The sequence below is a fragment of the Photobacterium sp. GB-1 genome (genome assembly GCF_003026165.1).
Taxonomy (GTDB): Bacteria; Pseudomonadota; Gammaproteobacteria; order Enterobacterales; family Vibrionaceae; genus Photobacterium.
The window spans coordinates 1-230,686 of record NZ_PYOB01000006.1; the positions used below are offsets into that span (position 1 = coordinate 1).

209 protein-coding genes, 17 tRNA genes, 3 rRNA genes, 2 other RNA genes, 1 pseudogene and 1 riboswitch (1 of these 233 cut by a window edge) are annotated in these 230,686 nt (G+C 42.0%); of the genes and pseudogenes, 131 read left to right on the top strand and 101 right to left on the bottom strand.

The window, feature by feature from the left end; translation table 11 throughout:
• From C9J45_RS08305 to metA, 5 genes are all read left to right on the top strand, one after another.
• Positions 1–100: ribosomal RNA gene (locus tag C9J45_RS08305) — 23S ribosomal RNA — on the top strand; the annotation flags it as partial.
• A gap of 131 nt (positions 101–231) precedes the next feature.
• Positions 232–347, top strand: a 5S ribosomal RNA gene (gene rrf / locus C9J45_RS08310).
• 47 nt (positions 348–394) lie between these two features.
• A tRNA-Thr gene (locus C9J45_RS08315) sits at positions 395–470 on the top strand.
• A gap of 8 nt (positions 471–478) precedes the next feature.
• Positions 479–594: ribosomal RNA gene (gene rrf, locus C9J45_RS08320) — 5S ribosomal RNA — on the top strand.
• Between the two features lie 190 nt (positions 595–784).
• Entirely contained in the window at positions 785–1,726 is a 942-nt protein-coding gene (gene metA / locus C9J45_RS08325) for a homoserine O-succinyltransferase (RefSeq protein WP_045185647.1), read from the top strand.
• 50 nt (positions 1,727–1,776) lie between these two features.
• Here the strand turns inward: metA and C9J45_RS08330 are convergent, their stop codons facing one another.
• Positions 1,777–3,057 carry a sodium:proton antiporter gene (locus C9J45_RS08330; RefSeq protein ID WP_107260268.1) on the bottom strand — a complete coding sequence of 427 codons (1,281 nt, stop codon included), beginning with the start codon at positions 3,055–3,057 and terminating at the stop codon, positions 1,777–1,779.
• Positions 3,058–3,251: 194 nt separating this feature from the next.
• Here C9J45_RS08330 and metH point away from each other — a divergent pair, with 194 nt between their 5' ends.
• On the top strand, positions 3,252–6,920 hold the full coding sequence (gene metH, locus C9J45_RS08335; protein WP_107206483.1) for a methionine synthase: 3,669 nt from the start codon (positions 3,252–3,254) through the stop codon (positions 6,918–6,920).
• Positions 6,921–7,002: 82 nt separating this feature from the next.
• Here the strand turns inward: metH and lysC are convergent, their stop codons facing one another.
• Entirely contained in the window at positions 7,003–8,373 is a 1,371-nt protein-coding gene (gene lysC / locus C9J45_RS08340) for a lysine-sensitive aspartokinase 3 (protein WP_107292423.1), read from the bottom strand.
• 101 nt (positions 8,374–8,474) lie between these two features.
• A riboswitch (Lysine riboswitch) is annotated at positions 8,475–8,659 on the bottom strand.
• Positions 8,660–8,897: 238 nt separating this feature from the next.
• Between lysC and C9J45_RS08345 the strand changes: the two genes are divergently transcribed.
• Positions 8,898–10,016: an alanine--glyoxylate aminotransferase family protein gene (locus tag C9J45_RS08345; RefSeq protein ID WP_107206485.1), complete on the top strand. Its 1,119-nt coding sequence runs from the start codon at positions 8,898–8,900 to the stop codon at positions 10,014–10,016.
• Positions 10,017–10,069: 53 nt separating this feature from the next.
• Here the strand turns inward: C9J45_RS08345 and C9J45_RS08350 are convergent, their stop codons facing one another.
• The 14 genes from C9J45_RS08350 to C9J45_RS08415 all read right to left on the bottom strand — a co-directional run bounded on the left by C9J45_RS08350 (position 10,070) and on the right by C9J45_RS08415 (position 28,202).
• Positions 10,070–11,809 (bottom strand): PglL family O-oligosaccharyltransferase, encoded by a 1,740-nt coding sequence (locus tag C9J45_RS08350; protein WP_107206486.1) that lies wholly within the window; start codon positions 11,807–11,809, stop codon positions 10,070–10,072.
• A gap of 77 nt (positions 11,810–11,886) precedes the next feature.
• Positions 11,887–14,712, bottom strand: a complete 2,826-nt coding sequence (gene uvrA / locus C9J45_RS08355; protein WP_107292424.1) for an excinuclease ABC subunit UvrA — start codon at positions 14,710–14,712, stop codon at positions 11,887–11,889.
• A gap of 129 nt (positions 14,713–14,841) precedes the next feature.
• The gene (galU, locus tag C9J45_RS08360; protein WP_107206487.1) at positions 14,842–15,714 is read right to left on the bottom strand and encodes a UTP--glucose-1-phosphate uridylyltransferase GalU; all 873 of its coding nucleotides are present in this window, start codon (positions 15,712–15,714) and stop codon (positions 14,842–14,844) included.
• A 136-nt stretch (positions 15,715–15,850) separates the two neighbouring features.
• Positions 15,851–16,699, bottom strand: coding sequence for a glycoside hydrolase family 16 protein (locus tag C9J45_RS08365; RefSeq protein ID WP_107206488.1), 849 nt, complete (start codon positions 16,697–16,699; stop codon positions 15,851–15,853).
• Between the two features lie 8 nt (positions 16,700–16,707).
• Entirely contained in the window at positions 16,708–17,634 is a 927-nt protein-coding gene (locus C9J45_RS08370; protein WP_107246272.1) for a glycosyltransferase family 2 protein, read from the bottom strand.
• Positions 17,635–17,659: 25 nt separating this feature from the next.
• A complete protein-coding gene (locus C9J45_RS08375) occupies positions 17,660–18,571 on the bottom strand; it encodes a glycosyltransferase (RefSeq protein WP_107206490.1) in 912 nt (303 codons plus the stop codon).
• 29 nt (positions 18,572–18,600) lie between these two features.
• Entirely contained in the window at positions 18,601–19,533 is a 933-nt protein-coding gene (locus tag C9J45_RS08380) for a glycosyltransferase family 2 protein (protein ID WP_107260262.1), read from the bottom strand.
• Positions 19,526–20,509: a glycosyltransferase family 2 protein gene (locus C9J45_RS08385; protein WP_107287260.1), complete on the bottom strand. Its 984-nt coding sequence runs from the start codon at positions 20,507–20,509 to the stop codon at positions 19,526–19,528. Before C9J45_RS08385 ends, C9J45_RS08380 begins: the two co-directional genes overlap by 8 nt.
• 38 nt (positions 20,510–20,547) lie before the next feature.
• A complete protein-coding gene (locus tag C9J45_RS08390; RefSeq protein ID WP_107206493.1) occupies positions 20,548–21,978 on the bottom strand; it encodes an oligosaccharide flippase family protein in 1,431 nt (476 codons plus the stop codon).
• A gap of 89 nt (positions 21,979–22,067) precedes the next feature.
• A complete protein-coding gene (locus C9J45_RS08395) occupies positions 22,068–23,024 on the bottom strand; it encodes an NAD(P)-dependent oxidoreductase (protein ID WP_107206494.1) in 957 nt (318 codons plus the stop codon).
• Entirely contained in the window at positions 23,021–24,259 is a 1,239-nt protein-coding gene (locus C9J45_RS08400) for an O-antigen ligase (RefSeq protein ID WP_107260258.1), read from the bottom strand. Before C9J45_RS08400 ends, C9J45_RS08395 begins: the two co-directional genes overlap by 4 nt.
• Before the next feature lie 65 nt (positions 24,260–24,324).
• Positions 24,325–26,451: a polysaccharide biosynthesis tyrosine autokinase gene (locus C9J45_RS08405; protein WP_107292425.1), complete on the bottom strand. Its 2,127-nt coding sequence runs from the start codon at positions 26,449–26,451 to the stop codon at positions 24,325–24,327.
• Positions 26,452–26,472: 21 nt separating this feature from the next.
• Positions 26,473–27,012, bottom strand: coding sequence for a polysaccharide biosynthesis/export family protein (locus C9J45_RS08410; RefSeq protein ID WP_107246278.1), 540 nt, complete (start codon positions 27,010–27,012; stop codon positions 26,473–26,475).
• The gene (locus tag C9J45_RS08415; RefSeq protein ID WP_107206498.1) at positions 27,009–28,202 is read right to left on the bottom strand and encodes an outer membrane beta-barrel protein; all 1,194 of its coding nucleotides are present in this window, start codon (positions 28,200–28,202) and stop codon (positions 27,009–27,011) included. Before C9J45_RS08415 ends, C9J45_RS08410 begins: the two co-directional genes overlap by 4 nt.
• A gap of 638 nt (positions 28,203–28,840) precedes the next feature.
• Between C9J45_RS08415 and C9J45_RS08420 the strand changes: the two genes are divergently transcribed.
• Positions 28,841–29,395 (top strand): single-stranded DNA-binding protein, encoded by a 555-nt coding sequence (locus C9J45_RS08420; RefSeq protein ID WP_005371054.1) that lies wholly within the window; start codon positions 28,841–28,843, stop codon positions 29,393–29,395.
• 76 nt (positions 29,396–29,471) lie between these two features.
• On the opposite strand, the gene C9J45_RS08425 is transcribed toward C9J45_RS08420, so the two are convergent.
• A complete protein-coding gene (locus C9J45_RS08425; RefSeq protein ID WP_107206499.1) occupies positions 29,472–30,344 on the bottom strand; it encodes a LysR family transcriptional regulator in 873 nt (290 codons plus the stop codon).
• A 239-nt stretch (positions 30,345–30,583) separates the two neighbouring features.
• On the opposite strand from C9J45_RS08425, the gene csrD reads away from it, so the two are divergent.
• The 28 genes from csrD (at position 30,584) to tldD (ending at position 66,147) form a co-directional block, all read left to right on the top strand.
• Complete coding sequence (csrD, locus tag C9J45_RS08430) at positions 30,584–32,503, top strand: RNase E specificity factor CsrD (RefSeq protein ID WP_107292426.1); 1,920 nt, start codon at positions 30,584–30,586, stop codon at positions 32,501–32,503.
• A 169-nt stretch (positions 32,504–32,672) separates the two neighbouring features.
• On the top strand, positions 32,673–34,151 hold the full coding sequence (locus tag C9J45_RS08435; RefSeq protein ID WP_107206501.1) for an MSHA biogenesis protein MshI: 1,479 nt from the start codon (positions 32,673–32,675) through the stop codon (positions 34,149–34,151).
• A complete protein-coding gene (gene pilO, locus C9J45_RS08440; RefSeq protein ID WP_107206502.1) occupies positions 34,148–34,783 on the top strand; it encodes a type 4a pilus biogenesis protein PilO in 636 nt (211 codons plus the stop codon). Before C9J45_RS08435 ends, pilO begins: the two co-directional genes overlap by 4 nt.
• Complete coding sequence (locus tag C9J45_RS08445; RefSeq protein ID WP_107206503.1) at positions 34,776–35,102, top strand: MSHA biogenesis protein MshK; 327 nt, start codon at positions 34,776–34,778, stop codon at positions 35,100–35,102. The genes pilO and C9J45_RS08445 overlap by 8 nt, the downstream gene beginning before the upstream one ends.
• A gap of 11 nt (positions 35,103–35,113) precedes the next feature.
• Complete coding sequence (mshL, locus tag C9J45_RS08450) at positions 35,114–36,757, top strand: pilus (MSHA type) biogenesis protein MshL (RefSeq protein WP_107206504.1); 1,644 nt, start codon at positions 35,114–35,116, stop codon at positions 36,755–36,757.
• A 3-nt stretch (positions 36,758–36,760) separates the two neighbouring features.
• Complete coding sequence (locus C9J45_RS08455) at positions 36,761–37,609, top strand: ExeA family protein (protein WP_107206505.1); 849 nt, start codon at positions 36,761–36,763, stop codon at positions 37,607–37,609.
• On the top strand, positions 37,606–38,775 hold the full coding sequence (locus tag C9J45_RS08460; protein ID WP_107206506.1) for a lipopolysaccharide assembly protein LapB: 1,170 nt from the start codon (positions 37,606–37,608) through the stop codon (positions 38,773–38,775). Before C9J45_RS08455 ends, C9J45_RS08460 begins: the two co-directional genes overlap by 4 nt.
• Positions 38,776–38,778: 3 nt before the next feature.
• Positions 38,779–40,491 carry a GspE/PulE family protein gene (locus tag C9J45_RS08465; RefSeq protein WP_107206507.1) on the top strand — a complete coding sequence of 571 codons (1,713 nt, stop codon included), beginning with the start codon at positions 38,779–38,781 and terminating at the stop codon, positions 40,489–40,491.
• A 14-nt stretch (positions 40,492–40,505) separates the two neighbouring features.
• Entirely contained in the window at positions 40,506–41,732 is a 1,227-nt protein-coding gene (locus tag C9J45_RS08470) for a type II secretion system F family protein (RefSeq protein WP_107206508.1), read from the top strand.
• Positions 41,713–42,189: a hypothetical protein gene (locus C9J45_RS08475; RefSeq protein WP_107206509.1), complete on the top strand. Its 477-nt coding sequence runs from the start codon at positions 41,713–41,715 to the stop codon at positions 42,187–42,189. Before C9J45_RS08470 ends, C9J45_RS08475 begins: the two co-directional genes overlap by 20 nt.
• 30 nt (positions 42,190–42,219) lie before the next feature.
• Positions 42,220–42,810: a type II secretion system protein gene (locus tag C9J45_RS08480; protein ID WP_107206510.1), complete on the top strand. Its 591-nt coding sequence runs from the start codon at positions 42,220–42,222 to the stop codon at positions 42,808–42,810.
• 14 nt (positions 42,811–42,824) lie between these two features.
• Positions 42,825–43,295 carry a type II secretion system protein gene (locus C9J45_RS08485; RefSeq protein ID WP_107206645.1) on the top strand — a complete coding sequence of 157 codons (471 nt, stop codon included), beginning with the start codon at positions 42,825–42,827 and terminating at the stop codon, positions 43,293–43,295.
• Between the two features lie 89 nt (positions 43,296–43,384).
• Positions 43,385–43,855 (top strand): type II secretion system protein, encoded by a 471-nt coding sequence (locus C9J45_RS08490; RefSeq protein WP_107206511.1) that lies wholly within the window; start codon positions 43,385–43,387, stop codon positions 43,853–43,855.
• A gap of 23 nt (positions 43,856–43,878) precedes the next feature.
• The gene (locus C9J45_RS08495; RefSeq protein ID WP_107206512.1) at positions 43,879–44,343 is read left to right on the top strand and encodes a type II secretion system protein; all 465 of its coding nucleotides are present in this window, start codon (positions 43,879–43,881) and stop codon (positions 44,341–44,343) included.
• A 109-nt stretch (positions 44,344–44,452) separates the two neighbouring features.
• Positions 44,453–44,935 carry a prepilin-type N-terminal cleavage/methylation domain-containing protein gene (locus tag C9J45_RS08500; protein ID WP_107206513.1) on the top strand — a complete coding sequence of 161 codons (483 nt, stop codon included), beginning with the start codon at positions 44,453–44,455 and terminating at the stop codon, positions 44,933–44,935.
• Complete coding sequence (locus C9J45_RS08505) at positions 44,932–45,543, top strand: prepilin-type N-terminal cleavage/methylation domain-containing protein (protein WP_107206514.1); 612 nt, start codon at positions 44,932–44,934, stop codon at positions 45,541–45,543. The genes C9J45_RS08500 and C9J45_RS08505 overlap by 4 nt, the downstream gene beginning before the upstream one ends.
• On the top strand, positions 45,543–46,268 hold the full coding sequence (locus tag C9J45_RS08510) for a PilW family protein (RefSeq protein ID WP_107206515.1): 726 nt from the start codon (positions 45,543–45,545) through the stop codon (positions 46,266–46,268). Before C9J45_RS08505 ends, C9J45_RS08510 begins: the two co-directional genes overlap by 1 nt.
• Entirely contained in the window at positions 46,258–46,710 is a 453-nt protein-coding gene (locus C9J45_RS08515; protein ID WP_107206516.1) for an MshP protein, read from the top strand. Before C9J45_RS08510 ends, C9J45_RS08515 begins: the two co-directional genes overlap by 11 nt.
• On the top strand, positions 46,703–50,869 hold the full coding sequence (locus C9J45_RS08520; protein ID WP_107292427.1) for a DUF6701 domain-containing protein: 4,167 nt from the start codon (positions 46,703–46,705) through the stop codon (positions 50,867–50,869). The genes C9J45_RS08515 and C9J45_RS08520 overlap by 8 nt, the downstream gene beginning before the upstream one ends.
• Before the next feature lie 171 nt (positions 50,870–51,040).
• Positions 51,041–55,048 (top strand): DUF6701 domain-containing protein, encoded by a 4,008-nt coding sequence (locus tag C9J45_RS08525; protein WP_107292428.1) that lies wholly within the window; start codon positions 51,041–51,043, stop codon positions 55,046–55,048.
• A 126-nt stretch (positions 55,049–55,174) separates the two neighbouring features.
• Positions 55,175–56,218, top strand: coding sequence for a rod shape-determining protein (locus C9J45_RS08530; protein ID WP_005371106.1), 1,044 nt, complete (start codon positions 55,175–55,177; stop codon positions 56,216–56,218).
• 43 nt (positions 56,219–56,261) lie between these two features.
• A complete protein-coding gene (gene mreC / locus C9J45_RS08535; RefSeq protein WP_107206519.1) occupies positions 56,262–57,239 on the top strand; it encodes a rod shape-determining protein MreC in 978 nt (325 codons plus the stop codon).
• The gene (gene mreD, locus C9J45_RS08540; protein ID WP_107206520.1) at positions 57,229–57,717 is read left to right on the top strand and encodes a rod shape-determining protein MreD; all 489 of its coding nucleotides are present in this window, start codon (positions 57,229–57,231) and stop codon (positions 57,715–57,717) included. The genes mreC and mreD overlap by 11 nt, the downstream gene beginning before the upstream one ends.
• 89 nt (positions 57,718–57,806) lie before the next feature.
• Positions 57,807–58,379: a nucleoside triphosphate pyrophosphatase gene (locus tag C9J45_RS08545; protein ID WP_107206521.1), complete on the top strand. Its 573-nt coding sequence runs from the start codon at positions 57,807–57,809 to the stop codon at positions 58,377–58,379.
• 12 nt (positions 58,380–58,391) lie between these two features.
• The gene (gene rng / locus C9J45_RS08550) at positions 58,392–59,861 is read left to right on the top strand and encodes a ribonuclease G (protein WP_005371112.1); all 1,470 of its coding nucleotides are present in this window, start codon (positions 58,392–58,394) and stop codon (positions 59,859–59,861) included.
• 31 nt (positions 59,862–59,892) lie between these two features.
• Complete coding sequence (locus C9J45_RS08555) at positions 59,893–63,756, top strand: YhdP family protein (protein ID WP_233217666.1); 3,864 nt, start codon at positions 59,893–59,895, stop codon at positions 63,754–63,756.
• A 107-nt stretch (positions 63,757–63,863) separates the two neighbouring features.
• Entirely contained in the window at positions 63,864–64,682 is an 819-nt protein-coding gene (locus C9J45_RS08560) for a carbon-nitrogen hydrolase family protein (protein ID WP_107206523.1), read from the top strand.
• A 19-nt stretch (positions 64,683–64,701) separates the two neighbouring features.
• A complete protein-coding gene (tldD, locus tag C9J45_RS08565) occupies positions 64,702–66,147 on the top strand; it encodes a metalloprotease TldD (protein WP_107206524.1) in 1,446 nt (481 codons plus the stop codon).
• 99 nt (positions 66,148–66,246) lie between these two features.
• Here the strand turns inward: tldD and yjgA are convergent, their stop codons facing one another.
• On the bottom strand, positions 66,247–66,774 hold the full coding sequence (gene yjgA, locus C9J45_RS08570; RefSeq protein ID WP_107246317.1) for a ribosome biogenesis factor YjgA: 528 nt from the start codon (positions 66,772–66,774) through the stop codon (positions 66,247–66,249).
• 113 nt (positions 66,775–66,887) lie between these two features.
• Between yjgA and pmbA the strand changes: the two genes are divergently transcribed.
• Positions 66,888–68,231, top strand: coding sequence for a metalloprotease PmbA (gene pmbA, locus C9J45_RS08575; protein ID WP_107292430.1), 1,344 nt, complete (start codon positions 66,888–66,890; stop codon positions 68,229–68,231).
• 87 nt (positions 68,232–68,318) lie between these two features.
• Here the strand turns inward: pmbA and mgtE are convergent, their stop codons facing one another.
• The 11 genes from mgtE to C9J45_RS08630 all read right to left on the bottom strand — a co-directional run bounded on the left by mgtE (position 68,319) and on the right by C9J45_RS08630 (position 77,241).
• The gene (mgtE, locus tag C9J45_RS08580; protein ID WP_107206526.1) at positions 68,319–69,680 is read right to left on the bottom strand and encodes a magnesium transporter; all 1,362 of its coding nucleotides are present in this window, start codon (positions 69,678–69,680) and stop codon (positions 68,319–68,321) included.
• Between the two features lie 289 nt (positions 69,681–69,969).
• Positions 69,970–70,242: an HPr family phosphocarrier protein gene (locus tag C9J45_RS08585; RefSeq protein ID WP_107206527.1), complete on the bottom strand. Its 273-nt coding sequence runs from the start codon at positions 70,240–70,242 to the stop codon at positions 69,970–69,972.
• The gene (gene rapZ, locus C9J45_RS08590) at positions 70,239–71,090 is read right to left on the bottom strand and encodes an RNase adapter RapZ (protein WP_107260235.1); all 852 of its coding nucleotides are present in this window, start codon (positions 71,088–71,090) and stop codon (positions 70,239–70,241) included. The genes C9J45_RS08585 and rapZ overlap by 4 nt, the downstream gene beginning before the upstream one ends.
• A 39-nt stretch (positions 71,091–71,129) precedes the next feature.
• Positions 71,130–71,579 carry a PTS IIA-like nitrogen regulatory protein PtsN gene (ptsN, locus tag C9J45_RS08595; RefSeq protein WP_107206529.1) on the bottom strand — a complete coding sequence of 150 codons (450 nt, stop codon included), beginning with the start codon at positions 71,577–71,579 and terminating at the stop codon, positions 71,130–71,132.
• 2 nt (positions 71,580–71,581) lie between these two features.
• Positions 71,582–71,869 (bottom strand): ribosome hibernation promoting factor, encoded by a 288-nt coding sequence (hpf, locus tag C9J45_RS08600; protein WP_005371137.1) that lies wholly within the window; start codon positions 71,867–71,869, stop codon positions 71,582–71,584.
• A 35-nt stretch (positions 71,870–71,904) separates the two neighbouring features.
• On the bottom strand, positions 71,905–73,374 hold the full coding sequence (locus C9J45_RS08605) for an RNA polymerase factor sigma-54 (RefSeq protein WP_107206530.1): 1,470 nt from the start codon (positions 73,372–73,374) through the stop codon (positions 71,905–71,907).
• A gap of 73 nt (positions 73,375–73,447) precedes the next feature.
• Positions 73,448–74,173: an LPS export ABC transporter ATP-binding protein gene (lptB, locus tag C9J45_RS08610; protein WP_005371141.1), complete on the bottom strand. Its 726-nt coding sequence runs from the start codon at positions 74,171–74,173 to the stop codon at positions 73,448–73,450.
• 9 nt (positions 74,174–74,182) lie between these two features.
• Positions 74,183–74,689: a lipopolysaccharide transport periplasmic protein LptA gene (gene lptA, locus C9J45_RS08615; protein WP_107206531.1), complete on the bottom strand. Its 507-nt coding sequence runs from the start codon at positions 74,687–74,689 to the stop codon at positions 74,183–74,185.
• Positions 74,670–75,233: an LPS export ABC transporter periplasmic protein LptC gene (gene lptC / locus C9J45_RS08620; protein ID WP_107206532.1), complete on the bottom strand. Its 564-nt coding sequence runs from the start codon at positions 75,231–75,233 to the stop codon at positions 74,670–74,672. The genes lptA and lptC overlap by 20 nt, the downstream gene beginning before the upstream one ends.
• A 62-nt stretch (positions 75,234–75,295) precedes the next feature.
• Positions 75,296–76,267, bottom strand: coding sequence for a KpsF/GutQ family sugar-phosphate isomerase (locus C9J45_RS08625; protein ID WP_107206533.1), 972 nt, complete (start codon positions 76,265–76,267; stop codon positions 75,296–75,298).
• Between the two features lie 14 nt (positions 76,268–76,281).
• A complete protein-coding gene (locus C9J45_RS08630; protein ID WP_107206534.1) occupies positions 76,282–77,241 on the bottom strand; it encodes a calcium/sodium antiporter in 960 nt (319 codons plus the stop codon).
• Between the two features lie 519 nt (positions 77,242–77,760).
• On the opposite strand from C9J45_RS08630, the gene mlaF reads away from it, so the two are divergent.
• The 7 genes from mlaF to murA are packed head-to-tail and all read left to right on the top strand — an operon-like array spanning position 77,761 to position 82,432.
• Complete coding sequence (gene mlaF, locus C9J45_RS08635) at positions 77,761–78,561, top strand: phospholipid ABC transporter ATP-binding protein MlaF (RefSeq protein ID WP_107206535.1); 801 nt, start codon at positions 77,761–77,763, stop codon at positions 78,559–78,561.
• A gap of 57 nt (positions 78,562–78,618) precedes the next feature.
• Positions 78,619–79,401, top strand: a complete 783-nt coding sequence (gene mlaE / locus C9J45_RS08640) for a lipid asymmetry maintenance ABC transporter permease subunit MlaE (RefSeq protein ID WP_107206646.1) — start codon at positions 78,619–78,621, stop codon at positions 79,399–79,401.
• Between the two features lie 57 nt (positions 79,402–79,458).
• The gene (gene mlaD / locus C9J45_RS08645) at positions 79,459–79,938 is read left to right on the top strand and encodes an outer membrane lipid asymmetry maintenance protein MlaD (protein ID WP_005371156.1); all 480 of its coding nucleotides are present in this window, start codon (positions 79,459–79,461) and stop codon (positions 79,936–79,938) included.
• An 8-nt stretch (positions 79,939–79,946) separates the two neighbouring features.
• Positions 79,947–80,582 (top strand): phospholipid-binding protein MlaC, encoded by a 636-nt coding sequence (gene mlaC, locus C9J45_RS08650; protein ID WP_107206536.1) that lies wholly within the window; start codon positions 79,947–79,949, stop codon positions 80,580–80,582.
• Entirely contained in the window at positions 80,579–80,896 is a 318-nt protein-coding gene (locus C9J45_RS08655) for a lipid asymmetry maintenance protein MlaB (RefSeq protein WP_199187038.1), read from the top strand. Before mlaC ends, C9J45_RS08655 begins: the two co-directional genes overlap by 4 nt.
• Positions 80,897–80,915: 19 nt before the next feature.
• Positions 80,916–81,170 carry a BolA family iron metabolism protein IbaG gene (ibaG, locus tag C9J45_RS08660; RefSeq protein WP_005371165.1) on the top strand — a complete coding sequence of 85 codons (255 nt, stop codon included), beginning with the start codon at positions 80,916–80,918 and terminating at the stop codon, positions 81,168–81,170.
• An 11-nt stretch (positions 81,171–81,181) separates the two neighbouring features.
• Entirely contained in the window at positions 81,182–82,432 is a 1,251-nt protein-coding gene (gene murA, locus C9J45_RS08665; protein ID WP_105061019.1) for a UDP-N-acetylglucosamine 1-carboxyvinyltransferase, read from the top strand.
• A gap of 82 nt (positions 82,433–82,514) precedes the next feature.
• Here murA and degS read toward each other — a convergent pair whose 3' ends face one another.
• From degS to zapG, 3 genes are all read right to left on the bottom strand, one after another.
• On the bottom strand, positions 82,515–83,597 hold the full coding sequence (degS, locus tag C9J45_RS08670; RefSeq protein ID WP_107206537.1) for an outer membrane-stress sensor serine endopeptidase DegS: 1,083 nt from the start codon (positions 83,595–83,597) through the stop codon (positions 82,515–82,517).
• 129 nt (positions 83,598–83,726) lie between these two features.
• A complete protein-coding gene (locus tag C9J45_RS08675; protein ID WP_107206538.1) occupies positions 83,727–85,097 on the bottom strand; it encodes a Do family serine endopeptidase in 1,371 nt (456 codons plus the stop codon).
• A 112-nt stretch (positions 85,098–85,209) separates the two neighbouring features.
• Positions 85,210–85,668 (bottom strand): Z-ring associated protein ZapG, encoded by a 459-nt coding sequence (gene zapG / locus C9J45_RS08680; RefSeq protein WP_107206539.1) that lies wholly within the window; start codon positions 85,666–85,668, stop codon positions 85,210–85,212.
• A gap of 181 nt (positions 85,669–85,849) precedes the next feature.
• Here zapG and zapE point away from each other — a divergent pair, with 181 nt between their 5' ends.
• The 8 genes from zapE to sspB all read left to right on the top strand — a co-directional run bounded on the left by zapE (position 85,850) and on the right by sspB (position 92,262).
• Positions 85,850–86,953 carry a cell division protein ZapE gene (zapE, locus tag C9J45_RS08685; RefSeq protein WP_107246318.1) on the top strand — a complete coding sequence of 368 codons (1,104 nt, stop codon included), beginning with the start codon at positions 85,850–85,852 and terminating at the stop codon, positions 86,951–86,953.
• A gap of 281 nt (positions 86,954–87,234) precedes the next feature.
• The gene (rplM, locus tag C9J45_RS08690) at positions 87,235–87,663 is read left to right on the top strand and encodes a 50S ribosomal protein L13 (RefSeq protein WP_005371187.1); all 429 of its coding nucleotides are present in this window, start codon (positions 87,235–87,237) and stop codon (positions 87,661–87,663) included.
• Positions 87,664–87,678: 15 nt separating this feature from the next.
• Positions 87,679–88,071, top strand: a complete 393-nt coding sequence (gene rpsI, locus C9J45_RS08695) for a 30S ribosomal protein S9 (RefSeq protein ID WP_005371189.1) — start codon at positions 87,679–87,681, stop codon at positions 88,069–88,071.
• Positions 88,072–88,443: 372 nt separating this feature from the next.
• Positions 88,444–89,034, top strand: coding sequence for a ubiquinol-cytochrome c reductase iron-sulfur subunit (gene petA / locus C9J45_RS08700; RefSeq protein WP_107206541.1), 591 nt, complete (start codon positions 88,444–88,446; stop codon positions 89,032–89,034).
• Positions 89,034–90,299, top strand: a complete 1,266-nt coding sequence (locus C9J45_RS08705; protein ID WP_107292431.1) for a cytochrome bc complex cytochrome b subunit — start codon at positions 89,034–89,036, stop codon at positions 90,297–90,299. The genes petA and C9J45_RS08705 overlap by 1 nt, the downstream gene beginning before the upstream one ends.
• Complete coding sequence (locus C9J45_RS08710) at positions 90,296–91,033, top strand: cytochrome c1 (RefSeq protein ID WP_107206542.1); 738 nt, start codon at positions 90,296–90,298, stop codon at positions 91,031–91,033. The genes C9J45_RS08705 and C9J45_RS08710 overlap by 4 nt, the downstream gene beginning before the upstream one ends.
• 85 nt (positions 91,034–91,118) lie before the next feature.
• Positions 91,119–91,757 carry a stringent starvation protein SspA gene (sspA, locus tag C9J45_RS08715; RefSeq protein ID WP_005371197.1) on the top strand — a complete coding sequence of 213 codons (639 nt, stop codon included), beginning with the start codon at positions 91,119–91,121 and terminating at the stop codon, positions 91,755–91,757.
• 1 nt (position 91,758) lies between these two features.
• Complete coding sequence (gene sspB, locus C9J45_RS08720; RefSeq protein ID WP_107206543.1) at positions 91,759–92,262, top strand: ClpXP protease specificity-enhancing factor; 504 nt, start codon at positions 91,759–91,761, stop codon at positions 92,260–92,262.
• Between the two features lie 65 nt (positions 92,263–92,327).
• Here sspB and C9J45_RS08725 read toward each other — a convergent pair whose 3' ends face one another.
• The 4 genes from C9J45_RS08725 to C9J45_RS08740 are packed head-to-tail and all read right to left on the bottom strand — an operon-like array spanning position 92,328 to position 95,543.
• Positions 92,328–92,870 carry a BON domain-containing protein gene (locus C9J45_RS08725; RefSeq protein ID WP_107246320.1) on the bottom strand — a complete coding sequence of 181 codons (543 nt, stop codon included), beginning with the start codon at positions 92,868–92,870 and terminating at the stop codon, positions 92,328–92,330.
• Positions 92,871–92,873: 3 nt separating this feature from the next.
• Positions 92,874–93,464: a DnaA initiator-associating protein DiaA gene (gene diaA / locus C9J45_RS08730; protein WP_105061009.1), complete on the bottom strand. Its 591-nt coding sequence runs from the start codon at positions 93,462–93,464 to the stop codon at positions 92,874–92,876.
• Between the two features lie 2 nt (positions 93,465–93,466).
• Positions 93,467–93,826, bottom strand: a complete 360-nt coding sequence (locus C9J45_RS08735; RefSeq protein ID WP_255418317.1) for a YraN family protein — start codon at positions 93,824–93,826, stop codon at positions 93,467–93,469.
• Positions 93,819–95,543, bottom strand: coding sequence for a penicillin-binding protein activator (locus tag C9J45_RS08740; protein WP_233217664.1), 1,725 nt, complete (start codon positions 95,541–95,543; stop codon positions 93,819–93,821). The genes C9J45_RS08735 and C9J45_RS08740 overlap by 8 nt, the downstream gene beginning before the upstream one ends.
• Positions 95,544–95,646: 103 nt before the next feature.
• Between C9J45_RS08740 and rsmI the strand changes: the two genes are divergently transcribed.
• The 17 genes from rsmI to lpxC all read left to right on the top strand — a co-directional run bounded on the left by rsmI (position 95,647) and on the right by lpxC (position 114,676).
• A complete protein-coding gene (rsmI, locus tag C9J45_RS08745) occupies positions 95,647–96,507 on the top strand; it encodes a 16S rRNA (cytidine(1402)-2'-O)-methyltransferase (protein ID WP_005371210.1) in 861 nt (286 codons plus the stop codon).
• A 147-nt stretch (positions 96,508–96,654) separates the two neighbouring features.
• Positions 96,655–97,043: RNase P RNA component class A (gene rnpB, locus C9J45_RS08750), an RNA gene on the top strand.
• Between the two features lie 266 nt (positions 97,044–97,309).
• The gene (gene mraZ / locus C9J45_RS08755) at positions 97,310–97,768 is read left to right on the top strand and encodes a division/cell wall cluster transcriptional repressor MraZ (protein ID WP_107206546.1); all 459 of its coding nucleotides are present in this window, start codon (positions 97,310–97,312) and stop codon (positions 97,766–97,768) included.
• Positions 97,769–97,782: 14 nt separating this feature from the next.
• On the top strand, positions 97,783–98,730 hold the full coding sequence (gene rsmH / locus C9J45_RS08760) for a 16S rRNA (cytosine(1402)-N(4))-methyltransferase RsmH (protein ID WP_045083943.1): 948 nt from the start codon (positions 97,783–97,785) through the stop codon (positions 98,728–98,730).
• Positions 98,727–99,047 carry a cell division protein FtsL gene (gene ftsL, locus C9J45_RS08765; protein ID WP_045083944.1) on the top strand — a complete coding sequence of 107 codons (321 nt, stop codon included), beginning with the start codon at positions 98,727–98,729 and terminating at the stop codon, positions 99,045–99,047. Before rsmH ends, ftsL begins: the two co-directional genes overlap by 4 nt.
• A 2-nt stretch (positions 99,048–99,049) precedes the next feature.
• On the top strand, positions 99,050–100,807 hold the full coding sequence (locus C9J45_RS08770; RefSeq protein ID WP_107292433.1) for a penicillin-binding transpeptidase domain-containing protein: 1,758 nt from the start codon (positions 99,050–99,052) through the stop codon (positions 100,805–100,807).
• 3 nt (positions 100,808–100,810) lie between these two features.
• Positions 100,811–102,328 carry a UDP-N-acetylmuramoyl-L-alanyl-D-glutamate--2,6-diaminopimelate ligase gene (gene murE, locus C9J45_RS08775; RefSeq protein WP_107292434.1) on the top strand — a complete coding sequence of 506 codons (1,518 nt, stop codon included), beginning with the start codon at positions 100,811–100,813 and terminating at the stop codon, positions 102,326–102,328.
• The gene (gene murF, locus C9J45_RS08780; RefSeq protein WP_107292435.1) at positions 102,325–103,707 is read left to right on the top strand and encodes a UDP-N-acetylmuramoyl-tripeptide--D-alanyl-D-alanine ligase; all 1,383 of its coding nucleotides are present in this window, start codon (positions 102,325–102,327) and stop codon (positions 103,705–103,707) included. The genes murE and murF overlap by 4 nt, the downstream gene beginning before the upstream one ends.
• Entirely contained in the window at positions 103,707–104,789 is a 1,083-nt protein-coding gene (mraY, locus tag C9J45_RS08785) for a phospho-N-acetylmuramoyl-pentapeptide-transferase (protein ID WP_107206550.1), read from the top strand. Before murF ends, mraY begins: the two co-directional genes overlap by 1 nt.
• A gap of 2 nt (positions 104,790–104,791) precedes the next feature.
• Entirely contained in the window at positions 104,792–106,132 is a 1,341-nt protein-coding gene (murD, locus tag C9J45_RS08790; RefSeq protein WP_107292436.1) for a UDP-N-acetylmuramoyl-L-alanine--D-glutamate ligase, read from the top strand.
• Positions 106,132–107,442 carry a cell division protein FtsW gene (ftsW, locus tag C9J45_RS08795; RefSeq protein WP_107206552.1) on the top strand — a complete coding sequence of 437 codons (1,311 nt, stop codon included), beginning with the start codon at positions 106,132–106,134 and terminating at the stop codon, positions 107,440–107,442. The genes murD and ftsW overlap by 1 nt, the downstream gene beginning before the upstream one ends.
• The gene (gene murG / locus C9J45_RS08800; protein WP_107292437.1) at positions 107,429–108,493 is read left to right on the top strand and encodes an undecaprenyldiphospho-muramoylpentapeptide beta-N-acetylglucosaminyltransferase; all 1,065 of its coding nucleotides are present in this window, start codon (positions 107,429–107,431) and stop codon (positions 108,491–108,493) included. Before ftsW ends, murG begins: the two co-directional genes overlap by 14 nt.
• Before the next feature lie 15 nt (positions 108,494–108,508).
• Positions 108,509–109,972 carry a UDP-N-acetylmuramate--L-alanine ligase gene (murC, locus tag C9J45_RS08805; protein ID WP_107246330.1) on the top strand — a complete coding sequence of 488 codons (1,464 nt, stop codon included), beginning with the start codon at positions 108,509–108,511 and terminating at the stop codon, positions 109,970–109,972.
• A 273-nt stretch (positions 109,973–110,245) separates the two neighbouring features.
• Positions 110,246–111,031 (top strand): cell division protein FtsQ/DivIB, encoded by a 786-nt coding sequence (locus tag C9J45_RS08810; RefSeq protein WP_107206555.1) that lies wholly within the window; start codon positions 110,246–110,248, stop codon positions 111,029–111,031.
• Positions 111,032–111,043: 12 nt separating this feature from the next.
• The gene (ftsA, locus tag C9J45_RS08815) at positions 111,044–112,300 is read left to right on the top strand and encodes a cell division protein FtsA (RefSeq protein WP_005371239.1); all 1,257 of its coding nucleotides are present in this window, start codon (positions 111,044–111,046) and stop codon (positions 112,298–112,300) included.
• A gap of 32 nt (positions 112,301–112,332) precedes the next feature.
• Positions 112,333–113,475, top strand: a complete 1,143-nt coding sequence (gene ftsZ, locus C9J45_RS08820) for a cell division protein FtsZ (protein WP_005371240.1) — start codon at positions 112,333–112,335, stop codon at positions 113,473–113,475.
• 283 nt (positions 113,476–113,758) lie between these two features.
• Positions 113,759–114,676, top strand: coding sequence for a UDP-3-O-acyl-N-acetylglucosamine deacetylase (lpxC, locus tag C9J45_RS08825; RefSeq protein WP_005371241.1), 918 nt, complete (start codon positions 113,759–113,761; stop codon positions 114,674–114,676).
• A gap of 70 nt (positions 114,677–114,746) precedes the next feature.
• On the opposite strand, the gene C9J45_RS08830 is transcribed toward lpxC, so the two are convergent.
• Entirely contained in the window at positions 114,747–115,205 is a 459-nt protein-coding gene (locus tag C9J45_RS08830; RefSeq protein ID WP_199188055.1) for a DUF721 domain-containing protein, read from the bottom strand.
• 429 nt (positions 115,206–115,634) lie between these two features.
• Between C9J45_RS08830 and secA the strand changes: the two genes are divergently transcribed.
• Complete coding sequence (secA, locus tag C9J45_RS08835) at positions 115,635–118,367, top strand: preprotein translocase subunit SecA (protein ID WP_107206557.1); 2,733 nt, start codon at positions 115,635–115,637, stop codon at positions 118,365–118,367.
• A gap of 106 nt (positions 118,368–118,473) precedes the next feature.
• Here secA and mutT read toward each other — a convergent pair whose 3' ends face one another.
• The 9 genes from mutT to nadC all read right to left on the bottom strand — a co-directional run bounded on the left by mutT (position 118,474) and on the right by nadC (position 126,119).
• The gene (gene mutT / locus C9J45_RS08840; RefSeq protein ID WP_107246333.1) at positions 118,474–118,878 is read right to left on the bottom strand and encodes an 8-oxo-dGTP diphosphatase MutT; all 405 of its coding nucleotides are present in this window, start codon (positions 118,876–118,878) and stop codon (positions 118,474–118,476) included.
• A 4-nt stretch (positions 118,879–118,882) separates the two neighbouring features.
• Positions 118,883–119,098 (bottom strand): DNA gyrase inhibitor YacG, encoded by a 216-nt coding sequence (gene yacG, locus C9J45_RS08845; protein WP_107206559.1) that lies wholly within the window; start codon positions 119,096–119,098, stop codon positions 118,883–118,885.
• Between the two features lie 7 nt (positions 119,099–119,105).
• Complete coding sequence (gene zapD, locus C9J45_RS08850) at positions 119,106–119,852, bottom strand: cell division protein ZapD (RefSeq protein ID WP_369917495.1); 747 nt, start codon at positions 119,850–119,852, stop codon at positions 119,106–119,108.
• A 64-nt stretch (positions 119,853–119,916) separates the two neighbouring features.
• Positions 119,917–120,522 (bottom strand): dephospho-CoA kinase, encoded by a 606-nt coding sequence (gene coaE / locus C9J45_RS08855; RefSeq protein WP_107292438.1) that lies wholly within the window; start codon positions 120,520–120,522, stop codon positions 119,917–119,919.
• A gap of 3 nt (positions 120,523–120,525) precedes the next feature.
• A complete protein-coding gene (locus C9J45_RS08860; protein ID WP_107292439.1) occupies positions 120,526–121,395 on the bottom strand; it encodes an A24 family peptidase in 870 nt (289 codons plus the stop codon).
• Positions 121,396–121,512: 117 nt separating this feature from the next.
• Positions 121,513–122,736: a type II secretion system F family protein gene (locus tag C9J45_RS08865; protein ID WP_107292440.1), complete on the bottom strand. Its 1,224-nt coding sequence runs from the start codon at positions 122,734–122,736 to the stop codon at positions 121,513–121,515.
• A gap of 43 nt (positions 122,737–122,779) precedes the next feature.
• Positions 122,780–124,465: a type IV-A pilus assembly ATPase PilB gene (gene pilB, locus C9J45_RS08870; RefSeq protein ID WP_107292441.1), complete on the bottom strand. Its 1,686-nt coding sequence runs from the start codon at positions 124,463–124,465 to the stop codon at positions 122,780–122,782.
• Between the two features lie 6 nt (positions 124,466–124,471).
• Positions 124,472–124,912: a pilin gene (locus C9J45_RS08875; RefSeq protein WP_107292442.1), complete on the bottom strand. Its 441-nt coding sequence runs from the start codon at positions 124,910–124,912 to the stop codon at positions 124,472–124,474.
• A 319-nt stretch (positions 124,913–125,231) separates the two neighbouring features.
• Positions 125,232–126,119, bottom strand: a complete 888-nt coding sequence (gene nadC / locus C9J45_RS08880; RefSeq protein ID WP_107292443.1) for a carboxylating nicotinate-nucleotide diphosphorylase — start codon at positions 126,117–126,119, stop codon at positions 125,232–125,234.
• Positions 126,120–126,369: 250 nt separating this feature from the next.
• Here nadC and ampD point away from each other — a divergent pair, with 250 nt between their 5' ends.
• From ampD to lpdA, 5 genes are all read left to right on the top strand, one after another.
• Entirely contained in the window at positions 126,370–126,915 is a 546-nt protein-coding gene (ampD, locus tag C9J45_RS08885) for a 1,6-anhydro-N-acetylmuramyl-L-alanine amidase AmpD (RefSeq protein ID WP_107206566.1), read from the top strand.
• A 330-nt stretch (positions 126,916–127,245) separates the two neighbouring features.
• Positions 127,246–128,022, top strand: a complete 777-nt coding sequence (gene pdhR / locus C9J45_RS08890) for a pyruvate dehydrogenase complex transcriptional repressor PdhR (RefSeq protein ID WP_107246344.1) — start codon at positions 127,246–127,248, stop codon at positions 128,020–128,022.
• 72 nt (positions 128,023–128,094) lie between these two features.
• Complete coding sequence (aceE, locus tag C9J45_RS08895; protein WP_107206568.1) at positions 128,095–130,761, top strand: pyruvate dehydrogenase (acetyl-transferring), homodimeric type; 2,667 nt, start codon at positions 128,095–128,097, stop codon at positions 130,759–130,761.
• Between the two features lie 14 nt (positions 130,762–130,775).
• Positions 130,776–132,677 (top strand): pyruvate dehydrogenase complex dihydrolipoyllysine-residue acetyltransferase, encoded by a 1,902-nt coding sequence (aceF, locus tag C9J45_RS08900; protein ID WP_107292444.1) that lies wholly within the window; start codon positions 130,776–130,778, stop codon positions 132,675–132,677.
• A 195-nt stretch (positions 132,678–132,872) separates the two neighbouring features.
• Positions 132,873–134,303: a dihydrolipoyl dehydrogenase gene (gene lpdA / locus C9J45_RS08905; protein ID WP_107206570.1), complete on the top strand. Its 1,431-nt coding sequence runs from the start codon at positions 132,873–132,875 to the stop codon at positions 134,301–134,303.
• Positions 134,304–134,333: 30 nt separating this feature from the next.
• Here the strand turns inward: lpdA and C9J45_RS08910 are convergent.
• Positions 134,334–134,990, bottom strand: a pseudogene (locus tag C9J45_RS08910) (methyl-accepting chemotaxis protein); the annotation flags it as partial.
• 479 nt (positions 134,991–135,469) lie between these two features.
• On the opposite strand from C9J45_RS08910, the gene acnB reads away from it, so the two are divergent.
• Positions 135,470–138,067, top strand: coding sequence for a bifunctional aconitate hydratase 2/2-methylisocitrate dehydratase (gene acnB / locus C9J45_RS08915; RefSeq protein ID WP_107246347.1), 2,598 nt, complete (start codon positions 135,470–135,472; stop codon positions 138,065–138,067).
• Positions 138,068–138,150: 83 nt separating this feature from the next.
• On the opposite strand, the gene C9J45_RS08920 is transcribed toward acnB, so the two are convergent.
• Positions 138,151–139,284, bottom strand: coding sequence for a glycerate kinase (locus C9J45_RS08920; RefSeq protein ID WP_107292445.1), 1,134 nt, complete (start codon positions 139,282–139,284; stop codon positions 138,151–138,153).
• 193 nt (positions 139,285–139,477) lie between these two features.
• Here C9J45_RS08920 and C9J45_RS08925 point away from each other — a divergent pair, with 193 nt between their 5' ends.
• From C9J45_RS08925 to C9J45_RS08950, 6 genes are all read left to right on the top strand, one after another.
• Positions 139,478–139,846 carry a YacL family protein gene (locus C9J45_RS08925; RefSeq protein ID WP_107292446.1) on the top strand — a complete coding sequence of 123 codons (369 nt, stop codon included), beginning with the start codon at positions 139,478–139,480 and terminating at the stop codon, positions 139,844–139,846.
• Between the two features lie 211 nt (positions 139,847–140,057).
• Positions 140,058–140,396, top strand: a complete 339-nt coding sequence (locus tag C9J45_RS08930) for a P-II family nitrogen regulator (protein WP_008987933.1) — start codon at positions 140,058–140,060, stop codon at positions 140,394–140,396.
• A 50-nt stretch (positions 140,397–140,446) separates the two neighbouring features.
• Entirely contained in the window at positions 140,447–141,676 is a 1,230-nt protein-coding gene (locus tag C9J45_RS08935) for an ammonium transporter (protein WP_107206573.1), read from the top strand.
• A 175-nt stretch (positions 141,677–141,851) separates the two neighbouring features.
• The gene (locus C9J45_RS08940; RefSeq protein ID WP_107206574.1) at positions 141,852–142,865 is read left to right on the top strand and encodes a Fe(3+) ABC transporter substrate-binding protein; all 1,014 of its coding nucleotides are present in this window, start codon (positions 141,852–141,854) and stop codon (positions 142,863–142,865) included.
• A gap of 165 nt (positions 142,866–143,030) precedes the next feature.
• The gene (locus C9J45_RS08945; RefSeq protein WP_107206575.1) at positions 143,031–144,659 is read left to right on the top strand and encodes an iron ABC transporter permease; all 1,629 of its coding nucleotides are present in this window, start codon (positions 143,031–143,033) and stop codon (positions 144,657–144,659) included.
• Positions 144,659–145,696: an ABC transporter ATP-binding protein gene (locus C9J45_RS08950; RefSeq protein WP_107206576.1), complete on the top strand. Its 1,038-nt coding sequence runs from the start codon at positions 144,659–144,661 to the stop codon at positions 145,694–145,696. Before C9J45_RS08945 ends, C9J45_RS08950 begins: the two co-directional genes overlap by 1 nt.
• Before the next feature lie 82 nt (positions 145,697–145,778).
• Here the strand turns inward: C9J45_RS08950 and C9J45_RS08955 are convergent, their stop codons facing one another.
• Positions 145,779–146,387, bottom strand: a complete 609-nt coding sequence (locus C9J45_RS08955; RefSeq protein WP_107206577.1) for a TetR/AcrR family transcriptional regulator — start codon at positions 146,385–146,387, stop codon at positions 145,779–145,781.
• Positions 146,388–146,611: 224 nt separating this feature from the next.
• On the opposite strand from C9J45_RS08955, the gene hpt reads away from it, so the two are divergent.
• Positions 146,612–147,139, top strand: a complete 528-nt coding sequence (hpt, locus tag C9J45_RS08960) for a hypoxanthine phosphoribosyltransferase (RefSeq protein ID WP_107206578.1) — start codon at positions 146,612–146,614, stop codon at positions 147,137–147,139.
• A 50-nt stretch (positions 147,140–147,189) separates the two neighbouring features.
• Here the strand turns inward: hpt and can are convergent, their stop codons facing one another.
• Positions 147,190–147,879, bottom strand: a complete 690-nt coding sequence (gene can / locus C9J45_RS08965; RefSeq protein ID WP_105060977.1) for a carbonate dehydratase — start codon at positions 147,877–147,879, stop codon at positions 147,190–147,192.
• Positions 147,880–147,996: 117 nt separating this feature from the next.
• Between can and C9J45_RS08970 the strand changes: the two genes are divergently transcribed.
• Positions 147,997–148,929 carry an ABC transporter ATP-binding protein gene (locus tag C9J45_RS08970; RefSeq protein ID WP_107260193.1) on the top strand — a complete coding sequence of 311 codons (933 nt, stop codon included), beginning with the start codon at positions 147,997–147,999 and terminating at the stop codon, positions 148,927–148,929.
• Positions 148,926–149,696 (top strand): ABC transporter permease, encoded by a 771-nt coding sequence (locus tag C9J45_RS08975; RefSeq protein ID WP_107206580.1) that lies wholly within the window; start codon positions 148,926–148,928, stop codon positions 149,694–149,696. The genes C9J45_RS08970 and C9J45_RS08975 overlap by 4 nt, the downstream gene beginning before the upstream one ends.
• Before the next feature lie 69 nt (positions 149,697–149,765).
• Here C9J45_RS08975 and panC read toward each other — a convergent pair whose 3' ends face one another.
• The 7 genes from panC to sfsA form a co-directional block, all read right to left on the bottom strand.
• The gene (gene panC / locus C9J45_RS08980) at positions 149,766–150,653 is read right to left on the bottom strand and encodes a pantoate--beta-alanine ligase (RefSeq protein ID WP_107206581.1); all 888 of its coding nucleotides are present in this window, start codon (positions 150,651–150,653) and stop codon (positions 149,766–149,768) included.
• A gap of 10 nt (positions 150,654–150,663) precedes the next feature.
• Complete coding sequence (gene panB / locus C9J45_RS08985; protein WP_107206582.1) at positions 150,664–151,458, bottom strand: 3-methyl-2-oxobutanoate hydroxymethyltransferase; 795 nt, start codon at positions 151,456–151,458, stop codon at positions 150,664–150,666.
• Between the two features lie 25 nt (positions 151,459–151,483).
• Positions 151,484–151,969 carry a 2-amino-4-hydroxy-6-hydroxymethyldihydropteridine diphosphokinase gene (gene folK, locus C9J45_RS08990; protein WP_107206583.1) on the bottom strand — a complete coding sequence of 162 codons (486 nt, stop codon included), beginning with the start codon at positions 151,967–151,969 and terminating at the stop codon, positions 151,484–151,486.
• Complete coding sequence (gene pcnB, locus C9J45_RS08995; protein WP_255418453.1) at positions 151,966–153,399, bottom strand: polynucleotide adenylyltransferase PcnB; 1,434 nt, start codon at positions 153,397–153,399, stop codon at positions 151,966–151,968. The genes folK and pcnB overlap by 4 nt, the downstream gene beginning before the upstream one ends.
• Positions 153,400–153,453: 54 nt before the next feature.
• On the bottom strand, positions 153,454–154,338 hold the full coding sequence (gluQRS, locus tag C9J45_RS09000) for a tRNA glutamyl-Q(34) synthetase GluQRS (protein WP_107287284.1): 885 nt from the start codon (positions 154,336–154,338) through the stop codon (positions 153,454–153,456).
• 311 nt (positions 154,339–154,649) lie between these two features.
• Entirely contained in the window at positions 154,650–155,099 is a 450-nt protein-coding gene (gene dksA / locus C9J45_RS09005) for an RNA polymerase-binding protein DksA (protein WP_006647288.1), read from the bottom strand.
• A gap of 129 nt (positions 155,100–155,228) precedes the next feature.
• Entirely contained in the window at positions 155,229–155,942 is a 714-nt protein-coding gene (sfsA, locus tag C9J45_RS09010) for a DNA/RNA nuclease SfsA (protein ID WP_107206586.1), read from the bottom strand.
• 113 nt (positions 155,943–156,055) lie between these two features.
• Between sfsA and hrpB the strand changes: the two genes are divergently transcribed.
• Together hrpB and mrcB are read left to right on the top strand one after the other, a co-directional pair.
• Entirely contained in the window at positions 156,056–158,554 is a 2,499-nt protein-coding gene (gene hrpB / locus C9J45_RS09015) for an ATP-dependent helicase HrpB (protein WP_107292447.1), read from the top strand.
• 115 nt (positions 158,555–158,669) lie between these two features.
• Positions 158,670–161,147, top strand: a complete 2,478-nt coding sequence (mrcB, locus tag C9J45_RS09020) for a penicillin-binding protein 1B (RefSeq protein ID WP_107206588.1) — start codon at positions 158,670–158,672, stop codon at positions 161,145–161,147.
• Positions 161,148–161,283: 136 nt separating this feature from the next.
• On the opposite strand, the gene C9J45_RS09025 is transcribed toward mrcB, so the two are convergent.
• From C9J45_RS09025 to mutY, 18 genes are all read right to left on the bottom strand, one after another.
• A tRNA-Thr gene (locus tag C9J45_RS09025) sits at positions 161,284–161,359 on the bottom strand.
• A gap of 47 nt (positions 161,360–161,406) precedes the next feature.
• Positions 161,407–161,482 (bottom strand) — tRNA-Phe (locus tag C9J45_RS09030).
• A gap of 57 nt (positions 161,483–161,539) precedes the next feature.
• A tRNA-Thr gene (locus C9J45_RS09035) sits at positions 161,540–161,615 on the bottom strand.
• A gap of 11 nt (positions 161,616–161,626) precedes the next feature.
• A tRNA-Asn gene (locus tag C9J45_RS09040) sits at positions 161,627–161,702 on the bottom strand.
• A gap of 43 nt (positions 161,703–161,745) precedes the next feature.
• Positions 161,746–161,821 (bottom strand) — tRNA-Phe (locus C9J45_RS09045).
• A gap of 55 nt (positions 161,822–161,876) precedes the next feature.
• A tRNA-Thr gene (locus C9J45_RS09050) sits at positions 161,877–161,952 on the bottom strand.
• Between the two features lie 50 nt (positions 161,953–162,002).
• Positions 162,003–162,078: transfer RNA gene (locus tag C9J45_RS09055), tRNA-Asn, on the bottom strand.
• A gap of 42 nt (positions 162,079–162,120) precedes the next feature.
• A tRNA-Phe gene (locus C9J45_RS09060) sits at positions 162,121–162,196 on the bottom strand.
• 377 nt (positions 162,197–162,573) lie between these two features.
• Positions 162,574–162,649: transfer RNA gene (locus C9J45_RS09065), tRNA-Asn, on the bottom strand.
• A 43-nt stretch (positions 162,650–162,692) separates the two neighbouring features.
• Positions 162,693–162,768 (bottom strand) — tRNA-Phe (locus C9J45_RS09070).
• Between the two features lie 55 nt (positions 162,769–162,823).
• Positions 162,824–162,899: transfer RNA gene (locus C9J45_RS09075), tRNA-Thr, on the bottom strand.
• 11 nt (positions 162,900–162,910) lie between these two features.
• Positions 162,911–162,986: transfer RNA gene (locus C9J45_RS09080), tRNA-Asn, on the bottom strand.
• Between the two features lie 43 nt (positions 162,987–163,029).
• Positions 163,030–163,105, bottom strand: a tRNA-Phe gene (locus C9J45_RS09085).
• 55 nt (positions 163,106–163,160) lie between these two features.
• Positions 163,161–163,236, bottom strand: a tRNA-Thr gene (locus tag C9J45_RS09090).
• Between the two features lie 50 nt (positions 163,237–163,286).
• Positions 163,287–163,362: transfer RNA gene (locus C9J45_RS09095), tRNA-Asn, on the bottom strand.
• Between the two features lie 43 nt (positions 163,363–163,405).
• A tRNA-Phe gene (locus C9J45_RS09100) sits at positions 163,406–163,481 on the bottom strand.
• A 172-nt stretch (positions 163,482–163,653) separates the two neighbouring features.
• Positions 163,654–163,926: an oxidative damage protection protein gene (locus tag C9J45_RS09105; protein ID WP_006647282.1), complete on the bottom strand. Its 273-nt coding sequence runs from the start codon at positions 163,924–163,926 to the stop codon at positions 163,654–163,656.
• Positions 163,927–164,055: 129 nt separating this feature from the next.
• The gene (gene mutY, locus C9J45_RS09110; RefSeq protein ID WP_107292448.1) at positions 164,056–165,120 is read right to left on the bottom strand and encodes an A/G-specific adenine glycosylase; all 1,065 of its coding nucleotides are present in this window, start codon (positions 165,118–165,120) and stop codon (positions 164,056–164,058) included.
• Between the two features lie 287 nt (positions 165,121–165,407).
• Between mutY and trmB the strand changes: the two genes are divergently transcribed.
• The 3 genes from trmB to C9J45_RS09125 all read left to right on the top strand — a co-directional run bounded on the left by trmB (position 165,408) and on the right by C9J45_RS09125 (position 167,647).
• Entirely contained in the window at positions 165,408–166,145 is a 738-nt protein-coding gene (gene trmB, locus C9J45_RS09115; protein ID WP_045153679.1) for a tRNA (guanosine(46)-N7)-methyltransferase TrmB, read from the top strand.
• A 116-nt stretch (positions 166,146–166,261) separates the two neighbouring features.
• Entirely contained in the window at positions 166,262–167,182 is a 921-nt protein-coding gene (gene glsB / locus C9J45_RS09120) for a glutaminase B (protein ID WP_107206590.1), read from the top strand.
• A 48-nt stretch (positions 167,183–167,230) separates the two neighbouring features.
• On the top strand, positions 167,231–167,647 hold the full coding sequence (locus C9J45_RS09125; RefSeq protein WP_107246360.1) for a hypothetical protein: 417 nt from the start codon (positions 167,231–167,233) through the stop codon (positions 167,645–167,647).
• 64 nt (positions 167,648–167,711) lie between these two features.
• On the opposite strand, the gene hemW is transcribed toward C9J45_RS09125, so the two are convergent.
• The 7 genes from hemW to C9J45_RS09160 all read right to left on the bottom strand — a co-directional run bounded on the left by hemW (position 167,712) and on the right by C9J45_RS09160 (position 172,626).
• Positions 167,712–168,875, bottom strand: coding sequence for a radical SAM family heme chaperone HemW (gene hemW, locus C9J45_RS09130; protein WP_107206592.1), 1,164 nt, complete (start codon positions 168,873–168,875; stop codon positions 167,712–167,714).
• Positions 168,876–169,469 (bottom strand): XTP/dITP diphosphatase, encoded by a 594-nt coding sequence (locus C9J45_RS09135; RefSeq protein ID WP_045084464.1) that lies wholly within the window; start codon positions 169,467–169,469, stop codon positions 168,876–168,878. It abuts the gene before it with no gap.
• A 118-nt stretch (positions 169,470–169,587) separates the two neighbouring features.
• Positions 169,588–170,013 (bottom strand): DUF4426 domain-containing protein, encoded by a 426-nt coding sequence (locus tag C9J45_RS09140; RefSeq protein ID WP_107260181.1) that lies wholly within the window; start codon positions 170,011–170,013, stop codon positions 169,588–169,590.
• A 144-nt stretch (positions 170,014–170,157) separates the two neighbouring features.
• On the bottom strand, positions 170,158–170,451 hold the full coding sequence (gene yggU, locus C9J45_RS09145) for a DUF167 family protein YggU (RefSeq protein WP_005371336.1): 294 nt from the start codon (positions 170,449–170,451) through the stop codon (positions 170,158–170,160).
• Complete coding sequence (locus C9J45_RS09150; RefSeq protein ID WP_005371338.1) at positions 170,448–171,002, bottom strand: YggT family protein; 555 nt, start codon at positions 171,000–171,002, stop codon at positions 170,448–170,450. The genes yggU and C9J45_RS09150 overlap by 4 nt, the downstream gene beginning before the upstream one ends.
• Positions 171,003–171,011: 9 nt before the next feature.
• Positions 171,012–171,830: a pyrroline-5-carboxylate reductase gene (gene proC, locus C9J45_RS09155; RefSeq protein WP_107292449.1), complete on the bottom strand. Its 819-nt coding sequence runs from the start codon at positions 171,828–171,830 to the stop codon at positions 171,012–171,014.
• An 85-nt stretch (positions 171,831–171,915) separates the two neighbouring features.
• Positions 171,916–172,626: a YggS family pyridoxal phosphate-dependent enzyme gene (locus C9J45_RS09160; protein ID WP_107206594.1), complete on the bottom strand. Its 711-nt coding sequence runs from the start codon at positions 172,624–172,626 to the stop codon at positions 171,916–171,918.
• 22 nt (positions 172,627–172,648) lie between these two features.
• Here C9J45_RS09160 and C9J45_RS09165 point away from each other — a divergent pair, with 22 nt between their 5' ends.
• On the top strand, positions 172,649–173,686 hold the full coding sequence (locus C9J45_RS09165; protein ID WP_005371345.1) for a type IV pilus twitching motility protein PilT: 1,038 nt from the start codon (positions 172,649–172,651) through the stop codon (positions 173,684–173,686).
• A 33-nt stretch (positions 173,687–173,719) separates the two neighbouring features.
• The gene (locus C9J45_RS09170) at positions 173,720–174,835 is read left to right on the top strand and encodes a PilT/PilU family type 4a pilus ATPase (protein WP_107260179.1); all 1,116 of its coding nucleotides are present in this window, start codon (positions 173,720–173,722) and stop codon (positions 174,833–174,835) included.
• Positions 174,836–175,192: 357 nt separating this feature from the next.
• Here the strand turns inward: C9J45_RS09170 and ruvX are convergent, their stop codons facing one another.
• The 8 genes from ruvX to C9J45_RS09210 form a co-directional block, all read right to left on the bottom strand.
• Positions 175,193–175,624: a Holliday junction resolvase RuvX gene (gene ruvX / locus C9J45_RS09175; protein ID WP_107206596.1), complete on the bottom strand. Its 432-nt coding sequence runs from the start codon at positions 175,622–175,624 to the stop codon at positions 175,193–175,195.
• A complete protein-coding gene (locus C9J45_RS09180) occupies positions 175,621–176,184 on the bottom strand; it encodes a YqgE/AlgH family protein (protein WP_107206597.1) in 564 nt (187 codons plus the stop codon). Before C9J45_RS09180 ends, ruvX begins: the two co-directional genes overlap by 4 nt.
• A gap of 123 nt (positions 176,185–176,307) precedes the next feature.
• The gene (gshB, locus tag C9J45_RS09185) at positions 176,308–177,258 is read right to left on the bottom strand and encodes a glutathione synthase (RefSeq protein ID WP_045084456.1); all 951 of its coding nucleotides are present in this window, start codon (positions 177,256–177,258) and stop codon (positions 176,308–176,310) included.
• A gap of 21 nt (positions 177,259–177,279) precedes the next feature.
• Positions 177,280–178,011 carry a 16S rRNA (uracil(1498)-N(3))-methyltransferase gene (gene rsmE / locus C9J45_RS09190; RefSeq protein WP_045084455.1) on the bottom strand — a complete coding sequence of 244 codons (732 nt, stop codon included), beginning with the start codon at positions 178,009–178,011 and terminating at the stop codon, positions 177,280–177,282.
• Positions 178,012–178,197: 186 nt separating this feature from the next.
• A complete protein-coding gene (locus tag C9J45_RS09195) occupies positions 178,198–178,971 on the bottom strand; it encodes an endonuclease (protein WP_107292450.1) in 774 nt (257 codons plus the stop codon).
• A 118-nt stretch (positions 178,972–179,089) separates the two neighbouring features.
• Positions 179,090–179,575, bottom strand: a complete 486-nt coding sequence (locus C9J45_RS09200) for a SprT family zinc-dependent metalloprotease (RefSeq protein ID WP_107206600.1) — start codon at positions 179,573–179,575, stop codon at positions 179,090–179,092.
• Between the two features lie 154 nt (positions 179,576–179,729).
• A complete protein-coding gene (gene metK, locus C9J45_RS09205) occupies positions 179,730–180,884 on the bottom strand; it encodes a methionine adenosyltransferase (RefSeq protein WP_107206601.1) in 1,155 nt (384 codons plus the stop codon).
• A gap of 443 nt (positions 180,885–181,327) precedes the next feature.
• A complete protein-coding gene (locus C9J45_RS09210; protein WP_107206602.1) occupies positions 181,328–182,287 on the bottom strand; it encodes a DUF2333 family protein in 960 nt (319 codons plus the stop codon).
• 365 nt (positions 182,288–182,652) lie between these two features.
• Here C9J45_RS09210 and epd point away from each other — a divergent pair, with 365 nt between their 5' ends.
• The 5 genes from epd (at position 182,653) to C9J45_RS09235 (ending at position 188,324) form a co-directional block, all read left to right on the top strand.
• Entirely contained in the window at positions 182,653–183,699 is a 1,047-nt protein-coding gene (gene epd, locus C9J45_RS09215) for an erythrose-4-phosphate dehydrogenase (protein ID WP_107246368.1), read from the top strand.
• A 98-nt stretch (positions 183,700–183,797) separates the two neighbouring features.
• A complete protein-coding gene (locus C9J45_RS09220; protein ID WP_107206604.1) occupies positions 183,798–184,961 on the top strand; it encodes a phosphoglycerate kinase in 1,164 nt (387 codons plus the stop codon).
• A 161-nt stretch (positions 184,962–185,122) separates the two neighbouring features.
• A complete protein-coding gene (gene fbaA / locus C9J45_RS09225) occupies positions 185,123–186,199 on the top strand; it encodes a class II fructose-bisphosphate aldolase (protein WP_105060950.1) in 1,077 nt (358 codons plus the stop codon).
• 309 nt (positions 186,200–186,508) lie between these two features.
• Positions 186,509–187,393: a small-conductance mechanosensitive channel MscS gene (mscS, locus tag C9J45_RS09230; RefSeq protein ID WP_107206605.1), complete on the top strand. Its 885-nt coding sequence runs from the start codon at positions 186,509–186,511 to the stop codon at positions 187,391–187,393.
• A gap of 217 nt (positions 187,394–187,610) precedes the next feature.
• Positions 187,611–188,324, top strand: coding sequence for an oxidative stress defense protein (locus C9J45_RS09235; protein ID WP_107206606.1), 714 nt, complete (start codon positions 187,611–187,613; stop codon positions 188,322–188,324).
• A gap of 75 nt (positions 188,325–188,399) precedes the next feature.
• Here C9J45_RS09235 and serA read toward each other — a convergent pair whose 3' ends face one another.
• The 5 genes from serA to zapA form a co-directional block, all read right to left on the bottom strand.
• A complete protein-coding gene (gene serA / locus C9J45_RS09240; RefSeq protein ID WP_107206607.1) occupies positions 188,400–189,629 on the bottom strand; it encodes a phosphoglycerate dehydrogenase in 1,230 nt (409 codons plus the stop codon).
• 288 nt (positions 189,630–189,917) lie between these two features.
• A complete protein-coding gene (gene rpiA / locus C9J45_RS09245) occupies positions 189,918–190,577 on the bottom strand; it encodes a ribose-5-phosphate isomerase RpiA (protein ID WP_005371376.1) in 660 nt (219 codons plus the stop codon).
• 217 nt (positions 190,578–190,794) lie between these two features.
• A complete protein-coding gene (locus C9J45_RS09250; protein WP_107206608.1) occupies positions 190,795–191,391 on the bottom strand; it encodes a 5-formyltetrahydrofolate cyclo-ligase in 597 nt (198 codons plus the stop codon).
• A 72-nt stretch (positions 191,392–191,463) separates the two neighbouring features.
• A non-coding RNA gene (gene ssrS, locus C9J45_RS09255) (6S RNA) lies at positions 191,464–191,645 on the bottom strand.
• Positions 191,646–191,652: 7 nt separating this feature from the next.
• Entirely contained in the window at positions 191,653–191,955 is a 303-nt protein-coding gene (zapA, locus tag C9J45_RS09260; RefSeq protein ID WP_107206609.1) for a cell division protein ZapA, read from the bottom strand.
• 390 nt (positions 191,956–192,345) lie between these two features.
• Here zapA and C9J45_RS09265 point away from each other — a divergent pair, with 390 nt between their 5' ends.
• The 4 genes from C9J45_RS09265 to gcvH all read left to right on the top strand — a co-directional run bounded on the left by C9J45_RS09265 (position 192,346) and on the right by gcvH (position 195,938).
• Positions 192,346–192,924, top strand: coding sequence for a YecA family protein (locus C9J45_RS09265; protein ID WP_107206610.1), 579 nt, complete (start codon positions 192,346–192,348; stop codon positions 192,922–192,924).
• Positions 192,925–192,949: 25 nt separating this feature from the next.
• A complete protein-coding gene (gene ubiH / locus C9J45_RS09270; protein WP_107206611.1) occupies positions 192,950–194,137 on the top strand; it encodes a 2-octaprenyl-6-methoxyphenyl hydroxylase in 1,188 nt (395 codons plus the stop codon).
• A gap of 2 nt (positions 194,138–194,139) precedes the next feature.
• Complete coding sequence (locus tag C9J45_RS09275) at positions 194,140–195,354, top strand: FAD-dependent 2-octaprenylphenol hydroxylase (protein ID WP_199187041.1); 1,215 nt, start codon at positions 194,140–194,142, stop codon at positions 195,352–195,354.
• A 185-nt stretch (positions 195,355–195,539) separates the two neighbouring features.
• Positions 195,540–195,938: a glycine cleavage system protein GcvH gene (gene gcvH, locus C9J45_RS09280; RefSeq protein ID WP_107246374.1), complete on the top strand. Its 399-nt coding sequence runs from the start codon at positions 195,540–195,542 to the stop codon at positions 195,936–195,938.
• A gap of 48 nt (positions 195,939–195,986) precedes the next feature.
• Here the strand turns inward: gcvH and C9J45_RS09285 are convergent, their stop codons facing one another.
• Complete coding sequence (locus tag C9J45_RS09285) at positions 195,987–196,196, bottom strand: DUF1107 domain-containing protein (RefSeq protein ID WP_199187043.1); 210 nt, start codon at positions 196,194–196,196, stop codon at positions 195,987–195,989.
• A 443-nt stretch (positions 196,197–196,639) separates the two neighbouring features.
• Between C9J45_RS09285 and C9J45_RS09290 the strand changes: the two genes are divergently transcribed.
• The 3 genes from C9J45_RS09290 (at position 196,640) to nqrM (ending at position 197,673) form a co-directional block, all read left to right on the top strand.
• On the top strand, positions 196,640–196,930 hold the full coding sequence (locus tag C9J45_RS09290; protein ID WP_107246376.1) for a DUF134 domain-containing protein: 291 nt from the start codon (positions 196,640–196,642) through the stop codon (positions 196,928–196,930).
• A 75-nt stretch (positions 196,931–197,005) separates the two neighbouring features.
• The gene (locus tag C9J45_RS09295; protein WP_107287289.1) at positions 197,006–197,476 is read left to right on the top strand and encodes a NifB/NifX family molybdenum-iron cluster-binding protein; all 471 of its coding nucleotides are present in this window, start codon (positions 197,006–197,008) and stop codon (positions 197,474–197,476) included.
• On the top strand, positions 197,473–197,673 hold the full coding sequence (nqrM, locus tag C9J45_RS09300; protein WP_199190686.1) for a (Na+)-NQR maturation NqrM: 201 nt from the start codon (positions 197,473–197,475) through the stop codon (positions 197,671–197,673). Before C9J45_RS09295 ends, nqrM begins: the two co-directional genes overlap by 4 nt.
• Before the next feature lie 47 nt (positions 197,674–197,720).
• Here nqrM and C9J45_RS09305 read toward each other — a convergent pair whose 3' ends face one another.
• The gene (locus C9J45_RS09305) at positions 197,721–198,674 is read right to left on the bottom strand and encodes a LysR family transcriptional regulator (RefSeq protein ID WP_107292451.1); all 954 of its coding nucleotides are present in this window, start codon (positions 198,672–198,674) and stop codon (positions 197,721–197,723) included.
• A 230-nt stretch (positions 198,675–198,904) separates the two neighbouring features.
• Between C9J45_RS09305 and C9J45_RS09310 the strand changes: the two genes are divergently transcribed.
• The gene (locus C9J45_RS09310; RefSeq protein WP_107206617.1) at positions 198,905–200,035 is read left to right on the top strand and encodes a patatin-like phospholipase family protein; all 1,131 of its coding nucleotides are present in this window, start codon (positions 198,905–198,907) and stop codon (positions 200,033–200,035) included.
• Positions 200,036–200,087: 52 nt separating this feature from the next.
• Here C9J45_RS09310 and C9J45_RS09315 read toward each other — a convergent pair whose 3' ends face one another.
• On the bottom strand, positions 200,088–200,567 hold the full coding sequence (locus C9J45_RS09315; RefSeq protein WP_173425483.1) for an aminoacyl-tRNA deacylase: 480 nt from the start codon (positions 200,565–200,567) through the stop codon (positions 200,088–200,090).
• On the bottom strand, positions 200,557–201,540 hold the full coding sequence (ygfZ, locus tag C9J45_RS09320) for a tRNA-modifying protein YgfZ (RefSeq protein WP_107260162.1): 984 nt from the start codon (positions 201,538–201,540) through the stop codon (positions 200,557–200,559). Before ygfZ ends, C9J45_RS09315 begins: the two co-directional genes overlap by 11 nt.
• A gap of 256 nt (positions 201,541–201,796) precedes the next feature.
• Between ygfZ and C9J45_RS09325 the strand changes: the two genes are divergently transcribed.
• The 3 genes from C9J45_RS09325 (at position 201,797) to C9J45_RS09335 (ending at position 204,423) form a co-directional block, all read left to right on the top strand.
• A complete protein-coding gene (locus tag C9J45_RS09325; protein WP_005371425.1) occupies positions 201,797–202,057 on the top strand; it encodes a succinate dehydrogenase assembly factor 2 in 261 nt (86 codons plus the stop codon).
• Entirely contained in the window at positions 202,029–202,442 is a 414-nt protein-coding gene (locus C9J45_RS09330) for a protein YgfX (RefSeq protein ID WP_107206650.1), read from the top strand. Before C9J45_RS09325 ends, C9J45_RS09330 begins: the two co-directional genes overlap by 29 nt.
• A 151-nt stretch (positions 202,443–202,593) precedes the next feature.
• Positions 202,594–204,423: a methyl-accepting chemotaxis protein gene (locus C9J45_RS09335; RefSeq protein ID WP_107206619.1), complete on the top strand. Its 1,830-nt coding sequence runs from the start codon at positions 202,594–202,596 to the stop codon at positions 204,421–204,423.
• A 63-nt stretch (positions 204,424–204,486) separates the two neighbouring features.
• Here the strand turns inward: C9J45_RS09335 and nadB are convergent, their stop codons facing one another.
• Positions 204,487–206,103: an L-aspartate oxidase gene (gene nadB, locus C9J45_RS09340; RefSeq protein ID WP_107206620.1), complete on the bottom strand. Its 1,617-nt coding sequence runs from the start codon at positions 206,101–206,103 to the stop codon at positions 204,487–204,489.
• A 568-nt stretch (positions 206,104–206,671) separates the two neighbouring features.
• On the opposite strand from nadB, the gene rpoE reads away from it, so the two are divergent.
• From rpoE to acpS, 11 genes are all read left to right on the top strand, one after another.
• Positions 206,672–207,250, top strand: coding sequence for an RNA polymerase sigma factor RpoE (gene rpoE / locus C9J45_RS09345; RefSeq protein WP_107206621.1), 579 nt, complete (start codon positions 206,672–206,674; stop codon positions 207,248–207,250).
• A gap of 23 nt (positions 207,251–207,273) precedes the next feature.
• Complete coding sequence (locus tag C9J45_RS09350; protein ID WP_199187045.1) at positions 207,274–207,930, top strand: RseA family anti-sigma factor; 657 nt, start codon at positions 207,274–207,276, stop codon at positions 207,928–207,930.
• Positions 207,930–208,922 carry a sigma-E factor regulatory protein RseB gene (rseB, locus tag C9J45_RS09355; RefSeq protein WP_107292452.1) on the top strand — a complete coding sequence of 331 codons (993 nt, stop codon included), beginning with the start codon at positions 207,930–207,932 and terminating at the stop codon, positions 208,920–208,922. Before C9J45_RS09350 ends, rseB begins: the two co-directional genes overlap by 1 nt.
• A gap of 2 nt (positions 208,923–208,924) precedes the next feature.
• A complete protein-coding gene (locus C9J45_RS09360; protein ID WP_107246383.1) occupies positions 208,925–209,422 on the top strand; it encodes a SoxR reducing system RseC family protein in 498 nt (165 codons plus the stop codon).
• 76 nt (positions 209,423–209,498) lie between these two features.
• Positions 209,499–211,295, top strand: coding sequence for a translation elongation factor 4 (gene lepA, locus C9J45_RS09365; protein WP_107206625.1), 1,797 nt, complete (start codon positions 209,499–209,501; stop codon positions 211,293–211,295).
• A gap of 141 nt (positions 211,296–211,436) precedes the next feature.
• Complete coding sequence (gene lepB, locus C9J45_RS09370) at positions 211,437–212,336, top strand: signal peptidase I (protein ID WP_045150084.1); 900 nt, start codon at positions 211,437–211,439, stop codon at positions 212,334–212,336.
• A gap of 10 nt (positions 212,337–212,346) precedes the next feature.
• On the top strand, positions 212,347–213,021 hold the full coding sequence (rnc, locus tag C9J45_RS09375; RefSeq protein ID WP_107206626.1) for a ribonuclease III: 675 nt from the start codon (positions 212,347–212,349) through the stop codon (positions 213,019–213,021).
• Entirely contained in the window at positions 213,018–213,923 is a 906-nt protein-coding gene (gene era / locus C9J45_RS09380; RefSeq protein ID WP_005371444.1) for a GTPase Era, read from the top strand. The genes rnc and era overlap by 4 nt, the downstream gene beginning before the upstream one ends.
• Positions 213,924–213,931: 8 nt before the next feature.
• A complete protein-coding gene (recO, locus tag C9J45_RS09385; protein WP_005371446.1) occupies positions 213,932–214,642 on the top strand; it encodes a DNA repair protein RecO in 711 nt (236 codons plus the stop codon).
• On the top strand, positions 214,639–215,370 hold the full coding sequence (pdxJ, locus tag C9J45_RS09390; RefSeq protein ID WP_045128801.1) for a pyridoxine 5'-phosphate synthase: 732 nt from the start codon (positions 214,639–214,641) through the stop codon (positions 215,368–215,370). Before recO ends, pdxJ begins: the two co-directional genes overlap by 4 nt.
• The gene (acpS, locus tag C9J45_RS09395; RefSeq protein WP_105060928.1) at positions 215,370–215,750 is read left to right on the top strand and encodes a holo-ACP synthase; all 381 of its coding nucleotides are present in this window, start codon (positions 215,370–215,372) and stop codon (positions 215,748–215,750) included. The genes pdxJ and acpS overlap by 1 nt, the downstream gene beginning before the upstream one ends.
• A gap of 99 nt (positions 215,751–215,849) precedes the next feature.
• Here acpS and barA read toward each other — a convergent pair whose 3' ends face one another.
• The gene (gene barA, locus C9J45_RS09400) at positions 215,850–218,639 is read right to left on the bottom strand and encodes a two-component sensor histidine kinase BarA (RefSeq protein WP_107246385.1); all 2,790 of its coding nucleotides are present in this window, start codon (positions 218,637–218,639) and stop codon (positions 215,850–215,852) included.
• Positions 218,640–218,759: 120 nt separating this feature from the next.
• On the opposite strand from barA, the gene rlmD reads away from it, so the two are divergent.
• The 12 genes from rlmD to surE form a co-directional block, all read left to right on the top strand.
• Positions 218,760–220,082: a 23S rRNA (uracil(1939)-C(5))-methyltransferase RlmD gene (gene rlmD, locus C9J45_RS09405; RefSeq protein ID WP_107287292.1), complete on the top strand. Its 1,323-nt coding sequence runs from the start codon at positions 218,760–218,762 to the stop codon at positions 220,080–220,082.
• 68 nt (positions 220,083–220,150) lie between these two features.
• Positions 220,151–222,385 (top strand): GTP diphosphokinase, encoded by a 2,235-nt coding sequence (gene relA, locus C9J45_RS09410; RefSeq protein ID WP_107206629.1) that lies wholly within the window; start codon positions 220,151–220,153, stop codon positions 222,383–222,385.
• A gap of 284 nt (positions 222,386–222,669) precedes the next feature.
• Positions 222,670–222,978: a hypothetical protein gene (locus C9J45_RS09415; RefSeq protein ID WP_146144320.1), complete on the top strand. Its 309-nt coding sequence runs from the start codon at positions 222,670–222,672 to the stop codon at positions 222,976–222,978.
• A gap of 145 nt (positions 222,979–223,123) precedes the next feature.
• Positions 223,124–223,312: a hypothetical protein gene (locus C9J45_RS09420; RefSeq protein WP_107292454.1), complete on the top strand. Its 189-nt coding sequence runs from the start codon at positions 223,124–223,126 to the stop codon at positions 223,310–223,312.
• A 336-nt stretch (positions 223,313–223,648) separates the two neighbouring features.
• Positions 223,649–224,461, top strand: a complete 813-nt coding sequence (gene mazG / locus C9J45_RS09425; RefSeq protein ID WP_107292455.1) for a nucleoside triphosphate pyrophosphohydrolase — start codon at positions 223,649–223,651, stop codon at positions 224,459–224,461.
• A 217-nt stretch (positions 224,462–224,678) separates the two neighbouring features.
• On the top strand, positions 224,679–226,319 hold the full coding sequence (locus C9J45_RS09430; RefSeq protein WP_107292456.1) for a CTP synthase: 1,641 nt from the start codon (positions 224,679–224,681) through the stop codon (positions 226,317–226,319).
• A gap of 80 nt (positions 226,320–226,399) precedes the next feature.
• Positions 226,400–227,704: a phosphopyruvate hydratase gene (gene eno / locus C9J45_RS09435; RefSeq protein ID WP_005371469.1), complete on the top strand. Its 1,305-nt coding sequence runs from the start codon at positions 226,400–226,402 to the stop codon at positions 227,702–227,704.
• Between the two features lie 339 nt (positions 227,705–228,043).
• A complete protein-coding gene (ftsB, locus tag C9J45_RS09440) occupies positions 228,044–228,322 on the top strand; it encodes a cell division protein FtsB (RefSeq protein WP_005371471.1) in 279 nt (92 codons plus the stop codon).
• Positions 228,323–228,357: 35 nt separating this feature from the next.
• Complete coding sequence (gene ispD, locus C9J45_RS09445; RefSeq protein ID WP_107206634.1) at positions 228,358–229,062, top strand: 2-C-methyl-D-erythritol 4-phosphate cytidylyltransferase; 705 nt, start codon at positions 228,358–228,360, stop codon at positions 229,060–229,062.
• Positions 229,063–229,067: 5 nt separating this feature from the next.
• Positions 229,068–229,544 (top strand): 2-C-methyl-D-erythritol 2,4-cyclodiphosphate synthase, encoded by a 477-nt coding sequence (gene ispF / locus C9J45_RS09450; RefSeq protein WP_107292457.1) that lies wholly within the window; start codon positions 229,068–229,070, stop codon positions 229,542–229,544.
• Between the two features lie 34 nt (positions 229,545–229,578).
• Positions 229,579–230,634 (top strand): tRNA pseudouridine(13) synthase TruD, encoded by a 1,056-nt coding sequence (truD, locus tag C9J45_RS09455; RefSeq protein WP_107260270.1) that lies wholly within the window; start codon positions 229,579–229,581, stop codon positions 230,632–230,634.
• A protein-coding gene (gene surE, locus C9J45_RS09460) for a 5'/3'-nucleotidase SurE (RefSeq protein WP_107206636.1) crosses the window boundary here: on the top strand, positions 230,612–230,686 show its 5' portion. The gene runs 675 nt beyond the window's last position; the window shows 75 of its 750 coding nt (coding positions 1–75); the start codon lies at positions 230,612–230,614; its stop codon lies beyond the right edge, outside the window. The genes truD and surE overlap by 23 nt, the downstream gene beginning before the upstream one ends.

Consider the following 230,686-nt stretch of genomic DNA (forward strand, 5'->3'; position numbering starts at 1 on the left):
TCTAAAGGGTTGTTGAAGACTACAACGTTGATAGGTCGGGTGTGTAAGTGCTGCGAGGCATTGAGCTAACCGATACTAATTGCCCGTGAGGCTTAACCATACAACACCCAAGGGGTTTTTATCTCGTCAAGAGAAACGCGGACTCCAAGTACACTTGAACGTGTAGAGAACACTAGTTACCTTTCCCAGATTGCTATTTATTGTCGAAGACAATAAATAAAACCAAATTTGCTTGGCGACCATAGCGTTATGGACCCACCTGATCCCATGCCGAACTCAGTAGTGAAACGTAATAGCGCCGATGGTAGTGTGGGGTCTCCCCATGTGAGAGTAGGACATCGCCAGGCTTCAAATTTAGAATGTTGCATAAGCAGCTTTCATACAAGCTTTGTGTGCTGGTATGGCTCAGTTGGTAGAGCGCACCCTTGGTAAGGGTGAGGTCCCCAGTTCAAATCTGGGTACTAGCACCATTTATTTGTTTAGCGACCATAGCACAGCGGTCCCACCTGATCCCATGCCGAACTCAGAAGTGAAACGTTGTAGCGCCGATGGTAGTGTGGGGCCTCCCCATGTGAGAGTAGGACATCGCTAAATCTTATTTTAAAACCCAGCCTTAGGCTGGGTTTTCTCGTTTATAAGCCCTCATATTTCCCATATCTCTTTATCTCTATATTTATCTATTATGTTATTATTTTGCACTAAACTTGCGTCTGCCTTTCTTTTTCTATAACGTTGATGGAAGTTTAGACGGCTAAACATCTTGTGTCGAAAGGAGTCAACAAAGATGCCAATAAAAATACCTGATCGCCTACCTGCTACTGATATTCTGCGCAGTGAAAATATCTTTGTGATGACAGAGAAGCGTGCTGCTAGCCAGGGGATCCGTCCGTTGAAGGTATTATTATTAAATTTAATGCCAAAAAAAATTGAGACAGAGACACAGTTCTTACGCTTATTATCCAATAGCCCAATTCAAGTAGATGTAGAGCTATTACGAATCGATAATCGTCCAACAAAAAATACTCCTCAAGAACACTTAGATACTTTTTATCGTCAGTTTGAGATGGTGAAGCAACGTAATTTTGATGGATTGATTGTAACGGGAGCGCCGTTAGGTTTAGTTCAATTTGAAGATGTGCTTTATTGGGAAGAAATTCAAATCATCATGAATTGGGCAAAAGAGCATGTAACATCAACTATGTTTGTTTGTTGGGCTGCTCAAGCTGGGCTAAAACTTCTCTATGACTTGCCGAAGCGTACACGAAAAGAGAAATTATCAGGTGTTTATCAACATCGAATTCATGATTGTCATCACCCGGTACTACGAGGGTTTGATGATACTTTCTTTGCCCCCCATTCTCGCTATGCTGACTTCTCTCATGATTATTTAACCAAGCATACTGATCTTGATATATTAGCGACTTCAGAGCAGGCTGGAGTATATTTAGCAGCAACAAAAGATAAACGTAATGTATTCGTAACGGGGCATCCTGAATATGATGTAGATACATTGCATAATGAGTTTGTACGAGATAGCGAACAAGGGATGGAGCCAGCAGTACCTGTGAACTATTATCCTGAGAATGATCCTTCGAATGCACCTATTGCGAGTTGGCGTAGTCATGGTCATTTACTATTTAGTAATTGGCTAAACTATTGTGTATATCAGCAAACGCCTTACGATTTAGAGCACTTCTCCGAAGCGAGTTTTACGAAAGACGAATAATAAAAAAGCCTGCATTGAAGTGCAGGCTTTTTTGTTGATGGAATAATTACTTATTTATTTTTTAATTCCCAAAGCTTGGCTTTTTCAATTAATGGGGTAATGGTTGAACCTTGGATCAGGATCGAGAATACAACCACTGAATATGTCATTACGAGGATGATTTCTCGGACATCGATCCCCTTCTCTGGAATTACCATGACTCCAGCAGGAATAGCCATTGCCATTGCTAATGCTAAACCTCCGCGTAAGCCACCCCAAGTGAGGATCTTGACTGACATTGGATTGTACTGGCGGTAGCGATTGAAGCCCACATATGGCAGTTTGACACTGATGTAACGGCTTAGAAGAACTAAAGGTACCGCAATAATCATTAGGATCCAGTCTTCTTGGTGGAAGCTAAAATCAAGCATGGTCATACCAATTAACAGGAATAAGACCCCATTTAGGAATTCATCAACCAATTCCCAGAAGTGATCTAGGTGCTCTTCACTTTCTTTTGAAAAGCCAATATAACGGGTCCAGTTACCAATCATGATCCCAGATACCACCATAGCAAGTGGGCCAGAGACATGAAGAACTTCTGCTAAAGCATAACCTGCGGTTGGAATACCGATAGTAAGCAGTAATTCCATAGAGTGATCATTGGTTGAGCTAATGAGGTAGTGGAAAACTAGACCAAGAATAAAGCCGTAAGCAATGCCACCAATCGCTTCTTGTAAGAATAGCTGGGTTACGCCCATCACTGTTGGTGCGGCATCACCAAAAGCAATGGTAAACATGGTGACGAAGATAACGAGGCCAAACCCATCATTAAATAAAGACTCGCCTTCGATTTGAGTCGAAATACGGCGAGGCGCATTCATTTTCTTAACGATGGCCAATACAGCAATAGGATCGGTAGGGGAAATCAATGCACCAAAGAGTAAACAGTAAATCAGATCTAGTTGAATTCCGATTAACTGGCAGATACCCCATAAACTGAAGCCAATAAAAAAGGTGGAGAATAAAGTGGCGCCCAGTGCTAATACGGTAATTTCCCACTTTTGATCTTCAAGATGGGGTAACTTGATACCTAAGCCGCCAGCAAATAATAAGAAGCCTAAAATGCCTTTTAATAGGAAATCTTCAAAGTTTATTTTGCTGATTTGAGTCGCGGCAACATCTTCAAGATGGAACCAACCGTTGTGTCCCGCAATGATGATCAATAGTGACAGGATTAATGATCCGGCAGTGATGGCAATGGTTGTTTGCATCTTACCTATTTTACTGTTTACAAAAGCAATAAGCATTGCTGCTGCAGCCAGAAAGCAGAGTGTGCTATAGACCGACATGCGTAACCTCTAGATTGGTGGGTTGTTAGAAAACTTGTGACGAAATAGTAAAACCATCAGTAATTAATGGCTACTGATAATTTGTTTTATTTTGAAAAGCTTTTGTTGTGTAAATTATATTTAGCTTTCTTTATCCCCAATTGAAGTGTGGTAGGATGTTACAAAGCTGTAATGGATTATAAGGATGTAGTGACGTGTTAAACAGCAAGGAATTACTGCATAAGCGGTTGGAAGAGCAAATCCTGATCATTGATGGTGGCATGGGCACCATGATCCAAGGTTATAAATTGGAAGAAGATGATTATCGAGGTCAACGATTTGCTGATTGGCATTCTGATCTAAAAGGGAATAATGATCTTTTAGTATTAACCCAACCCCAGCTGATTAAAGATATTCACCTCGCGTATTTAGAAGCCGGGGCGGATATTCTAGAAACCAACACTTTTAATGCTACAACGATTGCGATGGCGGATTACGACATGGAATCGTTGAGCGCGGAAATTAACTATGAAGCAGCGCGTCTCGCTCGTCTTGCTGCCGATGAATGGACCGCTAAAACACCAGAAAAACCACGTTTTGTTGCAGGTGTTTTAGGACCGACAAACCGTACTTGCTCTATCTCTCCTGATGTTAACGATCCTGGCTATCGTAATGTTACCTTTGATGAACTAGTTGAAGCCTATTCCGAATCGACACATGCCTTAATTCGAGGTGGCGCCGATATTATCTTGCTTGAAACTATCTTTGATACCTTGAATGCTAAAGCTTGCGCTTTTGCTGTTTCTGGGGTTTTTGAAGAATTGGGTTTTGAACTACCAGTGATGATTTCAGGCACCATAACAGATGCCTCGGGACGTACTCTTTCTGGACAAACAACGGAAGCGTTTTATAACTCATTACGTCATGTTAAACCTATTTCCTTTGGTTTGAACTGTGCGCTTGGGCCTGATGAATTACGTCAGTATGTTGAAGAGTTATCGCGTATTTCAGAATGTGCTGTTTCAGCTCACCCAAATGCGGGTTTACCTAATGCCTTTGGCGAATATGATCTTGAAGCTGAAGAAATGGCGGAACATATCCGCGAGTGGGCGAAAAGTGGTTTTCTCAATATGGTGGGGGGCTGTTGTGGTACTACGCCAGAACATATCCGCCATATGTATGAAGCGACTCAAAATCTTAAACCTCGCCAATTACCTGATATTCCAATTGCTTGCCGTTTATCAGGGTTAGAGCCGTTAACGATTGATGCTGATACCTTATTTATTAACGTTGGTGAACGTACCAATGTGACAGGCTCTGCTCGATTTAAGCGCTTAATCAAAGAAGAGCTTTATGATGAAGCATTAGAGGTTGCTCGTCAGCAAGTGGAGGCTGGGGCTCAAATCATCGATATTAATATGGATGAGGGGATGCTTGATGCGAAGGCTGCAATGGTACGCTTTTTAAACCTTTGTGCTACAGAGCCTGAAATATCGAAAGTGCCTATTATGGTCGATTCTTCTAAATGGGAAGTGTTAGAAGCAGGGCTTAAATGTGTACAAGGAAAGCCTGTTGTTAACTCTATCTCGATGAAGGAAGGTAAAGATAACTTTATCACTCAAGCGAAATTACTTCGTCGTTATGGTGCTGCGATTATCGTGATGGCATTTGATGAAGTTGGTCAGGCGGATACTCGCGAACGTAAAATTGAAATTTGTACTAATGCTTATCGTGTGTTGGTTGATGAAGTCGGCTTTCCACCTGAAGATATTATTTTTGATCCTAATATTTTTGCTGTTGCGACAGGTATTGAAGAGCACAACAATTACGCCGTTGATTTTATTGAAGCGGTAGGGGATATCAAACGCACGCTGCCGTATGCCATGGTATCAGGCGGGGTGTCGAATGTTTCGTTCTCTTTCCGTGGTAATAATGCGGTACGTGAGGCTATTCACGCTGTTTTCCTGTATTACTGCTTTAAAAACGGTATGGACATGGGAATTGTTAACGCAGGTCAGCTTGCAATTTATGATGATCTGCCTGATGAATTACGCGATGCGGTTGAAGACGTTGTGCTTAATCGCCGTGATGATAGTACAGAGCGCTTATTAGACATTGCCGCTAAATACAGAGATAGCGGTAATGTTGAAGAAGATCGCAGCGCTGCAGAATGGCGCGGATGGCCAGTTGAAAAGCGTTTAGAGCATGCGCTAGTTAAAGGTATAACCGAATTTATTGTTGAAGATACTGAAGAATCTCGTCAGAAAGCCAGTAAACCACTCGAAGTGATCGAAGGGCCATTAATGGCTGGGATGAACGTTGTTGGTGATCTATTTGGTGAAGGTAAGATGTTCTTACCGCAAGTCGTAAAATCGGCTCGAGTCATGAAGCAAGCTGTTGCCTATTTAGAGCCGTATATTGATGCTGAAAAGCAGGCTGGACAAACCAACGGTAAAATACTTCTAGCAACCGTTAAAGGCGATGTTCACGATATTGGTAAGAATATAGTCGGCGTTGTACTGCAATGTAATAACTACGAGATTATCGATCTTGGAGTGATGGTGTCATGCGATAAAATTCTAAAAGTCGCCAAAGAAGAAAACGTCGATATTATTGGCTTGTCGGGTTTGATCACGCCATCGCTTGATGAAATGGTCCATGTTGCCAAAGAAATGGAGCGACAAGGATTTGATATCCCTTTGCTTATCGGTGGTGCAACAACTTCTAAAGCCCACACGGCGGTTAAGATTGAGCAAAACTACAATCAGCCAGTAGTGTATGTATCTAATGCATCACGCGCAGTAGGTGTTTGTTCTGCGTTATTGTCTGATGAACAAAAGCCAGCGTTTGTTGAGCGTTTAAACCAAGAGTACGATGTGGTACGTGAGCAACATGCGCGTAAGAAACCACGTACCGCACCTATTTCGTTAGAAGAAGCACGTGCTAATGCGGTTAATATTGATTGGCAAAATTATACGCCGCCAGTACCGAAAAAAGCCGGTGTTCACACCTTCACTGATTTTCCTGTAGCTGAAATTCGTAAGTATATCGATTGGACGCCATTTTTCATGACGTGGTCATTAAGTGGTAAATACCCAACGATTCTTCGTCATGAAGTTGTGGGTGAAGAAGCGACTAAGTTGTTTAATGATGCTAATAAAATCTTAGATGAGATCGAGAAAACAGGCATGATTAAAGCTAACGGTGTGTGTGGTTTATTCCCTGCCAATAATGTCGGTGATGATATTGAAGTGTACACAGACGATAGCCGAACTGATGTTTTAACTGTGCTGCATGGTTTACGTCAGCAAACCAAAAAGCCGAAAGGTCCTAACTATTGTTTATCTGACTATATTGCGCCTAAAGAGAGCGGCAAGGCTGATTGGATTGGCGCTTTTGCGGTAACAGGTGGGATTGGTGAATATGACATTGCTGAGCAATTTAAAGCAAAAGGTGATGATTACAATGCCATTATGGTACAGGCTGTTGCGGATCGATTAGCGGAAGCCTTTGCTGAATGTATGCATGAAATGGTACGTAAAGATATTTGGGGTTATGCAGCTGATGAAAATCTGAATAATGACGATTTGATCCGAGAAAAGTATCAAGGTATTCGTCCTGCACCTGGTTACGCCGCATGTCCTGAGCATACCGAAAAAGGTGCTATTTGGCAGTTACTTGATGCTGAGAAAAATACTGGCATGGCACTAACGGAAAGTTACGCAATGTGGCCTGGTGCTGCAGTTTCGGGATGGTATTTCTCACATCCTGATTCTCGTTACTTTGCGGTTGCTCAGATCCAGCAAGATCAGTTAGAAAGTTATGCCGATCGAAAAGGTTGGGATTTGATCGAAGCTGAGAAATGGTTAGGCCCAAATCTTTAATGCTTAATCGATAGTGAATAAAAAAGGCGCTCAATGCGCCTTTTTGTTTATCGGAACTTTATTTGGGTTAGTTAGAAAGAGCTTATTCCAATAAAGATGCGTGCAGTGTGCGAACCACGTCTTTAGCTTCATCTTCATTAATTAAGAAACATAAATTATGTGGGCTAGCGCCGTAGCAAATCATACGAAGGTTATGATCTTCTAGCGCGCCAAAGATATCTTTGGCTGAGCCTTTCGTATCACTCATTTGGTTACCGATAAGTGCAACCAGTGATAGCCCTTGCTCGACGTCAACCACACATAATTGGCTTAATTCTTCAACGACTTGAAGCGGAAGCGTTGGCGCACCGCCACCCGTATCAGTTTGATCTAAGGTCAGTGAAACGCTGACCTCTGAGGTTGTGATGAGATCAACTGAGATTTTATGTTCAGCCAAGATACGAAAGACTTCTGCTAAAAAGCCATATGCATGGAACATATTTAAGCTCGTGAGTGTCACCATGGTTTGGTTGGCACGTAATGCGAGTGCTCTAAATAGTGGCGCTTCTTCAACGGATTGTCTGATCCAAGTACCGCCTTGCTCTGGTGCTTTTGATGAACCTACAAATACTGGGATCTGTTGACGAACAGCAGGTACTAGGGTTGATGGGTGTAAAATTTTAGCACCAAAGTTTGCCATTTCAGATGCTTCGCTAAAACTGATCTCTTTGATCGGTTTAGCGGCCGATGTAATACGTGGGTCGGTAGTGTATAAACCCGGTACGTCAGTCCAAATCTCTAATGTGCTAGCATTTACGGCTTCTGCGATTAAAGCGGCACTATAGTCACTCCCCCCACGACCAAGTGTTGTCGTAACACCTTGGCTGTTTGATCCAATAAAGCCTTGTGATACCACGATATTATTGTCTAATAGTGGTAATAATTGCTCAGTCGCTAATTGCTTAATTGTTTCTGGCTGTGGGATCGCTTTACCAAATTGATCATCAGTACGCATGATGGAACGAATATCTACACGTACAGCTGGGGCGTTTAGCTCGACTAATATTTGACTAAAAAGATGGGTTGAAAGCAGCTCGCCATGGCTAACAATTTGATCGGTCAATTGTGCAGAGGTTGTTGATGCCGCATGTTCAGCTAAGGTTGCGATGTTATCAAGTAGGCCGTAAATAGCGTCTTGAATATTTTCTGGGTGCTGAAGTTGATCAAGAACATCTTGGTGGGTTTGGGTCAGTGTCTGAATGCGCTGTTGGCGGGTCGTTGAATCGCTCACGCCATTGGCAAGTTCTACCAGAATATTCGTGACACCAGAGCAGGCGCTGATTAACACAATTTTAGTGTCTGGATTAGCAGTAACAATGGCAGCACTTCGGCTCATTGCGGTGTAATCAGCAACACTGGTACCGCCAAATTTTGCGACAGTGAGTGAATCTGAATGTGTTGCAGCCTTGTCCATAATTAATTTCTCCCTAAATAGTAAACACATCACAAGGTAGGCTATTTTTTCGGGAGTATTCCCGACATCCTGTCAGGAGAGCATAAGAGGTGAATAGTCACTCACCCAGAAGCTCCCCACCAATGTCAATCATTGACCTTGGTGACAGCTAGAAGGATTCAACCTTCATAGCCGATATAACTCATCCCCTAATCAGTTATACCTCGGCGTTACTCTCCCTCTCATAATGGCGATTGGATGGGGTCCTGTCATTATGATACCTAGGTAACGCTCCTCTTCCGTTTTAAGTCGTACTGTTTGAATAATAAGTGCTTGAATAAAATATCATCTTATTGAATAAGATTCATCACCCTGTTGTCAAATGGAATATGACAATTTATTTACATATGATATTTCATCAATGTGTGTCATAGGATCGTTATAGGTCGCTTGCACCAATGAAAGGGCTCTAATACTCTAAAATAGATAGCAACGCGTTCCACATAAAAATATCGACAGGGACAATGACTTTACGGAGCAAAAGAATGACAATTACCAGCTTTATCCCGCCGCATCGAACCCTCATGGGGCCGGGACCATCAGATATTTATCCGCAAGTATTACAAGCGCTTAGTCGTCCTACGGTAGGGCACCTTGATCCATTATTTATCGGTATGATGGATGAATTAAAACAATTGTTGCAATATGCCTTTCAAACCCAAAATGCCTTTACTATCGCTGTTTCAGCGCCAGGTAGTGCAGGAATGGAAGCCTGCTTTGTTAATCTCGTTGAAGCTGGGGATAAAGTACTAGTTTGCCGTAATGGCGTTTTCGGGGAACGGATGCGGGAAAATGTCGAGCGTTGTGGTGGTGTTGCTATCGTTGTGGATAACGAATGGGGGGCGGCGGTTGATCCTTATTTAGTGGATCAAGCGTTACAAAACGATCCTGAAATTAAAATTGTTGCTTTTGTACATGCCGAAACCTCAACCGGCGCATTGAGTGATGCGAAAACATTGGCGGAAATTGCCCGTAAACATGATTGCTTAACGATTGTTGATGCGGTGACATCACTTGGTGGTGTTCCTTTGCTGGTGGACGAGTGGCAATTAGATGCGGTTTATTCAGGTAGCCAAAAGTGTTTGTCCTGCACGCCGGGGTTATCGCCATTAACGTTTTCTCAAAAGGCGATTGATAAGATCCAACGACGTAAAACCAAAGTACAAAGCTGGTTTTTAGATCAAAGTTTGGTGCTAGGTTATTGGAGTGGTGAAGGTAAGCGTAGCTATCACCATACTGCACCTGTAAACAGTTTATATGCGTTGCATGAAGCCTTGGTATTATTGCAAAACGAAGGGTTAGAAAATGCATGGCAGCGCCATCGAAATGTCCATGAAGAGCTTAAAGCAGGGCTTGAAAAGCTTGGGATCCAATTTGTGGTAGAAGAAATGTCACGTTTGCCCCAACTCAATGCGGTTTATATCCCTGAAGGCGTTGATGATGCTGAGGTACGTAATGAGTTGCTGCAACGTTACAACTTGGAAATCGGAGCAGGTTTAGGTGCGTTGGCAGGTAAAGCGTGGCGTATCGGTTTGATGGGCTATGGTGCGAGAAGTGAAAATGTTGCGCTGTGCTTAAAAGTGCTAGAAACCACATTGAAGTAATTTATTGATGAGTAAATAAAAATGGCTACCAATTGGGTAGCCATTTTTTATAGTTATTTAGCAGCAGACGTTGCCTTTGCTTCGCTGTTTTGCTGCTCAAAATTTAAAGATGGGAATAAGAACAGCGCTTCATCTCTGATTTGTGATGCTTGCTCTTTATTGCCGAGGGCATCGTAAGCGAGGATCAGGTTTTGATACAGTGCCGGTCGCGGCCATGTTTTCGCTTTCTCGGTTGCCCATTGAATATAGTCTTCAATTAATGCTGGCTTATTACTGCTAATTCCGAGTTGTAACTGGGTTAACTGCAAATCCCAATCAAAACGGTTTTTCCACGACCATGGATTATTCACCTTTAGTAAGTATTCAATATTGACTGGTCGAGTGGTTTCAAATTTAGTTAACTGCCAACCTGAATACAGGGTTGTTATCATAAAGCTAGAGATAAAAATTGGTACAATAAGTGCGAAAACTTTCAGCCCTAGTACGTAGCTTAATGATTGGCGATGATATTTGGTGGTGAGGTTATCTACCCAAAATATCAGTATGATAAAGATCAGCCAATGGACTAATGAATGGTAGAAAGGATACTCAAGTTGGGTATGCAGAACGATAGGGAAAAACAATCCTATTAAGGCTAACTGGGTACCATTAGGCGCTTTTCTTATTTTTACCATTACCGCAAATGCAGCAAGCAATAAGCCGATAAGTGGGACTATACCGCCTTCGTCTGCCCAGAAAAGTAACTCGTTATGTGGGTGATCTAAGCTAGGAACACCTGCATGTTGTGCTGGATCTTCATTATGCCATAACGCTGTTTGTGTGATGTAAGCTGCTTCAAACTTTCCATAGCCATAACCAGTGAGTGGTTTAGTAGTAAACATATCATAGGCTTGTGGGAAGTGGATTGCTCTTAAACTTTCTAGACTGGTGCTGTTTTCTTTTGGTGACCAATTCTCTGTAGATGAAATATTCCATGCTAAACAAAGCCCTAATGTAATCATTAACAACCATAAACGTTGAGCTTGTTTTGCGGCAAAGCGACGTAAATACGGCAGCATTAGTACTATACCGATAATTGCGCCTAGCCAGCCTGTACGAGAGTTCAATACCACTAATATTGGAATCGTTAGTATAGGTGTTATCAGCAAAGTGACATGTTGCCATGACCATTTACCGCGATATAGCGGAATACGTGCTAATAGATACGTACCAATCACAAGCCCTGTTGCAAGAAAACTCGCCATCACATTTGGTTGTTGAAAAATACCATAAGGGCGGTTAGCGATAGTGTCATAGCCGATAGGGTTCTTTGCTGGGATCCAAAGGTATTGATACCACGCAAATACGGCTTCAATGAGTACCCCAATTAAAATAAACCATAACAAACGTTGGCGTTGCTGGTGGGTAAAAACGAATTGCTGCAAGCTGACAAAAAACAGAAATCCAGCCCACAAGGTAAACAAGCGATTAAACGCCGCTCCTGCATCAGCATTGGAATAAAAAATGGGGAGAGTCAGCAGTACACAACAAGTAAACAATAATAGTGTTAGGCGTGAATAACGCCAGATTTGTTGGCGACAAATTTCCAGTAAGCCGAAGGAGATAGCAAAACTAAAAGGGATCCAAACTGCAGCGTTAAACGAGAGCTCAAGCCCTGAACCGCCGGGATTATGTTGGAAGTAGTGCATAGCAACAATAAAAATAACACCGATTGTTGCAAGGAAATAGCGTACCAATGGTTTAGAAATCCGTTTCTTTTCTAATCTGGTACCTTCGAGTTGTAACACTGTCATGGTTGTTCCTGAGTATGAATAAGCAAACAGGCTGAATAAAATCAGCCTGTTATCATATACTAGCGTGTTTTCATATTCTAACCTAGCAGCGGTTTAAGGAACCTTGCTGTATGTGAGCCTTTCACTTTCGCTACATCTTCAGGTGTTCCTGTTGCAATGATCTCACCACCACCGCTACCGCCTTCAGGACCAAGATCGATGATCCAATCTGCGGTTTTTATTACGTCTAAGTTATGTTCGATCACCACAATGGTATTACCTTTATCACGCAATTTATGCAGCACTGTTAATAGCTGCTGAATATCGTGGAAGTGTAGTCCGGTTGTTGGCTCATCCAGAATATAAAGTGTCTTTCCGGTATCGCGTTTCGATAACTCTTTTGCGAGTTTTACACGTTGTGCTTCACCGCCTGATAAGGTTGTCGCCGCTTGACCTAAACGAATATACGATAAACCAACATCCATTAAGGTTTGTAACTTTCTTGCAATAGCGGGAACCGGATCAAAGAATTCTCGTGCATCTTCAACCGTAAGCTCTAACACTTCATCAATGGTTTTACCTTTGTAGCGGATCTCTAAGGTTTCACGGTTATAACGTTTTCCTTTACAGGCATCACAAGGGACATAAACATCGGGAAGAAAATGCATTTCAACTTTAATAACACCATCACCTTGGCAGGCTTCACAGCGACCACCACGAACGTTAAAACTAAAACGCCCTGGTTTATAACCACGGGAACGGGCTTCTTGAGTGCCTGAAAAAAGCTCACGAATAGGGGTGAAAATACCGGTATAAGTGGCAGGATTTGAACGCGGAGTACGACCAATCGGGCTTTGGTTAATGTCGATAACCTTATCGAAATGTTCTAGATCTTGGATCTCACGATACGGCGCAGGTGTGCCAGTTGTTGCACCATTTAATTTGTGATGAGCAATTTCAAAGAAGGTATCGTTAATAAGTGTTGATTTTCCTGAGCCAGAAACACCGGTAATACAGGTAAATAAACCAACAGGGATTTCAACATTGACATCTTTTAGGTTGTTACCGGTAGCGCCCAGTAGTTTGACGGTTTTTTCGGGATCAAACGGTGTTCGCTCTGCAGGAATTTCAATTGCTTTTTTACCGCTGAGGTATTGTCCTGTTAATGATTCTTTTGATTTTAAGATATCTTTAACGCCACCTTGCGCAATGATATTACCACCGTGAACACCCGCACCAGGGCCAATATCAATCACATAATCTGCAGCACGAATGGCATCTTCATCGTGCTCAACCACAATCACGGTATTTCCTAAATCACGAAGATGAATTAAGGTTTTGAGTAGTCGTTCGTTATCACGCTGGTGGAGACCAATGGAAGGCTCATCTAAAACGTACATCACGCCCACAAGCCCTGCACCAATTTGGCTGGCAAGACGAATACGTTGTGCTTCACCGCCAGATAAAGTATCTGCACTACGAGATAGGCTCAGGTAGTTTAAGCCAACATTGATTAAGAAACTTAAACGCTCGTTGATTTCTTTTAAGATCTTTTCTGCAATTTGCGCCCGTTGCCCTGTTAAAGCTAGCTCATCGAAGAATTGGTGTGCGCCGCTAATGCTCATTTCACAGATTTGTGGCAAGTTGGTTTCACCAATAAACACGTGGCGTGCTTCTTGGCGTAGGCGCGAACCATGACAGCTTGAACAAGGCTTAGTCGAAACAAACTTTGCGAGCTCTTCTCTTACTGAGTTAGATTCGGTTTCACGGTAACGACGTTCCATATTATTGAGGATCCCCTCAAATGGATGGCGTCTTACGGTAATATCACCACGATCGTTGATGTATTTAAACTCGATCTCTGTATTGCCAGAACCGTTTAAAATGACTTCTTTGATTTTCTTCGATAGCGAATCAAAGGGTGCTTCAACGTCAAACTTATAATGCTCAGAAAGTGATTTAAGTATTTGGAAATAGTAAAAATTACGTTTATCCCAGCCGCGTATAGCGCCGCCAGATAAACTTAATTCGCCATTTTGAATCACCCGTTCGGGATCGAAGTACTGCTGAACACCAAGCCCATCACAAGTACCACAGGCACCGGCTGGATTGTTAAACGAGAACAGGCGTGGTTCAAGCTCTTGCATACTATAACCACAGTGTGGACAGGCAAAATTGGCAGAAAATACCTGCTCTTCACCTTCTTCACCGGACATCGGTGCTATCACTACATTACCGCCTGATAGCTCTAAAGCGGTTTCAAAAGATTCGGCTAAGCGGATCTGTAGATCGTCACGAACTTTGAAGCGATCAACGACCACTTCAATGGTATGTTTTTTATGTAGCTCTAATGTTGGTGGATCGGAAAGATCGCAAACTTCACCATCAATACGGGCGCGGATATAACCTTGTGCAGCTAAGTTCGCCAGCGTTTTTACGTGCTCACCTTTACGCTCTTTAATGATAGGTGCCAGTAGCATTAGCTTACTGCCTTCTGGCATGGCTAAGACTTGGTCGACCATCTGACTCACAGTTTGCGCTGCAAGCGTAATGTCATGGGTTGGACAGCGAGGCTCACCGACACGGGCGTACAATAAACGTAGATAGTCGTAAATTTCGGTAATCGTACCAACGGTTGAACGTGGGTTGTGCGAGGTGGATTTCTGCTCGATGGAAATGGCAGGCGAAAGCCCTTCAATATGATCGACATCAGGCTTTTCCATCAGGGATAAAAACTGACGTGCGTAGGCAGAAAGAGATTCAACATAACGACGTTGACCTTCTGCATACAAGGTATCAAAAGCCAGAGAGGATTTCCCCGAACCTGATAACCCTGTGATAACGATGAGCTTATCGCGGGGGATCGTTAGATTAATATTTTTAAGGTTATGGGTGCGAGCACCCCTGACTTCGATGTTATCCATATCAGTGATGATTCTTTTATTTTATTTAACGACTAGTATTTCACAGCGGATCATAATGAGCAAAAAATACTGAGTAAAAACACAGTGAAATGGATAAAAAAAATCCCGCGGTTAAGCGGGATTGTGTGTTTATTTCTTGCCAGTTTTCTGTTGGGCTAGCTCTTTATGTTTACCTTTTTTGTAAACATGCTCAAAACAATAGTTAGTTGCATCGATATAGCCTTCAACACTACCACAGTCAAAACGTTTACCTTTAAATTTATATGCTAATACACAGCCTGTTTGTGCTTGTTGCATTAGGGCATCGGTAATTTGGATTTCGCCACCTTTACCGGGCTCTGTTTGTTCAATAATGTCAAAGATGTCAGGAGTAAGGATGTAGCGACCAATAATTGCTAAGTTACTTGGCGCAGTGCCGGGCTCTGGTTTTTCTACCATGTTATCAACACGGAATAGATCGTCACGTAGCATTTGACCTGAAATCACGCCGTACTTGTGTGTCTCTTCTTCTGGTACTTCTTCAACCGCGACAATGGAGCAGCGAAATTGCTTATAAAGCTCAGCCATTTGCGCCAGCACGCCTTGTTGTTCTTCATCGGTTACACAAAGGTCATCGGCAAGTATCACAGCAAAGGGTTCGTTACCTACAAGCTCACGTCCTGTTAGGATCGCATGGCCTAAGCCTTTCATTTCACGCTGACGAATGTAAGTGAAGTACGCTGAATCAATAATGTCGCGAATATCAACCAATAGCTCTTCTTTGTTAGTACCACTGATTTGATGCTCAAGCTCGTAATTCTTATCAAAGTGATCCATCAAGGTGTTTTTACCACGACCTGTCACAATACAAATGCGGTTCATGCCTGCTTGGATTGCTTCATCTACGCCATATTCAATCAAGGGTTTGTTAACTACGGGCATCATTTCTTTTGGCATTGATTTGGTTGCGGGTAAAAAGCGCGTACCGTAGCCTGCGGCAGGAAAGAGACATTTTTTTATCATCGTACATCCTAGTATGTATATAAAGTTATTACGTTTTATACTGCTATATTATTAAAGACTTAATGCATATATCAGCAAATAGAGCACCTTTCTTTTTAAATGCGAAAGACTTCATTATTTGCGACTTTAAAGTTTGTTACTTCAGATCGTAGACACGAACATAATCGATTAAAAATTCCTGTGGAAAAATAGAGTTATCTATTCCTTTCTGTCCCCCCCAGCCACCACCGATAGCGAGGTTTAAAATCAGGTACATTGGCTTATCAAATGGCCAGGCTTCACCGTTACGCTGCTGGGTATGATAGAGCTTACCATCGTAGTAGAAGCGAACTTCATTACTATCCCATTCTGTTGCGTAAGTGTGGAAACCATCTTCTAATTTGTCATCTTGGATCACGCCTGGTATGGAGTTACCTAAAGTCTGGTTACGATCCGATTTATGGGTCGTAGAGTATGCAAAGTGTGGGTTGTAGCCAACATACTCCATGATGTCGATTTCACCACATGCAGGCCAGCCAACGGTTTTAATGTTGTCGCCGAGTAGCCAAATAGCAGGCCATGTGCCACGCCCTTGCGGTAGTTTTGCGCGTACTTCAACGCGTTTATGTACCCAAGAATGTTTTCCCGCGGTGGTTAAACTGGCTGAGGTGTAATAGGCGTCTTTACGTTGTTGATACCACTGAGTGCCGTTGGGATTGTAATCTGCATTTGGTACGGTTTCTTTCAGCGCTTCAATCACCAAGTTTCCATTTTCAATACGCGAGTTTTTACTGCTGGTGGTGTAGTACTGATCTTCTTGATTACGAATAAACTTTGTTTCGTATGTCCAATCTTTAGGGTTCGGACGTGTACCTGAATTGAACTCATCCGCCCATATTAAACGTTTGTGTTGTTTATCAACAACGTGAGATGAAGTGTCGTGTTGCGCGGCAAAGCTATAGCCAGAAAATAAAAGTAATGTGCTAGCAAGAAGTGTTTTTTTCATGACAAAACCTATTTGTTAAGTGCTCTATTGAGACGCTTTTTTACGGGTAGCGATAATAATAATGCTGAGTGTGGATATTTAATCATGTCGATAAATGCCGAAAGATCTTTGTGCTTTAACTTGGCAACGATCTCTAAATATTTACGCGCTGTGTTCATATTTTTAGTGCGATATTGCTGAGCGTTTACCGCACTGGCATCAAAGTTAAAGCTATTAACTAATTGGGTGTCATATTTCAGCAAGGTATCGATATGTTCGATATTAATGACACGTGAGATAGACCCTTCGCGAATGGTATAAATATAGCCGCAGTAATCGACAACTTGCGCTTTTGCACCAAAAGCGAGGCAATTAGCCAAGAAATAATAGTCTTCGCCAATCTTCACTTCTGGCCAATATCGCACTTGATGTTGTTTGATAAACGCATTGCGAAACAGTGGCTTCACATAACCTGTTGAATGTACATCACTGAACATTAAATTGGTTGCAATGAGGTGGGCAAGGCTGAAGTCGCCAACAGGTAATTCAGCACGGTTATAAATCGGTGTTGTTTGTACACCATCTGCGGTTTGTTCACAGAAGTTATCAATAATGATGTCGGTATCATTCGCTGCCATTTTTAGCATGACAGAAAGGCGCTCTGGTTGCATCGCGTCATCAGAATCGACCACTGCAATCCATTCACCTTGTGCCGCTTGAAAACCAATATTTCGCGCTGCACCCGGCCCACCATTTTGTTCACTAGTGAGCACTTTTACCCGAGGGTCGGGATGTTTGCTGACAACTTCCACGGTATTGTCGGTTGATGCGTCATCGACCACTAACACTTCAAGCTCAACGTCGGTTTGCTGCAAAACAGAATCAATGGCTTGAGTAATAAATTGAGCAGAGTTCCATGCCGCCATGACAACGGAAACTTGAATTGGATTTGCCATCTATAGAATCTCGTAATAAGTCAGATCAAGTGTAGCTTTTAACGTTGGCAAATAAGCCGTAAAAGAACCCACAGCCATGGGTAAGATCGCCTAAGGAATTGAGGATGCTACGGCTTGGCAGTAATGCATCCGGCAGTAACATCAGTGCGCCTTTTGCTAAGTAAGCGGAGCCTTTGAATAGGCAGCGAGCATAGCTTTTTGCAGGAGAGTTAATGCAAGATTCAATTTGAAACTCGGTGGCACCAATACGGAAACGACGCTTGAGCGCCCATTTCACATTAAGACGCTCTGGGCTAATAAACTCACTAATGATCGCATTTTGTACCCATAATATCTTGCCGTCATGACGACCAACTTGTTGGAACAATGCCTTATCTTCACCACCGAAAATCAGCTGGTTATTAAACGCTAATTGGTTTTGCGCAAAGAAGTGTAAATCAAGCAAAACGTTATTGGTTGCCGCCCAAGAAAGCGCAGCACCATCTGCCAGTTTACGTTCATGGTAAACCTTGGCTGCGGTATATAATGTTGCTGTGTCATCAGGATAAATTGGAAATTGTGGCCCTGTAGTCACTTGAACCTGATTATTTTGTAAGGCGACAAATAACGTTTGGATCCAGTTTGGATCGGCAATTGCGTCATCATCAACAAAAGCCAAATAATCAAAGCCTTGCTGTTGACCGAAGCGTAACCCGTTATTACGTGCGAAAGGGATACCTGCTGTAGTTTCCAATTGATGATGGATAGTAAAAGGGGTGTGCTGATACCGAGCAATCGCCTCAACTACCGCTTGATTGTGAGTTTTATTGTTTTCAACAACCAAAATATCAATGCTAAATGTATCATTGATATTTTGCTGCTGTAGGCTCTCAATACACTGGCAGAATGTCGCCATACGTGAGCCCGTAGTTAAGGTTGTGAGCAGTACTCTTTTCATAATTTAGCCACGAATAAAAACGAACAAGATCAGTGAGTGTCACCGTATTGAGTGAGGTGCTGTTTGCCTAATAAACCACTTACCACGCCGAGGTGTAGGGCAACGCGCAACTTCCAAAAATACTTTTGGCTGGTTTCTTGATTTATAAAGCGCAACGCATAGACATAACTAAATCCTGCTTTAGCGCCAGCGAGGAATGTCTGTTTTAAGCGATTGAAGGTACTCGCGTTATCGAGTAGTAACATCTTGCCGTGGGTTTGCCCACAACGAAAACGACGTTGATACAGCCAGTCATACTCGGTGCGTGCTAGTGGTACATGCTCAGAGGCTTCTGCCTGCTGAGAAAAGGCAATGGTGCCACCTTTCATCGTTAACTGACGAAAGAAAATCGAATCTTCACCGCCAGAGCAACCGTATTCCAAATCAAAGCGCAGTGGGTGCTGTCGAATAAAATCAAGGTTGATTAAGGTATTACCGGAGTTGGCGGTTTCAATCTTGCCACTTGGTGCGATGATTGGCTCTTTTACTGATTGTAAATCGAGCGCTTTCACCCATTCAGGTGCTTGCTCTGGGTAAATACTGCGTACTGGGCCTATCACCACATCTGCTTGTTCGCGTTGTGCGGTATCAAGATGGGCGCTTAGCCAGTTCTCTACCACAAATTCATCGTCATCAAGGAAGATCAAATATTGACTATGATTGAGTGCCCACTCCAAACAAGCATTACGCGCAATTGAGATATTAGAGGCTGGCGCATGGAGATAATGAATCGCTAATGGTGACTGCTCGGCGTAGCTTTCGATTAAGGCTTTTGAATTAGCGTCCACCGAGTTATCAGCGATCACGATCTGTATTTGTTTACCGTCGGGGATCGCGACCTTCGCCAAGCTATCGAGCGTGTCGGTAACTTCTTGGCGATGATATGTACATAAACCGATCGTAATTACATTAGGATCAATCATGAACAGGCTTCCTTCTGAAGGCTGGGAAGAGCAAGGCTGCACAAAAACCGAGTGACCAACCAAAGTGCATGAGCATGGCTGGGATCCCTGAAAGCTTAGCACTGAGTGGGAACTGATCTGACTTACCCGTCGCGCCGACGAGTAAACAGGCGGCGATCCACAATAGAGCGGGTAGAGCAAAAATAAAATGCCACTCACTAAGCAATAACGCCATGAGTAATACAGGTACCACTGATAATGGGATCAACTGGCGCAGTTTCGGGATCGTGTGGTGCTTTATACAGTTGGCGGCACGACCTTTGCCATAGTTGTAGTATTGCTTAAATAGCGATTCTGGCGTTTTACGAGGGAAGTAAGTCATGTCCGTTTGACCCGTTAGCCAAATTTTGTAACCCGCATCGGTTAAACGCTTATCTAATTCTGCATCTTCGTTGGCGATGAAGGTTTCATCATAGCCTCCTACCGCGCGGTATGCCGATACTTTCATTAGTGCATGATGACCATGCTCAACCCACTTACCATCATTTTGTGCATTGCGGTGTGGTGAGCCACCGTTACCTAATTTGGAGTTTTGCGCGATAGCCGCTGATACTTGAAAAGGCGTGTGACCTTCGGTGTACATACTGACGACAACAGAATCCGCTTGGTGTTTTTCTGCTTCACTGAGTAAAGACGCAATGAAATCATCTGGGTACTGACCATGAGCATCAATACGAATGAAGTATTCATAATCGTCACCAAATTGATCCACCGCTAAGTTCATAGCAGCACTTTGGATCTTATCTGGGTTGTGAAGCAATACAATGTGATCATCTTTTTCAGACCAACGCTCCACGATTTCTTGCGTGCCGTCATGGCTGCCACCATCAACCACAACCAGTTTACTGTTGTCTGTTAATGATGGAGAAAAATGCGTTAAAAGATCACCAATATGATCAGCTTCGTTTAAACAAGGAATGATAATTAAACAGCTCAAAATATAACCTTTAAGTCTTAGTTAAAAAGCAGAAATCACTAGCGGAAGGTGATTTTTTTATTGGATAAATCAATCGATAAAAAGTGTCGTGAGAATAGGAGCAACAACACGATATAACAGCTTAAAAAGAGAATGGCGCTAAAGCACAAATTGAAAAACTCGTGAGTAAACGGCATTAAAGGCAGATTCATCGCAGCGAATGCAGTAATACCTAATGCGGTGTAAATAGGCCATAAACTTTTTAAATAGCGGTAAAACGAGGTGTTAATTTCACTGGTCACCAAGTAGGTCGAGGTGAAGAAATACAGTGCATTAACACCTAAGAAGCTCCACAGTACTGCATGAATATCAATGGTTGAGGCAAAGTACAATGTCGGCAGATAAATAGCCGCAATGATCATTTGTACTCTAAACCACAAGCGAGATCGGTTCGTCACGATGATCGCAGTTTTGTTGATCATGCTGTAAGAGATAAACAAAAATGCAATACAGAAAAACTGAAAATAACCTGCCGAGGTGATCCACTTTTCTGAGAACAAGAAATTGAAGATCGTCTCAGAATAGATAAAGCCATATACGAACAGTGGAGAGGTGATCGCCCCTGTAATGAATAAAGCTTGGCGGATCGCCCGTTGTAAACTTTGTTGATCGTTTTGGCTGTTGGATAAATACGGCAATGACATGTCATAAGACGTGCCAGTTAAGATATCGTTGATGATATTCGATAAGCGTTTGGCAATATTGAAAAAGCCTAAATCGTATTTACCTATGTTGCTACCAATCACAAAAGATTCAAAGTGGGTAGAAATGCTCTCAACGGTTGTGATTAGGGTGTTATATAAACCAAATTCCCACGTTTCTTTAATTAAGCTCCAGCGGAATGACCAGCCCAACATTTTACGAGTCGGAATGTAGACAGCAACCAAGTTGAAAATCGAAATAATAGTTTGTGATAACACCAGTGCCCAGATATTAAAATCAAAGTAAAGCAAACTGAGGATAGTCAAAGCTGAAACCATCGCACCTAAAATAGTGCGGTAGCCCAAGGCTTTGTATTTTTGCTCACGAACTAATATAAACGTGAGGGTATGACCTGCCGCATCAAAGGGCATTTTTATCGCCATTAAATAGAAAGCGAGATTAAATACCTGAGACTGAAAGCTAAAAAGGTTTAAGGAAATAACAAAACAAGCGATCAGTGCAAAAGCGAATCCCGATAAACTAAGAAACGCTAAAATGGTACTAAATTCGCGCTTGCCAAACTCGTGGTATTTAACAATCGCGCTTTGCCAGCCTGAGGGCAGAAAACTTGAAATAATATAGATGATGGATAGTGCAAGGGCGACTAAACCAAAGTCTTCTGGAGCCAGTATTCTTGCCGTATAAGTAAATACAGCGAAGTTAATGATCGGCGGAAATAGCTTACTGGAAAACAGCCACAACATACCGGATATGGATGACTTAGACATAGGGATGTTCTTTGATGTTGGTATCTAAGAGAAAGGCTCTCTGGAAAATAATACGACAAGTGAGAACACTTGCCGCATTGGCGCGGTAATTAGTCGAACTTACCGTCAGTGTCTTTAGACCAACGTGTTAACGCTGTTTGTAGGTTGCCTGGTAGTTCTATGTGGTTTTCAACTAACCAGCCAGGGTAAACATTGGTTGAGCGGATCAACTTCATCACGCGGTCAGGGTGAATACCTATGTTTAGAAAGTTCACCAATTGCAGTAATTTAGCCGCACCAAGTACCACAAATTTTGGCACCATATAGACTTTAACGTCTGGAAAGTGCTCTGCTTTAAATGCCTCTATGATTTGTTCTAGGGTATAACGATCAGGGTAAGCACCGTTAAATAATTCAAAGTTATTGTCTGTTGCACGTGCCACTTCAATGGCAAAGATCAAATCTTCCACATAGATACAGGCTTTAATGGTGTCTTTACGACCTGGGTAGACAAAGAAGCCTTTACGCATCATTGCTGCAAGGCGAGTAAAGTTGCCGCCTTCACCTGGGCCAAAGACGACAGCAGGACGAACAATAGTCAGTTGATGCTCACTATTGCGTTCAAGCCATGCTTTATGGATTTGTTCAGCTAACATTTTCGAGTAGCCATAGGCTGAGTTTGGCGTTAATGGGCTATTTTCATCTTTTTGCTCTTCACCTGGACCGTATGGCGAAATTGAACTGGTAAAGACGATTTCTTTAATATTATTACGCTCAGCAAACTGACAAACGTTATTAGCCCCTGCAATATTGGTTTCGTAATACTCGTGAGTGGGGTGCCCTGGTGTGGTGTGAATCGCAGCAAAGTTGTAAATACAGTCAATAGGCTCATCAATCACTAAATCATTGAGGTTTCTAACGTCATGGTTTATGTAAGTAACTTCATCGTGACGCACTTTAGGCTCGCGAATATCAATCGAATAAACCTTCACCCCTTCAGCAATAAATTTCTTGATGTAATGGGAAGCAATGAAACCGGAACCACCAAAAATAGCCACTGTTTTCATGAAATATTACCTTTATTATTTAATCTTTTTGCTTTGTGAGCGCTACTTTCTAGCTCAATCCAGCAAAAACAAAACATGACATGTGCGAGGGTGAATTGGGCAAACCAGTCAACTTCAAGCACACTTCTTGATATGAAAAACACAAAGTACGCAACGGGAATGAAATCACTTTTTTGAAAGTGTCCGCAGGCAATTAAACGAATGTTATAAAGCAGTCGTGCCAGTATCAAAAGGTAGATGGTGAGGCCGACATAACCGAAATGTACTGTCCAATGGATAAACATGTTATGGAAGTTAAATCCCACCCCTGGTGGTACTAAACCAATTTTCCACACCGCATCGCCGATCGGATTTCCAATCTGGAATATAGCATCATAGCCAGCACCTAAAATGGGCGCTTGGGCAATGGCCTTATCCCCTTCAGCCCAAATTAGTGTTCGGCTGGTTAAGGTTGGATCTTTCCCGATTTCAATCATGAAGTGGTTAAATTCAGGAGTGCCAAAGATGATATAGACAAAAATGATGACACACATAGCGAGCAAATAAAGCAGATTAACGGTCGCTTTTTGTGCGCGTTGGGTGATCGCAAAATTGGAGAAATGATATAAACAAAAGCACGCAAAAATAGAGCCAAAAGACGTTACTGTCGCCCCCAGAGATTTGGCTTTTAACAGGACAGCAATAGAAAAGACGATCGACAACAGCCCGATAATCTTTTCGACTTTATTCTTAGCTAGGGTGTAAAACAAACCAAATCCCACGAAAAAACCAATCGAAGCGGTTTGTGCTAAAAAGTTCTTACTACCAAGATAACCAATTAAAACGGTTTCTCCTGTCATACCGTTCGTCTCTACCCGGTGAGAGACTAAGCTCAGCGCCATAATAATAATGACGCTGCCTGATAAGCCGACAAAGAACTGTTCTTTTTTGATGTTATAGGCAACGGCAATACCTATCATAGTTGTTAAAATAAATTGTATTGATGAGCGAAATGTCGCTTCTGGATATTGTGACCATAATACGGAAAGCAAAGCGAGTATCGGGTAGACCATCACCATCCAATTATATTGGATTCCTAATAATGTTCGGTGAAGGTGGAATATAATAACGGTGCCACCGACAAGAATAAATAATAGGGCGGCCACCGATCCTAGAAAGGTATTCCAAACCAGTGCAGAAGTGATAAGGAAAGAGGCAGTAATACCTATTGCAGTATCTTTTTTAATTTCAAGCATCGTTATTATTTAAAGCGAGCGAATAACAGAGAGTTAACCGCCCGCTAAACCTTTTTAAATAGCGGTTACATCACTTTATTGATCATAACGGCATCGATATTGATCCCATATGCACTGAACTTATGTATCGCTTGCTCTATGTCATTACGTTTGGTTTTATTCGCAGCGACAGTTAAGAGATTTACATCTGATATTTTTGCCACAATTAAGGCATCGCTACTAATAAGGCTTGCTGGTGTATCGATAATGATCTTATCAACATGCTGTTTTAATTCATCAAGTATGGCATTAAAACGCGATGATGAAAGCAGCTCTTGGGGATCGGAAACGGGCTCACCAGCGTTAATGACAAGCAAATTATCGAGGTGAGATTTCGCCATAATATCATTGATAGAAAGCGTATTATTGAGCAGCTCACTTAATCCTTTCGGTGTTGATAGTGCCGTTCCACGGTTATGAAGATCGACATGGATCAATGCCACTTTCTCTGTTTGTGCTAATGATTGTGCCAGATTAACAGCAAGTGTAGTCTTTCCTTCATTGGCTAATGCGGATGTGATCATCACGGTACGTTGATCTGGGGTTAATGCTAAATTCAATGCGGTTCTTATGTTACGGATCCCTTCAAAGAAAGCGGGTTTTTCTTTGATACTTAGCGTTTGTTCATCAATAGGACCTTTCTTTTTCGCTAGACGTTTCACAAACGGGAGATCACCTAATGAAAAGAGTGCGAAGTAACGTTCAAACTCTTCTGATGATTCAACCGTGGTATCGAAAAACTGGATAGCAAAAAGAATACAGAGTGCTAAGCCAAAGCCAACAATACCTGCAATCAAAACATTCTTTTTAATATTAGGGCCTGACGGATAAGCTTTTAGTGCGTAGTCCGTAAAGTGGGCAATAGAATCTTTGTAGTTATCTGTTGCAAGTGTTTCTTTTTGGCGATCAAGAAAAGCTTGAAGTAGCCGCTTATTGGTATCCACTTCTTGTTTAAGTGACTGATAATGTAACTTTTTAACAGCAAGTGATTGGAACTCTTCTTTTTTCTTGTTTATTTCAGCGGTGAGATCTTGTTCTTGACGTTGGTTGCTTTCAAGTTCTTTATGAATACCTTCAACTAAACGTGTCAGCATGCGATCTTTGCGCGCACGAATAGCTCTTAGTTGAGATTCTGCTTCAAGCATTTTCTCATGTTTAGGACCGTAGCGTTTTGATAGCTCTGCAACCAGATTTTCAGCATCTGTTTCCGCGTTAGTGATGTCTCGAATTTGTGGGTGATTAGAGATTTCACTGATTGAATCTATTTGGTTGTAACTAAGATGACGATTACCTCTTAGTGTGGTGTAAAGGGACTCTGTTTGTAAGCGTTTATCAGTTACTGCCGCTAACCGATTGGTTAAGTTAATCAATTCACTATTAGCAAGTTCATCAACCGCAATCGTATTAACCAATTTCTCTTTGGCTAAGTAGTCAGTGAGTTTTTTCTCTGAAGTATTAAGTTGCGCTTTTAATTCGGTTAAGCGTGAGGTTAACCAGTCAGAGGCTTTTTTATTTGTCTCTTCATTAATATCGACATAATAATTGATGTAAGCCTGACCTACAGCATTAGCAATATTGGCTGCTAAAGTTGGATCTTTAGAGGTGTACGTCACCATTACTAATTGGGTTTTAGCAACAGGCGTGATCAATAAGTTTTTAGCAAAAATCTGCAATGCTTTTAATTGTTCTGGTGTGGTGTGAGTCAAACTATCATTGACACTTACACTGCCATCAGAAGGCTGTTTTAAATCAATCAGCCATTGCTTAATTCTGGCTTTTATTGAACCGTGTTGTGATGCATCCGTCCCCATAAACGCAGCATTATTCGTGAGATCTAAATTCGAGATCACTTTTGCGGCAATCACATTGGAACGCAATAATGCATATTGTGTGGCATAAAATTCTTTTTGCGTAGGATCGTAATTGGGCAAAGTTTGCAATGAAATCGGTTTTAGTGGTGTTGCATCAATCATTAATGTTGATGTTGCTGAATAAGAGTTCGTTGCTAATGGAGACTTCAAAAAAACGACAGTACAGAAAACCACGGTCAGTAACACAATCCACTGCCAATTATTTTTGATGCGATTAAAATATTTAGAGAAATTAATCGTTTCGTCTTTTACAACCAACTCTTCTGGTGATTTAAATAACATATTAATTTAACTCTATAAAAATTAGAAAAAGCTTTGTCCAACGACAATGATATCGCCAGGTTGAATTTCCATATTGACACTGGCATCGTCAGTTTTTAATTTGTTGTCAGCATCTTTAATGGTGATGTCATCCGTGTCAGCGCGATCGGTAAAACCGCCAGCAAGTGCAACGGCTTTTTCTACACTCAGATTCGGTTGATACTCATAACCACCTGGTCTTCTTACTTCACCTCCCACATAAATTTGTTTGAAGTTCAGCAGATTTACCATCACTTGAGGATTAAGAAGGTAGTCACCTTTTAATCCTTGTGTGATTTCATTTTTAACTTGCGATAAGGTACGACCTTTTAATGTGATAGCGCCAAGGTAAGGGTAATTAATTTGGCCACTGTCAGGAATCAGGATTTCATCAAACGATAAATTGTCTTCGCCATAGACTTTTATTTGGATCTTATCACCGGGGGACAGTTGGTAATGTGTTGTATCAATTTGTGCCGCATAAACATGGGGAACAAAGGCAAATAAAAACAAGCATAAGTACGCTTTTAATTTATTTTTCATAGCGAATCCAATTTAAAATTAGCAGAAAAGTAGACAATATTTTGGTCGTAATCATTGATAGGGACGGTCGAGCGATTACTTTCTTTTGTCCATCCAGTAACAAAGGTTAAATAATTTCTAAAGACATACCCGATAGAGGTTTCATAGCCTGTGGTTTTATCGGTTCGAAGGCCACTGGTATATTCGTCGGTTAAATAGTTTGCCTTAACTTCGCTGTACAGTCGGTTAAGCCAAAAGTGTTTCCATGAAAAATCGTAATACGTTTCTTTGCGATAATCGTTTTTGGCATCAGGGTCGAGAATTTCTCGTTTTGTCTCTAATCGAAATGTTGAACGTTTTACTGGTGACCAAGCGAAATCACCTCGCCATGTTAAGCCACTAAACGTTGGACGATCGGCTTGAGCAAAGCTTTTATTTTGCCAGCCAAGCATCAGTGAACCATTGGTATCTTTATTGATGCCTAATTTCGATCCCAAAAAGAAATAGCTCGTATTGTTATCAAGAGTGCTACCTTCAAATCGATTATAGAGATAAGTACGATCTTGATTTTCTATTCGGATAAAAAACGCACTCACATCGGAAGGGCGGTAAGTAAATTGACCTTCCAGTAATAGATCATTGAAGTCATCAAAACGAGTCGAAGATAAATCACTAGGCGCCGGTAAGTATCGGTAGTTCTTAAAACGCTTAGTGTTAAAACCAGCACCAAACTCTAATCGCCCTCGTGCCCATTGTGCCCCATATATGTAATCAAGCATGCCGTGCTGCGCATCGTATTTAACCGGTTCAGTTACATAGGGAAGAAGATCATCGCGAATGTCGGAACGGCCGTCATGTGATTGTATATATTGATATTTGAACTTTATTTTATTACGCATTGTAAAATGCTGCTCAATATCTAATTCTAAGTTTTGATCAATAAAATTATCTTGTTCACTGTTTAAGAACGTTGCTTTCTTAGCATAGTAGGTAAGATCATAAGTATTGGTACTTTTCTCACCATTAATAATAAATCCGGGCGTTAGCTCTATAACAGGAGACGAAATAGGATTTTTGGCTACTTGGGTAATATTATCGTTAATTAAATATTTACTGAAGATAAAAGGACTTACTTTTACATGTAAAGGGTTAGCCCATACAGAAAAAGTCATACAGCTTGATAATAATAGAAGTACTATTTTTAAACGCATGTCTTTTTTGTGTTCTCTAAATTAGATACTAAAAATGAATAAGCCTACGACTCTGAGGCGTGTGTTATATGATAGGTTTCGATTATTTTTTACGCTACCGCCCTTAGGTTAAAGCTCCCAAAGTGCTTGTGGTGTTAACGCTAGAGTGACATTTTGTTGTCTTTTCTTTGAAATTAGCTTTAAAACGTCAGAAAAAGGTATCACATTAACTATTTCTGACACTTTACTTGGTGTTTGTTACATCTAAGTTATGGCATTAAAAGTAAGTCAATGGTAGCTGCAAAATCATAGGGTTACAATTTTATAATTTTCAATAGTGGTAGTTTGTCCTGATATCACAATGAGTGATGATTTAGCTATCCTTGATTTGTACTACTATTGTTTTATCTCGATATAGGATAACGCGATAATTTGTGAAAGTGTCAGAAAATTGACATATTTGAATAGCACAACATTTTGCGCCAGTTGAGGTAAAGATATTTAGCTGATATCCGCTGAAATTGTGATTGCCGTTTTTATTGCGTTGTACTTGGACTATGTAAAAATTCTACTAGCGTGATAAACTGCGCGATTGAGTATAAACTTTCAATAAGCGGCTATTAGAAACCAATAGTACGCTATCAGATTTGGAGTGAACTATGGCCAGTCGTGGCGTAAATAAGGTTATCTTAGTCGGTAACTTAGGAAATGATCCTGAAGTTCGTTACATGCCAAATGGCGGTGCAGTAGCAAATATTACTATTGCGACATCAGAATCATGGCGTGATAAAAATACTGGCGAGCAGCGTGAAAAAACCGAATGGCACCGCGTTGCTTTATACGGTAAGTTAGCAGAAGTTGCTGGTGAATACTTACGTAAAGGTTCACAAGTGTACATTGAAGGCCAATTACAGACGCGTAAATGGCAGAACCAGCAAGGTCAAGATCAGTACACAACAGAAGTGGTTGTTCAAGGCTTTAACGGTACTATGCAAATGCTTGGTGGTCGTCAAAACCAAGGCGGCCAAGCGCAAATGGGGGGCCAACAGCAAAACAATAATTGGGGTCAGCCTCAGCAGCCGGCTTCAGCACCTGCTCCTCAGCAGAACTATGCGCCGCAGCAGCAATCAGCACCACAGCAGCAGGCTCCTCAACAGCCTCAGCAGCAGTACAATGAGCCACCAATGGATTTTGACGACGATATCCCATTCTAGGAAATGTATAAAATAATCATTGAATATTAAGAAGCAGCGTTTAACGCTGCTTTTTTTATATCTTGATAATGATAAGTCAGGCGCTTTTTTTTATAAAATCAATAAAACATTTCGTTTTAGTGTGTTGATAGTTCAACTTTAGGTAGTAGGCAAATGTCGTCTGTTGGGGCAGTTGTAAATGCGTTAAAACAGGGATCAGTAAACCATGGGCTAACTCTCGTTGTACGTTTTGTGGTGAGATTAATATTAGCCCCATATGTTCGACGGCACTTGCGATTAAAATTTCTGGATTTGAGGTAGTGAAATTACCTTGTAAGCGTAGCGTTAACCCATTATCGAAGGCATATTCATGGGCGTGATTATGCTGATTTAGTAGTAAGCAATTATGTTGTGCCAGTTGCTCTGGTGACTCAATAGGATCATATTGCTCTAAATAAGACGGAGAGGCGTAAAATCTCGCATTATCTGAAAATAGGGGGGTGGCGATATAACTGGCAGAATTAAAATTATCGATTTCACTACAAATAATAATGTCGAGATTTAAATCAGGTAATTGTCCTGGCGTGATGGTGTGAAGCGTAATATTGATATTGGGGTATCGCTGACAAAACGCGGCAATAATATTGATCAAAAAATGACTTCCCGTACTTAATGGGGCGCCAACATGTAATGTGCCACTCATCTTTTCATTAGTTGCCGTCGTTTCGGTGATCAGCTGTTGCCAATGTTCTAATAACGTTTGACTTCGCTGAAAAAAAACATCTCCGGCATCAGTAAGTGATAAATGGCGGGTTGTACGTTTTAATAAAGGAACCCCAAGCTGTTGTTCAAGCCAAGACAAACGTTTTGATAAGGCTGAGTTTGATATATCAAGATACTTCGCGGCTTGAGAAAGCGATCCTTGATGAATGACAGCGACAAAGCTTTTAGTGCAGGTGATCCAGTCCATGGTGATAACCTTTCCTTGTTTCTTTCACGCATAATATGAGATTGATTGTTTCATTATGCGACACATTGTGTTTTGCTCAATGTAACGTATCGCGTTAAATGAAAATAGCGCGTGACGGAATGATATTGTGGATATATTAACCTTAAAATGAAAAACACTTCATAATGGTGCTCTACTATATAAGTTGTAGCTGATAATAGTAAATTGATTTGAATAATAGTGTGTAGAGTTAGGATGTTATGAGAAAAGCCTCAGGGATGAAGTTAACTAATCGGTTAGTTGCTTTTGTTACAATGATTGTTATTTGCGCCATCTTCGTTATTTTCATCGGAGGTGCACTGAGTTTTCGTAAGCTTGGTCAGGATTACTTAACCCATTATTTAAACGGTGTTGTTCAAGTTATTGATCAAGAGCTTGCTGATCCTCAAGGTGGCGCATCATTATCTCGTTGGCTACCTAAGCTTTTAAAATCCAGTAATGTCATGGGGTTAACGGTAACGAGTCCACATGGCGTGGTGTACGCCTATAAAAGTATGGAGTCGATTACTGATCCTAATATTCTCTATGACAGTGAATATCAACTTCAACTAAACCCTCAGTACAAAGTGACAATTGAATCTATTCCACCTTATGCTGAGTCTACGTATTCACTCGGCGCGATGTCATTTATTAGTCTCGCTATCGGCATTGTTATTTTTGGTTTAGTACAAGGGGTACGTTGGTTAAAGCTTCAATTACGTGGCTCTGAATTATTAGAAACGCGAGGAAGAATGATTTTAGCCGGAAAGGTTGATGATTATGCGGTGGGTGATGATCATGAATGGCCTGGCACGGCAAGTTTAGCCATGGATCAATTAATAAAAGAACTGAAAGATGCCCGCCAAGGGCGTAGCCGCTTTGATACCTTTATTCGTACCCATACTTTCCTTGATCAACTCACAGGTGCTGCGAATCGTATCCTATTTGATAGTCGCTTAAAGTCCATGCTGCAAGAGCCTGATAATCAAGGCTCGGTTATCTTGTTACGCTTGGCTGATTGGGATGACGTGGTCTCTGAAGAAGGGAAGTTAATTGCTGATGAATTTATCCAAGATGTCAGTATTATTCTGTCTAATTTTATTCAGCGCTTCCCTGACACCATGTTATCGCGTTACTACGATGCTGAATTTGCAATTTTGATCCCACAACAATCAGCGAAAGAAATTAAACTCTTTATTAATCAACTATTGAATGCGCTCGAACGTTTGTCTCCGCCATTATCAATGGAACGAGACAACTGGTGCCATATTGGCGTGACGGACTTCGAAGGTGGGGAGCGGCGAGGTCGTATTATGGATGAAGCTGATATCGCATTACGTAGCTCGCAATTACAAGGCTCAAACAGTTGGAATCGTTTTACCAAGGAAAGCCATTATGAAGATGATCGAGGCAGTGTGCGTTGGCGAACGTTGTTTGATCGGATTTTAACCCATGGTGGTCCTTTGTTGTATCAGCAGCCTATCTTTAATGCCGAGAATAACATTGTGATCAGTCGAGAAATACTTGCACGTATTCAAGATGAGCATAGAAAATTGATCAAAGCGTCATTCTTCATGCCTATTGTAAATCAAGTTGGATTCAATCAACGTTTTGATCGCGCTGTCATTAATCAGATATTCACGTTATTAAAAAGAGAATTAACACCAGAAGTTTACTCAATAAATATTAGTGCTTATTCATTATTAGATAAATCTTTTACGAAATGGTTATTCAATGAATTATTACAATTGCCACGACCATTACTGGGTCATGTGATATTTGAAATATCTGAAAGTCAATTAGTCAAAAACCTTGATGCCTTACGTCCGGTATTAAAAAAATTAGTAGGGCTTGGATGTAAACTAGCTGTTGATCAAGCTGGACGTACGATTGTAAGTACACACTACGTTAAAGAGGTAAAAGTTAATTACCTTAAATTGCACCGAGGACTTGTGAGAGATATTAATAAACGACAAGAGAACCAGCTTTTTGTAAGAAGTATGCTAGGTGCTTGTGATGACTCAAATGTTCAAATTATTGCTGTTGGTGTTGAAACCGATAAAGAATGGGAAATATTAAAACAATTGGGTGTTTCTGCAGGTCAAGGTCGTCTATTTGCCAAAGAAGATGTGATTTTATAAAAAATAACCATTTGTTTTATTTTAATAAATTCAATGTTTTTTAAACAGTATTAATTAAGTGATGTTTATCAATAATTTTATCGTATATCATTGGGGCGGTAATTAACTGCTGCTAACCTTATCAATAAAAAAGCATCATACAGGATGTATAGCCTTTTTCTGGTCGATTATGAAATACGTATTCTCTAAGCTTTTTCAGCGAGCGAGTTTTCAACCCTCTGCTGCTTTGGTTTTCTATACCGACACGGTTGTCCTTGTCCAAGCGAAAACTGAACATTTTATTGTTGATCGTATGGGGGTCTCTAATGTTTCTGATTGGAGCGATGCTGCACGCAACTTAATTACACAATACCAACTCTCAGGTACCGATTTAAAATTAGTACTAGGGCATGGTTTATATCAAAGTTTAGTGATTGATAAACCAGAAGTGAGTATTGATGAACTGTCAACCGCACTGCCTTTTTTAGTCAAAGATTTAGTCAATGAGTCGCCGTCTGAATTAGTCGCTGATGGTTTTCCTGCCACAGCTAAAGATCGTTTACAGGTTTTTGTCGCATCAAAACAACTGATCACTCAGGTTGTCTTAGCGTGTCATGATTGTGGTTGCCGTGTCTCGGATATCACAACAGAAGACATTGCATGGAGTCGCTTTTCTGATCCTAATCGTAGTCAACTTATTCTCCATGCTGATGTTGATGGTAATCTGCAGTTAACTGCATTTAATGAACAAATGCTGTGTTTTCAACGTCAATTACGTGGTTTTACTTTACCGTTATTTGATCGCCAAGCGCTGGATGGTGGTAGTTTTCAGCTGGATAATTTAGCGCTTGAATTACAACGTTCATTAGATTTCATTAGTGCGCAGTTACGTAATAATCCAATTAGTCAGCTGATCATCAGTTGTGATAACGAAGATAATCAAGCTTTAGCAGAAGAATTAAATAAACGTCTAAATATCAATGTAGAGGCGATTCAAGAGGTTGATCCTTTACTTGATACTAATGCTGCGCGTTTAGGCTGGGCGGCATTACAGCGGCCTAAAAACGCGATAATCAATCTATATTCTGACAATTTACTGCCAACTAAGCAGTGGATGACACTCACCAATATCGTTGCCAGTTGGGTGGCACTTATTGCCATTTTCGCGATGTGGGCGGGTTGGAATGCATGGCAGAACACGATTGAGCAAAAAAAATTAGCGCAACAAACATCCTTATTAAGTGCTGAACAACAAAAACTTGATCATGCCAGAGTACAAGTTGCCGCATTGCTGTCAGATCCTTTAAAAGAGAATCACGCTCATGAGCTTGAAAAAGAAATCGCGGCAAAGCGTGCCACCCTTAAAGTCATTGAAGAGCATGATGATAGTTTAAAGGTTGGCTATGCGGGATTGTTACAGCAGTTAGCTGATGCGGCGAGTAGCGATATCTCGGTTCAACAGATTTATGTCTCAGGCACTTCAATGGATTTAAGTGGATTAGCACGTAACCCTGATGCTGTTCCTCGCTGGGTAGGAGCATTTAAAACTTATCCATCATTAGCTGAACGTCGTTTCCAAATGATGTCATTGGGTCGTAATGATAAAAATGTCGTGACCTTTCAGTTACAAGCTGAGCGTAAAAGCATCATTAAGGGGGGCGAACAATGATCAAGTGGGATGAGCTAAGTCAGCGTTTTGCTGCTTTGTCGGTGCGTGAGCAATGGTTAATTGCTATCACAGGTTGGTTTGGCATCTTGTTTATTGGCTATATGCTAATTATTGAGCCACAAATGGTGACCTTACAGACGGTTAAAACAGCATTGGTGGATACCAAGAATGATGTGATCACCGCACAAAATCAATTGATTGTTGCAAATAGAAAATTACAGCAAGATCCGGATAAAGCGATTAACCAAAAATTGGCACAATATCAGCAAGAAGATAAAGCCTTACAACAAGCGCTAGAAGCAAAAATTGGTAGTTTGATCACGCCGGTTCAAATGGCTGGCTTGCTAGAGCAAGTTCTACGTCATAGCTCGGCATTAAAATTAGAGTCAATGACGTCATTACCGTCATCCCAACTAGTGAGTGGTGATCAACAGGGGTACTTTGTTCACCCCATTCGCTTAACGTTTAAAGGGCGTTACTTTGATGTGGTGAATTACTTAAATAAATTGGAAGCATTACCGGTTAAATATTACTGGCGAAGCCTGAGCTATCAGGTTGATAAGTATCCATGGGCAAAGGTGGAACTGGAAGTGTATACCTTAGGTGAGAGTAAGGACTTTATTGGTGGATAAGAAAATGACATGGATGGCAGCTTTACTTTTAAGTTTATGCGCCTTCGGTGCTTATGCTGCTCAAGATCCTACTGCACCATTAGGTTGGGTGGCGAGTAAAGCCAAAACGAGCCAAGCACAGGCACGATTGCCACAGTTACAAAGTATTATTTGTGATGGTCAGCAGTGCTCGGTGATTTTAAGTGGTCAAGTGGTCAGCATTGGCGAACGCGTCAATGGTTACACTCTGACAAATGTTTCTGAAAGTAGTGTTACTTTAAGTCGTAGTGGCAAAAAGTGGCATTTGGCGTTATTTGCTGAAAATATACGAACGAATTAAGGTTAAATATTATGCGTCGAATTCTTCTAGGGATCACCATTGCATCCTTAGCGGGCTGTTCAACTAATATGGGGCATCAAAACCCTGTTGAAGTGAAGAAGGCCTTAAATGAAGCTGCGAATGAAGCGAGTAGCCGTCCGTTAATGGAGCTACCGTCTGCGGTCAATGCTGATCTTATGCCATCACTTGATAGCAATATTAACCCTGCTAATTCTTCGTTAGAAAAGCGTTTTCGTGTTAATGCTAAAAATGTTGAAGCCAATGCATTTTTTACCAGTTTAGTAAAAGGCACGCCATTTAATATCGTCATTCATCCTGGTGTTACTGGCCGTATTACGATGAAATTAAATGATGTCACTCTCGATGAAGTGCTAAATGTCGTGTCTGATATTTACGGTTATAGTACGACGCGTAAAGGGAATATTATTCAGGTTTTCCCTGCAACGCTACGGACTGAAGTGATCCCCGTTGATTATTTACAATTACAGCGTAAAGGTAAGTCATTAACCTCTATTACCTCCGGTTCTATTAGTGATGGCGATAATAATTCATCATCAGGTGATGATAATAGTAGTAGCTCATCATCAAGTGGTGGTAATACCACAACGGGCGGCACAACGATTGAAACGACCTCGGACAGTGATTTTTGGACACAGTTAGAGAAAGTCGTGAGTGGCATGATTGGCTCTGGTGATGGTCGAAATGTCATGGTATCACCGCAAGCGGGTCTTATTTCGGTTCGCGCCTTCCCTAATGAATTACGTGAAGTTAAAGAGTTCTTGGGCATGTCTCAACGTCGTCTAAAGCGTCAAGTCGTGCTTGAGGCGAAAATCATGGAGGTGACACTTGATGATAGTTACCAACAAGGTATTGATTGGAATAACTTAACGCGCAGCATTGGTGGTACAAATATTGTTGTGAATGGTGTTGAAAATGCAGCAGATATTGTTGCTGGTGCACTACCCGGTGGTAATGCCATCTCAGAACTTTTAGGTGGTCAAACTAACGTTACTATTTCAGATGGTAACTTTAGTGCGGTGATGAGCTTCTTATCAACTCAAGGGGATTTGAATGTACTTTCTAGCCCGCGAGTGACAGCTGCAAATAACCAAAAAGCGGTGATCAAAGTCGGTGGTGATGAATACTTTGTGACAGACGTTTCAAGCAGCAACGTCTCAGGTGATAACAATAATGTTTCGCCAGATGTCTCATTAACCCCGTTTTTCTCTGGTATTTCGTTAGACGTAACGCCACAGATTGACGACCAAGGTGGCGTTTTATTACATGTTCACCCAGCGGTTGTTGATGTGCAGAATGAACAGAAAACGATTGAAGTCGGTACTGAAAAACCTATGGTATTACCGTTGGCAAAAAGTACTATTCGCGAATCTGATTCAATCATCCACGCCCGAACAGGTGATGTTGTGGTGATTGGTGGTTTAATGAAATCAAGCATTAATGATCAAGTCTCGAAGGTTCCTCTGCTTGGTGATATTCCTGGGATTGGTAATTTATTCCGTCATATCAATAAAGTGAAAAAGAAAACTGAATTGGTGATCTTACTTAAACCGACAGTTGTGACTGACAATACTTGGAAACAAGAAATTGAACGCTCTCGATCACTGATTAATGAATGGTTCCCTGAAGAAGGGTAATTCATGTATCTCGAACACTTTGGTTTTAGTCAGCAGCCTTTTTCTTTAACACCGAATACCTCTCTTTTCCATGCGCTGCCATCACATATTGAAGCGATTCAAACCGTGTTGGCAGCACTACAAATGGGCGAAGGGATCACACAGGTATCAGGAGAGGTAGGAACGGGTAAAACCTTAGTGTGTCGTATGTTGATGACCCAATTGCCAACTCATTTTGATCTTGCTTACCTACCGACGCCAGCCTGTAGTGGAATAGAATTAAAGCGTTCATTGGCAAAAGAATTAAGCCTACTACCCAATAGTGACCATGCTTTACTGACAGAGCAAATTCAGGATGAATTAATCACTCGCCGATTGAATGGTCAATCGGTGGTAGTGTTACTCGATGAAGCACAAGCGTTGTCAGATGATGCGTTAGAAGCGATTCGTTTATTCGGTAATTTAGAAACTGAACAAGAAAAGCTACTACATATCGTTTTACTCGGACAGCCAGAGCTTGATCAACGATTAGCTCAGCATCAATTGCGTCAATTACGTCAACGGATCACATTTCGTGCTGTTTTACGGCCATTAACCTTGGCTGAAACCGTTGCATATATACAACACCGACTGTATCAAGCTGGCTATACTGACATGGTGTTTAGCTTGTCGATATGCCGCGCAATTTGGTATGCCAGTGGTGGCATACCACGATTGATCAATCAACTATGCCATAAGTCCTTACTTGCCACTTTTTGTGAGCAAAAATATATCGTTAGTAAAAAAGAAGTTCTCATGGCTATTCGGGATACCCTTGGTGCAAAACAACCTAAGTGGTCATTTCCTATATTGTGGGGATGGAGTCATTCATGAGTGAATTAAATCGCCGACTTAATGAGTTGAGCCAAGTAAAACTCGCTTCTGTATCACAGCAGGGCTCTCCATTACGTGCAGCAGAAATAGCACCTATACCAACATCAGCATGGCCGAAATGGGTAACTGTTGGTTGCTGCACCATGGCATTTGTCGGTATGGCGTGGTGGTTAAATCAACCTGATAGTGTTGTTACACCAGCCATGGCACAAACAGAAATAGCCGCAGAGCCTATTGTTGATCAACCTGAAACGACGAAAGAGATTGCATCAGTTAAACCGTTATCAACCATTGCAGTGAAAACACCTGTAGCATCAGATGAAATTAAAACGGCAGTTGTTACAGAACAACCACATTCAAAGCGTATTGATAAATCAGTCACAGCTGAGCTTACGAATATGCCTGTCGCTCAAGAATCTCTTGAAAGTGAAAATGAACAAAAAGAGTTACAAAGCTCTTATGATCAAGGCTATGAAAGCGGTTATGAAAAAGCATTGGCTGCGGTTGAGCGAGAGCATAAAGTCCAGTCAAAGCCACCTGCGCCAAAACCTGTTAAAAGTGAATTATCGATTCAAACGGTTTCTTTAACGCCAAAAGAATTGGCGCAAGTTGAATACTTAAATGCAGAAAAAGCCTTAGAGCAGCAAAACAGTAAACAAGCGGTTATTAATTTAGAGTCGGCTTTAAATTATCGACCGGATTGGATCATGGCAAGGCAACGTTTGGCGGCATTGTATTATGGGCGAGGCAATGTAAGAGAAGCGATTGCGACGCTTGAAAAAGGGCTAGCAAAGCAACCGAATCAACCCCAGTTACGTTTAACACTCGCAAAATTATTGGTCAATGAAAACCAAAATCAAGCGGCATTAGCGGTGTTAAATGATAAAAGTGGCAGCATGGATTCACAGTATTTAGCTATGCGTGGCGCGTTAGCACAAAGATTAAATAACAATGTGGTAGCACTTCAAAGTTATCAACAATTAGTGCGTTTAGCGTCATTTGATGGTCGCTGGTGGATGGGATTAGCGATTGCTCAAGACCGGAGTGGTAATGCAGAAAAAGCCCGTGAGTCTTATCAAAAAGCGTTACAGCTAGGTAATATCTCAGCGTCATCACAACAATTTATTCAGCAGCGTTTAGTTGCATTAAAATCGCATAGGAGCTAGCCGATGCAAATTCGATTACGTAAACGCTTAGGCGACCTTCTGGTTGATGAAAATATCATTACGCAGCAACAACTAGAACAAGCACTGACAAAACAGCAATCAACGGGGCGTAAGCTTGGTGACACCTTAATTAATCTAGGGTTTCTTACTGAACAGCAAATGCTGCAGTTTTTGGCACGTCAGTTGGATGTGCCGCTTGTTGATTTAACACGAGTGCAAGTGGATAGCGAACATGTTGGTTTACTTTCAGAAGTAAATGCGCGTCGCTTGCGTGCGTTAGTTTTAGGTCGGCATGGTGATACGGTTCGTGTTGCGATGAGCGATCCTGCTGACTTAGCAGCGCAAGAGGCGGTGTTTGATCAGCTCAGCCAGTACCGGGTTGAACTTGTGATTGCGCCAGAGCGTCAATTGTTGGCTGCCTTTGATCGTTACTATCGCCGTACTCAAGAAATTGCGTCATTTGCAGAGCAATTAAAAGCAGAACACCAAGATCACCACACTTTCACATTCGGCATGGAAGAGGCCGACAATGAAGAAGTGACTGTTGTAAAACTGATCAATTCATTGTTTGAAGATGCAGTGCAAGTGGGCGCTTCAGATATTCACATTGAGCCTGATGCTGATGTGTTGCGTATCCGCCAACGTATTGATGGTGTGCTGCATGAAAACCTGATTGATGAGAGCAGTATTTCTTCTGCGCTAGTATTGCGTTTAAAGCTCATGAGTGGCCTCGATATTTCTGAAAAGCGTCTGCCTCAAGATGGACGCTTTAACATGATGGTACGAAACCGCTCGGTTGATGTGCGTATTTCTACTATGCCAATTCAACATGGCGAATCGGTCGTAATGCGTTTACTTGATCAGTCCGCCGGTATTTTAAGCCTTGATGAAATCGGTATGCCGGATGATATCGTGCAGCGTTTTCGTCGCCAGCTAAAACGTCCTCATGGCATGATTTTGGTCACAGGGCCAACAGGTTCAGGTAAAACTACGACGCTATATGGCGCATTAAGCGAATTAAATAAGCCGGGTAAGAAACTCATTACTGCCGAAGATCCGGTGGAATACCGTTTGCCGCGTGTTAACCAAGTTCAGGTAAACAGCAAGATTGGGCTTAATTTCTCCTCTATTCTACGCACTTTTTTACGTCAGGATCCCGATGTCATCTTAATTGGTGAGATGCGCGATCAGGAAACCGTCGAAATTGGCTTGCGTTCGGCATTAACGGGTCACCTAGTTTTATCGACACTTCATACTAACGATGCGGTAGACAGTGCACTGCGTATGATCGATATGGAAGCGCCAGGTTACTTGGTGGCGAGTGCCGTTCGTGCAGTATTAGCGCAGCGATTGGTACGCCGTATTTGTAGTGATTGTGGTGAAGATGCGGCTTTAGAGCCGGGACAAAAAGCGTGGCTAGAAACCCGTTTCCCATTCTACAACAATCATGTTTTCCGTCGTGGACGAGGATGTCATAGCTGTAACTTTACCGGTTACAAAGGTCGTATTGGTGTCTTTGAATTACTTGAGATGCGCCAAGATATGATGGATGCGTTACGTCAAAATAATGCGGTGCTATTTACCCAGCTGGCGAGAAAGAGTGAAGGCTATAAACCGCTGGTGGAATCAGCAATGGAGCTTGCTTTAGCAGGCAAGACCAGCATTGATGAGGTACTGCTTCTTGGTGAAGGTGAAGTACTGGATGTTCTTAACTAGTAGTAGAGACGAAGATGGCAGTATTTAGCTACCGAGGGCGCGGTGAGAAAGGCCAATTAAAACAGGGAACGATTGAAGCATCAAATGCTAATGCCGCAGCCGATCTCTTGCTGCGTCAAGGTGTGATCCCCCTTGAGATCCGAGAAACGCACGGTAAAGCAAAAGGACAAGCGTTTGATTTAAGTGCTTTGTTTCAAGCGCAATTACCGCTAGAAATTCTCGTGATCTTTTGTCGACAGCTATACAGTTTAACCAAAGCGGGTGTCCCACTATTACGGGCTTTTAAAGGTTTATCGCAAAGTGCGAGTCATCCTTTATTAAAAACAACCCTAGAAGCGTTAACCCTTGATTTGACGAATGGTCGCGCGTTGTCAGTGGCGATGCAGCAACATCCTCGGGTTTTTTCTCGGTTATTTATCTCAATGATCCATGTCGGCGAAAATACGGGTCGTCTTGATCAGGTATTGTTACAGCTTGCGAATTACTACGAACAAGAGATGAATACCCGTCGACAAATTAAGTCGGCGATGCGTTATCCCACATTTGTATTAACGGCTATCGTGATAGCAATGGGGATATTAAATACCAAAGTTATTCCACAATTTGCGTCGATGTTCTCGCGCTTTGGCGTTGAACTGCCATGGCCAACTCGAGTGTTGATTGGAACATCGAACTTTTTTGTTCATTACTGGCCGATGATGATTGGCGTATCCGTCGCTATTTGGTTAGGTATACGATTTTGGCGTAATACGCCGAAAGGGGCTGAAAAGTGGGATAACTGGCGCTTACGTATGCCTATTACGGGAAGCATTGTTAATCGTGCTCAAATGGCGCGTTTTGCTCGTACGTTTTCTTTAATGATCCGTGCTGGTGTGCCTTTAAATCAAGCGATTCAAATGGCAGCGGAATCGTTAGGTAACCGATTTTTAGAAAACCGCTTGATTGAAATGAAGCAAGGGATTGAGGGCGGTAGCAGTATTTCACGCACCGCTACTAAATCAGGGGTGTTTACGCCACTCGTTTTACAAATGATTGCCGTGGGCGAAGAAACAGGTCAAGTCGATGAGTTGCTATTAGAAGTCGCGGATTTTTATGATCGTGAAGTGGAATATGATTTAAAAACATTAACAGCTCGAATAGAGCCCATCATGTTGGTTGTTGTGGCAGGTATGGTGTTGTTATTAGCTTTAGGTATCTTTTTGCCTATGTGGGGAATGCTCGATGTCGCTAAGGGATCGTGAGTTACAGCACAAAAAAAGGTTACAAAATGTTTCATGGCTAATAATTACATTTATATTAATAAGTGTTTTGTTATACGAATGGCAGCAAGTGCAAAAAAATGCCAAGTTGCTTCAGTTTGATTTAACCCGAAATAATTTGTATCAAGGTGCTGTAAACCTGCGTCAGAACTGGGAGTTAAATAATAGGCCTCATTATGACAAGGTTGGTGATATTGCGTTTGAATATACCCAATTAGGATGGCCTATTGTATTGAAACAGGGGGAGTTGGACTGCCCTAAAATATGGTCTTTATTGTCAAATGGAATAGGAAGGCCTGAATATAATTCATTTGGTTATAGAAGTACTGATGATTCAAACAGTTATAATACATGTTTATATGATATAGGCATTAAGAAAAAATTGGCAATATTTTATATTAATGACAAAATACATATTGCCAGTAATTTGTCGCAATAGTGTCGAGTTTCTTACAGTAAGGATAGGGAAATGAAAAAAAACGCCGGCTTTTCGCTTATCGAATTAGTCGTTGTGATTATTGTGCTCGGGATCTTAGCGGCAACCGCTTTACCTCGGTTTATGAATATCACCGATCAAGCTAAGCAATCTGCAATAGAAGGAATGACAGGCGGTTTTGCAACGGCTGTGATTTCAGCAAGAGCACAATGGGAAGCGTATGGTCGCCCTGTTGATAGTGGAAATAATAATACTGTTGATTACGACGGTACTGAATTTAAATTAACTCAAGAAGATACCACGTTAAATATACGTCCTGGTTATCCGTTTGCGTTAAACACCAGTGCAACAACTGATGTGGTCGATATGACGGCGACGGACTGTTTAGATTTGTTGCAAGAATTGATGCAAAACCCACCGTTAGCAACGACATCACGCGATGATCTAGCGAGTGGCAAAGATTTATTTTTCGTCACAGTTGAAGGCACAGGTGCCGCTAAACAGTGTCGTTATTACCAGCTAGCATCAGCTAGCAAAAATAGCTCTGGCGAAGTGAATCCATTCGCTGGGCATTCTTTTACTTACCAGCCGGCAGTGGGCCGTGTTGAAGTAGATTTGAAATAAAGAGAGAAATGCATATGAAACGTCAAGGTGGCTTTACGCTAATCGAATTAGTCGTTGTTATCGTGATTTTAGGTATTCTTGCGGTAACGGCTGCACCTAAGTTCATGAATCTTCAAAACGATGCACGTAAAGCATCACTAGAAGGTTTAAAAGGTTCTATCCAAGGCGCTGCAGGTATCGTGTACGGTAAAGCGGCTATTAATGGTTTAGAAGCAAGTGATGCGGCTGACGCAGAGGTTTCTGGTATTCCTATTAAGTTTGGCTACCCTCAAGCGACTTCAGCTGCTCTTGGTGCGGCCGTAAATGGTCTAAGCACTGATTGGACATGTGGTACACCAAGTGGTGACTCAATCAAGTGTACATTCAAAGGTAAAGATTCATACTTGACGAGTGCTGATGCTTGTTACGTTCAATACACACAAGCAACAAGTGCTTCTGCTGCAGCTTCAACAACAGTAGTAGCAACAGGTAACTCTTGTAGCTAATACCGTAAATAGCGCTCGGATGAGCGCTATTTAATTAAGCTTCATTTGTGATGGGGCTTAATTAAATAAAACCACAAGGATGTACATTTATGATTAAGCAAAAAGGCTTTACCTTAATTGAGTTGGTCGTTGTTATTGTTATCTTAGGTATTCTTGCAGTAACGGCTGCACCTAAGTTTTTGAATCTTCAGAATGATGCCCGTAACGCTTCTCTCCAAGGGTTGAAAGGTGCAATTCAAGGTGCAGCTAGCATTGTTTACGGTAAAGCTGCGATTGATGGTGTGGAAGGCGCTGCATCTGGAGAGCAGGTGGAGGGTATCGATATTGTTTATGGTTACCCAGCTGCAACCTCGAGTGCATTGGGGGCAGCAGTGAATGGTTTAACAGAAGATTGGACTTGTAAGGAATCTTCACCTGCTGGAGGCTCATTATTATGTACATTCAAAGGAAAAACGACATTTTTTGCCTCGACAGATAAATGTTACGTTGAATATAAGCAGGCAACAAGTTCTGCATCAGCAACAACAACAGTTGTTAACGACGGCGCTTCGTGTAGCTAATTAATATCCACAAGGAAGTAAAAATGAATAAACAAAAAGGTTTTACCTTAATTGAATTAGTTGTTGTTATCGTCATTCTTGGCATTCTAGCAGTAACAGCCGCCCCTAAATTTTTAAACTTACAAGGTGATGCACGTAAAGCATCATTGGAAGGTCTTAAAGGTGCTATTGATGGCGCTGCGGGTATTACTTATGGTCGAGCAGCGGTTGATGGTATTGAATCAGTATCGAGTTCTACAACGACTGATGGGGCTGTACCAGTAGCATTTGGTTTCCCTAAAGCAACATCGGCTGCACTGGGCAAAGTGGTAACAGGCTTAAATGAAGATTGGAAAGTTGTTTCATCAGTAGATGATACTTCTATTACCTATTCTTACGAAAGTAATAGCAAAACGGATGCATGTATTGTTACTTACACCCAAGCAACTAGCGTTTCTTCTCCAGCAACAACGGTAGTCACGTTAGGTGATGATTGTGCAGGTGAATAGTTAGGCTGGCTGTATTGCACATTTAAAGGCGCAGTCACTCGGCTGCGCCTTTTTTGTTTTAATCTGATAAATTATATAACAATAAAATAGGTCATGTTTAGGTGGTAATGTGAAGCAGCAACAAGGTTTTACTCTCGTTGAACTCATTATGGTGATCGTAATTATAGGGATCATCAGTGCCACTGCTGCTGCTCGCTTTTCAGGTCGGAGCGAGTTTGATGCCCAACTGACCCGTGATCAGGCGATTTCTGTTATTCGCCAAATTCAAATATCTTCGATGCAAGGGCAACGCGCTCCCTTGAATGTTTCTTCGCCATGTTTAGGCGTCTGCGATGCCGCTAATTCAGAAACGGATGGTAGCTTGCGTCAATCACAAACCAATACCGAGTTTTCATTGGTTGATGGTGGAAATACACGTGCTAAGTTGTACTTTAATTTGCTTGGGCAGCCTGTCAATGCAACATCTATGTTAGTGTGTGCTAACGGTTGTACCATTACGATTACGGCAAAAAATAACCAAACCGCCAGCATTTGTATTAATAGCCAAGGTTATGTATATAAAAAGAAAGATAACGAGGTGTGCAGTAAGTGAATACTCACATAAAACAACGCGGTTTTACTCTTATTGAAGGGATCATCACTATTGTATTACTCGCGATTGCGATGATCACCTTGGTGAGCTTTCTTTTTCCTCAAGTTGAGCGCTCTGCGGTTCCTCAATATCAAGCGCGTTCAGCGGCAATGGCTGATGCGATTTTTAATGAAATATTAGCACGTCAGTTCGATCAAAATTCTAATCCTAATGGCGACAGTGTTTACCGCTGTGGTGAGGATGATGCTAAAGGAAATCCTAATCCATGTACCTTGCCAGCACGTTTAGGGCCGGATGATCTTTTAGAAGCAACGAATCCAGCAATGGCTAATGATGACGATGATTTTATTGGCTGTTGGGGAGATACAACGCAGTGCCCTAACCCTTATACATATAACGGTAATAATTATGTTAAACCCAGTTTAGCTTCTCGCCGTGGCGAATTAACTGATTTAGTACCCAGTTTATCAACCGCAAACTATACCCATATTCATGCCACCATTAATGTCGAGTATGTGCCCTCACAACTTTTGAAAAAAATCACAGTGAGTGTGGATGCTGGACGCTATGGTAAATATGACTATATCGCCTATAGGGGTAATTATTGATGGCTAAGCCGCGTGGTTTCACGCTATTTGAAATGGTGATAGCAATTGTCGTGCTATCTATCATTATGATTGGTATTGGTAGTTATATTGCGATTGGTGTAAAGGGGTATACCAATACCGTTGATCGCGAGCGTCTGCAGTCTCAAGCCCGTTTTTTAGTTGCACGTATGACCAAAGAAATCCGCCATGCAGCGCCGAACAGTTTAAGTAATACATCTCATTGTCTGAGCTTTTATCCGATTATTGCTCCAGCGGTGTATTACGATAATTTACCGAATAACAGCAATACGATTGCGATCACTCCGTTACGTTTTTCTTCTAACTGGAGTAGTAGCGGTAATTTTGTTGCAGTGGGCTTTGCCTCATCTGAGCAATATAAAAATAACACCATAACTGTGAGTAGTATTACTGCGCCAGCTTCAAAAGATGAGACGTATCAATTGACATTAACTTCGCCAATCAAGGAGGCATCTTCTCCCGGTAATCGATTATATTTATACAAAGATAAGATCAGTTACTGTCAAGTGGGGACGACTATTGTGCGCAAGGTCAACGATGGTGATGGCATATTAATGGCTGAGAACATCGATAAATTTATACCGAATGTACAAACGGCGGGATTAAACAGTAATGCGATAGCGTTATTTACTATTCAGTATTTAGACTCACGCACTCAAGAAAAGTCAGATTATAACCATAGTGTACAGGTGATGAATGTCTTATAGCAGTTATAACAAGCAACGTGGTAGTGGCTTAATGATAGTGCTGTTCGTCATTATCGTTATGGGGCTCATGGCAATGGTGATGACGAAAATTGGTACCTCTAGTCAAACCATGACTACCAAAGAGGTGCTTGGAACACGAGCATGGTTTACAGCCCATTCTGCCAATGAAGTTGTATTAACTCGACTTTTCCCACTTGGAAACCCATTTCAGAGTGATTCCGATAAATGCATAACTTATCCATCATCTGAAATTGAAAAAATTATGCCGCCATTCCAAAAAGGGTGCCAAGTAATAAAGATGGTATGTACAACGAAAAAGATTAGGTTATCAAGCGGTAAAACAGTCAATGAGTACCACCTAGAAAGTACAGCGACCTGCGGTAGTCATAACGTGGCGATGACACGTACCCAAGAAGTGTGGGCGAAAGATTTAAATGATTAAAAATTTTGTTTTTTTTATCTCCTTAATGATGTTGAGCGGTACCGCGTTGGCGAGTGAAGATGGGCCAGTATTCGACTTTGGGCAAAGTGATATTTCACGCCCCAATGGCTGTATTAACCAAGAATGTGAAATTGTCTTAAATAAAGAATTTACAACCAAACCGTTAATTTTCCTCATGCCGACCATTACAGATAATGGTCTTGATGCACCATCATCTTTAAAGATTACCCGAATTTACAAAAAAGGTAAGACGTATGCATTTGGGGTAAGACAGGTTTATCCGAAAGTATCGAACGCAATTCGTTTAGAAGATGAAGATAGTCTTTTAGGCTCTTGGGAGTCATGGGAAGCGAAATGGCATCATTTTAAAAATAAAACCTATACCTTATATCGTATTCCTATGCGTAAAATCACCTATTTTGCGATGGAAAAAGGCACCATTGCATTAGGCAATAATGGTCGTATTACTGCGGCAGAACTGACTGTACATAAACAGCTTGATGCTAAAGATCCTAAATTTCAAACCGGTAAAGGTGATATCGATTACGGCAAATTAAATCCATTAATAAAGAAAGGCAAAGTAACGCCGGTTACGATTCCTAGTGGATTTAAAAGTAAAACACCTGGAGGAATCGCAGAAATTCAGCCAAGAAATAAACCGTCTGTTATTTCGGCTACAGGTACAGAATCAGAGTGGATAACGCCGTTTATTATTCGTGGCACGATAAATCAAGGTACGAGCAATAATGGCCATTTTTATTTAGGGGTGGATAGCTCTGAAACTCAATATGTGCTTAATCATAATGTGACGATTGGTTATTTATTAGTTGAAGGTAGTGGTTTATACAAAGGGTTACAGTTTGCTTTAGGTCCAGCAGAAACGCCCAATACCCTAAAAGGGAATTATCATGGGATTGAAAAGATCACTAAGCCTGTTACGGAGCAATGTGCAGGCTTTACTGATTTAAAAGGCAGCGATTTTGATTTTTCGGATCAGTCAAAAAATCCCATCTTAGTGATTGCCTCTAAAAACTCCCGTTTAGGACCTAACGGAGGGTGGATCCGGTTATGTAAAAATCAACAAAAGCCGGGTAAAGATGTTCTTGAAGTAAGCTTTGTTACTGATGAAGACTTAAATGAGCATACTAACCCAGAACGTCAACATGCCAATGAGATGGTTGGTTTTATGGCTTTCCAGCGTCGTGCATCAGAAGAAGTCTGTAATGTATTCCCAGGTCCTGCTCAGACATGGCAAACCTCTACTGGCGCATTTAACGCTAGCCATAATGTCTTAATTAAAGGTTCAGCCGTAAAAGAAGGCAAACGCTATATAGGTTTTAAGACAATTAATTCAAGTGGTGGTGAGAATAATTACTGTAATGGCGAAGAATGTCATACGGCTCAGCCTTACCCGAGCTTATTTGCTAAAAAACAAGTGTTAGATACATGGCCTGCTGTTGATGATGGCGATTTACAATCGCAGCGAGACGTTGGCAATAAAACGGTATTTTGGTTTAACACCATTAATTTAAGTAATAAAGATATTATCTTTCCTACGGGCTCTGTTGTTCATGTGAAAAAGATGAGTTTGATCAGCTCAACCATGAAGCCACTATCTGGGATTGCTGACGATTTACTTATTGTTGTTCATGATTTAAAACCGGTGAATGATATTCTCCATGATTATATTGAGCTAAACAAAGGTAGTCAGATCACAGGCTTAATTTACTCTGAGCGTAATCTTATGATGAGTGATGGCTTGAGTAACCAGATCACGCGAATTACCGGTGCAGTAACGGCGCCTAACATCACGATGACTGGCGATGTGAATAATATAGAAACAGAGATTATAGGTAGTAGTGCCTGTTTTGATCCAGAGCCTGAACCTAAATTTGAACTTACAATCACACCGACAAAAGTCACGAAGACCTTATGTCATGCCCAGCAAGTTGATTTTAATGTGACATCGGAGGATGGTACTAAAGAATTTGATGGTGATATTACGGTTAATATTACCTCATCAACAGGCGGTATCTGGGCGGATAATTCAGCACTCGCATCTTCTCATCAGTTTACTGCGGGTACACATACATTTACGTTGCCAGTAAAAAATCAACATGCAGTTATTTGGGTATTACCCACGGGGTCGGAGACGCTGAAAATAACGGCAAGTATTGAGTTTATGGCTGGTGATGAACCTAAAGGTCAATATACCTTTATCCCTGGCGGTTTCGCGATTGATCTAAATGATGGTCACAATATCGTGGCGGGAAAAGACGTTACCGCCACAATTAAAGCCATGACATGCCAAGCGGGTAAGAACATCAAGCTAGTTGAAAATTATACTGGAACACGGTTATTAGATTTTTCAACTGAATACCAAGCGCCGAAAAAAGCAGCCGATCCCAATAACCCTATTACTGTCGAGATTGTAAAAGGAAAGCATATTGAATCAGCGACAGGCGCATCTAAGCAAGCAAAAGTAGAGTTCGAGCAAGGGAAATCTGAACCGCTTACTTTGCGTTATCGTGATGCGGGTGTTATTGCTTGGCATGTCTATGATCCAAATTGTACTAGTGATAGCTGCACGTTAACGACAACCAAAACGAAGGAAGCAAAAGCGTTACGTGAGCTGCTGCCTAATGGGTTAACCGGTTCTGTTGCAATTAATGCAAAGCCGTGGATGTTCGCGATTTGTCCGTTAAAGCCTAATGAAGCTAATACATTAGATACAGCAGATGGCACGTCTAAAAGTGGTGAGGGGTATATTGCCGCGGGGTTACCTTTTAATGTGCTGCTTAAGCCTTTAGTGTGGCAGGAAGGTAGCTCCCAAGGAACTGTTATTGATTCATCTGATAATAAATACTGTAGCTATTCTGTAACGGAGAATTTCCTTGCTCCAGATGCGCCAACTATGGGAAATGGGTTGTTGATGCAGGCTCACCTAGCCTCACCTTCTAGTGGCGTTATGGGGACATTTACGCAAGGTCAAATGACAGTAAAACCGACCTTGAAAGGGGTATTACTTACTGGTAATAGATGGTCTGAAGTCGGCAGTATTTGGCTACAGGTTGGGATGAACGATTATATAGAGAATGGCAATAATATTAATCAGAGTAAACGTCAAATAGGGCGTTTCTATCCTAAGTATTTTGCTTTTTCTAAGAATGAAGTAACACCTGCGATAGGCTCATTCACTTATATGGATCAGCCATTTGATGCTGGATTCACGATTAATGCTTTTAACGCGAATAATCAACCCGTTCAAAATTATGCCTTATTTGATCCGTCTCTTCAGAGTAAGTTTAAATTAGAGTCGGGGAATAATAACGGGGGGTACGTACCATTAGATCTACGTTTAAAACAAATGCGCAGTGATAAATCGTTAATGTCTCCTAAAATCGGTGATTGGCAGCAAAATAGCCAAGGTAACTCTGAGGTTGTTTTTAAGCCGTCTAAACTGATATTCGAACGAAAGGCGAAAGGGACTAACACCACCATTGAAGATGGGCCGTTTGACCAATGGCAGTTGCGAGTGAAACAAGATGAACCGTTTCCTGATCACGTAACATGGGCGGGGGAAGAGGTTAATGCACAGGGTGCACTAGTGGGAGTTAACGATCTCCGTTATGGACGCATGGTATTGGAAAATATTGGTGGTGATATTCGTAAATCACTAGCAGTGCCGTTAAGAATTGAATATTGGGATGGTACAGCATTTGTTAAAAATACGGATGATTCAGTATCGCAGTTTAATGGAGCAAATTACTGTCGCCAAGTGATCAGTATGTATCCTGAAGATAGCAAGAGCAGTGCTTATACATCCGGTAGTGGAAAAGTAATGATGGGCAAGGCCTTATCTGGAGACTTTATGGCGAACCCAAGCCAAATGTCTGGGTATGGTACCAATCCAAAGAGTACTACCTTTAAACAACAAATAAGATTTTGGCAGCGCTTGAGTGCGGCGAAACCAGGGGTAAAAGATAAAAATCCAATTAACTGTTTTGGAGCCTACTCTCATCAACCTTGGCTACGATATAATTGGCGGAATTTAGGTGATGAAGACCCATCGGCAATTGTGACTTTTGGCGTATATCGAGGTAATGACCGAATATTATACCGAGATGAGCCAGGGATCCCTGCTGCTGATTACCAGTAAGTCTTATTTATTCATCAGAAAGCCGAGAGTGTGAGTTCTCGGTTTTTTTGTGTGTAATTATTTACTCTGAATGTAGATGTTTGTGTTATTAATAATTAAGATATTAAGTTGAAATTAGTCAAATACCCTTAAGGCACGGACTCGCTTTTTATTTTGGGTAAAAGGATGTTTATGCGTTTATGTCTTAAGTTAATCAACGTTTTATTTTTCAGTTTATTCTTTGCATGGCAAGCGCATAGTGCTCAGTATGAATTTGGTACATTTGATACCAGCACATGTTCATCATTTATTTTACCTGAATCAGCAAACTCCTATGAAGATCAATCTGGTTGTGTTGTTAGATTAAAAAATGCATATGCGACTAAACCGCTTGTATTTTTAATGCCAACAATACCCAGCGATAATCCAGATGATGACGCCCCTCAGACTCTTGCCTTGCTAAATGTTACAAAAAAATCTTTTTCCGTAGCGCAAATAGTTGCGCCACTGTCTAACTTCTATTCGTTATCACGTAATCAAATGCCAGTGATTTCTTATTTGGTTATTGAAGAGGGGGTTACAACATTTGAGGATGGACACCGAGTACTCGCAGGCAGTGTAAATACGAAAAGATATTCCGCAGATGGTAAAAGGTCTTCACCAGCTTATGAAAGAGTGGATCTCTCCTCGTACTCTTCATTGTTGAGTGAATCGCCGATTGTTCTCTCAGAAGTCCAAACGAAAAACAATGAACGCTGGTTAACGACCGCAACTAAAAATATTTCATCAATGGGATTTGACCTAGGTCTTGAAATTACGCGTGTAAATAAACGTGATATTGACGTTGAGGAACATGAGAAAATTGGTTATTTAGTCAGTGTTCCTAATATTGGTGAAACCAATGGTTATGACTATGAATTTTCATCAGGTGATATCGTTTCAAATTCGGGTAAACTGAAGCCATTACAGTACACATGTAATACTCCTATTAATCTTCGTCAAACTTATACCACTGTTCCAAATTTTATCGCCGGGAAGTTGCAGCGCCAAGGTGGACAAGGTGGCTGGGTTCGTCAGTGTAAGAAGTCCTTAACACAGGTGAGTTTTGTTGTTGATGAAGATATCCCACCATGGACGTATATAGGTCAACGCGCACATATAAAAGAAAAGGTGGGCTTTTTTGCTTTCGCTAAAAAGCCGCTGGCCAATAATATTTGTAAATATTTTCTAAGCCCAGCTCAAACATGGCAAGGTAATAGTGATCCGAGTTTACAAATTGGGAAAGATAGTCGACTAATAAATACGGTTGAAATCAAAAATAAAAGGTATGTCGGTTTTCGCCAAGAAAGTATAAATAATTACCTTGATAAAGGTTGTGATGATTCTCCATGTAATGAGAATCAAGATTTAATTGTAAAGAAAGAAAATAAGCCTCAACTTCCTAGCTTTAAAGAAAATAAAAGTAATAATGTATTTGATGCTGGTAAACAAATTGAACCAGAGATCCCATACAGTGAATATAAAAACTTGTCTGTTAGAGGAGGTTCAATAACATTAGATAAAGATATGAAAATTGAAACATTATCTTTAGATTCAAATAGTCAGCTAACATTAAAAACGGGCACCTACTGGATTGATAGTTTTATCGTAAATGGTTCTCGAATTGTTATTCCAGAAAATAATAAAGTAGTTATCTATACCAGAGGTTACTCTTTTAACCATACATCAGGAACTAATGGCGCTTTAATTAATGTAGATGGCAGTCCTGATAATTTGGTGATCTACGCCTATAATGAGCCACCAATTTCGACTTTGTTATTTAAAGATTTTAACGCCGTGTCTAACAGCTCTATTGTAAAGGCGCTTATCTATTCAGAGAAAAAAACTTACTTAAGTAACAATGCGATAGTATATGGTTCGGTAACGATTAATCAGATAGAACTAATTAATAAATCAAAAATTATTGGTGAAAGTGAGTGTTTTGACCCTAAACCTGATAATTATATTTTAGAGATTGAGCCATCAACTGCATTTTCATTAACCTGCGATTATTTGCCTGTTACGTTTAGTGTTAAAAATGAAGACGGAACGCTAGCTGACACCTATTCTGGTTCAGTATCAGTAACCACCAATATTTCAACAGCTGGAAAAGCATCGTGGTTTCCAATCAATAGTGAAACGCCTTATAAAGATGTTTCAGAAGTCGCTGACGTTAATATTAAAAATGGTGTTGGTCAGTTGCGGCTTAAAAGTCATGATTATATCGGCAATATAGCGGTTAAAGGACAATTAAATAATTCCCCATCAACCAACACCGTTAATGGTCGTTATACGTTTGTACCGTTTAAATTTGATATTTCGCCAAGTCCAATAAAAGTCATTGCGGGTAAACCTAGGGAAAATATTAAAGTAAAAGCCCTTGCTTGCAAAAATGATCAAGTAACGATTGCAACAGGTTATCAAGGTGATAAACCGTTAGTTATGATGAGTACTTTCTTACAGCCAGCAAGCCAGGGTAATGGCGACTTACAAATAAAGGCTATGAATAGTGACTGGCAAACGTCTCAAGAAACATTTTCTTTTGATAAGGGGTTAGCGACCTTTGCGCTGAAATATCCCGATGCAGGTATTGTAGGGTTAAACCTTGCAGATCCTAATTGCTCGTTATCAACCGGCTGCGATATTTTTTCTACAGATGATGAATTACCAACAGAGTTTGGGAGTTGGAAACAATTAGAAGGCTCTGTTGAAGTGCATGCCCGCCCATGGACACTTGCCGTGTGTCCCAAAAATCAAGATGGTGAATATATAAAAGCAGACGGTACATCATCATCAGGTGAAGGCTTTGTGGCATCGGGTGAGAAATTTGATGTGGATGTAAAACCTATTGTCTGGCGCAATGCGGGATCTGAAACTGCAGATATTAATAGTCGGTATTCAAGTAGCATTGATTTGTGTGAAAGCACAATAACACCTAACTTTTCTAAAGCAGATGCTCCAGCTGCAAATGTTAAATTATCTATTCCATCAGATCATTCAATAACACCTGTGAATGGTGAGCCAGGTGAATTGCAAGGTATTAAAGTAAAAGAACATACTGAAGCTTTAACCTATAAAGATTTATCTTGGAGTGAAGTCGGCAGTGTGCGTTTACAAGCGAATACGGCAGCACAATATTTGGGTATGGATGTTAATCAAGGCTATCGCAATATTGGCCGTTTTTATCCTAAATATTTAGAGCTTCAACCTAACCGCATTATATATCCAACCGGACATGATCAATTTGCTTATTTAAGCCAGCCATTTAATGTTCAAGTAATGATTAAAGCGAAAAATACGCTGGGTAATCAAGTGAATAACTACAACAACTTTGGTTTGGCGTATCAAGCTGATGTTGCACTGACTGCGTATGAGGATCCATCATTAACGAGCTTAAATCATCGTTTCTCATATCATCATATAACAGGCTTGACAGAGAAGAGCTTTAAGGGGAACTGGAATCGTGACGTTCAACAAACATGGCTATTAGCACGTAAGGTTATTGCAGCTATCAACCCAACAACAGAGGAAGATGGTCCTTGGTCTTCAAGTAATAGCCGCTTTGGTGGGTATATAACAGAAAATCAAGATCCCATATCTATTCGAAGTAGTACATCGGTTAAAAACGATGTTATCGATACATATACCATCGCACAGTTCGAAGAAACGCCTAATTTACGTTATGGGCGAATGGTTCTAGATGATGCGATCAGCCCATTTGATCAACCTGTTAGTCTGCCATTAAAAATCGAATATTGGGATGGTAGTGAATTTCAAACCCATACTGATGATAGTGGCTCAACATACAACAGTAATTATTATTGTAAGAAGGCATTACATCCGGTTGATGGATCGAATACATCGATATTAACAACTAATGTAACGGGAAAGGTCAGCGTTGGTGAAAGCGATGAAATTGAAGCTCATCCACAACTATCACCGCCTGCTAATTATAAAAAACAACAAACCCGTTTTTGGTTACGTATTGCAACCAACACACCAAGTAATATTGGTTGTAGCCAAACCAACAAAAAGCACCAACCGTGGCTAACCTATAATTGGCGAGAATTAGGTGATGAAGATCCATCCGCGATTGTGACATTTGGTGTATATCGTGGGAGTGATCGCATCGTTTATCGAGGTGAAAAAGGGTTAAATTAGGCCTTAGCGCAAATAAATTGCAAATCTGTGGTAGGTTTGACAATCCTTACCTTGTTTCAGTGTCTAGCGCTTGGTACATTTAGTGCAATTTAACGAATTTTGAGCTTTCAGGATTAGCCGAAGACTATGTTTAAAAAACTTCGTGGCATGTTTTCTAATGACCTGTCTATTGACTTGGGTACTGCCAACACCCTTATTTATGTCAAAGGACAGGGCATCGTTCTAGATGAACCCTCTGTGGTTGCAATCCGTCAAGACCGTGCAGGCGCAACAAAAAGTGTTGCAGCGGTAGGTCATGACGCAAAATTAATGCTTGGTCGTACACCAGGTAATATTGCTGCTATCCGCCCAATGAAAGACGGTGTAATTGCTGATTTCTATGTGACTGAAAAAATGTTGCAGCATTTTATTAAGCAAGTACATGACAACAGTATTCTTCGCCCAAGCCCTCGTGTGTTAGTTGCGGTTCCTTGTGGCTCAACGCAAGTTGAACGTCGTGCAATCCGTGAATCAGCACAAGGTGCTGGTGCTCGTGAAGTTTACTTAATCGATGAGCCAATGGCGGCTGCTATCGGTGCTGGTATGCCAGTGTCTGAAGCAACGGGTTCTATGGTGATCGATATCGGTGGTGGTACAACAGAAGTTGCAGTGATCTCACTTAACGGTGTGGTTTACTCATCATCGGTTCGTATCGGTGGTGACCGTTTTGATGAAGCCGTTATCAATTACGTACGTCGTAACTACGGTAGTCTGATTGGTGAAGCAACCGCTGAGCGCATTAAGCATGAAATCGGTTCAGCGTACCCAGGTGATGAAGTGCGTGAAATTGAAGTGCGTGGTCGTAACCTGGCAGAAGGTGTACCGCGTAGCTTTACGTTAAATTCAAATGAAATCCTAGAAGCTTTACAAGAACCACTAACAGGTATTGTATCTGCAGTAATGGTTGCACTAGAACAGTGTCCACCAGAGCTTGCATCTGATATTTCAGAGCGTGGCATGGTACTGACGGGTGGTGGTGCACTACTTCGCGATTTAGACCGTCTACTTACAGAAGAAACAGGTATTCCTGTGGTTGTTGCTGAAGACCCACTAACATGTGTGGCTCGTGGTGGCGGTAAAGCGTTAGAAATGATTGATATGCACGGTGGCGATCTCTTCAGCGAAGAGTAATAATGCCTGCGTTAGTTTTCTATAAAACAGGTTATAGCGTTAGATGAAACCTATCTTTGGCAGAGGACCCTCTCTGCAATTACGCCTGTTTCTTGCCATATTACTATCGGCTAGCCTTATGCTAGCCGATAGTCGTCTTGATGCTTTTGCCAATGTTCGTTATTTTTTGAACTCAGCAATCGCTCCGCTTCAGTATGCGGCTAATTTACCGCGTGAATTACTTGATGGCCTTAATGGTCAAATGAGTTCTCATCAGCAATTATTAGTTGAGAATAAAGCGTTGAAGCGTGATTTGTTGGTGATGAAAAGTAATGTTTTATTGCTTGATCAATTACAGCAAGAAAATCAGCGTTTAAGAAATTTATTAGGTTCACCGTTTGTTCGTGGTGAGCGTAAAATGATCGCCGAAGTGATGGCGGTCGACTCTGATCCTTATAGTCATCAAGTGATGATTGATAAAGGGCGTGTTGATGGAGTATATGAAGGCCAGCCTGTTATTAATGATAAAGGTATTGTTGGGCAGATCTCCTATGTTGGCGCGCATAATAGTCGTGTTTTATTACTGATTGATCCGACGAATGCTATTCCAGTACAAGTTGTGCGTAACGACATTCGTGTTATTGCAACAGGAACTGGAAAGAGTAATGAGCTTCAACTTGAGCATGTCCCAAGCAGCACGGATATTCGTGTAGGTGATTTATTGGTGAGCTCTGGGCTCGGTGGTCGCTATCCTGAAGGATATCCGGTTGCACGTGTAACTGAGTTCTCTTTTGACAATAAACGCCCATTTGCACAAATTATCGCTAAACCAACCGTGCAATTTGACCGATTACGTTACTTATTATTAGTCTGGCCAACCGATAGAATGAAAGCGGCAGAAACGTCAGCCACAAAATCGATTGCGCCTTCAAGTGCGGTTTCAACCATTTCTCCTGCAGTTGCTGTACCAGCAAATGGTGTAAAACCAACAGCACCTATTGAGAACAAAAAGCCGAGCAGTGAGGTGAATAATGCCAACTAGCCAAGCACATGGCCGAATTTGGATTTGGTTGTCATTCGTTTTTGCGCTGGTGCTGCAAGCAGCTCCTTGGCCCGGAATGTTGGAACCGTTTCGACCTTCATGGGTTTTACTGGTTACTTGTTATTGGGTATTAGCCTTACCACATCGTGTTAACGTGGGAACTGCTTTAATTATCGGCTTATTGTGGGATTTGATTTTAGGATCTACGTTAGGTGTCCGCGGCTTAATGATGTCGGTGATTGCTTACATTGTTGCTTTAAATTTTAGAGTACTTCGTAACCTGTCATTAGGACAACAAGCGATTGTCTTCGCGCTGTTATCATTAGCCGGTAAGCTTATTGAATACTGGGCTGAATACTTAGTCTCAAATGTAACTTTTGAGCCACAACAATTATGGGCTGTCGTATTAAACTTTATATTATGGCCATGGTTGTTCTTATTATTACGGCGTATACGTCGTAAATTTTCGATTCGTTAATCGCAATAGCATAAAGGGGAAGCCAATTGGTCTTCCCCTTATTTATAATTAAATGTTTTTAAAGTATAAATGTAAGTTTGAGGTGTATCATGGCTGCTATTCAATTATATCTTGCTTCAGGTTCGCCTCGTCGAATGGAGTTATTAAATCAGTTAGGCTATCAGTTTGAACGTGTTGTGGTAGATGTCGAAGAATGCCACCAAGTAGGCGAAAGCCCTGAAAATTATGTTCAGCGTTTATCGCGCGATAAAGCCTTAGCTGGACTAAAAGCAGCGCCGGCTGATTTACCTGTTTTAGGATCGGACACAATTGTTGTGGCTGATCAGCAAATATTAGAAAAACCTGTCGATTTTAATGATGCAGCGCGTATGCTGAAAATGCTGTCTGGTCGTCAACATCAAGTGATGACCGCAGTGACAGTCGCAACGAAAGAAAGGATTGAAACTAAGCTAGTGATCACGCAAGTGTGGTTTAAGCCTTTGTCAGATAACGAAATCAAAAAATATTGGCAAAGTGGAGAGCCACAAGATAAAGCGGGCAGTTATGGCATCCAAGGCTTAGGTGGCAAATTCGTTGAACGTATCGATGGCAGTTTTTATGCAGTGATGGGGTTACCGCTAGTGGAAACCGACATCCTGTTACAAGATTTTTTAAAGTTATAAGTAGAGGCAACCATGAGCACTGAGCTGCTGATCAATGTGACGCCGAGTGAAACCCGTGTCGCAATGATTGAACATGGCGTATTGCAAGAGATCCACATTGAACGTGAATCGAAACGCGGTATCGTCGGAAATATTTACAAAGGGCGAGTAAGTCGCGTACTTCCTGGTATGCAGGCGGCATTTGTCGATATTGGGTTAGATAAAGCTGCATTTTTACATGCTTCAGATATTGTTCCCCACACGGAATGTGTGGCTGAAAATGAGAAAAAACAATTTCAGGTGCGCGACATTTCAGAGCTGGTTCGTCAAGGGCAAGACATTGTCGTACAGGTGGTGAAAGATCCTCTGGGAACTAAAGGTGCGCGGTTAACGACTGATATTACCTTACCGTCTCGTTACCTTGTTTTCATGCCGGGAGCAAGCCATGTTGGTGTATCTCAGCGGATTGAAAGTGAGAAAGAGCGTGATCGTTTGAAAAAAGCGGTTTTACAGCATTGTGATGATTTAGGCGGCTTTATTATTCGAACGGCTGCAGAAGGGGCGAATACTGATGAAGTCGCTCAAGATGCTGCTTTTTTAAAGCACTTGTGGCGTAAAGTATTAGAGCGTCGTGCTAAGTATAAGCCACGTTCGATGTTGTATGGTGAGCTAGGACTTGCACAACGTATCTTACGTGATTTTGTTGGTACTGAAATTGATAATATCAAAGTCGACTCACGCCAAGCATTTGATAAATTAAAAGAGTTTACAGATGAGTTCGTACCTGAAGTGACAGATAATATTGAATATTATTCAGGTCAGCAGCCTATCTTTGATCTCTATGATACCGAGTCTGAAATTCAACGTTCCTTAGATCGTAAAGTTGAAATGAAGTCTGGCGGGTATTTGATCATCGATCAAACAGAAGCGATGACCACGGTTGATATTAATACTGGTGCGTTTGTTGGGCGAAGAAATCTCGACGAGACTATTTTTAATACCAACATTGAAGCAACGAAAGCTATCGCACGCCAATTACGGTTACGTAATTTAGGCGGCATTATCATTATTGATTTTATCGATATGATTTCAGAAGAACACCAACAACGCGTTTTACAAGCGCTTGAGCAAGCACTTTCTTATGATCGAGTGAAAACCAATATTAATGGCTTTACGCAATTAGGCTTGGTTGAAATGACGCGTAAACGTACGCGTGAAAGTATTGAACATGTGTTGTGTGGCACGTGTCCATCTTGTGATGGTCGTGGTACGGTGAAAACAGTTGAAAGTGTTTGCTATGAGGTATTGCGAGAAATAACCCGAGTCAATCGTGCTTACGATGCTGATCGATTTATCGTGTATGTTTCATCCGCGGTGGGTGAGGCCCTTATGGGAGATGAATCGCATGCATTAGCTGAGCTTGAGGTCTTTATTGGTAAACAAGTAAAAATAAAGCCTGAGCCGCTGTATAACCAAGAGCAGTTCGATGTGGTAATGATGTAATGATACCAATGGGGAAGAGTCAGTGAACCGTATGGTGGCAAAAACCTTACGTGGTGTATTGTGGTTAGTGGTTATTGTTGCAGTAACATTGGCTATTTTGATCAGTACTCTCCGCTTTTCTCTTCCTCACCTTGACCATTATCGTCAGCCAATAGCGCAGTGGCTTTCTCAGCAAACACATACCCAAATATCGGTAGAAAATATTGATGGGCGCTGGCTACAATCGGGGCCCGAAATAAAATTTAACCAATTATCGGTGGCTGAAAATAATCATTCAGCACCATTAGTGAAGGTTGGGCAAGCCGAGATCTATTTAGATTTCTGGCAGTCAGTGCTGACATTTAGACCCATCTTTAAACATGTCCAAATTGAGCAATTCGATTTAGATATTACACAACTTCCACGTCGTGCTTCGAAACCCTCTTCTGATATTTCTTTTGTTAAACGGTTAGAGCAATTTTTTTTCACGCGTATTGATAATGTGACATTAAAAAACGCGACGGTTACCGTTCCTTCTCCTTCAGGTAAAGCATTACATCTAGCGGTTACACAACTTAACTGGCGCAATGAGGGAGGGCATCATTTTGCTCAAGGTTCCGTTGGATTGATTAATAGTCCATTAGGCCAAGTTGAAGTAAAAGCAGACATTACCGAACAAGGTGGTTTGTCTAGTGTGAATGGAACGCTATATCTCAAAGGAAAAAACATTTCGGTCACACCATGGTTAAATAAAAAATTTACCGGTGTCGCTGATATTTCAGACAGTAAATTGAGTATGCAAGCGTGGTTATCGTTAGATCAAGGCACGATAAGTTCAGCGATGATCCAACTTGCCAAAAGTCATATTGATTGGACGACCCAACATAAATCACACCAAATTGTTATTAACGGTGGCGTTGTTGCGCTAAAGCCCACCTTCGATAAACAGCAACGCGTATGGCGGATTGATACCGAGCAATTTGATATAGCTACCGATAAGATATCGTGGCCTAAATTTGATATCGCAGCGCAATTTTCACTTAATAAGCAATGGCAGCCTGTAAATTGGAAAGCCGCACTGACCAATATCAAATTAGATCGATTACTACCATTGCGATCTTTTTTACCCAAGTCGAATAGTATTACGGAAGCGATCACTGCGTTACAACCGACAGGGCTGGTGACAAAAATCCGGGTTGCTGGCGAGCAAGATAAGCCGCTCCATTTTTCATTAAATCTTGATGATTTAGCATTTAAACAGTGGCAGTTACTACCTGGTATTAATAAGCTAAATGCGCGTATTGCTGGTGATACAACACAAGGTGCAGTGAAAATTCGAGTCGATGATGATGCTCTGCCTTATGGTAAGGTTTTTCCGAAACCATTAAACATCAATGACGCGACGATTGATGCATATTGGAAACATGATAATCAAGGCACCAGTTTATGGAGTGATAAACTGAGTGTGGCCACCCCAGATCTCAATGCAAAAGGGCAATTTAGACTCGATTTTTATCAAAAATCGCCTGCATGGTTGGCTTTTTATGGTGAAGCGTCGGTTAAAGATGCTGGGCAAACATGGCGTTATTTACCTCGACCAGCGCTTGGTAATAAATTAACCCATTATCTAGCTACCGCGATAAAAGGCGGTACGGTGAAAGACGCTGAACTGCTCTGGTTTGGTCCTTTAAACACATTTCCTTATCCTAATCATGATGGTGTCTTTGAAGTTAAAGTCCCACTGAAAAAAGCAAAATTTCAGTTTGATCCTGATTGGCCATTATTAACAGATCTCAATCTTAATTTAGGCTTTAAAAATGATCGTATGACGATTGATGCCAGTCATGTAAAAACGTTATCAGCCGTTGGCTCTAATGTGGTTGGTGGGGCAAAATTAGCCCCTGATGGGCATTTGAAACTAGCATTTGATCTTGCCGCTAGTGGCAAAGATGTTACAGAGTACATGTTGAAAACGCCATTAGCCGATTCTGTAGGGAGCGCATTACAAACAGTGAGGGTGAATGGGCCTGTTACTGCTAAATTAACCCTTGATATTCCTTTTGACGGCAGTGATGTGGATGCGAAAGGTCAGGTGTTTTTTAAAAATAATCGTATCGATTTACGAACACCAGCTCTGACTGTTGATAATACTTACGGTAGTTTAACCTTTGATAATGCCAAAATTAGGGCTGAAGACTTAAGCGGTAAATTATTTGATCAACCGATTAGGCTTGGATTTACGGGTAATAATGTTGCAAACAATCATTATCGAGTAAATGTTGATGTGGCTGGTGATTGGCAAGTCGCTCGATTGCAGCCTTATATTCCTAAACAGTTATTGCATTATCTTTCAGGAACCAGTGATTGGAAAACAAATGTCCAGGTAGATTTAGAAGGTGATTATTTTACTTACAAAGTAAAAAGTCTATTACCTCTTACCCACATTAAGAGTGATTTACCCTATCCGTTATCTTATCAACCTAAGCTCAATCAATCGCAGTTTATGACGGTGAATGTTGATGGCAATGCACAAAGCTTTAATGGGCAACTTCAGATGCCTGATGCGGCTTATCAAGCACGTGTGAACCTTATTGATGGAAAACCACAATTAGCAGCCAGTGATTTGATGATTGGTAAAAAAGAGATTCAGTCATCATTAGGTATTGGACATGTGGTGAATATCGATACTAAGGCATTCAATGTTGATTCGTGGATCGCTTTTGCGAATAAGTGGCAACAATCAAACACCAATAAAAGCCATGGTAATGAGGGGATTGTATGGCCGATTCCAAGCAAGATAGAGGCAAAAGTTAAGCAGTTAACCTTGGGCGGGTTAGTGTGGAATGATGTTAATTTGCATGTCAAACATGGTCATCAGTGGTCCGCGAAATTAGAGAGCCGACAAGCTGAAGGCTATATTACTTGGGATCAGAAAAATACAGTGAATGCGATCTTTAAATCCCTTCATCTTAACTTTCCACAATTAGATAAAAAGTCAGTTACTCAGCAGCAAGCTGATATTACTAAAAAAGCGCCTTCTCTATTATCTCCGATAGTCACAGCGCTAGATCGTAAGGTAATGGCTGCGATCCCTGCTATTAAACTTACGATATCGGATGCATGGCTACAGGGTTATCGATTAGGGCAAGTCAATGCTGTACTTGAGAAGTCCTCAAATCAATTAACGTTGAAAACGTTCAATATTAATGCTGGTAATATCAAATTAGATGCTAATGGACGTTGGTATTTTAAAGATAACCGTAATCATTCGGCGTTAAGTTTCATGGTGAAAGGTGACAATAGCTCCGATTTATTAGGTCGCTTTGGTATTGAAGGTGGCGTGCAAGATGCATCGTTTGATACGAGTATTTCAGCCGCATGGCAAGGATCACCTTGGGCGATGGATCGCCGAACATTAAATGGCAAGGTGAAAACAGATATTGGCAAAGGGCTGGTCAGTGGCGCATTTGGCGCAGGACGATTGCTTGGCCTGTTTAGTTTAGATTCTATTATTCGAAAAATGCAGCTCGATTTCTCGGGGGTATTTGATAATGGCTTAGCGTTTAACTATATCAAAGGAACAGGAACAATTAAGCAAGGCACCTTTTATAGTAACGATATCAAGATGCAAGCATTAGCCGGTGATATGTACATTAAAGGTAAGGTTGATCTGGTGGATGAAAAGGTCGATGCAAATGTGAAGTTTATTCCTGACTTTACCTCGGGCTTACCTGTTTTAACCGCTTTTGCTGTTGCGCCACAAACAGCGTTATATGTGTTAGCTATTTCAACGGTGTTATCACCCGTGTTAGATGTGATCACTCAGGTTAATTATCAAGTAACGGGTTCGATTGAAGCTCCGAACGTTGTAGAGCGCTCACGCTTATCTGGTGAGTATACTGTGCCTGATGAGTAAGCTAAATGAATGGGTTGCGTTAATTTTTATCAGTGGTACAACAAAGAGATAGTAATAAATACGTTATATGTTGAGTATAACAAGTGTATAGGCCCAGGGAGAAGGTCATGGCGAAGATTGGTTTAGTACAAATGAATTCGGGAGCCGATCCTGAACATAATCTCACTAAATTAAAAAAGAAAGTGAAAGGGCTTCAGCTACAAGGGGCTAAATTGGTTGTTACTCCTGAAAATACCTTAGTTTTTGGTAGTAAAGCAGATTATCAGAAATGGGCTGAACCTCTCAATGACGGCCCATTTCAAAAAGAATTATCAGCATTAACTGAAAAGTTAGGCATTTGGCTTTTACTGGGCTCAATGCCTATCTTACAACCCGATGGTTCAATCACATCAACCAGCTTGTTATATAACGATAAAGGCCAACTCCAAGAACATTATAATAAGCTGCATATGTTCGATGTCGATGTTGCCGATAAACACCGTAGCTATCGAGAGTCTGATACTTTTAAAGCGGGTGATGAGCTTAAAGTCGTAAAAACACCGTATGGCAATATCGGGATGTCGATTTGCTATGATGTAAGATTTCCATTGCAATATAGTGCATTACGCGCACAAGGTGCTGATATTATTGTTGTGCCCGCAGCGTTTACTAAGTTAACAGGTAAAGCGCATTGGGAAGTATTATTACGAGCTCGTGCTATTGAAACTCAGTGTTGGGTGATTGCCGCTGCACAATGGGGCGAGCATAATGAAGGGCGAGAAACATGGGGCCACTCAATGATTATTGATCCTTGGGGGCAAATTGTTGCCTGTCAGCAGCAAGGCACCGGTGTTCTGACTGCCAATATTGATTTACAATTATCTGAGAAGATCCGCGCCAACATGCCTGTTGCTGAACATACTAAATTTTATGTTCAACCGCGCTAAATAATTTAAGAGCAAATTAATGACCCTTAACACCGTAGAAAATACCATGCTAGACCAATCAGGTCTTGGCCGTGATGAACTGCATAATATCCTTGGGCTAATTGCAGCAAGAGATGTGGATTATGCCGATATTTATTTCCAATCTTGCTGGCATGAGTCGTTAGTACTGGAAGACAGTATTATTAAAGATGGTTCGTTTAATATCGATCGTGGTGTAGGTGTACGTGCGGTTGCTGGCGAGAAAACAGGTTTTGCATATTCTGATCAAATAAACCTATTGGCACTAACGCAAAGTGCCAAAGCGGCACGTGGTATTGTGCGCCAAGGGGGAAGTGGCAAAGTACAAACTTTCAGCCCACTAACACCATCAGGTATTTATGCCCCTATTAATCCATTAGGTAGTCTTGATAAATTCCAAAAAATTGCATTACTGGAAGAAATTGATCGTTATATTCGTACTAAAGAGCCATTAGTCACGGAAGTGTCGGTTAGCATCAATGGTGTCTATGAAGAGGTGTTAGTTGCCGCGCTTGATGGCACTTATGCGGCAGATATTCGCCCGCTTGTTCGTTTATCAATCAGTGTTCTGGTTGAAAAAGGCGATAAACGTGAGCGTGGTAGTGCGGGTGGCGGTGGTCGTTACGGTTATGAAATGTTCTTAACTGAAACCGATGGTAAAAGCCAAGCATTGTATTTTGCTGATGAAGCTATCCGCCAAGCATTGATTAACCTAGAAGCAGAGGCAGCCCCTGCAGGTACCATGCCGGTGGTTTTAGGAGCGGGTTGGCCTGGCGTGTTGTTACACGAAGCTGTCGGCCATGGCCTTGAAGGCGACTTTAACCGTAAAGGTTCATCGATGTTCTCTGGTCAGTTAGGTGAGCAAGTCACATCACCGTTATGTACCATTGTCGATGACGGTACACTGGTTGATCGTCGAGGCTCTATTAACATTGATGATGAAGGTACACCTTCACAATACAATGTGCTGGTGGAAGGCGGTAAGCTAAAAGGCTACATGCAAGATAAGCTTAACGCACGTCTAATGGGCGTAGCGCCTACTGGTAATGGTCGTCGTGAGTCATATGCGCATTTACCTATGCCTCGCATGACAAACACTTACATGCTGCCTGGTGAACATACACCAGAAGAAATTATTTCCAGCGTGAAGAAAGGCATCTACGCCCCTAACTTCGGTGGTGGTCAGGTTGATATCACATCGGGGAAATTTGTATTCTCTGCATCAGAAGCTTACTTAATTGAAAACGGTAAGATCACTCGTCCAATTAAAGGCGCAACTTTAATTGGTAGCGGTATTGAAGCGATGCAGCAAGTTTCTATGGTTGGTAATGACTTAGATATCGACCGTGGTGTGGGTGTGTGTGGTAAAGCGGGACAAAGTGTACCTGTGGGTGTTGGTCAGCCAACCCTGAAAATTGATTCAATGACAGTAGGCGGCACTGAGTAAATCTTCTCGCACGTCTATTTGATAAAGAAAAAGCCAGCATGAATAATTCCTGCTGGCTTTTTTTATTTTTACTTTATCACAACGAAAAGAGGTGAGTGATTACTTATCTTCTAGGTATAAAGATTTAAGGTATTGGAAAATTTCACGGTAAGCCTTACCTGGCTTCTCTTGTGATTTTTCTTTTGTTGCTTGGCGAACAAGTTGGCGTAAATGTTGGCGATCAGCATCTGGGTGATCGACTAAGATAGCATTGATCATGCTATCGCCATTTTCGATTAACTTATCCCGTTTTAGCTCAAGCTTTTTCAGCGCAACAGTATGCTGAGAGTGCTTATTACGTAATTTATCGAGTGCCGCTTGGATTGGTTCAATGTCGATAAAGCGCATTTGCTTACCGATATATTGAAGTTGACGACGACGTGCTTCTTTATTAAAGCGCTGAGCGTCTTTAATTGCATCCATCATTTCGTCATCAAGAGGCATCTTAGCGAGTGCATTAGGTGTTAATTCAACTAACTCTTCACCAATTTTTTGTAGCGCATCCATGTCGCGTTTCATCTCGGATTTACTTACCCAGATGATTTCTTCTTCTTCATCCCAAGGGGCTTTCTTGTTTTTACGGCTCATAATGGGCTCACTAACACTATCAATAGCTCTATTTTATCAGTTTAATAACGATTTTGGGCGTAAATTACATTATTCTATAACCAATAAGCAAAACTCTAACCTTAAGTGATTGTATGGACGTAAGAGAACAGGTAGCCCAGCAGCGTGTTGAACTGGAAGCTGCGGTTGCGAAAGCACTGGAAGTCGCCGGTAAACAAGCGGATGCCGCCGAAGTAGCCATTAACAAAACAACAGGGATCAGTGTCTCTACACGTATGTGTGATGTTGAGAATGTTGAATTTAATAGTGATGGCGCATTAGGGATCACTGTTTATCGCGGAAATCGCAAAGGCAGCGCATCAACTTCTGATTTAAGTGAATCAGCAATTGCTCAGACAGTAGCAGCCGCACTGGATATTGCTAATTACACTTCAGAAGATCCTTTTGCAGGGCCAGGTCCGAAAGAATTAATGGCACGTGATATTCCTGATTTGGATTTATTCCATCCAGATGAGCCAGAGCCCGATCGCGCAGCCGCGATTGCTATTGCTGCAGAAGAAGCCGCATTAGCTTATGATCCTCGAATTAAACAAAGTGATGGCGCAAGCTATGATAGCCATTACGGTGTCCGTGTTTATGGAAACAGCCACGGCATGTTGGCAAGTTATGCCTCAAGTCGTCACAGCATCAGTTGTTGTGTGATAGCGGAAGGTAAAAATGGTGAGATGGAGCGAGATTACAGCTACACCACTTCACGTTTAGCCTCTGAGATGTGGACACCAGAGCGTGTGGGTCGCCATGCAGCTGAGCGTACAGTGGGGCGTGTTGATGCGCAGAAACTGACAACCCGTGAAGCGCCTGTGATGTTTGCAGCGGATATTGCCACAGGCTTGTTTGGTCACTTAGTGATGGGGATCAGTGGTGCTAATCTGTACCGTAAATCTTCTTTCTTGGTTGATAAGTTAGGTGAGCAAATTTTCCCTGAGTGGTTAGGTATTAGCGAGCGTCCACATATTTTACGTGGTATGGCGAGTACCCCGTTTGATAGCGAAGGTTTAGCCACTTATGACCGTGAAATCATTACCGACGGTGTGCTACAAACTTACTTATTGACCAGCTACGCTGCCCGTAAAATGAATATGCAGCCAACAGGTCATGCGGGTGGTATCCATAACTGGATGGTGAAATCGACCGGTGAGTCTTTTGATCAAATGCTGAAGAAGATGGATCGAGGTTTATTGGTCACAGAGCTAATGGGTCAAGGCGTGAATATCGTAACGGGTGATTACTCGCGTGGTGCAGCGGGTTTCTGGGTTGAGAATGGTCAAATTCAATATCCAGTGTCTGAAATTACGATTGCCGGTAATTTAAAAGATATGATGCAGAATATCGTTGCTATTGGTAATGATACTGAAACTCGCAGTCAGATCTTAACTGGCTCGATGTTATTAGATTCAATGAAGATTGCTGGTGAGTAATTTTTGCTAAATTGATTAAAACGAAAAGCCCGAATCAACATGATTCGGGCTTTTTTTATTTATTCATATTACAGGAAAGGGCTATTTTTAGGGGGTAATGAAGATAGTCGCAAGACCAAGGAATACCATTAAACCGACAATATCAGTACATGTCGTTAATGCCATACCGCCAGCTAATGCTGGATCGATCTTGAGTTTTTTCAATCCAATCGGGATCAATACACCCGCAACACCGGCAACAAATAAGTTAGCAAGCATTGCGCCGGCCATAATAGCACCTAGCATTAAACTGCCTTTCCAAACAACGACAACCGCACCGATAATTAACGCCCATATAAAGCCATTGATTAAACCAACACGGGCCTCTTTACTTAGTAGCCAGCGGGTGTTGGTATCACCGATGTGACCGACAGCTAAACCACGAATAACCAGAGCAACGGTTTGGTTACCAGCAACGCCACCCATTGAGGGAACGATAGTCATCAATACAGCAACAGTAGCCATCTGTTGTAAAGTGTTTTCAAACATGTTGGAAACAGAGGCTGCAGCGAGTGCTGTTAATACGTTAACACCTAACCAAATACTACGACTTTTGGCTGATTTTAAAACTGGCGCAAAGGTATCTTCGTCATCGTCCATACCCGCCATACTCATCATTGAGTGTTCGGCTTCTTCACGAATGAGATCGACCACGTCATCGATAGTAATACGACCAAGTAATAGATTATTTTGATCGACAACAGGTGCTGAAACCCAGTTACGACGTTCAAACAAATTGGCGATTTCACTGTCAGGCATATCGACAGGAATGGCTTCATCTGCATCTTCCATCACATCTTTGATTTCAATATCAGGCTGTGTCGTAATTAGTGTAGCAAGAGATAAATGGCCTATTAAGGTTTCGTTGCTATCAACGACATATAAAGCATCTGTCGCTTCAGGTAACTCGCCTCGCATACGCAAATAACGTAAGACAACATCAGCGGTAACATCACCACGAATGGTGATGAAGTCGGTACTCATCATACCGCCAGCAGTATCTTCAGGGTACGCGAGCGCTTTCTCGATACGATGACGGTCAGTGCTATCCATTTGCGCCAGTACTTCTTGATAACGTTCATCAGGAAGACTACGCAGTACATAAGCGACATCATCGCTTTCCATCCCCTCGGTCACAGCAGCCAGTTTCTCTGGCTCCATTTGCGAGACGATACCATCTTTTACATCTTCAGATAGTTCATCAAGGATTTCACCTTGCTCTTCAGGATCGGTCAGTTGCCATAGTACTTGACGTTCTTTCGGAGGAGAGGCTTCCAACAGATGTGCAATATCTTCCGGCTCCATTTCTTGAAGGAGTCGGCGAACATGGACAAACATGCCATTTTCTAATGCAGTATTAACTTCTTGGAGTCGTTGATGGGTTTGATCTTGTTCTAATACATCCGCCATAGGTATTAGGCCCACTTATATTTTGATGGCGCAATAAGTTGAATTTTAACGTAATCACCTAGCTTTTGTCTCACATGTTTTACGTATAATGAGCAGATTTATCCTTCTCACATATATCACATACACAATTACTCGGTTATTTAACGGAAAGTTATCACCAGTTGCCTACAGAGTTATTAATAATAGCGATAATTAAAGCAGAATTTCAGATTTAGTTGTCAATGACACATGAGAAAATCATTTAAAGTGTAATTGAAAAGTGAGTGGCATTGAGTCTTAAACGTAATGTTTAATTTTCTTCATCAAACCCGGCTTCAATTAAAGCGGAAATAGCGTTAAGTGCTGAGACTTCGTCTAAACCTTCAGCACTTACCATGATTTTTTGTCCTTGCGCAGAATCAAGCATTAAAAGCCCCATGACACTGTCAGCAGTGGCTGATACATCAGCATTACTCACGGTGATCACTGCGGTAAAGCTTTGTGCTAGTTCAACCAGTTTAATTGCCGCGCGTGCGTGTAAGCCGAGTCGGTTTTTAATAAATAATTCGCGTTGGACAGTCATTGTTTTTCTTCTAATGTGCGGTGACGAACTTGGACTTGTTGACCGTGGTGTTCAAAGTAGTCAGCAAGAGATTGCGCAATATAGACAGAACGATGTTGGCCGCCAGTACAACCAATGGCTACCGTGACATAGCTGCGGTTGTTTTTTTCAAGCATTGGGAGCCAACTTTCTATGAAATTACGAATTTGGTAATTAAGTTGATTCACTTCACTTTGGCTGGAAAGAAAATCTTTTACTTCTTGATCTAGCCCTGTTTGGGGTTTGAGTTCAGGTACCCAATGAGGGTTGGGTAAAAAGCGAACATCAAATACATAATCGGCATCTGAAGGTAAACCATGCTTAAAGCCAAATGATTCAAAAACAAGAATCAGCTCTTTTGCTTCTCGACCTAATACGCGAGCACGAACGGTTTCACTTAAATCATGAATGGATTTATTTGTGGTATCGATAACTAAATCAGCGTGCTCTTTTAAATCACCTAATATGGCACTTTCAGAGGTAATCGCTTGCTCTAGAGTCATATTTTGCCGAGATAAAGGATGTAAGCGACGAGTTTCGCTATAACGTTTAACTAACTCTTTATCATCAGCATCGAGAAAAACAACGTTAACATCAACATCGTTCTCAAGTGATTTGAGAATACGCTGTATTTCACCTGGCTGCTGAGGCATGTTACGTACATCAATACTGACTGCTATATCTTGCTCAGTATGGGCAATGTCTTTGACAAATTGCGGCAGTAGAGTAACAGGTAGATTATCGACACAGTAATAGCCGAGATCTTCAAGCACACGTAAGGCGACAGATTTTCCTGAACCAGAACGGCCACTTACAACCATTAACATCATGGTTTATTTACCTCGGTAATTGGGATATGGAGTAAAAGTTCACGATTCATCGGTAAGGATATGATACAGCTCTTGATCGCTAGTTGCATGACGCAGTTGTTTACATACTTGCTTGTTACCTAGCTTTTCAGCCATGCTTGCAAGCGTTTTTAAATGCTCTTTACATTGTTCTTCTGGTACAAACAGCGCAAACAGAAGATCAACGGGCTGATTATCAATTGCGTCAAAATCAATCGGTTCTTGGCATTGAATCAGTACGGCAATGGCTTGATCGCTATTACTGATACGTCCGTGAGGGATCGCAATACCATTACCAATACCTGTAGTCCCCATCTTTTCACGATTGAGCATACATTCGAATAGTGGCTGTGGGTTTTGATCGAGATGAGCGGCAGCTATCTCACTAATGAGTTCTAGCGCGCGTTTTTTGCTGGAGCAAGGGACTGCACTTTTAGTGCAGTCCAGGCTCAATACATGACTAAGTTGCATAGTTAGTGGCTGTTGAGCTTATCTTTGTGTTTGTTTAATTGACGGACGAGTTTATCAGTCAATTCATCAATCGCAGCATACATATTTTCAGAATCCGCTTTTGCGTGGATTTCCCCTGCGTTAATATGTAGCGTAGCTTCAGCGATCTGTTGAAGCTTTTCAACATTAAGTATTACTTGGACATTGTTTATTTTATCGAAGAAGCGCTCAAGTTTTTCAAACTTGGTCGTGACATACTCACGAAGAGAATCGGTTACATCAACATGGTGCCCTGTAATATTGATTTGCATAGACATCTTCCTTTTGTTGGATCTGACCTGTTAATCTAGATCAGACGTTTTCGCTGGTTCGACGGCGGAATACCTAAGGATTCACGGTACTTAGCGATAGTCCGCCTTGCTACCATAATGCCTTGCTCGGCTAGTAGTGTCGCAATTTTGCTGTCACTTAATGGCTTCGCTTGGTTTTCTGCTGCAACAAGTTTCTTCACCAGTGCGCGGATGGCAGTAGACGAACATTCGCCACCATTATCCGTACTGACATGACTTGAGAAGAAGTATTTCAATTCAAAAATACCTCGAGGTGTATGCATATATTTTTGCGTTGTGACTCGAGATATGGTGGATTCATGCATTTCTACGGCAAGGGCGATGTCATTTAATACCATGGGTTTCATCGCTTCTTCGCCATATTCAAAGAAGTCTTGCTGATGTTCGACAATGCAGCGAGCAACTTTGAGTAATGTTTCATTTCGACTTTCTAAACTTTTGATCAGCCATTTAGCATCTTGCAGGTGAGTACGAATAAATTGGCTATCTGCACTATTACGGGTATTTTTGCTTAATGCTGCGTATTGTTCATTGACTTTAATACGTGGCACGCTGTCAGGGTTGATAGTGACTACCCATTTGCCGTGATCTTTAAACACAGAGACATCTGGTACCACATATTCGGTGTCTGAATGAATAACACGATTGCCTGGACGCGGATCGAGCGAATGGATCAACGCCATTACGGCTTTTAAATCGGCTTCTTTTAGTTTGGTTTCACGCATCAGTTGTCGATAATCACGATTGCCTAAAAGAGCAATATGATCAGACAGTAGCATTTTGGCTTCAGTGAGCCACTGGGTCTCTTTTGGGTAGGTAGCCAGTTGCAATAACAAGCATTCTTGCAAATTACGAGAAGCGACACCGAGAGGGTCAAATTGTTGTACGCGTTTTAATACCGCTTCAACTTCATCTAGCTCAAGTTCATCATCATCAAAACTCTCTAGAATATCTTCTGCAGAGCAGGATAAATATCCTTTTTCATCAACAGCATCAATGATAGCTGTTGCAATGGCAAGATCAGTTTCACTAAATGGGGTTAGCTGAACTTGCCACATTAGGTAGTCTTGTAACGATTCCGTGGTTTCCCCTTGATAGGCAGGAATATCATCGTCAAGTGCAATGCCCGTACTGCCTGTTCCTGCGCTATAAACATCATCCCAAGTCGTATCGACGGGGAGTTCTTCTGGCATTTCATTGGTATCGATAACATCGGCGGTGTCAAAGCTTTCAATATCATCAATATTGTCAGAGGCATCGTCTGTTGAAGATTCTGTCGCAGCTTTATCATCGTTTGTCGAAAGATCTTCATTTTCTTCCAGCTCTAGCAATGGATTTCCATCTAGGGCTTCTTGAATTTCCTGTTGGAGATCCAAAGTAGATAACTGCAGCAGGCGAATAGCTTGCTGTAGCTGCGGCGTCATGGCCAGTTGTTGGCCTAGCTTAAGCTGGAGCGAAGTTTTCATTAACGTAGATATACCTTGTCGTTATTATTTTTATGCTGTGGCTTTTTCTTCAATAGCAGACCTATGTAATGTGTTATAAGCGGAATTGGTCACCTAAGTACACGCGCTTAACATGCTCATCGTTGAGAACATGCTCAGGTGTACCGTTAGCGATTAACTGTCCTTGACTTACGATATACGCATGCTCACAGACATCAAGTGTTTCCCTTACATTATGGTCTGTTATTAAGACGCCAAGCCCACGATCACGTAAATGTTCAATGATCTTTTTGATGTCGATCACAGAGATGGGGTCAACACCAGCAAATGGCTCATCAAGTAAAATAAATTTAGGGTTTGCGGCTAATGCTCGTGCAATTTCAACACGGCGTCGCTCACCACCTGATAATGATTGGCCAAGACTGTTACGGATATGCTGGATGTTAAACTCATCCAATAAATCTTCTGCTTTGTCTTGGCGCTCTTCTTTCGTTAATTCTTTGCGCGTCTGGAGTACCGCCATCAAGTTATCATAAACGCTTAAGCGGCGGAAAATCGATGCTTCTTGAGGTAAATAACCGATACCCATACGTGAACGGTTATGCATGGGCTGTAGGCTGATATCGTCACCATCAATGGTGATCACACCTTCATCTCGTGCAACTAAACCTACAATCATATAAAACGATGTCGTTTTACCTGCCCCGTTAGGTCCTAATAGACCGACGATTTTTCCAGATTCAACCTCAAGGCTAACATCAGAAACAACTTTACGTCCGTTATAGCTTTTTGCGAGGTGTTCTGCTTTTAGAATAGCCATAGATACTGTTTATTTCTTGTTATTGTTCAATTGATTTGGTTGGATGACGGTAGTTACGCGCTCTTTGTCGCCACTTTTTGCAACCAAACGTTGTTCATCGATCTTATAAGTGATGACATTACCTTTGATTTCACTGCCATCTTGTATTAAGACCGCGTGATCCGTCATTTTCAAAAATTCTGTTTTTGTGTCATAGCGCATTTTTAATGCTTCGCCATCAATAGGCTTACCATCATCCATAATTTGATGGAAGGTGGCAGGGTTACCATAAGCAACAATAGTTTGCTCTTTGGCGTTGCTATTTGGGCGTGTTACAACAACTTTATCAGCATGAATATCAATTGTGCCCTGACGTAATCTTACATTGCCAGTAAAGGTTGCAATGTTATTTTTTACATCAAGTTCTTGGCTATTCGAGCTGATATTAATCGGTTGTTTAGTATCACTTTTTAATGCCCAAGACGATGTGCTAACACACAATAAGCATAGTAGAGCACTAGTTTTCAGTCGGTTCATATCTACTTTTCACATTTTTTAAGAGTTTAGCGACTTTACGTTTCATATTACCCGTCATACCTTCACCTTGGTTTTGGAAGGCGGGGCCTATAATCATGACATGGTCTTGAGTATTAAAATCTTGAGTTTCAATATTCAATTGCAAGTTATCTGTTTTGATCACTTGGATATCTGAATCGGGTAATAAGTTAAACATACGAACATTGCCATGAAGATTCAGTACCTTATTTTTATCTAAGATAGCGGTATTGGAGCTGATCCGCCATTCTGCATTCTTACCTTCCTTAAATACCCACAATACAGGTTTTACAAAATCGGTCTCACCACTTTTTTCAAAGTATTCAAGATGATCTGAATCGATTTGATAACTACGAATACCTGTGGGGTCAAAGGTTGTATTACTGATATCGTTACCAATGAACATTGGCTTTTCATCATCAGGTTTTACTTGATGATCTTGTTGCCACTGTTGTTCAAGTTGGTTGTAGCCTAACCATGCACAAAATATTACCAGAAGTACATAGAGTAGCCTTTTTAAAGTCATAGACTTAAGCCTTTATCATGTTTCATTGTTCTAATTCGTTACGCGTTATACTGAGTATGCTACTACATCACGCCTGCTTTTAATAAATCATGCATGTTTAATGCACCAACCAGTTGAGCGTTTTCAGTCACAAGCAACCCATTGATTTTACGATCTTCCATTATTTTTAACCCTTCAGCTGCGAGCAGTTGAGGAGAAATGGTTTGCGGGTTACAAGACATCACATCACCGATACTCGTATTGTGGATATCAATATGGTTATCGAGTAAACGGCGTAAATCACCATCGGTAAATATCCCGCTAAGTTGTTGCTTATTATTAACGATAGCCGTCATGCCTAAGCCTTTTTTTGAGATTTCTAGCAAGGCATCTTTAATGCTGGCTGTTTCTTCAATAATAGGCAGCATTTTACCGGTATGCATGACATCCGCGATACGCATTAATAATTTTCGTCCAAGTGCTCCTCCTGGATGAGACAAAGCAAAATCATCTGCCGTAAATCCACGTGCTTCCATAACTGAAATTGCTAATGCATCACCCATCACAAGTGTTGCTGTCGTACTTGAGGTTGGTGCTAGATTTAATGGGCAAGCTTCTTTATCTACAGTGATCTGTAAGTTGATAACTGCCATTTTTGCCATACTGGACGTTGGCTTGCCTGTCATGCTGATCATGGGAATTCCCAATCGTTTAATAACAGGCAGTAACGCTAAAATTTCAGCTGCTTCGCCAGAGTTAGAAATTGCGATCACAACATCTTCTTGTTTGATCATGCCTAAATCACCATGGCTTGCTTCACCAGGATGTACGAAAAAGGCAGGTGTACCGGTACTCGCCAGTGTTGCTGCTAGTTTTCTACCAATATGACCCGATTTACCCATTCCCATCACAATGACTTTGCCTTGGCAATCGAGTACCAGCTGACAGGCTTTATTAAAGCTATCATTAATATATCGGCTGATGTTTTGTAATGCTTGAATTTCAATATCCAGCACTTTTTTGCCATGACTAGAAAAGTCAAAGGAGCGAGACATCTGATTATTCTCCATTATGCGGAAATATTTAAGAATAGGTAAGCTTGGTAAGCAATAAAGCACAGTACCAAAAGACCGCCTTCAACACGATTGATTCGACGGCGTTTACCTAATGCCATTAATAATAACAATACAGACAGTCCGAGCATGACATAAAAATCACGCCCCATCGCAAGAGGACTTAATACTGATGGGTTCAGCAGCCCAGGTATACCCATTACTGCTAAAATATTAAAGACATTGGAGCCGATGATATTACCTACCGCCATATCATCTTCACCCTTGTAAATACTCGCGATAGAAGCGGCAAGCTCAGGCAAACTGGTACCAACAGCAATGATCGTTAAACCAATCACTAAGTCACTCATGCCGTAGTGTTTAGCAATAACTACGGCTGACTCTACTACCATATCAGATGAGTAAAGCAGTAAACCTAAACCAATAAAGACCCAGATAATAGCGGATGAGTTTTTAACGCCGGTTGGGATCTCAGCTTCTTGCTCTTCAGCAAGAGGATCGTTTTTGCTCGACTTGCTGATTTTTAACATCGCAAGTAAAAACAGGACAAAAAGCACGGCAAGAAATGCGCCTTCCATTCGGCCTAAATAATTATCCCACAGTAAAAGGCCAGCAATAACGGTCACGCCTAACATTAGCGGTAATTCACGGCGAATAATGGTTGAACTGATTGATAGTGGCTTCAACATTGCCGTTATACCTAAGATCAGAGCAATATTGGCGATATTAGAACCAAGCACATTACCTACTGCTGTATCGGTTTTACCGGCAAGTGCTGCGGTCGCTGAAACCATCATTTCGGGTGCCGAAGAGCCCATTGCCAGTATTGTCATACCGATAACAAGTGGCGCAACACCAAAATTTTTAGCCAGTGCTGCAGCGCCATATACTAATCGATCGGCACTCCATACTAATAACACTAACCCTACACAGAGCAATACAATGGCTTCGAGCATTCTAATCCCTTTTAAAAATGGCACGTTAAAAACGAGTACAGTAAATCTAGCGTTGAATCGCTTTTGATATTAGGCCGTAATTTTGACGGTTAGCAAAGCAAAAGGGAAGTATAACAAATGACTAATTCTCTCTATTGTGAACATTTATGAGGGAAAATAACAATCACGATGAATTTATCATGATGGATTGTAAAGCCTTGCTATTTTTAAGGATGATACAAGTATTTGAATAGCGTTCAATTGTTAAGTTAAAATAATACAAGAAAAGGTTAATAAGAATCGTTATCCAAGTAATTGGCGTTTAAAATAACAGCAATACGCCTTAACACTGTAACAATAGATGAGATATGAACCGACTAACTTGAGTTGATGTTTTATTCTCCTTATTATCCTTAGCTATAATGGCTTTCACGCGATAAATATGATTTTTCCTGTGGCTAAGTCATAATTTACTGATTTTTAATAATAATTAGTGTTTTTCATGAGAAATTACCAGTAATTAGAGGCGAATACGAAGCAATGGCTAAAAGCGATATACTGATTTCGATTAAAAACCTAACATTTTCTCGTGGAGAACGATTCATTTTTGATGATATTTCCCTTGATGTGCCACGAGGAAAAGTAACCGCAATTATGGGACCTTCGGGCATAGGTAAAACAACATTACTCCGTTTAATTGGTGGTCAAATTGTGCCAGATAACGGCGAAGTATGGTTTGATGAGTGGAATATCCCAACCTTAAAACGCAGTGATTTATATCAAGCTCGTAAACGAATGAGTATGTTGTTTCAATCGGGCGCGCTTTTTACTGATATGAACGTTTTCGACAATATTGCATTTCCGTTGCGGGAACATACCGATTTACCTGACGATTTATTGCGTAGTTTAGTGTTACTGAAATTAGAAGCAGTAGGGTTACGTGGTGCGGCGCAATTGATGCCGAATGAGTTATCTGGCGGTATGGCACGTCGAGCGGCCTTAGCTCGTGCCATTGCTCTTGATCCTGAATTAATGATGTATGACGAACCTTTTGTCGGACAAGATCCCATTACGATGGGTGTGTTAGTGCAATTAATCAGTAGTCTCAATAAAGCATTAGGTATGACATCTGTGGTTGTTTCTCATGATGTACCCGAAGTGATGAGTATCGCTGATCATGTTTACTTACTATCAGGTGGTAAAATTATTGGCAGTGGTAGCCCTCAAGAATTACGAGAAAATCCAGATCCTCGCGTACGTCAGTTCTTAGACGGTGATGCTGATGGCCCCGTTCCTTTTAAGTTTCCAGCGCAGCCATTAGAGCAAGATTTATTTGGTTAAGCGTTATTCACGATGCGTGTCATGCGCATCTGTTATTCGATGGATTACGAGCAAAAAATGATTGTTGATGCGATAGCTGATTTAGGGCGAAGTGGTATTGAAAAATGCCAAACAATGGGCCGAGCAACGTTAATGTTGTTTGGCGCATTGGTGAGTAAGCCTCAGCCAAGAAAAATGTTTCCGTTATTAATAAAGCAACTGTATTCAGTTGGTGTTTTATCAATAGCGATTATTCTTGTTTCAGGTTTGTTTATCGGCATGGTGCTGAGTTTACAAGGTTACCTTGTACTGGCTGACTTTGGTGCCGAAACGAGCTTAGGACAAATGGTTGCATTGTCTTTACTACGCGAATTAGGTCCGGTAGTGACAGCACTGTTGTTTGCTGGGCGAGCAGGATCTGCACTTACCGCTGAAATAGGTTTAATGAAAGCCACTGAACAGCTTTCAAGTATGGAAATGATGGCGGTTGATCCGCTGCGTCGAGTGATTGCACCACGTTTTTGGGCTGGTGTTATCTCAATGCCATTATTAGCACTGATGTTTAGTGTTGTAGGTTTATGGGGGGCGCAAATTGTTGGCGTTGATTGGAAAGGGATTGATTACGGTAGTTTCTGGTCGGTCATGCAATCGTCAGTGAACTTTAGTTATGACATAGGGAACAGCATTATTAAGGCTGTTGCTTTTGCTATAACGGTAACCTGGATTGCGGTATTTAATGGTTATGATGCCGTTCCTACTTCTGAAGGGATCAGCCGAGCAACGACACGAACAGTGGTGAATTCATCACTGGCGGTATTGGGCTTAGATTTTATTTTGACTGCACTGATGTTTGGTAGCTAATTCGTAAAGAAACCAACATGGTCTTAGTGTGACAAAACAAATTAAATGGATAAAAGCATGCAACAAAATAAACGTTTAGAACTGTGGGTTGGCATTTTTATGTTAGCCGGAATTGCAGCATTATTAGTATTAGCTTTCAAAGTTGCTAACCTACAAAGCTTTGGTAGTAATGAAAGTTACACATTAAAAGCCCATTTCGATAATATCGGTGGTTTAAAAGTCCGCTCTCCCGTGAAGGTCGGTGGTGTAACCGTTGGTGAAGTGACAGCTATTAACCTTGATAAAGAAACCTATATTCCGATGGTTACGTTATCGATTAACAAAAAATTTGGTTATTTCCCTGAAACGAGCTCGGCTTCAATTTTAACATCTGGCCTTTTAGGTGAGCAGTATTTAGGTATTTCCCCTGGGTTCGTTGATGACGATGTCGAGATGCTACATAACGGCGATCTTATTGAAGACACGAAATCTGCGTTAGTATTAGAAGATATGATAGGCCAAGTGCTATATAGCATTGGCGGTGACAAAAAAGACTAGGAGCACCAATGAAATTTTTACGATGCCTAATGCTGGCTTTTCTTGCCCTACCGATGTTGGTGCAGGCTGCAACAATCGATCAGACCAATCCATACACGATGATGGATAAAGTTTCTGTTCAGTTATTTAAAACCTTAAAAGCAGAGCAGCCGAAGATCCAAGCCAATCCAGAAGAGTTACGTATTATTGTTAAAAAAGAGCTATTGCCTTATATCAATACACGTTATGCCGCTTATAAAGTGTTGGGTTCAAATTTAAAGAAAACTACCGCAGAGCAGCGTGATGCATTCACGGAAGCGTTCACTGAATATTTAGTGGCATCTTATGCTCAGGTGTTAACGCAGTATACTGATCAGAAAATTCAGATTGAGCCTGCCAAAGCGGTTCCCGCAGATCGTAGTATCGTGTCAGTACGCGTTGATATTGTCGATAATCAACGCCCACCTATTCGTCTTGATTTTAAGCTTCGTTTAAATAAAAAGACAAAAGAATGGCAAGGATTTGACATGGTTGCTGAAGGAGTCAGTATGATTTCGACTAAGCAAAGTGAGTGGAGTGGTGAGCTTCGCACGAAGGGAATCGATGCGGTAACGCAAAACCTACGCGATCTTGCTGCTAAGCCAATTCAGATCGAGAAAAAATGATCATGTCTGAGGATAGGATCAAATGGCAAGCTCTCGGTAATGACCAATATTGCTTGTCAGGTTGTTTAGAACGTGACACAGTGCCAGCTTTTTGGCGACGTAGAAACGAGTGGGTACCTGATTCAAACAAGGTCTTGCTCGATCTAGGTGGTTTGAGTCGAGTCGACTCAGCTGGCATGGTGATGTTATTGCATCTTCACCAGCAATTAAGCAGCGCAGGATGTGACTTCACCCTGCTTAATGTGCCCGAGCAGCTAAAAACATTGTTACGCTTGAGCCATGTTGAACCCATTTTAGCCGCTAGCATGCAGTGAGCTTTAGAGAGGATAGCTTGTGGAAATCTCCGAGATTAAACAAATTTTAGAAAACGCCTTAGATCTTGATGAAGTGATTGTTAAAGGTGAAGGTAGTCACTACGAAGTTATTGCAGTGAGTACGATTTTTGACGGCATGAGCCGAGTGAAAAAACAACAAACTATTTATGGTCCGTTAATGGATCGAATTGCAGCAAACGACATTCACGCATTAAGTATCAAAACGTATACACCTGAAGAATGGATGCGTGATAAAAAGCTAATGTCGTTATAACGAGGTAAACAATGCAGAAGTTTCGTATTCAGGGCGGTGGTCCACTAAGCGGTGAAGTGTCAATTTCTGGCGCTAAGAATGCAGCATTGCCGATTTTATTCGCCGCTTTGCTTGCTGAAGAGCCTGTAGAAATTGCAAATGTTCCAAAATTACGTGATATCGATACGACAATGGAACTACTTTCTCGTTTAGGCGTAAAAGTATCACGTAATGGCTCAGTTCATATCGATGCAAGTGATGTGAATGAGTTTTGTGCTCCTTACGATTTAGTGAAAACGATGCGTGCTTCTATCTGGGCACTTGGCCCATTGGTTGCTCGTTTTGGTCAAGGTCAGGTTTCACTACCTGGCGGTTGTGCGATAGGCGCGCGCCCTGTTGATCTTCATATTGTAGGTTTAGAGCAATTAGGCGCAACAATCACGCTTGATGAAGGCTACGTGAAAGCGAGTGTTGATGGTCGCCTGAAGGGCGCACATATCGTGATGGATAAAGTCAGTGTTGGTGCAACAGTAACGATTATGTCAGCAGCAACATTGGCTGAAGGCACAACGGTTATTGAAAATGCAGCACGTGAGCCTGAAATTGAAGATACAGCTGCATTTTTAAATGCACTTGGCGCAAAAATTTCAGGTGCAGGTACTGCAACCATTACCATTGAAGGCGTTGAGCGTCTTGGTGGTGGTTACCACGAAGTGGTTGCTGACCGTATTGAAACGGGAACTTTCCTTGTTGCTGCTGCTGTTTCTGGTGGCAAGATTATGTGTCGTAATACCAAGCCTGAATTAATGGAAGCGGTATTAGCAAAGCTTGAAGAAGCAGGCGCTTTGGTTGAAACGGGTGAAGACTGGATCAGCCTTGACATGACAGGACGTGAGCTTAAAGCGGTCAATATCCGTACCGCGCCACATCCAGGTTTCCCAACAGACATGCAAGCGCAATTCTCACTACTGAACCTCATTGCCAAAGGCACAGGTATTATTACTGAAACGATTTTTGAAAACCGTTTCATGCATATTCCTGAGTTAATTCGTATGGGGGCTCACGCTGAGATTGAAGGTAACACTGTTATTTGTGGTGATACTGCAGGTTTAAGTGGTGCTCAAGTGATGGCAACAGATTTACGTGCATCAGCAAGCCTTGTGATTGCAGGTAGCATTGCGAAAGGTGAGACGATTGTTGATCGTATTTACCATATCGACCGTGGTTACGAGTTTATCGAGCAGAAGTTTAGCGCATTAGGTATGAACATCGAACGTATCTAAGATGTCTTATTTTTAAATAAGAAATGTCTAAACAAAAAAACGCCTCACATGTGAGGCGTTTTTTTATATTTGTTATGTGTAATTATCGCATCGGTTTATTCTCAGAGGCCGGGCGATTAGCCACCGTTACTGGAATGATCATGGGTTTACCATCACGTAGAATTTTTACATTCACATGCGTACCTGGGCGGATATCAGTAACAATATCTCTAACGCTTTGTACATTCGTGACTTGTTTACCTGCAATCTCGACCACGATATCATTTTTTTGAAAGCCAGCTTTTGACGCCGGGCCGTTAGGATCCATACCTTCTACGATAATGCCATTTACCTGATTGGCATCATACAGTCTTGCCATAACAGGGTTAATCTCACGCCCTTGAATACCAATCCAACCACGGATAACACGCCCATCAGCGATCAGCTTATTCATAATTTTGATGGTTAGTTGGTAAGGGATAGCAAATGAAATACCGTAGGTTTCAATATTCGTTGCTTGTTGGAAAGAAGCGGTATTAATACCAACGAGCTCTCCACGGGTATTGACTAATGCCCCACCTGAGTTACCACGGTTAATCGCGGCATCTGTTTGGAGAAAATCTTGTGGGCCATAAAAGCTCATGCCTGAACGCCCTGTTGCTGAAATAATACCAAAGGTTGTTGTTTGACCTAGATTATAGGGATTACCTATGGCAAGAACGACATCACCGACTGTCGCTTTGTAGTCTGGATTAACTGGGATCACGGGTAAATTATCAGCATTAATTTTCAAAACCGCGAGATCGGTTAATTGATCTAAGCCGATCAGTTGTGCGTTTAAAATGCGGCCATCTTGCAGTGCGACAATGACTTGATCCGCATTGGCGACAACGTGATAGTTCGTCACGATATAGCCTTTATCACTCATGATCACCCCCGAACCTAATCCTTGGGTGATTAACTCTGGCTCTGGTCGTGATTCATTATTTTCATAGCGACGGTTATAAATATTCACCACCGCAGGCGAAGCGCGTTTAACGGCGTAGTTAAATGATAAAGGGGCGGGCGCATCGTCTAATTGGGGTAAAGACACCGGTGATGATGGGCGCAAACTTGGTACAGCAACAAGTACAACACATGCTGTGATAAGGCCGAGCAAAATAGAACGACCAAGAAAAGCCAACATCAAGAGTCCTTAAAGTAATACAGAGAGTGAGTGGCAAGAAGAATACCATTCATACTTAGAGAGACCAATAATAAAGTCAGAGCGCGGTTTCACCCTGACTTTATTTGAAGGTTAATGATAAACGTATTATTACCTAATGATCAGGTACAGGACGTTGTTTCCACGCTTGACTTCCATCGCAAGCACATCAGGTTTTGCTTCAAGTGCTTTACGAAGTTCACCGAGGTTATTTATCTTATTACGGTTAAGGCCAATAATAATGTCACCTTTTTTTAGCCCATAACGTGCAGCGATAGATCGCTCATCAAGCTTTGATACCTTAACCCCTTTGACTTTATCGCCAGCAACCGTATTGGTAAATTCAGCACCGGCTAGGCTAGGGTGGAGATTATCAGCCTTCACTTTGTTTTCACTTGCCGCTTTTAAGGTCACATTAACGGTTTGCTTTTTACCGTCGCGAATAATACCTAAAGTGAGTGCCTTGCCTGCGCCCATTGTCGCTATTTTCGCTCGTAACTCACCAAAGGTACGGATTGGGTTGCCGTTCACTTCGGTAATGATATCCCCCGCTTTCAGCCCTGCTTTTTCAGCAGAAGAGTCGGGCATGACTTGGTTAACAAATGCACCGTGGTTCGTTGAATACCCGAAGGTTTTAGCAAGCTCTGCGGTTAATTCTCCACCTTGAATCCCCAAAATCCCGCGTTTTACTTGACCAAATTCTAAGAGTTGATCAGTTAAGCTTTTCACCATATTGGAGGGAATAGCAAAGCCAATACCGACATTACCACCGTTAGGGCCTAAAATTGCGGTGTTAATACCAATTAACTCACCATTGAGATTAACTAATGCACCGCCTGAGTTACCACTGTTGATAGCAGCATCGGTTTGAATAAAGTTTTCAAAGTTTTCGACATTTAAGCCACTACGGCCCAGTGCCGAGACAATTCCTGATGTTACCGTTTGACCTAAACCAAATGGGTTACCAATTGCGATAGCAAAATCACCGACACGTAACTTATCGGAGTTCGCCAGTTTTACTTCCGTTAAGTTTTCAGGTTTGTCTATCTGTAGTAATGCAATATCGGACATGCCATCACTACCAATAAGTTTGGCATCGATTTCGCGTCCATCAGAAAGTTGGACACTGATTTCATCTGCGCCATCAATAACATGATGGTTAGTGACGATATAGCCTTTCTTTGCATCAACAATAACCCCAGAGCCTAAACCTCTAAATGGACGCTCTTGGACTTGCTCTGAAGGAAAGTCTGGACCAAAAAAATAACGGAAAGATTCAGGTAAACGCTGCTTAGAAACATGCTTACCTTCAACAGCAATACTCACAACCGCGGGGGTGACTTGCTCCAACATTGGTGCAAGGCTTGGTATAGGTTGGTTATTAACAGAGGTGGGTAATGCTGCAGTTGCAGTTACTGGGGTAAGAGCAGAACTGATACCTAATGCTAACGCAGTAAGAACAAGAAAAGGCTTTTTAATCATTATTGAGCTCCAATTTACAAGTAAAATTAAGACCTATAAAAAGAAGTCAAAGTTCACTTTCACTCACTCTTATTACGAATAAACAACAAGTGAAAGTGAATAAATGTGACAGTTAACTCGCTTTTGGCTCGGCATGTAGTTGAGCTTTTTCTTCTTCTGTTACTGCGGTGTTTTCACCGTTAAATAATCCCGTCGCGCCATTGGCATAATCGCGCGGTGCTTGCTCAACACTCTCATCTTCTTTTGGCCCGTCTTTCACCGTTTCTAAACTCGTGATGCGTTTTGCAAAAGGATTATCTTGTGCTGGAAGGTTTGGCATTAACTCGGTAGAAGTCTTCGCCATATGCTCATAAAGTTTGCTGTAATCTTTAGCAACATTGTCGAGTAAATCAGCACTGCGAGCAAAATGATCAACGAGTTCTTGGCGGAACTGTTCGAGCTCGTACTTTGACTTATCAAGCTCTTTTTTGAGTGTTTTTTGCTGTTTTACACTTTTGTTTGTTAGACGAACGGCAAGAGCACCAACTAAGATCCCTGCTAAAAATATAATAATGGCCCAAGTCATGGTCATGAATAAACTCCTTGTGACTTATACGAATATTCGTGTATCAATGTTTATCAACGATGGCTGTCACGTTACTATACCGTGAGGTTAAGCGACATGATACTCAATAAATATGATGTAAGAGTCATGAAGTGGCTCTGCCTCTCATAATTAGAGATAACTCACGGATGTAACAGGTAAGGTTAGAATGACGCCACTAGAAAAATATCAACAAGATTTACAGAAAACGGATTTTTTTGCAGATCCAGCACAAGCCAATGCCGTTTCCCATCTTGATAATTTATATCATCGTATAATAGCGCCTAAACCTGAGCCTAAACTGTCTTTCATCCAACGTTATTTTAAATCTAATTCAACTCAAGCAGATATTGTGCCAGTGAAAGGATTATATTTTTGGGGCGGGGTAGGACGAGGGAAAACTTATCTTGTTGATACTTTTTATGACTGTTTACCATTGGAACGTAAAACGCGGATGCACTTTCATCGCTTTATGCATCGCGTGCATCAAGAATTAAAAACATTAGATGGTGTTGAAAATCCACTGGAACACGTTGCTGATAAATTTAAACAAGAAACAGATATTATTTGTTTTGATGAGTTTTTTGTTTCTGATATTACCGATGCAATGATTTTAGGTACCTTGCTTGAAGCGTTATTTAAGCGAGGAATTAGTTTAGTCGCAACATCGAATATTCCACCATCAGAGTTATATCGAAATGGTTTGCAACGTGCGAGATTTTTACCAGCTATCGCATTGATAGAACAGCATTGTGAGATAGTGAATGTTGATGCTGGGATTGATTATCGCTTGCGAACGTTAGAACAAGCTGAGATTTATCATTACCCATTAGATGAATGTGCAACAGAGAATTTAAAACGTTATTTCGAACAGTTAACCTCAGAGCCTCGTAATCAGCAAACAATGATCACAATTAATGCGCGGCAATTGATGGTACAGCGAGAGGCGGATGGTGTCGTGCAGTTCAGTTTTAATCAATTATGCCAAACGTCACGTAGTCAAAATGATTACATGGAAATAGCACAAATCTATCATACGGTTATTTTATCTGAAGTACCGCAAATTACAGAGCAGGAAGACGATGCTGCACGGCGCTTTATTGCCATGGTTGATGAGTTTTATGAGCGTAATGTCACTTTGATTATTTCTGCGGCAGTACCTCTTGAGCAACTTTATCAACAAGGACGATTAACCTTTGAATTTAAGCGATGTTGCTCACGTTTAATCGAAATGCAAAGCCATGAATACTTAGCAAAGCCGCATCTAGCATAGAAATCGCGTTGTTAACGGTTATCGTATTTAACGATAATCAGGATTTATCGACTGCTTTTGCCTTAAATTGTCGTTAATAAGAAAAAAAGACATTTTTTTTAGGAAAAGAGGTGATTTTTTCCTCACCCTTCCCTATAATCTTGCGACCCACCGTACCTGTGAAGGCGAAAGCCTGGAGTGCCAACCACTCGAAGGGGTGATGACTGGGCTCTTATACAGAGGGACCATCATTTGATGGTTCTAGTAAGTGAAACTATTTAAATTATTGGGTATTAATTAGCATGAAAACTTTCGTTGCTAAACCAGAAACTGTAAAACGTGACTGGTATGTTGTTGACGCTGAAGGTAAAACTCTAGGTCGTCTTGCAACTGAAATCGCTTCTCGTCTACGTGGTAAGCACAAGCCGGAGTACACTCCACACGTTGACACTGGTGACTACATTGTAGTTATCAATGCTGAGAAAGTAGCAGTAACTGGTAACAAGCGTACAGATAAAATGTACCACCACCACACTGGCTACATCGGCGGCCTTAAGTCAATCAGCTTTGATAAGCTAATCGACAAGAAACCAGAAATGGTTATTGAAACTGCTGTTAAAGGCATGCTTCCTAAAGGTCCTCTAGGCCGTGCTATGTACCGTAAGCTAAAAGTTTACGCAGGTACTGAGCACAACCATGCTGCACAACAGCCTAAAGTACTAGACATCTAATTGGGAATTATGACAATGGCAGAGAATCAATACTACGGCACTGGTCGCCGTAAAAGCTCAGCAGCTCGCGTTTTCATCAAACCGGGTACTGGCAACATCGTTATCAACAAGCGTAGCATCGAAGAGTACTTCGGTCGCCCAACAGCGCGTATGGTTGTTCGTCAACCTCTAGAGCTTGTTGAAATGACAGAGAACCTAGACCTATACATCACTGTTAAAGGTGGTGGTATCACTGGTCAATCTGGTGCAATCCGTCACGGTATCACTCGCGCTCTTATGGAGTACGATGAAACTCTACGTCCTGCTCTACGTGCAGCTGGCTACGTTACTCGCGACGCTCGTTGCGTTGAGCGTAAGAAAGTTGGTCTACGTAAAGCACGTCGTCGTCCACAGTTCTCTAAGCGTTAATTTTCGCTTCCAGATTTTATCTGGTTACTGTGTACAGAAAGCTCAACCCTCGGGTTGGGCTTTTTTTTATTTATTAATAGCTAAACAATCAGCTTCCTGCCTTATTTTCTCCATTTTTACCGCTCTCAACACGGCCAAAAATTAAGTTTAAGTAACGATGTTATCGTTGGAAGGTAAAAAGAACGCTTTGCTCAGATTTAGTGCAAAAGAGTCGCTTTAACTTGTCAAAATATCGTCTGTTACATATCCTTTTTATGTTGGAAACAGTTTGAATGTGTAATTTTACTGTTACCTTTTCGTTGGAAGTTAGCCGTGGCTCCAAGGACGCATAAGGACATAATAATCCAAGGCGGGAGTAAGGGAGAATATTGGATGAGCAATGTGCCAGTAAGCAAAGGACGACGTCGCTTTCTGACCGTAACAACCTCGGTTGTTGGTGGGTTAGGAGCTGCAGCTGTTGCCGTTCCTTTTATCAAATCATGGAATCCGAGTGCGAAAGCAAAAGCCGCCGGTGCTCCTGTCGAAGTTGATATCAGTAAGTTAGAAGATGGACAAATGGTTCGCGTTGAATGGCGAGGAAAACCTGTGTGGGTTGTTCGTCGCAGCAAGGCTGTTTTACAAGAGTTAAGTACCCATGATGGCGAATTGCGGGATCCTTCATCAGAAGAACCTCAGCAGCCATCTTATGCACAAAATGAATTCCGTTCAGTGAAGCCTGAAATCTTTTTAGCCTTGGGTATTTGTACTCATCTTGGCTGTTCTCCAACTTATTTACCCGATAGCTTTAATGAACAAGTAAGTGGTATATCGTCAGGGTTCTTCTGTCCATGCCACGGCTCTACCTTTGATATGGCCGGTCGTGTGTTTGCAGGCGTGCCTGCACCATTGAATCTGGTGATACCTCCATATCAATTCTTAGATGACAACACGATTATCGTTGGTGTTGATGGGGAGGCCGTATAATGAATGCGCTACTAGGTTGGATTGAAAAACGTTTGCCCGTCACGAATGCTTATAGAAAGCATTTATCTGAATATCCGATGCCGAAAAATTTCAACTTTTGGTACATCTTTGGTTCTCTTGCCATGTTGGTGCTTGTTAATCAGATCGTAACAGGGATCTGGTTAACCATGAACTATGTACCATCAGGTGAAGGGGCATTTGCTTCCATTGAATATATCATGCGAGATGTAGAGTATGGTTGGCTGCTACGTTATATGCACTCGACAGGTGCTTCCGCATTTTTTGTCGTGATTTATCTGCATATGTTCCGCGGCTTGATCTACGGATCTTACCAAAAGCCTCGTGAGCTACTGTGGTTATTCGGTATGTTGATTTTCCTCATTCTTATGGCTGAAGCGTTCATGGGATATTTGTTGCCATGGGGACAAATGTCATTCTGGGGCGCACAGGTCATTATTTCGCTATTTGGTGCAATACCTGTAATCGGTGACGATCTAACTCTTTGGATCCGAGGGGATTATGTTGTCTCAGGGGCAACGCTAAACCGTTTCTTTGCATTACATGTTATTGCGCTGCCAATCGTATTGTTGTTGCTCATTGTGTTACACGTATTAGCACTTCATGAAGTGGGTTCAAATAACCCTGATGGTATTGAGACAAAACTGCCGAAGGGCTCTAAAGGTGAAGGGTATAAAACACAATTTCGTTTTCATGAATACTACAGCAACAAGTATGACATCATTGATTCAATCCCATTTCATCCTTATGGAACAGTTAAAGATCTGATTGGTGTTGCTGTTTTCGCCTTTTTCTTTAGCTATGTGATCTTTTTTAACCCAGAAATGGGTGGGTACTTCCTTGAGCCGCCAAACTTTGAAGCTGCAAATCCACTAAAAACACCTGAGCACATTGCGCCAGTTTGGTATTTCACGCCGTTCTATGCGATTTTGCGTGCGGTACCCGATAAGTTATTAGGTGTGGCGGCAATGGGATCATCGATTGTCTTTTTATTCCTGTTACCGTGGTTCGATCGCTGTAAAGTTCGCTCTTTCCGTTATCGTAGCAAAGTGCACTTTATCAATATTTGTCAGTTCACAGTTAGCTTTATTGCACTAGGTGTTTTAGGTACGTTACCTGCAACTCCTACTTATACATTGCTTGCACAGATATTTAGCTTTGCTTACTTTATGTTCTTCATTTTATTGTTCTTTTACAGTAAAAATGAGGCAACGAAACCGCTGCCAGAGAGGGTGACATTCAAATGAGAAAATTGATTGTAACGCTGCTGGCAATGCTTCCTACTTTTGCTTTTGCGGCAGGTAGCAATGTACCTTTAGATGCGGCGAATAATGACTTAACAGACAAAGCATCACTTCAACGTGGCGCAAAGACATTTATGAATTATTGTTCTGGATGTCATTCAACCCAATACCAACGCTACGAGCGAGTGGCAGAAGATCTTGGTATTCCACCAACGTTAATGAAAGAGAATTTGATTTTTGATCAAAATGCTAAAATTGGTGATTTGATGACAAATGCGATTTCAACCGAGTATGCGGCAGCTTCATTTGGCGCCCCGGCTCCTGACTTAACTTTGGTTGCGCGTGTTCGAGGTACTGATTGGATCTATACTTACTTACGATCCTTCTATGCCGATCCTAGTCGTCCATTTGGTGTTAATAATTTAGTGTTCCCAAGTGTCGGTATGCCGCATGCTCTCGAAGAGTTACAAGGTGCACCACATAAAGCATTTGAGACCAAAATGATTGACGGTGAGAAAGTGCAAGAGTTTATCGGGATCGAATCTGATGGTACCGGAGAGCTGAGCGCCGAAGAATATGACGATATGGTGCGTGATTTAGTTAACTTCCTTGATTACTCTGCTGAGCCAATGAAGCTGGAACGACAGCAAATGGGCTTGTGGGTGATGGGCTTTATTGCGGTATTCTTTGTTTTAACTGTATTGTTGAAGAAAGAATATTGGCGTGATGTCCACTGATAAGGTAATCTAGTGGGTTAAGAATCTCGCAATGGGGGCTTAAGCCTCCATTGCTTTTTGTGTATTAAATATACTGGAGGGGTTGATGGCTGTTGCTGCCAATAAACGCTCTGTGATGACTCTGTATTCTGATGCTTCAGACATCTACAGCCATCAGGTGCGTATCGTACTAGCCGAGAAAGGTGTTAGTGTTGAAATCGAGCTGGTTGATCCATTGAATCTACCTGAAGATCTGTTAGAGCTGAATCCATACCAGTCAGTTCCTACATTGGTTGATCGTGAATTAGCACTATACCAAGCGAACATCATTATGGAGTACTTGGATGAGCGTTTTCCTCACCCACCTCTAATGCCGGTTTACCCTGTTGCTCGTGGTAACAGCCGTCTAATGATGTACCGTGTTGAGCGTAACTGGTACTCACTTGCAGAGAAGATTAATACTGGCACTGCCGATGAAGCTGACAAAGCACGTAAGCAATTACGTGAAGAGTTACTTGCATTAGCACCAGTATTTGCAGAATTCCCATTCTTCATGAGTGATGAGTTCAGCTTGGTTGACTGTTACCTTGCTCCACTACTATGGCGTCTACCTGAAATGGGTATTGAACTAAGTGGTGCTGGCGCAAAAGAAGTGAAAACTTACATGACACGTGTATTTGAACGTGACTCTTTCCTAGCTTCATTGACTGAAGCTGAACGTGAAATGCGTTTAGCTGGCCAGTAATATGGATATGGAAAAAATGACACCGCGTCGTCCTTATTTGTTGCGGGCATTTTATGATTGGTTAGTGGACAACGATCTCACACCACACTTGGTTGTTGATGCAACATTACCAGGTGTACAAGTACCAATGGAGTTCGTTAGTGATGGTCAAATCATCCTAAACGTTGCTCCTCGTGCTGTGGGGAATTTAGAACTGGGTAATGAAGCGGTTAGCTTTAATGCGCGTTTTAGTGGTCGTCCACATTCTGTTATTGTACCTATGTACGCTGTGCTTGCTGTTTATGCGCGTGAAAACGGAGCAGGAACAATGTTTGAGCCAGAGCCTAGCTATGAATCAGATATGCCAGTCTTTGATGATGTTGATGATATCGAAGATATGATTGATGAAGCATCAGAGCCTAGCTCTCCATTTGCCGTGGTTAGTGAAACTGAAACTGCCGGTGATGATCCTGACGATGAGCCGCCACGTCCTCGCGGTCGTCCAAGCTTACGTGTTGTGAAATAGATAGTTTCTCTTTAATAAAAAAACGCAGCCAATAGGCTGCGTTTTTTTATATCGATAAAGGGTGATTAGCGATTTTGACTCGGTTCGAATAATGTCACAACTTTTTTAACGCCATTGATATTCCGTGCAATATTGATCGCAATTTCTTTTTGGCGTGGCGTCACATAGCCTAAAAGGTAGACTCGCCCCCCTTCGCTGATCACTTGGATCACCGCTCCTGTTAACTGCTTGCTCGCGATGAGTTGAGATTTTACCTTGGTGGTTAGCCAGGCATCATAACTAATGTCACCTACGCTAAGTAAAGGTCTCACTTCAAGTTGGTTATACAGATCTTTTACATTAGCAATATGCTTAACTTGCTGAGCAAATTGTGCTTTTGCAGCGGCAGAAGTGGCTTGACCAATCAGTAGTACTTTACCGTTAAGCGAGATACTGTTGGCACTGATTGAGCGGGTAAATTGGCGGCTATTTGCCAGACCCGAAATATCCATTTCTACTTTTTGATCTTGCCAATGTTGTTCTATATCTCGTGGATCTTGCGTGGAAAAACTCGAACATCCTTGTAATACAATGCTAAAAATTAGCAATAGGCGGCATACCCAGTTCATTGATTATCCTTCGTGGTGCGGGAAGAGTACTTGGTCAATAAGATCGCACAAGCAATGTACTGTTAGTAAGTGGACTTCTTGAATACGTGCGGTACGTTGAGATGGGATACGAATTTCAACATCTTGTATACCAAGTAACCCTGCCATTTCGCCGCCATCTTTACCGGTTAAGGCGATGATAGTCATATCACGTGTAAGTGCAGCTTCCATTGCTTTGATAATGTTCTTGCTATTACCGCTGGTTGATAATACAAACAGAATATCACCGGCTTGACCGAGTGCGCGCACTTGTTTTGAAAACACTTCGTCGTGGTGATAATCATTAGCAATTGCTGTCAAAATTGTTGTGTCAGCCGTTAATGCTAAAGCGGGAAGGCTTGGGCGCTCAGTTTCAAAGCGATTAATAAGACATGAAGCAAAGTGTTGTGAATTAGCTGCTGAGCCACCATTACCGCAACATAAAATCTTATTGCCGTTTAATAGGCTCTGAACCATGACTTGGGCAGCTTTTGAGATGGAATCGGGAAGTGCTTCTGCTGCTGCAATTTGAGTTTGAATACTTTCGGTGAAACTTTCGCGAATGCTATCTAGCATGATTAACCTTCAACTAAGATGTTGGTATGCCACTCAATATGGTGTTCTTGACCTTCAATTGTCACGACATCAAACCGACATTCGGTTTGATCGATTGAAAAGCCATTTTTCTGTAACCAAAAAAGGGCGGTGCGTTTTATTTTTTGTTGTTTATGCCAATTCACCGCTTCTGAAGCCGAACCGAAATGGCGATGTGTCCGGTATTTTACTTCAATAAAGACAAAACATTTACCATGTCGCATGATTAAATCAATTTCACCACCGCGACAGCTAAAATTTCGTTCGATAAGCTTAAGACGGTGGCGAGACAGAAACTGTTCCGCCATCCGTTCATAAGTTTGACCTTGTTGTCGTTTATTCAGGTTGAATACCGTCTGCAGTGAATTTACCCCAGTCAATGTGACGATGGATCACACATTGGCTATCGGCACTTAATTTGCCTGTAACACCTTGTGTTGTGTAATCACTCATCGCACGTAATTGTGGTAATTCGTTACTTAAAAGGTAAGCATCCATACCAAAAGCATGAAGGCGAACACTGGTATTACCTTCATTTGGCCACAATTGGTTGAAACGCTCCATATAACTTGCCGGTGGATTGATTAGAAGTGGAATATCACCGATTTCTACGCCTTGTATTTCTGGAGAGTATCCTTTGCGATCTGGATTACTTCGAGAGCTAACATAAATTTGTGGTGGGTTACCACTTGGTGGTAATGATGCTTCAATAAATGGCTTTATAGTCATCAATTCATTTTTGCTAGCAACGATATATATCGCATCTGTCTTACTACCTGGTGCACGCCCAAATACCTGACGGATTTGCTGTGGTATCTCATCGCTTGCACCAAATGTAGCCACTTGTGCTGGTTGACTATTTAAGCTTGTCCACTCTTGATTAAAAGCAGAACTTACTCGCTGACCATAACTGTTTGATGGTACAAGTACGACAGGATCACGATGACCTTCATTGAAAATATGCTCTGCAGCTTGCTCGGCACTTTGCTCTGGCGAAAGAGCAAAATAACACGCATTAGGGTGGTTGCTGGTAATTTCAGGTGGCATATTTAACGCCAACGTATTGATATGAGTGGTGTTATCTTGTTGAAACTCTGAAATCTTATTCTTACGCAGTGGACCGACAACAAATTGAGTGCCATTTTGCTGTAATTTTGCCACGATAGAAGCCATTGGTTCTGCTTCTGTATCATAGATATTAAGATTGGTATCAGCGCTTCTGTTAGCATCATCCATCATTGCATCTATAAAGCCATCACGTACATTTTTACCTTGTGCGGCAAAGCGACCAGATAATGGTAAAAGTAAAGCGACACGATCTAGCTTAATGGCTTTAAGGTTCATTACCGCTTCAAGTTCTTTGGGTAAGTATTGATTAGCTGGATGGTACGGATGTTGGCTTAACCATTGCTCAACTGCGCTTTTTAATTTGCCTGGTTGACGGCTAGCGCTATTTTTTAACATGGCAAGCTCAACCCAACCTTTTAATACGCCTTCATCACTACCAATTTTGGCGTTACTCAGCTGTGCGTTGGAGTAGTCAGATAAATCATTCCACAGGTTATTCCAGTTGTCTGCTTTTTGATCCCGATTTAAGTAAAAATCAAGTTTACTGCGTTCACGCGCGGCTTGAAATTTATGGTTAAGTTGATCTAATAATTCAGCACGGAAAGTGTAATAACGTTGATACTGACTTTTCGTTAACTGCCAAGACGGTTGGAAATTTAGACTATTAAGTGCTTCTTGATATTGCCCTTGATGATAGCGGATCGCTGCACGAGCAAGTTGCCATTCAGCAATTTGCAAAGGGCTCATAGATTGTTGTGATAGTTTGGTAACTTGTTGGTCAGCTTGCTGCCATTTACCTTCTTCTATCATTGCTTTAAGGGCTAATATTTCCCAGTTAATACGCTCAGCACCCTTACTGGCTTGAGCTTTACTGAGGTAGGCGGCTGAGCTTTGAGCGGCTGCCGCAGTGATATCCGTTAATGGAGCCTGCTGATTGTACAGGTTTGGCGTGCTACAGCCTGCTAAAATAACAGCAAGGGCTACAGGCGCCATTAGTCGTGATACACTTTTACGCTTATGGGTAAAATTGGGCATTGAATTCATTCAACTGTGACAAATTACTCTTGATATTAATTGCAGATGAGATCTAAGACAAATGAGTGAAACCAATTCAAGCATGGTTGATGTTGCTACGTTATACATCGTACCTACACCCATCGGTAATTTGGCTGATATAACACAACGAGCATTAGACGTGTTAGCAAATGTAGATTTGATTGCTGCTGAAGATACTCGCCATACATCACGCTTGTTATCCCATTTCTCTATCTCAACCCGCACCTTTGCGCTTCATGATCATAACGAGCAGCAAAAAGCTGACTTCTTGATTGAAAAGCTTCAGTCAGGTACCAGTATTGCGTTGGTATCAGATGCTGGTACGCCGCTGATCAGTGATCCAGGGTATCATCTTGTTAATCGCTGTCGTCAAGCGGGGGTAAAAGTTGTGCCATTACCAGGCCCATGTGCAGTGATCACTGCCTTGAGTGGTGCAGGCTTACCGTCTGACCGATTTAGCTTTGAGGGCTTTTTGCCACCCAAAAGTAAAGGTCGCCGTGACTGTTTTCAAGCGTTAGCAAACGATGAGCGTACGTTAATTTTTTACGAATCGCCACATCGTATTAATGATTCCCTGAGTGATATGTTAGCCGTGCTTGGTGCTGAACGCCAAGTAGTATTAGCGCGTGAGTTAACAAAAACTTATGAAACAATCCATGGTGCGCCATTAGGAGAGTTAATTGAGTGGCTTGCTGAAGACAGTAATCGTGTTCGTGGTGAGATGGTGGTTTTAGTCGCCGGTCATCGCGCGCAAAAAGAAGAACTATCAGCAGAATCATTACGTACACTGGGCTTGTTAGTCAAAGAATTACCATTGAAAAAAGCGGCTGCACTAACAGCGGAAATTCACGGTGCGAAAAAGAATGCGCTGTATAAGTGGGGGTTAGAAAACCTAGGCTAAAAATAAAATTAACGGCTGCTAATTTTTTGTGGGCTGTATGACTAGATTTGGTGGGAATTAGCTTTTTTTGCTGTTTTTTTAGTCAGGCTGTAATTTTGTTTCGTTTTTCGCTAGCAACTGTGATCGTTGTCTTATACAATCCGTGCCGGAGTTGGTCAGGTAATCGCTGCTTCATTGATGTCCTTTGGGAGACTGATGAAGGGGAGGAAAGTCCGGGCTCCACAGGGCAGGGTGCCAGATAACGTCTGGGGGGCGCAAGCCCACGACAAGTGCAGCAGAGAGCAAACCGCCGATGGCCTATTGCTTGCAATAGTGCACAGGTAAGGGTGAAAGGGTGCGGTAAGAGCGCACCGCGCAGCTAGTAATAGTTTGTGGCAGGGTAAACTCCACCCGGAGCAAGACCAAATAGGTCCCTAATGGCGCGGCCCGCGTTGGGGACGGGTAGGTTGCTTGAGTCTGTGAGCGATTGCAGACCTAGACGAATGATTGCCGCCGCGCAAGCGGAACAAAACCCGGCTTATCGACCGACTCCCTACATTTAGAGAAGGTGGTGTTTGGATAACAAACACCACCTTTTTTTCGTCTTATTCCCGCATAAACATAACTTTCGCTTGATGACTACAGAGTGTGTTAGAACTCTGTTTGAATTACTGTCAGACGCTTGACATCGTTTTTGTCTCATACGTACACTTTATGGTGGGAATTTGTGGGGAAAAGTGGTGCAGTCGCATTCTCTTTGTTTTTAATTCTGCTAAAGTCGGTTACTACGGCTGATTTTTAGTATCATTGAATGGGCATGTGAATGTTAAGAGGCGCAACGGTTATATCGCTCGATAACAAAGGACGCATTGCGATTCCTAAGCGTTATCGTGCTGAGGTAACAAATCATTGTGACGGCTTATTCGTATGCACTATTGATCACCAGTTTTCTTGCTTGTTGCTCTATCCCATGAATGAATGGGTACACATTGAAGCGAAGTTAGCGACATTATCAAGCCTTCATCCTGCGGAGCGTCGAATTCAACGTTTGTTACTCGGCCACGCTAGTGAATGTGATATGGATGGGCAGGGGCGAATTCTACTTCCTGCTACCTTACGACAATACGCGCACTTACAAGATAAGATCATGCTTGTAGGCCAATTCAATAAATTTGAAATTTGGTCTGAATCTTTGTGGCAACAGCAAATTGAACACGATATCAACCTTCAGGCTGAGGATGCGATAGCACAGTCATCGCGCCTTAGTGAGCTTTCACTTTAGCTGAACTTATATTTATGTCTGAACAATTTGAGCACGTTTCCGTTTTACTGAATGAATCTGTAGACGGATTAGCAATTAAACCCGACGGTATTTATATCGATGGTACCTTTGGCCGTGGGGGACACAGTCGCCTTATTCTTTCTCATTTAGGTGAGAATGGTCGTCTATACAGCATTGACCGAGATCCTCAAGCGATTGCTGAAGCTCAGAAGATTGATGATCCTCGCTTCGAAATTATCCATGGCCCATTCTCTGGCATGGAAAAATACATGGAAGAGCGTGATTTAATTGGTCGTGTTGATGGTGTGTTACTGGATTTAGGTGTGTCATCACCGCAATTAGATGATGCAGAGCGCGGCTTTAGCTTTATGCGAGATGGCCCGCTTGATATGCGTATGGATCCGACATCGGGTCAATCAGCTGCTGAATGGTTGGCTGAAGCGGAAGCGGATGATATTGCATGGGTACTAAAAGAGTTTGGTGAAGAGCGCTTTGCCAAGCGTATTGCTCGCGGTATTGTTGAGCACCGTGAAAACCCAGAAAAAGAGCCACTAACACGTACCCGTGAATTAGCGAGCTTAATTGCGGCGGTATCGCCGTTTAAAGATAAGCACAAACACCCAGCAACACGTAGTTTTCAAGCGATTCGTATTTACATTAACAGTGAGTTAGATGAAATTGAAACAGCGCTAAACGGTGCGGTGAATATTTTAGCTCCTGAAGGTCGTTTATCCGTGATCAGTTTCCACTCATTGGAAGATCGTATGGTAAAACGCTTTATTCGTAAACAGAGCAAAGGACCTGAAGTTCCAGCAGGTTTACCGCTTACTGAAGAACAGATTAAAGCTTTAGGTAGCGCTGCACTTAAAACGGTAGGCAAAGCCATCAAACCTTCTCAAGATGAATTAGGGTACAACACACGAGCGCGTAGCTCTGTACTAAGGTTGGCTGAGCGTCTATGAAGCAACCTACAGAATCATCATTGAATCTGGCTCGCCTGATTGGACGTGATCTCGTCACTGTCGGGCTTGTTCCTCTCATTCTTTCTTTTATTATTCTCGCATCAGCATTGTCAGTGGTGTATATCACCCATGACACACGCCAGCAAATTGTGAAACAAGAACAATTGTTAACTGAACGTGAAGGATATGATGTGGAATGGCGAAATCAGATCCTCGAAGAAAATTCGCTTGCAGAGCACAGTCGTATTGAACGATTAGCTGAGACTGAACTCAAAATGCAACGACCATCCGCTGATAGTGAAATTGTTATCCAATAAACATGAAATTATTCAATCGTTCGACGTCGAAAAATAGCGTAACCAAGAAAGCGAAACCATTTATTAAATGGCGCTTTACTGTTGTTTGTATTTTTATCCTGTTAGGATTTTTCGGCTTAATTGCTCGTGCCGCTTATATTCAGGTACTGGAACCGGGTCGCCTTATTCAAGAAGGTGATGCGCGTTCTTTACGTACTAAGTTGATGCCTTCTGCGCGCGGTATTATCTCTGATCGTAACGGTGAACAGCTGGCTGTTAGTGTGCCTGTTCAAGCTGTATTCGCAAACCCTGCAGAAATATTTAAGCATGGTGGCTTAAGTGATGTAGAGCGATGGCATGCATTAGCTGATGTACTGGATCTCGATCGCACTTGGCTATTACATGAATTAGAAACAAAGAAAAATCGCCGCTTTATTTATCTTGCTCGTCAAGTTAGTCCTGCAATGGCAAATTACGTCCATAAATTAAAACTTCCCGGTATTGGCTTAAAAGATGAATCTCGTCGTTTTTACCCTTCAGGTGAAGTTAGTGCACACTTATTAGGTTTTACCGGTATTGATGGCCATGGTCTTGATGGTGTGGAGAAAACCTACGATGGTTGGTTAACGGGTGAGCCGGGTCGACGTACCGTACGTAAAGACCGTTACGGCCGCGTGGTTGAAAATATATCTCAACAAAAGCGTCAACCGGGTAAGCCATTACAGCTCAGTATTGATCAGAGAATTCAGGCTGTCGCGTATCGAGCGGCAAAAGAAGGCGTGATGGATATTCCTGCAACGTCAGTTAGCATCGCTATATCTGATGTGCGTACGGGGGAAATTTTGGCGATGGTTAATGCGCCGTCGTTTAACCCAAATAATCGCAATGATCGTCAACCCTATAAGATGCGTAACCGCGTCATTACCGATACTTTTGAACCGGGCTCTACGGTTAAGCCGTTTGTCGTGTATACCGCGATGAAACACGGTATTGCGAATGAACATACTTTAATTGCGATCCCTCAAAGTAAGCACTTCCGTGTTGGAAGCAAGGTTATAACTGATGTTTCACGTGTTGAACCGTTAGCGACGGTACAACGCATTCTACAAAAGTCGAGTAACATCGGTGTGACCAAGTTGTCACTCGCAATGCCTGTTGACTACATCCTTGATACGTATCGTAAAGTCGGTTTTGATGAGCCATCTGGTATTAACTTGATTGGTGAAACAACAGGCCACTTCCCTAACCGTTACCGTTGGTCTGATATTGAACGTGCGACGTTAGCGTACGGTTATGGTTTATCGTTAACACCGATTCAGTTGCTGCATGCTTACACAACGTTGGGTGCGTATGGCATTAAGCGACCACTATCAATACTAAAGACTGAAAGAGTCGTACCGGGTGAGCAAGTGCTCGATCCAGCGATTGTTAAAAAAGTCTTGTTAATGATTGAGTCAGTCACCGATAAAAAAGGTGGTGGCGGTGGTTGGCGTGCAGCTGTTCCTGGTTACCGTGTTGGTGTGAAGACGGGTACCGCGAAAAAAGCGATTGCTGGTGGTTATGGTGATGATTATTTCTCCTATACTGTCGGTATTGCACCGATCAGTAAACCACGTTTAGCGATCGTCGTTATGGTTAATGAGCCGAAAGGTAAAGTTTTCTATGGCGGTGCTGTTGCTGCGCCAATTCTATCTAAAGTATTAGGCAGCGCTTTACAGATTTTAAATGTGCCGCCAGATGCTGATACGTTACATAAAGTTGATCTGGATAAGGGAGTCTAAATAATGGCATCGTCGAAGAGTGTGATGAAATTAGGGGCGCTGTTATCACCATGGCTTGCAATTGATAAGTTGCCTCTTGAACTTACAGAAAGCCAGATTGACGCGATAACATTAGACAGTAGAGAAGTCACCGCAGGAAGTTTATTTACAGCGGTGAATGGACATACTGTTGACGGTCGTCGATTTATTGATACGGCGATACAGGCGGGTGCAAGCGCGATTATTGCAGAGGCTGATGGGATCGCTAATGAAGGCGATATAGCGCTTAAAGATGGCGTGTATATTGTTTACCTTCAGGATCTTAATCATAAGCTTTCCGCAATTGCTGGACGTTTCTTTGATCATCCCGATCAAAAGCTGGCACTGTATGCCGTCACGGGAACAAATGGTAAAACCACCATCAGTCAATTATTAGCCCAATGGGCGAACCTTGTTGGCTACAAAGCGGGTGTGATGGGGACGACCGGAAATGGTTTGTTGGTTGATTTAAAACCTGCTGCTAATACCACAGGTAGCGCGATTGAAATTCAACAAACCTTAGCTCAACTGGTAGAGCAAGGGGCCGACTTTGCTGCGATGGAGGTTTCATCGCATGGATTGGTTCAAGGTCGTATCCGTGATCTTCATTTCAAAGCGAGCATCTTTACCAATTTAAGTCGTGATCACTTAGATTATCATGGCAACATGCAAAATTATGCTGACGCTAAAAAGTCATTGTTCACTGAACACCAAAGTGGCATTGCGATCATCAATGCAGATGATGCTGTCGGGGCGTCATGGCTTAAAGATATACCGAATGCGGTGGCGGTAGCGATTGATCCACAAGCGGTTGTCAACCATGCAGGGCTAAAGCTGTGGGCAACAGGAGTGCAGTTCAGTACCCAAGGTGTGACCATTGAGTTTGACTCGAGTTGGGGACAAGGTAAGTTTACTGCGCCTTTGGTTGGTTCATTTAATGCCACCAACTTGTTGTTAGCATTAGCCACATTACTCGCGACAAACCACTCAATAGCGGATTTACTTGAAAAAGCCCCCCAATTACAAGCAGTAATTGGACGCATGGAAGTTTTTCAAGACACTGACAAAGCTATGATGGTGGTCGATTATGCTCATACGCCGGATGCGTTAGAGAAAGCATTGCAAGCACTACGTGTGCATTGTGACGGTAAGTTATGGTGTATTTTTGGTTGTGGTGGTGATCGTGATAGCGGTAAACGCCCTATGATGGCTGAAGTTGCCGAGCGCCTTGCAGATCAAATTATTCTGACTGACGATAACCCTCGCAGTGAAGATCCTAAAGATATTGTTGACGATATGCTTGCTGGTCTTATTTCTCCAGAATCCGCGACTATTATTCATGATCGTGAAACGGCTTGTCGTCATGCACTTACTCACGCTTCTTGCCAAGATATTATCTTAGTGGCAGGTAAAGGGCATGAGGATTATCAAATTCTCGCTGATCGCACTATTCATTATTCTGACCGCGAAACGGTAGCTGCATTATTAAAGGAGTTGGCATGATTGACGTTCAACTAAGTCAGCTTGCATCGGCATTAAATGCCGAGTTAATTGGCGCTGATGTTGCAATTGCTGCAGTATCGACAGATACACGTAATATCCCATCAGAAACGTTATTTATCGCGTTAAAAGGTGAGCGTTTTGATGCTCATGATTTTTGTCAAACAGCGAAGGATAATGGTGCAAAAGCGCTGTTGGTAAGTAAACCCTTACCGGTTGAATTACCACAGTTAGTGGTTAGTGATACACGCATTGCTTTAGGAATGATGGGTGCATGGCTTAAAGCACAAATGACTGAAAAGTATGGCTTAAAGACATTAGCATTAACTGGAAGTTGCGGTAAAACAACGGTAAAAGAAATGTCTGCTGCGATTTTGGCTAATAAAGGTCAAGTCTTAGCAACCGCTGGTAATTTTAATAATGACATTGGTGCGCCACTGACGTTATTGCGTTTAACGCCTGAATATCAATATGCAGTTATTGAGCTTGGTGCTAATCATCAAAATGAAATCTCGTATACCACAAATTTAGTTAAGCCTAATGTAGCGTTGATTAATAATATTGCAGCTGCGCATTTAGAAGGCTTCGGCTCGTTACAAGGTGTAGCAAAAGCCAAAGGTGAAATCTTCGAAGGGTTGGTAGAAAACGGTACTGCGATTATTAATCTCGAATCGAATGATTTAGCGTTATGGCAGCCACTATTAGCAGATCATCAAGTATTAACATTCTCGACAGACTCGCATCAAGCGGATTATTTTGCCGAGAAGATAAAGATTACCACTCAAGGGTTAGCCTGTTTTACAATGTGTACCCCAATCGGCAAGATCGACATTAATTTAGCACTTGCGGGCATGCATAATGTGTCAAATGCATTAGCTGCTGCGGCGTTAACTGTCTCCTTAGGGGCGACATTAGCTGATGTTAAAGCTGGGCTAGAAACCATGGCGAATGTAAAAGGTCGTCTTGATATTACAGAGCCTCATGCAGGGTTACGTCTGATTGATGATACCTATAACGCCAGTGTTGCTGCGGTAAAAGCTGCGATTGATGTGTTAGCAAGCTTTGAAGGTAAGCGCTACTTCATTTTTGGCGATATGGCTGAACTGGGTGAAGAAAGTGATAATCTTCACCGAGAAGTGGGCGAATATGCTCTAGAAAAACAGCTTGATTGTGTGATGACGTTTGGTCACTCAAGCGCTGTGGTTAGTGAGCTCAATCAAGGACAACACTTCAGTGATAAAGATTCGCTAATCATGTCACTGAAACAACGATTACAACAATATTCTCGTCAACCTGATATTGAGACTGTCACTGTGCTAGTAAAAGGTGCAAGAAGTTCAAAGATGGAAGACGTAATTGCAGCCTTGCAGGAAGATAAATAATGATTTACTGGTTAGCTGAACAATTTCAGTCAACACTCCCTTTTTTCCGATTGTTCGAATACCTAACATTCCGAGCGATCATGAGTATTCTAACAGCATTGCTGTTTTCGTTATGGATGGGGCCTCGGATGATTGCCCGTTTGCAAATGTTGCAAATTGGTCAAGTCGTACGTAATGAAGGTCCTGAATCACACTTTAGCAAGCGTGGTACTCCAACGATGGGCGGTATCATGATCCTAGCAGCAATAACATTTACTGTATTGCTTTGGTGTGACTTAACTAACCCTTATGTCTGGGCTGTATTGGTTGTCATGTTGGGTTATGGTGCAGTCGGTTTTGTTGATGATTACCGTAAAGTTGTTCGTAAAAACACGGACGGTTTGATTGCGCGCTGGAAGTACTTCTGGCAATCAGCGATTGCACTTGTTGTCGCATTTGCACTATATGCATACGGTAAAGACACGGCAGCGACTCAGCTTGTGGTTCCTTTCTTTAAAGATGTTATGCCACAACTAGGTTTGTTCTACATCGTTATGACTTACTTTGTGATTGTCGGTACCAGTAACGCCGTTAACTTAACTGATGGTCTTGATGGCTTGGCGATTATGCCGACCGTCATGGTATCGGCAGGCCTGGCTTTTATTGCATGGGCAACAGGTAACTTTAACTACGCCGAATATCTTCATATTCCGTATATCAAAGATGCTGGCGAGCTAGTGATAGTATGTACTGCTATCGTTGGTGCCGGTCTTGGTTTCTTATGGTTTAACACTTACCCAGCCCAAGTCTTTATGGGCGATGTGGGCTCATTAGCACTGGGTGGCGCACTGGGTACGATTGCTGTGCTTGTTCGCCAAGAGCTACTACTTGTGATCATGGGTGGTGTGTTTGTAATGGAAACCGTATCGGTAATTCTACAAGTAGGATCATACAAACTACGTGGCCAACGTATCTTCCGTATGGCGCCTATCCATCACCATTACGAATTAAAAGGCTGGCCAGAGCCACGTGTTATTGTGCGCTTTTGGATTATTACACTGATGTTGGTATTGATTGCGTTAGCAACGCTTAAGGTTCGTTAAAAATGAAAGGCTTGGCTGGTGTGAATACGATCGTTGTTATCGGTCTAGGTATGACAGGGTTATCTGTTGTCAATCATTTAATGCGTCTACCACAGTCACTGACCATTAAAGTCATTGATACTCGTGACAATCCGCCCGGCCAAGATCAATTGCCAGATTCTGTTGAGCTATGTAGCGGTCAATGGAATAGTGAATGGTTATTGTCTGCGGATTTGATCGTTACAAGCCCTGGTATTGCACTAGCAACGCCAGAGCTTGTCGTTGCAGCAGAAGCGGGTGTTGAAATTGTTGGTGACATTGAGCTGTTTGCGCGTGAAGTTGATAAACCTGTTGTGGCAATTACTGGCTCAAATGGTAAGAGTACCGTAACGAGCTTAGTCGGTGAAATGGCGAAAGAAGCCGGTATTGATGTCGGTGTTGGCGGTAATATTGGCTTTGCAGCCCTTGATATGCTGGCGCAACAACATGCACTTTATGTATTAGAGCTTTCGAGCTTCCAATTAGAAACGACGACTTCTCTTGAGTTAACAGCCGCTGTTTACTTAAATCTTTCAGAAGATCACATGGATCGCTACCCTGGCGGTTTAGCACAATATAGCCAAGCAAAGATGCGTATTTTTGATCACGCAAAGCTGGCTGTTTTCAATCGTGATGATTTAGCAACCAAACCGACTCAATTTAGTGGTGCAATGACAAGCTTTGGTTTTGATGATCAAGACTATGGCATTATCTTAGTGAATGGCAAAGAGTGGCTAGCGGTGAACGGTGAAGCTGTAATGGCTGTGGCTGATATTGCTTTAGTTGGCCGCCACAATGTTGCCAACTGTTTAGCAGCACTTGCACTTGCTGATGCAGCAGGGATCCCGCGTGATGCAGCATGTCGTGCAATGCAACGTTATACCGGCCTTGCGCATCGTTGCCAACTTGCGGTTAATCGTCATGGTGTTCGATGGGTTAATGATTCAAAAGCCACGAACCTTGCAAGCACGTTAGCTGCGCTGAATGGTTTGCAACTTGAGGGCAAATTGCATCTATTGATGGGCGGCGATAGTAAAGGAGCCGAGTTCAGTGAACTAAAACCGGTTTTAGCTGACTTAAACGTACAGTTGTATAGCTTTGGTCGTGATCGACACTTATTTAACGATGTTGTTGATAACGCCATCAGTGTTGAAACCATGAGTGAAGCTATGGTCTGTATTAGCCGCACCGTTCAATCTGGAGATATGGTTTTATTATCGCCTGCTTGTGCTAGTTGGGATCAATTTGCCAACTTCATGGCACGTGGTGATGCTTTTGTTGAACAAGCGATTCAGTTACAAGATTCGGTTTCAGGAAATATTTGATGTTAAAAATGATCCGTAATGGATTTGCCGCTGTGGGGGGCTGGTTTATTAAGCCTAGTAAGCCCTGTTTGTATGACCGCCAATTGGTTTGGATCGCTATTGCATTGATGATCACAGGCCTGGTGATGGTGACATCGGCTTCTATTCCTGTTGCGACACGCCTTACAGGTATTCCATTTTATTTTGCCTATCGTCATGCGTTTTTTCTTTGTGGTGCAATTTTTATTGCTGCCATTGTATTGCAAATACCATTAGCTAAATGGAAGCAATATAGTTTCCCGATGTTGTTGGTATCCATAATTTTACTTGCAGTTGTGTTAATCATTGGTCGTTCAGTTAATGGTGCTGCACGTTGGATCCCATTAGGCATATTTAACCTTCAGCCTGCCGAGGTTGCCAAGCTCTCTTTATTCATATTTCTTGCAGGTTACCTCGTCAGACAATATAACCAAGTGCGCGGTAGCTTCATTGGCTTCTTAAAACCGCTTGCCGTCTTGGGGATTCTTTGTGTGCTATTGCTGATGCAGCCCGATTTAGGTTCATCGGTAGTAATGTTCGTTACCACTATCGGTATGCTATTTATCGCTGGTGCAAAACTTTGGCAATTTTTGATGATGCTAGGTACCGCTCTTGTGGGTATTGCCTTTCTGATCGTTTTAGAACCCTATCGTATGCGCCGCGTAACGTCATTTCTTAACCCATGGCAAGATCCTTACGGTAGTGGTTATCAGCTCACTCAGTCATTAATGGCATTTGGTCGTGGTGAATGGTTTGGACAAGGCTTAGGTAATTCAATTCAAAAGTTGGCTTATCTTCCTGAAGCGCACACAGACTTTGTATTTGCGGTATTAGCTGAAGAGTTAGGCTTAGCTGGCGTTATTGTTGTACTGTGTTTACTGTTTGCGCTGGTTTACAAGGCCTTAATGATTGGTCGTAAATGTCTTGAAAGTGGTTTGCTGTTTGGTGGATTTCTGGCATTTGGCTTTGGCTTTTGGTTTGCATTCCAAACCCTTGTTAACGTTGGTGCTGCTGCAGGTATTGTTCCAACTAAAGGTCTAACGTTACCACTTATCAGTTACGGTGGTTCCAGTTTATTTATTATGGCAGCTGCGGTTGCCATTCTGATTCGTATTGATTTTGAGCAGCGCGTCGCGGAGAAATTTGAGTCAGCAGAGCCGGCTGAAATTGATGATGAAGCGCTTGATAATATGGACGGAGCGGTGCAGCAAGTTGCTATCGATCCTGAGGCTTTACTTAGTGAGCCTACTCAATTAAATAATGATAAAAAAGACGCTCATGGCAAAGAATAAACGTTTATTAGTAATGGCGGGTGGTACTGGCGGTCATGTTTTTCCTGGTCTTGCTGTTGCACAAAAATTGCAACAACAGGGGTGGGAGATCCGCTGGTTAGGTACCGCAGATCGTATGGAAGCAGATTTAGTGCCTAAGCATGGCATTGAAATCGATTTCATCAAAGTGAAAGGGTTACGTGGTCAAGGTGTACTGCGTTTACTGACTGCACCATTTAAGATTGTGGGGGCTATTTTACAAGCCCGTAAATATATTAAAGCATGGCAGCCTGATGTTGTACTTGGCATGGGAGGTTATGTTAGCGGTCCTGGCGGTGTTGCGGCTTGGTTATCAGGTGTTCCTGTTGTATTGCATGAGCAAAATGCCGTAGCAGGTTTAACGAATCAGTGGCTGTCAAAAATTGCCGCTAAAGTACTACAAGCATTTCCAGGAGCATTTCCAAATAAAGACGTTGTGGGCAATCCTGTTCGCCATGATGTGACAGTTTTACCTGCTCCTGTAGAACGATTTGCAGAGCGTACAGGGCCGATTCGTATTTTGGTGATGGGCGGCAGTCAGGGTGCACGTATTTTGAACCAAACCATGCCTGAAGTGGCAAAGGTGTTAGGCGATAGCGTTACCATTTGGCACCAAGCAGGTAAAGGTAGCCAGCAATCAACAGAACAAGCTTATAACGAACAAACCACCACACCTCACAAAGTTACTGAGTTTATTGATGATGTTGCTGCCGCTTATAGTTGGGCTGATTTAGTGGTTTGTCGCTCTGGGGCGCTAACCGTTTCTGAATTGTCTGCTGCCGGTGTTGGTGCCATCTTTATTCCATTTATGCACAAAGATCGTCAACAAGCACTCAATGCCGATCATTTGGTGCAATGTGGCGCTGCAAAAATGATTGAGCAAATGGATTTGACGGCGTCAAGTTTAGCGAATGAAATTCAACAATTAGATCGTCATACGCTTGAAACAATGGCGTGTGCTGCACGAGAAGCTGCTATTATCGATGCCGATGAACGAGTAGCTAACGTGATTAAATCACTAGTAAAAAATTAATACGGGAACAAAGTGATGAATAAACTGGATAACCAGCAATTAGCAAAAATTCGTACAATGGTGCCAGAGATGCGCCGTGTTGAGCGAATTCACTTTGTTGGCATTGGTGGTGCAGGTATGAGCGGTATTGCTGAAGTACTTGTAAACGAAGGCTACCGTATTAGTGGTTCTGACATTGCGCCGAATGCTGTAACAAACCGTTTGACAGCGAAAGGTGCAGAGATCTTTTTTGGTCATTCAGCTGAAAATATTCAAGGTGCTAGCGTTGTTGTTGCTTCTACGGCAATTAGCAAAGAAAACCCTGAGCTGATGGCGGCGACTGAATTGCGAATTCCTGTTGTACGCCGTGCTGAAATGTTAGCAGAACTAATGCGCTATCGTCATGGTATCGCTATTGCTGGTACGCACGGTAAGACAACAACGACAGCATTAACGACACAGATTTATTCTGAAGCTGGCTTAGATCCAACGTTTGTTAATGGTGGCTTAGTAAAAAGTGCAGGTACTAATGCACGTTTAGGTTGCAGTCGTTATTTAATCGCAGAAGCAGATGAAAGTGATGCCTCTTTCTTGCATCTTCAACCTATGGTGTGTGTGGTCACTAACATTGAAGCTGATCATATGGATACTTATGGCGGCGATTTTGAAGTATTAAAGCAAACCTTCATTGATTTCCTACATAACCTACCATTTTACGGGTTGGCGGTAATGTGTATTGATGATCCTGTGGTACGTGAATTACTGCCGCGTGTGGGTCGTCCAATGCTAACTTATGGTTTTGCAGAAGACGCAGGTGTTCGCATTACAAATTATACGCAAACAGGACAGCAAGGTCATTTCACTGTATTACGCAAAGATAAACCAGCGCTTAACATTACCTTGAATATGCCTGGTAAACATAATGCTTTAAATGCAACGGCAGCGATTGCTGTTGCTACAGAAGAAGGCGTTGATGATGATGCTATCATGCGCGCGTTAATTGAGTTTGAGGGGACGGGTCGACGTTTTGATCATTTAGGGGAGTTTGAAACGGGCAATGGTAACGTAATGCTGGTGGATGATTATGGTCATCACCCAAGCGAAGTGGATGTAACGATTCAAGCTGCACGTGCTGGGTGGGCGGATAAACGCTTAGTGATGATTTTCCAGCCTCACCGTTATAGTCGTACTCGTGATCTCTATGATGATTTTGCAAACGTCCTCGATCAAGTGGATGTATTAGTGATGCTTGATGTTTATTCTGCTGGTGAAGCACCTATTGCTGGAGCTGATGGTCGAGCGTTATGTCGTACTATTCGCTCTCGTGGCAAAATTGATCCTATTTTCGTACCTGAAGCCGAAGAGTTGCCAGCCATTCTTGCAAATATTATTCAAAATGATGATTTAGTTTTGACACAAGGTGCAGGTGATGTCGGCAAAATAGCGCGTCAGCTAGCAGAAATGAAGTTGAATATCGAGACGATGAAAAAAGACGTATAAATTAGTATATGGCAACATGTATACGTCGAAAATGATAATAGCTGGCTATAGATTGTGTAGACAATAGCCAGTTATTTTGTTTTTTTCGATATTTTGGTAGATATATACAAAATTATTCTCAGGTTGTGTACATAAAACGCCTCATGAGTGTTGGAGTGGGTCGAGTTGCTCGGTATAATCGTTTAACTTTGCTTATAACATCTGAGATAGCTGTCAGCTAATTTATACCTATATGGTAAGGTGAAGCTGAATGAGTAAAGCGAAGAGTAAACAATGACTGAAGAAGTCGTAGACCAAGAGTATATACACCCATCGCCAAAAAAGTGGTCGCGCTGGGGTGGATTGGCGTTTTTCCTCTTTGTCATTGGTTTTACGGTTTGGTTATTCAGTGCAACAAAAAGCTGGATGACAGATACTAACCGACTGCCCTTGTCACAATTAGTGATTCAAGGACAATTGCATTATCTAACCAAAGACAATGTACGCCAGACGATATTAACAATTGATCATCTTGGTACTTTCATGACCCAAGATGTTAATACTATTCAGGCTCATGTAGAGGCACTGCCGTGGGTTGCTCATGCTGCAGTACGAAAACAATGGCCTGATACGATCAAAGTTTTCATTGTAGAAAACCAACCAGTAGCGCAATGGGATCATAAATATTTGGTTAATAAAGAGGGCCAAGTATTTAAAGCGCCTGCTGAGCAAGTTGCAGATTTAAACCTTACTAACCTCTCTGGCCCTGAGGCTAGCAGTGAAGAAGTATTAGCTGCATTGCGAGAAATGCGTCCCTTACTGAAGAACGCTGGCTTAAGTATCGCGTCGTTATCATTAAATGAACGTCGAGCTTGGCGAATCTTATTAGCCAATGGCATTACGCTTGACTTGGGCCGAGAGGCTCGAATGGAGCGTCTTAAGCGTTTTATCGAAATTTATCCAGAATTAGTAAAACTGAATAAACCGATAAAATATGTGGATTTGCGTTATGATACTGGCGCAGCTGTGGGTTGGAAAACAATACCGGAACATGATGCTCATGTATCGGATACCAAATAAGAGCGTGTGTTAATGACTAAGGCTGCAGATCAAAAACTTATCGTAGGTCTTGATATCGGCACATCCGAAGTTACGGCTTTGGTTGGGGAAGTGCTGCCCGATAACACGGTGAATGTTATCGGAATGGGAAGCAGTCCGTCACGCGGAATGGACAAAGGCGGGGTCAATGACCTTGAATCTGTTGTTAAATCAGTACAACGAGCCGTTGATAAAGCTGAATTAATGGCTGAATGCCAAATCAGTTCCGTGTACTTGTCGTTATCAGGTAAACATATTAGTTGCCAAACAGAAAAAGGCATGGTGCCAATTTCTGAAAAAGAAGTGACACAAGACGACGTCGATAATGTTATTCATACGGCGAAGTCAGTAAAATTAAGCGATGAACAACGAACTTTACATGTAATTCCTCAGGAGTTTGCTATTGATTATCAAGAGGGGATTAAAAACCCTGTTGGTTTATCAGGAGTTCGTATGGAAGCCAGTGTTCATTTGATCACGTGTCACAATGACATGGCGAAAAACATCGTTAAAGCAGTAGAGCGTTGTGACTTGAAAGTTGATCATCTGATTTTTTCAGGATTAGCATCAAGCTATGCTGTACTGACACCGGATGAGCGAGAGCTCGGCGTATGTGTTGTCGATATCGGCGGCGGTACGATGGATCTTGCTATTTGGTCTGGTGGTGCATTACGACATGCGGCAGTAATTCCGTATGCGGGTAATGTAGTAACCAGTGATATTGCTTATGCATTTGGTACACCGCCGGGTGACGCTGAAGATATTAAAGTGAAATACGGCTGTGCGCTGAGTGAATTGGTGAGTAAAGATGCTAAGGTTGATGTCCCAAGTGTTGGAGGTCGACCATCTCGTAGCTTACAAAGCCAAACACTAGCAGAAGTGATAGAGCCTCGTTACAGCGAATTGCTGGGGCTGGTTAATCAAAAGCTGTTAACAGTACAAGAACAGTTGCGTGAAGCGGGTGTTAAACACCACTTAGCTGCGGGCATCGTCCTAACCGGGGGCGCTGCACAAATGGAAGGTTTGACAGAATGTGCAGAACGGGTGTTCCGTCACCAAGTGCGTATTGGCCAACCTTTAGAGTTAAGTGGTTTAACTGACTATGTTCAGGCCCCAACTTATGCAACTGCAGTAGGCTTACTGCATTACGGAAAGGACAGTCAATCATTTGATGAAAATGAATTAGAACCGAAACGTTCAGTTACTGGTTTATTTTCACGAATTAGTGGTTGGTTAAAAAAAGAATTTTAAACCTGATGCGAACAGGATAACGGAGAGAACACATGTTTGAACCGATGATGGAAATGTCTGATGAAGCGGTAATTAAGGTCATTGGCGTTGGCGGCGGCGGCGGTAATGCTGTCGATCACATGGTACGTGAATCTATCGAAGGCGTGCAGTTCATTAGTGTTAACACTGATGCACAAGCACTACGTAAAACAAGCGTAAGTACAGTTATTCAAATCGGTGGTGATATCACTAAAGGTTTGGGTGCGGGTGCTAACCCACAAGTAGGTCGTGATTCTGCACTAGAAGACCGTGAAGCAATCAAAAAAGAGCTAGAAGGCTCTGATATGATCTTCATTGCTGCTGGTATGGGTGGTGGTACTGGTACAGGTGCTGCTCCAATCATTGCTGAAGTGGCAAAAGAGCTAGGTATTCTTACTGTTGCGGTGGTGACTAAACCATTTAGCTTCGAAGGTAAGAAGCGTATGGCTTTTGCTGAGCAAGGTATCGATGAGCTTTCTAAGCATGTTGATTCATTGATTACGATTCCAAACGAAAAGCTACTAAAAGTACTTGGTCGTGGAATCACATTGCTTGACGCTTTTGCTAAAGCAAACGACGTGCTTAAGAACGCTGTTCAAGGTATTGCTGAGCTAATCACACGCCCTGGTATGATCAACGTCGACTTTGCTGACGTACGTACAGTAATGTCTGAAATGGGTCATGCGATGATGGGTAGCGGTGTTGCTTCTGGCGACGACCGTGCTGAAGAAGCGGCTGAAATGGCAATTTCTAGTCCATTACTAGAAGATATCGATCTAGCTGGTGCACGTGGTGTTCTTGTTAACATCACTGCAGGTATGGACATGCGTCTAGACGAATTCGAAACTGTGGGTAACACAGTGAAAGCATTCGCTTCTGATAACGCAACGGTTGTTATCGGTACATCTTTAGATCCAGATATGACTGATGAACTACGTGTAACAGTTGTTGCTACAGGTATTGGTAAAGAAGTGAAAGCGGATATTACGCTAGTGACTTCATCTAAGCCTGTTCAAGCGACAGTAGCACAAGAAAAAACAGTTGTTGCTGAAGAAAAGACAGTAACTAATAATGATGGTCAAGCGACGGCAGCTAAGCCACAAGCTGATCATGATTACTTAGATATTCCTGCATTTTTGCGTAAACAAGCTGACTAATATCTATAGTTAATAGGTGATGCTGATTGAGTATATAAAAACTCAATGAGACTAAATATATCGGTATTGAAATATTTGGTTTTATCGCAACATAATCAGTAACTTATTAGTGCCTTTAACGATTAGTTTAAAGGCACTCACTTAGCCTATGTCAAATTATTTTGGATATTTAGTAGCTTATGGTATTATTTATGCCCATTTCGCGTAATTGTGCCTGATAATGGGTGTTATTTAGCCTTGTTGCTTGTGACAAAAGTTTGTTTAACAGTTGAGATATGAGCAGATGATCAGACAACGTACACTTAAAAGCATTGTGCAAACGACTGGTGTGGGTCTCCACTCTGGACGTAAAGTGACGCTTATTCTGCGTCCTGCAGCCGCTAATACAGGCGTGATTTATCGTCGTACAGATTTAAATCCTCCTGTGGATTTTCCTGCAAATGCAGATTCTGTGCGTGATACCATGTTATGTACAGCTCTTGTAAATGAAGAGGGCGTGCGTATTTCAACGGTTGAGCACTTGAATGCAGCACTAGCAGGTATGGGTATCGATAACGTGATTATCGAAGTTAACGCACCTGAAATTCCTATTATGGATGGTAGCGCGAGCCCATTTATCTACCTGCTTCAATCTGCAGGCATTGAAACGTTGAATGCGCCTAAGCGTTTTTTACGTATCAAAAAACCTGTTCGCATTGAAGATGGCGACAAATGGGCGGAGCTCGTTCCTTATAACGGTTTCCGTCTGGATTTTGCTATCGAGTTTAACCACCCTGCGATTGAATCAGATCAGCAGCGTCTAGTGTTAGATTTTTCAAGTAAGTCTTTTGTTAAAAATATCAGTCGCGCTCGAACCTTTGGTTTCATGCGTGATATCGAATACTTACAATCACAAAACTTATGTTTAGGTGGTAGTTTCGATAACGCTATTGTACTGGATGATTATCGTATTCTTAATGATGATGGTTTGCGTTTTGACAATGAGTTAGTGACTCATAAAGTATTGGATGCCATTGGTGATCTCTACATGTGTGGTCATAACATTATTGGTGAAATGCGTGCTTATAAATCAGGACATGCATTAAACAACCAGTTATTACGTGCAGTACTTGCTGATCAAGAAGCCTATGAATGGTCCACTTTTGAAGATGAGCAGCAGGTACCGGTTACTTTTGCTCAACCAGGAATGGTTCTTGCTTAATACCAAATGCGAAAAGAATTAAAAAACGCCGAGCAGTTGCTCGGCGTTTTTGTATCTGGTTTTATTTACACTAACGTTTTTGTTTTTGTGCTAATAAAGCAAGGCGTTCTAAGCGTTTTTTTACTTTTTCTGGCGCGGTTGCGGCCGTTGCTAAGAGGTGCTGAGCAGCAACTTCTGTGATGGGCTTTTGTATAATATCGGGTATTTTTTCTTGTTGCTGCTTCTGTACTGCAGCAAGAGAAGGGTTCACTTTTATTTCAATATCTTGCAACTTAGGCAATAGCGTTTCTCGTAACTTCATCATCAAAGTGTGGCGTTCGTAATTAAGACGCATCGACCAAGCTGCAGATTCAGTTTCTACAATTAAAATACCTTGACGATAATTACTCACACGGCAATGTTCAGCACAATTGATATGCTGCTTTACCGCGGTATTTAACTGGCTTAATGCGATAGCTCGTTGTTGAATATTATTAAGCCCAGTTTGCTCTAAAAGATCCCCGGTAGTTTGGGGACGGTGATCTCTCATCGTCTGTGATCCTAAGTAATGATGTTGCTCAAAGTTGAAAAATTGCGGATATGATCCTAATTTTGCGAATATAAAAAGTGTTAAGCCTGCTTTTCTCATAGGCGATGACACTAATATGACTTATTATATCACTCATATAGGTTAATATATCTTGAAAGATGTACCTGCAAGTGTTGTTACTGCCAGCGTTGTATTTAAGCGTTAAATTGCCATCTCGTTTTATTTGGTGATGGTTATTGATGAAGCCCCCTTGAAAAGTGGTTTTCATGACGCAATATTAGTATGACACAGTTTCAGGATTATCCTCTTAGTCACCATTGTGGCGATTCTAGTGGGACAGGGATTGCTTACGGTCCCCCAGAGAATGAAACCAGATTAAGCGATTCAGCAATAGATACGCTGATATAACAAAGAGAAAACGGCATCGCCATGTTATCAAAACTACTGACTAAAGTTATCGGTAGCCGTAACGACCGCACTCTGCGTCGTATGCGCAAAATTGTTGATCAAATCAATAAGCTAGAGCCTCAATTTGAAAGCCTACAAGATCATGAGCTGAAAGCAAAAACAGCTGAATTTCGTGAGCGTTTAGAGCAAGGTGAAACGCTAGATCAACTACTACCAGAAGCCTTCGCGACCGTTCGTGAAGCATCCAAGCGTATTTACGGTATGCGCCACTTCGATGTCCAGCTGCTTGGCGGTATGGTATTGAATGATTGTAAAATTGCAGAAATGCGTACCGGTGAAGGTAAAACTCTGACAGCAACTCTTCCTTCATACTTAAATGCTTTAACAGGTAAAGGCGTTCATATCGTAACCGTGAACGATTACCTAGCAGCACGTGATGCCGAAACTAACCGTGAGTTATTTGAATTCCTAGGCATGACTGTAGGTGTAAATGTTCCTAATATGTCACCACCGGCAAAAAAAGAAGCGTATGCCGCAGATGTCCTTTATGGAACAAATAACGAATTTGGCTTTGACTACTTGCGCGATAATATGGCATTCCGTCCAGAAGATCGTGTTCAACGCGAACGTTTCTTCGCAGTAGTCGATGAAGTTGACTCCATCTTAATCGATGAAGCACGTACTCCGCTTATCATTTCAGGTCCTGCTGAAGACAGCTCTGAAATGTACATTAAGATCAATGAATTAATTCCTTTACTAGTTCGTCAAGATAAAGAAGATAGTGAAGAGTACCGTGGTGAAGGTCACTACACAGTCGATGAAAAATCGAAGCAAGCTTATTTAACTGAAAATGGTCAGGAGTTTGTTGAAGAGCTATTGATTAAAAATGGCTTAATGGCAGAGCACGATACCTTGTACTCTCCAGCAAACATTAGCTTGTTGCACCACGTAAATGCGGGTTTACGTGCACACGTACTCTTTGAAAAAGACGTTGATTACATCGTTCAAGATGACGAAGTGATCATCGTTGATGAACACACTGGTCGTACCATGCCGGGTCGTCGCTGGTCAGAAGGTCTTCACCAAGCAGTTGAAGCGAAAGAAGGCGTGAAGATCCAAAACGAGAACCAAACGTTAGCATCGATTACTTTCCAGAACTACTTCCGTTTATACGATAAGCTTTCTGGTATGACAGGTACGGCTGATACTGAAGCGTTTGAATTCCAGTCTATCTACGGTCTAGATACGGTTGTACTTCCTACTAACCGTCCAATGGCGCGTATCGATAACGGTGACTTGGTTTACATGACAGAAACTGAAAAGTTTGCTGCAATTAGCCAAGATATCAAAGAGCGTGTACAAAACGGTCAGCCTTGTTTGGTGGGTACGGTATCGATTGAAAAATCAGAGTTACTGTCTAATGCGCTTAAGAAAGAAGGCATTAAACATAACGTACTAAACGCAAAATTCCACGAAAAAGAAGCGGATATTATCGCAGAAGCGGGTGCGCCGGGTGCGGTAACTATTGCAACTAACATGGCCGGTCGTGGTACCGATATCATGCTGGGTGGTTCGTGGAAGACTGATGTTGAAAAACTCGATAATCCAACTGATGATCAAATCGCGAAGATCAAAACCAAATGGCAAGAAAAACATGATGCAGTCTTAGCGTCAGGTGGCTTGCACATCATTGGTACTGAGCGTCACGAATCTCGTCGTATCGATAACCAGCTACGTGGTCGTGCGGGTCGTCAGGGGGATGCAGGTTCTTCTCGTTTCTACTTATCTATGGAAGATGGCTTAATGCGTATCTTCGCTTCAGATCGTGTTTCAGGCATGATGAAGAAGTTAGGTATGGAGCAAGGCGAAGCGATTGAGCACCCTTGGGTATCAAAGGCTATCGAGAACGCGCAACGTAAAGTTGAAGGTCGTAACTTCGATATTCGTAAGCAGTTGCTTGAATTTGATGATGTTGCTAACGATCAGCGTAAAGTGGTTTACGAATTACGTGATGAATTAATGCATGCTGAAGATATCAGCGAAATGATTGAGCACAACCGTGAAGACGTGCTAAATGCATTAATGGATAGCTATATTCCACCACAATCGCTTGAAGAAATGTGGGATATCAAAGGGCTAGAAACTCGCCTGAAAGATGATTACGATCTTGAGTTACCAATTCAACACTGGCTTGATACCGAAGATAAACTTTACGAAGAAGCACTTCGTGAGCGCATTGTAGAAAAAGCGCTTGAAGTTTACCGTGAGAAAGAATCAGTTGTTGGTGCTGAAGTGCTACGTAACTTCGAGAAAACAGTGATGCTACAGAACCTTGATACGCTATGGAAAGAACACTTAGCGGCAATGGATCACTTGCGTCAAGGTATTCACTTACGTGGTTATGCACAGAAGAACCCTAAGCAGGAATACAAGCGTGAATCGTTTGAACTGTTTGAAGAAATGCTAGATAACTTGAAGAGTGATGTTGTTTCTATCTTAAGTAAGGTACGTGTACAGCAGCAGGAAGAAGTTGATCGCATGGAAGAAGAGCGTCGTCAAATGGCAGAAATGCTAGCACGTCGTCAACAGTTCCAGCATCAAAGTGCAGAAAGCCAAATCACTGATGAGTCATCAGAAGAGCCTGAAGCTCAACAAGGTACTTACGAGCGTGAAGAGCGTAAAGTAGGTCGTAATGAGCCTTGTCCTTGTGGTTCTGGTAAGAAGTACAAGCAATGTCACGGTAAGATCAATTAAGATTGTTTTTATTGTAGATACTAAAAAAGTCGCTCTAGGGCGACTTTTTTATTGGCTGAAAATCAAGGCTAATGATGTAGATTCTAGTGGATCTTCAGCTAATTTATTAAGCGAAAGACTGCTGTATTTTATCGAGTACAGCTTGATTAGCATCAGGGAAAGGGTAATCAGCAAGTGCATTGATAGCGACCCACTCCCCCGGTTGACCTTCTTTACCAAAGGCTTCGCCATCAAATTGATGGATCAGAAAGAAATCAAACTTTAATGATTTATCTGAATAATCATGAGCAAGGCTAATAAAAGGTTCAACGTCAGTGGCATGAATACCGACTTCTTCTTGCAGTTCACGGATAACCGCTTGCTTTGCTGTTTCACCTGTTTCTACTTTTCCGCCAGCAAACTCCCATAAGCCACCTTGATGCGCTTTATCGGCACGGCGGGTAATGAAAATATGCTTTTTCTCTGTATCTAAAATAATGCCTGCCGCAATCCAAACTTGCTTTTTATCCATACTGTTAGTAACCCATATCGTCAGACCAGCCATCTGAATCTGATAGATCAGGTGCACCGGGAATAGATTTTTCTTCTTCCGCCCATTCGCCAAGATCGATCAATTGACAGCGTTTGCAGCAAAAAGGACGAAATGGACTCTGCTCACCCCAAACCACTTCAGTTTTACAGGTAGGACACTTTACGACAGTAATATTGGTATTGGTTGTTGATTGAGACACAAAAACCTCAGCAAATGGCTAATTTAAATTCAATATCGCTTGCGACAGGATCTCCTTCCACAAAGGGAGAGAAACGAATAGCAAAGCGACTACGATGTCCCGATATCATAGGATAAACGCCATCTTTAGCGCAAATTTCTAGCCGTAATAAACAGGCATCTTCAGCGTCATACTGGAAGAAGCCATTACGGGCATGATTGGTTTTATATTGTGCGCTTTCTCGGGTTAACTTCAACCAGAGATTGAGTGCTTCGTTAAGTTCTGAAAGCTCATGTAACCAGCTTTTCATTGCCTGTTGTTTGTGTTCATCGCTAAGGTGCAGCCAGTGATGTAATGACGGCAGATCAAAACAACAACTACCACCTGGAATCGAGAAACGTTGTTTTATACTGGAAAGAAAACGATCTTCTCGTAGATTCTGTCCTAGGCGAGGAGATGAAATTAACGCTTTATGGGCTTGCTCCATCGAATCGATCATTTGTTGCAGCGCATACTCGTCAACACCATCAATGTTTAACCAATTCATCAGTTGCTGACGTTGTTTCTCTATATCTTTGGCAAGATCGGTTTTAACTTGTACTTGGTCTAAGATCTCAAGCAAATCAAAAAGGGCATGGAAGAAGATTTTATATTGCCAAGGATCATTTTGGTTGCTGCTGTGATGCATTTGTTGCAAGAGATAATCAAGGCGTAAATAAATACGGACTTTTTCTGTCAAAGGGTGTTCATAGCGCGTCATTTGCGTAGCTTGCATAAAGGGAATACCAAACAGGAGCCAAGATCGTAATAAGAATTATCATAGTTAAGACGTCATTTTACTACAGCTCATGATCCATTTTGAGATATTGCCTGTGAAGTTGCGCGATTTGTAATGTTAATGCTGGACTATCACCAAAATTAGTAATGACATCATCTGCGGCATCCAACCGTTGTTGGCGCGTTGCTTGGCTCGCTAAGATATTTTTGATTTGCTCAATTGAGACATTATCACGTTGTTGTGTTCGTTCGATTTGGGTTTGCTCATCGACATCAACAACCAATAAACGATTGGTGAGGGTTTGTAGATTATTCTCAACCATCAATGGCACGACTAATAAACAATAGGGAGATTTGCTTAATTTAATATCATGGAGCATTTTTTCACGGATCAAAGGGTGAAGTAGCTCATTTAACCATTGCTTTAATTCAGGTTGACTAAAAATAGCCTCACGCAGTTTTGCCCGATTTAACGTACCATCTTTAAGTAAAATATCAGCACCAAGTTTTTCGATAATAGTGTTCAAACCGACGGTATTCGGCTCGACGACTTCACGTGCAACAATATCGGCATCAATAATATCAATGCCGTAGTTATCAGCAAATAAGTTAGCAACCGTGGTTTTACCGCTACCAATTCCGCCTGTTAGGCCAATGACAATACTCATTATCTACATTCCTAAGTACGAAGTAACATACCAATTCACAATAGGCTCGCCCCATAACAATGCAATCCAACCCGCAACCGCAAGGTAAGGGCCGAATGAGAACGGGGTTTGGTTATCGGCATCTTGCATTTTCAGTAATACAATACCGCACAGCGCGCCGACTAAAGATGAGAGTAACACTACAAACGGTAGTAATTGCCAGCCAAGCCATGCACCTAATGCGGCGAGCAATTTAAAGTCGCCATAGCCCATGCCATCTTTTTTAGTCAGTAACTTAAAGACCCAGAATACGCTCCACAGCGATAAGTAACCCGCAATTGCACCAATCACCGAATCAGTTAGTGATACAGGGCTAATACCCATTACAGAGAGCAAAATACCCGCCCACATTAGCGGTAAGGTAATTTGATCGGGCAGGAGCATTTTATCGATATCAATAAAGGTAAGCGCAATTAACGCGAAGGTGAAAAAGATCACCGCGATTGCCCACCATGTTGGTGGCAACATCAGTGATACGGTTAAGCTCAATGCTGCGGTCAGTAATTCAATTGCAGGATAGCGTTTACTAATAGGCGCTTTGCATTCTTTGCATTTTCCGCCTAAAGCAAGCCAGCTGATCACTGGAATATTCTCCAGCGCACTAATAGCGTGATTGCAGTGTGGGCAGCGTGAACGTGGCACACTTAAATTAAAGACCGAATCGTCTGGCTGGTTATCCATTTCAGGAAAACATTCTTGGCATTCTTTACGCCATTGACGCTCCATCATGATCGGCAAGCGGTAAATCACCACATTTAAAAAACTGCCGACTAACAGACCAAAAATAACGGCAAAAAGGGGATATAACCAAGGGTAATAGGAAAGTACTGCCATGTGAGGATCTCTTAAAAATTAGGCGGTTATTGTAAGGCAAACGGCTAGGTGTTCCTAGCCGATGATTATGGGAAATGAATACAGTGATTAACTTATAAGGTGGTTACTTAAATAGTCTTAACCGATAACACTCATCATTGTGAAAATTGGCATATACATAGCAACCAGTAAGCCACCAATTAAGCCACCCAAAATAATAATAATGAAAGGTTCTAAAATTTGCCCGAGGTTATCAACGGTATTATCAACATCGGCTTCATAGATTTGCGCCATTTTATTCAGCATGTCATCGAGTGAACCTGATTCTTCACCTATCATCACCATTTGCAGCATGAGCTCAGGAAAGACCCCTGATTGACGCAGAGCTAAATACAGTGGCATACCGCCAGCAGTACTTTCATAAACCTCTTCGATTGCCTTTTCGATATACAGGTTACCACAGGTTCTTCCTGCTGATTGAATGCCGGATAATAATGGAATACCTGCCATGAAAGTAGTGGCTAAGGTGCGGGAAAAACGAGCAATCGTTGCTTTTAATAACACATCGCCAAAGATAGGCAGTTTTAGGGCGAATTTATTGGCTTTATAACGAAAATCATCAGATTTTTTATAAAAATAACGGTAAAGGAAAACGGCTATTCCAACACCAGCCCCAAGATAGACGCCATAAGCGATAAGAAAATCTGAAGCATGAACAACTATCTGGGTAAATAGCGGCAATTCAGCACCAAAGCTTGAAAAAATTTGAGCAAACTGAGGAATAACAAAGACTAGCATTAATACAGTAACAAGCACCGCAGTTAATGTGACCATTGCAGGATAAATCATCGCCTTGATAACTTTTTTGCGCATCGCTTCATTTTTTTCACGGTATACAGCAATGCGCGCAAAGACTTGACCGAGGTGACCTGTTTGCTCTCCAGTGGCGACTAAATCACAGAAGAATTTATCAAATAGAGGCGAGCTTGATCGCATCGCACTAGAAAGCGAAGCACCAGATTCGACTTGGGTGGTAATTTGGAGCAAGGTAGCGCGCATTTCGGCTTTGTTATAACTGCTTGCCATTAGTTGTAGAGCTTGCACTACAGGCACGCCAGATTCGATCATGGTGGCAAGCTGACGAGTTACCGCAGTGACATCTTCCCCTTTCATTTGATCACGTATTTTGGTCAGAAAAGAGGGCGAGGTTTTCTTTATTTTTTTGACCACAATTTTTTGTTCAAGCAGTTGGTGACGCACTTCTTGTTCTTGAAAGCCTAAAGTGGTGCCTGAGACTTTACGTCCTGCTTGGTTGGTTCCCCGCCAGTTGTAATAACGAATTTTAGTGGCTGCTGTACTCATAAGCGGAATTCTCTATTAAACAATTAATACAAAGTAGGGAAGGTTATAATTGTAATACCCGTTGTAATTCGGCAAGACTGGTAATGCCATCGGTTAATTTTTCAATGCCGGATTCTTTAAGCCGTTTCATCCCTTGCTGGGCGGCAATATCTTCTAATTGTAGGGCGGTAGCATTGGTCATTAAGGCTTCGGCGATCTCGCGGCTAAACACCATCACTTCATAAATACCAACGCGGCCTGCGTAGCCTTTATTGCAATCATCGCACCCTGCGTTATTAGCTTTATACACACTGGAATTTTGCGGCAGGTTTAATCGCTGACAGGTAATTGGATCAAGCGGATGTGGCTGTTTACAGCTTTTACATAAGCGACGGGCAAGGCGCTGGGCGATGATTAAGCTCAGTGATGAAGCGAGGTTAAAATCTTCCACTCCCATATTGGTTAAACGGGTAATGGTTTCAGCGGCAGAGTTGGTATGTAGCGTAGATAATACCAAGTGCCCGGTCTGGGCGGCTTTTACTGCAATGGAGGCGGTTTCTAAATCACGAATTTCCCCTACCATTACAATGTCGGGATCTTGACGCAAAAATGAACGCAGGGCATCGGCAAAACTTAAACCGACTTGTTGATTAATTTGTACCTGGTTAATACCGGGTAAGTTAATTTCTACTGGATCTTCGGCAGTCGAAATATTGCGCTCTTCGGTATTTAAAATATTGAGCCCAGTATACAGCGAGACGGTTTTACCGCTACCTGTTGGACCGGTAATTAATATCATCCCTTGTGGGCGCTCAAGGGCAGTTAAATAATCGGATTTTTGTTTATCGTTATAGCCTAAAATATCAATATTAAGATTAGCGGCTGAGCTATCTAATATCCGTAGTACGACTTTCTCTCCCCATAGGGTGGGCAGGGTTGATACACGTAAATCAATCGCCAAATTATCAGAGAGTTTTAGCTTTATTCGTCCATCTTGTGGCTGACGACGCTCGGCAATATTGAGCTTCGACATTACCTTTAAGCGGGTCGATAAACGGCGCGATAAGCTTGATGGTGGGGTTAAGTGCTGATGCAAAATACCGTCACAGCGAAAGCGAATCCGGTAGTTATGTTCATAAGGTTCAAAATGAATATCGGAGGCTTTTCGGCGTACTGCATCTAATAATACTTGGTTGATATAACGGGTAACAGGGGCGCTGTCTTGACTTAAATCGGTGGCGTCATCGAGTTCGCCATCACTGATTTCAACCAGTTCCCCTAAATCGGCATCACTGACTTGTTTACTGTGGCTGGTTTCCCCAATATCGCTGCCGTAAACACGGCGAATGGCAGATTCTAATTGTTTGTTTTCTAATACTAGAAACTCAACGGTTTTACCGATTGCAAAACGAAATTCGTCTTGCGCATCCACATTAGTAGGGTCGCTGATACCTAAAAATAGGCTATTAGCATCTTGGGTTAATGGTAGGGCTCGGTGACGTAGCACTAATTCACGTTGGTAGACACTTTGACAACAGCCATCATAGTCATAGTGGTGAACATCGACTTTTTGTAGTCCAAATAAATTAGCGAGGTTATCAGCTAAATCTACATCACTAAGGATACCTAAACGGGTTAAGGCGGTCGGGACGTTAATCCCTTCCGCCGTCACAAACTCGATCACTTGTTGTTCTTGCTCTGGACTAATTAAGTTAGCCTGAGCCAAGATGGAAGCGAGGTTGGTTTGCATTTTAAATTATTGGCAGTTCTTAGCTACAAGAGAAGTATCAGTAATTGTTGTAGTACAATCCCAATCGCCATTATCGTCACGTGTTAATTTTAAAGTTTTACCTGTACCAAGAAGTTTACTTGCATTTGATGAGTAAGCATATGTAATAGTACCACCAGCGCCAGAAGCTCCTTGTGTTGGTGCAAGAGCTATAGTGCCAAGATCTGTCTTTGGAATTCCCAAGGTAGTATTTCCTCCACTAGTTGCTGCAAGAGTCGGGAATGTTCCATTTTCAGCAATAGCGCTTTCAATATTGGTTTTTAAAGCAGAAATAGTAGCTAACGACACTCCTGTTTGTGATTTTGCTACATATTTTTGATATTGTGGAATCGCAATTGCAGAAAGCACACCAATAACCGCCACCACGATCATCAATTCAATAAGTGTAAAACCCTGTTGTTTTTTCATTTCTCTGTCCTTAAGTAACAAAATAATAAATGAGTTAACTTCATAAATTCGCGAATGGAATTAAGTTCAGAATAGAGGCTTTATTGTTAGAGTGAATAACGAAAAAGGGATAGCTCGGCACGGGTGGTAAAAATAAATTGTGTGTTACAGAAGTTGCAAAGCTCAAAGCGAGTAACCGCTCGTAATTAGATTTGATTTTTATAAAATTCAGTAAGATGTGAAGTAGAAAGAGAAAAATCAGTGGTTATTTTTCTCTTTCTTTATAAATTAAGGTGTCAGTTAAATATTTTTGTCATAAAAAGTTGATAGTAGAGAAGCGCTATTTAAAACGCATCGATAAGTCCATCGCTTTAACGTGCTTAGTCAGTGCGCCAACGGAAATGTAATCCACCCCCGTTTCAGCACATTCACGGATATTGCTAAGGGTAATATCACCTGAGTTTTCTAATGCCACACGTCCAGCGTTAAAAGCGACGGCTTCACGCATCATGGCTAAGGTAAAGTTATCCAGCATCACAATATCAGCGCCGGCTTCAATGGCTTGTTTTAGCTCTGCCAGACTTTCTGTTTCTACTTCGACAGGTTTATTTGGATTAAGCTGTTTCGCTGTAGTGATGGCTTGCTCAATACCACCACAAGCAATGATGTGGTTCTCTTTTATAAGGTAGGCATCAAACACGCCAATACGGTGATTAAAGCCACCACCGCAAGTCACTGCATATTTTAATGCGCTACGCAGACAAGGAACAGTTTTACGGGTATCGAGTAGGCGAGTGTTGGTGCCTTCTAACTGCTTGACATATTCAGCAGTTAATGTCGCGCAACCGGATAGGGTTTGGATAAAGTTCATCGCGTTACGCTCGCCAGTAAGCAGCGCTCGTGACGGGCCAGATAGGGTACACAAGGTTTGATTAGGCTCAACCACATCACCATCTTCTACGTGCCAATCAATATTTACTTCACCACCGAGTTGCTTAAATACTTCATCAGCCCACATTTTTCCGCAAAATACGCCATGTTCGCGGGTAATGATGGTGGCAACGCCTTGGCTATCGGCAGGAATTAGATTGGCTGTAATATCGCGACTGGCATTAATCTCACCACCTAAATCTTCGCGAAGTGTATCGGCAACAGTACGGCTGATTTCGATTGGGAGAAGTTGTTTTAGGTAAGCGAGGCGGGCACTACTATCGTGTTTGTGTTCCATATCTGTCTTCTTGTATCCATTGCACGTTTAGCAGCAAAAGTGCTGCGAATGATGGCGCAAATCATACCGTGAGAAAGGAGTAGGATAAAGTGAATACGGGTTAATCGAATGTTAATCACCAAATATTTGGTTGTTTCTATCTATTACTGCGATAGGCAAAAGCGATGAGAGGAAATTGGCTTTTCAATATAAGCTAATGATACTTTACCTGCTAATTTGGTTTTAGTAACACGTAAATAGAAGATGGATTATGACGTTATTGATTAACGATGATCATTGGTTACAGACAGCAAGGCGTGTGCCATCCCCTTTTTGTGATAATAGACCTCATGACGAGATGTCATTGCTGGTGGTACATAATATAAGCTTACCACCGGGTAAATTTGGTGGTCCTTATATTGAGCAGCTGTTTACTGGGCAATTAAACCCTGCAGATGATCCGTATTTTGAAATTATTCATCAGTTTCGTGTTTCTGCTCACTGTTTGATACGCCGAGATGGTGAAATAGTGCAGTTTGTGCCTTTTAATCAGCGTGCTTGGCATGCGGGGGTATCAAAGTTTGATGATCGGGATAAGTGTAATGACTTTTCAATTGGCATCGAATTAGAAGGCACAGATCACCTGCCGTATACTTCTGAACAATATCAAATGCTGACAAAATTGACTCAATCTTTGATGAGCCGTTATCCCGCTATCACCCGAGAGCGTGTAACAGGGCATGAATTTATTGCCCCTGGACGAAAAACCGATCCTGGTTTATCGTTTGATTGGCGACGGTTTAAAAAACAGCTTTAAAAGGGCAGTTATTAGACTAAAGTTTTATTTACGAATGGAAATTGGTCAAATTGGTCTGACCAATTTTCATAATCACTCTGCTTTTTATTCCTTCCTATCACCTTTTTCGTTGCTTGGCTGTTTCTAGCTCTGAATATGTAATGTTTTATTAATAAGTCAAAAGTTTAATTTTTTGTTAAAACCAACTTCGTTCTATGATTTCAATCAAGTTGCGTGTGGACATCTTTATTTATTTCTGTAAACTTTCACCCGGTAAAATAATTGGTAATACCAATTATCCGATGATTCGGTCTTTATGAAACGGGATTAATATAAGAAGCGTCGATAAAAATGACTTATAAACGCATTAAACAACCAAAGCTTTCTGATGCTATTGAGCAGGAATTGGAGCGCTTGATTTTAGAGGGAATTTTGTCCCCAGGTCAGCAATTACCTCCAGAGCGAGAGTTGGCAAAACAATTCGATGTTTCTCGTCCTTCCGTTCGTGAGGCGATCCAACGTTTAGAAGCAAAGCATTTGCTTACTCGTCGCCAAGGCGGCGGAACATTCGTAAAAGAAAAGTTATGGCAAAGTTTTTCTGAACCCTTATTGGATCTATTAGCGACTCATCCGGAAACACAATTAGATTTATTGGAAGCTCGCCATGCACTAGAAGGCTTAGCCTCTTATTTTGCGGCATTGCGAGGTAACGAAGAAGATTTTGTTCGCATTCGCGATTGTCATCAGCGTATTCAAGACGCGCAGCAACAAGGGGATTTACCCTTAGAAGCTAGCGCGGTGATGCAATATCTTATTGCGGTAACAGAATCGGCTCACAATGTGGTGTTACTGCATATTATTCGTAGTTTAGCGCCGCTACTTGAGCAAAACGTATTACAAAATTTCGAACTCCTAAACCGCCGACCTGAGGTGGTGGAGAAAGTAAGAAAGCACCGAGCTAATATTGTGCAGGCGATTGTTTCTGGTGAGCCTGAAAAGGCCCGTGAAGCATCGCACGCACATTTGGCTTACATCGAGGAAACCTTGTTGGATTTATCGCGTGAAGATAGCAGGCGTGAACGCTCTCTTCGTCGGATTCAACAGCGCAAGGACGGGTTAGAGTCTTAACTTCATACCTAAAAACGAAGTTAGACCTAGTCGCGACATTGTTAGTAGATTATCAACGAAAGGATAGATCGCATGTCTGAAGTCATGAAAAGTGACGTGGATGTACTGGAAACTCAAGATTGGTTAGAAGCACTTGAATCAGTAGTCCGTGAAGAAGGTGTAGAACGCGCACAGTTCTTACTTGAGCAAGTATTAGAAAAAGCTCGTTTAGATGGTGTAGATATGCCGACTGGCGTAAACACAAACTACATCAACACAATTCCAGCAGCACAAGAACCCGCGTATCCAGGTGATGTAACATTAGAGCGTCGTATCCGTTCTATCATCCGTTGGAACGCAATCATGATCGTTCTACGTGCATCTAAGAAAGATTTAGACTTAGGCGGCCACATGGCTTCTTACCAGTCTGCTTCTGCTTTTTACGAAGTATGTTTCAACCACTTCTTCCGTGCGCCTAACGATGTTGATGGCGGTGATTTGGTTTACTACCAAGGTCACATTTCTCCAGGAATTTACTCTCGTGCGTTTGTTGAAGGTCGTCTAACTGAAGAGCAGCTAGATAACTTCCGTCAAGAAGTTGATGGTAAAGGTATTCCTTCATACCCACACCCTAAACTAATGCCTGAATTCTGGCAGTTCCCAACGGTTTCTATGGGCCTAGGTCCAATTTCTGCGATCTACCAAGCGCGTTTCCTTAAGTATTTAGAAGGTCGTGGCCTTAAAGATACTTCAGCTCAGCGCGTATACGCGTTCTTGGGCGATGGTGAGATGGATGAGCCAGAATCACGTGGTGCTATTTCTTTCGCTGCGCGTGAGAAACTAGACAACCTATGTTTCCTTATCAACTGTAACCTACAGCGTCTAGACGGCCCAGTAATGGGTAACGGTAAGATCATTCAAGAGCTTGAAGGTCTATTTAAAGGTGCTGGTTGGAACGTTGTTAAAGTGATCTGGGGTAACAACTGGGATGCACTACTAGCAAAAGATACGACGGGTAAGCTTCTACAGCTTATGAACGAAACTATCGATGGTGACTACCAAACGTTCAAATCTAAAGATGGCGCTTACGTACGTGAGCATTTCTTTGGTAAGTACCCAGAAACTGCAGCACTTGTTTCTGACATGACTGATGAGCAAATCTTCGAGCTGAAGCGTGGTGGTCACGATTCTTCGAAACTATTTGCAGCATTTAACAATGCAAAAGAAACAAGCGGTAAGCCAACGGTGATCCTAGCTAAGACTGTTAAAGGTTACGGTATGGGTGAAGCGGCTGAAGGTAAGAACATCGCTCACGGTGTTAAGAAGATGGACATGACTCACGTTCAATACTTACGTGATCGTCTAGGTCTACAAGATCTTATCTCTGAAGAAGATCTTAAGGCTCTGCCTTACCTAAAACTGGAAGAAGGCTCTGCTGAGTACAACTACTTACACGCTCGTCGTGATGCGCTACACGGTTACACACCTAAGCGTAGTCCTAAGTTTACTCAAGAATTTAAAGTGCCTGAGCTTGATGCATTTGCGCCACTACTAAGTGAGCAGAAGCGTGAAATTTCAACCACTATGGCTTATGTTCGTGCGCTAAATATTCTTCTTAAAGATAAAGCAATCGGTAAGAACATCGTGCCAATTATCTGTGATGAAGCGCGTACGTTCGGTATGGAAGGTCTGTTCCGTCAGGTTGGTATCTACAACCCAGATGGCCAAACTTACACACCAGAAGATAAAGGCATTGTTTCTTTCTACAAAGAAGCAACATCTGGTCAGGTACTTCAAGAAGGTATCAACGAACTAGGTTCAATGGCATCTTGGGTTGCTGCTGCAACATCTTACAGCACCAACGATCTTCCAATGATCCCATTCTACATCTACTACTCAATGTTCGGTTTCCAACGTATTGGTGACATGGCATGGCTAGCAGGTGACCAACAAGCACGTGGCTTCCTACTAGGCGCTACTGCTGGTCGTACAACACTGAACGGTGAAGGTCTACAGCACGAAGATGGCCACAGTCATATTCTTGCAAATACAGTACCTAACTGTATCTCTTACGATCCAACGTTTGCTTACGAGCTAGCGGTTATCATGCAAGACGGTATTCGTCGCATGTACGGTGAAAATCAAGAGAACATTTACTACTACCTAACAGTAATGAACGAAAACTACGCAATGCCAGCAATGCCAGAAGGCGCTGAAGCAGGCATTCGTAAGGGTATTTACAAGCTTGAGTCTCACGCTGGTGATAAGTCTAAAGTTCAGTTAATGAGCTCTGGTACTATCATGAACGAAGTACGTAAAGCGGCACAGATCCTAAGTGAAGAGTACGGTGTAGCGTCTGATGTTTACTCTGTAACATCATTCAACGAACTAACTCGTGATGGTCAAGATTGTGAGCGTTACAACATGCTTCACCCAACTGCAGAGAAGAAGGTTCCTTACCTAACAACTGCAATGGGTTCTGAGCCTGCAATCGCTGCAACGGACTACATGAAGAACTACGCAGAACAAGTACGTGCATTCATGCCATCTGAGTCTTACAAGGTTCTTGGTACTGATGGTTTCGGTCGTTCTGATAGCCGTGCAAACCTACGTCGTCACTTCGAAGTGAATGCTGGCTACGTTGTTGTTGCTGCACTTTCTGAACTCGCTAAACGTGGCGATATTGATAACGCTGTAGTTGTAGATGCAATTGCTAAGTTCGATATCGACGCTGACAAGATCAACCCGCTATACGCATAAGAGGCAAATTAAAAATGGCAATCGAAATTAATGTACCAGACATCGGTGCGGATGAGGTTGAAGTAACTGAGATTCTTGTTAGCGTTGGCGACAAGGTTGAAGAAGAGCAATCACTGATCACTGTTGAAGGCGATAAAGCTTCAATGGAAGTTCCTGCTTCTCAAGCGGGTATCGTTAAAGAAATCAAAGTTGCTGAAGGCGACACGGTTTCTACTGGTTCTCTAATCATGATTTTCGAAGCCGAGGGTGCAGCTGAAGCTGCACCTGCTCCTGTGGCTGAAGCAGCGCCTGCTGCTCCAGCTCCAGCAGCAGCGGCTGAACTGAAAGAAGTTCATGTTCCAGATATCGGTGGTGATGAAGTTGAATGTACTGAAATCATGGTATCTGTTGGCGATACAGTAGAAGAAGAGCAATCTCTAATTACTGTTGAAGGTGACAAGGCTTCTATGGAAGTGCCTGCACCATTCGCTGGTACAGTTAAAGAAATCAAAATTGTAGAAGGCGACAAGGTTTCTACTGGTTCTTTAATCATGGTATTTGAAGTGGCCGGCACTCCGGTGGCTGGCTCTGCACCTGTTGCTCAAGCAGCAGCGCCTGCTCCAGCAGCACCAGCAGCATCTGCAGCGAAAGAAGTTAACGTTCCTGATATCGGTGGTGACGAAGTAGAAGTTACTGAAATCATGGTATCTGTTGGCGATACAGTGGAAGAAGAGCAATCGCTAATCACTGTTGAAGGTGACAAGGCTTCTATGGAAGTGCCTGCACCATTCGCTGGTACAGTTAAAGAAATCAAGATCGCAGAAGGCGATAAGGTTTCTACTGGCTCACTAATCATGGTATTTGAAGTGGCCGGCACTCCGGTTGCTGGTGCAGCACCTGCAGCACCTGCAGCGGCTCCTGTGGCTCAAGCGGCAGCACCTGCGGCGGCTCCAGCAAAAGCTGAAGCGCCTGCAGCAACAGGTGATTTCGTTGAAAACAACGAATACGCACACGCATCACCAGTTGTTCGTCGTCTAGCTCGTGAGTTCGGTGTTAACCTTGCGAAAGTTAAAGGTACTGGCCGTAAGAACCGCGTTCTTAAAGAAGACGTACAAAACTTCGTTAAAGATGCACTTAAGCGTCTTGAGTCTGGTGCAGCAGCTTCTGCGTCAGGTAAAGGCGATGGCGCAGCGCTTGGTCTACTACCTTGGCCGAAAGTTGATTTCAGCAAGTTTGGTGAGACTGAAGTTAAGCCACTATCTCGCATTAAGAAGATCTCTGGCGCTAACCTACACCGTAACTGGGTAATGATCCCTCACGTTACACAGTGGGATAACGCAGATATCACTGCGCTTGAAGCATTCCGTAAAGAGCAAAACGCGATTGAAGCGAAGAAAGACTCTGGCATGAAGATCACACCACTTGTGTTCATCATGAAAGCGGCTGCTAAAGCACTTGAAGCATTCCCTTCATTCAACTCTTCTCTATCTGACGATGGCGAGAGCTTGATCCTGAAGAAATACGTGAACATCGGTATCGCAGTCGATACGCCAAACGGCCTAGTTGTTCCTGTATTTAAAGATGTGAACAAGAAAGGTATCTACGAGCTATCTGAAGAGCTAATGGCTATTTCTAAGAAAGCACGTGCTGGTAAGCTAACTGCATCTGATATGCAAGGCGGCTGTTTCACTATCTCAAGCCTTGGTGGCTTAGGTGGTACTGCATTCACACCAATCGTGAACGCACCAGAAGTAGGTATCCTAGGTGTATCTAAGTCTGAAATGAAACCAGTATGGAACGGTAAAGAGTTCGAACCGCGTCTACAACTTCCATTATCACTATCATACGATCACCGTGTGATTGATGGTGCTGAAGGTGCGCGCTTCATCACTTACCTAAATGGCTGTCTATCAGACATCCGTCGTTTAGTACTTTAAGGTTTCACATCCACAACGCCATGCCTACAATGCGTAGGCATGGAATTGTTGTGTAGCTCACAGGCTGCAGTAATTTATTTTTCACTCTGTTAACAGGTCTGTAGACTTGTTGTCCATCTGAAAGATAAACGTATATAAATACGTAAAAGTTACCTGATAGCTTGTTAGGGATATAAGACTTACAACGAGGTCATAATGAGTAAAGAAATTAAAGCCCAGGTAGTGGTGTTGGGTTCAGGCCCTGCTGGTTACTCTGCTGCATTCCGTTGCGCTGACTTAGGTCTAGATACGGTTCTAATTGAAAAATTCAACACACTAGGTGGTGTATGTCTTAACGTGGGTTGTATCCCATCAAAAGCATTACTTCACGTAGCGAAAGTTATCGAAGAAGCAAAAGCAATGGCTGAGCACGGCGTTGTTTTTGGTGAACCACAAACAGACATCGATAAGATCCGTCTGTGGAAAGATAAAGTAATTACTCAGTTAACTGGCGGTCTTGGCGGTATGGCTAAGATGCGTAAAGTTAATGTTGTGAACGGTTACGGTAAATTTACTGGCCCTAACAGCATTGTTGTTGAAGGTGCTGATGGCCCAACAACGGTTAACTTTGATAACGCGATTATCGCGGCGGGCTCTCGCCCAATCGAACTACCATTCATTCCGCATGAAGACCCACGTATTTGGGATTCAACAGATGCGCTAGAGCTTAAAGAAGTTCCTGAGAAGTTACTTGTTATGGGCGGCGGTATCATCGGTCTTGAAATGGGTACGGTTTACCACGCGCTAGGTTCTCAAATCGACGTTGTTGAGATGTTCGATCAAGTGATCCCAGCTGCGGATAAAGATATCGTTAAAGTATTTACTAAGCGTATCGCGAAGAAATTCAACCTGATGCTTGAAACGAAAGTAACAGCTGTTGAAGCAAAAGAAGACGGTATTTATGTAACGATGGAAGGCAAAAAAGCACCTGCTGAGCCTGTTCGTTACGATGCTGTTCTTGTTGCTATCGGTCGTGTGCCAAACGGTAAACTGATTGACGCTGAAAAAGCGGGTATCAATGTTGATGAGCGTGGCTTTATTAACGTTGATAAGCAAATGCGTACTAACGTTGCTCACATTCACGCAATTGGTGATGTTGTTGGTCAACCAATGTTAGCGCACAAAGGTGTGCATGAAGGTCACGTAGCGGCTGAAGTTATTTCTGGTAAGAAGCACTACTTCGATCCTAAAGTTATTCCTTCAATTGCTTATACTGAGCCAGAAGTTGCGTGGGTTGGTAAGACTGAGAAAGAAGCGAAAGCGGAAGGTATCAACTACGAAGTTGCTACATTCCCATGGGCGGCATCAGGCCGTGCTATCGCATCTGATTGTGCTGACGGTATGACGAAGATGATCTTCGACAAAGACACGCACCGTGTGATCGGTGGTGCTATCGTAGGTACTAACGGTGGTGAACTACTTGGTGAAATCGGTCTAGCGATCGAGATGGGTTGTGATGCTGAAGATATCGCATTAACTATCCACGCTCACCCAACACTACACGAATCAGTAGGTCTTGCTGCTGAAGTATTTGAAGGCTCTATCACTGACCTTCCAAATGCAAAAGCGGTAAAGCGTAAGAAGTAATTACTACTTGTTATGATAATAAAAAAGCGCCTAAGGGCGCTTTTTTGTTGTCTGCTGTGTAGCAATGCTAACCTTAAAGGTACCGACCATGTCATCAAGGCGTTGTGATAGTTGACGTAATGCTTGGCTTGAATCGGCTAATTGCGCGGCTGTTTCTGCGGTTAGCTGAGTGGTTTCATTTATCTCTTCAATATTACAATTAATGTCTTGTACCACGGTTGACTGCTCTTCTGTCGCGGTAGCCACTTGGGTATTCATATCGGCAATTAAACTAATACGCTCAGAAATCGACACTAAAGCAACAGATGCTTGATCAGAAGCTGATACCCCATTTTCAGACAGCTGACGGCTTTGCTCCATCGCAACCACGGCATTGGATGCTTCTTGCTGGAGGCGGTTGATCATCGCTTGGATCTCGTCGGTAGAATCGGCAGTACGACTAGCAAGATTACGCACTTCATCGGCCACGACCGTAAACCCTCGTCCTTGTTCGCCAGCACGTGCTGCTTCAATCGCGGCATTAAGGGCAAGTAGGTTAGTTTGTTCTGAGATCCCACGGATCACATCTAAAATACTACCAATCGACTGGGTATTACTTGCCAGTGAGTCAATGACATCGCTGACTTGGCTAATATCCGATGACAGTTGATTTATGGTATTACGTGCTTCGCCAACAACGGTTTGACCATCATGGATTTGATACTTAAATGTTTGTAATTCATAAAACGGCTTATATTTATGAGCAAATGAGCAGACCATGCACAACGTGACAACGCAATACTGATCAATGAAATGAAAATACGCCGTTATGTATCTGCAAATTTGTTACAAAACTTTAGTGATTTACGTCACTAAATATGACCTGTAGCTAAAAAAGAGAAAATAAAACTAATATGAAACAAGCGTCTTTTATTTTATGCGTTATAAATATTGAGGATCGCTTTACACATTATGAACAAAGAATTTTCCTAAAATGTGAATGTTGTAAAAAAGCAGTAGTTTTTAAGTTTACGTTAAAAATGGTATAATACTGCACAGTTTTGGTCTCTCCTAAAGGGTTTTGGCTCTGACAATGTTCAGCAAAACATGATTATAAGAATCTAGAGATCACTCACTTCCAAGGATGTTTGGCCTATGGTGCCAGACCGTAATATGAGGAATATGTCGTGCTTGAAGCCTACCGTAAACACGTCGAAGAGCGTGCTGCTGAAGGGGTTGTTGCTAAACCATTGGATGCTGAACAGGTTGCCGCTCTTGTTGAGTTACTAAAAAATCCGCCAGCAGGCGAAGAAAGTGTTCTGCTGGATCTACTAGAAAATCGTATTCCCCCGGGCGTTGATGAAGCGGCATACGTAAAAGCGGGTTTCCTTGCAGCGATCACTAAAGGTGACGCGCAATCACCTATCGTAAGTAAAGAAAAAGCCGCAGAGTTACTCGGCACAATGCAAGGTGGTTACAATATCGAACCACTTATTTCTTTACTTGATGATGACACGCTAGCTCCGATTTCAGTTAAAGCGTTATCTCATACATTATTGATGTTTGATGCGTTCTACGATGTAGAAGAAAAAGCAAAAGCAGGCAATGTATTTGCTCAGCAAGTTCTCCAATCATGGGCTGATGCTGAGTGGTTCCTATCTAAACCAGCATTGGCTGAAAAAATCACCCTGACTGTATTTAAAGTCACAGGTGAGACCAACACCGATGACTTATCACCAGCACCTGATGCATGGTCTCGTCCAGATATCCCACTTCACGCGCTTGCGATGCTGAAAAATGAACGTGAAGGTATCGTGCCTGATCAACAAGGCTCTGTGGGTCCGATCAAGCAAATCGAAGCGTTAAAAGAAAAAGGTCATCAGCTTGTTTATGTTGGTGATGTTGTAGGTACAGGCTCTTCTCGTAAGTCTGCGACTAACTCCGTACTTTGGTTCATGGGTGATGATATCCCTTATGTACCGAACAAGCGTGCGGGTGGTTATGTTTTAGGTGGCAAGATCGCTCCTATCTTCTTTAATACGATGGAAGATGCAGGCGCACTACCGATTGAAGTTGATGTAACTCAACTCGCGATGGGTGATGTGATTGATGTGTACCCATTTAAAGGTGAAGTTCGTCGTCACGAAAGTGATGAGCTAGTGTCTACTTTTGGGCTAAAAACAGATGTGCTGATTGATGAAGTACGTGCGGGTGGTCGTATTCCATTGATCATTGGTCGTGGCCTAACCGATCGTGCGCGCCAATCATTGGGTTTACCATCATCGGATATTTTCCGTCGTCCTGTTGCGGTTGAAGATAGCGGTAAGGGTTATACCTTAGCGCAGAAGATGGTAGGTAAAGCATGTGGTGTTGAAGGCGTTCGCCCAGGCACTTACTGTGAGCCTAAGATGACAACGGTAGGTTCGCAAGATACCACAGGTCCTATGACTCGTGATGAATTAAAAGACTTAGCATGTCTTGGTTTCTCTGCTGAACTTACGATGCAGTCGTTCTGTCATACCTCGGCTTATCCGAAACCGATTGATGTTAATACTCACCACACATTACCTGATTTTATTATGAATCGTGGTGGTGTATCACTTCGTCCGGGTGATGGTGTTATTCACTCATGGCTAAACCGTATGCTACTGCCTGATACCGTTGGTACAGGTGGTGACTCACATACCCGTTTCCCATTAGGTATTTCATTCCCAGCTGGTTCTGGCCTTGTCGCTTTTGCTGCGGCAACAGGTGTTATGCCGTTAGATATGCCTGAATCTATTCTGGTTCGCTTTAAAGGTGAGATGCAAGAAGGTATCACGCTACGTGATCTGGTTCATGCGATCCCATACTACGCGATTCAGCAGGGTCTACTGACCGTTGAGAAAGCAGGTAAGATCAACGAATTCTCTGGTCGAGTACTGGAGATCGAAGGTGTTGAGCACCTAACGGTTGAGCAAGCATTTGAGCTATCAGACGCATCGGCAGAGCGTAGTGCGGCAGGTTGTACGGTTAAGCTTTCTGAAGAATCGATTGCAGAATACTTAAATTCAAACATCGTGATGCTGAAGTGGATGATTTCTGAAGGTTATGGCGATCGTCGTACCATTGAGCGTCGTATTACTGCGATGGAAGAGTGGTTAGCCAATCCTGAGCTAATGACCGCAGATAGCGATGCTGAATACGCACACGTGATTGAAATTGACTTGGCAGATATCAATCAGCCAATTCTATGTGCGCCAAATGATCCTGATGATGCGCGTTTATTGTCTGACGTTCAAGGTACACAAATTGATGAAGTGTTTATCGGTTCATGTATGACGAACATTGGCCACTTCCGTGCAGCAGGTAAACTGCTAGAGAAATTTGGTGGTCAGCTAGATACACGTTTGTGGGTCGCACCACCAACGAAGATGGATAAAGATCAGCTAACGGAAGAAGGCTACTACGGTATCTTTGGTCGTGCTGGGGTTCGTATTGAAACGCCGGGATGTTCACTGTGTATGGGTAACCAAGCACGTGTTGCAGATAAGGCGACAGTGATGTCGACATCAACCCGTAACTTCCCGAACCGTTTAGGTACAGGTGCCAATGTTTACCTATCTTCAGCTGAGCTTGCTGCAGTTGGTGCTATTTTAGGTCGTATTCCAACGAAGGAAGAATACCTAGAATACGCGAAACAAATTGATGCAACAGCGGCGGATACTTACCGTTACTTAAACTTCCACCGTATGGAAGATTACACTAAGAAAGCGGATGAAGTGATCATTCAACAACCAGCTTAGTCATTGTGCTTAGTTGTTGATTAAATAATAAAAAACGCCTCGAATATTCGAGGCGTTTTTTGTTGGTATGGAAAAAGTTTTTATTAGCGACCTAAGGTGTAAATCGCTGCGACATTACGTGCTGTGAGCTCAACGTTAATTGCAGCTTCTGCAAGTGCTTCAGCTAAACTTACCGAGCGTGGTACGACACTGAATACCGCATCAATACCGTGCTCATAAACAACATCACAGTCATAAGATAAACATCCTGCAATACCAATGACAGGTTTGTTAAAACGCTTGGCCGTACGTGCCACACCAATCGGGGTTTTACCGTGAATCGTTTGGCTATCAATGCGGCCTTCACCAGTGATCACTAAATCAGCGTCTTTTAATACATCTGCTAAATTGACCGCATCCATAACGATTTCTATCCCTGGGCGTAACTGTGCGTTAAATAGTCCAAGTAAAGCAGCTCCCATACCGCCAGCAGCCCCTGCACCTGCCATGTCTTTTACATCAGTACCTAAATCGCGTTTAATGATTTCTGCATAATGGGCGAGGTTGGTATCGAGTTGCACTACCATCTCAGGTGTTGCACCTTTCTGTGGGCCAAATACCTGAGATGCCCCTTTTTCACCACACAGTGGATTATCGACATCACAGGCAACTTCTAATTTGACCTGAGCAAGACGAGGGTCGATATCACTAATATCAATATGGTGTAAGCGAGCTAACGCACCGCCGCCGAAGTAAATTGGGTTGTTGTTTTCATCCTGTAGACGTATCCCCAACGCTTGTGCCATCCCGATACCACCATCGTTAGTTGCGCTACCACCGATACCGACGATGATGTGTTCAACTCCTTTATCTAATGCTGCGAGAATTAATTCACCAGTCCCAAAGCTGTTGGTTAACATGGGGTTTCGCTGCTCAGGGCTAACAAGATGTAAACCGGAAGCTGCAGCCATTTCAATAATCGCGGTTTTTCCATCCCCCATTAAGCCGAAGAAGCCATTCACTTGTTCGCCTAACGGTCCTGTTACTGTGCACTCAATAATGCGACCGTTGCTAGCATCCACCAATGATTGAACTGTGCCTTCACCACCATCAGCCATGGGAAGCTTTATGTATTCAGCGTTTGGTAATACTTGGCGGAAACCGTTTTCAATCGCGGTAGCCACTTCCATTGCCGTTAAGCTTTCTTTGTAAGAATCAGGAGCAATAATAATTTTCATAATAATGAGCTCTAAACGAAGAGAAGGAATACGAGCATTTTTGTTATGGTTACGTCATTGTTTAGCACGATTTGCGTCTACTTGTGGTATTGAGTTGCATTTCTTGAGTAGATCCTGACAATGGGCGGCAGCATATAGGCTGTATTTTATCAGCTTATTAAAGCAAGAAGATCATCTATGAGGAACGAAAGGTATGGACTACGAATTTAAAAAAAATACCTTGGACGGTACTTATCACGCTATTTTCTCTATGGGTCATGAAGTATTGGGTCGTTGGATCATTGAAGAAATAGGTAAGGATACCGAGAAGATCGATCTCATCATGGATCAACTTAGTGCAATGAAAAACAGTAGCCAAGAATGGCGTTTAGTGGGGGAGGAATTAACCCTATTATTGCAAGATAATGAAGCCTTGGTTCAAGCTAACTGTTTGTTTTCAGAAGAAGAGGAAGACTTTGAAGAGGATTTTCATTTCTATGATGAAGAAAGTCTTTCTGTTTGTGGTTTTGAAGATCTTGAGCAAGTGTTAGAAGGTTGGCGTACTTTTATTGCGCGTTTTTAATTTTCTTATCGAGCTTTAAAAATAGAATTGATTTGAGGCGTTTTTATGCTTCATGTTAGTGAGGAGGCTGCACTGTGATGGTGCAGCCTTTTTTCGTTAATTTTCTTTAAATATCTTAAGCTATTGAATTTTAATGTAAATAAAAGTTGGCACAATGCTTGTTTGTTAAATAACTGTAAACATCAAGGATTGGGTATTTGAGGAGCAAGCAATGAAGATAATTAACGCCATTATTAAGCCATTTAAATTAGACGACGTACGTGAAGCATTAGCCGATGTCGGTGTAGAAGGTATGACCGTCTCGGAAGTCAAAGGATTTGGCCGACAGAAAGGGCATACAGAGCTTTACCGTGGTGCTGAATATCAGGTTGATTTTTTACCTAAGGTGAAAATTGAAATTGCAACGCAAGCTCAGAATTTAGATGCCATTGTTGAAGCTATCAGCAATGCCGCACAAACCGGGAAAATCGGTGACGGCAAAATTTTTGTTTACGATCTTGAGCACGCGGTACGTATTCGTACCGGTGAAGTGGACACAGAAGCACTGTAGTTCACAACAATAAAAGAATTGATGAATTGGGTTATTAGGGGAAGACGACCATGGAATTATCAACAACAGTAATAGAATTACGTTATGCGTTAGACACATTTTTCTTTTTGCTCTCTGGCGCATTAGTGATGTGGATGGCGGCAGGTTTTGCGATGTTAGAAGCAGGCCTTGTACGTTCGAAAAACACCACTGAAATTTTAACTAAAAATATTTGTTTATACGCTATCGCTTGTACCATGTATCTACTGGTTGGTTACAACATTATGTATGTCGATAATAGTGCGGGTGGTTGGTTACCCTCGTTTGGAGCATTAATTGGTACGCAAGCTGAAGGCGCTGATCACTCTTTAGAATCTGACTTCTTTTTCCAAGTTGTCTTCGTTGCGACTGCGATGTCTGTTGTTTCTGGTGCGGTAGCTGAACGTATGAAGCTATGGTCATTCTTAATCTTTTCTGTAGTGCTAACAGCGGTTATCTATCCTGTAGAAGGTTACTGGACATGGGGTGGTGGTTTCCTATCAGAAGCAGGCTTTAGCGACTTTGCAGGTTCAGGTATTGTACATATGGCAGGAGCTGCAGCAGCACTAGCGGGTGTATTGTTACTGGGAGCACGTAAAGGTAAGTATGGTAAAAATGGCGAGATTTACCCAATTCCGGGTTCAAACATGCCACTTGCGACATTAGGTACATTTATTCTGTGGTTCGGTTGGTTTGGTTTCAACGGCGGTTCACAGTTAATGGTATCTGACTTTGAAAACGCAACGGCTGTTGGTCAAATTTTCCTAAATACGAATGCCGCAGCTGCCGCTGGTGCCATTGCAGCACTAGCAGTATGTAAAACAACATGGGGTAAAGCTGATTTAACTATGGTGTTAAACGGCGCGTTAGCCGGTCTTGTAGCTATCACGGCCGATCCATTATCGCCATCACCTGTTGCTGCGTTAATTATTGGCGTGGTTGCTGGTGCATTAGTTGTGTTTAGTATCATTGCGCTTGATAAAGTGAAGATTGATGATCCAGTAGGCGCGATTTCAGTACACGGTGTATGTGGTTTATTTGGTCTAATGGTCGTGCCATTTAGTAATGCTGATGCAAGCTTTATGACTCAGTTATTTGGTGCTGCGGTTATCTTCGGTTGGGTGTTTGCAGCAAGTTTAGCGGTATGGGGTGTACTAAAAGTCACGGTTGGTATTCGCGTAACAGAAGAGGAAGAACTGGAAGGTATGGATTCACATGATTGTGGTGTTGACGCCTACCCAGAATTTGTTAGCGTGAAATAAAATATAAGTAATTGATTAATTTATAGATAAAAACTCGCCACCTAGAAATGGGTGGCGAGTTTTATTTTTGATTGTAATAAATTGTAACTACTGGATTGCGAAGGTAAGTGTTTTACGTATAATGAATCTTATTGAGAAACGTTATCATTACATTTTGCATTTAAGGGAATAATCAATGAAAAAGCTTTTAGCTTCAGCAATCCTTATGGGTTTAGCCGCTCCTCAAGTTGCCACTGCGGCTGAAGAGGTTAATGTTTATTCATACCGCCAACCTTTCTTAGTTGAGCCTATGTTTAACGAATTCACAAAAGAAACTGGTATTAAAGTTAATGTGAAATTTGCTAAAAAAGGTCTTGCTGAAAAGCTTGAGCAAGAAGGTGAATACAGCCCTGCTGATGTTGTCCTAACAACCGATATTAGCCGTTTGGTAGAGCTATCTGATAAGAAATTAGTTCAGCCAGTGGATAGCAAGCTGATTGATGGTAATGTTCCTGCACAGTTTCGTGATAACGAAGATGAGTGGTTTGCTCTAACATTGCGTACGCGAAACGTATATTCATCAAAAGATCGTGTAGGTAAGCTACCAGCGTCTTTTGATTATGCTGATTTAGCAAAGCCTGAGTGGAAAGGTAAAATTTGTACACGTTCAGGTAAGCACCCATATAATGTTTCACTCGTTTCATCGATGATTGCACATTACGGCGAAGCAGAAACGAAAACATGGTTAGAAGGTGTGAAAGCAAACCTTGCTCGTAAACCTCAAGGTAACGACCGCGGACAAGTTAAAGCGGTTAAAGAAGGCCTATGTGATTTAGCGATTGGTAACAGCTACTACCTAGGTAAGATGGTTAACGATGAAAACCAAAAACCATGGGCTGAAGCGGTTTATATTAATTTCCCAGGTCAAGAAGGTAATGGTACGCACGTTAACGTAAGTGGAATGGCAATGGCGAAATACGCGCCAAACCAAGCTAACGCACTTAAGTTAATGGAATTCTTAACGTCTGATAAAGCACAAGAAATGTACGCTGAAGTGAACTATGAATACCCAGTTAAAGAGGGTGTGAAGCGCTCAGAGCTTGTGGCATCTTGGGGTGATTTTAAAGCTGATGATGTATCACTAGACAAGATTGCACAGTACCACAATGCAGCAACAAAACTGCTGGATGAAGTGAAGTTTGATCTGTAATTAGTTACAAAATAAATGGGGTGCTAAGCCCCATTTTTGCATCATGCTTGGTAAATTTCACAATAAGTTGTGGTAGTTTCCTCTTCCCATCACTAGGGAATGTCGATACTTAATCTTGCCGTTTTTCTTATGGTTGAGATATTGGAAAATACTAAGTAGTAGTCAATGAAAGAAAAGTTTTTGTTCTGGAAAGCCGGTAGTTGGACCTTTGCTCTGCTACTGGTTTTTCCCATTCTGGCAATATTTTTTACCGCAATGGGTAATTCAGATGAGGTGTTTGGTCACCTAATGAATACGGTGATGCCTACCTATGCCTTTAATACTGTTGCTTTAGTTTTTGGCACGGTACTGTTATCTCTGTGCTTCGGTCTTCCTACTGCTTGGTTAATGGCAATGTGCCGCTTACCAACTGAAAAAACACTTCAATGGGCACTTGTTTTACCTTTAGCTATGCCCGGCTATATTGTTGGTTACCTCTATACTAATTGGTTTGACTACGCGGGTCCAATTCAGATTTTTTTACGTAGTATGTTCGGCTGGCAGCATGTTAGTGACTACTGGTTTCCTGACCTTCGCTCATTAGGCGGGGCATGTTTTGTTTTAGCGTTAGTACTGTATCCTTATATTTATCTTCTTGTTCGTGCTGCTTTTATGGAGCAAAGCGTCAGCTTATTGCAATCAGCACGTTTGCTTCGTTGCACCCCCTGGGAAAGTTTCCGCCGCATTTCACTGCCGTTAGCACGTCCGGCTATTGCTGTTGGTGTGTCGCTTGTGGCGATGGAAGCATTAGGAGATTTTGGTACGGTTAGTTACTTTGCCGTTAATACACTAACGACAGCGGTTTATGATACGTGGCTAGGTTATTCTAATCTTTATGCTGCCGCGAAAATTTCAGCCATCATGTTGCTTGTTATTTTCTTTTTGATCAGTTGTGAGCGTTTCAGTCGTCGTAAGCAAAAGATGTTTCAACATCAATGCGATAACGATGGGGATGTTAAGTACAACTTAAGAGGATGGAAAAAGTGGCTAGCACTCGTATGGTGTTGGGGGCTTGTTGGCTGTGCTTTTATTTTTCCTCTACTACAACTGGGTTATTACGCTGTTGAGTATTTTAGCCAAAGTTGGACGCCTGAATTTAAACAGTACAGCTTAAATAGCTTATTTGTCTCGATTACTGCTGCTGTTATAGCGGTAATGTTAGGGCTTTTGGTTAACTTTTATCGACGCCTTGATGGTAACGGTCTTAGCCAAATACCAATCCGTTTATCGTCATTAGGCTACGCAGTACCGGGTACTGTGTTGGCGATAGGGGTGATGATCCCACTAACCAGTGCTGATCATCTGGTTAATGATATTGCGATTAGCTTAGGGCTAGGTCGTCCGGGGTTAATTTTCTCAGGCTCGATATTCGCGATTATTTTTGCCTTTGTGGTCCGTTTTGCTGCCGTTGCGATTGGTAGCATTGAAACAAGTTTAACCAAAGTATCGCCATCATTAGATATGGCGTCGAAAACCATGGGTTATGCCTCAACGGCGATGTTGAGAAAAGTCCATTTGCCGTTAATACGTCGGGGTTGTTTAATTGCGGGGTTACTGGTGTTTATTGAGTCGATGAAAGAGCTCAATGCAGCTTTGTTGCTGCGGCCATTTAATTTTGAAACCTTAGCGACTTACGTATTTAATTTTGCGTCAGATGAACAGCTAGAGCTAGCTGCATTACCGGCTATTTTGCTGGTGGTTGTGGGTTTAATTCCCTTGGTATTGGTTAACCGATCTTTGGAGCAAAAGAACTAATGAAACATGCATTATCTGTCAGCGGCTTAACCTGTAGTTACCATGGTCAGGCTGTGTTGCAAGACTTATCGTTAGCGGTTAACTCAGGTGAGATCGTTTGTCTGCTAGGCGCAAGTGGCTGTGGTAAGACAACGCTGTTAAAAGCGATTGCAGGATTGCTGCCTTTAGAACAAGGCTTAATGTCGATTAATGGGCGGACAATTGTTGATAAGCAGCAATGGGTACCACCAGAAAAACGTAATATTGGGATGATTTTCCAAGACTATGCCTTGTTCCCGCATTTAACCGTGGCGCAAAATATTGCCTTTGGTCTACGCCATTGGGATAAAGCCCGTACAGACGCCAAGATCCAAGAAATGTTAACCTTGGTGCATTTAACAGGGTTAGAGGATCGTTATCCACACCAATTATCAGGAGGACAACAGCAACGTGTCGCGATTGCTCGGGCACTGGCGTGTGAGCCTGATTTGATTTTGTTAGATGAGCCATTTTCTAACATAGATACACAAGTACGACATAGTTTGATTCGTGATATTCGAAAAATCTTTAAAGCGCAGGGAGTGACAGCGATCTTTGTTACCCATAGCCGTGAAGAAGCTTTCGCTTTTGCTGATAAAATGGCAGTAATGAATCATGGTGTGATTGAACAATTTGGTAGTGCTACAGAGTTGTATTATCAGCCAAGTAGTCGATTTGTTGCTGATTTCCTCGGTACCGGGTCTTACCTTCCAGCGACGGTAAAAAATCAAACGCGTTTGCTGACACCATTAGGTGAGTTAGCGTTAGCGTCTAATGAAACGTTACTTGATGAGACGTCTGTTGATTGGCTATTAAGGCCACAAAACTTGCGTGTCATGCTACAAAACGATGGTGATGGTGAAATTATCGAACAACAATTCATGGGAGATAGCTGTCGTTACACGGTTGATTTTTCAGGTTATAAATTGATTGTTAATTCAAATTTATTGATGAATGTTGGCGATCGTGTTGCAGTTGAAGTTGAGCCTCATTTACCAGTGGTGTTTGCGGTTGCGTAGCTGTTTGCAAAGAGATAGTTGAGCTCAATTTTGCTAATAATAAAGCCTGCATGATGCAGGCTTTATTATTTATGCACTTGAATTAGCGATTTAAAGCTAATGCTTCAAGGTAGATTTCAGCTTGTTCTTGGAGTGCAGTTTGATCTGGCAGTAAATTAGCTTGGATATAAATTACGTAACAAATACCGTGTAATAATTTCGCTAAATCATCGGCTTTTTGTGCGGTAGTAATTTCACCATTATCGATAGCTTGGGCAAACGCATCACGTACTTTATGAAGGTTATTACGGTTGGTTTCAACAAATTGTGGCCATACTTCATCACGTACCGAAGTACTCCATTCAAACCATACTTTAATCCAATCTTGTTGCTCTAAAACTGTATCGATAAGATTGTGACTTATACAGGTTAAACGTGCATGCAGTGTCTTGTTTTTATCACCCAAACATTCTTCTAGTAATGCACTAAACTCGTTTTCAACTTCAATGAGTACTTGTTCAACCAGTGACTCACGGGTTGGAAAGTAATTAAACACAGTTGCAACAGAAACGTTTGCCATTTCAGCGATATCAGCATGCCCTGCACGACCGATACCTCTTCTGGCAAAAACTTCTAATGAGTAATCAAGAAGTTGTTGTCTTCTCTTTTCAGGTGAAAGACGAGTACGGGTTTTTTTTGTAATCGTATCCATAATTAATAATCCCTAGCCTAAGAATAAAAACTGTTTATGCATCTGCTTTAATAAAGCTAGGTTACATAATAAACAACTGTTCGGCAAATATAACTAATCTAAAGTGTTTCGGATTATTGACACTATTGATTAAATAACCATTATTTCTGAGGAGTGGTACAATGCGATTCCTTTGAAATAAGTAGCCTGTGATGGCTAGTGCAGTCGCACAAGTGGAGAAGAAAATGAAACATACAATTGAAGTAATGATTTCTGAGCAGGAAGTTCAAGAACGTGTTAAAGAGCTAGGCAAGCAAATTACTGAGTGTTACAAAGATTCAAAAGATCTAGTGATGGTAGGTTTATTGCGTGGTTCTTTTGTGTTCATGGCAGATCTTGCACGTGCGATTGACTTGCCTCATGAAGTCGATTTTATGACTGCATCAAGCTACGGTAATACGATGGAAAGTAGTCGTGATGTGCGGATTTTGAAAGATCTTGATGATGACATCAAAGGCAAAGATGTACTGCTGGTAGAAGATATTATCGATACCGGTAATACATTACATAAAGTGTACGAGATCTTATCGCTGCGTGAACCTAACTCGATTCGTATCTGTACCTTACTTGATAAGCCAGAGCGTCGTGAAGTGGACGTGAAAGTTGATTGGCACGGTTTTGTTATTCCTGATGAATTCGTTGTGGGTGTCGGTATCGACTACGCACAAAAATACCGTCATTTACCTTTCATTGGTAAAGTGGTTCCGGAATAAAAAAAAAGCGACCTGATGGTCGCTTTTTTTATCATGATCGATTCTAAAGCTTAGTTAGTTTTTTCAGTAATATGATCATTGATAGACTGTTCTAACGGTGGCAGCAGTGAAGACATTGCCGATTGGTAGCCGACTTCAAGCGTTTCACGACTGGTTGAGGTAACACCAAGATCTTTAAGTACGCCATTGCTTGTACTATAGATCCAACCATGAATCTTCACTTCTTGTCCGCGTTCCCATGCTTGCTGCAAAATGGTTGAGTTACCCAAGTTATAGACTTGCGAGGCTACGTTAATTTCAGATAATTTATCATCCCACTCTTGGCGAGGAAGGGCACCTAAATCAGTACGGTGCTTTAAGTAAAGGTCGCGAATATGCAGTAGCCAGTTATTGATTAAACCTAGCTGTGGGTTTTCAATGGCAGCGGTAACGCCACCACAGCCATAGTGACCACAGATAATAATATGTTTTACCTTCAGTACATCAACAGCATACTGAACCACGGATAAACAGTTAAGATCGGTGTGGATCACTTGGTTGGCTACATTTCGGTGGACGAATAATTCACCAGAGACAAGTCCCGTTAAACGTTCTGCGGGAACACGACTGTCTGAACAACCGATCCAAAGGTATTGTGGATGTTGTCCTTTTGCCAGTTCGGTAAAGTAGTCAGGATCTTCATTTTTAATGTTCTCTGACCAAGATAGGTTGTTTGCGAAGAGCTGCTTAATATCTGCCATGATGATACCTTATATTGATATGTTCCTTACTATACACAAGCTTCGCTAATAGCAAATCGGATTAGTGATAGATAATTAATAATTCCTTTTAATTTTGTAACAGAAAGATTGCAATTTATGAACGCTTTAGAAATAAAAAATGTAAGAAAAACTTACAAAGGCGGTGTGGAAGCTTTAAAGAATATGAGCTTAACCGTTGATGAAGGGGATTTTTTTGCGTTATTAGGGCCTAATGGTGCGGGAAAATCGACCACTATTGGCATCATTAGCTCACTGGTGAATAAGACCTCGGGCTCGGTAAAAATCTTTGGTTATGATTTAGACTCTGAAAAAGTCGATGCGAAAAACCAGCTAGGGTTAGTGCCACAAGAATTTAATTTCAATCCTTTTGAAACGGTTGAGCAAATCGTGATTAACCAAGCAGGTTATTACGGTGTAGAGCGATCGCTTGCTAAAGAGCGTGCTAAGAAATATTTATCACAGCTTGATTTATGGGGTAAGCGCAGTGAGCGTGCGCGTAATTTATCCGGTGGGATGAAGCGTCGATTAATGATCGCTCGTGCATTAATGCATGAACCTAAGTTGCTGATTTTAGATGAGCCAACCGCGGGTGTCGATATTGAATTACGCCGATCTATGTGGACGTTTTTACGTAAAATAAACCAAGAAGGGGTGACGATTATTCTTACCACTCACTACTTGGAAGAAGCCGAAATGCTGTGTCGTAATATCGGTATTATTAATCATGGTGAATTGATTGAGCATACCTCAATGAAACACTTATTGGGAAAGCTTGAATTAGAAACGTTTATTTTAGATATCAACCCGCAACAGACGCCACCAAACCTGATTGGCTTCAATAGCCTATTGGTTGATAGTGCGACGTTGGAAATTGAACTGAAAAAAGGCGAAAGTTTAAATCCTGTATTTAGTCAATTAACAGAGCAAGGGATTGAGGTTAAATCGATGCGCAATAAGAGTAACCGTTTAGAGGAATTGTTTGTCACTTTGGTACACCAAGCACAGAATAATAAAGGGGTTGAGGCGTGAAGAAACAATATTGGATCGCTTTTAAAAGCTTAATTGCCAAAGAAATCCATCGATTTACACGTATTTGGGTGCAAACGTTAGTCCCACCTGCCATTACCATGACCTTGTATTTCATTATTTTTGGTAACTTAATTGGTAGCCGAATAGGTGATATGGAAGGGTTTAGTTATATGGCCTATATCGTTCCAGGTTTGATCATGATGTCAGTGATCACTAATTCTTATTCTAATGTAGCGTCTTCTTTTTTTAGTGCTAAATTTCAGCACAACATTGAAGAGTTATTGGTTGCGCCAGTTCCTAACTACATCATTATTGCCGGTTATGTCGGTGGTGGTGTACTACGTGGTTTAGCCGTAGGGACATTAGTTACGATTGTATCATTGTTGTTTGTAAAGCTTCACATTGCACATATTGGTGTGATTGTAGCCACCGTGGTAATGACATCTATCGTGTTCTCATTAGGCGGTTTAATTAATGCGGTATTTGCCCGCACGTTTGATGATATCAGTATTATTCCAACGTTCGTGCTAACGCCGTTGACCTATCTTGGTGGGGTGTTTTACTCGATCAATCTACTGCCTGAATTTTGGCAAGGTGTATCGAAGATCAACCCAATCGTTTATATGGTGAATGCCTTCCGTTACGGCTTTCTTGGCGTCTCTGATGTGGGAATTGGTACATCGTTTGCTGTATTGAGTGTTTTTGTTATTGCGTTGTATAGCGTGGCATACTATCTAATATCACGCGGTATTGGATTACGTTCATAACGTGATATTTGAGATAAAAAAATACCGCTTAATGAGCGGTATTTTTTTATTAATCGTTATTACTAACGTTTATTCAGCGACATCTTCATCTGATGTTTGAGTCGGTCCCAAGTCAACAACTTGGTTATCAATCAGGCGGACTTTACCTAATTGAGATGACATCAAGATCACTGCTTGCTGAGTTCCTTCGGTTACAGGCAGTAAGGTGACTGCATCACGAATGAAACATTTATCAGGCTGTAAACCTGCCGCACGTAATTGATCATTGGCATCGATTACAAGCTCGTCATAGTCAGTGCGACCACCACGCATTTGGCTACTGACCCAACGCATAGTACGGGCAAGTACTGGCGCTCGTTGACGTTCATCAACGGTTAGTTTGCCATTGCGCGAGCTCATGGCTAAACCGTCCATTTCACGTACTGTAGGTACACCAACAATTTTGATATCAAGCTCAAGGTCGATAACCATTTGACGAATAAGTGCCAATTGTTGGAAGTCTTTTTCACCAAAGCAGGCTACATCTGGCTGAACAATATTAAAAAGTTTATTAACTATGGTTGCTACACCACGAAAATGACCAGGACGTAATTCGCCTTCTAAGATGCTAGATAGGACTGGCACTTCAACAAATGTTTGATTGTCTAAGCCGGCAGGGTACATCACCTCTGGCGTTGGTGTGAATACCACATCAACCATATTTTGTTGACTTAGTTTTGCAATATCTTGCTCTAACGTACGTGGGTACGTTTGTAGATCTTCTGCCTTATCAAACTGCATTGGATTAACAAAGATACTAGCAACAACAACATCGGCATGTTTACGTGCTTTACGCATTAGCGTTAAGTGGCCTTCATGCAAATTACCCATTGTTGGAACAAAAGCGATACGGCGACCCTCACGGCGCCAGGTACGAATTTGCTCTCTTAGTGGGGCAATCTCGGCGAATGTTTGCATCTTTTATTCCTTATTCAAAGGTATGTTGAGAGCCTGGAAATTCACCTGTCTCAACATCTTTAATATATTTAGTGACAGCCGCACGCATGTCGCCAGTTTCTGCGAGGAAGTTTTTCGAGAACTTCGGCATATAATTGGCAGAAATACCGAACATATCGTGCATAACTAGAATTTGACCATCGGTACTGTTACCTGCACCAATACCAATCACAGGGATCTCTACTGCTTTGGTAATGCGCTCAGCAAGGCTAGCTGGTACACATTCAAGAACAATGATCTGTGCGCCTGCATTTTTTAATAGGATAGCGTCTTTAACCATTTCATCGGCTTTGTCGAGATCACGGCCTTGTACTTTGTATCCACCAAAAATATTGACTGATTGTGGTGTTAAACCGAGGTGAGCACAAACAGGGACGGCACGTTCAGCTAGCATAGAAATGGTATCTGCTAACCATGCACCGCCTTCTAGTTTGACCATATTAGCGCCAGCACGCATTAGCTTTGCTGCATTTTCACAAGCTTGTTCTGGCGTTGCATAACTCATAAATGGCATATCAGCCATCAGTAATGCATTGGGGCTACCCGCACGAACACTACGCGTGTGGTAAGCGATTTCTTCTACAGTAACAGGAAGCGTATCTTCACGGCCTTGTAAAACCATGCCAAGAGAATCACCAACCAGTAATACTGGCATTTCCTGCTGCTCAAATAATTGAGCAAAACTTGCATCGTATGCAGTGACTGATGCGAACTTACGACCTTCTTGCTTCCATTTCATGAGATCGTTGATAGTAATTTTCTTCATAGCTTTTCCTCGCCCTGATAGATTTTTATTTTTGCCAGATAGCTAAGCCATTTAGGTCTACCTGATCCAATAGAGTGGATAAAGGGGTGTTGTCAGGTAGGGTTAACTTAGGGCTTATCTCAGCTAACGGGTAGAGTACAAATTCTCGTACTTTCATACCGTAATGTGGAACGGTTAAACGTTCGCAGTGGTGCATGAGATCACCGTATAACAGAATGTCGAGATCCAAGGTTCTTGGCCCCCAACGTTCATTTTTACGTACTCGACCATGTTCAAGTTCAATGGCTTGGGTTTGATCAAGTAATGCGAGCGGCGCTAAATCGGTATCGATTGCTACCACGGCATTGATATAATCGGGTTGGTTCTGCGGTCCCATCGGTGTACTGCTATATAGGGATGAGACAGCAATGACCGTCATATCGGGATGTGCGTGTAACGCATCAATGGCGCTATTAGCTTGGGCGATAGGATCGCCCAAGTTACTGCCTATTGCGATATAAGCTCGGATCATGATGATTTCGGCTGTGGCTTTTTACGGCGTTGCTGCGGACGGCGACGACGTGGGCGACGACTGCCACTTTCATTCAGGTTTAGCACCATTTTACCGCGTTGGTTGCGATCCACGTTTTGGAATTCACTCCACCATTGCGCTAACTCTTTAACATCATGACCTTCAAATAGGGCACGCATTTCTAAGAAGTCGTAAGCGGCACGGAATTTAGGATGTTCCATGGTTTTAAACGCACGCTTGCCACTGCGACGAGCAAAACGTAATTGCTGTTGCCAAATATCGCGAACTGTCGTGGTATGGCGGCGTGGGATCGCAATCGTACGAACTTGATCATCAAGAATATCGTTACTAGCCACCATAAAGGCGTCGTAGAACGATAAACCACTGGCAAAAGACACTTCTTCTGCTCGGATCATCATTGGATACCAGAGCATTGCCGCATAGATAAAGGCAGGGTTTACGCGTTTATCTTCTGCAATACGCTTATCGGTAGATGCCAAGATGTGCTCAATCATCTTCTCTGTTTGGCTGCTGTTATCTTCAGTAAAGTGCTCGGCCAAAATAGGGAAAAGTTGTTGGAACAGGTTGTATTCGCGTAGCATACGGTAGGTTTCTAAACCTTGCCCTGATTGCAGCAGTTTGAGGCTTTCTTCGAACAAACGTGCCGATGGAATATCTAGCATGAGTGGCGCAAGATCTTTGATCGGTGCTGCCGTTGCAGGATCTATTTCCATGTCTAGTTTCACCGCGAAACGTACTGCGCGTAGCATACGTACAGGATCTTCACGGTAACGGGTTTCAGGATCACCCATTAAGCGAACAATACGATTGTTAAGATCGTGAACACCGTTGGCGTAATCGGTCACCGTAAAATCTTTCACACTGTAATAAAGTGCGTTGATGGTGAAATCACGACGCTCTGCATCTTCTTCGATCGTGCCGTAGACGTTGTCACGAAGTAACATACCTTCTTGGCTACGCGACGAGATTTGCGGTTTTTGTTTGCTATCTTTTGGTGTCGTCGTTTGTACTGGCGCGTCGGAATGGTGTCCGCGGAATGTTGCCACTTCAATAATGTCACGACCAAATAGGATATGGGCAAGACGAAAACGACGACCAATTAAGCGACAGTTACGAAATAGCTTTTTAATGTCTTCTGGTGTTGCATTGGTTGCAATATCGAAGTCTTTAGGTTGTTTGTCTAGTAGTAAATCACGTACGCCGCCACCTACTAAGTAAGCGTCGTAACCGGCTTTGTTTAGACGATATAGTACTTTCAGCGCATTTTCGCTGATATCTTTACGTGAAATGCTGTGCTCTTGGCGTTGGTAAACTTGCAAAGTTTGTTCCTCTGGAACGCGAGTACTACTGTCGCGATTCAATACTTTACGGCAAAAGCTGGCTACTCGATTAAAGATAATACACCCCATTATGTGCATCTGGTTCAACAAACAGCCGTATATAATATATCACGGCAGACTATTTTAGAATGCTAGTGTGATAGCGGTGGTTTTTGGTAGCTTATCGAGCTGCCAATGTTCAACGCCCCACAATAAAATTTCTTCTACAGTTAGTTCAGCAAGTTCTGCTGGCGGCGCAAGGCCTAAAAATTGTAGCGCTGCAACTAAAGCCGGGCGAGGATTGTTTTTATCAATCGCTGGCGCATGGTTTTGTTTTGACAATTTATTGCCATTTTCCGTTACAGCGAGCGGTAAGTGTAAATAGCTTACAGGGGAATGACCAAGTTGTTGGTATAAGCCGATTTGACGTCCCGTAGGTTCAATTAAATCAGCACCACGAACAACTTCAGTGATCCCTTGTTCGATATCATCAAGCACAACCGCAAGATTATAAGCAAATAACCCGTCTCGACGTCGAATGATAAAATCCTCTCCCGCAACAGTCGTTGGTAGGGCGATTTGACCATGTAATTGATCATCGAAAAGAGTGATAGGTTTGTCCACTTTTAAACGAACAGCACTGTCTTTAGGCTGTTGATTGAGGTTACGACAGGTACCTGGGTAAAAACCGCCAGCTTCTTTGATTGCTTTACGACTACATTGACAATAATAAGCATCGCCTTGGGCTAACCATTGGTCGATTTGACTTTGGTATGCATCATGACGTTGGCTTTGATACATAATTCCACCGTCCCACGTAAAGCCATAAGCTTCAAGAGTACGAAGGATATCATCTGCAGCACCTGGCATTTCTCGTGGTGGGTCGAGATCTTCCATTCTGACAATCCAGCGCCCTTGGTGTGACTTGGCTTGCAAGTAGCTACCGAGTGCGGCTATCAATGATCCGAAATGAAGTGGCCCTGATGGTGATGGCGCAAAGCGTCCTATATATTGTGTCGTCTGTGTCATAAATTATGAACAATAAAGCAGCCTAGACCTGATTAGGTGACTAGGCTCGGCGTTAAAATATGTTGACCAGAGCTAGGGGATACTGCTGCAAGGCAACCCTCCAAACTGAATAAGATTCTTTACGCAGAACCTTATTCAGTTTGGTGCGAGCTAATCTTAAGCTCAATTGAGCGTGATTAGAGCGCAAGCAATGATCAACATGGATAAGTCGCGCTAATAATAGCGCGACACAAATTAAATCGCACGCTAGTGTAAACGAAAGAGGGAGCTTTCGCTCCCTCTAAAATTAGGCATTAACGCAGGCGACGTAATTAGCCAGCCATTTGCTTTTCTTTGATTTCTGCAAGTGTCTTACAGTCAATGCAAAGTTCTGCTGTTGGGCGAGCTTCTAAACGACGAATACCGATCTCGATACCGCAAGAGTCACAGAAGCCGAAATCATCTTCTTCAATGCGCTTTAGGGTTTTTTCGATTTTTTTAATCAGTTTACGTTCACGGTCACGGTTACGTAATTCAAGGCTGAATTCTTCTTCCTGAGCTGCACGATCGACAGGATCTGGGAAGTTAGCGGCCTCGTCTTGCATATGGTTTACTGTACGATCAACTTCTTCACGAAGCTGATTACGCCATGCTGAAAGAATCTTATGGAAGTGATCGCGTTGAGCTTCACCCATATACTCTTCACCAGCTTTTTCCTGGTAAGGTTCAACCCCAGCAATAGCCAGGATGCCTAGTGATTTTTTAACGTTGCTCTCTGGCATATAGCATCTCCTAATGTACCTAATAACCGTCACTGGTTAATTTTGGGCGGTATCTATAGCAGAAAGGGTTGGCTGTGGCAATTAATGTCTTTCTTCAATTCTATACCAATGTGAAGAAACCATCATTTTTCAGTTTGAATGACGAAATTCTATACAATTAGTCAGCTTGATTTGCTCTTTATTGAGCTCTGCTTTGTAGCAAAGAACCTCAACACCAGCCTTCACTGCTTGCGTTAATAGCTGAGCGTATATTGGATCAATATGATCAGCTACTGATACGTTATCAATTCCCGAATGTAATACTGCAAATAAAAGCACCGCTCTGTTGCCTTGATCGACCATCTCCATTAACTCTCTAAGGTGTTTTTGGCCTCGAGTGGTTACGGCATCAGGAAAATAACCTTGTCTATCTTTCCCTAATAAGGTGACGCTTTTTACTTCAATATAGCAGGGTGGTCGACTTTCTGACTCAAGTAATAAATCAATGCGACTATTTTCAGTGCCATATTTAACTTCAGCTCGCAGTGATGTGTAACCTGTTAGTTCATCAATTACGTCATTTTTAATGGCTTCTTCCACTAATCGATTGGCTTGAGCTGTGTTTACACAAATCCAATCATTACTCAGTGTTTGAGTGAGCTCCCAACTATTGGGGTATTTACGTTTTGGATTATCAGAGGTGGAATACCAAACGGTACTGCCAGGTTCGGCACAACCGGTCATGGCACCTGTATTAGCGCAATGGATAGTGCGAATGTCATTATTATCAAGTTCAATATCGGCTAAAAAACGCTTATAACGTTTGATCAGTTTGGCCGCTTGTAAAGGTTGCGCAAATTTCATAGTTCTCTCAGTGGCTGATTATTGTTTTTCGTTGTAGGTTACCTTTTCGCTACAATGGCAATTAAAGGCATGGCATTAGCCGATAAATTCGATCATGACATAAGGTACTCAGCTTGTCACAACTCCCAATAGTAGACGTATTACCCAATTTATTATCAGTACTGACATCTTCATCTCAACTGATTTTAAAAGCGCCACCGGGGGCAGGTAAGTCGACATTTCTACCGCTTTCATTATTACAACAAAATATGTTTACCGGACGTATCGTAATGTTAGAGCCAAGACGATTAGCTGCAAGAAATATTGCGGGATATTTAGCTCGTCAGTTAGGTGAGAAAGTTGGGGAAACGGTCGGCTTACGTGTACGAGGTGAAACCAAAGTCAGTGCAAAGACCAAGCTTGAGATTGTCACCGAGGGTGTGATGACACGGATGCTGCAACAGGATCCTGAGCTGACTGGCATTGATTTACTGATCTTCGATGAATTTCATGAGCGTTCTATTCACGCCGATACCGCATTAGCGTTAGCACTCGAAGTACAGCAAGCGCTTCGCGATGATTTAAAGATTCTGGTGATGTCAGCAACCTTATCTCAGCAAGCATTGATAGCGCTATTGCCTGAGGCAAGTTATATCGAATCACAAGGACGCTGCTTCCCTGTTGAATATCGCTACGCTGGGCAAACTGAACCTAGAGATCTTATTGAAAAAATGGCACAAGCAATATGCCAATTACTCAACACTGGATCAGGATCTATGCTGGTATTTTTACCGGGTGTCGGCGAAATTAAACGGTTAGAGCAAGCGTTACAGGATCGTGTCGACAATAAAACTATGATTTGTCCGCTCTATGGTCAATTGAGTATTGAACAGCAGCAACAAGCGATCAGTACGCCAATCAATGGGCAACGTAAAGTGGTGTTGGCGACGAATATTGCTGAAACCAGTTTAACCATTGAAGGTATTCGATTAGTGGTTGATAGCGGGTTAGAGCGTATCGCACAGTGGGATCCAAAATCAGGTATTAGCCGCTTACAGCAAGTACGTATTGCACAATCATCTGCAGAGCAACGAGCAGGACGAGCTGGACGTTTATCGGCGGGTATTTGTCTGCGAATGTACAGTGAAGAGCAACTAAAGCGTCAACCAGCAACCCCGCAGCCTGAAATTTTACGTAGCGATTTAACCTCATTGGCAATGGAATTAGTGCAGTGGGGTTGTCACGATCCCGCTGAATTACAATGGCTTGATATTCCTCCCGCAATCGCATTGCAACAATCTCGTGAATTATTGGTACAACTCGGCGCCATAGATACGCGAGGTCAACAAACTGAGCGAGGAAAACTGATCCAAGGTTTAGGTGCCGACCCTCGTCATGCCGCGATTCTAGCCTTTGCCCTTGAACGCTACCGAGCGCAACAGGATGAGACAATATTGTCGACAGCAGCCATGCTTGTGGCGTTATTAGAAGATCCGCCGCGAGGGATGGACAATCCGGATCTCGGTTTTCAATTACATTTATTGGAAAGTCAAAAGCTTGCTAAAGCAGGGCATTACTGCCAGCGGGCGAAACAAACCCGACAAAAACTTTATCAACACCTTGATGACAAACCTAAGAGCACGTCATTAATAGTGAATAACCTATGGTTAGGTGCATTGTTAGCAGCAGGTTTTCCTGATCGTATTGCGATGACACGTAACTATGATGGACGTTATCAGTTGGCAAACGGCCAAGGTGTGATACTCGATGTTGATCAAAATTTAGCATCTGAACATACCTTGGTGGTGGCGGATGTAGTGAAAACACGGCAAGGTGACAGTCGAGTATTTTCTGCTGTGTCTGCTGATTTAGCCCAATTACAACTGATGCACCCTCAGTTATTTACCAAGAAAGACTGGCTGGATTGGGATGATAAAAAAGGGCGCTTAAGTGCTGAGCATCGGATCTATTGTGGCAAACTCATCGTTAGTCGAGATATTGCTGCCGATCCTGATCCCGCGCTTACCAGTGAAGCGTTGGTTAATGCAATAAAACGCAAAGGGTTATCGGTATTAACGTGGACAGATAAAGCCTCTTCATTGCTGACACGTGCACGTTGTGCTGCTCGCTGGTTACCTGAACTTGAGCTTCCTGCATTAGATGAAACAGATTTACTTGAAGCGGCTGATCGTTGGTTACTGCCTTATATGAATGGGATCAAAACCATGAAAGGTGTCGCTAAGTTAGATGTAGTTAGCGCATTAGAAGCGTATTTAGGTTGGGATAAAAAGCAACAAGTCGATTTGCTACTGCCTACGCATTATCAAGTACCAACAGGGACGACGATAAAGATCCGATATCATGAGCAACAGCAACCCGTGCTTGCGGTGAAGTTACAAGAAATGTTTGGTGAAAAAGTGTCGCCTTGTATTGCTAATGGCAAAGTGGCATTGGTATTGGAATTATTGTCTCCCGCACAAAGGCCACTGCAAATTACCCAAGACTTAGCTGCTTTTTGGCAGGGCTCTTATAAGGAAGTACAAAAGGAAATGAAAGGTCGATACCCTAAACACCCATGGCCGGACGATCCTGCTAATCATGTACCTACACGTAAAACCAAAAAGTATATCTAGCAATAGACCTGTATATATAATCAGGTATAGTGTTCATTATTAGCCATAATCACGTTTTTAGGAGCAATGGTTGTTGCTCCTATTTTAAGATAGGAATGACCTTAGTTGATGCATTATGATTAAGTTGCCTCTTCATTTTCAGTCAAGAAAGCATGTTGCACCGCCCAAAGACAGTGGTGGAAAAAAGCCGACGACACCACGAAAGAAAACCCCAGTAAAACCTACAGCAAAAAAGCCCACTAAACGTACTCCTGCTGCGAGTGCGACTAAAAAGGCGCCGGCTAAAAGAACAGCCAAGAAAAAAACAAAAAAATCGGTTAAAACAGATCGTCCCTGGTTACGTAAACTGGGGTGGCTGAGCTTTAAAATCGGCTTAGTGGTTGTTGCCGCAATGCTGGTGATAGGGATTTACCTTGATACGATTGTACGTAATAAAATGGATGGTCAAATATGGGATTTACCGTCTGTTGTTTATGGTCGAGTATTAACACTTCGCCCAGATCAACATATCAGTATTATGGATGTGCGCCGTGAATTGGATTTATTGAAATACCACAAAGTGCACACGCCAACCCGTATTGGGGAATACTCTGCTTCATCAACTCGCATTGAATTGATCCGACGTCCGTTTGATTTTCCTGAAGGAGCTGAGAAAAAACAGCATGTGTTACTGACGTTTTCGGGCACTACGTTAACAAGTATTAAAGATCTCATCACCAAGCGTTCGTTAGGCTATTTCAACATTGAACCTAAAATGTTAGGCATGTTGGGCCTTTCAGGCAATGAGCAGCGTATTTTTATGAAGCGCGATGAGTTTCCACCACTCTTAATTGATGCATTGCTCGCAACAGAAGATAGAGATTTCTATCAGCATGATGGTGTATCACCATTGGCGATCATTCGTGCCATGTTCGTGAACTTACGTGCAGGTCGAACGGTACAAGGAGGCAGTACCTTAACTCAGCAGCTCGCGAAGAACTTATTTCTAAGTCGTGAACGTAGCCTATGGCGTAAAGTTCGTGAGGCCTATATTGCAGTTATTATTGATTATCGCTATAGCAAAGATCGGATATTAGAAGCTTACCTTAACGAGATCTATCTTGGTCAAAATGGCGGTAAAGAAGTTCATGGTTTCCCATTAGCAGCAAGATTGTATTTTGGTCGTCCATTAGAAGAGCTCACATCAGCACAGTTAGCCATGCTGGTGGGCATGGTGAAAGGGCCTTCTCAGTTTAACCCTTGGCGACATCCAGAGCGTACGCTAGAGCGTCGTGATTTAGTCCTTAGCTTATTGCTGAAAAATAACACCCTTACTGGAGCTGAATATGAAGCTGCGGCTTCAAGCCCATTAGGGGTACAAAAGACACCGAAGATCGCGAGTCGACAGCCTGCTTATTTCCAGCAGCTACAACGTGAATTAGAGCGTGATGTCGGTGATATTTACAAGTCAGGTAAAGGGCTACGTATCTTTAGTACCTTAGACCCATTATCACAGCAATCAGCAGAGCAAAGTGTTGCCGCAATGGTGCCAAAGCTGAATAAAAAAGCAGGGCTTAAAGTCGAAACAGCAATGGTGGTTGTTGATCGCCTAAGCGGAGAAGTACGTGCTATTGTCGGTGGTAGTCGCCCAGGTTATGCAGGCTTTAACCGTGCGTTAGATGCCAGTCGTCAAATAGGTTCATTAGCCAAGCCTGCGGTGTATTTAACGGCATTGAGTGAGCCTAATAAGTTCAATCTAGCAACCAGCTTGGATGATAAGTCGATTGTATTACGTGGTAGCAAAGGTACTACATGGCGTCCACGAAATTACGATCGTAAGTTTAGAGGGCAAGTACCACTTTATTATGCGTTAGCGAACTCATTGAATGTGCCTACCGTTAATCTGGGTTTAAAAGTTGGGCTGGGAAGTGTGATTAATACTATGAGCAAACTTGGTGTCGATCGCGATGAAATTCCTAAACTGCCATCAATTCTGCTAGGTTCATTTACCTTATCACCTTATGAGGTGGCACAAATGTTCCAGACCATCACAAGTGGTGGTCGCAGAGCAGATTTAACGGCATTGCGCGCGGTTGTTGATCAGAAAGGTAGGATTCTTTATCAAAACTACCCTAAAGCCTCTCAAGTGGTGCCAGAGCAGGCAGCATGGCTAACAACCTATGATATGAAGCGAGTCGTGAGTCAAGGTACCGCACGTTACTTACAGAGTAAATTTAGTGCCGCGAAATTGGCAGGTAAAACGGGGACCACGGATAAAAACCGTGATAGCTGGTTTGCAGGTGCTGATGGGCATGAAGTGGCGGTAGTATGGGTTGGACGTGATGACAATACGCCAGTGCGTTTAACGGGCTCTAGCGGTGCATTAAGAATTTATGCTGATTACTTAACCCGTCGTAAGCCAGCGCCATTAACGCTTCCATGGCCTAAGCAGATCACCACCATGAAGTATGATAAGCAAGCCAATGGCACATTAATACCAAACTGTAACGGAAGTGTCTCCTTGCCGGTTTGGGATAAAAATGGGCAATTAAAAGCGCAGTGTTCAAGCAATAAACCTGCCGCTTGGATCACTAATATGTTCACTGGTGGTTAACCGCGTGTATTCATCATTATAGGTAAAGCCTCGCTCATGTAGCGGGGCTTTTTTTGTCTCAAAGGGGGATGTGATTAGAAAGAGGAGATTTTCTCAAGACGAAAAAAAACCTCATCAAAGATGAGGCTTCAAAAGATGGTGCCGACTACCGGAGTCGAACTGGTGACCTACTGATTACAAGTCAGTTGCTCTACCTACTGAGCTAAGTCGGCACGTTTTGTTCTTTTTGTCATAACGTCAATAACGTTACTTTTTAATATGGTGCCTCGAGGCGGAATCGAACCACCGACACGAGGATTTTCAATCCTCTGCTCTACCGACTGAGCTATCGAGGCAGAAGTAGTGATGGTTAAGTCTCTACTTTTGCATTCTTACGTGAGTAAGAAAATAAATGGTGCCGACTACCGGAGTCGAACTGGTGACCTACTGATTACAAGTCAGTTGCTCTACCTACTGAGCTAAGTCGGCACACTTTATTTTGGCTCCTCTTGCTGGACTTGAACCAGCGACATACGGATTAACAGTCCGCCGTTCTACCAACTGAACTAAAGAGGAATTGTCTCTTTTATCTGACTTGACGTATCAAGCGAGATGAATATGGTGCCTCGAGGCGGAATCGAACCACCGACACGAGGATTTTCAATCCTCTGCTCTACCGACTGAGCTATCGAGGCAAACACAGCAATTACATTGCTATTTTTGCATTTCTTACGTGAGTAAGAGAATAAATGGTGCCGACTACCGTAGTCGAACTGGTGACCTACTGATTACAAGTCAGTTGCTCTACCTACTGAGCTAAGTCGGCACACTATATTCTTTTAATTTCCCCGCTCTGTTGAGCCAAGAAATAAATAGTGGCTCCTCCTGCTGGACTTGAACCAGCGACATACGGATTAACAGTCCGCCGTTCTACCGACTGAACTAAGGAGGAACAGATTGTGGTTGCTTTGCACCATACTTCGAAAGGGAAGCATGGTGCCTCGAGGCGGAATCGAACCACCGACACGAGGATTTTCAATCCTCTGCTCTACCGACTGAGCTATCGAGGCAACGGAGCGCATTAAAAAGGTTTTCGGTCTTTGCGTCAATGCTTTTTTTCTAAATAATTATCAACCTTGTCTTTTTTGTTCCGTTTGTTTGAAAAGTAAGCTTTTATTGGGGGCTGATACCTGTTTGAACATTAGTTTGTGAAGCAAGCAACAGAAATAATTAAAGATTATTTTGTGAAATATCGAAAGAAAAGGAGTCATTATTAAGTCTTTAACTGAAAAGATCGCATTGCTGGTAAGGCGATTAAAAAAGATCGTGGAGTAGTGATTTTGAGAGGAATTATTTTATCTAAAAATAGTATTGGAGAAGGGAGGATGAGAAAAGTTAACAAATTTAAGACGAAAAAAAACCTTGTCTTGCGACAAGGTTTCTTAACTGGCTCCTCCTGCTGGACTTGAACCAGCGACATACGGATTAACAGTCCGCCGTTCTACCAACTGAACTAAGGAGGAATTATCTTTTTTATCTTACCTGACGTATCAAGTGAGATGAATATGGTGCCTCGAGGCGGAATCGAACCACCGACACGAGGATTTTCAATCCTCTGCTCTACCGACTGAGCTATCGAGGCAAACACAGCAATTAAATTGCTATTTTTGCATTTCTTACGTGAGTAAGAGAATAAATGGTGCCGACTACCGGAGTCGAACTGGTGACCTACTGATTACAAGTCAGTTGCTCTACCTACTGAGCTAAGTCGGCACACTTTATTTTGGCTCCTCTTGCTGGACTTGAACCAGCGACATACGGATTAACAGTCCGCCGTTCTACCAACTGAACTAAAGAGGAATTGTCTCTTTTATCTGACTTGACGTATCAAGCGAGATGAATATGGTGCCTCGAGGCGGAATCGAACCACCGACACGAGGATTTTCAATCCTCTGCTCTACCGACTGAGCTATCGAGGCAAACACAGCAATTACATTGCTATTTTTGCATTTCTTACGTGAGTAAGAGAATAAATGGTGCCGACTACCGGAGTCGAACTGGTGACCTACTGATTACAAGTCAGTTGCTCTACCTACTGAGCTAAGTCGGCACACTATATTCTTTTAATTTCCCCGCTCTGTTGAGCCAAGAAATAAATAGTGGCTCCTCCTGCTGGACTTGAACCAGCGACATACGGATTAACAGTCCGCCGTTCTACCGACTGAACTAAGGAGGAACAGATTGTGGTTGCTTTGCACCATACTTCGAAAGGGAAGTAATGGTGCCTCGAGGCGGAATCGAACCACCGACACGAGGATTTTCAATCCTCTGCTCTACCGACTGAGCTATCGAGGCAACGGAGCGCTATTAAAAGGGTTTTCAGCCTTTTCGTCAACACTTTTTTTCATAAAAAAAGATAAACAGTGTCGTTTGTTGTCTTTTTGTTCGTTGTGGTGTGATTTTGATATTCATTATTGAGATTTCATCAAGTTAAGCAAATTAAGAGATGAAATCTCAATTATAAATTTTATTTTTCTGGCGGCGTGTAACCGTCGATAATCACATCTTGACCTTCGAACAAAAACTTCACCATTTCAGTTTCTAATAACTGGCGATGTTCAGGGTTCATCATGTTGAGCTTTTTTTCGTTGATCAGCATGGTTTGCTTACCTTGCCATTCAGCCCATGCTTGCTTAGAAATATTATCAAAAATACGTTGGCCTAGTTCACCTGGGTAAAGTTGAAAGTCTAAACCTTCAGCGTCTTGTTGTAGTCGAGTACAAAAAACAGTACGACTCATGAAATATTCCTTACTGTAACTCGCTGATATACAGGCTCAGCGAAAATGAGTGATTAGTTGATAGTTATACCAGAGTCAGTGACTGGCATCTAGCATCACTGAGCGGAAATAAAAGCGGTAAAAACCGTCTTATTTTTGATGGTTTAACGAGTATGCCAAACTGTCCAAAATTTTCTGTACTGGTGCTGCTAATCCGATTTTTGGTGGATTATTAAGATCATACCATTGACCTGAAGCTTCATTGATTTCTGTAGGTTGTGATTTAAGTTCGTATAAAATCGGCACGATATCAAGATGATAATGGCTAAACGTATGACGAAAAGCAGTTAATTGACTTTGCTGTTCGATAAGTGACAGTTGTTGACCTAATTGCTTGTCCAATAGCGACGTTAAATCAGCATTGTCATGTTGAGGGAAGCACCAAAGACCACCCCAAATGCCGACCTGTGGGCGTTGTTCTAACCAAACTTTATCGTCGCACTGTAAAATAGCGAACCATGTTTGTTTTTCAGGCAAGGTTTTTTTGGGTTTTTTACCCGGAAAATCGGTTTGTCGTAATTCTTTGAGTGCAATGCATTGTGTGCTTACGGGACATAATTCACATTTAGGTTTACTACGGGTACAAATCATTGCTCCCATATCCATCATGGCTTGGTTATAGCGCTCAACGCCCTTTTCGGGCGTATTTGTTTCTGCTATTTGCCATAACGTGTTTTCAACGGTTTTCTTACCAGGCCAGCCTTCAATCGCGTAACAACGGGCAAGCGTACGTTTCACATTGCCATCTAAAATAGGGTGATGTTGAGCGAGTGAGAGTGACAGAACAGCACCAGCCGTTGAACGACCAATGCCCGGTAATGCGTGGACTTGATCGATATCTGTTGGGAAAATGCCGTTATGTTCACTAACAATTAACTGCGCTGCTTTATGGAGGTTACGTGCGCGAGCGTAATAGCCGAGCCCTGTCCATAAGTGTAAGACTTCATCTTGCTCGGCAGCCGCTAAGTCTTGCACGGTAGGGAAGCGCTCCATAAAACGTTCAAAGTAGGGGATCACGGTTGCTACTTGGGTTTGTTGTAGCATGATCTCTGAAAGCCATACTTTATATGGGGTTTTGTTTTGTTGCCAAGGTAGAGTTTTGCGGCCGAATTTGTCATACCACGCTAAAATGGCATCGGAAAATGTCGTACTCAATGTTGTGCTCACTTTACAGTTTATAGCTACTTATCTTTTATACTGCGCAAAAGGATATGGCATTTGCCAATGAAGAATAGCTATCGAGTTATTTTTGCTACACAGTGAAAATTGGTGTCCGCTAGTGCAATCACTTATACTGCAAACAGAAGTGCAACGTTATTTATTGTCTATTATGGGCAAGATTGCACCATAAACTGGCCATTGTCGCAATTGATAGACTTGAATTGAGTCGATAACTTTGGATAATGCCGATCCGTTTCTTTTTTGTTTGGATAGTTATTAGCATGAGCGAAGTTTCAAAGAAGTCAGGTGAAGTGACCCTGACCGAATTTACCGAAGATGGCAAACTGGTTCGTAAGATCCGTAGCTTTGTCCGTCGTGAAGGCCGTTTAACTAAGGGCCAAGAACATGCGATGGAAAACAATTGGCCAACTATGGGTATTGATTTCGCCAAGCAAATGCTGGACTGGAAAGAAGTATATAACCGTGAAGCGCCAGTCGTGTTGGAAATTGGTTTTGGTATGGGGGCATCATTAGTTGAAATGGCTAAAAATGCCCCTGAGAAAAACTTTATTGGGATCGAAGTACATAGCCCAGGTGTGGGTGCGTGTCTAATGGGTGCGGAAGATGCGGGTTTAACTAACCTTCGTGTAATGTGTCACGATGGCGTTGAAGTGTTTGAATACATGATCCCTGATGGTAGTTTAGATACCGTACAGCTATTCTTCCCAGACCCATGGCATAAAGCACGTCACCATAAGCGTCGTATTGTTCAGCCTGAATTTGCTGAAATGCTGCGTAAAAAGCTTAAAATTGGCGGTATTTTCCACATGGCAACTGACTGGGAAAACTACGCTGAGCATATGGTTGAAGTGATGGATGCAGCGCCTGGTTACCGCAATACGGCAACAAACGGTGCTTATATTGATCGTCCAGAAGATCGCCCATTAACCAAATTCGAAGCTCGTGGTCACCGCTTAGGTCACGGGGTTTGGGATATGAAGTACGAGCGTACTGAATAATTTCTCTTTGGTATTATATGCTGAAGAAATAAGACATTATTGATTTAATGACGCTTGGTTAAATCAATGAAAAAGCCAACCTTGTGTTGGCTTTTTTTCCCCTTGGAGAAAGAGATATGAAGCCAACAGCTACACTGCTAAATGAAATATTAGATGAAGTGAGACCATTGATAGGTCAAGGAAAAGTGGCTGACTATATTCCGGCTTTAGCTAACGTACCTGCGAGTAAATTAGGTATAGCAGTGTGCTATAACGACGGAGAAATTATTCAGGCGGGTGATAGCCAAGAAGGTTTTTCTATTCAATCTATCTCTAAGGTGTTGTCGTTAACACTTGCAATGACCTTATATGAATCGGAAGAGTTGTGGTCTCGAGTTGGAAAAGAGCCATCAGGTCAAGCGTTTAACTCCATGATCCAGCTTGAGCTAGAAAAAGGCATCCCACGTAATCCGTTTATTAACCCAGGTGCGATTGTGGTGTCGGATTTACTGCATAGTCGTTTATGTGCACCGCAATACCGGATGTTGGAATTGGTACGAGAGCTTTCTTGTAATCCGAATATTGTCTACGACAAAGTCGTCGCTAGCTCTGAAATGCAACATAGCGATCGTAATGCTTCCATTGCTTATTTAATGCGTTCATTCGGTAACTTTGATAATGAAGTGATGCCAGTGCTCACTAATTATTTTAGTTATTGTGCGCTCAAGATGAGTTGTGTCGATCTCGCCAGAACATTTAGCTATTTAGCAAATAAAGGGCTTCCTTTAGGCGCGAAAAAAAGAATTATCAGCCAAACTCAAAGTAAGCATATAAATGCATTGCTTGCGACTTGTGGTTTGTATGATGGCGCAGGTGAATTTGCCTATCGTGTTGGTATGCCAGGAAAGTCTGGCGTAGGTGGTGGTATTGTTGCGATTGTACCGGGTGAGATGACGATTGCAGTATGGTCGCCAGAACTTGATCAATCCGGTAATTCTGTTGCAGGGACTGCAGCGTTAGAGAAGTTATCTGAGCGTATTGGACGTTCTATTTTTTAGTGAGCCCGTATACATAAACCGCGAGGCTCACATTAGGGGGAGAATCGTATGTTAATGAATAAGGGGTTTCACGAATTAAAAACATCGATATTAGGCGCAATAGTAGCGATGTTCAGTTTCTTTACGGTATCAGCTCATGCGGTTGAATGTGAGCCACTATGGCATAACTCACTGAGTTTAAATGAAGGACGGTTAACCTTAGTACAAGGTAAACAAGAATTTATTGTGGATGCTAAAGGGCGGATGTTTTTCGATGTACATAAGGTCGCACTGAATTCTAAACAAACACAATTATTATCGGACTATTACGAGCTTTTAGATAATGACTTGCCCTATTTGTTGTCGCATTCTCAGCGTATTGATAAGCAAGTGTGTGAATTTGTTTCGCTACGAATAGAACAAGAACAACGGTTGCAAGATGCGATTCCTGCATTAAAAAACTGGCGCAGCGTAACATTAAATTAGTTAGTATCTAACCAGAGAAAAACGAGCACTGTGAATAACATAGTGCTCGTTTTTTTATTAGATATTATTCGTTATCATCGTCAACGAAGGCGGCTAGGAGATCATTTAAGAACAATTTACCGTGCTCGGTGATTTGCCAATGATCGCCCGTATCTTGGAGATAGTTTTGCGCTATCGCCCAATCAATTGTCGGTTCTATGGTTGTTAACGCTAAACCTGTTCTTGCGACAAAATCTTGCTTTGGACAGGATTCTAATAAACGAAAACGATTCATAAAGAACTCGAATGGACGTTCACCATCAGCAACCTTATTCTCTTGCGTTAAATACGGCTTATCCGCTTGTAAATATCCACGAGGGTGTTTGACTTTAACGGTACGGATGATTTGCCCATCAGCAAAACTGATTTTGCCATGTGCGCCACAACCAATGCCAAGGTAATCACCAAAACGCCAGTAGTTAAGGTTATGCTGACATTGTTTTCCCGGCTTGCTATAGCCTGATATTTCATATTGCTGATAACCGGCTTCTGTTAAAAGCTGATGACCTTGCTCAAAAATATCCCACAAGTCGTCATCATCAGGCAATGTCGGTGGTTTTGAGTAATACAGGGTATTGGGTTCAATTGTCAGCTGGTACCAAGACAAGTGCGGTGGATCGAGTGCGATCGCTTGTTTTAAATCACTGATCGCATCACTCACGCTTTGATCCGGTAAGCCATGCATAAGATCGACATTAAAGCTGTTTAATCCCGCTTTCTTTGCAAGGCCAGCTGCACGAATTGCTTCATCTGCGCCATGAATACGGCCAAGACGTTCGAGTTTTTCATTTTGAAAACTTTGAATACCAATAGAAATACGGTTTACACCAGCTTGGCGATAAGCTTCAAAACGACCCGCCTCTACTGTGCCAGGGTTGGCTTCCATAGTAATTTCAATATCATCACTAAATGGAATGCGTTGCTCAATGGCTTTTAATAAACGACCGATCTCACTTGGAGAGATCAAGCTAGGCGTCCCTCCACCAATAAAAATTGAGTGGAGAGGTCGTGCTCCATTGATTAACTGATAAGCGCTAAGATCGGTTTCTAAGTCGTCAATTAAGGCATCAATATAATCAAGCTCAGGAAGATCTGTCTTTAAGGCGTGAGAGTTGAAATCACAATAAGGACATTTTTGTACACACCAAGGGATGTGGACATATAAACTCAGTGGTGGAGGTACAAGCATTTAATCGGCCTTTAATGCGCTAAACAATTGCTGTAGTGCTTTACCACGGTGTGATAGTTGCTTTTTACGAGCAGGTGGAAGTTGAGCTGAAGCACATTGATCTTCAGGTACCCAAAATACCGGATCGTAACCAAAACCATTTTCGCCATGACGTTCAGTTAAGATGCTGCCTTCCCAAGAGCCATGGCAAACCAGTGGAGTAGGATCGTTTTCATGACGCATCATCACAAGCACACAATGGAAACGTGCAGTACGTTGCTCGGCAGGGACATCTTTCATTTCTGCAAGTAGTTTATCAATGTTGTCAGCATCTGATGCGTCTTCACCGGCAAAACGTGCAGAATAAATACCAGGAGCGCCGTTGAGGTAATCAACTTCTAAGCCAGAGTCATCGGCAATGGCTGGAAGGCCCGTTTCCTTTGCGGCATGGCGCGCTTTAATGATCGCATTTTCAATAAATGTGGTGCCCGTTTCAGCAACGGATGAAACGTTATAATCACTTTGCGCGACTACATCAAAACCAAAATCAGCCAGTAAATCGGCCATTTCTTTCACTTTGCCTTGGTTGCCTGTTGCTAGTACAAGTTTACTCATTTTGATGCCTTTTGAACGTCAAGCTATGTAATATTGGCGGCTATAATAACGGTTGTTATCGTAATAAAAAAGGCGCGAGTGCGCCTAGTGATTGTAGAAGAGATTGATGCTCAAGTGGTTACTTGTCAACGAAGAAGGTCTGCTTAAAGATCAGTGTTTCTTTTTTACCGTTAGAGTAAATAGTGATCGTAAAATTAAACGTTTCATCATTAGTGTGTTTAAATTCAGCAAGGTAATAAATTGATTTACCTTCTTTTATTTCTCTAAAATTTAACTTCTTTTGCTGCCCTAATACATTACGAGCAATACCGGTTAATTGTGCTTTAACCGCTGTTTTTTCTTCTTTACTGGTATCAAGAATTGCAATATTGACCAAGGCACTGTAACGGCTACGCTGAATTTTATAGTGGCTGGCAATCTCTGGGGTTAAAAATGTTGAGGCAAAACTAGAATAATGTACTTCTAAGTCGCCAAATTTTTTGAATTGTCCGGCATGGCTAGGTAGCGTGAAAACGAGCAGTAGCAGGCTGAGTAATATTTTCATGAACGATCCTTATCTTTCAGTGAGTCACTGAAGTATTTCCTTTCTGTCTCGATGTGTTGCTTGACTTGATGATTGTAGTTAAGAGTAAGGGGATAAAAAAAGCGAATATCGGTGATTGATATTCGCTTTATTGAACCAATCAAATTACATGATGGTGGCGATCTCTGAGGGAATAACTTTCGGGGCTTCAATCCGAATTTGTTTGTGCCGACCTTGTAAGCCTTTTTCTACATGAATTAACCCCTTAGCGACCTTAAATTGTTTTGCAAGGTACTTTACTAAATGGGCATTGGCTTTTCCGTCTACCGGTGGCGCGGTAATGGCAATTTTTACTTCGTTGCCATGCAAGCCAACGATCTGATCGCGGCTTGCTTTCGGTTGGATATAAAGTCGAATAATGAGATCGTCATCATCACGAAAGATGGTCTTTTCTGTCACAGCATGTACCACACGTTACCAACTAAAGAGCCCATCGCGTAGTTAGCAAATTGTAGTGCAATAAAGATCACTAGAACACTCAGATCTAAACCGCCCATTGCAGGAAGAACGCGGCGAACAGGTGCCATTAGTGGTTCTGTTAATTGGTGCATGACATATTCGATAGGGCTTCGACCTTGGCTAACCCAGCTTAAGATTGCACGGATCAATAGTACCCAGAACAATAAACTACCAGCTGCTTTTAATAATGCTAATAGCCCTAAGAACAGGAAGCTTGGTTCAAAGGAAAAACCACCACTGCTGATTGAAATAATGATGATAAATTTAGCGACACACAGTACATAAGCAAACAGTACGGTTGCCATATCTAGCGAACCAATTGATGGGATCACGCGGCGTAATGGCGCAACGATCGGTTGAGTCGCTTTAACAATAAATTGTGAGAAGGGATTATAAAAGTCTGCACGAGACCATTGTAACCAAACTCGTAATAATACGACCATGATGTAAAGATCAAAGCCGGTTTGAACTAGATAAACGAAAGGATTCATAGATAAACCTTAAAACAATTGTTCCATTTCTTTAGCTCGAGATACGGCTGCTTGCATCGCTTTAGCAACAATATCTGAGAATTGATGTTGATTAAATGTATTAATAGCTTCAGCTGTCGTGCCACCTTTTGAAGTGACTTGATCACGTAGTGTCGACAATGAAGTATCTGGATTCGCTTTTACTAATTCAGCGGCACCTAAAGCGGCTTGCTGAACCAGTAAGCGCGCAGTATCGGCATCAAACCCTTGGTTCATCGCTTCTTGCTGCATTGCTTCCATAAACAAAAAGAAGTAGGCGGGAGCACTGCCTGCTGCGGCAATAATACCATTGATACCTGATTCTTCTTGTACCCAACAAATTTCGCCTACGGCTTGTAATAGTTGAGTGGCAAATAATCGGTCGGTTTCTGTGAGTTGTGGGTTTGCATATAAGCCGCTCATCCCCTTACCAATTAAAGAGGGAGTATTTGGCATTACACGAACCAATTCAACTTGCTGGCCTAACATTTCACATAAGCGCTCGCAATTAATGCCAGCGGCAATAGAAATCACTAATTTTCCCGCAAAGTTAATGTCTTGCAGTGGTTTACACACTTCTTCCATAAGTTGTGGTTTAACCGCAAGAACAACAACATCAGCATCTTGAGCAGCATTTAGGTTATCTCTAGTGGTATGAATACCAAAGTCACGCGCTAAAGGTTCACGGCGAGCATCGCTAGGGGCGGTGGCCGTAATCTTTTTTGCATCGTAACCGCTAGCAACTAATCCTGCGATAATTGAGCGAGCCATATTACCTGCCCCAATAAAAGCAATTGAGCGTTGTTCCATGTAAAATCCTTATAAATAGGTACAAACTTAATGTTTTTTACCTTAATTGAGCTGTTGTTATCATGAACAGTACGAATATTAGTAATTATTCTTTGTTACCGTAATCACGAGCACCAAAAATCGCGGTGCCAATACGAACAATTGTACTACCTGCTGCAATTGCCGCTTCCATATCACCACTCATTCCCATTGATAATGTATCAACATTGGGATAAGTCAATTTCAACTGTTCTAGTGTATCAGCCAACGCTTTAAAAGTGGCAAATTGGCTGTCGTAATCTGTGGCCGGTTGTGGAATCGACATTAAACCGCGCAGTTCAATATTTGGCATTGCAGCTATTTCTGCGGCCAGTGCAGGCACTTCAGCCAAGGTTATTCCCGATTTTGTTGCCTCAGCGCTGCTATTAACTTGCAGTAAAACTTGCAGCGGTGCCATTGACGTTGGACGTTGATCGCTTAAACGTTTTGCTGTTTTTATACGATCAATAGAGTGCACCCAATCAAAATGCTCTGCGACAAGGCGAGTTTTATTAGATTGGATCGGCCCAATAAAATGCCATACAAGCAAGTTTTTCTCCGGATGGCTCGCAAAGTGATTAACCTTATCAACACCTTCCTGTACGTAGTTTTCGCCAAAGGCATACTGGCCTGCAGTAATGGCTTCTTCGATCGCTTCCACTGGCTTGGTTTTACTTACTGCCAATAGTTGCACGGAATCTGCAGCCCTGCCGCATTTTTCAGTTGCTAAGGTGATCTGGTTGATGACCTCAGCAATATTTTGTTTGATACTAGTCATAATTGATTCTTGGGGAAAATTTATGGATATCACCGAATTACTGGATTTTAGTGTAAAGCATAACGCATCGGATCTACATCTTTCTGCAGGTGTTCCACCGATAATTCGTGTTGATGGCGATGTTAGAAAGCTCAGTATGCCAGCACTTGATCACAGTGAAGTACACCGTTTAGTGTTTGACATTATGAACGATGCCCAGCGCCGTGAGTATGAAGAAAACTTAGAAGTCGATTTTTCATTTGAAATTCCCGACATCGGTCGCTTCAGGGTTAATGCTTTTCATCAGTCTCGTGGTTGTTCGGCGGTGTTTCGAACCATTCCTATTCATATTCCAACATTGGAATCGTTAAACGTTCCTGATGTTTTTTATGATATTGCCCAGCTTTCACGTGGCTTGGTATTAGTAACAGGTGCGACTGGCTCGGGTAAATCGACCACCATTGCTGCGTTAGTTGATTATATCAATACCAACTATAACCGTCATATTCTGACGATTGAAGATCCGATTGAATTTGTTCACAGCAGTAAACGTTGTTTGATCAACCAGCGAGAAGTGCACCGTGACACATTGGGCTTCCAAAACGCACTGCGTTCAGCACTGCGTGAAGATCCCGATGTGATTTTAGTGGGTGAGCTTCGTGATCAGGAAACCATCAGTTTAGCGTTAACCGCTGCTGAAACGGGGCACTTAGTTTTAGGTACCTTGCATACCAGTTCTGCGGCAAAGACGGTCGACCGTATCATTGATGTTTTCCCTGGTAGTGATAAATCTATGGTTCGTTCTATGTTATCGGAGTCGTTACGCGCAGTGATATCACAAAGCTTATTAAAGTGTGTGAGCGGTGGTCGTGTAGCCAGCCATGAAATTATGATGGCAACACCTGCGATTCGTAACTTGATCCGTGAAGATAAAGTCGCACAAATGTTTTCAATGATCCAAACCGGCTCATCGATGGGAATGCAAACCATGGAGCAAAGCGTGAAGATGCTGGTGGCAAAAGGCTTAGTTGAAGCTGAAGAAGGTCGTCGTATTGTTGATACCAGTCAGCGCGGTTTCTAATAACACCTCAGGTTTAACGAGGTAGGAAAAGAGATGAATTTAGATAGTATATTAGCGCAAATGGTTGAGCGTAAAGCGTCGGATTTATATATCACCGTCGGCTCAGCATGCTTACTGAAAGTTGATGGCAACTTACATCATCTTGGCGAATTACTTGATCGCGCAGCAGTGGATTCGTTGTTCCACGAAGCGATGGACGATGAGCAATATAAAGAATTTGTTGCGACCCGTGAGGCCAATTTTGCCATTGTCCGTAATGGTTGTCGTTTTCGATTAAGTGCATTTTGGCAACGTGAATTACCCGGTATTGTGGTCCGTCGAATCGAAACCAAGATACCGAATATTCATGAGCTTAACCTACCGCTGGATATGGAAAGATTAGCACTGGCTAAACGTGGTTTAGTACTGGTGGTTGGGGCGACAGGCTCGGGTAAGTCGACATCAATGGCGGCAATGACGGGGTTTAGAAATCAAAATCGTAGTGGCCATATTTTAACGGTTGAAGATCCGATTGAGTTTATCCATGAACATAATAAATGCATCATAACTCAGCGTGAGGTTGGGCTTGATACTGCCAGTTATGAAGTGGCATTGAAAAACTCACTGCGTCAAGCTCCAGATATGATCTTGATCGGTGAGATCCGAAGTCGTGAGACGATGGAATATGCGATGACGTTTGCCGAAACAGGGCACTTGTGTATGGCAACACTACACGCGAATAACGCCAACCAAGCACTTGAACGTATTCTTCATCTTGTACCAAAAGAGCGACGTGAGCAGTTTTTGTTTGATCTGTCGTTAAACCTGAAATGTATTTTAGCGCAACAGTTGATCCCTGATGCCAATGGTGTCGGACGACATGGTGTTTATGAACTGCTGCTCAATACGCCACGTGTCGCCGATTTGATCCGTCGCGGTGAGTTACATGAAATTAAAGATGTGATGGCAAAATCAAATCAGGCTGGAATGGTGACGTTTGATCAATCGTTATATGCATTATTTCGAGATGGGAAAATCACCGAGCAAGATGCGCTGCACCACGCTGATTCACCGAATGATCTTCGCTTAATGATTAAAGTGGGTGATCCTAATAATAAAACGTCAAACAGTACCAGTACGCTATCTGGGGTGAAATTAGATCTTCAGTAATATGTTTGTGATGTTCCTAACGCATTAGGATCATCATAAACTAGTTACTTATATTTAATGCTTTATTTGGGTTTTGTTTTAACCTATTGAATTTTATTGAAAATAATTTTAATCATTTTAGTGATAATTGTCGGAACAGCTTTTGAGTTCAAGAGGTTCAAAAGCTGTACAAGCTGTACAAACAAGAAACAGCAAGGCCTTGAAGGAGGATCTTAGTACAGGTTTTGATCGTGTTTAGCTTTATGATGATCAATAAGAAAAAAGCTGTACAAGGTTCGACAATTGTTAGATTTTAGATAATAAAAAAGACAAGTACCTCAACAGCACTTGTCTTGTTTGTTTTAGAAACTTGTAATATTAAGCGCTGTATTGACGTTCAAACCAGCTTTCTAAAATAACGACAGCAGATTGTGAGTCGATATTACCTTTACTTAATGATCGATAACCACCACGCTCAAACAGTTCTGCTTTTGCTTCAACAGTACTTAAACGTTCATCGTGTAGTTCAACTTGGCAGCCAAAACGACCATGTAAGCGATTAGCAAATTTTTTCGCCCGTGGTGTAATGCTTTCAAGCTCTTTACCTTCAAGATCTAAAGGTAATCCTACAACGACTAAATCAGGTAGCCATTCTTTTAAAATCTTTTCAATATCATCCCAATTGGGGATGCCATCTTTGGCTTTTAAAGCGGCAAGGGGAGTAGCGGTTCCTGTCAGCTCTTGACCAATAGCAACACCAATACTTTTGGTGCCGTAATCAAAACCTAATACACTGCGAGATTGACTCATGCGTGACCTATGTCTAAAGAAAGGTTTGCTGGTGTAAAGCCAAGTTTTTCAATTGCTTTATGCCAACGTTCGTCGATAGGAGTGGAAAAAATAATGGTGTCATCTGCTTCAATGGTGAGCCAATTGTTATCAACCAGTTCTTGCTCTAATTGCCCCGCATCCCATCCGGCATAACCTAGCGCGACCAGAAATTGGTTTGGCGCTTGTGCAGTACCCAGCTCAGATAAAATATCCAGTGAGGTGGTCACGGCTAATTCGTTATTCACAGGTAAACTTGAGCTATATTCACCTTTCGTGGTGTGAAGTACAAAACCACGATCTTCAGAAACGGGTCCACCATTAAGTACCAGTGATTCTAAGCTAATAGGATCGGCAACAGGTAGCTTTCTCTCAACTTCTATTTGCTCCAACATATCAGCAATAGAAATATCGATAGGTTGGTTAATAATGATCCCCATTGCGCCTTCATTATTATGCTCACAAAGATAAATAACACTTTGCTTAAATTGAGGATCTTGCATAGTGGGCATCGCCACTAAAAAGTGGTTGGTCAAATTCATCTACAACACCAGAGTTTGATACAAATCAGCGAGCGTTCACTCGTTACTGATAGGTAAAAAAGCAGCGACATTGCCGCTGCATTCTTAATTTGAGTATGGTTGATGATTGTCAGTAAAGCGATATTACTTCGCGTTTACTCGACGTTCGATAGCATCCATTAATTTACCTGTAATTGAGATATCAAAAGCCGCTTCAATCTCGCGGATACAGGTTGGGCTAGTCACATTAATTTCCGTTAGCTTGTCACCAATCACATCAAGTCCAACAAAAATGAGGCCTTTTTCTTTTAGAACTGGCGCAACGGTTTCTGCGATCTTACGATCAGTTTCACTGATTGGACGCGCTTCACCACGTCCGCCAGCAGCTAAGTTACCGCGAGTTTCCCCTTTAGCAGGAATACGTGCTAGGCAGTAAGGCATAGGCTCGCCATCAACCACTAAGATACGCTTATCACCATTACTAATATCAGGAACAAAGGTTTGTGCCATGCAGTAGTTTTGGCCCATATTCGTTAGCGTTTCAATGATAACCGATACGTTAGGATCGCCTTTCATTACACGGAAAATTGACGAACCACCCATACCATCAAGTGGCTTTAAGATCACATCACCGTGCTCTTGGTGGAAGGCTTTTAGTTTCTCGGCGCGACGAGTAACAATAGTGGTTGGTGTTAGCTCAGGGAACCATGCCGTAAACAGCTTTTCATTACAGTCACGTAGGCTTTGTGGCTTGTTTACAATCAGAGCGCCATTATCTTCGGCACGCTCAAGGATGTAAGTCGCGTAAATGTATTCAGTATCGAAAGGAGGATCTTTTCGCATTAGTACAGCATCAAGATCTGATAATTCAATTTCTTGCTCGCTGTGAAAATCAAACCAGTGATCAGGATCTTGTTGTACTGTGACGACACGCGTACGGGCAATCGCTTTACCTTGCTCTAAAGATAGATCATTCATTTCCATGTAATGAATTTCCCAGCCGCGACGCTGAGCTTCTAACATCATAGCAAAGCTAGAATCTTTCTTGATATTGATAGACTCGATAGGGTCCATCACGATACCCAGTTTGATCATTGTGTTCTCCTAATCTCTAATTTAGCCTAAATCACCGAAGCGTACTTGCAGTGCGGTGATGGCTGTCATTGCGGTGGTTTCGGTACGAAGTACGCGAGGCCCCAGCAAAATTTCATCAAATTTATATTGTTCTGTCATGCTGATTTCATCAGCAGATAAACCGCCTTCAGGGCCAATCAATAAACGAACATTAGTGACTGGTGTTGGAAGCGTGTTTATCGAATAATTAGCGCGAGGGTGTAAGTTGAGCTTTAGACCATCATATTCTTCAGCACACCATTGTTCCAGTTTCATCACTGGGCGAATAGTAGGGACAACATTACGACCACATTGCTCACAAGCTGCAATGGCGATTTTTTGCCACTGTTCGAGTTTTTTTTCAAAACGTTCAGCATTTAATTTAACGCCACATCGTTCTGAAATTAGCGGTGTAATGGTATTCACCCCTAACTCGACGGATTTTTGAATGGTGAATTCCATTTTATCACCACGTGAAATCACCTGACCTAAATGGATATCTAGTGGGGATTCAATACTGTGTTCAACCCGAGATTGGATCTCTACTTCAACGCTTTTTTTACTTGCGTTGGTGATAACGGCGGGAAACTCTGCATTACTGCCGTCAAACATTAATAGCTCTTGGCCTACTTGCATACGCATAACGCGACCAACATGGTTAGCAGCATCGTCACTGAGCATTACCTTGCCGTGAGAAGGTAAAGATTCTGGATGATAAATACGTGGAATTCTCATAATGCGGTCATCTATGCAATAAAAAAGAGTAATGACGAATCTTAACATGGATGAGCAATTCGCCAATTATTCAGGCTTAAATAAAACATGTTATTTCTATCGCAACATGTTTGTTATGGTTAGAGAGAGCCATAAAAATGTTATGTATGCTCTCTCATACATAACAAGTTACGGTGCTGAAACGTTTTAGGCGCATCGACTCGCGAGGATTGGATTAACATTGCCTTGGATCTTTTCAATCTTAGCTGCACGTTCACATTCCCACTTAGATACAGGGTACTGCTTATCCCAACTATTCATTAATTGGCGTTGTTGACGACTCATTTTATATTTTGGATATACGGCTTCAAAATACATATAGGTACGAGCAATCACCCCGCGAGCACGCTCGGGCGGCTGAGCATCATGATCCTTTTTATCAATAATCATGTCGCAACTACCAAATGAACGATAATTTTTGCTGTTGGTTTTAGGCAGCATTACATAATTATAGTTTTGCCTTGCAGCATTAACGGCGCCAATGGCAGGGTATAAATTATAAAGGTCGGATTGCATTAAGCGGTATTCGTTATTGGCTTTTTCTGCACATTTACGGCCTTTAAAGGCTTTTCCTTTACTATCAACACAAACGGCAGCACCTTCACGCCATTCACTAAAAGCACGACCAAAGTTCTCGGCTGGAACGACATGCTCCGCTTCCCAGCGTTTAACGCGTTTTTTATACACTTCAGTGGTAAAACCGGAGGGTAATGTCACGTATTTTTTATTGTTGAAATCAGCACCACAGTAAATGGTTTTCATGTCTTGAGGAGAAATATAAATTTCCGTTTGCATGATTTTTTTTGCTTTGCTGAAAGAGGGATTAGTCGTGTTGCCAAGTTCGCTTGGCTTATAAGAGGTCGCAAATGCGGTAACAGGTAATAGTAGGGCAATAGCAAAACAGCTTGAGATACGTGTCATGAATGTAGTTCATTAATTATTTATCGTATCACTAGCTTACTGATATTTTTCTCTTTGAGAAGTGTGTCGCAATTATTTGTAACTGTGCTTTTTGATTATTTTCATACAGAATCGTACGCTACTGAGGCGAATACACCAAAACTTCACGGCATCGGCGACAATGGTAGTTGGCTTGTCCACGTAAGATACGGTTGTGCCGGCGAATGGTTAACGGATATTCGCTACAGCTACATTTATAGAGATAAGTGTCACCTGAGACTGAGCTGACATCAAAGCGATGTGTTGTTCTTGGTGCTACTTGAAACACTTCTCGCATGATCAATTGCCACTCTCTACCATGCGGTTTTACCCGGCCAAACAGTTTAAACACAATTAAATGTGCCACTTCGTGTGGAACAACTTCGTTTAGAAAAGCGTCTGCGTTTTCATTGAGTAAGACAGGGTTAAAACGTACTTCCCAGCTTTGTAATCGTGCACTTCCCGCAATTTTCCCTCGTTGGGTAAAAGTCACAGTCGGCATTTTTAAACGTTTATTAAGGCGTTGATTGGCGGTTTTGATGGCGTGTTCGACACGTTTGATAACTTGTTGTTGCAGTGAATTCATTGTTACTCGTTCTTGGTTATTGAGATCGGCACTATACACCGAAGATAACGCGCTGGCGAGAGTAGGGAAGCAAGGTGTTTTTATTGCACATAGATAAACGGCAAGTAATAAAAAAGGACGCCTAAGCGTCCTTTTTTGTGCACGATTAAGTGTATTACTTAATGTTTGCGAAATCGCGAAGTGCAGCCACTTTATCTGTTTTTTCCCAAGGGAACTCTTCACGACCAAAGTGACCGTAAGCTGCAGTCTTCTTATAGATTGGTTGTAGAAGATCTAGCATTTCTTGTAGGCCATATGGGCGTAGGTCGAAGTGTTGGCGTACAGCTTCAATGATGATCTCATGTGCTACTTTTTCAGTACCAAATGTTTCCACCATGATAGATGTAGGATCGGCTATACCAATAGCGTAAGAAAGTTGGATTTCACAACGATCTGCCATGCCAGCTGCGACGATATTTTTTGCTACATAACGTGCTGCATATGCTGCAGAGCGGTCAACTTTTGATGGATCTTTACCAGAGAAAGCACCACCACCGTGACGTGCAGCACCGCCGTAGGTATCGACGATGATCTTACGACCAGTCAAACCACAGTCACCCATTGGGCCACCGATAACGAAACGACCGGTTGGGTTGATAAAGAATTTTGTCTCTTTATTTAACCATTCCGCAGGCAGTACTGGTTTGATGATTTCTTCCATTACTGCTTCACGTAGATCAGACGTTGAAATTGAATCACTGTGCTGAGTTGATAGAACAACCGCATCAATACCAACAATTTTACCTTGATCGTAAGCGAACGTTACCTGAGATTTTGCATCAGGACGTAACCAAGGAAGCGTGCCGTTCTTACGTACTTCAGCTTGACGCTGAACTAAGCGGTGAGAGTAAGTGATTGGCGCAGGCATGAAGACTTCAGTTTCATTGGTTGCGTAACCAAACATGATACCTTGGTCACCAGCACCTTGTTCTTTAGGATCGGTTTTATCAACACCTTGGTTGATATCAGGAGACTGTTTACCGATGGTGTTCATTACTGCACAAGAGTTTGCATCAAAGCCCATATCTGAATGGACATAACCGATTTCACGTACGGTTTCACGTGTTAGCTCTTCAATATCAACCCAAGCAGATGTGGTGATCTCACCACCAACCATTACCATGCCGGTTTTTACGTAAGTTTCACAAGCTACACGCGCTTTAGGATCTTGTTCAATAATTGCATCCAATACAGCATCTGAAATTTGATCTGCAATTTTATCTGGATGACCTTCTGATACCGACTCAGAAGTGAATAAATGTTTTGCCATCGGTAGTCTCACTTTCTTTTGAATTTAGTCGCACGGTAGCGTTTATAACGCTGTTATATAGCTATATGTACGTTTGTATGTATAGAGCTACTTCCGTCTAGACGTCTATAATACATCGAGAACAGATAAAATCAACAATATGAAAACTAGGGTTTCTTATTGTATAAAAAAATTGAATAGCTCTATTGTGGTGGTTGATAGACATAGTTTTCATCTAATGTACTGATAAATAATTATATTTATCTTAAATGTTTACACTGTGGCCTTTTTTAACTCAAAAATGTAATCACAAATTGACTATATAAAGTTTCTTTTATTAAAAATAACGATAAACAGACTTTATATACCTGAGTACAAGCAATATTTTATAGGCTATAAAGTCCGCTTCGTATGCTGGTGGATTTAGTTATAGATTGCGGTATCTATAATATGACAAGAATTTATTATCTTTTTTCTAGCAGATTGATGAGATCAACGGTACCTGCTTGAGCGCGAGACACGTAATTTGCCATGATCAAAGAGTGGTTAGGCAATAAACCAAATCCCATACCATTTAAAATCATTGGACTCCAAATCGTTTCTTGGGTTGCTTCAAGCTCACGAATTATCTGATTAATCATGACCGTTGCTTTTTCTTCTTCTAGCAGTGGTTCAAAATCATGTTTCATTGCTTTCATTAGCAGCAATATGGCCCAAGTAGAGCCTCGTGATTCGTAAAAAACATTATCAATTTTGAACCAGCTTGTTTTCGGCGCATTGAGTGAAACTTCCTTACCTTCTGTTTTGCTATCCATTATTAACTGTGGCTCACCCACAGATGAGCCAAGGTCTTGTGAAATAGTGCCTAAGCGTTTTTGTACTACTTCAAGCCAAGCCACTAAATTATCATCCCGTGAATAAAATTGTGCTGGATGGCGAGATGCCGAAAGGCGGTCACGGTATCGAGTAAGGGCGTCAATTGCATTTTGATATTCAGACTCGGCACTTGGAAAGTTCCAGCTATGGCTATTGATATTGAGCGCGGGTTGGGCTTCTTTTAAATCTGAATCGACATGGCTTTCATTTTGAGGACGGCTAAGATTATCTTTTAGTACCAGTGCCATATCTCGTACTTGCGTTAATACCCCCGTTTCCCATGCTGGCATGTTATCCATTAATAAGCTGGGTGGTAATTTATCGTTAGTAAGGAACCCACCTTGCTTATTAATCAGTAATTCTGAAATATGAATCAGCGTTGTGGTGGTCTCATACCCAGTCGTTAAAGTTTGTTGATTGAGCTTGGCTTGCTCTGCCGCATAACTGTCTGGATTAAATGTATCTGGTTCAAATGACCAATAAACAGACAAAAAGTAAAGTACGACGGTGAAAAATACTGCGCCAATAATGACTTTTACTTTCGACATAACCACCTCTTTGGAATTGCTTAATATGAACTTTTTTTCATTTATCTATTAGCTATATGTAAAAAAGTGAAGGTTTGTTAATGCCAATCCTAATCTTAAACGCCGTTTATTAATGCGTAGAAAAAGACGCTGAATGAACAAATAGTGACTTTTTAATACGTGATTTTTCGCTGTTTTAAGCCTATAAATCAGTGATATTTTAAGGTTAAAGTAGAGGATATACGCGAAAATATTGATGAGTGGTGAGACTATCTATTTGGTTCTATTAGAGATTAAGTCTGCTTGGTGAGAGATGTCACAATTATGGTGATTCTGTATCTAGCTTGGTATACACTAACGCAGCTTAGTATTTTTGTAGCACGGATATGACACTAAAAGTCGCAATAAATGGATTCGGTCGCATTGGTCGCAGTGTGCTTCGCGCATTGTATGAAAGCGACAAACATCATCAGATTAACGTCGTGGCTGTTAACGAATTAGCAGAGCTGGAAGCAATGGCTCATCTACTTCAATACGATTCTAGCCATGGGCGTTTCAAAAATCCTGTCAGTCATGATCAGGAGCATCTTCTTATTGCCCATAAAAATGGTCGCCAAGATCAAATTCGTATCCTCCACCAACCTGATCTAAAATTATTGCCTTGGCATGATCTTGATGTCGATATTGTTTTAGATTGTACCGGTAAGTTTGGTTCTCGTGATGACGGTTTAGCGCATATCGCATCAGGCGCTAAAAAAGTATTATTTTCCCATCCTGCTAGCAAAGATATTGATTGCACCGTTATCTATGGTGTTAATCATCAACAATTAACATCTCAGCACCGCATTGTTTCCAATGGTTCATGTACGACCAACTGTATTGTCCCCATTATTAAAATCTTAGATGATCAGTTTGGTATTGAATCAGGCACTATTACGACCATTCATTCCGCTATGAATGATCAACAAGTCATTGATGCTTATCATCCTGATTTACGCCGAACGCGCGCAGCAAGTCAGTCAATTATTCCTGTTGATACTAAGCTACACCTTGGAATTGGTCGTATATTTCCGAAGTTTTCCGACAAATTTGAAGCGATTTCTGTGAGAGTGCCCACAATAAATGTCACTGCTATGGATTTGAGTGTCACAGTTAAAACAAATGTGAAAGTTAATGACGTAAATCAATCATTAAAAAATACGTCTCGTTGTACATTAAGTGGTATTGTGGATTACACAGAAGCGCCTTTAGTGTCGATTGACTTTAATCACGATCCCCATAGTGCAATCGTTGATGGCAGCCAAACTAGGGTAAGCAACCAGCATTTAATTAAATTGTTGGTGTGGTGTGACAATGAATGGGGCTTTGCTAATCGTATGTTGGATACAGCGTTAGCAATGCATGCAACCGAAAATACGGATGCTGAAAAGTAAAATAGTAAGAATTACTGGGCTTGGCGTTGGAACATTAATGACGACAGGCTGTCAATTTTATGAACTTTTATTTTTAATAATGTTTGAGAGGACAAAACATGTCTGTAATCAAGATGACTGATCTGGATCTAGCTGGTAAGCGTGTATTTATTCGTGCTGACCTAAATGTGCCAGTAAAAGACGGTAAAGTAACTTCAGATGCACGTATCATTGCATCTCTACCTACAATTAAGCGTTGCCTAGAAGCAGGCGCTAAAGTAATGGTTACTTCTCACCTAGGTCGTCCAACGGAAGGCGAATACGCAGAAGAATTCTCTCTACAGCCTGTAGTTAACTACTTAAACGACGCACTAGATTGTGACGTTAAATTAGCAAAAGATTACCTAAATGGTCTTGAGCTAAATGCAGGCGAGCTTGTTGTTCTTGAGAACGTACGTTTCAACAAGGGCGAGAAGAAAAACGAAGACGAACTATCTAAGCAATACGCTGCACTTTGTGACGTATTCGTGATGGATGCATTTGGTACCGCTCACCGTGCACAAGCATCAACTTACGGTGTGGGTATGTTTGCACCAGTTGCATGTGCTGGCCCTTTACTAGCAGGCGAGCTAGAAGCATTAGGCAAAGCAATGGACAACCCAGCGCGTCCAATGGTTGCTATTGTTGGTGGTTCAAAAGTATCAACTAAGCTAACTGTACTTGAGTCACTATCTAAAATTGCTGACCAAATTGTTGTTGGTGGTGGTATTGCTAACACATTCATCGCGGCTGAAGGCAACGATGTAGGTAAGTCTCTATACGAAGCTGACCTAATCCCAACGGCTAAAGCGCTAATGGCAAGCACTGACATCCCAGTAGCAACGGATGTTGTATGTGCTAAAGAGTTCTCTGACACCGCTGAAGCAACAGTTAAATCAGCATCAGACATCGCAGCTGACGACATGGTTCTTGACCTAGGTCCTGATTCAGCACAAGCGCTTGCTGACATCATCATGAATGCGAAAACGATTCTTTGGAATGGCCCTGTAGGCGTATTCGAAATCGAGCAATTTGGTAAAGGTACCGAAGTTGTTGCGAATGCAATCGCAGAGTCTGCAGGTTTCTCTGTAGCGGGTGGTGGTGACACACTAGCGGCTATCGATAAGTACGGCATCAAAGATAAAGTATCTTACATCTCAACAGGTGGCGGTGCGTTCCTTGAGTTCGTTGAAGGTAAGAAATTACCAGCAGTTGAAATGCTAGAGTCTCGCGCTAAAGCATAATTATTTTGGGCGTGGGAGCCGAATTTACGCTAAATATGAGTGTTGCTTCCACGTTTAAATGTTTGTGATAGCTATCAACTTTCAGTAGAATAGCAAGCAATCGCAAACGTTTGCACAAGAATTTTTCCACAGACAACAAAGTAAATAATAGGACTATTGTTATGTCTAAGATCTTTGATTTTGTAAAACCTGGTGTTATTTCTGGCGACGACGTTCAGAAAGTATTCGCAGTAGCTAAAGAAAACAACTTCGCACTTCCAGCTGTTAACTGTATCGGTACAGATTCTGTTAACGCTGTACTAGAAGCGGCAGCTAAAGTTAAGTCTCCAGTTATCGTTCAGTTCTCTAACGGCGGTGCTGCATTCTTTGGCGGTAAAGGTCTTAAACTAGAAGGTCAAGGTCCACAAATCCTTGGCGCTATCGCTGGTGCTAAATATGTTCACGCTGTTGCTGAGTCTTACGGTGTTCCTGTAATTCTTCACACTGACCACGCTGCTAAGAAACTGCTTCCTTGGATCGACGGTCTACTAGACGCGGGTGAAGAGTTCTTCGCTCAAACTGGTAAGCCTCTATTCTCTTCTCACATGATCGACCTTTCTGAAGAGTCGCTAGAAGAGAACATCGAAATCTCAGCTAAGTACCTTGCGCGTATGGCTAAGATGGACATGACACTAGAAATCGAACTAGGTTGTACTGGTGGTGAAGAAGACGGCGTTGATAACTCTCACATGGACGCATCTGAGCTTTACACTTCTCCAGAAGACGTTGCATATGCATACGAGAAACTAAGCGCTGTTAGCCCACGTTTCACTATCGCTGCTTCTTTCGGTAACGTACACGGTGTTTACCAAGCAGGTAATGTTGTATTAACTCCAACTATCCTACGTGATTCTCAAGCATACGTTTCAGAGAAGTTTGGTCTTCCAACTAACTCTCTAGATTTCGTATTCCACGGTGGTTCAGGTTCTTCTGAAGCTGAAATCCAAGAGTCTATCGGTTACGGTGTTATCAAAATGAACATCGATACAGATACACAGTGGGCTTGTTGGGATGGTATTCGTCGCTACGAAGCTGAAAACCACGATTACCTACAAGGTCAAATCGGTAACCCAACTGGTGAATCAGCGCCTAACAAGAAATACTACGATCCACGCGTATGGCTACGTGCAGGTCAAGTATCAATGGTTGAGCGTCTAGAAAAAGCTTTCGCTGATCTAAACGCAGTTGATGTTCTTTAATCGAACTTCAGCTATATAAAAAGTGAAAAGCCCGCTTTTGGCGGGCTTTTTTTTTGTATTTCATAATGGATTGTACTTAAATTGTTGTTTAGTGATATTTAAGTTAATTTATGTAAACATCATTTTTTTTAGTAGCTATTTACTAATAAAAACAGGAATAATTGGTATCAATATTCCGTAGTGTGTTTTTTCGCGATGAGATAGACAAACGGAAAGACAGTTCTAATGGCGTAACTCCTAGAATAATCACGCTATCTACGACTTACGCTATAGATTTATTTTAAGTAAACATAAGAGAGAGCACTTCAAATGACTGAGAGCGTTACAGACAAGGTTGTCGAAAAAATTTCTGATAACACATTAACTAATGGTGTGTTACACGCTGGAAACTGGCTGAGTAATAACCAGGATCTTTTGATCCAATACGCAGTAAATCTTGTATCAGCACTGCTAATCCTGTTTGTCGGCAATATGATCGTAAAAGCCGTTGCTGGCGCAGTTGCTAAAGTATTACGTAAAAAAGATATGGATAACGCGGTTGTTGAATTTATTCACGGCTTAGTTCGTTATCTACTATTTGTTATCGTATTAATTGCTGCACTAAGCCGTATTGGCGTTCAAACTGCTTCAGTGGTAGCAGTGATCGGTGCCGCGGGTCTTGCGGTTGGTCTTGCTCTTCAAGGCTCTCTATCGAACTTTGCTGCAGGTGTTCTGATTGTTGCTTTCCGTCCATTCAAATCTGGCGACTTCGTAGAAGTAGCCGGTGTGTCTGGTGCTGTAGAATCTATCCAGATTTTCTCTACTGAGCTACGTACGCCTGACAACAAAACAGTAGTCGTACCAAACTCATCTATCATTGGTAACCCAATTACAAACTATTCTCGTAATGCGACACGTCGTATTGATCTTGTCATTGGTGTTTCTTACAGCGCTGATCTTCAAAAAACCAAAGAAGTACTTAAGCGTGTTGTAACTGCTGATGAGCGTGTTCTTAAAGATCCAGAGCCAACAATTGGTGTTGTTGCACTTGCTGACTCTTCAGTGAACTTTGTGGTACGTCCATGGGTTAATACGCCTGATTACTGGGCGGTATACTTCGATCTTAACCAAGCAATTAAAGAAGAGCTTGATAAAGAAGGTATCGAAATCCCATTCCCACAAATGGATGTTCACCTAAATAAAGTTGATGCTTAATTTATTTAAAGCATAACGAATAGAAATGGAGCCTAATTGGCTCCATTTTTTTATCTACAGAAAATAGAAATAGTCATTAATTAATCATAAAGGAACGATGTTCAAAATAAATAATCTAATAAGGGATAGATTTCATTTTTTTGGGGTCAAAGTTGATAGATTATTTATCTTATGACTACGATAAATAAAAATAACTCTTTGTTAGCGAGGATTGATAATGAAAAAACACCTATTAGCTATATTATTAAGTACCAGTGCACTTATCTCTACAGGCGCTGTTGCCGCTGATCTATCATTTCCTCATTTAGAAACAACAGGGCGCGGTGAAGTCGTGGTGAAGCCTGATATGGCAGTATTCTCTGTGGATGTGGTTGCGACACAACCAACAGCTTCAGGTGCAAAGCAAGCTGCAGATCAGGCTGTGACTAAGTTTATTGAGCGTTTAACCAAAGCGGGTGTTGAACGTAAAAATATTAATAGTGCCAATATTTCTCTTTCTGCACAGTACCGTTATCCGAAAGATCAAGCACCAGAGTTCACAGGCTTTAAAGCAACCCGTAATGTGGTTGTAACGGTATACAAATTAGAGAATCTTAATACTTACCTTGATGGTGCATTAGGTGATGGTATTAATCAGATCAACAACATTACGTTGAAAGTAAAAGATCAGAAGAAATACCAAGAAGAAGCACGCCAAGCTGCGATTACCAATGCCAAAGAAGTGGCTGCATCTTTAGCGAAAGGCTTTGGTGATAAAGTTGAAGGTGTATGGCAGATTGATTACAACACGGCTTCTCGTCCAATGCCGTATCGAATGGCTAATTATGTCGGTAGTGCGATGCAAGACTCCGCAGCGGTTAACCAAAGCTACAGTGAGAATAACATTGTTATCTCTGATAGTGTGAACGTGATTTTCAAGTTAGCCAAATAATCGTAATTGCTGTTAGTTGATGGAATAAAAAAGGAGAGCTGATGCTCTCCTTTTTACTATTTATTCACGCTGTAATTAGTGAAGAATACGCGCACGAATAGTACCTTCGATTGTTTTCAGTTTTGCTAGTGCTTCTTTTGAACGTTCAGTTTCAACATCAATGACGACATAACCAATTTCAGCGCCTGTTTGTAAGAACTGAGCAGCGATATTGATACCTTCTGAAGCAAAAATTGTTGTGATTTGGTTTAAAATACCTGGGCGGTTTTCGTGAATATGGAGTAGACGAGAACAACCACGGTGCTCAGGGAGTGATACCTCAGGGAAGCCAACAGCAGATAACGTTGAACCATTATCTGAGTATTTCACTAGTTTACCTGCCACTTCAATACCAATGTTTTCTTGTGCTTCTTGGGTTGAGCCTCCGATGTGAGGCGTCAAAATAACGTTATCAAATTGCAGTAGAGGGGATTCAAATGGGTCGTTATTGGTTTTCGGTTCAACAGGGAATACATCGATAGCTGCGCCTGCAATATGTTTGCTTTCTAACGCACTACAAAGCGCATCAATATCCACGACGGTACCACGTGCTGCGTTAATAAAGATAGAACCTGGCTTCATGCGTGCAAATTCTTCAGCACCCATAATGTTTTGTGTCTCTGGTGTTTCTGGTACGTGCAGTGAAATCACATCGGATTTATTTAAAAGCTCACTTAACGATGCGACTTGTGTTGCATTACCTAAGGTTAATTTACTTTCAATATCGTAAAAACAAACGCGCATTCCGAGGTTTTCAGCCAAGATACCAAGTTGAGTACCAATATGACCGTAGCCGATAATACCTAGGGTTTTACCACGCGCTTCAAATGAGTTGTCTGCAGATTTTATCCATTCGCCACGATGCGCTTTAGCGTTCTTTTCTGGAATGCCACGTAAAAGAAGAAGAAGTTCACCTAAAACAAGCTCAGCAACACTACGGGTATTTGAAAATGGTGCGTTGAAAACGGGGATACCGCGACGCATAGCTTCATCTAAATCAACTTGGTTAGTACCAATACAGAAACAACCAACAGCGGTAAGTTTTTTCGCTGCAGCAAAAACTTCAGGTGTTAATTGTGTACGAGAGCGAATACCAATGAAGTGGGCATCTTTTACCGCTTCTAGTAGCTCTTCACCAGCAAGTGATCCTTTGTGGTACTCAATGTTGGTGTAACCTGCTTGTTTTAGCACTTCTAGAGATGAAGGGTGTAGTCCTTCTAATAATAGAATTTTAATTTTATCTTTATTGAGTGAAACTTTGGCCATGGTTCTCATCCTTAAAAACGCAGCTAACTGAATGTAAAACAAAGAAATGTCAGGTGGTGAAATGTCTTCTTTACAGCCACAGTAGCGAAATGGTTAAACGTTTGCTAATAGCTTATTAATAAAGTATCAAAAAATAGCCACTATGGGTAAGAATATTACAAAAAAGATAATAAAAAACGGCATAAGCTAGAATTAGAATCAATAAGCTATGCCGTTTTGAAAGGAAATAACATTTATAATGGGATCAATAGCGTTTGATCATTTCGAATAAAACGCGATCATTGTATGTTATTTCTCGAATTTTTTTACACCGTCAGGTGAGCCAACCAATAATACATCTGCGCCACGGTGAGCAAATAGACCAACAGTTACAACACCGGGTAGGGCGTTGATCTTATCTTCCATTGCTTTAGGATCGGTGATCTTCATGTTATAGACATCAAGGATCATATTACCGTTATCAGTCACAACGCCTTCACGGTAAGCTGGATCGCCACCAAGTTTTACTAACTCACGGCCAATGAAAGAGCGCCCCATAGGGATCACTTCAACTGGAAGCGGGAATTGACCCAATACGTCAACTTGCTTGGTATCATCAACGATACAGATAAATTTTTTCGCAATTGCAGCCACGATTTTTTCACGAGTAAGCGCTGCACCGCCGCCTTTAATCATGTCGTAGTCTGCGTTAATTTCATCAGCACCATCGACATAAATATCAAGTGAAGCAACTTCATTTGCATCAAATACAGTAATGCCTAGTTGTTCAAGACGTTCAGTTGAAGCGACTGAACTTGAAACAGCACCTTTAATTTCTTCTTTGCGAGTTGCTAAGGCATCGATGAAGTGATTAACCGTAGAGCCAGTACCTACACCTACAATTGTTCCTTTCTGTACGTATTCAAGTGCTGCCCAACCTGCTGCTTTTTTCATTTCATCTTGTGTCATGCCATTCTCCTCGTTATGACTAATACGCCGAGTAAGCGTTGATGCTAATTATAACGAATTGGAAATCGTTCGTCAGTGCGATTATGAACAATCACAATGCAAAATAAGAAATAAAAACATAAGGTTATTTATAACAATTAGTTAGATTATCCATTTTCATTGAAACTAAAGTAAACGATTGCTTCAATAGGGGGATTTGATGCTCGCATTTGTATTGTTACCAACAATAGATCTTTGACGGGGTAATGATTTTAGGTAACGGCACATCCCATTGTTCACTTGGTAATTGTTCTACATGTTGGCAATCATGGGCTAGCCCTAGCGGGTAAGGGCCTTGTTTATGCTGATGCCACTGACTAAGAGTGCGATCATAGTAGCCCCCTCCCATACCTAAGCGTTGCCCGGAGTTATCAAAAGCCACCAATGGGGTGCAAATAATATCTAATTCATTCACAGGTTTGACTGCTCGCACATCGAGAACGGGCTCTGAAATTTGATAGCGATTTTTACGCATAGGGGTGTTAGAGGTGTAGTGAAGAAATAACAAGTGTCCTTTGCTAAAAGGATGCAACACTGGTAGATAAACAGATTTTCCGTTTTGCCATAACCAGTCGATAATGGGGTGAGTGCTGATTTCACCGTCATTGGTCAAATAAAGCGCAATATGTTGACTCGTCAGAAATTGTTGGCATTGCTTAATTTGTTTAAGTAATTGTAGGCTAGCGTGCCTTTGTTGTTCTGGAAGAAGTTGTTGTCGCTGTATGCGGATCTGTTGTCTGATTTTTTGTCGTGGGGTTACAAGCTGTGGTGTCATTTGGCTCAATCCTTGAGTTGGGATTTTGCTAAATTGTATGAATATGTTAATGAAATGGGAAGTAAAACAGAGGAGTTCCCCAAGGTGCCGTTGCGAAATAATGCCCTTGAACCAGACGTTCAAGGTGGATCGGCAACATTAACCGTAGGCTTCTCAGTCGAGCTGAGCATGCTCAATAGCTAATAAAAGCAGATCCTGGGTATTTGCTTATCGGCTCGGGGACGTTCATTCACTGACGCACACCCCAGGGTTAATTCATTATCAACGCTTTGGATAATTTTGCAATGCTTTATCTAATTTTTCTTCTAGTGCACTGATCTTATTGGATAAAACGCCAGCGCTTCCGTTATGTTCTAGTCGCTCTGCATGTAACTCGTTGCAGATGTTAAGCCCTGTAAAGAGTAACAGTTGCTCTACATTGGATACTTTAGTGCGCTCTGACATATCTTTCAAGCGTTGGTCAAAATCAGAAGCGGCAGCACGAAGTGCATCCTCTTGACCAGTTGGGCAATTAACTTTGATGTTTCTGCCGAATACTTGAATTTCTACAGCCTGAGTACTCATAAATCTTCGGTTTGCTCCATGCCTAATGGGTATTCATTCCGCTTTTGCTTGTCGCCAAATCATAGGAAAAGCGGTTACAACATGCAAGCGGCTATACTTCACTTTGTGCTCAATAGCTTCTAACTAAACAGATATTAATCACACCAAATTGATGGGTGGTTAACTATTGAACGTTATGCTCGGCGTTATGATTTGCCGAACAGAGCTTAAGTGTTAGCATAACACAGGCGGTTACTGACCCATTGTTATTTCTGCTTTAGAAATTCAGTAAAAATGTAATTATTGGTGTTTGCTTGATTTGAATTATTTAAATCAAGTGGATATAGCAATGTGAAAGTAACAATAGAGCGCTTTGTTCGTTGTTTGATCTAAAAATAAAGGTAATAAACCATGAGTGAAATAACCCTACCTACATACCAAGCTGTTGAATCTGCCTTAAAAGAGCAAGGGCTTGCAGCGGCACCTGCTGAATTACATGGTTTATTAAGTGGCATGATTTGCGGTGGTTTAGCGATTGATGATGAAAGCTGGGTTGGACCTGTTAGTGATTATGCCAACGAAGGTGAGCCATTAACCGACGGCGCTAAAATAATGATCCGCTCTTTGTTTACGACAACAGCTAATGAGCTGTTTAGTGGTGGCTTTGAGTTTTCATTACTGATGCCAGATGATGATGAGCCATTAATGATGCGGGCAGATGCATTAACGGAATGGGTTACTAGCTTTATTTCTGGTTTAGGACTGATGGATCTCCAAAAGAACCAATTATCTGAAGCTGTCACTGAAGCTTTAGCTGATCTTCAAGAGATCGCTCAGTTAGGTATTGATGAAGATGACGATATAGAAGAACAAGCAGCCTTATTTGAACAAGTTGTTGAGCATGTTCGTATGTGTGTATTGAGTTGTCACTCTGAATTAGGTCAGCGTCCGGTTGCTGAAGATACAGAGGAAAAACCAACGTTACACTAAACGTTGTTTTGTGAAGGGATAAATAGTGAAGCACTATGATGTTGTAATTGCTGGTGGTGCAATGGCAGGAGCGAGTCTTGCTATCGCATTAGATGTATTGAGTCGTCACTCATTACGTGTTGCAGTGGTTGAAGCTGTGATGCCTGAGTTTGATACTCATCCGGGTTATGATGCAAGAAGTATCGCGTTATCGTATGGCACGACCCGTTTACTGGATAACATTGGTATGTGGTCAGCCTTGCGTGATGTTGCAACACCGATAAACGATATTCATGTTTCAGATCGTGGTCATGCAGGCATGGTCCGAATTTCATCACAAGAGCAGGCGGTTGATGCGCTAGGTTATGTGATTGAACTTGCAGATGCTGGTGAAGTTTTTCATCATAAACTGCAGCAGCTAGAAAATGTTGATCTATATTGTCCTGCCAGTGTTAAGCAAATTGAGCGCAGCGTAGATAACGCAACTATTGAGCTTGATAACGGTGAACGCATACAGGCGTCATTGCTGGTGGCTGCTGATGGGGCTATTTCTCATTGCTGTCAGTTGGTGAAGCTTGGTCGCTCAGACTATGATTTTGAACAAACTGCTATTATTGCCAATATTACAACCTCTGAGCCTCATTATAATCAAGCATTTGAACGCTTTACAGAACATGGTCCGGTTGCCTTACTGCCAATGTCTCAAGGGCGAAGCTCTTTAGTATGGTGTGTACCACCAGAGCAACAACAAGTGATCATGGATTTATCTGACGCAGAATTTCTTGCCAAGTTGCAACACGCGTTTGGGTGGCGTTTAGGTGCGTTAGTCCAAACGGGTAAACGCTCATGCTATCCATTGTTACTTCGTCAATCAAACTCGCTTGTATCGCATCGTTTTGCTGTGATTGGTAATGCGGCACAAACATTACATCCTATCGCAGGACAAGGATTTAACCTCGGTATTCGAGATGTAGTGACACTTGCAGAAGAGATCGTTTCAGGTCGTCAACAGGGTAACGATATAGGTTTACCTGAGGTGTTAGGGCGTTATCGTGAACGCCGTATGCCTGATCGTCAAAATACCATTATGATGACAACAGGATTGGTAAACTTATTTGCTAATGATAATCCATTGCTGACAGCTGGACGAAATATCGGTTTGGTTACAATGAATCTTTCAAACACATTAAAAGCACCGCTATTGCGTCGTGCTATGGGACAGGTAGAACGATAGCTATGATGCAAAGTGTTGATGTCGCGATTATTGGCGGCGGAATGGTGGGGTTAACGTTAGCGGCAGCATTGGCTGAAACTGAACTTCGAGTTGCCGTTATTGAAGGACATTTACCCGATCCTCAATTGCAGTCATTACCTGATTTACGTGTATCGGCATTAAGCCGTGCCAGTGAACGTATTTTCCGTCGCTTAGGCGTATGGGAAGGGATTGCAAGTCGTCGTATGAGCCCATATTCGGAAATGACGGTATGGGAGCAAGATAGCTTTGCTCAAATCCATTTTGATGCACAGCGATTAGCGCAGCCTGATCTGGGGCATATTGTTGAAAATCGAGTTATTCAGCTTGCCTTATTAGATCGTGTAAAGCAGCTTAGTAATGTGACTTTATTAGCGCCAGAGCGCTGTGAAAACATCGCGTTTGGTGAATCAGAAGCCTGGCTAACATTAGCCTCTGGTAAACATCTGACGGCGAAGTTGGTTGTTGGTGCTGATGGGGCAAACTCTTGGGTACGTCAGCAACTCGATATTCCATTAACCCATTGGGACTATGGTCATAGTGCCATTGTGGCCAATATTCGTAGCCAAGAGCCACACATGAAAGTGGCACGACAAATTTTTCGGCCACAAGGGCCGTTAGCCTTTTTACCGTTATCTGAACCTGATTTATGCTCTATTGTGTGGTCTGTACCGCCAGAAGAAGCTAAACAATTATGTGATATGTCGGATGAGTTGTTTAATCAGCATCTAACGACTGCATTTGATAATCGCTTAGGTTTATGTCGCGTCGAAGGTGAGCGTCAAGCATTTCCACTGCGTATGCGTTATGCGCGTGATTTCGTTCGTGAACGGGTCGCGTTAGTCGGTGATGCTGCACATACTATTCACCCCTTGGCTGGACAGGGAGTAAACCTTGGTTTGCTTGATGCAGCGGCTTTGGCACAAGAGCTAAAAGCATTATGGCTAGCAGATAAAGACATTGGTAAACAGGCGCATTTACGTCAATATGAACGTTGGCGTAAGGCTGAAGCGGCGAAGATGATCACTGCGATGCAAGGGTTTAAAGATCTGTTTTCAGGTTCAAATCCAGCGAAAAAACTATTCCGTGACATCGGCATGTTAGTAGCAGATAAAGCACCAGGTGTGAAAGACGAGTTTATGCGTAAAGCGTTAGGTTTGAGTGGTGAATTACCAGAGCTTGCTCGCTACGAAAAATAACATGCGTGTTACTGAATGTTGAAAAAGTCACCTGATGGTGACTTTTTTGTTTTTCGTGACTAACAAAATGGATTTTTTCACCTACAGTAAATATCAGAGATAAATAATGTGCGTTAATTTATATAGATCTGACATGGTGACAGTAGTGTTTTAACGATTCCCGCTACTTTTATAAGGATGTGAAAATGAGTTACGTTCCTCTTGAATTACAATATACCCATAGCCATGAATGGATTCGTTCTGAAGGTGATGGGATTTATACTATTGGTATTACCGACCATGCTCAATCATTGCTTGGGGATATGGTTTATATTGAATTACCTGACATTGAATCGTCCACAGATGTGGGGGAAGAGTGTGCGATGGCTGAATCGGTAAAAGCGTCCTCAGATATTTATGCCCCCTTGTCTGGTGTTGTGATTGCTATTAACGATGAATTAGATTCGGCGCCAGAGCTCGTCAATAGTGATCCTTATGGTGACGGTTGGTTATTTCAGATTAGGGTGAATGATGATAACGAACTGAATGATTTATTAATGGCGGAAGACTACGCCACCATTATTGTTGAAGATGAAGAGCTGTAAGATCAAAAAAGCCCATTTTGATATGGGCTTTATCGTTAGCAATAGTGTTTAAGCTTCATAGGTTTCACGTAAGCGTCTTACTTCTAAATTCACCTCATTCACGGTATCGTAATGACGTTTCTTTGCTTTGATAGGAACCAGTAGTAAACCATTTTCAAAATGGTACCCACCGCGTCCGTCAATGTAGAGGCGACCACTAAATAAGCGACTGATATGTTTGGCGATTAATTTTGGTAAGTAGCGTTTAAACATCCGCATAATACTGCTAACTCCAACCTTCCTGGCTATTGACGGCGCTAAGTATAGCAGTTTGTGCATGACACTTCTGTGACATAATTAGCATATGCTGTTTCCTATATGTAACTATCTAACTTATTAATTAGCAAATAAATAAAAATCCAGACAATTATTCTGATTTTAAGTTTTTTGGTATTGTCGAATAAAATAAACAGATTCTATTTTTTAAGGTAGTTCGCGTCATCTTCACGCCTGTTATCTTCTCTTCGCTACAATATCCGCGCATGGTACTTTCATCTTCATTATTTTTTAAAGCCGTTATATTGGGATTTTATTTTGTGAATTTATAAATCATCAATGTGTTTAGATAAGAAAAATTTTTATTGCTTGTTACGTATCTAGATCAAAGTAATGTTTTTGGCATACGCCAATAATTCACCATAGTTAGATGGATAAGGTGAACCATGGCTAGGCCTAAGATTGAACGTCGAATAGGATGTCGTCCTGCGTACAGTTGCTTTAAGCCCAATGGCGTACCGATGAAAGAACTCGTGTCATTGCGTTTAGATAGCGATGAATTAGAAGCGCTTCGGTTAGTTGATATGCAAGGTTTGCAACAGCTAGAAGCGGCAAAGCAACTCGGTGTCTCTCGTCAAACATTAGGCAATATAGTGGCATCGGGACGAAAAAAAGTGGCGCAAGCGTTAGTTCAAGGGTTGGCGTTAGAACTTGACGGTTATATGCCAACACCATGAACGCTTTTATTTTGATAAGTGATAAAAGCGATCATATTCGTTGTGAGCGCTCGGTTAAGTGAGTGAGGAAAAATTATGGCAATGGCGATTGCGTTAACACCCCGTGAGCAGGTTGCAGGGCATTTTGGAAAAGCGGCTGTTTTTGTTATTTACGATCAACAAGGACAGCAAGTGGCTAGAATTGAAAATACAGGTAGCCGCGAACTAGGCTGTAAGCATAAAAAAATAATCCAAAGTCAACTGGTTGAGTATGGCGTGTCTGAAATTGTCTTAGGTAATATTGGTCAGCGTTCACTGGCTCGATTATTACATGCAGGCTTTCATGTTAGTCGAGTTGCACCACGCACAACATTGGCTGATGTGTTATCAGGTAGCGCAGTAAAAGAAGCGTTAACATCGGCAGAGCAAGGTCGTGATTGTAAGCGTGAAAAAGGCGCATGTGGCTGCGGTTGCGGCACTAAAAAGAAAGCGCCTGTTGCTAAAGTAGGGATGTCATCATTATCGCCTGTTAGCGGTTTAACAAAAATTGGCGGTTTTAAGTTGTGACCACATTTCTGTTAACACTAGGTATTTTTCTGCTTGTTATTTTTGCTATGGCGATAGGTTGGTTTTTAAAACAACGTACCATCAAAGGCAGTTGTGGTGGTTTAGCCAACGTGGGTGTTGATAAAGAATGTAAATGCGATGAACCTTGTGACGAACACAAGTTATACCAAATTCAAGAACCTCAATCGGGTAAGTAGTCGTAGAAAGCAGAGTATGTATGACTCTGCTTTTTTGTTATCCGTTATTATTGTTGGAGTTGTTTTACCTGTTCGATAACCGTACTGGCAACTCGTTGACGTAGCCACTCATTTCGAGGGTGAGTACCATTACGATGTAACCATAATAAACGAATATCGAAATCTGCAATATCGACAGGGGTGGGGCATTGGGTCAAATCATCATGAAACAGATCTAATTGTGCCATTAAGCGAGAAACCACACACAGTAAATCCCTTCTTTTGAGTAAATGGCGGATGGTCAAAAAGTTACGTGAACCTACCGCGACTTGACGTTGTAAGGCATGATTTTTTAGTTGCTCATCAACTTGGGTAATGAGTTGTCCATCTGGTGACACTAAGGCATGCGGATGCGCACTATATTGTTCTATGGTGATAGGGGCATTGAGTCCGGTTGCTTTGCTATCGAATAAACAAACATGATCTTCGGTATATAAATATTGGCTACTAATATCTTTACCCATATTTGTCATTGAACCAATCACCAAGTCTAATCGTTGATCATTAAAAACGGTTTGATAGTTATGCCGATCAACATTAAAGAAGCTGAGATGGCTATGTGGTGAGCAAGTATGAATGGCATCAAAAATGGCGGGTGCGAAAAGTAACTCTGCGTAGTCGGTTAAGCCTATTTTAAACGTTCCAGTGAACAGCTCTGGCTCAAATGTACTCGGTTGTAATAACTCTCTAGTGATTAAGTTTAGAATTTTTTCGACAGTGACCGAGAGCTCTAACGCTTTTTGTGTTGGGATCATATTGTGTCCTTGACGTTCAAATAAAGGATCGTCAAGGAGCTGCCTTAAACGCGACAAATTATGACTCATGGCAGATTGTCCAATCGCAAGTTTGTTTGCCGCCTTCGTAACACTTTGTGTTTCCATTAGAGCGGAAAAGGAGATCAGTAGGTTGAGATCAACCCCACGCCAGTTGATATCTTTTTTATGTGAAGGAGAAACAGACATAGTATGGAATACCTAGTTAGGAATAACATTAATAAGCGAAATTGGCACAATAAAAGAGCGAGTATCAAAGAGTGCTAATTGCAAGAGTAAAATATGAAACAAATTGCAATTGATAAAAAACAGCTTGTGAGTTCGCCTTGTTTTATATCGATTATCTGTTTTTTTATCAAGCTGGTGCCTTTTTAATCTGTAGAGTAATACTCGGACTTATCAGATAAATAGGGATGATGATGGCTAGAACACGTACTAAGAAAAAACCAAAGGTTTGCCTTGTTCTACAAGGTGGTGGTGCATTAGGTGCTTATCATATTGGCGCGTATCAAGCACTGGAAGAAGCGGGATACACACCAGACTGGTTTGCTGGCATTTCTATCGGCGCGTTGAACAGTGCCATCTTGGCTGGCAATGAACCTGAAGATCGTTTAAATAAATTGGCTGACTTTTGGGATCGTATATCAAGACCTGAGACTGATGTTGATTTATTACCAGCCATGGCACCGATGTTTAATACTTTTAGTGCATCTCAAGCATTAACAATGGGCCAACCTGGCTTTTTTGTACCGCGTATTATTAATCCATGGTTGTCATTGCCTGGTGAATCAGCAACCAGCTTTTATGATACTAGCCCGTTATTTTCCACTATCGATGACCTGTCTGATTTTTCTCTTATTAATCAACAGAAAGCCCGTTTAACTGTTGGCGCAACAAGTGTCACCAAGGGAGAGTTGGTATTTTTTGATAGTCATACACAGCCATTACAACCCGCTCATGCTATTGCGAGTGGATCTTTACCACCCGGTTTTCCAGCCACCAAAATTGGTGATGATCATTATTGGGATGGTGGGTGCGTTTCCAATTCACCGATCAATGGTATTTTAGATTTAGCTGAAAAAGATGAAGATTTACTCGTCTTTATGGTTGATTTATGGAATGCGAAAGGTGAATTACCACAAACCATGAGTGAAGTGTTATGGCGTGAAAAAGAGATCCAATACGCGAGTCGCTCTTGTGAGCATATTGAAGCGCTTGTAGCAAAACGTAATCTTGATCATATTTTAGAACATTCAAAAGATGTTGTTGATAGTGAACAAGTGCCTGATGTGGTGTCACTAAAAATAGGCAGGCATATTGATATCGTGCATATTACGTTTGATCCACTGAAAGGCCATATTCCATTAAGTGATGCAGAGTTCTCACGTCGTTCTATTCGTTTACGCCGTGAAGCCGGCTATGAAGATATGACGAAAGCTATTAAAGAATCGCCATGGACGCAAAGAAGTAAAAAATTACCCACGCATTATCATCCCCGCCAAGACCACGGTGGATGGGTAGAAGATGATGAGATAAGTAAAGCCAGTTAACGTGTTAGAATTAAATGAAAGCCCCTTAGTTTGGGGCTTTATTTTTAATGGATTAGTCTCGGCTGATATCACCAAACATAGGATCACATAAGATCACTAAATCATCGGTAGCTAACTCAAGCCCAGCCATACGATCACCACTACTAATGTTCACTTTAGTATGTTGCTCTATTTGATGATCGAAAATAATAGGTAGTGGGCGTTTCAAGCCTAATGGCGCAACCGTGCCAATGACTAAACCTGTGATTTTTTCAACATCAGACGCATCAGCACAGGTCATACGACGACAACCAAATAGCTCACGGACTTTCTTAGGATCAACAGCATTCGGGCCTGGTACACAGGCTAAAACATGAAACCCTGCCATATCTTTGAGCAAAATGGATTTGACCAGTTGCTTTGGGTCAACCCCACGTTCTTGAGCCGCTTCCTCTATAGTTTTTGCTGGCTTGCTGTGATGAAGAAGGCGAAAATCAACGCCTTCTTCTTCAAGAAAACGGGTAACAGCAGTATCGATAGAATTATGCGTCATCATCTAAAGCGTAAGGTAATGGATGTTTTTCCCAGATAGCATCTGGTTGTAATGCAAATCGAAATTGTGCATCGTCATCGAGATCGTTTGGTAATACCACTAAAGCTAACGCTTGTTGATCATTAAATTGGTAGCCAGTGATAACCGTACCACCTTTACGCCAGTTTTCACCAACGCTACGTTCAAGTGCATCACCTGCCTGTGGGCATTGTGTGGATTCACCGCTCACGATGTACATTGCGCGTTTGTTAATACCGCGGTATTTTGCACGAGCAACCGTTTCTTGGCCTGTGTAACACCCTTTTTTAAAGCTAATACCATTAACCGCCTGAAGGTTCATCGCTTGTGGAATAAATTCAAGTTCAGTTACTGCTTCAACACGGGGGAGGGCTGCTTTTATATCGTATAAGTTCCACAACGCAGCATCGGTTAGCGTTGCGTTAGCCGCAAAGTGTTGAGCAACCGTTTCAGCATGCTCAGGTGGTGTGATAACAAACCAACGTAAGTTATCTACTTTTACCGCGGTTGCTGTGTCGTTATGACGGACATCATCATTACCTGTAAAGTAGTTATCAATCGCGTTTTGAGCTTGTTCTCCACTAAGACCTAGGACTACGTCAGTTGATTGATTAATGTCGGTTTTAGAGAAAACCGCGTATTTTTTTAGCTCAGGGATCTGGGTTGCCATGACAGTTTGGCGTTGAAGATAACCATAGCCATTGTTGATATGGAAAATACGCATCACAGTACGCATTTTACCTTTTGCATCACAATGTGCTGCTAATGTTGATTTACCCGCTTCTAGTGATACAAGATCACAGGTTAACTGACCTTGTAAATAGGCTTTACTGTCGGCACCAATTAACGTGACCATCCCCCAGTCATCAAGCTTACTTAATGCTAAAGCTGGAAGAGGATCTTGCGATGATAAAGCAAGGGGGGAAAACGTTAGATTTGTTGACCAAGTACTCATATCTCTGTCCACAGAATGTTGTCATTATTACGACATGGTATACCAAGTAAATGAAATAATTAACCATCGTCTCGCTGTGGAAATCAGACAAGAGTCATTGAGAGGGGATTTATCGTTTTCATGTCTCATCTTTAATGATTGCTTGTTTAAGCGCATGGTCGGGAAGTGATGTCACTGCTACTATAAATAGCTGTTTCTCTTTGTTTTAAATCTACAGCATTAAATAGGTTTTTAGTTCTAGTTATCGAGGTTAAATATGTTAAGCGCGGAAGATAAAGCACGAGTTAAATGGGCATGCCGACGTGGAATGCTAGAGTTAGATGTGATTATTATGCCGTTCTTTGAAGAGCGTTTTGATGAACTATCAGAGCAACAGCAGCAAGATTTTATTAATCTATTAACGTGTGATGATCCTGATCTTTTTACATGGGTGATGAAACACGGCCGCAGTGAAAATGAAGCCCATGCAAATATGGTGGATATGATTGTTGCTCACAACAACAGTAAATTACGCTGATCTTTATTTATTCCCATCTAAATTACAGATAGCCACATTAACGGTAGCTTACCTGTGTGTGGCTATATTCCTCTTATTCTCAAGTTCCTTACTTATTCTTCCTATTACTTTGATTTTGTGTGAGAAGCTGTATGACGAATACCTTAATTCGGCGATATACAGTTATCGATTACAAGGGCGTTTGCGACTTTCTTCTGTGGGGGAAGTTTATTATCAACAGCAACGAGGTCGCGTGATTTATGCTCGCCCGTTAACCCGTTGGTTGATCATATTTAAAGTGGAGGGGCTATCTCATCGTTGGGTTATTGTCTGGCGTGATAGTTTGTCCGAACGTCATTATCGCCATTTAAAAATGTTTACTTATCTTTACTTCTCGTTCCGTTAATTTTGGAAAGCCTCAGTTTGTACTAGTTAGATTGTGAGCTGAATTCAGAGTTTTTATCTTTATTTAAATTTTTTATTACATTTTTATTTCAATTCGCGGTAAAAATATATATTGATAAAAATAATAATAACTATAAAAACAGGAATTAAAAATGAAAATAAAACATAAGTTAATGGGGCTCAGTGTTATCTCTGTTATCGCTTTAGTTTCTGTACTTGCTATGAGTAAACTAGCTAACGACAGAGTTGAAACTATCGGTCATGTGGTGCAAGGGATAGGTCAACTAGAAGTAACATTGCTTAACTTAAGGCGTAATGAAAAAGACTTTTTGATGCGTAAGAACTTGAAGTATCGCGCTAAGTTTCAAAATAATATCAGTTTATTCAAGCAACAACTCTCTCTCTTAAATCAAGAGTTATCCGATCTGTCTATCGCTGTTCCTGAACTTGATAAATTGCCTGTTGCGATGACAAATTACCAGCAAAAAATGATGGCGTTAATTTCAGCCTATGAGGTGCAGGGCTTAGATACTTCGCAGGGTAAATACCGCACCTTTTTATCTTCTTCTGAAAAAATCAATCAGTTAGTGGTTGAGAAAGACATCAATGCGCCAGCATTATATGAACTTATTCAAACGGCTAAGTTGTTTGTTCTTACTGGTGATCCTGAATACGCCACGTTATATCAACAACAGTTGGCGAAGAATAACGCCCAGTTTATGGCTGATTATGGCAATGCATTTAGTGTTTTTACCGCCGCTGTTGAGGCTGTATTACAACAAAAAATGATTATTGGGCTCAGTTACAACCAAGGATTACGAGGAGATATTCGCACTCAATCCCATTTGGTTGAAAAGACATTTGCGACTGTTAGTGAGCGGTTGACGCAGCTGATTGATGAGCAAAAACAAAAGATTATCGCGATAACCAGTGTGGTTGTAATTATAATTATAGCGCTATTACTTGGCTTATCGTGGGTTATTAGTATGTCGATTCAACGCCGGTTAACCAGTTTAAGTTCGTTAATGGCTCAAATTGCAAAGAGCCATGATTTAAGTTTACAAGCAGATCAAAGCGGTAATGATGAATTTAGTCAAATGGCTCAAAATTTTAACTATCTATTAGCACATTTACGTCAGTTGATTGGAAATGTAAAAGCCGCTGTAGAGCAACTAAGCGATGCATCAGGATCATTACAGCAACGAAGTCGTGATACCGAAAAGGCAATGAAACAACAACAAGAAGAGACTAATTCTGTTGCCACTGCTATTACTGAAATGGGCATAACTATCCGTGAAATATCAAACAATACTGAAGTGGCAGCTGCGAATGCTGAGCGTAGCCAGCATATTGCACAAGAAGGTATTGATGAAGTGAGCGCGACGAAGGATCGTATTCGTTTATTGGCCGTGAATTTAGAAAATACCAATGGGGAAGTCGAAAGTTTATCGAGTTTATCTGAAGAAATTGGCTCAGTATTAGATGTAATAATGTCGATTGCAGAGCAAACGAATTTATTAGCATTAAACGCGGCAATTGAAGCGGCAAGGGCTGGAGAGCAAGGTCGAGGTTTTGCGGTTGTTGCTGATGAAGTTCGTTCTCTGGCATTACGTACACGCCAATCGACAGAAGAAATCACAACCATTATTAGTTCGTTACAGCGGCAAACAGATCAAGTAGTAACGCATATTGTGGATTGTCGCGAGCAGGGCGAAGCCAGTGTAGAGCAAGTTAATAGTGCTGAGCATAAGATTGCGAGCATCATGTCAGAAATGCAGCAAATTATGGATATGAGTACACAAATAGCGACTGCTGTGGAGCAGCAAAGTATCACTTCTGAAGATATTACGGTGAACATTACTTCTATTCGAGATATTACAGAAAACAATTTTCAGGTTGCTCATCAAAATGCCGTGGTAGCAAATGTAGTGGCAGAGCAAGCCGAAGAATTAGACAAAGCTATTACTGGCTATAAAGTGTAGTGGTTGTAACGAAAAAATCCCGACATTTGGTCGGGATTTTTATTGAAGCTGGCTACTGGTAACTTAGCGATTTTCAGGTACTAATACGGTGGGTTTGGCATTTTCGTCTAACTCTGGGTAATCCAGAGTATAGTGAAGACCGCGGCTTTCTTTTCGCTCAATAGCACAACGAATGATGAGCTCAGCAACTAATACAAGGTTACGTAGTTCAATTAAATTGTTTGAAACTCGGAAATGACTGTAATACTCGCTAATTTCATTTTTCAGTAACTCTATTCGGTGCATGGCACGTTCAAGTCGTTTGGTTGAACGGACAATACCGACATAATCCCACATAAATAAACGTAATTCGTGCCAGTTATGTTGGATAACGACTTCTTCATCCGAGTTACTGACTTTACTTTCATCCCATATCGGTAGCGCTGGTGGTATGACAATGGTATCCATTTTTGCTTGAATATCTTTTGCTGCTGACCAAGCATAAACCACACACTCTAGCAGTGAATTTGATGCCATACGATTGGCACCATGCAAGCCTGTGTAACTCACTTCACCAATAGCATATAAACCATCAATATCCGTTTTACCTTTTTTATCAACCATAACGCCACCACAGGTATAGTGAGCGGCGGGAACAATAGGAATAGGCTCTTTCGTGATATCAATGCCGTAGCTTTGTAGCTTTTCATCAATCATCGGGAAGTGTTTTTTAACAAAGTCTGCAGGTTTATGACTGATATCAAGGTACATGCAGTCAGCGCCTAAACGTTTCATTTCATAGTCGATGGCACGGGCAACAATATCACGAGGCGCGAGCTCTGCACGCTCATCAAATTCAGGCATAAAACGAGAGCCATCAGGACGACGTAAATACGCCCCTTCTCCACGCAGTGCTTCTGTTAGCAAGAAAGTCTGGGCTTCAGGGTGGAATAAACAGGTTGGGTGAAACTGATTGAACTCAAGGTTTGCCACACGACAACCAGCACGCCACGCCATGGCGATACCATCACCGGAAGAAACGTCTGGGTTAGAGGTATATTGATAGACTTTTGAAGCACCGCCAGTGGCTAGAATAACGAATTTAGCCCCCAGTGTTTCTACCATTTCTTTATCACGATTCCACACATAAGCGCCTAATACGCGGTTTGATTCGGTATCTGGGTTAAGTTTTTTTTCAGTGATTAAATCGAGCGCATTATGACGTTCTAAAATGGTAATATTGGGATGATTACGGGCTTGATCTTGAAGTGAGGTTTGCATTGCCATGCCTGTTGCATCAGCGGCATGGAGAATACGACGATGGCTGTGGCCGCCTTCACGGGTTAAGTGAAAACGAGGGTTATCATCACTATCAGATTCTTCACGATCAAACGGTACGCCGCCATCAATCAACCACTGAACACATTCTTTAGCATTCTCGGCAATAAAACGAACGACGTCTTTATCACATAAGTGGGCGCCAGCAATAAGGGTATCTTCAACATGTGAATCGATGCTGTCTGATTCATCAAATACTGCAGCTATTCCGCCCTGTGCGTAATAAGTTGCGCCTTCATTCAGCGGTCCTTTACATAACACGGTAACATTGGCAGAAGAAGAAAGGTGTAGTGCTAATGATAGGCCAGCGGCACCGCTGCCAATAACCAGTACATCGCAGTTATGTTGATGAATCTGATTCATACTTGATCTCATATCCTTTTGTTATCTGTCCGTATCCTAACAAACTCACGTCAAATTAGCATGAAAATTGTACGACAAATAAGTTTTATAGACGATTAAGTATTCAAATATATCGCATGACAATTTTTATACCTAGCGTCAATGCGCGAACGAATGGCGATAAAAGGTGAATAACAAAAAACTTATGTCACGTAATAATCCTAAAACTTGTTATTAATTTTGCTTTTTTCACGCTGAAAAGCCCGTTAATATCGTGAATTAAGGTAAGATAGTGATCACTTATATACACCGTGCATAAGTCACAGTGATAAAAGAATTAGTAAAATAAGCCGAAATTATTTAATGGGCGTAGGAACTTTGCCATTATCCTCCGGTCATAAGTAGTGCTCATGCTCATAAATATTTCATAACTCAATGATTTGTTTAAGGTGACACTCGGCTTATTTCGCGTTACGACGCCGAACAAATCATGATATAGCATTTTTGATAGAGCACTAACGCAAGTATTTGTGGCTTTATTTAGCTAATGCAATATTGAGTAAAGACAGATATAGGAGTACACGCTCGAATGAGCGAGCAGCAAACTGATCAGGTATTAATTGAGCGAGTACAGCGGGGAGATAAGCAAGCTTTCAACCTTCTGGTTATTAAATACCAGAACAAAGTTTGTAACCTTGTATCACGTTATGTCAGTAATTCTGGTGATGTACCAGATGTGGCGCAAGAGGCGTTTATTAAGGCGTACCGAGCGTTGCCAACATTCCGTGGTGAGAGTGCCTTTTATACATGGCTCTACCGAATTGCAGTCAATACCGCAAAAAACTATTTAGTCGCTCAGGGGCGTCGTCCGCCTGCATCTGATGTTGATGCAGAAAATGCGGAATACTATGAAAGTGGTAGTGCGCTGAAAGAAATTTCGAACCCTGAGAACCAAATGTTGTCAGATGAATTGAAGCGGGTTGTTTTTAGCACGATTGAAGCGCTACCAGATGATCTCAAAACCGCAATCTCATTACGTGAACTGGATGGTCTAAGTTATGAGGAAATTGCAGAGGTAATGGGATGTCCAGTAGGTACAGTTCGCTCTCGTATATTCCGTGCACGTGAGGCGGTTGAAAAACGTATCCGTCCTCTCATGCAGCAATAATGTTGCACCCAACGGTGGAAAAAATGGCTGATAAAGAAAAGATCTCGGCATTACTTGATGGCGAAGAGCTAGATCAGAGCATTATAAATGCGCTGACTGTTGACAAAGAAGATGAGCTTATATGGCGTGACTACACCTTAATTGGTGATGTGTTACGCGGTGATGCTCCGCAATGCAAAGAATGGAATATTGCAGCGAATGTCGCATTAGCGTTAGACGATGAACCTGCCCATTCAGTTGGACATACTGAAACACCCGTTGCGGTTGTTGCAGAGCCAATTTCGCAAGCAATTGAAGATCAACCAACACCATTTAAAGCCAAGCATACGTTACCGTCATGGCTTACTCAATTTGGCCAAGTGGCCGTTGCTGCTTGTGTCTCTTTAGCTGTTATTGTTGGCGTCCAGCAGTATGATAATGAAGATAATTCATCAGGTTCAACTAACAATGATGTGCCTGTGTTACAAACCATTCCGTTTACAGGTAAAGCGGAACCGGTAAGTTTAAATACCAATATGGCAAGCAATACAGATCGTGCACCAACTGAAGCGCAGTTGATGGAGCAACGTCGTCGTATTAACTCCATGTTGCAAGATTATGAGTTACAGCTGCGTTTTAATGCGCAAGACGGCAGCCTTGATCACTCTTTACTTAAACAACATAATTCTGTGGCAGATTAATGAAAAAGATTCTGGTCGGTGCGATAGCATTGGTCAGCTTGCTTTTGCCTCTCCAAGCCTTTGCTGAAGCTGAAAAGCCTTCGGCAGAGGCTTTGTTGCTTCAAATGGAGCAGGCAAGCCAAAAGCTGAGTTACGAAATATCTTACATTCGAGTAAAAAAGAACAGTATTGATACCTTGCGTTATCGACATGCGTTAGAGGATGGTCAAGGCTATAGTCATTTACTCTACTTAAGTGGCCCTCCTCAAGAAGTGATTCAACGCGGTAATGAGGTGAGTTACTTTGAGCCCGGTCTTGATCCATTCACCGTAAAAAGTGCAAAAATAGTGGCGCCTATCATGCCGCTTATGAAGGCTAATATTCAAGATTTAGCCCATTACTATGATTTCATTTCAATGGGCCGCGCACGAGAAGCGGGTGTTACCTGCGATGTTATCCGTATTGCACCCAAAGACGGCGAACGTTACTCATATTTAATATGGATTGATCAGCTAAGTCACTTAGTGATGCGTGCTGATTTATTAGATCGAAATGGTGATTTATTAGAGCAATTTCGCGCTGTTTCTTATGCGGTGAATCCGAAAGTGGCTGAAATGCTCAGCAAGTTAAAAACGGTAAAACTACCAGAAGTGGTAAAATTACCAGTACAAGAAAAAGCTAACCTTGATTGGAAAGTGTCATGGTTACCAGATGGCTTTAAATTAATTTCAGGCGATCGCCACCGCCTATTAATGACAGAGCGCCCGGTTGAAAGTCGGATGTACAGTGATGGTTTATTTAGCTTCTCTGTATATGTGTCTGATATTGATAGTTATGCGTTAAGTGGGCAACTTGTCCGTCAAGGTCGCCGAACATTGAGCAATATAGTTAAAGACAATAAAGAAATTACGGTTGTCGGCGATATTCCGCCACCAACAGCAAGACAGATTGCAGAAAGTGTCACTTTCGATAACACTAAAGGGACACCCAATAAGGCAGTAAAAGGTAATTAGTCATGATGCGCACTTTAGCGACAGTGACCGCTGTTGAAAAAGGAATGGTAACGGTAAGTTGCCAGCAACAAACAAGCTGTGGCCATTGTGCATCACGTGATAGTTGCGGAACAGGCATTGTAACGAAAGCAATGCCTGGTCGTGTCCATGATGTAAAAATAGCGACGCAATCGCCGCTCTCTATCGGGCAGGTAGTTGAAATCGGCTTATCTGAGCGAAGTATGTTAAGCTCTGCCTTATTGATCTATATGCTCCCATTGCTTTTTTTACTGTTAGGCAGTGCATTGGGGCAATGGGTATTTGTTGATTTAGCCCACAGTAACGAACTGGGTGTTATCAGTTCTGCTGTTATTGCGACAACGTTAGGATTACTGATTGCACGGCACTATGCCAAACGCTTAGAAGGTAATTCAGCGTATAAGCCAACCCTTATTCGAGTTCTCGGCGCACCGATTTCATCAGATAAGCTGATAAATGCCGCATCGAAAGATAGCGAGTAGCGTTTAAATTCGGTAGAATCCGACAACTTGATCGTAAGATCCCATTCATTTTAATCACGAGCTAGTCACGCCATTCATGAAGCACATTCGTAACTTTTCGATTATCGCACATATCGACCATGGTAAGTCGACCTTATCCGACCGTCTAATTCAAGTTTGTGGCGGCCTTTCTGATCGAGAAATGGCTTCACAAGTTTTAGATTCTATGGATCTTGAACGCGAACGCGGTATTACCATCAAAGCCCAGAGCGTGACGCTCGATTACACGGCTAAAGATGGTGAAACTTATCAATTAAACTTTATCGACACACCGGGACACGTAGACTTCTCATACGAAGTTTCTCGTTCACTTGCTGCTTGTGAAGGCGCATTGCTGGTGGTTGATGCGGGTCAGGGCGTTGAAGCTCAGACTCTTGCTAACTGTTACACTGCCATTGAGATGGATTTGGAAGTAGTGCCAATCTTAAATAAGATTGACTTACCTGCGGCTGAACCTGAGCGTGTAGCTGAAGAAATTGAAGACATTGTTGGTATCGATGCTATTGATGCTGTTCGCTGTTCAGCGAAAACAGGCTTGGGTGTTGACGATGTTCTTGAAAAGATTGTTGAAGCAATTCCTGCACCTGAAGGTGATCCAGATGCGCCATTACAAGCGCTAATCATTGATTCATGGTTTGATAACTACTTAGGTGTTGTTTCTTTAGTTCGTATTAAAAACGGTAAGCTAAAGAAAAATGACAAGATTAAAGTTATGACCACAGGTCAAATCTGGGGTGTTGACCGTTTAGGTATTTTCACACCAAAACAAATTGATACAACAGAGCTAAATACAGGTGAAGTTGGTTGGGTTGTTTGTGGTATTAAAGATATTCTTGGCGCACCTGTAGGTGATACTTTAACGCTGGCAAAAGGTGGTTGTGAAACCGCGCTGCCTGGCTTTAAGAAAGTGAAACCGCAGGTATACGCAGGTCTATTCCCTGTTTCTTCTGATGATTATGAAAACTTCCGTGATGCTTTAGGTAAATTAAGCCTGAATGATGCGTCATTGTTTTATGAGCCAGAAAGCTCGTCTGCGTTAGGTTTTGGTTTCCGTTGTGGTTTCTTGGGTATGCTTCATATGGAGATTATTCAAGAGCGTCTAGAGCGTGAATATGATCTAAACCTGATCACTACAGCACCGACTGTAGTGTATGAAGTGAAGAAAACAGACGGCACAATGTTGTACGTTGATAGCCCAGCTAAACTGCCAGCAGTGAATGATATCGAGATTATGGGTGAGCCAATTGCTCGCTGTAATATTTTGGTGCCAAGCGAATACTTAGGTAATGTTATTACCTTATGTATTGAAAAGCGTGGTGTACAGGTTGATATGGTTTACCACGGCAATCAAGTTGCACTAACGTATGATATTCCAATGTCAGAAGTGGTTCTGGATTTCTTTGATCGCTTGAAATCAACATCTCGTGGTTATGCGTCACTTGATTATAATTTCCAGTGTTACCAAGAATCAGACATGGTACGTGTTGATATTCTTCTTAATGGTGAGCGTGTTGATGCACTTGCTATCATTACTCACAAAGATAACTCACAATCTCGTGGTCGTGATGTTGTTGAAAAAATGAAAGAGTTTATCCCTCGTCAGATGTTTGATATTGCAATTCAAGCCGCGATTGGTACGCATATTATTGCTCGCTCTACCGTGAAGCAATTACGTAAAAACGTAATCGCTAAGTGTTATGGCGGTGATATTAGTCGTAAGAAGAAACTGTTGCAGAAACAGAAAGAAGGTAAGAAGCGTATGAAGCAGATCGGTAACGTAGAACTGCCTCAAGAAGCATTCTTAGCGATTCTTCATGTGGGTAAAGATAAATAATTATCTTTAGCTAGTAAGCTTCAAAACGATTAGAAAGTGCTTATTTATTAATTAAATGGCACTTTCTTTTACTCTGACGCTCTAAATGGGGCAGAGCAGATCAACATTCTTCTGTTGGTCGGGTTAAACATAAGGGATAACATGGCAAACACTTTTTCTTTGATTCTGGTACTAGCTACGCTAGTAACAGGGATCATTTGGGCACTTGATAAGTTTCTTTGGGCACCGAAGCGTCAATTAAAAATAGCTGCAGCAGCTGAACAATCCGGTGGTCAAGTTGATGCTAAAACGCTAGAAAGTGTTGCGCCACAGCCTGCATGGGTTGAATCAGCAAGTTCAATGTTCCCTGTCATTGCTTTGATCATGGTATTCCGCTCTTTTATTTATGAACCTTTTCAAATTCCATCAGAATCAATGCTACCAACTTTATACGTAGGTGATTTTATTCTGGTTGAAAAATTTGCTTATGGTCTACGAGACCCTGTTTTCCACGATAAAATCGTCAGTACAGGTGAGCCAAAGCGTGGTGATGTAGTGGTGTTTAAATTCCCACCTCAGCCAAAGATTGATTATATTAAGCGTGTTGTTGGCCTACCTGGCGATACTGTTCGCTACAGTGAAGATAAGCAACTGTGTATTCAACCTAAAGGTACTTCAGTATGTAAACCGGTTAAATTAACCGATATGACTGATAGTGACTTTAAGCAAGGAATGGCACGTTTAGTTGAGTTTAAAGAACAACTGGGTGATGTTGATCACCATATTCTGATCAACCCATTACGTCGTGATCGTCGTATGGCATATGAGCCTCGTCCTGGTATTGGTGAGTGGGTTGTACCAGAAGGAAACTATTTTGTTATGGGTGATAACCGTGACAATAGTGCTGACAGTCGTTACTGGGGCTTTGTGCCAGAAGCGAATCTTGTTGGCAAGGCGGTAGCTATTTGGATCAGCTTTGAGTTTGATCGACAAGCAGATAGTTTACTTCCATCTTGGATCCCTACCGGTGTACGTTTTAATCGTATCGGTAGCATTAAATAATCGAGAGAAAATGACAACTCCAGCGAATAGGCTTCAGCGCAAGCTGGGCTACCAATTTACTAATTGTGAGTTGATGACATTAGCACTGACACATCGCAGTGCTAATGGCACCCACAATGAGCGCCTAGAGTTTTTAGGTGACTCTATTTTAAGTTTTGTTATTGCTGATGACTTATATCACCGTTTTCCTTCAGTGGATGAAGGTGATATGAGCCGAATGCGTGCAACACTAGTCCGTGGAAAAACATTGGCAGAGCTAGGTCGGGAATTCGAGCTTGGCGACCATTTGTTACTGGGACCTGGCGAGTTAAAGAGTGGTGGCTTCCGTCGCGATTCGATTCTTGCTGACTGTGTTGAAGCAATCATTGGCGCGATTTATCTAGATAGCGATGTTGAGCAAGTACGAAGTATCGTATTGGCTTGGTATAAAACTCGTCTTGATACGATTGAGCCAGGTATCAATCAAAAAGATCCAAAAACACGTCTTCAAGAGTGTTTACAAGGTCGTCGTTTACCGCTACCTGCATATACTGTAACTAAGGTACAAGGTGAAGCTCATAATCAAGAGTTCACAGTACAGTGTGACGTAACAGGTTTGGATAAACCTGTAATTGGCAAAGGCGGCAGTCGGCGCAAGGCAGAGCAGGCAGCAGCAGAACTTGCACTAAATCAGTTGGAATCATGACAGATAAACAACATTGTGGCTTTATCGCCATTGTTGGTCGACCGAATGTCGGTAAATCAACCTTGCTAAACCGTTTAGTGGGGCAGAAGTTATCTATTACTTCTCGTAAACCACAAACCACGCGCCACCGTATTATGGGTGTAGACACACGTGACGGCTATCAAGCTGTGTATGTTGATACTCCAGGATTGCACATTGAAGAAAAACGTACAATTAACCGTTTAATGAACCGTGCTGCAAGCAGTTCATTAACCGATGTTGAATTAGTATTGTTTTTAGTTGATGGCACTATGTGGACGGCTGACGATGAGATGGTATTAAACAAGCTGGCAAAGAGCCAGTTACCAACGGTATTGTTAGTGAATAAAGTTGATAACGTAAAAGATAAGCATGAGCTATTCCCTCACTTGCAAGAGCTTGCAAGTAAGATGGAGTTTGTTGATGTGATTCCGGTATCAGCAAAGCATGGTACAAACATTGATGCGGTAGAGAAAATCGTACGTCAGCACTTACCTGAATGTGAGTACTACTTCCCTGAAGAATACGTAACTGATCGTTCTCAACGCTTTATGGCCTCTGAAATTATCCGTGAAAAGCTGATGCGTTTTACGGGGGATGAATTGCCATACGCTGTGACGGTTGAAATCGAGCGATTCGACTACAACCCTGAAACCGATGGTTTCGATATCAATGGTTTGATTCTGGTTGAGCGTAAAGGCCAGAAGAAAATGGTGATTGGTAAAGGTGGCGATAAAATCAAAGTGATAGGGCGCGAAGCGCGTTTAGACATGGAAGACTTGTTTGAACGTAAAGTTTACCTTGAACTTTGGGTTAAAGTGAAATCAGGTTGGGCAGATGACGAACGTGCACTGCGTAGCCTTGGTTACATCGACGACTTATAAGGGTAGTAATGGAAGGGCTACAGCGTTGTTTTGTCCTTCATTCTCGTCCCTATAGTGAGACGAGCCTGATCCTTGATGTATTTAGCGAGGATCATGGCCGTCTTACTCTTCTTTCTAAAGGCGCTCGCCGTAAACGTTCTAATCTAAAAGGCACACTCCAACCTTTTACTCCCTTATTTATGAAGTGGAGTGGTAAAGGTGCGATGCCTGTTCTCACTCATGCCGAACCTATCAGTATAGGTTTACCCTTACGCAGCTATATTTTATATTCAGCAATGTATGTGAATGAAATACTGGTACGTGTATTGGGCAACCATACCCCTTACCCACAGTTGTTTCTGGATTATTTGAATGTGCTTAGAGAGCTAGCACAAGCGGATAACCCAGAGCCTGCTTTGCGCCGCTTCGAGCTTTCTCTGCTACATCATCTAGGCTACGGGATTGATTTTCTGCATTGCGCTGGTAGTGGATTAAGTGTTGAAGATGATATGACCTATAACTATCGCGAGCAGCAGGGGTTTATTGCTTCAATGAAAATTGGTTTATTAACCTTTCGTGGTAATGAATTAAAAGCCATTGCTGCGAGGCGATTTGAAACCCCAGAGCAGTTGCGGGCAGCAAAACGATTTACAAGGATGGCATTAAAACCGTATCTTGGTTCTAAGCCATTAAAAAGCCGGGAATTGTTTATCCCGCGAGGAAGGAGAATCGGAACATGAACAATATATTACTTGGCGTGAACATCGATCATATTGCGACATTACGTAATGCACGTGGTACACGTTACCCAGATCCTGTTCATGCTGCAGAAGTAGCCGAGCGAGCAGGCGCTGATGGCATCACTATTCATTTGCGTGAAGATCGTCGTCACATTAATGATCGTGATGTGCGTATTTTACGTGAGACGATCCAAACTCGCATGAATTTAGAAATGGCCGTCACTGATGAAATGGTGGCAATTGCGTTAGATGTTAAGCCTGAATATGTTTGCTTAGTACCAGAAAAGCGTGAAGAGTTAACCACAGAAGGTGGTCTAGATGTCGCAGGTCAACTTGAAAAAGTAAAAGCGGCAACAGAAAAACTTACAGCTGCTGGGATCAAAGTGTCACTTTTCATTGATGCTGATCGCGCGCAAATTGATGCAGCTCATGCATGTGGCGCACCGTTTATTGAGCTTCATACTGGGCAATACGCAGAAGCGACAACCGAAGAGGCACAATCGGATGAGCTGAAGAAGATTGCTGCAGGTGCAAGCTACGCTCACAATTTAGGTATTAAAGTAAATGCAGGACATGGTTTAACTTATCACAATGTTAAGCCGATAGCCGCATTGCCAGAGCTGTATGAACTTAACATTGGTCATTCTATTATGGGACGGGCAATGTTTGATGGGTTAGAAAAGTCAGTGGCTGATATGCGTTTGCTAATGCAGGAAGCGCGTGGTTAATGGCGATTGTTGGTTTAGGGACTGATATTGCTGAAATTGAGCGAGTCGAAAAAGTCTTTGCTCGCTCGGGTGATGCGTTCGCCCAGAAAATACTGTCTAGCTCTGAGCTTGAACAGTTTCAGCAATTAAAGCTAAAAGGGCGCTTTTTAGCTAAACGATTTGCGGTAAAAGAAGCAGCATCAAAAGCACTCGGTACCGGTATTGCGTGTGGCGTCTCTTTCCATGATTTTACGGTTAAAAATGATGAGCGTGGTAAGCCATTACTGAGCTTATCAGGTAAAGCGAATGAACTAGCGCAAGCAATGGGCGTGAATCATGTTCACCTTACCATTGCTGATGAGCGTCATTACGCTGTTGCAACGGTCATTTTAGAACGTTGAATCGTGATTCGTTTTTCACGTTAATAAATAAAAAAGCGGTAGATAATATATCTACCGCTTTTTTGATCGTTAGCTTATCTGTTTTAAAACAAAAACGGGTTAGTTTCGATAGTCTTTAGACGCTTTGACAATGTTATCCATTTCATCAACCAGCTCTAATAGCTCTGGTTCAATATTGGACAGGGTTGCATTAGCCTTAAGTGCGGTTTCAATTTCCAAACATAAATTCTTCAGGCGTGGAACACCGCTGTAAGCGCAGCTACCGTGTAATTTATGAATCGGTGGCCAGAGTTCAACATCTTTCCCATCCAGTGCTTCATTTACCAGCATTTCTACCTCAGGCATGAAATCAAGCAGCATTTGCAGCATGTCATAGGCTAAATCTTCTTTTCCTGCCGCTTGTTTTAACGCTAAATCCCAATCAAAACTAACGTGGTTATTGTTTATTACTGGAGCGACATCATTAACTTGTCCTTCAAGCGTCACTGGCATTCTGTTTACAGATGGTGGCGTTGCTTGCGGTGTGGTTGGGGCAATCCATTTTGCTAAAATTTGCTGCAGAATCTGCTCTTCAATCGGTTTGGTGAGGTAATCATCCATACCTGCATTGATTAAGCGCTCGCGCTCACCTGCCATAGCATGAGCGGTAACAGCAATCACTGGGGTATTTTTATTAAGTGCTGTTTCATGGATTTTCTGACAGGCTGTCACGCCATCCATTTCCGGCATTTGAATATCCATAAAGATCAAATCAAAGGCTTTACTTTGAGCATATTCAACCGCTTTTTTACCACCGGTTGCGGTAATAACGGTTTCAACTCGTTCACCAAGTAGTGCAGAAATCAGTTTTAAGTTCGCTGGGTTATCATCAACCGCCATCACCGTTAGTGGTTGTAGTGTTTCGGTAGTGGTGGGTAATAAAGGTACTTCTAATTCACTTTGCTGCTCATCATCATTATCGCAGAGTGCTTCAAACAGTTTACGTTGCGCCAGCGGTTTACCTAGACAGGCTGACACACCTGTTTGGGTCAGTTTTTCTGATAACGCAAGTTCTGTTGTCGGTAAGCAAACCAAGACCTTTTCAGCGGTTTGCTCTGCTTTAAATACATCATTGAGTATGACTGGCAGTGGTGGCTGCTCACCCGGCGATAAACACAATAGAGCGAAGTCATGGTGATCAATATCATCAGGCATAGAAGCGCGGTAAGTAACATGTACGCCTGCTAACATTAGACGTTGCTGTATCACTGATGCTGCTTGCATGTTGGCCTCAACCAGAAGTAATGACTTACCTTCAAGTGAAGTGGTATCAATAGGCTGTGATACAGGTAGATCTGTTTTGTTCATTTTGATGGTGAACCAGAAGGTCGAGCCTTGGTGTAAGCGACTAGTTAAGCTCACTTCACCGCCCATTTGACTTACCAGTTTCTGGGTGATCACAAGGCCTAATCCTGTACCGCCATAACGGCGAGAAATACTGGCGTCGGCTTGGCTAAATGCTTGGAATAATTGCGCTTGCTGACGCTCTGAAATACCAATACCAGTATCGCGGACCATAAATTGCAGGGCGATATTATTATCGACTTCGGATTTTAACTCGACAGAGACATCAATATTGCCATGCTCGGTAAACTTAACGGCATTACCAATTAAGTTAGTGACCACTTGCTGAATACGTAATGGGTCACCAATTAAGCCTGCTGGAATACGATCGTCAATCTTCAGTGTCAGCTCTAGGCCTTTTTCGTGGGCACTTGGTGCAAGTAAGCGCATGACTTCATCGAGTGAATCTGTAAAGTCGAAAGGAATGTTTTCCAGTAACAGTTTACCCGCTTCGAGCTTCGAGAAATCGAGAATGTCATTGATGATGGTCAGCAGGTTATTGGCTGAATTCTCAATCGTTAATAGGTAATCTTTCTGGCTAGTATTCAATTTGGTTTTGAGCATTTGTCGGGTAAAGCCAATGACCCCATTTAGCGGAGTGCGGAGCTCATGAGACATATTGGCTAAAAACTCTGATTTCACCCGTGCCGCTTCCTGCGCACGCTTTTTCGCAATATCTAATTCAACGTTCTGAATTTCTAGCTGCTCTAAAGTTTCACGTAGATCGGATGTTGCTTGATCGATACTTTGTTGCATTTCAATGTGGTATTCCGACAACGAAATTGCCATAGCATTAATACCGTTTTTCAGGGTATCTAATTCGCCCAACAATCGGCCTTCAATTCGAATATCAAGGTGGCCGCGACGGATCCTATCTACCACACTGATCATATGAGAAATGGGTTGTGTTACGTCTTGCATCAAGCGATACGCAAACAATGATGACAGGGTTAAGCCCAGTAATAACACCATTAAGGCGGTAAATACTTCTTGGTATTGTTGTAGACGTAGCGTGCTGAGATCCAGCTCGATAGCGATATAGCCGAGGGCTTTACCACGAACATCGCTACCAACATTCGTTCCAAATTGACCTTCGGTAAGAATGGGCGCGCGTAATATTAAGGTGTTATCGGTTAACTGGGTATCCAGTAGCCGAGGAATAGGTTTGCCCTTTGGGTACATGAAGGAATCAAAATTACGGTGAAAGTTAGATGTGGCAAAAATATGGTTATGGTTATCAAACACCGCGATGCTGCGGATGATGTCGGAATGTTTTCTATGGGTATAACCAATCAACCGACGAATTGCTTCTCGGTTTTTTTCTGTCATGCCGTATTCCGCTGAAATAGCTAACGGCTCGATGATACTTGCACCTGTAGAAATCAGCTGATGTTCTAGATCCTGATAACGGCTCATGGTGAAAAAAGCGCTTAATAATAAGCCAATAATAAGTGTAGGTGCTAATGTCAGAGTAAATACTCTGGCACGAAGTCCATATCTGGTCATGGTTCTCTTAATTACAAGCAGATAAATCTGTGGGAGAATTGGCTCCCATCAGTAGCACTAGATTAAATAAATCAGTGCTGTTCGACAAATACTCAATGCCTGAACAGTGAGCAAAATTTTATGGCACGCTTTTTTAAGCCTCAAAAACGTAAAACTGATACGAAGCATAAAGAAATAACTATCAGCCGTTTAGATCATATCGGCGCTGGCATCGGCCATTTGAACAACAAACCTGTTTTCATTGATGGTGCATTACCCGATGAAACCGTTGTTGTGCAATTGACGGAAGACAAAAAAAATTATGCCCGAGCTCGCGTGATCAAACGTTTAAAAGACAGTGCTGCGCGTATTAAACCTCATTGTCCAATCTATGACCAGTGTGGCGGTTGTAACTTGCAACATTTATCCCACCAAGGTCAAGTTATCGCCAAACAACAGGCGCTAAGTGAATTGATGGCGAAATTTGCGATCACAGAAAAAGACGATGCCTCACAAGTTGAGCCTATTGTTGGGCAAAGTGAACATTATCGTCGCTGTGCACGTTTTAGTGTCCGTATGCTACCTAATGGCAAAATGGTATTTGGCTTTCGTAAAAAACAGAGTAAAGACATCGTTGATGTGAATGCTTGTCCTGTTTTGGCGACCACACTTAATGATTTGTTACCGCCATTACGTGAACTGTTAAGCAACCTTAAAGGACGTAAACATGTTGGCCATATAGAATTGGTTAATGCAGATAATGGTCGCGTATTGTTAATTCGTCATTTGCAGCCATTCAATGACAACGATCTCGCAGCGATTAAAGCTTTCGCTACTGAACATGCATTGATGCTATTTTTAGCGCCGTCGTCAGATGAGCTTGACCATGTGTTAGGTGAGGAGCCGTACTACGATATTGACGATGTAAGACTGACGTTCTCACCAAAAGATTTTATTCAGGTTAATCGAGACGTAAACGTAAAAATGGTTGAGCAAGCGATAAATTGGCTTGATATTCAGCCGCAGGATAGGGTACTCGATTTATTCTGTGGGCTAGGCAATTTCAGCCTTCCGCTAGCAAGACGAGCGAAAGCGGTAGTCGGCGTGGAAGGTGTTGATGATATGGTCGCGCGAGCGACTGCTAATGCGGCAGCAAATGGTCTAGATAACGCAACATTTTATCAAGCAAATTTGGATGAAGATGTAACGAAACTAGTGTGGGCGCAAGAGCAATTTGATAAGATTTTACTAGACCCAGCACGAGCTGGGGCGGCTGGCGTGATGCAGCATATTGTAAATTTAGCGCCAAGCAAAGTGGTCTATGTATCATGTAACCCAGCAACATTGGCTCGTGATAGTCAAATGTTGTTGCAGCAAGGGTATAAGTTGGCACGTCTTGGTATGATGGATATGTTCCCTCATACAGGGCATTTAGAATCAATGGCGTTGTTTGTTAAAAGCTAATCACCATAAAAAAAATAGCAATGTGATGTAAGACAATCATCGGTATTCAGAGAAAACAGGATAGAAACATGGTCGCAGTTCGCGGTGCGCATTTAAAGGAAAATACCACATTTGAGCTTGTCTCGTGGGTCGAGAGTTTACGTCAAGATGCAAAAGTATCGAGTCGGATAGAAGGAACATATCAGCGTTGTATTGAACTTGCCGCTGAACAAGAAAATGGTCAGTTACTGTTGTGGCGTGGTCGTGAGCTAGTTGAAATCCTTGTCACCTTGAGTATGGATGCTGATACGTTAATTGCAGCCTTGTTATACCCATTAGTGGAAGGCGGTTGTTACAGCACTGATGCGTTAAAAGAAGAATATAGCGGGACGATTTTACATTTAGTTCAAGGTGTTGAACAAATGTGTGCAATCAGTCAGTTAAAATCAACGGCGGAAGAAACTGCGCAAGCTGCGCAGGTGGATAATATTCGTCGTATGTTACTGTCGATGGTTGATGATTTCCGTTGTGTGGTTATTAAATTGGCTGAACGTATCTGTAATTTACGTGAAGTTAAAGATCAGCCAGATGAAGTGCGTCGTGCAGCAGCGCAAGAATGTGCCAACATTTATGCACCATTAGCAAACCGTCTTGGTATTGGTCAGCTTAAATGGGAAATTGAAGATTACGCCTTCCGTTATCAGCATCCTGATACTTACAAACAAATTGCTAAGCAGTTATCTGAGCGTCGTATCGACCGTGAAGGCTACATTACCCATTTTGTTGATGATTTATCTGACGCGATGAAAGCATCAAATATTAAAGCAGAAGTGCAAGGTCGTCCTAAGCATATTTATAGCATTTGGCGCAAAATGCAGAAGAAAAGCTTAGAATTTGATGAGCTTTTTGATGTTCGAGCTGTACGTATTGTTGCTGAAGAGCTACAAGACTGTTACGCCGCACTGGGTGTGGTGCACACTAAATACCGTCACTTACCGAAAGAGTTTGATGACTACGTTGCCAACCCAAAACCTAATGGTTACCAGTCTATCCACACTGTGGTGTTAGGCCCTGAAGGTAAAACGATTGAAATTCAGATCCGTACCAAGCAAATGCATGAAGAATCTGAATTAGGGGTTGCGGCACACTGGAAGTATAAAGAAGGTACAGCATCAGGCGGTGCACAATCGGCTTACGATGAGAAAATCAATTGGCTGCGTAAGCTATTAGCATGGCAAGAAGAAATGTCAGATTCTGGCGAAATGCTGGATGAGCTTCGTAGTCAGGTATTTGATGATCGCGTCTATGCTTTCACTCCTAAAGGGGATGTGGTTGACTTGCCATCGAATGCGACACCGCTTGATTTTGCTTATCATATTCACTCAGAAGTGGGCCACCGTTGTATTGGTGCCAAAGTAGAAGGGCGTATTGTCCCTTTCACTTATCATCTTCAAATGGGCGATCAAGTTGAGATCATCACGCAAAAAGAGCCGAATCCGTCACGAGATTGGTTAAACCCGAACTTAGGGTTTGTGACATCTAGCCGTGCTCGTGCCAAAGTGCATGCGTGGTTCCGTAAGCAAGATCGTGATAAGAATATTATTGCGGGTAAAGAGATCTTAGAAGCTGAGCTGGTAAAAATTCATGCAACATTAAAAGATGCGCAATATTATGCGGCAAAACGTTTTAATGTGAAATCGCCTGAAGAGCTATATGCGGGGATTGGCAGTGGTGATTTACGTATTAATCAGGTGATCAACCATATTAATGCGCTAGTGAATAAACCAACAGCTGAAGAAGAAGATCAGCAGCTTTTAGAAAAGCTATCTGAGGCAAGTAATAAACAAGCCACAAGCCACAAAAAACCGCAACGTGATGCTGTTGTTGTTGAAGGTGTTGATAACCTGATGACTCACCTTGCGCGTTGTTGTCAGCCTATTCCTGGCGATGATATTCAAGGTTTTGTTACACAAGGTCGTGGTATTTCTGTTCACCGTATGGATTGTGAGCAGCTTGAAGAGCTTCGTCATCATGCGCCAGAGCGTATTATTGATACGGTTTGGGGCGGTGGTTTTGTCGGTAACTATACCATTACCGTGCGTGTGACGGCTTCTGAGCGTAATGGCTTATTGAAAGAATTAACCAATACTTTAATGAATGAAAAAGTGAAAGTAGCGGGAATGAAAAGCCGAGTTGATTATAAAAAGCAAATGTCTATCATGGACTTTGAACTTGAATTAACTGATTTAGAAGTGTTGGGACGTGTACTTAAACGCATCGAACAAGTTAAAGATGTTGCCGAGGCTAAACGTTTATACGGTTAATTAACTGATTAAAATATAAATTAAGGGGAGCAATATGCTTCCCTTTTTATTTATTACGACATAATGAATAGTAGTAATTATTAACGCGCACATCTTAAAATGGAATAATTTATTAATTTAATGATCTAAAATAAGACTTGATGTTGACTCATATATAATAGACCGATAGTATTCTATTAACTTTAAAATAAAGACTCTGTATGTATTTATCTCAATTACATAAAATATTATATGCATTATTTATAGCAATATTACTGTTAAGTAGTAGTGTGAATGCTGCGTATATGAGTCAAAATGTTCAAGTCTCTAATGTTGCTAATTTAGCAAGTAATATTAAGAGCGAACTGCAATACCAGCAAACGGCTACTCAACAATCTCACCACTGTAGTTTGCAATGTGAGAATAGTTGTAATGATTGTTCACAGTGCTCATGTTGTCGAGTACTGCCTCGTACTGGCAGTAATCCATTTCATCTACTCTCTTTTCCTCCGCTTATTATCACTCGTGTCAGTAAGCTGTTACCGATTGAATATCTTCAAGAGTCGCTTGTTCTTGCCGTTATAAAATCAATTTATCGCCCTCCTATTGCCTAATAGTTTGCTTATTTCTGGATCTAAATTGGATTCAAAGTAAGTGTTAATTTCACAAATTAATTATCCCATCTTAATTATATAGATGAGTGATGGTTGTTATTAATTAATGATGTTGCTTTATAAATAAAGCGGCAAGAGAACTATTATGAAAAATTTACTATTAAAATTATTACCTAAAAATAGTATTACGAGTGTTTTATTACTGATTTCAATGTTTCTTATTCCTGATAATAATTTTATCAATGTACCTAGTGATGACATCAAACAATTGCTGTTTTTTATTCTTTGCCTGCAGGGAATGAAAGTGGGTGCAGATAAAGTAACGTTTAAATAATTAACGGGGGTATTATGAAGTCGAATGTATTAAGCATGATTAGAGAAAAAAGTCTTACAATAGTACTGTTATTGTTAATGTCATTTCTGTTGCCAAACTATGCGTTAGCAGAGTCTTATAGCGTAGATTCTTCTAATCACACGTGCTCTCATCACTCTGATTGCCAACACCATGATTCACATCACCAAGGGTGTAGACACCATCGCCATGAGTCACATCAACATCGATGATTGATCGTTGCTATGAATTTCTAAATTAGTTTTCTAGTATTAACTATCGAAGTTTTGGCGCTTTTAAAGTTAGAAGCTTAAAGCGCCATTTTAAAGAGTTGGTGGTATGGATAATAAACAGGCGTCTCAAATGGAACAATTATTAGCAATTATGTCTCAGTTGCGAGACCCACATCGTGGTTGTCCGTGGGATTTGAAACAAAACTTTGATTCAATCGTTCCCTATACCCTTGAAGAAGCCTATGAAGTGGCTGATGCCATCGAGCAGAAAAACTGGAACGATGTAAAAGAAGAATTAGGTGATTTATTGTTCCAAGTTGTTTTTTATAGTCAGATGGCCAAAGAACAAGGGTTGTTTGAATTTGACGATGTAGTGGCAGGCATAAGTGAAAAGCTGGTCCGTCGCCATCCCCATGTTTTTAGTGATGCTGATTTTGATGATGAAGCAGCCGTTCAACAAAACTGGGAAGCCGAAAAAGCCAAAGAGCGCGCAGCTAAAGAGCAAGATGAGAGCTTGCTTGCCAATATTCCTAACACATTACCGGCATTAATGCGTGCTGATAAAATTCAAAAACGCTGCGCGAATGTTGGTTTTGATTGGGATGAATTAGCACCAGTGGTTGATAAGGTAAAAGAAGAGCTTGATGAAGTGATGGACGAAGTGATTCAAGCGGTGCCAGAACAACAACGAATAGAAGAAGAGCTCGGTGATCTACTATTTTCAGTGGTGAATTTAAGTCGTCATTTAAAAGTAAAACCAGAGATGGCATTACAAAAAGCCAATAAAAAATTTGAAAAGCGTTTTCGCCAAGTGGAAGAAAGTGTGCTAGAACAAGGAAAGATCATTAGTCAGTGTTCATTAACTGAGCTAGATGAAGCATGGAATCGTGTTAAAGAGAAAGAAAGTAAAAACCAGTAATTAAAAATTCAGCATGATTTTTAAATGCATTATACCATTATGGTATTGTTCTGCTTGTTAAAGCTTGATATTTCAGTTCATAACGCTTACTTGATGTGAAGCAAAAAAAATCAAATGGCGGTGTGATAGTTTTCACGTTGTGGCGATAAATGGTGTCTGGTATACTAATTTCCCGTCCAGATACATTTATCCTCTACACCAATCTTCCAGGTTAAACATGACTACGAATTACATTTTTGTTACGGGCGGAGTAGTTTCCTCTCTAGGTAAAGGCATTGCTGCTGCATCACTTGCAGCGATTTTAGAAGCACGTGGTCTTAACGTGACTATGATGAAGCTTGACCCTTACATCAACGTTGATCCAGGCACAATGAGCCCAATTCAACACGGCGAAGTATTCGTTACGGAAGACGGTGCAGAGACTGACCTAGACTTAGGTCACTACGAGCGTTTCATTCGTACCAAGATGACTAAGCGTAATAACTTTACAGCTGGTCGCGTGTACGCAGACGTATTACGCAAAGAGCGTCGTGGTGATTACTTAGGTGCAACGATTCAGGTAATTCCTCATATCACGAATGAAATCAAATCTCGCGTGTTAGCGGGTGCTGAAGGTCATGATGTAGCAATCGTTGAAGTAGGCGGTACTGTGGGTGATATTGAATCACTCCCATTTATGGAAGCTATTCGTCAATTAGCCGTAGAGCAAGGTCGTGAAAACACCATGTTCATGCACTTGACACTTGTTCCTTACCTAGCAGCGGCTGGCGAAGTGAAAACTAAGCCAACTCAGCACTCAGTAAAAGAACTTCTTTCTATTGGTATTCAGCCAGACATCTTAGTGTGTCGTTCTGATCGTATGATCCCTGCCAATGAGCGTGCAAAAATTGCCCTGTTCTGTAACGTGCAGGAAAAAGCTGTTATCTCAATGAAAGATGTAGATTCAATCTACAAAATCCCACAATTAATTAAGGCTCAAGGTCTTGATGATTTAGTGTGTAAGCGCTTTGGTATTACAGCACCAGAAGCTGATCTTTCTGAGTGGGAACAAGTTATTTATGAAGAAGCGAACCCTACCTCTGAAGTCGTTATTGGTATGGTTGGTAAGTACATTGAACTGCCAGACGCATATAAGTCAGTTAACGAAGCACTTAAACACGCGGGCCTGAAAAATCGTCTATCAGTAAAAATCAAATACATCGATTCTCAAGATGTTGAGTCAAAAGGTACAGAAGTACTGGCTGGCCTTGATGCAATCTTGGTTCCAGGTGGTTTTGGTAGCCGTGGTGTTGAAGGTAAGATCCTTACTGCTCAATACGCACGTGAAAATAATATTCCATACCTAGGTATTTGTTTAGGTATGCAGGTAGCATTAATCGAGTTTGCTCGAAATGTAGCCAAAATGTCTGATGCGCATTCAACTGAATTTAATGCTGAAACTAAATATCCAGTCGTTGGTCTTATTACTGAGTGGATTGATAGTGAAGGTAAAGTTGAAGAGCGTACTGAGAAATCAGATCTAGGCGGTACAATGCGCCTTGGCTCTCAGCTATGTCATCTACAAGATGGTTCTAAAGCGCGTACGTTATACGGTCAGCCAACGATCCATGAGCGTCACCGTCACCGTTACGAAGTAAACAACACGTTACTACCTAAGCTTGAAAAAGCAGGTCTAAAAGTATCTGGTTTGTCTGCTGACAAGAAACTTGTTGAAATTATTGAAGTTCCGAATCACCCTTGGTTCGTAGCTGCACAGTTCCACCCTGAGTTCACATCGACACCTCGTGATGGGCACCCATTGTTTGAAGGTTTTGTAAAAGCGGCGGGTGCATACCACCGTGGTGAGCTTAACCAGTAAGGATTACTGATAGCTGTAGTTGTTATGGCTACAGCTATTTTTTTAGCTTTTAATTTGAAGATAAAGCAAGAGGAAACACAATGTCTAAGATCGTTAAAGTTCTAGCTCGTGAAATCATTGACTCACGTGGTAACCCAACAATTGAAGCTGAAGTTCACCTAGAAGGTGGTTTCGTAGGTATGGCTGCTGCGCCATCTGGTGCTTCAACTGGTTCTCGTGAAGCTCTAGAGCTTCGTGATGGTGATAAATCTCGTTTCCTAGGCAAAGGCGTTCTGAAAGCTGTTGCTGCTGCAAATGGTCCAATCGCTGAAGCACTAATCGGCCAAGATGCAAAAGACCAAGCTGCAATCGACCAAGTTATGATCGACCTTGACGGTACTGAAAACAAATCAAACTTCGGTGCTAACGCAATCCTAGCTGTATCACTAGCTAACGCAAAAGCAGCTGCGGCATCTAAAGGCATGCCTTTATTCGAGCACATTGCAGAGCTAAACGGTACTGCTGGTCAGTTCTCTATGCCTCTACCTATGATGAACATCATCAACGGTGGTGAGCACGCAGATAACACTGTTGATATTCAAGAGTTCATGATTCAGCCAGTAGGTGCTAAGACACTTCGTGAAGCTGTACGTATGGGTTCTGAAGTATTCCACAGCCTAGCTAAAGTTCTTAAGTCTAAGGGCATGAGCACAGCGGTAGGTGACGAAGGTGGTTTCGCACCAAACCTAGAGTCAAACGAAGCTGCTCTTAAAGCAATTAAAGAAGCTGTTGAAGCTGCAGGTTACGAGCTAGGTACTGATATTACTCTAGCAATGGACTGTGCTGCATCTGAGTTCTACAACAAAGAGCAAGGCATCTACGATCTTAAAGGTGAAGGTAAGCAATTCACTTCAGAAGAGTTCAACTACTTCCTTAAAGATCTAACTGAGAAGTTCCCAGCGATCGTTTCTATCGAAGATGGTCTAGACGAATCAGATTGGGCTGGCTTCAAGCACCAAACTGAACTACTAGGTGACAAAATTCAACTAGTAGGTGACGATCTATTCGTTACAAACACTAAGATTTTCGCGGAAGGTATTGAGAAAGGTATCACTAACTCAATCCTAATCAAGCTTAACCAAATCGGTTCTCTAACTGAAACTCTAGCTGCTATTAAGATGGCTAAAGACGCTGGTTACACTGCTGTTATCTCTCACCGTTCAGGCGAGACAGAAGACGCAACTATCGCTGATCTAGCGGTAGGTACTGCTGCAGGTCAAATCAAAACGGGTTCTATGAGCCGTTCTGACCGTGTTGCTAAGTACAACCAACTTATCCGTATCGAAGAAGCACTAGGTGAGCGTGCTCCTTTCAACGGTCTTAAAGAAGTTAAAGGCCAAGCTTAATTTTTTATTAAGCGATGATTGAGTTTACTCAATTTGGTAAATAAAACCGCCTTGCAAGAGGCGGTTTTTTTATCGCTAAAATAAAAAACGCATCACTAAGCGGCATCAATATTTATGCAGGAATCAATGCTTATTTTGTATTGTTGTCATGAATGCTGTTTTTATTTTCAACAAAAAGAAGGGCTAAGTAAGGGAGATGTAAAGTCTCATGGCATAATAGTAGTCACCATTGACTGATTATGGGATTATTGCTGACTCGCAAAATGTATTCCAATTATTTAGGTTTATTCAATAATCGGAATGCAGCTTGCTGTTTAAAATTATGTCGCAGGGAGAAGTATGCGCCTGTTTATTATTGTATTATTGGTTCTTATCGCTTGGCTACAATATGATTTCTGGTATGGCAAAAACGGTATGAAAGAATTTACCGCTGTCACAGAGAGCGTAAGCTTACAACAAGCCGCTAATGCCGAATTACATCAGCGTAATCAGCAAATGTATGCGGAGATCAAAGATCTTCATGGCGGCAAAGAAGCTGTGGAAGAGCGTGCACGTACCGATCTTGGTTTGGTAAAACCAGGGGAAACATTTATTCGTGTTGTTAGTGATAGTAACTAATTACATATTTTAGTTAAGTGATGAGATAACCTTTCATGATCGATAAATGCATTGCTATTGTACCTGCTGCAGGGATTGGTAGCCGAATGGCCGCTGATCGTCCTAAGCAATATTTAACGATTGCTGGTAAAACTATTCTAGAACATTCGGTTGAGCGGTTATTAAGCTTGCCTGAAGTCCAACATGTTGTGGTTGCGGTGAGTAGGAACGATCCTTACTTTTCAACGTTACCATTAGCGAGCGATCCTCGCATCACTGTGGTTGATGGTGGTAATGAGCGTGTGGATTCGGTATTTTCAGGCTTAGCTGCAATCAATGATGATAACGCTTGGGTGATGGTACATGATGCCGCTCGCCCTTGTGTACGTATCGAAGATCTTCGTCAATTAATGGCTGCGGCTGAAACGTCTGAATATGGTGCAATCCTTGCCACGCCAGTACGCGATACCATGAAACGCAGTACTGTTAATTCAAATACACGAGCAGTGATTGATCACACCGTTGACCGTGAGCAACTATGGCATGCATTAACACCTCAAATGTTTCGTGTCGGTCAGCTACGTGATGCGTTAACGACCGCTTTAGCAAAAAAGGCGGTGATCACTGATGAAGCCTCTGCGCTTGAATTTTGTGGTTTTTCCCCCGTGTTGGTGAAAGGGCGTGCGGATAATCTAAAAGTAACCCAACCTGAAGATTTAGCTTTAGCTGAGTTCTACCTACGACAATTATTAAAGGAATAACCATAATGCGAATTGGTCATGGTTTTGATGTTCATAAATTTGGTGGTGAAGGCCCGGTAATTATTGGTGGGGTAGCGATCCCTTATGAGCAAGGTCTGATCGCTCATTCTGATGGTGATGTTGCACTACACGCGGTATGTGATGCATTACTTGGCGCAATAGGCGCAGGGGATATTGGTCGTCATTTTCCCGATACAGATGCGGAATGGGCTGGTGCTGATAGCCGATCTTTATTACGTGATGTCTACAGTAAAGTTAAAGCACAAGGTTACAGACTTGGTAATGTAGACGTTACTATTATTGCACAAGCGCCAAAAATGGCGCCGTATATTGATGCGATGTGTCAAGCGATTGCAGACGATCTGGAAACAGATATCACCAATGTAAATGTTAAAGCAACGACCTCTGAACGTTTAGGTTTTACTGGACGTAAAGAAGGCATTGCTTGTGAAGCGGTTGTTTTAATTAAAAAGGTATCTTGAGCTTATGTCTCACTCCAACACTGCAGAAAATATAATGGATTGTTTTAATTGGCTACATGCAAAGCCAATCTGTCACGGACGTCTTAAAGCCAGTCCTCAGGACTTCATCGTTAATGAAGAACTTGGTTTTAAATTTAGCGGTACAGGCGAGCACCTGATGGTGAAAATTCGCAAAGTCGGTGAAAACACCAAATATGTAGTGAATGAGTTAGCTAAAGCATGTGGTGTTAAATCACGTGATGTTAGCTGGGCTGGGTTGAAAGATCGCCATGCAATCACTGAGCAATGGTTAAGCGTTCACTTACCGGGTAAAGCTGATCCTGATTTAAGCCAATTTGAAGCTGAACATCCAGGTGTCGAAATTCTTGAAGTGACACGCCATGATAAAAAATTACGCCCAGGTGATTTAGCGGGGAACTGGTTCCAATTACGCCTTACTGATCTAGATAACCTTAATGCATTAACTGAGCGTCTGGAAATGATCAAAGCACAAGGTGTTGCAAACTATTTTGGTGAGCAGCGTTTTGGTCATGGTGGTAATAACGTGGTTAAAGCACGTGCTTGGGGCAATGATGAATTCCGTGTACGTGATAAGAGTAAGCGAAGTTTTTACTTATCAGCAGCACGTTCTTGGATGTTTAACCAAGTATTATCAAAGCGAATTGAGCAAGGTTTAACCTCAACCATTATGGCAGGCGATTGCTTACAAATGGCAGGCGATGAGCGCACGTTTGTTGCTGATGTGGTAACTGATGGACTCCAACAGCAAGTCAATAGTGGCGAGGTAGCTATTACCGGTCCGTTGCTTGGTGATAATGCTCTGCCAACTCAAGCTGAAGCACAAGCATTTGAGTTAGCAATTGTTGAACAAGAACCTGCATTGGTTAAGCTTGTTCGAGATAACCGAATGCGTCATGATCGTCGCGCATTATTATTAATGCCTAATAATATGCAATGGCATTTTGAAGACAAAGATTTGATTGTTTCATTTGCTCTGCCTGCTGGTAGTTTTGCCACCTCGGTAGTGCGTGAGTTAATCATGCCACTTAACTCTGAGGTTGTGAATGATGAGAATATTGATCAGCAATGATGATGGCATTTTTGCCGAAGGCATCAATACACTTGCAAAAGAATTAAGCCAA

Excerpts from the sequence above, each read along its gene's own strand:
- C9J45_RS08945 (WP_107206575.1), top strand. The coding sequence starts at position 143,031 with ATGAAAGAAAAGTTTTTGTTCTGGAAAGCCGGTAGTTGGACCTTTGCT.
- C9J45_RS09295 (WP_107287289.1), top strand. The coding sequence starts at position 197,006 with ATGGCAATGGCGATTGCGTTAACACCCCGTGAGCAGGTTGCAGGGCAT.
- C9J45_RS08740 (WP_233217664.1), bottom strand. The coding sequence starts at position 95,543 with ATGGCGCCTGTAGCCCTTGCTGTTATTTTAGCAGGCTGTAGCACGCCA.
- C9J45_RS09335 (WP_107206619.1), top strand. The coding sequence starts at position 202,594 with ATGAAAATAAAACATAAGTTAATGGGGCTCAGTGTTATCTCTGTTATC.
- pilB (WP_107292441.1), bottom strand. The coding sequence starts at position 124,465 with ATGCAAACCAACCTCGCTTCCATCTTGGCTCAGGCTAACTTAATTAGT.
- ptsN (WP_107206529.1), bottom strand. The coding sequence starts at position 71,579 with ATGCAACTTAGTCATGTATTGAGCCTGGACTGCACTAAAAGTGCAGTC.
- rlmD (WP_107287292.1), top strand. The coding sequence starts at position 218,760 with ATGGCACGCTTTTTTAAGCCTCAAAAACGTAAAACTGATACGAAGCAT.
- C9J45_RS08375 (WP_107206490.1), bottom strand. The coding sequence starts at position 18,571 with ATGAAAAGAGTACTGCTCACAACCTTAACTACGGGCTCACGTATGGCG.
- ftsA (WP_005371239.1), top strand. The coding sequence starts at position 111,044 with ATGACTAAGGCTGCAGATCAAAAACTTATCGTAGGTCTTGATATCGGC.
- fbaA (WP_105060950.1), top strand. The coding sequence starts at position 185,123 with ATGTCTAAGATCTTTGATTTTGTAAAACCTGGTGTTATTTCTGGCGAC.
- C9J45_RS08470 (WP_107206508.1), top strand. The coding sequence starts at position 40,506 with ATGGCAGTATTTAGCTACCGAGGGCGCGGTGAGAAAGGCCAATTAAAA.
- sfsA (WP_107206586.1), bottom strand. The coding sequence starts at position 155,942 with ATGAAATTTGCGCAACCTTTACAAGCGGCCAAACTGATCAAACGTTAT.
- C9J45_RS08515 (WP_107206516.1), top strand. The coding sequence starts at position 46,258 with ATGTCTTATAGCAGTTATAACAAGCAACGTGGTAGTGGCTTAATGATA.
- gluQRS (WP_107287284.1), bottom strand. The coding sequence starts at position 154,338 with ATGACACAGACGACACAATATATAGGACGCTTTGCGCCATCACCATCA.
- serA (WP_107206607.1), bottom strand. The coding sequence starts at position 189,629 with ATGGCCAAAGTTTCACTCAATAAAGATAAAATTAAAATTCTATTATTA.
- C9J45_RS09210 (WP_107206602.1), bottom strand. The coding sequence starts at position 182,287 with ATGTCGAAAGTAAAAGTCATTATTGGCGCAGTATTTTTCACCGTCGTA.
- lptC (WP_107206532.1), bottom strand. The coding sequence starts at position 75,233 with ATGACTTTAAAAAGGCTACTCTATGTACTTCTGGTAATATTTTGTGCA.
- murG (WP_107292437.1), top strand. The coding sequence starts at position 107,429 with ATGGCAAAGAATAAACGTTTATTAGTAATGGCGGGTGGTACTGGCGGT.
- sspB (WP_107206543.1), top strand. The coding sequence starts at position 91,759 with ATGGATATGGAAAAAATGACACCGCGTCGTCCTTATTTGTTGCGGGCA.
- C9J45_RS08490 (WP_107206511.1), top strand. The coding sequence starts at position 43,385 with ATGATTAAGCAAAAAGGCTTTACCTTAATTGAGTTGGTCGTTGTTATT.
- C9J45_RS08350 (WP_107206486.1), bottom strand. The coding sequence starts at position 11,809 with ATGACAGTGTTACAACTCGAAGGTACCAGATTAGAAAAGAAACGGATT.
- nadB (WP_107206620.1), bottom strand. The coding sequence starts at position 206,103 with ATGAATCAGATTCATCAACATAACTGCGATGTACTGGTTATTGGCAGC.
- aceF (WP_107292444.1), top strand. The coding sequence starts at position 130,776 with ATGGCAATCGAAATTAATGTACCAGACATCGGTGCGGATGAGGTTGAA.
- C9J45_RS08405 (WP_107292425.1), bottom strand. The coding sequence starts at position 26,451 with ATGTTATTTAAATCACCAGAAGAGTTGGTTGTAAAAGACGAAACGATT.
- mgtE (WP_107206526.1), bottom strand. The coding sequence starts at position 69,680 with ATGGCGGATGTATTAGAACAAGATCAAACCCATCAACGACTCCAAGAA.
- zapE (WP_107246318.1), top strand. The coding sequence starts at position 85,850 with ATGACGCCACTAGAAAAATATCAACAAGATTTACAGAAAACGGATTTT.
- mutT (WP_107246333.1), bottom strand. The coding sequence starts at position 118,878 with ATGGATAAAAAGCAAGTTTGGATTGCGGCAGGCATTATTTTAGATACA.
- lpxC (WP_005371241.1), top strand. The coding sequence starts at position 113,759 with ATGATCAGACAACGTACACTTAAAAGCATTGTGCAAACGACTGGTGTG.
- pmbA (WP_107292430.1), top strand. The coding sequence starts at position 66,888 with ATGGACGTAAGAGAACAGGTAGCCCAGCAGCGTGTTGAACTGGAAGCT.
- C9J45_RS08455 (WP_107206505.1), top strand. The coding sequence starts at position 36,761 with ATGTATCTCGAACACTTTGGTTTTAGTCAGCAGCCTTTTTCTTTAACA.
- C9J45_RS08920 (WP_107292445.1), bottom strand. The coding sequence starts at position 139,284 with ATGAAAATTATTATTGCTCCTGATTCTTACAAAGAAAGCTTAACGGCA.
- proC (WP_107292449.1), bottom strand. The coding sequence starts at position 171,830 with ATGGAACAACGCTCAATTGCTTTTATTGGGGCAGGTAATATGGCTCGC.
- C9J45_RS08655 (WP_199187038.1), top strand. The coding sequence starts at position 80,579 with ATGATCATGTCTGAGGATAGGATCAAATGGCAAGCTCTCGGTAATGAC.
- dksA (WP_006647288.1), bottom strand. The coding sequence starts at position 155,099 with ATGCCAGAGAGCAACGTTAAAAAATCACTAGGCATCCTGGCTATTGCT.
- C9J45_RS08555 (WP_233217666.1), top strand. The coding sequence starts at position 59,893 with ATGGTGGCAAAAACCTTACGTGGTGTATTGTGGTTAGTGGTTATTGTT.
- mlaD (WP_005371156.1), top strand. The coding sequence starts at position 79,459 with ATGCAACAAAATAAACGTTTAGAACTGTGGGTTGGCATTTTTATGTTA.
- C9J45_RS08345 (WP_107206485.1), top strand. The coding sequence starts at position 8,898 with ATGACAATTACCAGCTTTATCCCGCCGCATCGAACCCTCATGGGGCCG.
- panC (WP_107206581.1), bottom strand. The coding sequence starts at position 150,653 with ATGCAAACATTCGCCGAGATTGCCCCACTAAGAGAGCAAATTCGTACC.
- rsmI (WP_005371210.1), top strand. The coding sequence starts at position 95,647 with ATGAGTGAAACCAATTCAAGCATGGTTGATGTTGCTACGTTATACATC.
- C9J45_RS09200 (WP_107206600.1), bottom strand. The coding sequence starts at position 179,575 with ATGAATTCACTGCAACAACAAGTTATCAAACGTGTCGAACACGCCATC.
- C9J45_RS08940 (WP_107206574.1), top strand. The coding sequence starts at position 141,852 with ATGAAAAAGCTTTTAGCTTCAGCAATCCTTATGGGTTTAGCCGCTCCT.
- C9J45_RS08495 (WP_107206512.1), top strand. The coding sequence starts at position 43,879 with ATGAATAAACAAAAAGGTTTTACCTTAATTGAATTAGTTGTTGTTATC.
- C9J45_RS08630 (WP_107206534.1), bottom strand. The coding sequence starts at position 77,241 with ATGCTCGAAGCCATTGTATTGCTCTGTGTAGGGTTAGTGTTATTAGTA.
- rpsI (WP_005371189.1), top strand. The coding sequence starts at position 87,679 with ATGGCAGAGAATCAATACTACGGCACTGGTCGCCGTAAAAGCTCAGCA.
- lysC (WP_107292423.1), bottom strand. The coding sequence starts at position 8,373 with ATGGACAAGGCTGCAACACATTCAGATTCACTCACTGTCGCAAAATTT.
- relA (WP_107206629.1), top strand. The coding sequence starts at position 220,151 with ATGGTCGCAGTTCGCGGTGCGCATTTAAAGGAAAATACCACATTTGAG.
- rplM (WP_005371187.1), top strand. The coding sequence starts at position 87,235 with ATGAAAACTTTCGTTGCTAAACCAGAAACTGTAAAACGTGACTGGTAT.
- C9J45_RS08935 (WP_107206573.1), top strand. The coding sequence starts at position 140,447 with ATGGAATTATCAACAACAGTAATAGAATTACGTTATGCGTTAGACACA.
- C9J45_RS09170 (WP_107260179.1), top strand. The coding sequence starts at position 173,720 with ATGAATTTAGATAGTATATTAGCGCAAATGGTTGAGCGTAAAGCGTCG.
- ftsB (WP_005371471.1), top strand. The coding sequence starts at position 228,044 with ATGCGCCTGTTTATTATTGTATTATTGGTTCTTATCGCTTGGCTACAA.
- C9J45_RS08390 (WP_107206493.1), bottom strand. The coding sequence starts at position 21,978 with ATGTCTAAGTCATCCATATCCGGTATGTTGTGGCTGTTTTCCAGTAAG.
- rpoE (WP_107206621.1), top strand. The coding sequence starts at position 206,672 with ATGAGCGAGCAGCAAACTGATCAGGTATTAATTGAGCGAGTACAGCGG.
- era (WP_005371444.1), top strand. The coding sequence starts at position 213,018 with ATGACAGATAAACAACATTGTGGCTTTATCGCCATTGTTGGTCGACCG.
- sspA (WP_005371197.1), top strand. The coding sequence starts at position 91,119 with ATGGCTGTTGCTGCCAATAAACGCTCTGTGATGACTCTGTATTCTGAT.
- eno (WP_005371469.1), top strand. The coding sequence starts at position 226,400 with ATGTCTAAGATCGTTAAAGTTCTAGCTCGTGAAATCATTGACTCACGT.
- pdxJ (WP_045128801.1), top strand. The coding sequence starts at position 214,639 with ATGAACAATATATTACTTGGCGTGAACATCGATCATATTGCGACATTA.
- C9J45_RS09235 (WP_107206606.1), top strand. The coding sequence starts at position 187,611 with ATGAAAAAACACCTATTAGCTATATTATTAAGTACCAGTGCACTTATC.
- C9J45_RS08370 (WP_107246272.1), bottom strand. The coding sequence starts at position 17,634 with ATGGCAAATCCAATTCAAGTTTCCGTTGTCATGGCGGCATGGAACTCT.
- lptA (WP_107206531.1), bottom strand. The coding sequence starts at position 74,689 with ATGAACCGACTGAAAACTAGTGCTCTACTATGCTTATTGTGTGTTAGC.
- ftsZ (WP_005371240.1), top strand. The coding sequence starts at position 112,333 with ATGTTTGAACCGATGATGGAAATGTCTGATGAAGCGGTAATTAAGGTC.
- rsmE (WP_045084455.1), bottom strand. The coding sequence starts at position 178,011 with ATGAGAATTCCACGTATTTATCATCCAGAATCTTTACCTTCTCACGGC.
- epd (WP_107246368.1), top strand. The coding sequence starts at position 182,653 with ATGACACTAAAAGTCGCAATAAATGGATTCGGTCGCATTGGTCGCAGT.
- C9J45_RS08860 (WP_107292439.1), bottom strand. The coding sequence starts at position 121,395 with ATGGCAGTACTTTCCTATTACCCTTGGTTATATCCCCTTTTTGCCGTT.
- panB (WP_107206582.1), bottom strand. The coding sequence starts at position 151,458 with ATGAAGAAAATTACTATCAACGATCTCATGAAATGGAAGCAAGAAGGT.
- pdhR (WP_107246344.1), top strand. The coding sequence starts at position 127,246 with ATGACTTATAAACGCATTAAACAACCAAAGCTTTCTGATGCTATTGAG.
- C9J45_RS09420 (WP_107292454.1), top strand. The coding sequence starts at position 223,124 with ATGAAAAATTTACTATTAAAATTATTACCTAAAAATAGTATTACGAGT.
- C9J45_RS08480 (WP_107206510.1), top strand. The coding sequence starts at position 42,220 with ATGAAAAAAAACGCCGGCTTTTCGCTTATCGAATTAGTCGTTGTGATT.
- galU (WP_107206487.1), bottom strand. The coding sequence starts at position 15,714 with ATGATAAAAAAATGTCTCTTTCCTGCCGCAGGCTACGGTACGCGCTTT.
- C9J45_RS09310 (WP_107206617.1), top strand. The coding sequence starts at position 198,905 with ATGGCTAGAACACGTACTAAGAAAAAACCAAAGGTTTGCCTTGTTCTA.
- C9J45_RS08950 (WP_107206576.1), top strand. The coding sequence starts at position 144,659 with ATGAAACATGCATTATCTGTCAGCGGCTTAACCTGTAGTTACCATGGT.
- zapD (WP_369917495.1), bottom strand. The coding sequence starts at position 119,852 with ATGCAAGCTACGCAAATGACGCGCTATGAACACCCTTTGACAGAAAAA.
- acpS (WP_105060928.1), top strand. The coding sequence starts at position 215,370 with ATGGCGATTGTTGGTTTAGGGACTGATATTGCTGAAATTGAGCGAGTC.
- C9J45_RS09275 (WP_199187041.1), top strand. The coding sequence starts at position 194,140 with ATGATGCAAAGTGTTGATGTCGCGATTATTGGCGGCGGAATGGTGGGG.
- C9J45_RS09350 (WP_199187045.1), top strand. The coding sequence starts at position 207,274 with ATGGCTGATAAAGAAAAGATCTCGGCATTACTTGATGGCGAAGAGCTA.
- mrcB (WP_107206588.1), top strand. The coding sequence starts at position 158,670 with ATGATTAAGTTGCCTCTTCATTTTCAGTCAAGAAAGCATGTTGCACCG.
- C9J45_RS08510 (WP_107206515.1), top strand. The coding sequence starts at position 45,543 with ATGGCTAAGCCGCGTGGTTTCACGCTATTTGAAATGGTGATAGCAATT.
- rsmH (WP_045083943.1), top strand. The coding sequence starts at position 97,783 with ATGTCTGAACAATTTGAGCACGTTTCCGTTTTACTGAATGAATCTGTA.
- C9J45_RS09135 (WP_045084464.1), bottom strand. The coding sequence starts at position 169,469 with ATGAGTAAACTTGTACTAGCAACAGGCAACCAAGGCAAAGTGAAAGAA.
- can (WP_105060977.1), bottom strand. The coding sequence starts at position 147,879 with ATGGCAGATATTAAGCAGCTCTTCGCAAACAACCTATCTTGGTCAGAG.
- hemW (WP_107206592.1), bottom strand. The coding sequence starts at position 168,875 with ATGCTTGTACCTCCACCACTGAGTTTATATGTCCACATCCCTTGGTGT.
- C9J45_RS09140 (WP_107260181.1), bottom strand. The coding sequence starts at position 170,013 with ATGAAAATATTACTCAGCCTGCTACTGCTCGTTTTCACGCTACCTAGC.
- trmB (WP_045153679.1), top strand. The coding sequence starts at position 165,408 with ATGAGCGAAGTTTCAAAGAAGTCAGGTGAAGTGACCCTGACCGAATTT.
- rapZ (WP_107260235.1), bottom strand. The coding sequence starts at position 71,090 with ATGATGTTAATGGTTGTAAGTGGCCGTTCTGGTTCAGGAAAATCTGTC.
- truD (WP_107260270.1), top strand. The coding sequence starts at position 229,579 with ATGGATTGTTTTAATTGGCTACATGCAAAGCCAATCTGTCACGGACGT.
- hpt (WP_107206578.1), top strand. The coding sequence starts at position 146,612 with ATGAAACATACAATTGAAGTAATGATTTCTGAGCAGGAAGTTCAAGAA.
- mlaF (WP_107206535.1), top strand. The coding sequence starts at position 77,761 with ATGGCTAAAAGCGATATACTGATTTCGATTAAAAACCTAACATTTTCT.
- C9J45_RS08530 (WP_005371106.1), top strand. The coding sequence starts at position 55,175 with ATGTTTAAAAAACTTCGTGGCATGTTTTCTAATGACCTGTCTATTGAC.
- rpiA (WP_005371376.1), bottom strand. The coding sequence starts at position 190,577 with ATGACACAAGATGAAATGAAAAAAGCAGCAGGTTGGGCAGCACTTGAA.
- C9J45_RS08460 (WP_107206506.1), top strand. The coding sequence starts at position 37,606 with ATGAGTGAATTAAATCGCCGACTTAATGAGTTGAGCCAAGTAAAACTC.
- lepA (WP_107206625.1), top strand. The coding sequence starts at position 209,499 with ATGAAGCACATTCGTAACTTTTCGATTATCGCACATATCGACCATGGT.
- C9J45_RS08925 (WP_107292446.1), top strand. The coding sequence starts at position 139,478 with ATGGACTACGAATTTAAAAAAAATACCTTGGACGGTACTTATCACGCT.
- C9J45_RS08770 (WP_107292433.1), top strand. The coding sequence starts at position 99,050 with ATGAAATTATTCAATCGTTCGACGTCGAAAAATAGCGTAACCAAGAAA.
- C9J45_RS09195 (WP_107292450.1), bottom strand. The coding sequence starts at position 178,971 with ATGACACGTATCTCAAGCTGTTTTGCTATTGCCCTACTATTACCTGTT.
- C9J45_RS08475 (WP_107206509.1), top strand. The coding sequence starts at position 41,713 with ATGTCGCTAAGGGATCGTGAGTTACAGCACAAAAAAAGGTTACAAAAT.
- C9J45_RS08810 (WP_107206555.1), top strand. The coding sequence starts at position 110,246 with ATGACTGAAGAAGTCGTAGACCAAGAGTATATACACCCATCGCCAAAA.
- pcnB (WP_255418453.1), bottom strand. The coding sequence starts at position 153,399 with ATGGGGTGTATTATCTTTAATCGAGTAGCCAGCTTTTGCCGTAAAGTA.
- glsB (WP_107206590.1), top strand. The coding sequence starts at position 166,262 with ATGAAGCCAACAGCTACACTGCTAAATGAAATATTAGATGAAGTGAGA.
- C9J45_RS09290 (WP_107246376.1), top strand. The coding sequence starts at position 196,640 with ATGGCTAGGCCTAAGATTGAACGTCGAATAGGATGTCGTCCTGCGTAC.
- folK (WP_107206583.1), bottom strand. The coding sequence starts at position 151,969 with ATGATCCGAGCTTATATCGCAATAGGCAGTAACTTGGGCGATCCTATC.
- C9J45_RS08625 (WP_107206533.1), bottom strand. The coding sequence starts at position 76,267 with ATGTCTCGCTCCTTTGACTTTTCTAGTCATGGCAAAAAAGTGCTGGAT.
- ftsL (WP_045083944.1), top strand. The coding sequence starts at position 98,727 with ATGAAGCAACCTACAGAATCATCATTGAATCTGGCTCGCCTGATTGGA.
- secA (WP_107206557.1), top strand. The coding sequence starts at position 115,635 with ATGTTATCAAAACTACTGACTAAAGTTATCGGTAGCCGTAACGACCGC.
- C9J45_RS08525 (WP_107292428.1), top strand. The coding sequence starts at position 51,041 with ATGCGTTTATGTCTTAAGTTAATCAACGTTTTATTTTTCAGTTTATTC.
- mlaE (WP_107206646.1), top strand. The coding sequence starts at position 78,619 with ATGATTGTTGATGCGATAGCTGATTTAGGGCGAAGTGGTATTGAAAAA.
- C9J45_RS09265 (WP_107206610.1), top strand. The coding sequence starts at position 192,346 with ATGAGTGAAATAACCCTACCTACATACCAAGCTGTTGAATCTGCCTTA.
- C9J45_RS08420 (WP_005371054.1), top strand. The coding sequence starts at position 28,841 with ATGGCCAGTCGTGGCGTAAATAAGGTTATCTTAGTCGGTAACTTAGGA.
- C9J45_RS09125 (WP_107246360.1), top strand. The coding sequence starts at position 167,231 with ATGTTAATGAATAAGGGGTTTCACGAATTAAAAACATCGATATTAGGC.
- csrD (WP_107292426.1), top strand. The coding sequence starts at position 30,584 with ATGAGAAAAGCCTCAGGGATGAAGTTAACTAATCGGTTAGTTGCTTTT.
- hpf (WP_005371137.1), bottom strand. The coding sequence starts at position 71,869 with ATGCAAATCAATATTACAGGGCACCATGTTGATGTAACCGATTCTCTT.
- ispD (WP_107206634.1), top strand. The coding sequence starts at position 228,358 with ATGATCGATAAATGCATTGCTATTGTACCTGCTGCAGGGATTGGTAGC.
- C9J45_RS08675 (WP_107206538.1), bottom strand. The coding sequence starts at position 85,097 with ATGATTAAAAAGCCTTTTCTTGTTCTTACTGCGTTAGCATTAGGTATC.
- zapG (WP_107206539.1), bottom strand. The coding sequence starts at position 85,668 with ATGACCATGACTTGGGCCATTATTATATTTTTAGCAGGGATCTTAGTT.
- C9J45_RS08930 (WP_008987933.1), top strand. The coding sequence starts at position 140,058 with ATGAAGATAATTAACGCCATTATTAAGCCATTTAAATTAGACGACGTA.
- rnc (WP_107206626.1), top strand. The coding sequence starts at position 212,347 with ATGACAACTCCAGCGAATAGGCTTCAGCGCAAGCTGGGCTACCAATTT.
- petA (WP_107206541.1), top strand. The coding sequence starts at position 88,444 with ATGAGCAATGTGCCAGTAAGCAAAGGACGACGTCGCTTTCTGACCGTA.
- murC (WP_107246330.1), top strand. The coding sequence starts at position 108,509 with ATGAATAAACTGGATAACCAGCAATTAGCAAAAATTCGTACAATGGTG.
- coaE (WP_107292438.1), bottom strand. The coding sequence starts at position 120,522 with ATGAGTATTGTCATTGGCCTAACAGGCGGAATTGGTAGCGGTAAAACC.
- mreD (WP_107206520.1), top strand. The coding sequence starts at position 57,229 with ATGCCAACTAGCCAAGCACATGGCCGAATTTGGATTTGGTTGTCATTC.
- degS (WP_107206537.1), bottom strand. The coding sequence starts at position 83,597 with ATGTTGGCTTTTCTTGGTCGTTCTATTTTGCTCGGCCTTATCACAGCA.
- lptB (WP_005371141.1), bottom strand. The coding sequence starts at position 74,173 with ATGGCTATTCTAAAAGCAGAACACCTCGCAAAAAGCTATAACGGACGT.
- tldD (WP_107206524.1), top strand. The coding sequence starts at position 64,702 with ATGACCCTTAACACCGTAGAAAATACCATGCTAGACCAATCAGGTCTT.
- rng (WP_005371112.1), top strand. The coding sequence starts at position 58,392 with ATGAGCACTGAGCTGCTGATCAATGTGACGCCGAGTGAAACCCGTGTC.
- C9J45_RS09160 (WP_107206594.1), bottom strand. The coding sequence starts at position 172,626 with ATGACTAGTATCAAACAAAATATTGCTGAGGTCATCAACCAGATCACC.
- mshL (WP_107206504.1), top strand. The coding sequence starts at position 35,114 with ATGCGTCGAATTCTTCTAGGGATCACCATTGCATCCTTAGCGGGCTGT.
- murD (WP_107292436.1), top strand. The coding sequence starts at position 104,792 with ATGAAAGGCTTGGCTGGTGTGAATACGATCGTTGTTATCGGTCTAGGT.
- yjgA (WP_107246317.1), bottom strand. The coding sequence starts at position 66,774 with ATGAGCCGTAAAAACAAGAAAGCCCCTTGGGATGAAGAAGAAGAAATC.
- C9J45_RS08585 (WP_107206527.1), bottom strand. The coding sequence starts at position 70,242 with ATGACTGTCCAACGCGAATTATTTATTAAAAACCGACTCGGCTTACAC.
- C9J45_RS08545 (WP_107206521.1), top strand. The coding sequence starts at position 57,807 with ATGGCTGCTATTCAATTATATCTTGCTTCAGGTTCGCCTCGTCGAATG.
- metA (WP_045185647.1), top strand. The coding sequence starts at position 785 with ATGCCAATAAAAATACCTGATCGCCTACCTGCTACTGATATTCTGCGC.
- C9J45_RS08560 (WP_107206523.1), top strand. The coding sequence starts at position 63,864 with ATGGCGAAGATTGGTTTAGTACAAATGAATTCGGGAGCCGATCCTGAA.
- murF (WP_107292435.1), top strand. The coding sequence starts at position 102,325 with ATGATTGACGTTCAACTAAGTCAGCTTGCATCGGCATTAAATGCCGAG.
- ampD (WP_107206566.1), top strand. The coding sequence starts at position 126,370 with ATGACGTTATTGATTAACGATGATCATTGGTTACAGACAGCAAGGCGT.
- C9J45_RS08380 (WP_107260262.1), bottom strand. The coding sequence starts at position 19,533 with ATGATTGATCCTAATGTAATTACGATCGGTTTATGTACATATCATCGC.
- C9J45_RS09220 (WP_107206604.1), top strand. The coding sequence starts at position 183,798 with ATGTCTGTAATCAAGATGACTGATCTGGATCTAGCTGGTAAGCGTGTA.
- ftsW (WP_107206552.1), top strand. The coding sequence starts at position 106,132 with ATGTTAAAAATGATCCGTAATGGATTTGCCGCTGTGGGGGGCTGGTTT.
- gshB (WP_045084456.1), bottom strand. The coding sequence starts at position 177,258 with ATGATCAAACTGGGTATCGTGATGGACCCTATCGAGTCTATCAATATC.
- C9J45_RS09360 (WP_107246383.1), top strand. The coding sequence starts at position 208,925 with ATGATGCGCACTTTAGCGACAGTGACCGCTGTTGAAAAAGGAATGGTA.
- C9J45_RS08395 (WP_107206494.1), bottom strand. The coding sequence starts at position 23,024 with ATGAAAACAGTGGCTATTTTTGGTGGTTCCGGTTTCATTGCTTCCCAT.
- murE (WP_107292434.1), top strand. The coding sequence starts at position 100,811 with ATGGCATCGTCGAAGAGTGTGATGAAATTAGGGGCGCTGTTATCACCA.
- C9J45_RS08705 (WP_107292431.1), top strand. The coding sequence starts at position 89,034 with ATGAATGCGCTACTAGGTTGGATTGAAAAACGTTTGCCCGTCACGAAT.
- mraY (WP_107206550.1), top strand. The coding sequence starts at position 103,707 with ATGATTTACTGGTTAGCTGAACAATTTCAGTCAACACTCCCTTTTTTC.
- C9J45_RS08330 (WP_107260268.1), bottom strand. The coding sequence starts at position 3,057 with ATGTCGGTCTATAGCACACTCTGCTTTCTGGCTGCAGCAGCAATGCTT.
- ruvX (WP_107206596.1), bottom strand. The coding sequence starts at position 175,624 with ATGAGTCAATCTCGCAGTGTATTAGGTTTTGATTACGGCACCAAAAGT.
- gcvH (WP_107246374.1), top strand. The coding sequence starts at position 195,540 with ATGAGTTACGTTCCTCTTGAATTACAATATACCCATAGCCATGAATGG.
- C9J45_RS09325 (WP_005371425.1), top strand. The coding sequence starts at position 201,797 with ATGTTAAGCGCGGAAGATAAAGCACGAGTTAAATGGGCATGCCGACGT.
- nadC (WP_107292443.1), bottom strand. The coding sequence starts at position 126,119 with ATGGAACACAAACACGATAGTAGTGCCCGCCTCGCTTACCTAAAACAA.
- mraZ (WP_107206546.1), top strand. The coding sequence starts at position 97,310 with ATGTTAAGAGGCGCAACGGTTATATCGCTCGATAACAAAGGACGCATT.
- C9J45_RS09285 (WP_199187043.1), bottom strand. The coding sequence starts at position 196,196 with ATGCGGATGTTTAAACGCTACTTACCAAAATTAATCGCCAAACATATC.
- C9J45_RS08365 (WP_107206488.1), bottom strand. The coding sequence starts at position 16,699 with ATGAAAAAAACACTTCTTGCTAGCACATTACTTTTATTTTCTGGCTAT.
- C9J45_RS08970 (WP_107260193.1), top strand. The coding sequence starts at position 147,997 with ATGAACGCTTTAGAAATAAAAAATGTAAGAAAAACTTACAAAGGCGGT.
- C9J45_RS08465 (WP_107206507.1), top strand. The coding sequence starts at position 38,779 with ATGCAAATTCGATTACGTAAACGCTTAGGCGACCTTCTGGTTGATGAA.
- C9J45_RS09150 (WP_005371338.1), bottom strand. The coding sequence starts at position 171,002 with ATGAATCCTTTCGTTTATCTAGTTCAAACCGGCTTTGATCTTTACATC.
- C9J45_RS09165 (WP_005371345.1), top strand. The coding sequence starts at position 172,649 with ATGGATATCACCGAATTACTGGATTTTAGTGTAAAGCATAACGCATCG.
- C9J45_RS09105 (WP_006647282.1), bottom strand. The coding sequence starts at position 163,926 with ATGAGTCGTACTGTTTTTTGTACTCGACTACAACAAGACGCTGAAGGT.
- C9J45_RS09430 (WP_107292456.1), top strand. The coding sequence starts at position 224,679 with ATGACTACGAATTACATTTTTGTTACGGGCGGAGTAGTTTCCTCTCTA.
- C9J45_RS08400 (WP_107260258.1), bottom strand. The coding sequence starts at position 24,259 with ATGCTTGAAATTAAAAAAGATACTGCAATAGGTATTACTGCCTCTTTC.
- C9J45_RS08520 (WP_107292427.1), top strand. The coding sequence starts at position 46,703 with ATGATTAAAAATTTTGTTTTTTTTATCTCCTTAATGATGTTGAGCGGT.
- C9J45_RS08435 (WP_107206501.1), top strand. The coding sequence starts at position 32,673 with ATGAAATACGTATTCTCTAAGCTTTTTCAGCGAGCGAGTTTTCAACCC.
- C9J45_RS08865 (WP_107292440.1), bottom strand. The coding sequence starts at position 122,736 with ATGAGTACAGCAGCCACTAAAATTCGTTATTACAACTGGCGGGGAACC.
- C9J45_RS08725 (WP_107246320.1), bottom strand. The coding sequence starts at position 92,870 with ATGAACTGGGTATGCCGCCTATTGCTAATTTTTAGCATTGTATTACAA.
- C9J45_RS08830 (WP_199188055.1), bottom strand. The coding sequence starts at position 115,205 with ATGAGAGATCACCGTCCCCAAACTACCGGGGATCTTTTAGAGCAAACT.
- ispF (WP_107292457.1), top strand. The coding sequence starts at position 229,068 with ATGCGAATTGGTCATGGTTTTGATGTTCATAAATTTGGTGGTGAAGGC.
- C9J45_RS09315 (WP_173425483.1), bottom strand. The coding sequence starts at position 200,567 with ATGACGCATAATTCTATCGATACTGCTGTTACCCGTTTTCTTGAAGAA.
- mscS (WP_107206605.1), top strand. The coding sequence starts at position 186,509 with ATGACTGAGAGCGTTACAGACAAGGTTGTCGAAAAAATTTCTGATAAC.
- C9J45_RS08710 (WP_107206542.1), top strand. The coding sequence starts at position 90,296 with ATGAGAAAATTGATTGTAACGCTGCTGGCAATGCTTCCTACTTTTGCT.
- zapA (WP_107206609.1), bottom strand. The coding sequence starts at position 191,955 with ATGAGTACTCAGGCTGTAGAAATTCAAGTATTCGGCAGAAACATCAAA.
- C9J45_RS09180 (WP_107206597.1), bottom strand. The coding sequence starts at position 176,184 with ATGAATTTGACCAACCACTTTTTAGTGGCGATGCCCACTATGCAAGAT.
- C9J45_RS08410 (WP_107246278.1), bottom strand. The coding sequence starts at position 27,012 with ATGAAAAATAAATTAAAAGCGTACTTATGCTTGTTTTTATTTGCCTTT.
- C9J45_RS08485 (WP_107206645.1), top strand. The coding sequence starts at position 42,825 with ATGAAACGTCAAGGTGGCTTTACGCTAATCGAATTAGTCGTTGTTATC.
- C9J45_RS08415 (WP_107206498.1), bottom strand. The coding sequence starts at position 28,202 with ATGCGTTTAAAAATAGTACTTCTATTATTATCAAGCTGTATGACTTTT.
- mreC (WP_107206519.1), top strand. The coding sequence starts at position 56,262 with ATGAAACCTATCTTTGGCAGAGGACCCTCTCTGCAATTACGCCTGTTT.
- metK (WP_107206601.1), bottom strand. The coding sequence starts at position 180,884 with ATGGCAAAACATTTATTCACTTCTGAGTCGGTATCAGAAGGTCATCCA.
- C9J45_RS08605 (WP_107206530.1), bottom strand. The coding sequence starts at position 73,374 with ATGAAAACTTCGCTCCAGCTTAAGCTAGGCCAACAACTGGCCATGACG.
- aceE (WP_107206568.1), top strand. The coding sequence starts at position 128,095 with ATGTCTGAAGTCATGAAAAGTGACGTGGATGTACTGGAAACTCAAGAT.
- C9J45_RS09305 (WP_107292451.1), bottom strand. The coding sequence starts at position 198,674 with ATGTCTGTTTCTCCTTCACATAAAAAAGATATCAACTGGCGTGGGGTT.
- C9J45_RS08425 (WP_107206499.1), bottom strand. The coding sequence starts at position 30,344 with ATGGACTGGATCACCTGCACTAAAAGCTTTGTCGCTGTCATTCATCAA.
- C9J45_RS09415 (WP_146144320.1), top strand. The coding sequence starts at position 222,670 with ATGAGTCAAAATGTTCAAGTCTCTAATGTTGCTAATTTAGCAAGTAAT.
- lepB (WP_045150084.1), top strand. The coding sequence starts at position 211,437 with ATGGCAAACACTTTTTCTTTGATTCTGGTACTAGCTACGCTAGTAACA.
- C9J45_RS09250 (WP_107206608.1), bottom strand. The coding sequence starts at position 191,391 with ATGACACCACAGCTTGTAACCCCACGACAAAAAATCAGACAACAGATC.
- barA (WP_107246385.1), bottom strand. The coding sequence starts at position 218,639 with ATGACCAGATATGGACTTCGTGCCAGAGTATTTACTCTGACATTAGCA.
- mlaC (WP_107206536.1), top strand. The coding sequence starts at position 79,947 with ATGAAATTTTTACGATGCCTAATGCTGGCTTTTCTTGCCCTACCGATG.
- C9J45_RS08955 (WP_107206577.1), bottom strand. The coding sequence starts at position 146,387 with ATGGATACGATTACAAAAAAAACCCGTACTCGTCTTTCACCTGAAAAG.
- ygfZ (WP_107260162.1), bottom strand. The coding sequence starts at position 201,540 with ATGAGTACTTGGTCAACAAATCTAACGTTTTCCCCCCTTGCTTTATCA.
- mazG (WP_107292455.1), top strand. The coding sequence starts at position 223,649 with ATGGATAATAAACAGGCGTCTCAAATGGAACAATTATTAGCAATTATG.
- C9J45_RS08875 (WP_107292442.1), bottom strand. The coding sequence starts at position 124,912 with ATGAAAAAACAACAGGGTTTTACACTTATTGAATTGATGATCGTGGTG.
- lpdA (WP_107206570.1), top strand. The coding sequence starts at position 132,873 with ATGAGTAAAGAAATTAAAGCCCAGGTAGTGGTGTTGGGTTCAGGCCCT.
- rseB (WP_107292452.1), top strand. The coding sequence starts at position 207,930 with ATGAAAAAGATTCTGGTCGGTGCGATAGCATTGGTCAGCTTGCTTTTG.
- diaA (WP_105061009.1), bottom strand. The coding sequence starts at position 93,464 with ATGCTAGATAGCATTCGCGAAAGTTTCACCGAAAGTATTCAAACTCAA.
- recO (WP_005371446.1), top strand. The coding sequence starts at position 213,932 with ATGGAAGGGCTACAGCGTTGTTTTGTCCTTCATTCTCGTCCCTATAGT.
- uvrA (WP_107292424.1), bottom strand. The coding sequence starts at position 14,712 with ATGGATAACATCGAAGTCAGGGGTGCTCGCACCCATAACCTTAAAAAT.
- pilO (WP_107206502.1), top strand. The coding sequence starts at position 34,148 with ATGATCAAGTGGGATGAGCTAAGTCAGCGTTTTGCTGCTTTGTCGGTG.
- murA (WP_105061019.1), top strand. The coding sequence starts at position 81,182 with ATGCAGAAGTTTCGTATTCAGGGCGGTGGTCCACTAAGCGGTGAAGTG.